The sequence below is a fragment of the Gardnerella washingtoni genome (assembly GCF_049262705.1).
In the GTDB taxonomy this organism is placed as follows: Bacteria; Actinomycetota; Actinomycetes; order Actinomycetales; family Bifidobacteriaceae; genus Bifidobacterium; species Bifidobacterium vaginale_D.
In genome coordinates, this window is the sequence record NZ_CP058398.1 from 1,036,494 (window position 1) to 1,267,179 (window position 230,686).

Annotated in this window: 187 protein-coding genes, 9 tRNA genes, 1 other RNA gene, 2 pseudogenes and 1 riboswitch (2 of these 200 only partly in view); of the genes and pseudogenes, 38 read left to right on the forward strand and 161 right to left on the reverse strand. The window is 44.1% G+C overall.

Annotated elements, in window-relative coordinates; all coding sequences use genetic code 11:
* Positions 1-9,800: the 5' portion of an InlB B-repeat-containing protein gene (locus HXT28_RS03915; protein WP_422113289.1), read on the reverse strand. It extends 559 nt beyond the left edge of the window; only the first 9,800 of its 10,359 coding nucleotides appear in the window; it begins with the start codon at positions 9,798-9,800; the stop codon falls past the left edge of the window.
* A 998-nt stretch (positions 9,801-10,798) separates the two neighbouring features.
* On the opposite strand from HXT28_RS03915, the gene ssrA reads away from it, so the two are divergent.
* Positions 10,799-11,195, forward strand: a transfer-messenger RNA (tmRNA) gene (gene ssrA, locus HXT28_RS03920).
* An 84-nt stretch (positions 11,196-11,279) separates the two neighbouring features.
* Here ssrA and HXT28_RS03925 read toward each other — a convergent pair.
* The 4 genes from HXT28_RS03925 to HXT28_RS03940 all read right to left on the reverse strand — a co-directional run bounded on the left by HXT28_RS03925 (position 11,280) and on the right by HXT28_RS03940 (position 15,486).
* Entirely contained in the window at positions 11,280-12,203 is a 924-nt protein-coding gene (locus tag HXT28_RS03925) for a hypothetical protein (protein WP_422113290.1), read from the reverse strand.
* A 101-nt stretch (positions 12,204-12,304) separates the two neighbouring features.
* The gene (locus HXT28_RS03930) at positions 12,305-13,330 is read right to left on the reverse strand and encodes a universal stress protein (RefSeq protein ID WP_016637364.1); all 1,026 of its coding nucleotides are present in this window, start codon (positions 13,328-13,330) and stop codon (positions 12,305-12,307) included.
* Positions 13,331-13,441: 111 nt separating this feature from the next.
* Positions 13,442-14,179, reverse strand: a complete 738-nt coding sequence (locus tag HXT28_RS03935; protein WP_155237208.1) for a C40 family peptidase — start codon at positions 14,177-14,179, stop codon at positions 13,442-13,444.
* Positions 14,180-14,376: 197 nt separating this feature from the next.
* Positions 14,377-15,486 (reverse strand): CHAP domain-containing protein, encoded by a 1,110-nt coding sequence (locus tag HXT28_RS03940; RefSeq protein WP_422113291.1) that lies wholly within the window; start codon positions 15,484-15,486, stop codon positions 14,377-14,379.
* 167 nt (positions 15,487-15,653) lie between these two features.
* On the opposite strand from HXT28_RS03940, the gene HXT28_RS03945 reads away from it, so the two are divergent.
* Positions 15,654-15,908 carry a DUF2530 domain-containing protein gene (locus HXT28_RS03945; RefSeq protein WP_064346823.1) on the forward strand — a complete coding sequence of 85 codons (255 nt, stop codon included), beginning with the start codon at positions 15,654-15,656 and terminating at the stop codon, positions 15,906-15,908.
* 78 nt (positions 15,909-15,986) lie between these two features.
* Here the strand turns inward: HXT28_RS03945 and HXT28_RS03950 are convergent, their stop codons facing one another.
* On the reverse strand, positions 15,987-17,288 hold the full coding sequence (locus HXT28_RS03950) for a sensor histidine kinase (RefSeq protein WP_064346821.1): 1,302 nt from the start codon (positions 17,286-17,288) through the stop codon (positions 15,987-15,989).
* Between the two features lie 212 nt (positions 17,289-17,500).
* On the opposite strand from HXT28_RS03950, the gene phoU reads away from it, so the two are divergent.
* Positions 17,501-18,181 carry a phosphate signaling complex protein PhoU gene (phoU, locus tag HXT28_RS03955; protein WP_064346819.1) on the forward strand — a complete coding sequence of 227 codons (681 nt, stop codon included), beginning with the start codon at positions 17,501-17,503 and terminating at the stop codon, positions 18,179-18,181.
* Between the two features lie 166 nt (positions 18,182-18,347).
* On the opposite strand, the gene HXT28_RS03960 is transcribed toward phoU, so the two are convergent.
* Entirely contained in the window at positions 18,348-19,088 is a 741-nt protein-coding gene (locus HXT28_RS03960; RefSeq protein WP_004128801.1) for a phosphoglyceromutase, read from the reverse strand.
* 248 nt (positions 19,089-19,336) lie between these two features.
* Entirely contained in the window at positions 19,337-21,010 is a 1,674-nt protein-coding gene (lysS, locus tag HXT28_RS03965; RefSeq protein ID WP_081091144.1) for a lysine--tRNA ligase, read from the reverse strand.
* Positions 21,011-21,583: 573 nt separating this feature from the next.
* Here lysS and HXT28_RS03970 point away from each other — a divergent pair.
* The 3 genes from HXT28_RS03970 to HXT28_RS03980 all read left to right on the forward strand — a co-directional run bounded on the left by HXT28_RS03970 (position 21,584) and on the right by HXT28_RS03980 (position 24,623).
* Positions 21,584-21,657, forward strand: a tRNA-Pro gene (locus HXT28_RS03970).
* Between the two features lie 186 nt (positions 21,658-21,843).
* On the forward strand, positions 21,844-23,961 hold the full coding sequence (locus HXT28_RS03975) for a DUF4037 domain-containing protein (protein ID WP_422113292.1): 2,118 nt from the start codon (positions 21,844-21,846) through the stop codon (positions 23,959-23,961).
* Positions 23,961-24,623: a DUF4125 family protein gene (locus tag HXT28_RS03980; protein WP_032818744.1), complete on the forward strand. Its 663-nt coding sequence runs from the start codon at positions 23,961-23,963 to the stop codon at positions 24,621-24,623. The genes HXT28_RS03975 and HXT28_RS03980 overlap by 1 nt, the downstream gene beginning before the upstream one ends.
* 182 nt (positions 24,624-24,805) lie before the next feature.
* Here the strand turns inward: HXT28_RS03980 and HXT28_RS03985 are convergent, their stop codons facing one another.
* The 5 genes from HXT28_RS03985 to sufU form a co-directional block, all read right to left on the reverse strand.
* Positions 24,806-25,702, reverse strand: a complete 897-nt coding sequence (locus tag HXT28_RS03985; protein ID WP_016636687.1) for a nucleotidyl transferase AbiEii/AbiGii toxin family protein — start codon at positions 25,700-25,702, stop codon at positions 24,806-24,808.
* Positions 25,699-26,280 (reverse strand): type IV toxin-antitoxin system AbiEi family antitoxin domain-containing protein, encoded by a 582-nt coding sequence (locus tag HXT28_RS03990; protein WP_016636688.1) that lies wholly within the window; start codon positions 26,278-26,280, stop codon positions 25,699-25,701. The genes HXT28_RS03985 and HXT28_RS03990 overlap by 4 nt, the downstream gene beginning before the upstream one ends.
* A 739-nt stretch (positions 26,281-27,019) precedes the next feature.
* Positions 27,020-27,649, reverse strand: a complete 630-nt coding sequence (locus HXT28_RS03995) for an HAD family hydrolase (RefSeq protein ID WP_196488973.1) — start codon at positions 27,647-27,649, stop codon at positions 27,020-27,022.
* 64 nt (positions 27,650-27,713) lie between these two features.
* Positions 27,714-28,199 (reverse strand): metal-sulfur cluster assembly factor, encoded by a 486-nt coding sequence (locus tag HXT28_RS04000; protein WP_016637523.1) that lies wholly within the window; start codon positions 28,197-28,199, stop codon positions 27,714-27,716.
* Positions 28,200-28,234: 35 nt separating this feature from the next.
* Positions 28,235-29,011 carry a Fe-S cluster assembly sulfur transfer protein SufU gene (gene sufU / locus HXT28_RS04005; RefSeq protein ID WP_422113293.1) on the reverse strand — a complete coding sequence of 259 codons (777 nt, stop codon included), beginning with the start codon at positions 29,009-29,011 and terminating at the stop codon, positions 28,235-28,237.
* A gap of 356 nt (positions 29,012-29,367) precedes the next feature.
* Here sufU and HXT28_RS04010 point away from each other — a divergent pair, with 356 nt between their 5' ends.
* Entirely contained in the window at positions 29,368-30,042 is a 675-nt protein-coding gene (locus HXT28_RS04010; protein WP_016637526.1) for a DUF3800 domain-containing protein, read from the forward strand.
* 69 nt (positions 30,043-30,111) lie between these two features.
* Here the strand turns inward: HXT28_RS04010 and HXT28_RS04015 are convergent, their stop codons facing one another.
* The 15 genes from HXT28_RS04015 to HXT28_RS04085 form a co-directional block, all read right to left on the reverse strand.
* On the reverse strand, positions 30,112-31,473 hold the full coding sequence (locus HXT28_RS04015; protein WP_422113704.1) for a SufS family cysteine desulfurase: 1,362 nt from the start codon (positions 31,471-31,473) through the stop codon (positions 30,112-30,114).
* Positions 31,474-31,569: 96 nt separating this feature from the next.
* Positions 31,570-32,346: a Fe-S cluster assembly ATPase SufC gene (gene sufC, locus HXT28_RS04020; RefSeq protein WP_016637528.1), complete on the reverse strand. Its 777-nt coding sequence runs from the start codon at positions 32,344-32,346 to the stop codon at positions 31,570-31,572.
* Positions 32,347-32,355: 9 nt separating this feature from the next.
* A complete protein-coding gene (gene sufD / locus HXT28_RS04025; protein WP_032818847.1) occupies positions 32,356-33,624 on the reverse strand; it encodes a Fe-S cluster assembly protein SufD in 1,269 nt (422 codons plus the stop codon).
* A 53-nt stretch (positions 33,625-33,677) separates the two neighbouring features.
* The gene (gene sufB, locus HXT28_RS04030; RefSeq protein WP_032814530.1) at positions 33,678-35,192 is read right to left on the reverse strand and encodes a Fe-S cluster assembly protein SufB; all 1,515 of its coding nucleotides are present in this window, start codon (positions 35,190-35,192) and stop codon (positions 33,678-33,680) included.
* Between the two features lie 269 nt (positions 35,193-35,461).
* On the reverse strand, positions 35,462-37,144 hold the full coding sequence (locus HXT28_RS04035; protein WP_016637531.1) for a CTP synthase: 1,683 nt from the start codon (positions 37,142-37,144) through the stop codon (positions 35,462-35,464).
* Between the two features lie 61 nt (positions 37,145-37,205).
* Positions 37,206-37,661 (reverse strand): type II 3-dehydroquinate dehydratase, encoded by a 456-nt coding sequence (locus HXT28_RS04040; protein WP_422113294.1) that lies wholly within the window; start codon positions 37,659-37,661, stop codon positions 37,206-37,208.
* A 19-nt stretch (positions 37,662-37,680) separates the two neighbouring features.
* Entirely contained in the window at positions 37,681-39,336 is a 1,656-nt protein-coding gene (locus HXT28_RS04045; RefSeq protein ID WP_081091207.1) for a bifunctional shikimate kinase/3-dehydroquinate synthase, read from the reverse strand.
* A 41-nt stretch (positions 39,337-39,377) separates the two neighbouring features.
* Positions 39,378-40,565, reverse strand: a complete 1,188-nt coding sequence (gene aroC, locus HXT28_RS04050) for a chorismate synthase (protein ID WP_032814532.1) — start codon at positions 40,563-40,565, stop codon at positions 39,378-39,380.
* Between the two features lie 47 nt (positions 40,566-40,612).
* A complete protein-coding gene (locus tag HXT28_RS04055; protein WP_422113295.1) occupies positions 40,613-41,119 on the reverse strand; it encodes a prepilin peptidase in 507 nt (168 codons plus the stop codon).
* Positions 41,120-41,326: 207 nt separating this feature from the next.
* Complete coding sequence (gene mltG, locus HXT28_RS04060) at positions 41,327-42,517, reverse strand: endolytic transglycosylase MltG (protein WP_422113296.1); 1,191 nt, start codon at positions 42,515-42,517, stop codon at positions 41,327-41,329.
* A gap of 47 nt (positions 42,518-42,564) precedes the next feature.
* Complete coding sequence (gene ruvX / locus HXT28_RS04065; protein WP_016637537.1) at positions 42,565-43,023, reverse strand: Holliday junction resolvase RuvX; 459 nt, start codon at positions 43,021-43,023, stop codon at positions 42,565-42,567.
* Positions 43,024-43,076: 53 nt separating this feature from the next.
* Positions 43,077-45,767 (reverse strand): alanine--tRNA ligase, encoded by a 2,691-nt coding sequence (gene alaS, locus HXT28_RS04070; RefSeq protein ID WP_064347816.1) that lies wholly within the window; start codon positions 45,765-45,767, stop codon positions 43,077-43,079.
* 202 nt (positions 45,768-45,969) lie between these two features.
* A complete protein-coding gene (locus HXT28_RS04075) occupies positions 45,970-46,215 on the reverse strand; it encodes a hypothetical protein (RefSeq protein ID WP_016637539.1) in 246 nt (81 codons plus the stop codon).
* Positions 46,215-46,649: a DUF948 domain-containing protein gene (locus HXT28_RS04080; RefSeq protein WP_032814526.1), complete on the reverse strand. Its 435-nt coding sequence runs from the start codon at positions 46,647-46,649 to the stop codon at positions 46,215-46,217. Before HXT28_RS04080 ends, HXT28_RS04075 begins: the two co-directional genes overlap by 1 nt.
* 150 nt (positions 46,650-46,799) lie before the next feature.
* On the reverse strand, positions 46,800-47,474 hold the full coding sequence (locus tag HXT28_RS04085; protein ID WP_016637541.1) for a histidine phosphatase family protein: 675 nt from the start codon (positions 47,472-47,474) through the stop codon (positions 46,800-46,802).
* 665 nt (positions 47,475-48,139) lie between these two features.
* Between HXT28_RS04085 and rpsD the strand changes: the two genes are divergently transcribed.
* Complete coding sequence (gene rpsD, locus HXT28_RS04090) at positions 48,140-48,766, forward strand: 30S ribosomal protein S4 (protein ID WP_004113375.1); 627 nt, start codon at positions 48,140-48,142, stop codon at positions 48,764-48,766.
* Between the two features lie 227 nt (positions 48,767-48,993).
* Here rpsD and HXT28_RS04095 read toward each other — a convergent pair whose 3' ends face one another.
* The 4 genes from HXT28_RS04095 to HXT28_RS04110 form a co-directional block, all read right to left on the reverse strand.
* Positions 48,994-49,782, reverse strand: a complete 789-nt coding sequence (locus HXT28_RS04095) for an ABC transporter ATP-binding protein (protein WP_422113297.1) — start codon at positions 49,780-49,782, stop codon at positions 48,994-48,996.
* A 5-nt stretch (positions 49,783-49,787) separates the two neighbouring features.
* Positions 49,788-50,999, reverse strand: coding sequence for an ABC transporter permease (locus HXT28_RS04100; RefSeq protein ID WP_016637210.1), 1,212 nt, complete (start codon positions 50,997-50,999; stop codon positions 49,788-49,790).
* Between the two features lie 66 nt (positions 51,000-51,065).
* Entirely contained in the window at positions 51,066-51,515 is a 450-nt protein-coding gene (locus tag HXT28_RS04105) for a DUF4418 family protein (RefSeq protein ID WP_016637209.1), read from the reverse strand.
* A 396-nt stretch (positions 51,516-51,911) separates the two neighbouring features.
* Positions 51,912-54,908, reverse strand: coding sequence for an ATP-dependent helicase (locus tag HXT28_RS04110; protein ID WP_422113298.1), 2,997 nt, complete (start codon positions 54,906-54,908; stop codon positions 51,912-51,914).
* Positions 54,909-55,163: 255 nt separating this feature from the next.
* Between HXT28_RS04110 and HXT28_RS04115 the strand changes: the two genes are divergently transcribed.
* The 4 genes from HXT28_RS04115 (at position 55,164) to HXT28_RS04130 (ending at position 60,828) form a co-directional block, all read left to right on the forward strand.
* Positions 55,164-55,745 (forward strand): xanthine phosphoribosyltransferase, encoded by a 582-nt coding sequence (locus HXT28_RS04115; RefSeq protein WP_016637207.1) that lies wholly within the window; start codon positions 55,164-55,166, stop codon positions 55,743-55,745.
* A gap of 1,108 nt (positions 55,746-56,853) precedes the next feature.
* A complete protein-coding gene (locus HXT28_RS04120) occupies positions 56,854-58,074 on the forward strand; it encodes an acetyl-CoA C-acyltransferase (protein ID WP_422113299.1) in 1,221 nt (406 codons plus the stop codon).
* Positions 58,075-58,132: 58 nt separating this feature from the next.
* The gene (locus HXT28_RS04125; RefSeq protein ID WP_422113300.1) at positions 58,133-59,464 is read left to right on the forward strand and encodes a hydroxymethylglutaryl-CoA reductase, degradative; all 1,332 of its coding nucleotides are present in this window, start codon (positions 58,133-58,135) and stop codon (positions 59,462-59,464) included.
* Between the two features lie 56 nt (positions 59,465-59,520).
* A complete protein-coding gene (locus tag HXT28_RS04130) occupies positions 59,521-60,828 on the forward strand; it encodes a hydroxymethylglutaryl-CoA synthase (protein WP_422113301.1) in 1,308 nt (435 codons plus the stop codon).
* A gap of 27 nt (positions 60,829-60,855) precedes the next feature.
* Here HXT28_RS04130 and HXT28_RS04135 read toward each other — a convergent pair whose 3' ends face one another.
* From HXT28_RS04135 to serS, 3 genes are all read right to left on the reverse strand, one after another.
* On the reverse strand, positions 60,856-62,208 hold the full coding sequence (locus HXT28_RS04135) for a zinc ribbon domain-containing protein (protein ID WP_422113302.1): 1,353 nt from the start codon (positions 62,206-62,208) through the stop codon (positions 60,856-60,858).
* A 382-nt stretch (positions 62,209-62,590) separates the two neighbouring features.
* Positions 62,591-62,675 (reverse strand) — tRNA-Ser (locus HXT28_RS04140).
* Between the two features lie 278 nt (positions 62,676-62,953).
* Positions 62,954-64,240, reverse strand: coding sequence for a serine--tRNA ligase (gene serS / locus HXT28_RS04145; RefSeq protein ID WP_064346637.1), 1,287 nt, complete (start codon positions 64,238-64,240; stop codon positions 62,954-62,956).
* A 97-nt stretch (positions 64,241-64,337) separates the two neighbouring features.
* Between serS and trxA the strand changes: the two genes are divergently transcribed.
* From trxA to HXT28_RS04160, 3 genes are all read left to right on the forward strand, one after another.
* On the forward strand, positions 64,338-64,673 hold the full coding sequence (gene trxA, locus HXT28_RS04150; protein ID WP_016636692.1) for a thioredoxin: 336 nt from the start codon (positions 64,338-64,340) through the stop codon (positions 64,671-64,673).
* 190 nt (positions 64,674-64,863) lie between these two features.
* Positions 64,864-65,850, forward strand: a complete 987-nt coding sequence (locus tag HXT28_RS04155; protein ID WP_422113303.1) for a G5 domain-containing protein — start codon at positions 64,864-64,866, stop codon at positions 65,848-65,850.
* 271 nt (positions 65,851-66,121) lie between these two features.
* The gene (locus tag HXT28_RS04160) at positions 66,122-67,726 is read left to right on the forward strand and encodes an MDR family MFS transporter (RefSeq protein ID WP_016636694.1); all 1,605 of its coding nucleotides are present in this window, start codon (positions 66,122-66,124) and stop codon (positions 67,724-67,726) included.
* Between the two features lie 16 nt (positions 67,727-67,742).
* Here HXT28_RS04160 and HXT28_RS04165 read toward each other — a convergent pair whose 3' ends face one another.
* The 10 genes from HXT28_RS04165 to pgi all read right to left on the reverse strand — a co-directional run bounded on the left by HXT28_RS04165 (position 67,743) and on the right by pgi (position 80,705).
* Complete coding sequence (locus HXT28_RS04165; RefSeq protein WP_422113304.1) at positions 67,743-68,573, reverse strand: HNH endonuclease family protein; 831 nt, start codon at positions 68,571-68,573, stop codon at positions 67,743-67,745.
* A 96-nt stretch (positions 68,574-68,669) separates the two neighbouring features.
* On the reverse strand, positions 68,670-71,183 hold the full coding sequence (locus HXT28_RS04170; RefSeq protein ID WP_422113305.1) for an ABC transporter: 2,514 nt from the start codon (positions 71,181-71,183) through the stop codon (positions 68,670-68,672).
* Between the two features lie 209 nt (positions 71,184-71,392).
* The gene (locus HXT28_RS04175; RefSeq protein ID WP_422113306.1) at positions 71,393-72,496 is read right to left on the reverse strand and encodes a LacI family DNA-binding transcriptional regulator; all 1,104 of its coding nucleotides are present in this window, start codon (positions 72,494-72,496) and stop codon (positions 71,393-71,395) included.
* A gap of 63 nt (positions 72,497-72,559) precedes the next feature.
* Positions 72,560-73,267 carry a ribonuclease HII gene (locus HXT28_RS04180; RefSeq protein ID WP_422113705.1) on the reverse strand — a complete coding sequence of 236 codons (708 nt, stop codon included), beginning with the start codon at positions 73,265-73,267 and terminating at the stop codon, positions 72,560-72,562.
* Positions 73,268-73,402: 135 nt separating this feature from the next.
* On the reverse strand, positions 73,403-74,212 hold the full coding sequence (gene lepB / locus HXT28_RS04185; protein ID WP_422113307.1) for a signal peptidase I: 810 nt from the start codon (positions 74,210-74,212) through the stop codon (positions 73,403-73,405).
* A gap of 26 nt (positions 74,213-74,238) precedes the next feature.
* A complete protein-coding gene (rplS, locus tag HXT28_RS04190) occupies positions 74,239-74,604 on the reverse strand; it encodes a 50S ribosomal protein L19 (RefSeq protein ID WP_004105329.1) in 366 nt (121 codons plus the stop codon).
* Between the two features lie 227 nt (positions 74,605-74,831).
* Positions 74,832-76,349, reverse strand: a complete 1,518-nt coding sequence (locus tag HXT28_RS04195; protein WP_422113308.1) for a nitrate/sulfonate/bicarbonate ABC transporter ATP-binding protein — start codon at positions 76,347-76,349, stop codon at positions 74,832-74,834.
* Between the two features lie 67 nt (positions 76,350-76,416).
* Positions 76,417-78,165, reverse strand: a complete 1,749-nt coding sequence (locus HXT28_RS04200; RefSeq protein WP_422113309.1) for an ABC transporter permease — start codon at positions 78,163-78,165, stop codon at positions 76,417-76,419.
* Positions 78,166-78,311: 146 nt separating this feature from the next.
* A complete protein-coding gene (locus HXT28_RS04205; protein ID WP_422113310.1) occupies positions 78,312-78,449 on the reverse strand; it encodes a hypothetical protein in 138 nt (45 codons plus the stop codon).
* Between the two features lie 111 nt (positions 78,450-78,560).
* A riboswitch (M-box (ykoK) riboswitch) is annotated at positions 78,561-78,719 on the reverse strand.
* A 291-nt stretch (positions 78,720-79,010) separates the two neighbouring features.
* Positions 79,011-80,705, reverse strand: coding sequence for a glucose-6-phosphate isomerase (pgi, locus tag HXT28_RS04210; RefSeq protein ID WP_004105339.1), 1,695 nt, complete (start codon positions 80,703-80,705; stop codon positions 79,011-79,013).
* Positions 80,706-81,127: 422 nt separating this feature from the next.
* Here pgi and HXT28_RS04215 point away from each other — a divergent pair.
* Together HXT28_RS04215 and HXT28_RS04220 are read left to right on the forward strand one after the other, a co-directional pair.
* Positions 81,128-81,200 (forward strand) — tRNA-Thr (locus tag HXT28_RS04215).
* A 78-nt stretch (positions 81,201-81,278) separates the two neighbouring features.
* Positions 81,279-81,359 (forward strand) — tRNA-Leu (locus HXT28_RS04220).
* Positions 81,360-82,107: 748 nt separating this feature from the next.
* Here HXT28_RS04220 and HXT28_RS04225 read toward each other — a convergent pair.
* Together HXT28_RS04225 and rph are read right to left on the reverse strand one after the other, a co-directional pair.
* Entirely contained in the window at positions 82,108-82,794 is a 687-nt protein-coding gene (locus HXT28_RS04225) for a non-canonical purine NTP pyrophosphatase (RefSeq protein ID WP_016636733.1), read from the reverse strand.
* Between the two features lie 162 nt (positions 82,795-82,956).
* Positions 82,957-83,718: a ribonuclease PH gene (gene rph / locus HXT28_RS04230; protein WP_016636732.1), complete on the reverse strand. Its 762-nt coding sequence runs from the start codon at positions 83,716-83,718 to the stop codon at positions 82,957-82,959.
* 93 nt (positions 83,719-83,811) lie between these two features.
* On the opposite strand from rph, the pseudogene HXT28_RS04235 reads away from it, so the two are divergent.
* Positions 83,812-85,522 (forward strand): annotated as a pseudogene (locus tag HXT28_RS04235) (ABC-F family ATP-binding cassette domain-containing protein); the annotation flags it as partial.
* A gap of 116 nt (positions 85,523-85,638) precedes the next feature.
* Positions 85,639-85,863: pseudogene (locus HXT28_RS04240) on the forward strand (ABC transporter C-terminal domain-containing protein); the annotation flags it as partial.
* A 60-nt stretch (positions 85,864-85,923) separates the two neighbouring features.
* On the opposite strand, the gene rnc reads toward HXT28_RS04240, so the two are convergent.
* The 5 genes from rnc to coaD form a co-directional block, all read right to left on the reverse strand.
* The gene (gene rnc / locus HXT28_RS04245) at positions 85,924-86,763 is read right to left on the reverse strand and encodes a ribonuclease III (RefSeq protein WP_230953053.1); all 840 of its coding nucleotides are present in this window, start codon (positions 86,761-86,763) and stop codon (positions 85,924-85,926) included.
* A 224-nt stretch (positions 86,764-86,987) separates the two neighbouring features.
* Positions 86,988-87,182, reverse strand: a complete 195-nt coding sequence (gene rpmF / locus HXT28_RS04250) for a 50S ribosomal protein L32 (RefSeq protein WP_016636728.1) — start codon at positions 87,180-87,182, stop codon at positions 86,988-86,990.
* A 173-nt stretch (positions 87,183-87,355) separates the two neighbouring features.
* Complete coding sequence (locus HXT28_RS04255; protein ID WP_422113311.1) at positions 87,356-88,033, reverse strand: YceD family protein; 678 nt, start codon at positions 88,031-88,033, stop codon at positions 87,356-87,358.
* Positions 88,033-89,082: a hypothetical protein gene (locus tag HXT28_RS04260; RefSeq protein ID WP_064346976.1), complete on the reverse strand. Its 1,050-nt coding sequence runs from the start codon at positions 89,080-89,082 to the stop codon at positions 88,033-88,035. The genes HXT28_RS04255 and HXT28_RS04260 overlap by 1 nt, the downstream gene beginning before the upstream one ends.
* A complete protein-coding gene (gene coaD / locus HXT28_RS04265; RefSeq protein WP_422113312.1) occupies positions 89,072-89,665 on the reverse strand; it encodes a pantetheine-phosphate adenylyltransferase in 594 nt (197 codons plus the stop codon). Before coaD ends, HXT28_RS04260 begins: the two co-directional genes overlap by 11 nt.
* A gap of 223 nt (positions 89,666-89,888) precedes the next feature.
* Here coaD and HXT28_RS04270 point away from each other — a divergent pair, with 223 nt between their 5' ends.
* The gene (locus HXT28_RS04270; protein ID WP_032814381.1) at positions 89,889-90,218 is read left to right on the forward strand and encodes a DUF3039 domain-containing protein; all 330 of its coding nucleotides are present in this window, start codon (positions 89,889-89,891) and stop codon (positions 90,216-90,218) included.
* Positions 90,219-90,325: 107 nt separating this feature from the next.
* Here HXT28_RS04270 and HXT28_RS04275 read toward each other — a convergent pair whose 3' ends face one another.
* On the reverse strand, positions 90,326-91,663 hold the full coding sequence (locus tag HXT28_RS04275; RefSeq protein ID WP_016637777.1) for a nicotinate phosphoribosyltransferase: 1,338 nt from the start codon (positions 91,661-91,663) through the stop codon (positions 90,326-90,328).
* Between the two features lie 183 nt (positions 91,664-91,846).
* Between HXT28_RS04275 and cysS the strand changes: the two genes are divergently transcribed.
* From cysS to trmD, 7 genes are all read left to right on the forward strand, one after another.
* Positions 91,847-93,487 carry a cysteine--tRNA ligase gene (gene cysS, locus HXT28_RS04280; protein WP_064346979.1) on the forward strand — a complete coding sequence of 547 codons (1,641 nt, stop codon included), beginning with the start codon at positions 91,847-91,849 and terminating at the stop codon, positions 93,485-93,487.
* A gap of 76 nt (positions 93,488-93,563) precedes the next feature.
* Complete coding sequence (ffh, locus tag HXT28_RS04285; RefSeq protein ID WP_016637775.1) at positions 93,564-95,234, forward strand: signal recognition particle protein; 1,671 nt, start codon at positions 93,564-93,566, stop codon at positions 95,232-95,234.
* On the forward strand, positions 95,231-96,412 hold the full coding sequence (locus tag HXT28_RS04290) for an endonuclease/exonuclease/phosphatase family protein (protein ID WP_422113313.1): 1,182 nt from the start codon (positions 95,231-95,233) through the stop codon (positions 96,410-96,412). The genes ffh and HXT28_RS04290 overlap by 4 nt, the downstream gene beginning before the upstream one ends.
* Before the next feature lie 147 nt (positions 96,413-96,559).
* Positions 96,560-97,021 (forward strand): 30S ribosomal protein S16, encoded by a 462-nt coding sequence (gene rpsP / locus HXT28_RS04295; RefSeq protein WP_032814384.1) that lies wholly within the window; start codon positions 96,560-96,562, stop codon positions 97,019-97,021.
* Between the two features lie 2 nt (positions 97,022-97,023).
* Positions 97,024-97,257, forward strand: a complete 234-nt coding sequence (locus HXT28_RS04300; protein ID WP_016637772.1) for an RNA-binding protein — start codon at positions 97,024-97,026, stop codon at positions 97,255-97,257.
* 1 nt (position 97,258) lies between these two features.
* Complete coding sequence (rimM, locus tag HXT28_RS04305) at positions 97,259-97,861, forward strand: ribosome maturation factor RimM (protein WP_016637771.1); 603 nt, start codon at positions 97,259-97,261, stop codon at positions 97,859-97,861.
* 239 nt (positions 97,862-98,100) lie between these two features.
* On the forward strand, positions 98,101-98,973 hold the full coding sequence (gene trmD, locus HXT28_RS04310; RefSeq protein ID WP_032814391.1) for a tRNA (guanosine(37)-N1)-methyltransferase TrmD: 873 nt from the start codon (positions 98,101-98,103) through the stop codon (positions 98,971-98,973).
* Positions 98,974-98,983: 10 nt separating this feature from the next.
* Here trmD and rsmD read toward each other — a convergent pair whose 3' ends face one another.
* The 15 genes from rsmD to HXT28_RS04385 form a co-directional block, all read right to left on the reverse strand.
* Complete coding sequence (gene rsmD / locus HXT28_RS04315) at positions 98,984-99,568, reverse strand: 16S rRNA (guanine(966)-N(2))-methyltransferase RsmD (protein ID WP_064346985.1); 585 nt, start codon at positions 99,566-99,568, stop codon at positions 98,984-98,986.
* Positions 99,569-100,153: 585 nt separating this feature from the next.
* On the reverse strand, positions 100,154-101,578 hold the full coding sequence (locus HXT28_RS04320; protein WP_032814386.1) for an MFS transporter: 1,425 nt from the start codon (positions 101,576-101,578) through the stop codon (positions 100,154-100,156).
* 211 nt (positions 101,579-101,789) lie between these two features.
* Complete coding sequence (locus tag HXT28_RS04325; RefSeq protein WP_016636709.1) at positions 101,790-102,728, reverse strand: nucleoside hydrolase; 939 nt, start codon at positions 102,726-102,728, stop codon at positions 101,790-101,792.
* 349 nt (positions 102,729-103,077) lie between these two features.
* Complete coding sequence (locus tag HXT28_RS04330) at positions 103,078-104,226, reverse strand: PfkB family carbohydrate kinase (protein ID WP_422113314.1); 1,149 nt, start codon at positions 104,224-104,226, stop codon at positions 103,078-103,080.
* A 291-nt stretch (positions 104,227-104,517) separates the two neighbouring features.
* Positions 104,518-106,893, reverse strand: a complete 2,376-nt coding sequence (locus HXT28_RS04335; protein WP_016636712.1) for an ATP-dependent DNA helicase RecG — start codon at positions 106,891-106,893, stop codon at positions 104,518-104,520.
* Positions 106,894-107,416: 523 nt separating this feature from the next.
* The gene (gene rpmB, locus HXT28_RS04340; protein WP_012913853.1) at positions 107,417-107,611 is read right to left on the reverse strand and encodes a 50S ribosomal protein L28; all 195 of its coding nucleotides are present in this window, start codon (positions 107,609-107,611) and stop codon (positions 107,417-107,419) included.
* A 145-nt stretch (positions 107,612-107,756) separates the two neighbouring features.
* Positions 107,757-110,282, reverse strand: coding sequence for a type 2 isopentenyl-diphosphate Delta-isomerase (gene fni, locus HXT28_RS04345; protein WP_422113315.1), 2,526 nt, complete (start codon positions 110,280-110,282; stop codon positions 107,757-107,759).
* 11 nt (positions 110,283-110,293) lie between these two features.
* Positions 110,294-111,394 carry a diphosphomevalonate decarboxylase gene (mvaD, locus tag HXT28_RS04350; RefSeq protein ID WP_422113316.1) on the reverse strand — a complete coding sequence of 367 codons (1,101 nt, stop codon included), beginning with the start codon at positions 111,392-111,394 and terminating at the stop codon, positions 110,294-110,296.
* A gap of 135 nt (positions 111,395-111,529) precedes the next feature.
* Positions 111,530-112,765 (reverse strand): mevalonate kinase, encoded by a 1,236-nt coding sequence (gene mvk, locus HXT28_RS04355; protein WP_422113317.1) that lies wholly within the window; start codon positions 112,763-112,765, stop codon positions 111,530-111,532.
* 308 nt (positions 112,766-113,073) lie between these two features.
* Positions 113,074-113,520: a 50S ribosomal protein L9 gene (gene rplI / locus HXT28_RS04360; protein WP_016637106.1), complete on the reverse strand. Its 447-nt coding sequence runs from the start codon at positions 113,518-113,520 to the stop codon at positions 113,074-113,076.
* A 16-nt stretch (positions 113,521-113,536) separates the two neighbouring features.
* Positions 113,537-113,785, reverse strand: a complete 249-nt coding sequence (gene rpsR / locus HXT28_RS04365) for a 30S ribosomal protein S18 (RefSeq protein WP_004105399.1) — start codon at positions 113,783-113,785, stop codon at positions 113,537-113,539.
* Positions 113,786-113,922: 137 nt separating this feature from the next.
* Complete coding sequence (locus tag HXT28_RS04370) at positions 113,923-114,534, reverse strand: single-stranded DNA-binding protein (RefSeq protein ID WP_016637107.1); 612 nt, start codon at positions 114,532-114,534, stop codon at positions 113,923-113,925.
* 95 nt (positions 114,535-114,629) lie between these two features.
* Positions 114,630-114,926 carry a 30S ribosomal protein S6 gene (rpsF, locus tag HXT28_RS04375; protein WP_004128903.1) on the reverse strand — a complete coding sequence of 99 codons (297 nt, stop codon included), beginning with the start codon at positions 114,924-114,926 and terminating at the stop codon, positions 114,630-114,632.
* Positions 114,927-115,494: 568 nt separating this feature from the next.
* Positions 115,495-116,859: a hypothetical protein gene (locus tag HXT28_RS04380; RefSeq protein ID WP_422113318.1), complete on the reverse strand. Its 1,365-nt coding sequence runs from the start codon at positions 116,857-116,859 to the stop codon at positions 115,495-115,497.
* A 543-nt stretch (positions 116,860-117,402) separates the two neighbouring features.
* Entirely contained in the window at positions 117,403-118,263 is an 861-nt protein-coding gene (locus HXT28_RS04385) for a DeoR/GlpR family DNA-binding transcription regulator (protein ID WP_016637144.1), read from the reverse strand.
* 185 nt (positions 118,264-118,448) lie between these two features.
* Here HXT28_RS04385 and HXT28_RS04390 point away from each other — a divergent pair, with 185 nt between their 5' ends.
* The gene (locus HXT28_RS04390) at positions 118,449-119,603 is read left to right on the forward strand and encodes a quinone-dependent dihydroorotate dehydrogenase (RefSeq protein WP_016637142.1); all 1,155 of its coding nucleotides are present in this window, start codon (positions 118,449-118,451) and stop codon (positions 119,601-119,603) included.
* Between the two features lie 120 nt (positions 119,604-119,723).
* On the opposite strand, the gene HXT28_RS04395 is transcribed toward HXT28_RS04390, so the two are convergent.
* The 6 genes from HXT28_RS04395 to HXT28_RS04420 all read right to left on the reverse strand — a co-directional run bounded on the left by HXT28_RS04395 (position 119,724) and on the right by HXT28_RS04420 (position 130,042).
* Entirely contained in the window at positions 119,724-122,045 is a 2,322-nt protein-coding gene (locus HXT28_RS04395) for a transglycosylase domain-containing protein (protein WP_064347258.1), read from the reverse strand.
* Between the two features lie 61 nt (positions 122,046-122,106).
* Positions 122,107-122,817 (reverse strand): Crp/Fnr family transcriptional regulator, encoded by a 711-nt coding sequence (locus HXT28_RS04400; protein WP_064347260.1) that lies wholly within the window; start codon positions 122,815-122,817, stop codon positions 122,107-122,109.
* A 203-nt stretch (positions 122,818-123,020) separates the two neighbouring features.
* Positions 123,021-125,510: a S9 family peptidase gene (locus HXT28_RS04405; RefSeq protein ID WP_422113319.1), complete on the reverse strand. Its 2,490-nt coding sequence runs from the start codon at positions 125,508-125,510 to the stop codon at positions 123,021-123,023.
* 155 nt (positions 125,511-125,665) lie between these two features.
* Entirely contained in the window at positions 125,666-127,228 is a 1,563-nt protein-coding gene (locus HXT28_RS04410; protein ID WP_064347264.1) for an App1 family protein, read from the reverse strand.
* Positions 127,225-128,985: a L,D-transpeptidase gene (locus HXT28_RS04415; protein ID WP_422113320.1), complete on the reverse strand. Its 1,761-nt coding sequence runs from the start codon at positions 128,983-128,985 to the stop codon at positions 127,225-127,227. Before HXT28_RS04415 ends, HXT28_RS04410 begins: the two co-directional genes overlap by 4 nt.
* A gap of 106 nt (positions 128,986-129,091) precedes the next feature.
* A complete protein-coding gene (locus tag HXT28_RS04420; protein ID WP_422113321.1) occupies positions 129,092-130,042 on the reverse strand; it encodes an alpha/beta fold hydrolase in 951 nt (316 codons plus the stop codon).
* A 163-nt stretch (positions 130,043-130,205) separates the two neighbouring features.
* Between HXT28_RS04420 and HXT28_RS04425 the strand changes: the two genes are divergently transcribed.
* From HXT28_RS04425 to rpiA, 4 genes are all read left to right on the forward strand, one after another.
* A complete protein-coding gene (locus tag HXT28_RS04425; protein WP_032814732.1) occupies positions 130,206-131,327 on the forward strand; it encodes a diacylglycerol/lipid kinase family protein in 1,122 nt (373 codons plus the stop codon).
* Positions 131,328-131,455: 128 nt separating this feature from the next.
* The gene (gene pgm, locus HXT28_RS04430) at positions 131,456-133,129 is read left to right on the forward strand and encodes a phosphoglucomutase (alpha-D-glucose-1,6-bisphosphate-dependent) (protein WP_004134346.1); all 1,674 of its coding nucleotides are present in this window, start codon (positions 131,456-131,458) and stop codon (positions 133,127-133,129) included.
* Positions 133,130-133,381: 252 nt separating this feature from the next.
* Positions 133,382-134,470, forward strand: coding sequence for a ribonuclease H family protein (locus tag HXT28_RS04435; RefSeq protein ID WP_016637482.1), 1,089 nt, complete (start codon positions 133,382-133,384; stop codon positions 134,468-134,470).
* Between the two features lie 484 nt (positions 134,471-134,954).
* The gene (gene rpiA, locus HXT28_RS04440; RefSeq protein WP_016637481.1) at positions 134,955-135,653 is read left to right on the forward strand and encodes a ribose-5-phosphate isomerase RpiA; all 699 of its coding nucleotides are present in this window, start codon (positions 134,955-134,957) and stop codon (positions 135,651-135,653) included.
* A 416-nt stretch (positions 135,654-136,069) separates the two neighbouring features.
* Here rpiA and HXT28_RS04445 read toward each other — a convergent pair whose 3' ends face one another.
* On the reverse strand, positions 136,070-136,159 hold the full coding sequence (locus HXT28_RS04445; RefSeq protein ID WP_004268639.1) for a 30S ribosomal protein bS22: 90 nt from the start codon (positions 136,157-136,159) through the stop codon (positions 136,070-136,072).
* 103 nt (positions 136,160-136,262) lie between these two features.
* Complete coding sequence (locus HXT28_RS04450; protein WP_016637043.1) at positions 136,263-136,904, reverse strand: hypothetical protein; 642 nt, start codon at positions 136,902-136,904, stop codon at positions 136,263-136,265.
* Positions 136,905-137,013: 109 nt separating this feature from the next.
* On the opposite strand from HXT28_RS04450, the gene radA reads away from it, so the two are divergent.
* Positions 137,014-138,459: a DNA repair protein RadA gene (radA, locus tag HXT28_RS04455; RefSeq protein ID WP_032814761.1), complete on the forward strand. Its 1,446-nt coding sequence runs from the start codon at positions 137,014-137,016 to the stop codon at positions 138,457-138,459.
* 198 nt (positions 138,460-138,657) lie between these two features.
* Here the strand turns inward: radA and HXT28_RS04460 are convergent, their stop codons facing one another.
* The 9 genes from HXT28_RS04460 to nusA form a co-directional block, all read right to left on the reverse strand.
* Positions 138,658-139,218 carry a cysteine hydrolase gene (locus HXT28_RS04460; RefSeq protein WP_422113322.1) on the reverse strand — a complete coding sequence of 187 codons (561 nt, stop codon included), beginning with the start codon at positions 139,216-139,218 and terminating at the stop codon, positions 138,658-138,660.
* Between the two features lie 23 nt (positions 139,219-139,241).
* The gene (locus HXT28_RS04465) at positions 139,242-140,744 is read right to left on the reverse strand and encodes a purine-cytosine permease family protein (protein ID WP_422113323.1); all 1,503 of its coding nucleotides are present in this window, start codon (positions 140,742-140,744) and stop codon (positions 139,242-139,244) included.
* Between the two features lie 85 nt (positions 140,745-140,829).
* On the reverse strand, positions 140,830-141,954 hold the full coding sequence (locus HXT28_RS04470) for a PfkB family carbohydrate kinase (RefSeq protein ID WP_016637048.1): 1,125 nt from the start codon (positions 141,952-141,954) through the stop codon (positions 140,830-140,832).
* An 18-nt stretch (positions 141,955-141,972) separates the two neighbouring features.
* The gene (locus HXT28_RS04475; RefSeq protein WP_064347314.1) at positions 141,973-143,025 is read right to left on the reverse strand and encodes an ADP-ribosylglycohydrolase family protein; all 1,053 of its coding nucleotides are present in this window, start codon (positions 143,023-143,025) and stop codon (positions 141,973-141,975) included.
* 88 nt (positions 143,026-143,113) lie between these two features.
* Positions 143,114-144,358, reverse strand: coding sequence for a bifunctional riboflavin kinase/FMN adenylyltransferase (ribF, locus tag HXT28_RS04480; protein WP_016637050.1), 1,245 nt, complete (start codon positions 144,356-144,358; stop codon positions 143,114-143,116).
* A gap of 74 nt (positions 144,359-144,432) precedes the next feature.
* Positions 144,433-145,578, reverse strand: a complete 1,146-nt coding sequence (locus HXT28_RS04485; RefSeq protein WP_422113706.1) for a tRNA pseudouridine synthase B — start codon at positions 145,576-145,578, stop codon at positions 144,433-144,435.
* 44 nt (positions 145,579-145,622) lie between these two features.
* On the reverse strand, positions 145,623-146,168 hold the full coding sequence (gene rbfA, locus HXT28_RS04490; RefSeq protein ID WP_016637052.1) for a 30S ribosome-binding factor RbfA: 546 nt from the start codon (positions 146,166-146,168) through the stop codon (positions 145,623-145,625).
* A gap of 226 nt (positions 146,169-146,394) precedes the next feature.
* Positions 146,395-149,226, reverse strand: a complete 2,832-nt coding sequence (gene infB / locus HXT28_RS04495; protein WP_064347310.1) for a translation initiation factor IF-2 — start codon at positions 149,224-149,226, stop codon at positions 146,395-146,397.
* A 311-nt stretch (positions 149,227-149,537) separates the two neighbouring features.
* Entirely contained in the window at positions 149,538-150,620 is a 1,083-nt protein-coding gene (gene nusA, locus HXT28_RS04500) for a transcription termination factor NusA (protein ID WP_016637987.1), read from the reverse strand.
* 523 nt (positions 150,621-151,143) lie between these two features.
* On the opposite strand from nusA, the gene HXT28_RS04505 reads away from it, so the two are divergent.
* The gene (locus HXT28_RS04505; protein ID WP_422113324.1) at positions 151,144-151,803 is read left to right on the forward strand and encodes a hypothetical protein; all 660 of its coding nucleotides are present in this window, start codon (positions 151,144-151,146) and stop codon (positions 151,801-151,803) included.
* A 251-nt stretch (positions 151,804-152,054) separates the two neighbouring features.
* Positions 152,055-153,317, forward strand: a complete 1,263-nt coding sequence (locus tag HXT28_RS04510) for an ATP-binding protein (protein ID WP_422113325.1) — start codon at positions 152,055-152,057, stop codon at positions 153,315-153,317.
* Positions 153,318-153,877: 560 nt separating this feature from the next.
* Here HXT28_RS04510 and HXT28_RS04515 read toward each other — a convergent pair.
* The 44 genes from HXT28_RS04515 to HXT28_RS04730 form a co-directional block, all read right to left on the reverse strand.
* On the reverse strand, positions 153,878-155,980 hold the full coding sequence (locus HXT28_RS04515) for a hypothetical protein (protein ID WP_422113326.1): 2,103 nt from the start codon (positions 155,978-155,980) through the stop codon (positions 153,878-153,880).
* Positions 155,981-156,644: 664 nt separating this feature from the next.
* A complete protein-coding gene (locus HXT28_RS04520) occupies positions 156,645-158,033 on the reverse strand; it encodes a hypothetical protein (RefSeq protein ID WP_422113327.1) in 1,389 nt (462 codons plus the stop codon).
* A gap of 1,657 nt (positions 158,034-159,690) precedes the next feature.
* Positions 159,691-159,776 (reverse strand) — tRNA-Ser (locus HXT28_RS04525).
* A gap of 154 nt (positions 159,777-159,930) precedes the next feature.
* A complete protein-coding gene (locus HXT28_RS04530; RefSeq protein WP_422113328.1) occupies positions 159,931-160,899 on the reverse strand; it encodes a tRNA pseudouridine synthase A in 969 nt (322 codons plus the stop codon).
* A 27-nt stretch (positions 160,900-160,926) separates the two neighbouring features.
* Positions 160,927-162,165: an Mbeg1-like protein gene (locus tag HXT28_RS04535; protein ID WP_016636913.1), complete on the reverse strand. Its 1,239-nt coding sequence runs from the start codon at positions 162,163-162,165 to the stop codon at positions 160,927-160,929.
* A 133-nt stretch (positions 162,166-162,298) separates the two neighbouring features.
* A complete protein-coding gene (gene rplQ / locus HXT28_RS04540) occupies positions 162,299-162,733 on the reverse strand; it encodes a 50S ribosomal protein L17 (RefSeq protein ID WP_004129014.1) in 435 nt (144 codons plus the stop codon).
* 77 nt (positions 162,734-162,810) lie between these two features.
* Complete coding sequence (locus HXT28_RS04545; RefSeq protein ID WP_016636912.1) at positions 162,811-163,806, reverse strand: DNA-directed RNA polymerase subunit alpha; 996 nt, start codon at positions 163,804-163,806, stop codon at positions 162,811-162,813.
* A gap of 79 nt (positions 163,807-163,885) precedes the next feature.
* Positions 163,886-164,284 (reverse strand): 30S ribosomal protein S11, encoded by a 399-nt coding sequence (gene rpsK / locus HXT28_RS04550; protein WP_064347226.1) that lies wholly within the window; start codon positions 164,282-164,284, stop codon positions 163,886-163,888.
* 83 nt (positions 164,285-164,367) lie between these two features.
* Positions 164,368-164,745, reverse strand: a complete 378-nt coding sequence (rpsM, locus tag HXT28_RS04555) for a 30S ribosomal protein S13 (protein ID WP_016637793.1) — start codon at positions 164,743-164,745, stop codon at positions 164,368-164,370.
* 143 nt (positions 164,746-164,888) lie between these two features.
* On the reverse strand, positions 164,889-165,002 hold the full coding sequence (gene rpmJ, locus HXT28_RS04560; RefSeq protein WP_003842636.1) for a 50S ribosomal protein L36: 114 nt from the start codon (positions 165,000-165,002) through the stop codon (positions 164,889-164,891).
* Positions 165,003-165,023: 21 nt separating this feature from the next.
* Positions 165,024-165,242: a translation initiation factor IF-1 gene (gene infA, locus HXT28_RS04565; protein ID WP_004129021.1), complete on the reverse strand. Its 219-nt coding sequence runs from the start codon at positions 165,240-165,242 to the stop codon at positions 165,024-165,026.
* 149 nt (positions 165,243-165,391) lie between these two features.
* Positions 165,392-165,952 (reverse strand): adenylate kinase, encoded by a 561-nt coding sequence (locus tag HXT28_RS04570; protein ID WP_016637792.1) that lies wholly within the window; start codon positions 165,950-165,952, stop codon positions 165,392-165,394.
* 34 nt (positions 165,953-165,986) lie between these two features.
* Entirely contained in the window at positions 165,987-167,327 is a 1,341-nt protein-coding gene (gene secY / locus HXT28_RS04575; protein WP_016637791.1) for a preprotein translocase subunit SecY, read from the reverse strand.
* Positions 167,328-167,521: 194 nt separating this feature from the next.
* Positions 167,522-167,977 (reverse strand): 50S ribosomal protein L15, encoded by a 456-nt coding sequence (rplO, locus tag HXT28_RS04580; protein ID WP_016637790.1) that lies wholly within the window; start codon positions 167,975-167,977, stop codon positions 167,522-167,524.
* Between the two features lie 2 nt (positions 167,978-167,979).
* Positions 167,980-168,162 (reverse strand): 50S ribosomal protein L30, encoded by a 183-nt coding sequence (gene rpmD / locus HXT28_RS04585; protein WP_004105491.1) that lies wholly within the window; start codon positions 168,160-168,162, stop codon positions 167,980-167,982.
* The gene (gene rpsE / locus HXT28_RS04590; RefSeq protein WP_004134284.1) at positions 168,162-168,890 is read right to left on the reverse strand and encodes a 30S ribosomal protein S5; all 729 of its coding nucleotides are present in this window, start codon (positions 168,888-168,890) and stop codon (positions 168,162-168,164) included. Before rpsE ends, rpmD begins: the two co-directional genes overlap by 1 nt.
* Positions 168,887-169,258, reverse strand: coding sequence for a 50S ribosomal protein L18 (gene rplR, locus HXT28_RS04595; RefSeq protein WP_016637789.1), 372 nt, complete (start codon positions 169,256-169,258; stop codon positions 168,887-168,889). The genes rpsE and rplR overlap by 4 nt, the downstream gene beginning before the upstream one ends.
* Position 169,259: 1 nt before the next feature.
* Positions 169,260-169,799, reverse strand: a complete 540-nt coding sequence (rplF, locus tag HXT28_RS04600; RefSeq protein WP_016637788.1) for a 50S ribosomal protein L6 — start codon at positions 169,797-169,799, stop codon at positions 169,260-169,262.
* A 16-nt stretch (positions 169,800-169,815) separates the two neighbouring features.
* Positions 169,816-170,214 (reverse strand): 30S ribosomal protein S8, encoded by a 399-nt coding sequence (gene rpsH / locus HXT28_RS04605; RefSeq protein ID WP_004105495.1) that lies wholly within the window; start codon positions 170,212-170,214, stop codon positions 169,816-169,818.
* 86 nt (positions 170,215-170,300) lie between these two features.
* Positions 170,301-170,486: a type Z 30S ribosomal protein S14 gene (locus HXT28_RS04610; protein WP_003808046.1), complete on the reverse strand. Its 186-nt coding sequence runs from the start codon at positions 170,484-170,486 to the stop codon at positions 170,301-170,303.
* Position 170,487: 1 nt separating this feature from the next.
* Complete coding sequence (gene rplE / locus HXT28_RS04615) at positions 170,488-171,060, reverse strand: 50S ribosomal protein L5 (protein ID WP_016637787.1); 573 nt, start codon at positions 171,058-171,060, stop codon at positions 170,488-170,490.
* Positions 171,057-171,392 carry a 50S ribosomal protein L24 gene (gene rplX / locus HXT28_RS04620; protein WP_004129050.1) on the reverse strand — a complete coding sequence of 112 codons (336 nt, stop codon included), beginning with the start codon at positions 171,390-171,392 and terminating at the stop codon, positions 171,057-171,059. Before rplX ends, rplE begins: the two co-directional genes overlap by 4 nt.
* A gap of 1 nt (position 171,393) precedes the next feature.
* On the reverse strand, positions 171,394-171,762 hold the full coding sequence (gene rplN, locus HXT28_RS04625) for a 50S ribosomal protein L14 (protein WP_004129052.1): 369 nt from the start codon (positions 171,760-171,762) through the stop codon (positions 171,394-171,396).
* A gap of 90 nt (positions 171,763-171,852) precedes the next feature.
* A complete protein-coding gene (rpsQ, locus tag HXT28_RS04630; protein WP_004114365.1) occupies positions 171,853-172,119 on the reverse strand; it encodes a 30S ribosomal protein S17 in 267 nt (88 codons plus the stop codon).
* A 2-nt stretch (positions 172,120-172,121) separates the two neighbouring features.
* Positions 172,122-172,373: a 50S ribosomal protein L29 gene (rpmC, locus tag HXT28_RS04635; RefSeq protein ID WP_016637767.1), complete on the reverse strand. Its 252-nt coding sequence runs from the start codon at positions 172,371-172,373 to the stop codon at positions 172,122-172,124.
* A complete protein-coding gene (rplP, locus tag HXT28_RS04640) occupies positions 172,373-172,792 on the reverse strand; it encodes a 50S ribosomal protein L16 (protein WP_004109684.1) in 420 nt (139 codons plus the stop codon). Before rplP ends, rpmC begins: the two co-directional genes overlap by 1 nt.
* A gap of 4 nt (positions 172,793-172,796) precedes the next feature.
* The gene (gene rpsC, locus HXT28_RS04645) at positions 172,797-173,612 is read right to left on the reverse strand and encodes a 30S ribosomal protein S3 (protein ID WP_016637764.1); all 816 of its coding nucleotides are present in this window, start codon (positions 173,610-173,612) and stop codon (positions 172,797-172,799) included.
* A gap of 2 nt (positions 173,613-173,614) precedes the next feature.
* Positions 173,615-173,974, reverse strand: coding sequence for a 50S ribosomal protein L22 (gene rplV / locus HXT28_RS04650; RefSeq protein WP_004105510.1), 360 nt, complete (start codon positions 173,972-173,974; stop codon positions 173,615-173,617).
* Between the two features lie 16 nt (positions 173,975-173,990).
* Positions 173,991-174,269 (reverse strand): 30S ribosomal protein S19, encoded by a 279-nt coding sequence (rpsS, locus tag HXT28_RS04655; RefSeq protein ID WP_004114357.1) that lies wholly within the window; start codon positions 174,267-174,269, stop codon positions 173,991-173,993.
* Between the two features lie 15 nt (positions 174,270-174,284).
* Positions 174,285-175,115, reverse strand: coding sequence for a 50S ribosomal protein L2 (gene rplB, locus HXT28_RS04660; protein ID WP_016638107.1), 831 nt, complete (start codon positions 175,113-175,115; stop codon positions 174,285-174,287).
* A gap of 34 nt (positions 175,116-175,149) precedes the next feature.
* Positions 175,150-175,446, reverse strand: a complete 297-nt coding sequence (gene rplW / locus HXT28_RS04665; protein WP_064347255.1) for a 50S ribosomal protein L23 — start codon at positions 175,444-175,446, stop codon at positions 175,150-175,152.
* Positions 175,447-175,451: 5 nt separating this feature from the next.
* Complete coding sequence (gene rplD, locus HXT28_RS04670) at positions 175,452-176,117, reverse strand: 50S ribosomal protein L4 (RefSeq protein WP_016636488.1); 666 nt, start codon at positions 176,115-176,117, stop codon at positions 175,452-175,454.
* Between the two features lie 5 nt (positions 176,118-176,122).
* Positions 176,123-176,773, reverse strand: coding sequence for a 50S ribosomal protein L3 (gene rplC / locus HXT28_RS04675; RefSeq protein WP_016636487.1), 651 nt, complete (start codon positions 176,771-176,773; stop codon positions 176,123-176,125).
* A 14-nt stretch (positions 176,774-176,787) separates the two neighbouring features.
* Positions 176,788-177,096: a 30S ribosomal protein S10 gene (gene rpsJ, locus HXT28_RS04680; protein ID WP_003808013.1), complete on the reverse strand. Its 309-nt coding sequence runs from the start codon at positions 177,094-177,096 to the stop codon at positions 176,788-176,790.
* 363 nt (positions 177,097-177,459) lie between these two features.
* Positions 177,460-180,165 carry a bifunctional acetaldehyde-CoA/alcohol dehydrogenase gene (adhE, locus tag HXT28_RS04685; protein ID WP_016636486.1) on the reverse strand — a complete coding sequence of 902 codons (2,706 nt, stop codon included), beginning with the start codon at positions 180,163-180,165 and terminating at the stop codon, positions 177,460-177,462.
* A 453-nt stretch (positions 180,166-180,618) separates the two neighbouring features.
* Positions 180,619-181,107 (reverse strand): 30S ribosomal protein S9, encoded by a 489-nt coding sequence (rpsI, locus tag HXT28_RS04690; protein WP_016636485.1) that lies wholly within the window; start codon positions 181,105-181,107, stop codon positions 180,619-180,621.
* 17 nt (positions 181,108-181,124) lie between these two features.
* Positions 181,125-181,574, reverse strand: a complete 450-nt coding sequence (gene rplM, locus HXT28_RS04695; RefSeq protein WP_016636484.1) for a 50S ribosomal protein L13 — start codon at positions 181,572-181,574, stop codon at positions 181,125-181,127.
* Between the two features lie 249 nt (positions 181,575-181,823).
* On the reverse strand, positions 181,824-183,989 hold the full coding sequence (gene malQ, locus HXT28_RS04700; RefSeq protein WP_016636483.1) for a 4-alpha-glucanotransferase: 2,166 nt from the start codon (positions 183,987-183,989) through the stop codon (positions 181,824-181,826).
* 164 nt (positions 183,990-184,153) lie between these two features.
* A complete protein-coding gene (locus tag HXT28_RS04705) occupies positions 184,154-184,786 on the reverse strand; it encodes a hypothetical protein (protein WP_016636482.1) in 633 nt (210 codons plus the stop codon).
* A gap of 196 nt (positions 184,787-184,982) precedes the next feature.
* Entirely contained in the window at positions 184,983-185,639 is a 657-nt protein-coding gene (locus HXT28_RS04710; protein ID WP_016636480.1) for a YigZ family protein, read from the reverse strand.
* A 6-nt stretch (positions 185,640-185,645) separates the two neighbouring features.
* Positions 185,646-185,939 carry a metal-sensitive transcriptional regulator gene (locus tag HXT28_RS04715; RefSeq protein ID WP_032814922.1) on the reverse strand — a complete coding sequence of 98 codons (294 nt, stop codon included), beginning with the start codon at positions 185,937-185,939 and terminating at the stop codon, positions 185,646-185,648.
* Between the two features lie 192 nt (positions 185,940-186,131).
* Positions 186,132-190,388 carry a hypothetical protein gene (locus tag HXT28_RS04720; protein WP_422113329.1) on the reverse strand — a complete coding sequence of 1,419 codons (4,257 nt, stop codon included), beginning with the start codon at positions 190,386-190,388 and terminating at the stop codon, positions 186,132-186,134.
* Between the two features lie 365 nt (positions 190,389-190,753).
* A tRNA-Ser gene (locus tag HXT28_RS04725) sits at positions 190,754-190,840 on the reverse strand.
* A 231-nt stretch (positions 190,841-191,071) separates the two neighbouring features.
* Positions 191,072-192,004, reverse strand: a complete 933-nt coding sequence (locus HXT28_RS04730) for an EamA family transporter (RefSeq protein ID WP_016636726.1) — start codon at positions 192,002-192,004, stop codon at positions 191,072-191,074.
* A 161-nt stretch (positions 192,005-192,165) separates the two neighbouring features.
* Here HXT28_RS04730 and dinB point away from each other — a divergent pair, with 161 nt between their 5' ends.
* The gene (dinB, locus tag HXT28_RS04735; protein ID WP_064346940.1) at positions 192,166-193,476 is read left to right on the forward strand and encodes a DNA polymerase IV; all 1,311 of its coding nucleotides are present in this window, start codon (positions 192,166-192,168) and stop codon (positions 193,474-193,476) included.
* Positions 193,477-193,662: 186 nt separating this feature from the next.
* On the opposite strand, the gene fdxA is transcribed toward dinB, so the two are convergent.
* From fdxA to HXT28_RS04785, 10 genes are all read right to left on the reverse strand, one after another.
* The gene (gene fdxA / locus HXT28_RS04740; protein WP_016636724.1) at positions 193,663-193,986 is read right to left on the reverse strand and encodes a ferredoxin; all 324 of its coding nucleotides are present in this window, start codon (positions 193,984-193,986) and stop codon (positions 193,663-193,665) included.
* Positions 193,987-194,150: 164 nt separating this feature from the next.
* Positions 194,151-195,779 (reverse strand): APC family permease, encoded by a 1,629-nt coding sequence (locus HXT28_RS04745; protein ID WP_016636723.1) that lies wholly within the window; start codon positions 195,777-195,779, stop codon positions 194,151-194,153.
* A gap of 284 nt (positions 195,780-196,063) precedes the next feature.
* Complete coding sequence (locus HXT28_RS04750) at positions 196,064-197,335, reverse strand: FAD-binding protein (RefSeq protein ID WP_422113330.1); 1,272 nt, start codon at positions 197,333-197,335, stop codon at positions 196,064-196,066.
* A gap of 127 nt (positions 197,336-197,462) precedes the next feature.
* Positions 197,463-197,633: a 50S ribosomal protein L33 gene (rpmG, locus tag HXT28_RS04755; protein ID WP_004105548.1), complete on the reverse strand. Its 171-nt coding sequence runs from the start codon at positions 197,631-197,633 to the stop codon at positions 197,463-197,465.
* Between the two features lie 53 nt (positions 197,634-197,686).
* A tRNA-Met gene (locus tag HXT28_RS04760) sits at positions 197,687-197,760 on the reverse strand.
* Positions 197,761-197,764: 4 nt separating this feature from the next.
* Positions 197,765-197,836 (reverse strand) — tRNA-Thr (locus tag HXT28_RS04765).
* 1 nt (position 197,837) lies between these two features.
* Positions 197,838-197,919: transfer RNA gene (locus HXT28_RS04770), tRNA-Tyr, on the reverse strand.
* Between the two features lie 110 nt (positions 197,920-198,029).
* Positions 198,030-199,127, reverse strand: a complete 1,098-nt coding sequence (hisC, locus tag HXT28_RS04775) for a histidinol-phosphate transaminase (protein WP_064346937.1) — start codon at positions 199,125-199,127, stop codon at positions 198,030-198,032.
* A 283-nt stretch (positions 199,128-199,410) separates the two neighbouring features.
* Positions 199,411-199,704 (reverse strand): co-chaperone GroES, encoded by a 294-nt coding sequence (gene groES / locus HXT28_RS04780; protein ID WP_004114319.1) that lies wholly within the window; start codon positions 199,702-199,704, stop codon positions 199,411-199,413.
* A gap of 247 nt (positions 199,705-199,951) precedes the next feature.
* The gene (locus HXT28_RS04785; RefSeq protein WP_422113331.1) at positions 199,952-201,100 is read right to left on the reverse strand and encodes a hypothetical protein; all 1,149 of its coding nucleotides are present in this window, start codon (positions 201,098-201,100) and stop codon (positions 199,952-199,954) included.
* Positions 201,101-201,374: 274 nt separating this feature from the next.
* Between HXT28_RS04785 and HXT28_RS04790 the strand changes: the two genes are divergently transcribed.
* Both HXT28_RS04790 and HXT28_RS04795 read left to right on the forward strand, forming a co-directional pair.
* On the forward strand, positions 201,375-201,551 hold the full coding sequence (locus tag HXT28_RS04790; protein ID WP_081091154.1) for an FmdB family zinc ribbon protein: 177 nt from the start codon (positions 201,375-201,377) through the stop codon (positions 201,549-201,551).
* Between the two features lie 101 nt (positions 201,552-201,652).
* Entirely contained in the window at positions 201,653-202,426 is a 774-nt protein-coding gene (locus tag HXT28_RS04795) for a hypothetical protein (RefSeq protein WP_016636717.1), read from the forward strand.
* Between the two features lie 101 nt (positions 202,427-202,527).
* On the opposite strand, the gene HXT28_RS04800 is transcribed toward HXT28_RS04795, so the two are convergent.
* The 22 genes from HXT28_RS04800 to HXT28_RS04905 form a co-directional block, all read right to left on the reverse strand.
* Complete coding sequence (locus HXT28_RS04800) at positions 202,528-202,731, reverse strand: hypothetical protein (protein ID WP_016636716.1); 204 nt, start codon at positions 202,729-202,731, stop codon at positions 202,528-202,530.
* A complete protein-coding gene (locus HXT28_RS04805) occupies positions 202,728-206,336 on the reverse strand; it encodes a helicase (RefSeq protein ID WP_419185097.1) in 3,609 nt (1,202 codons plus the stop codon). Before HXT28_RS04805 ends, HXT28_RS04800 begins: the two co-directional genes overlap by 4 nt.
* A 161-nt stretch (positions 206,337-206,497) precedes the next feature.
* The gene (locus HXT28_RS04810; RefSeq protein WP_422113332.1) at positions 206,498-207,862 is read right to left on the reverse strand and encodes an FHA domain-containing protein; all 1,365 of its coding nucleotides are present in this window, start codon (positions 207,860-207,862) and stop codon (positions 206,498-206,500) included.
* 197 nt (positions 207,863-208,059) lie between these two features.
* The gene (locus tag HXT28_RS04815; RefSeq protein WP_422113333.1) at positions 208,060-209,847 is read right to left on the reverse strand and encodes a hypothetical protein; all 1,788 of its coding nucleotides are present in this window, start codon (positions 209,845-209,847) and stop codon (positions 208,060-208,062) included.
* A gap of 516 nt (positions 209,848-210,363) precedes the next feature.
* Complete coding sequence (locus tag HXT28_RS04820; protein WP_422113334.1) at positions 210,364-212,337, reverse strand: hypothetical protein; 1,974 nt, start codon at positions 212,335-212,337, stop codon at positions 210,364-210,366.
* Between the two features lie 368 nt (positions 212,338-212,705).
* The gene (locus HXT28_RS04825; RefSeq protein ID WP_422113335.1) at positions 212,706-213,512 is read right to left on the reverse strand and encodes a hypothetical protein; all 807 of its coding nucleotides are present in this window, start codon (positions 213,510-213,512) and stop codon (positions 212,706-212,708) included.
* A gap of 772 nt (positions 213,513-214,284) precedes the next feature.
* Positions 214,285-214,665, reverse strand: coding sequence for a 50S ribosomal protein L7/L12 (rplL, locus tag HXT28_RS04830; RefSeq protein WP_032814643.1), 381 nt, complete (start codon positions 214,663-214,665; stop codon positions 214,285-214,287).
* A gap of 96 nt (positions 214,666-214,761) precedes the next feature.
* Entirely contained in the window at positions 214,762-215,283 is a 522-nt protein-coding gene (gene rplJ / locus HXT28_RS04835) for a 50S ribosomal protein L10 (RefSeq protein ID WP_016636752.1), read from the reverse strand.
* Positions 215,284-215,658: 375 nt separating this feature from the next.
* The gene (locus tag HXT28_RS04840) at positions 215,659-217,053 is read right to left on the reverse strand and encodes an NCS2 family permease (RefSeq protein ID WP_016636751.1); all 1,395 of its coding nucleotides are present in this window, start codon (positions 217,051-217,053) and stop codon (positions 215,659-215,661) included.
* A gap of 356 nt (positions 217,054-217,409) precedes the next feature.
* Positions 217,410-218,189 carry a phosphate ABC transporter ATP-binding protein PstB gene (pstB, locus tag HXT28_RS04845; RefSeq protein WP_016636749.1) on the reverse strand — a complete coding sequence of 260 codons (780 nt, stop codon included), beginning with the start codon at positions 218,187-218,189 and terminating at the stop codon, positions 217,410-217,412.
* Between the two features lie 53 nt (positions 218,190-218,242).
* Complete coding sequence (gene pstA, locus HXT28_RS04850; protein WP_016636748.1) at positions 218,243-219,289, reverse strand: phosphate ABC transporter permease PstA; 1,047 nt, start codon at positions 219,287-219,289, stop codon at positions 218,243-218,245.
* Positions 219,290-220,237 (reverse strand): phosphate ABC transporter permease subunit PstC, encoded by a 948-nt coding sequence (gene pstC / locus HXT28_RS04855; RefSeq protein ID WP_032814648.1) that lies wholly within the window; start codon positions 220,235-220,237, stop codon positions 219,290-219,292.
* A 119-nt stretch (positions 220,238-220,356) separates the two neighbouring features.
* Complete coding sequence (gene pstS, locus HXT28_RS04860; protein WP_422113336.1) at positions 220,357-221,646, reverse strand: phosphate ABC transporter substrate-binding protein PstS; 1,290 nt, start codon at positions 221,644-221,646, stop codon at positions 220,357-220,359.
* A 169-nt stretch (positions 221,647-221,815) separates the two neighbouring features.
* Positions 221,816-222,526: a 5'-methylthioadenosine/S-adenosylhomocysteine nucleosidase gene (mtnN, locus tag HXT28_RS04865; RefSeq protein ID WP_016636745.1), complete on the reverse strand. Its 711-nt coding sequence runs from the start codon at positions 222,524-222,526 to the stop codon at positions 221,816-221,818.
* Complete coding sequence (locus HXT28_RS04870; protein ID WP_016636744.1) at positions 222,519-223,007, reverse strand: hypothetical protein; 489 nt, start codon at positions 223,005-223,007, stop codon at positions 222,519-222,521. Before HXT28_RS04870 ends, mtnN begins: the two co-directional genes overlap by 8 nt.
* A gap of 111 nt (positions 223,008-223,118) precedes the next feature.
* Positions 223,119-224,306: a 3-deoxy-7-phosphoheptulonate synthase gene (locus HXT28_RS04875; RefSeq protein WP_016636743.1), complete on the reverse strand. Its 1,188-nt coding sequence runs from the start codon at positions 224,304-224,306 to the stop codon at positions 223,119-223,121.
* Between the two features lie 24 nt (positions 224,307-224,330).
* Entirely contained in the window at positions 224,331-225,479 is a 1,149-nt protein-coding gene (locus tag HXT28_RS04880; RefSeq protein ID WP_016636742.1) for a 3-deoxy-7-phosphoheptulonate synthase, read from the reverse strand.
* A 247-nt stretch (positions 225,480-225,726) separates the two neighbouring features.
* Positions 225,727-227,061, reverse strand: a complete 1,335-nt coding sequence (locus HXT28_RS04885) for a C1 family peptidase (RefSeq protein WP_032814653.1) — start codon at positions 227,059-227,061, stop codon at positions 225,727-225,729.
* A gap of 134 nt (positions 227,062-227,195) precedes the next feature.
* Positions 227,196-228,587: a hypothetical protein gene (locus HXT28_RS04890; protein ID WP_016636739.1), complete on the reverse strand. Its 1,392-nt coding sequence runs from the start codon at positions 228,585-228,587 to the stop codon at positions 227,196-227,198.
* A gap of 150 nt (positions 228,588-228,737) precedes the next feature.
* A complete protein-coding gene (locus HXT28_RS04895) occupies positions 228,738-229,415 on the reverse strand; it encodes a pyroglutamyl-peptidase I (protein ID WP_016636737.1) in 678 nt (225 codons plus the stop codon).
* A 54-nt stretch (positions 229,416-229,469) separates the two neighbouring features.
* A complete protein-coding gene (locus HXT28_RS04900; protein ID WP_064346873.1) occupies positions 229,470-230,435 on the reverse strand; it encodes a polyphenol oxidase family protein in 966 nt (321 codons plus the stop codon).
* Positions 230,436-230,446: 11 nt separating this feature from the next.
* Positions 230,447-230,686, reverse strand: partial view of an aldo/keto reductase gene (locus HXT28_RS04905; RefSeq protein ID WP_016636735.1) — the 3' portion only. It continues 624 nt past the right edge of the window; the window shows 240 of its 864 coding nt (coding positions 625-864); its start codon lies beyond the right edge, outside the window — the gene reads right to left on this strand; its stop codon occupies positions 230,447-230,449.

The window sequence follows — 230,686 nt, forward strand, 5'->3', positions numbered from 1 at the left end:
ACCGGAGTTGGTGGAACCGGAGTTGGCGGAACCGGAGTTGGAGGCACCGGTTGCGGCTCAGGCTGCGGAGCAGGCGGAACTGGAGTTGGAGGTACCGGAGTTGGCGGTACTGGAGTTGGTGGAACAGGTTCCGGCGGCATCGGCTGCGGCTCAGGCGTTGGAGGCACCGGTTCCGGAGTTGGTGGAACAGGTGTTGGCGGTACCGGAGTTGGTGTTGGCGGTACCGGAGTTGGAGTTGGTGGCACCGGAGTTGGAGGTACAGGTTCCGGCGGCACCGGAGTTGGCGGCACCGGCTCAGGTTGCGGAGTAGGAGGCACAGGCGTTGGAGGCACCGGCTTCTTCTCTTCACGTACCACAGTCATATTCACTGTAATTTCAGCACGCCTACCGTAATTATCTGTAGTACTAAACACAAATGGCACTACGCGCGCACTTTCACCTTGCTTCCAATCAGTAATTGTAGGAATACCAGCCATAGTGCATTGGCTTCCAGAGCAAGATGCTGTTATGTTGTTCATCACATTTCCAGAACCAGCAGCAAGCTGATTGTTAGGTGCATCATTATTATCGGTAAGCTTAAATTTTGTTTGCGTAAACTCACGCGTAGAACCACCAAACGTAAACTTCATAGGCTTCATCTGCTTGAAGTTTGCAGTAATTGTAGTTTCGCGCGTTGGCTTAGGCTTTGGCAACGAAATTTCAGGGTTTATACCAGCATTGCGCAAAATCTGCTTCAAAGCTTCCAAACTAGACTTCTTGGAGCTGCGAATTATCTTTGCAATAAATGGCTTATTCGCATCGTCAGCAAGCTCAGCGAACACTTCTCGCTGATCGTCAATAATACCGCTCATATCAACGCTATAATCATGAGGCTTGTCTGGATCAACTCCAGCATTTTTAAGCAATAACTTAAGAGATTCAATCTTAGAATTATGCGACTTGCGTATAATGCTTGCAACCCAGAACTTACTCTCATGCTCTGCCATGAGCGCCAAAATCTCATGCTCGCCATTAACATTTGCAATTTTCAGCAAATTATTCAAGGCTTCTACAGTACTGTGGCGAGAATTGCGAATCAGCTTAGCAACCCATGGCTTATTGTCACCTTCAGCAAATTTCGCTATCTTCTCGCGCTCAACATCAGTTGCAATAGGATCATTTTTAACTTTTTGCGCTTCTTCCAACAGATGTTGCAATGCAGCCAGCGTTGACGTGTGTGACCTACGAATAACATTAGCAACAAACGTCTTACCGCTCATTATTGCCATACGAGCCAAAGCTTCACGTTCTTCTTCTGTAGCCTTGCGCTTATCTGCTGGAACTGCTGGAGTCTCAGTCGTAATAGAAGTCCAATCCTTAAACACGTAGCCCTTATCAGCAAGCACGTCTGGAACTGGCATTTGCAAATCTTTAGCACCCCTACGCACCCAGTATGTGAACACAGGAGACTTCATTTCTCCGCCATCTCCAGCTACATACGTTACCTTGCTATAGTTCTTTTGTACGAACTTGGCTTCCGCAGTGCCTTCAGCTGGCAAATCGTTATCTGCAATCACGTTAGGCAAAACATGCAAACGAACTTGAACCTTCGTAGTAATAGTTTTCCGTTCCTTAGTCTTAGGATCAACTTCGTCTGTAGGTCGCGTAACATCTACAGTTACTGTGGCAGTTCCAGGCTGATATACGTAAGTATTATAATCTTTAGCATCTTGCGTATTATCAGCGTCTTTTGGCTTTTCACCTTGACCGTCAACGCGATTAATAGAAACGTTAATATTAGGATCGGTGTTATGCACGAGCTTATTAAGGTTTGGAATCGCATCTCCAACGCCAATAACTGTTTCCGGAATCTTTATATCCGAAATACCAGTTTGCTCAGCAACAAAGATTCGCGGAGTTGCGATATCCCACGCGTGCTTCCAATTAACATTGGACTCATTACCTTTAGCATCGTACATACGCCACTTTACGAAACCAGAAAGTAGCTTACCAGTATCGTCTGCAACTTCTTGCGCGAACTTAATATTATCTTTAATATCTTTGCCATGGCGAATATACAGCAGCTTTGGCTTATATTCACCATTGCTCCATCGGTGACCAATTTCTGGAAGGAATATGGTTGCAACGTAACCGTCTGGAATCTTGTCGTTTTCAGAAGCGTCGATTACATTCCTCATAAGCTTATAATGCGCTACAAAAGTAGTGTTTTTGTCAAACTTCTTACCAGCAATTTCAGCATTAGAATATAGCTTAATTTTTGGTGGAGTCTGTACGGTAGTAGGCGTTGGAACCGCAGCAGCAAACAGTGTCATAACAGGAACTGCAGGTGCAGCAGTATTTGTACTATTCGCAATATTTGGCGTATTGGTCGAATTTGCTACAGATGTATCATCTTGCCGCATCTCCCAGCCTTGGAACTCGTAATGGTATCCGTTAGCGTCGTAATCTTTGCCAATAACCTGCGGAGCGCGAACGCCACTAGCAGATCCCTTATACGCATAGTACAACTTGCGTGAACCTGCAGCAAATTCACCCTTGCCCTTCGGTGACTCACTATCATTCTGAGCATTCTCAAATTTGACTTGAACGTAATATTTTGGATTATGAACTTTACTAAGTTCAGCATTAGCACCAGTTTGCGTAGTCTCCTGCGTAGTCTCCTTCGGCAAGCTTTCCGGGTACATCAGCTGATAAATAACCTTAAGGCGAGCAACGCGCTTATACTTTTTAGGTTCCACTCCGTCCTTGTAATTGACTGTAATCTTTAGCGGCACAGTATACAAAGAAGGCTTAGAAAGCATCTTCTTCTCAAAGTCTTCTGGCTTCTTACCTTTAGGCAAATCGTATTCGATTGTTACATCCTTTATCTCGCCCTTAGTTTCTGCCTCTTCTTTCAAAGCAGCAAGATTTGTCAAATACTCGTCTAACTTTGGAAGCGTGTCACGCTTATCTTGCACAGCAACCAAGTAATCAGTCTGCACATCTGGCTCTGTCCAATCCTTTTGATCTGCCACGAACTCTTGGAATGATTCATTGACTTTCCAGCCGTCTTTCCAATCACCAGTCACGTCAGCAACATCTTTAACTTCAGTAACTTTCTTACCGTCATTAAGCATGCTGCTTCGATTCCAAGTGCCAGTAGCATTGGTTAGGTTTGCTTTAAGCTTCTCCAAAGCATTAGTAGGGTCGCTAGAACTGTAAGGAATTTTTGAAATATCAGTGCCCTTCTTTACATAGAACACCTTAGGACCACTTGTTTTGTCATTCCACAATCGTCCTGGAGCAGGCTTGAAGATTGCAACTACAGCATCCTTAGGAACTTCACCACCGTCAGACGAATTGGAGAAGTAGTCAATCTTCTTGTAAACAGCGTGGTAAGTTACACCGTTTTGCAAATTCGCATCCGTGTAGCGGTCGCTTGAATTTATGTCAAACTTCTGCTCTGGATTTGGATTCGCAGCAGTCGGCTTTACAACCCTAGTCGCCCAGCCCTTAAACACATAGTGGTAGTTATCTTTACCATGATCCATGCCGAAAGCTTGCGGCACGCGGATTCTAACATCCTTACCTTTATAAACGTACGCAGTAAGCGTAGTCGTTCCGCCGGTAGAAGGAGTAGTGCCAGTCGTATCATGACCAATAATAGTGCCTTCATCGTTACTACCAGTAAAGGTAATAGGCGCATATTCGGTAGCGTGCTTACTGCCGTAGTCGCTAGTCTTAAACTTTTCCCAATCGCTTTCGTACACCAAATCTGGCAGCACGCGGTACAGCACTTCAGCTTGAGCAGTGTTGCCGTTAAGAGCTACTTGCACTTTAATCTTGTGCAAGCCCGGAGTGCTGTCAAACTTTTCGCCAGGCGCAAAGCTGAACGTAGCACCCTCTGGATACTCCTTAGCATTCGTTATAAGCTTCTTAGCAGACTCGCCACTTCCGGTACTAATCTTCTCAATTGGCGTAAGCACTTGCGGAGCTGCAGCAACAGGAGCCTTCAGCTTGAATTTAGCAGTGTAAATTACTTCAGGGCTGTTCTGCTCTTCGGAGCGAATCGGCAAACGATTTACGCCATCAGAATACTGAAGCTCCGTAGAACCAAGAGTAGACGAACCGATTTTCGAAGTCCAACCAGCAAACTCAAATCCAGGCTTCGCTTCCACTGTTGGAAGCGGCATCTGGTATGCCTTCGTGCCCTTAATCGCATCGTACACAAGAGCAGAGCCGTCAGCTACATTGTTTCCTTGCCAGTCAACAACGCTACCCATAGAGCCTTGACCATCGGCCACTTTGAACACGTAACGCGTGTAGTGATCCGGGCGATACGGAGGCTTCTCAGCATTAGGATTCTCAGCATTAGGATTCTCAGCAATATACTTGCGCTTAAGCACGCGAACGTCTTTATATCTGAAGGTGATTGGTTTCTCGCCAATCTGCTTGCCATATTCGTCAGTAGCGTATTCAATATTCTGCTGCGTAGTTTCCGGCATAAAGCCTTCAATCGGCTTGTAGAATGCTACGTCGTACTTTCGATTTACAGAGCTGACTTCGCTTTCAGGAAGAAGCTCATTGCCGTCTTGATCAATATACTTTACCTTATACTTGCGCGTATTGTACGTTTGGTAAATAAACTCGCCAGTATTCTGCTTCTCATTGCTCGAGGCTTCAAAGCTTGTGAACTGCTTATCTGGGAAGTGCGTTTCGTCACTGTAGACTGCTTCCGCATTGTAGCGCAAATGCTCGCGCAAACCGGAAACCGTTTGAGTAGAAATGTGATCCACCATCGCGGCTTTGGCTGTATCATCAGTAGCATTCTTATATTCAGCAAACGTGTACCCTGGCTTTAAGAATATGTGCTTAAAAGTACCGTTGTAGCGAGTATCCTTAACCCACACTGCATCAAGCGTTATATCTTCGACTACTTTGTTGCCAAAAGCGTACGGCAAAATCTTGCCGTTCTTTTTAATCTCCCAGCCGTAGAAGTCGTAGCCTTTGCGAGTTGGGGTGCCTATGTCATTCTTTTCGTCAATAACATGGTAGCGAGGGAACTTCGTTTTCGTAACTACGTCGGAGTTCTCTATCTCATTGCCGTTGTCGTCGGTTTTCGGCATATGGTAGTCAAACGTTACAGTGTGCTGAATATCAGTTGGAAGACCCCACGCAGCGTAAAGCTTAATGCCGTTGACTGGCATCGTAATATCTTTAGCTTTGCCTTTATCTTTGCTTCCAGCTTTGCCGTCGCCTTCAGTACCTTCACTATTGTCATTTATCTTGCCATTTATAAGATGAATACCGGCTTGATCAACAGCCCAGCCTTTAAACACGTAGTCTTCTGGCAAATTTTTAGGGCGAACGATGGAGTACTTAGTACCATTAAGCGTGAAAGTGTATCTGCCATCGAACTGCTTAGAAATATCGTCAGCATCGTCTTTAGTTACAGAAGCATCGTAAGACGTATCGTTTCCGTATAGCTCTTTGTCTTCGCTCGTCAAATCTTCGCCCGTCAAATCTTTTTTGCCGCGCTTAGTCAAGCTATACTCAAACGGCAGTTTTTCTTTAGCAGCGACATTGTCTTTTGTTATAGCATTGCCGTCCGCATTATAAAACCGCACGAAGTACTTCTGGCGGTCGTACCTAAACTCAAGTGGTTTGTTATCATCAAATTCAGTTGCATCATCACTTTCATAATTTTCTTGTTCATCTACTGGAACGCCCCTAAATTTTCTAAATGCTAAATGATACTTTTTAGCAAAAGCTTTCTGCTCATCCTCACTTAAATCATCCCAATCCCCATGAGCATGAGATTCGTTATACCACACTTCCAGATTATCTTTAAAGTCTGATTCATCAAGGGCACCACCAACTCTTGCCGTATCATAACCATCAGCAGGATTAAAACCAGCAATAGATGGAGCTGGATAATCATAGTCATTGCTAGGAGTATCATCTTTGCTATAAGAATCGGTAGAAAGCTCATAATCGTCCTCGCTTATGTCACCACCCTTTTTAGCAGAGGCAATACTTTGCTTCCTAATAATCACCTGTATAGGCTGACTTTGATCACTGCTATCAGCAGTAAGCAGACGCTGATTATCTTTTAACTCGTGTGTAACTTGAGGGTTATGCTCAGGGTCATCGCTAATTTTAGGTATTACTTTGTCTTTTGGATTTTTTTTAAAAGCAGCACGCCAACGAGGGTCAGCAAATTCTTCTTTAGTAAAACGATACGGAGGAGTGTCACGATACTTTACAACCCCTGCAAATCCAAGCTGCCACCCTAAAGAGCCTTTTCCCTCTTCACTAAAATATAATTCATTTACATCAGGCCAAATATCAGTAAGCTTTTGACCGTAACGAACATTTACGCGGTAGCCTTTATGGTTAATCTCAGTGCCATGCTCATCCTTGTCTTTACCAACATACTTATCTGAGCAACCGCCACCGCCAGCATAGCAATAAATAGTTGTTTTGCCGTTTTCATCTTTTCTTTTTATAGCAGCATTGTCACCATTATCTACGCCAGCCGGCTTAGCAAAAATAAGCTCATAAGTATTGCGGTCGTAAACTAAGTTGAGGGTGTTGTTTAAGTCGTCCGCGCAAAGCTGCGATTTACTACGTTTGCCTAAATCTGGGCGACCCGGCACAAAATCATGTTGCTCATTGTTAAGCTTTTTAGTAAGATCCTTATTCACGTGGAAGTAGCGCGTGAATATGTCCTTGTAAACTCTATTATCCCAATTAGGGGTTTTAGCATCAATAGGACCTGTAACATAATTACCGCTAGAATTTTTAAGGTAATTGCTTTCGGCACCAGGATTCGTGGTATCATACCCGTCTAAGTCTGTTACATGCGTATCGTTCATCCAGTTGAACTTTGCAATTAAGCCAGTTTCGTGTTTAGAATCTTTGCCTTGCAACTCTTCTTTAGTTAAGCCAAGCTCCGGGTTCTTTACATAATCAGTTTCGTCTGCGCCATTAAGCTTACTAGCATCATCAACAACGCCAGCATCATTCATCTTATCAAGCGCAACTTCACTGTCTGTTTGCACATTCTTGCGCTCAACAAGACCAACAAAGTCGTAGTTTGCAAGCGAATCCGGATGCTCTTTATCAACCAAATCCGCCTTCTGCACCCACACGTTCACGCGGTAGCTGGTAGTATTGTTAGCCGACCATATCGCGCGGAATTGCACATTGTGATCCGGCATCGTATAATTAGCCGCTTCATTAGTTACAGACCTATTAGAAGCACTTGAGCGATTAGTATTATCCACAGAACGATTAGTACTATCCACCGAACGATTCGTATTATCCACCGAACGATTAGTACTATCCACCGAGCGATTATTATCCACCGAACGATTAGTATCCACCGAACGATTAGTATTATCCCCCGGTTGTACTAACTGCCACCCCAGGAACTCATGACCACGATACGTAGGTTCTGGAACCTCAGGCACTTCCTGGCCATAATACACTTTTTGAGCAGTAACATCCGTGCCGCCAGCAGAATCGTAAGTAACTTCATACGCTTTACGGTAGTAGCGAAGGTTCAAAACAAGCTTGTCGCTTTCATCTTCAGAATCCGAAAGCGGCGAGCTAATAAGATTGTGCTCCGGTTCATAGCCTGGAATATACGTTGAAACAGCTGTTACATCCGAGCCAACTGTGCCAGTAATCTCCGTAACGTGAATAACTTCTGAAGTTGTTGTAACGTTGCCTTTCTTGTCTTTAGTTTTATGTTCTACAACAATAGGCTTGCCAATATTAGGCGCTTCATCAAACTCATCTTTATTTTTAAGACTTTGCACCAAGTGACGCACATAGTACTTAGCTGTTTTAGGAGCGTAGTTGATGTTCAACTCGCCGTAGTACTGAATGCCATCTTCTGCTTTTGGCTGAGTAGAGGATGAAGATTGCGGATTTGTCTGCGAAGGCGTTGTTGTTTGAGACTGCGGAGCTTGAGCGCCGTTATTGCCCCCAACAGCCGGCCTTTCCTTTACAGCGTAATCAGTAATCAGCTTCTTGCTCAAACGCAAGTAGCGAATAGCATCCGCATCCGTGCCATCGTCAATAACGAACTTGCTGTTATCTCCCTCACCTTTTTTAACGTAGTACTGGTAATCACCAGAATGATATACGGATGGGCGGTATCCAGCAGACTTTGGAAGCTCAATGTATTCGTACTTGCCATCTTTATCAAGCTTATTCAACTTTTCAACGTCAATCGTAAGCTCGTACGGCTGCACAAGCTGCTTATTCGCAGCGCCACCAATCGTATAGCGAATTTTCAAATTGTACGTAGCTTTTGGCTTTTTGTCGGTTTGTACCTGTTTGTTGGCTTGCTCTGTACTCTTCGCCTCTGGATTATCTGTATTCGGCTTAATTACCTGGCTGTTTGCATCAGTTGCTGCGTTATTAGTTGTTGTTGTACCAGCGCCCTGTGTGCCAGCGTTCTGCGTAGAAGCAGGTGAAGGCGTTGGATCATTGCTCGAAGCAGACCTAGGCTCTGAAGCATGTGTTGAGCCAGTAGTTGAAGGCGTAGCGCTTTTATCTTCGCCTGTGGCACCTGTAGTTGCACCTTGCGCATTATCATGCGAACCTTGTGCAGCGGCAGCGCCTTGTGCAGTTGGCTTTTCTGCACTTGGCTTAGCTGTAGTTCCAGCACCAGCATTAGATTCTGCACCTGCCGAAAATGTGGAAGCAGAAGGTGCAGGTGCATTATTTGCAGGAGCCGCAGTCGGAGTTGCAGGTGCATTATTTGCAGGAGCCGCAGGAGCACTTGTTGTTGTAGTTACACTACTCCTATCAGAAGCACTATCGCTGCTCTCAATAGACCTACGAGCACGCACCTTTGTTGTATTTGCATCGCTTACTGTATTAGTATTTTCTGCGTGAGTGCTTGCAGACTGTGCGTTTGTATTCTGCCCTGCTGCAGGTTTCGCAATTTCAGTATTTACAGGCTGTTTATTTTCAGTTGGCTTAACCTCTGCCGGTTTAACATCACCAGCATTTGTTGGTTGCGTTGTTCCTTCTGGCTGCTTTGCTTCTGCTGGCTTCGCGGCTGGCTGTGCGTTTGCAGGTTGCGCGTTTGCTGGCTGTGAATTTTCTGGCTGTGAATTTTCTGGCTGTGAATTTTCTGGCTGTGCGTTTGCAGGTTGTGCGTTTGCAGGTTGTGCAGGTTGTTTCGCTGCAGGATTCTCAGAATTACCAGAATTATTCGCCTTATTGTCAGCTGCAGAATTAGAAGTATGAGCAGAATTCTTAACAGCACTTCCAACAGAATTCTTACTCACTAATGTCTCATGAGGATGAGAAACAGAAGCTTGCGAAGATGCCCCAAGATTCCCGCCAAAACTATGCCCCTCTGGAGATTGCTTAACTTCACCAATCTTCTTAGTCTCATCATCCTTAGTGGATTCCTGAGCTTGTTGACTATCCTGAACTTCACGAGCCTTCTCAGCTTCGCGTTGTTTTTGCAACTCAGCTTCACGGCGAGCAAGTTCTGCCCATTTCTGCGTTTGCACACTCTTGTGAAGCACACTAGCGCCCCAACGCTGCATGTTCAATTCATCTGGATCAGGCTTGCCTTTGCCCATATTTTGCGTCATATGAGACGCGTCGATAATATCTTTCTGAGTAGGCTGCAACGCCGAAGCTACAACAGACGGCAGCATCATCGCTAAAGTCGAAGCAACTGCCACACCTGCAACACCAGTTCGCAAAGCACGAGAACGCTTAACAGCACGAGCTTTGCGAAGTGTTTTCTTTGGCATCTCACTGTGTAACTCGCTACGATCTACCATCGCTACTCCTTATCTCACAACCTCAGTACAGTGCATATTGCGCATAAATATGCAACTACTCAATATATGCGTACTGTATACAAGCACAGCGCATGTGCTCAAAATAAACACAATGTCAAACAGCTCTATGCAATACCACCAACTTATTGCATAGGTATGCACAGATATGAACCATGCATAAAAACATTGACATACACAGTTTGCGAGCAACCAACAAAACCGCTGTATCTAAGCACCCTTTACATAATACACCAAAACCCATACCCCCCCCCCAGAGAATTTTGTAAAAAATAATACGTTTTTGCATAAATTTTAAAAAATCCATAAATGCTCTGTAAATTACCGGCAAATATAGTCAAAAACCACAAAAACAACAACAAACACCGGAAAAATTACCGGAAAATGCGCGACGACCTGTTTGAGCGCTATTCCTCACGGCATAGCCGTTCGGCTGATTTGCGAATCGACGACTTCGAGCTGCATAATGCGCGAAAAGTCACTTCGATTCGCTGAGCTTGCTAAGGGTTGAAAGCACAGTGTGCTTTCAACGCAAGCTCAGTAGCGAATGCGCTTAGATCGCGCGAGCGTTACACTCCACCCAAGTCCACAATCTCGGGATAAAGTGCGAGCAAATGTGTACTTGCACTCCACCCAAGTCCACAAACTCGCGGAAGTATGCGCGCGTTTGGGGACTTACACACGCTCTAAGTAAACAAACGCGCGCGACGACCTGCTTGAGCGCATAAAGCGTAGCGCGCGCGAAAGCAATTCGGAGCGCCGAGCTTGCTCAGGGTTGAAAGCACAGTGTGCTTTCAACGCAAGCGAGGTCTGCCTTCGTCAATAAAGACGAAGGCAGGGCAGGTTAGTGTGGTTGTATTTTAGAAACTAGGTTGTGGTTGGTGTGCGCTGACGACTTGCCTGAGCGCAGCACAGCGCGCAATATATGATACAATGTGAAAACGTGTGCTTTAAAGCAACGATTGTTTGAAAAATCAAAAGGGGTCGATCGGTTTCGACGGCGATCTGTTCGCCGCGGGGAAGCGTGCCGAGAATGCGAAAGTCCACTCGTAAACGTCCTTTCGCAAAAGAATAAGTGCTAAATCTAATCGCACTGAGTTCGCTCTCGCTGCCTGAGCTTCGCGCCAGGATTAACCAGTGAGCAGCTGCTCCGTTCACCCACTCACGTCTTCGGGGTGGTGCTGAACGTCATGAGAAGACTTGCTTGAATTGCCGGGCTGCAGGGCAATTTAGGGACTTTTTCTGTAGATATGCTCGCCATGAATTGTCTGCGATAACATGGGGGCAGAAAAACTGCCGCACGGCCAGCAGACTACGCACGTAGAAGACCGAGGGTACGGTCACCGGACCGGGGTTCAATTCCCCGCGACTCCACAAACGCAAAAACGCCACTGCTCACACAGTGGCGTTTTTTGTAGCAAACCCCAATGTTTTCAACACTTTTTGTGTAGATAAAACAAACTAGAACAATGGTGGCTGGCTTGATGCAGTCCTATGTTCTAAAACTTGCTTAATAGAAACATATTGAGTCGTCAACATGCCATTATTGTCAATACTTTTACGAATCAGCATAGCAACTTTATAAATATCGTTCTTTCTAAAAGACTCTTTACCATCATTCAAACGCTTAATAAAATCCCTATCTTCAACCTGAACAAACTGAGTTTTCACACCATCAGTAATACGCCATCTACCACCATCACGGAACGAAATATCTAACGCTTGCACCACCATTTTAATGGTACTCTCCTCAGTTTTGGTGCTCACAGACGAATACTGCGATATTCCATACGCGTCTTCAGAATCTACAGTTTCTGCACAATAATCATCGCTAAATGTTACAGAATCAACACCATCAGATGTAGCAGGTTCAACAGTTGCCTTCAAAGCCTTCAAATATTCTTCATTTGTTAAAAGCTCAACAGAAGCCTTGTAAGTAGTCAACTTAGAGCCATCTGGAAACTCTAATTTTACGCACTCCAACCCAGTACGTTCATCTGTTTTATCAGGAGTCTGTTTTACTGGAGCACCCTTATGCAAAAAATGCTTAACAATTTTAACTGTTTCTAAAAATGCACCCACAATGGCAGCCACGTTAATTGCAGCATTTACTTGAGGGCTAGTAAACAAATCAACAATGCTATTAGTAACACTCGCAATAAGATCAATATTAAAAGAACCCTCACGAGTAGCCTTTGCTTTCAACGATATAACACAATTAGGAGCGGTATGAGCTTGAATTTTTTCAAACGCTTGAGATAATGCTAAAAGTGCAGGAGCAAGCTGCTTAACATCCATTTCATGAGACTGCAACGCAATACCATCATACTTAACAGTAAAATTCGCGCTATTTTCAGAATTAAGAACCGTTACATTACTATCCATTACTCACTCCTTTCATTAGACATATATTCTACTATTAAAAAGTAAATATTTGCGATTTGGCTTATTAAACGCGCGCAAATGTTAGTAAATGCTAGAAAACGTCAGCGAAGCGGATCAATCGTCTGCTCAATCTCTTTAGCTGCTTCTACCCCAGCCTTTGGCACATCAACTTCATGCACTCCGGAAATATCATCAACAGACGCTTCCGTATGTTGCTTCTGTGCTTCCGCAACTTGCGCAGCATTATATTCCACATACTTACGCGGAACCACATAGACAGGTCTTGAAGAATGCTGTAACAAGCCTTGGCTGATAGAACCAAGCAGCAAGCCAGTGAATCCACCACGTCCACGAGAACCAACCACTACGAGATCATGATTCAAACTCGCTTGAGTTAACGCATCAACAGCAGAGCCAGGTACCACAGTGCGATGAATCTGCAAATTCGGCAAATTCTTCAAAATCGGCTTCACACGCTCCTCAAGATCTTCCATATACGATCCCATCACAGCGGTATCACCTTCAGCACCTTGCACACTAGGGACTGCAGAAATCACATCAAGCTCCGCATTCCAACTATCTGCTAAATTAGCTGCAATTTCAAGCGCTTTAAGACCCCACTTAGACTCATCAGAACCAACAGCCACTCGAGTAATGGTATTGTTCAAGTGAATACGCTGACCATCGTCATCAGTATAAGGCACAACAACAATTGGGCAATACGCGTACGCAGGAAGCGACGAGCTAGTCGTTCCAAGCAAACGTTCCGCCAAACCACCCTTGCCACGGTTACCAATCACAATAAGCTGATAGTTGCGCGAAAGTTCAACGAAAACTGATGAAGGGTCACCAGTAACAATCAAAGTAGTTGCATCAACACCTTGTTCAAGAGCCACAGCTTTTGCTTTTGAAAGAATTTCTTGCGCATCGTGATGAGCTGCTTTATCGTCGCCGATTGCAGTATACGTAGCATCAAATGAAACTGCAGCATAACTTGGCAAAGAATAAGCACAAACAATCTGTAATTGCAAATTAGCATGCTTTGCATAATTTGCCGCCCACCACACTGCCTTATAACTCGCGTGAGAACCATCAACTCCAACCAGCACAGCCTTTTCGGGAACCATACGCCAACCTCCTCATATAGCACTTGTAACAACAGCGTCACTTGTGTACAACATGTACTCACTATTGTAGCGTAATTTTAGATTGAATGCCGATAGTTTTGCGATATATAACTACAGAATACGACGAATAGCATAGCTGCCTGGGAACACATAACGAATTGGATCATACTTGGTTCCAGCAAGCTGAGAATTAATCACCATACCATTACCGACATAGATAGAAGCGTGCTGACCGTTCGCAATAATATCGCCCGGCTGAGCTTGCGCGAGACTTGGAACTGGCGTACCCACTGTAGCTTGTGCACCAGAAGTACGAGGCAACGCAACACCAATATTAGCAAAAACATACTGTACAAAACCAGAACAATCCCATCCGGCTGGCGTATTACCACCGCTACGATATGGCACTTTGCCCAAGAATTGCGTAGCAAAATTCAATAAAGCAGCCACTGACTTACCATCTGGAGGTACAACAACCGGCATCGGCGCCTGTTGAACTACTCCACGAACACCAGAACGGCTAGCAGGCGCATCAGCACCAACACCAGCAGCAGCAATAGCACGACGAGCTCGCTCAGCAGCTATTTCTTTAGGAGACTTAGTTTGTGGTACATTAAGAGTTTCAATACTACCCCAAGAAGAATTAGGATCAACATCCGTAGAAGTAGATTCAGTTAAAATATCACGTCGAACGCTTGTTACCTTTGGGAATGAACGCGTAGATGTGACAGCTGAATCATCGAGTTTATGCGAAGACTCCGCGACGGCGATTGGAGCCATTACAGAAAACATCGAAGCAGCAACCGTCGCTGATACAATAACCGGAAAAATCCTACTCTTTTTTAGCATACTTTCGTACGATATCATAAACCTACTACATCATAAACTTACTACATAGAAATCTTAGCAAATAATCTTAGCCTAATTCCCAACAATATCAGTACAAATTACAGAAAAACAAACTACATACAAACTACATACAAACTACAGATAGACTGCACGCAATCACGAGAATAAACGATACCTAGCAATGAGCGTAGCAAAAATCAGTAATGGATAAATTGATACTGCGAAATCTGTTTAGCATCAAATTTACGTGAATACGTGCGACCATGTAACGAAGCACCTGATTCAGAAGTTTCAATCGAACCATCTGGATTAATTTTCTCAACAATCGCAACATGACCATAAACTGGATCGGAACCAGCTTGACCAGCACGGAAAACCATGATATCACCAACGTGGCGAGCAGTATGATCAACCCAATAACCAAGTCCACGAGCGGAATCTGCCCACATATTGCCATTACCCATATGCGAACCAACTGGCAAACCAAGCTGGTGACGACGCACATACACCCACCATGTGCACTGACTAAACTCGTAAGCATTACCACTGTCACCAGTAGCATGGTTCGGTTTAAAGTCCTTCGGCAACACATCAGAATCTTTGTCCATTAACAAAGCAACCTGTGGGTTATCAGCTGCAGAACGTGACATTTCTGCAATATTAAAACCTGAATCTGAACCAAGATTCCAAGAATCTGATTGCGAAGACATGGTGGAAGCAGTGCCAAATTGTAAAGAAGAAGTATTCTGCTGATTGAAACTGCCCGTACTACGACCAGTATTGTTGGCATGAGCATTACGAGCAGCAACGTTCTCTAAAGCATCCACAGCATTATTAATCACTGTTTTTGAATCAAGTGATTCACGTTGGCTAGAACGTGAAGGAACAGACGCTCGATCATCCATAGTTGTCATTGCAGGCTCAAGCACAGCAGCATGCGAATCAAGCGTATTCATTTTCGTCAAAGACATGGTTGCAGCAACCGCACCAACCATAGCCAACAATGAAGTTGAAAGTATTACATTACGACGACGCTCATGCGCAAGACGTGACAAACGAATCGCACGCCTAGTTTGCGGAATAAGCTCTTGTAAACGCTGCGAAACTTCCTCTGGAAGCTCCACAACCACACCATTATCTGCAGCAACAGCTATCAAACGTTCACGAGAATTAAGCTTCCGCGTACTATCACATGATGCAGCACGATTACTATGTGCACCGTGTAAACCATGTTGTGCTACAAACAGCGAAAAAGGCAAATCATTGTGCCTCTTTGCTTTTGGAGCACCATGCGCAGCATGCTTCATACGAATCACTTTCTTATGTAGAACTCATGAACTGCGACAACCTAGCACGCCGCTGCCCACTATCAAATCACTAATCAACAAGGCTACAACGTGGCGAGGATGTAGGAAACGCAGAGAAGTAAAACAGTTATTTTTAGCTTAGCACCTAGTCGGTGTATGGTAGGAGTATGAAGTTTGCTCCTATAGTTAATCCTGACGCACGAAAGCAGGCACCCAAGCCGCTACGAGTGGATTTACGCAAGATTTTCACTATAGGCACACTTATATGGATGATAGCTTTAGTCGTTGCGCTTATTCTTGCAACACTCCATATAACAACTTGGTTCCCGGTAACAGTGTGCACAGCAGGAACGATTATTGGTATTTTGTTACTCATTTGGGAACATTTTGATCGTTGGGATTATCGTCGATTGGGAAAGTAATTTAAGCAAATCACTGAAGCAAACAACCTCAACAAGTAACCCAAACAAGTAATCTCAACAAATAACCAAACAAGTAGCCTAATTATTCACTACTGGTAATGCAAAACTTACTGTTGTCCCCTGCCCTGGTCTGCTCCATAATGTAATGTTCCCGTGATGCGTCAATGCCACATGCTTTGCAATAGCAAGTCCTAAGCCAACACCATCCTGACTTTGACTATTCTGATTATGTGCTCGGTAAAATCGCTCAAAAATGCGCGACTGATCCTGCATATCAATTCCAATTCCGCGGTCAACCACACGAATAACAGCGTACTGACCATCTGCTGAAAGCGAAGCAGATATAGATACAACAGCATTTGCTGGAGAATATATAATCGCATTCTCAACTAACTTACGAATTGCTGTGCGAATCTGCTCAACTTCGCCGCGCACATGTAGCGATGAATCTACTTTCAATATCACACGTACACAACAAGAATCAGCAAGCGACGAAACCTGCTCTTGTACATAACACAGCATCTCTTGTACTGAAAGCACTTTTGCAGTACTCATATCAATAGGATTTTGTGCACGAACTAACCACAACAAATCTTCGAGCATATGTTCAAGTTTTTTAGAAGATTTATTTGCAATTTGCGCTACTTCTTTAACTTTTTGCGTTGATATATTATCTTCCTGTAATACTTTCGTAAGCTGCGTTAGTGTGCGAGTTGAGCATAATAATTGTTCAGAAACATTTGAAATAAAATCATCACGAGTTTGCGCAAAACGATGAGTTGCGCTCGTGTCCTCAATAACTACCGCAACCATACCGTGACCAATATTACCCACCGTAATAGTAAGCCAGTTTGGTCGCGAAATAATAGTTGGGTGATCAGAAGATACAGAGGATACAGAAGGTACAGAAACCTCGTTGTTTCCTCCATCTCCAATAGTGATATAACGATCAGGCGTAGAAGTTACTAAGGCAAAACGCTCACAACCACCAGAAGCGCGCACAGTATTAATCGCCTGAAGCACACGAGATTGAGCAATCGAATCGTCAATAACTACACCCAACATATAAGCCTCAGAACTTGCTCGAATCACATCATTATCAGCATCAACAACAACAGTTGGAGTGTTCAGCATGACTAAAACTTGAGCCGCATCTGCACTTATATCATCAGGCGCATCATCGTATGCATCATCATGTATATGATCATGTAAATTATCATGTAAATTATCATGCGTACTGCGCATACTATTACATGCGCACATCACAAAACGCCAGCACAACAAAAACCAATCCGACATTAACATAAACAGCGCAATTAAAACGCACAACGCTAATATGCCAAATGCTATAAACACCATCGCAGAAAAATCTTGAGGCATACTTTTATACTCTCATATTTTGCACGCTTTGGTAACTCTGCAGCTAAAAAGCAACATTTTCTTCACATCGATGCGCAATGTAGTCGCTTCGTTACGAGCGTCGTTTATAATTGATAAGGATGTCTGCGGATAAGGATGTCTGCAAAGTAAACGCGACAAATAAGTAGCCTTAAAACTTACAAAAGCCTACTGCAACAAGGAAAGGATACACCATGCGAGTAATTTTCAACGAAGAGATGAAGGCAGTAGCTTCAAACCTCGAACGCATGGCTGAACTTGTGTCAAAAGCTATGAACGATGCTGGAAACGCGCTTGTGAACGCGGATTTGGAAGCAGCGCAAACCGTTATTGACAAAGACGCAGATTTGGATGCCTTAGAAGCAAACACTATTGATCAATGCTTGACGCTGCTCGCGCGCCAAAACCCTGTTGCAACGGACTTGCGCGAAGTTGTTGCCACTATGCGATTAGCTGCAACGTTTGAGAGAATGGGTGATTTGACTAGCCATATCGCTCAAATTACTAGACGCACTTGGCCTGACTCTGCTATTCCACAAGAAGCGCACGAAATTATCGTCACAATGATTGATTTCTTACATAAGCTTTCAGGGCAATTAACAAGCATGGTTTCTCATCGTGACGTAAAAATGGCAGAAACTATTATTGCGAGTGACGATGCGCTAGATAAGTTGCATGAGAAGATTTTTGCGTTGGTTGAAGGAGAAAATTGGCATGGTACTCGCAGGCAGTTGATTGACGTTGTGCTGCTGAGCCGATTTATTGAGCGAATTGGAGATCATTGCGTTGCCACAGCAAGACAAGTAGTGTTTATTGTGTCTGGATTTGACCCATCGAAGACGCCGGAACCAGATAAAGACACGGTTGTAGCTTGATTCGCGAGGATTAAGTAGCGAAGTAGCGAAGTAGTGAAAAACGTTGCTTAAATAACTATACAAAAAAGTAGGTCTGCAAATTAATTGCAAACCTACTTTTATTTTAACAGCTAACTTAAGCAGTTCAAAGCTAACTTAAACGAACTAAAGCCAGCGAATTAAAATCTCACTTCTGACCCTGAGCAGCCACGGCGGCAGCACCGGCAGCAGCAGCTTCTGGATCCAAATACTCGCCACGAGGCTTGATTGGCTTGAAGTTTTCGTCCAATTCGTAAAGCAGCGGAATAGCGGTTGGAATATTCACCTTGGAAATCTCTTCCTCGCTCAAACCGTCGAGCATCTTAACGATTGCGCGCAAGCTGTTGCCGTGAGCTGCAATCATTACAGTCTTTCCGGACTTAAGCTCAGGAATAATATCCGACTCCCAGTAAGGAGTTACGCGAGTTACGACGTTTGCCAAAGCCTCAGTTTCTGGAACTGGATCGCCTGCGTAACGAGGATCGTTCGTCTGAGAATACTCGTCGTTTGGATCGATCTCAGGAGGTGGAGTTGCGTAAGAACGACGCCAAATCATAAACTTCTCGTCACCATATTCCTGACGAATCTCAGACTTGTTCTTGCCTTGCAAAGCGCCATAGTGACGCTCGTTCAAACGCCAACTGCGGCGAACTGGAATCCAAAGGCGGTCGGCTGCATCAAGCGCGTAATTCGCGGTGTTGATAGCGCGACGAAGCAAAGAAGTGAACACGATGTCTGGAAGAACGTTCTTCTCTTTAAGAAGCTCGCCACCATGCTTAGCTTCCTCAACACCCTGCTCAGTCAGCGGTACATCAACCCAACCAGTGAACTGATTGGTCTTATTCCATGCGCTCTGACCATGTCGGAGCAATACTAATTTATATGTCATAATTGCCTAGTTTATTCACGCCTTACGACGACAGACCTAAATGCTCCAAATGTGTTCTAAAGCTCGCACTAGCACTCGCTTACGAAACTCGCGTTGGAAGTCCACTGGACTTCCAACTTAAGCGAGTTTCCGCTCCGAGTTGCCTTCGCGCGCGCTGTGCTGCGCTCAAGCAGGTCGTCAGCGCATACAAAAAGCCGCTGAATGTTCAACAACATCCAACGGCTTTACAATCTACTAAAAATTACCAACTAACGAAGTGGTTTTACAAGTGGGAACGTAATCGTCTCGCGAATAGTTGCGCCCGTAAGAGCGATCAGCAAACGATCAATACCCATGCCCATGCCGCCAGCAGGAGGCATACCGACGCCGAGAGCCTCAATGAAGTCCTCGTCAATATCCATTGCCTCAACATCGCCAGCCAAAGCATCCTTAGCCTGAGCCACAAAACGCTCGCGCTGTACAACAGGATCGTTAAGCTCGGAGTAGCCGGTTGCAAGCTCGAAGCCACGCACGTACAAATCCCACTTTTCAACCATTCCTGGCTTCGTGCGGTGACCCTTAACAAGCGGGCTAGTCTCCACTGGGAAGTCGCGCACAAACGTTGGCGCGTAAAGCTTATCCTCGTAGAAGTGCTCCCACAAGTGCTCAACCAACTTGCCGTGATTCTCCACTTCGTCGCGCTCAACGCCAAGCTTGTCTGCAATAGCGCCCAAATGCTCAACGGAAGTTTCCGGCGTAATCTCCTCACCCAAAGCCTCGGAAAGTGAGCCGTACATGGTAATCTGCTTCCACTCGCCGCCAAAATCATACTCTTCACCGTTCAGCAAAGTCACCTTGGTAGAGCCGAAAGCATCGACAGCAGCCTTTTGAATCAACTCTTTAGTAAGAGCGCCAATCGTATCGTAAGTGCCGTAAGCTTGGTATGCCTCAAGCATAGTGAACTCTGGAGCGTGAGTTGCGTCCACACCTTCGTTACGGAAATCACGATTGATTTCAAACACACGGTCGATGCCACCAACCAAGCAGCGCTTCAAGAAAAGCTCTGGAGCAATACGCAAATAAAGATCAATGTCGAAAGCGTTCATGTGAGTGGTGAACGGACGAGCTGCAGCGCCTCCGTGAACCGTCTGCAACATTGGGGTTTCAACTTCCAAGAAGTCGTGGCTGTCGAAAGTTCGGCGAAGAGAAGCCACAGCATGCGAACGCCTACGAACCATATCGCGAATCTTCTCGTCCGCAATCATACCAATATATGGCTTGCGCGTACGAGTATCGTCGCTTAATTCCTTGTGTAAAGCTGGAAGCGGCTGCAAAGCCTTAGCTGCAATCGCCCACTCGGTTGCGAAAACGGAAAGCTCGCCGGTCTTAGAAGCAATCACACGACCACGAACATAAAGGTGATCACCCAAATCAACCATCTGCTTGAAATTCTTAATAGATTCCTCGCCAATTTCCTTCTTGGAAACCATGGCCTGAATCGTAGTACCGTCGCCAGCTGAAAGCTGAACGAAGCACAAGCCACCAGCGTTACGCAAGAAAAGCACGCGACCTGCAATACCAACTTCGGTATCGGTTTCTTCGCCAGCTTGAAGTTTGCCATCGAAATCAGCACGCACCTTTTCGATGGTGTCAGTAACGTTCAGATGCACAGGATAAGGTTGCACACCCTCCTTAAGCATCATCGCGCGCTTAGCAACGCGCATCTGTACCTGCTCTGGATGAGCAAGAGGTCCAAATTCTTTATTGCTTGGGTCAATTGCTTCGTCAAGAGTTGCGCCTTCGTTTACGCGCTTTGCAATAGCCTCATCTTGAGCGAGCAGCATTTCAGCATGCTCAACAGTGTCAATTTCATTGGCGTTATCTGTTGCGTCATTTTCTGCGGCGTTTTGAGCGGCAGACATTGCAGTATTGGTGTCAGTCATAATCGCTAATTGTAGCCAGTAGGGACTACAGACAAGTGCGATGCAGCCGTTTTTCTTAACTCTTTCATTCTTGAGGAAATAATTATGTGCAGCATTCATCAAGATTTATAGGAATTTTTTATATTTTTCTGTTTTCAGCGAAAAAATATTTTTACAGAAAAAATTTTTATTCTTTTCACAAGATAAACTATATTATTTACGAAATTTATAAAAGATAGCGAAATCTTACGCATCTCGTTTATAAAATTGCGTGCTTATAAAATTCAATCACACAATAATGATGCAAAATAACATATGCACGACACGCTTACTCACATACAACATCACCAATATTGCACAGCACTATAAAAGATTAAGGAAAAAACATTAGGAAAAACATAAAAAAGCAATTGCATATCAGTTTGCATAAACTCATACAGCATCCATAGCATGGTATTTAACAGCACAACGACACACATTTCAAATTTGTATCTACTGCACGATAATATAGCGACGTTGTTGAGGCGTTATGATCACTTCATTCTATAGTAATCGTGCTATAGGGGTTTGTTCTTGCTCAGATGCGTTCAACATCGGGCTGTAGCGCAGTTTGGTAGCGCGCTTCGTTCGGGACGAAGAGGCCGCGGGTTCAAATCCCGCCAGCCCGACTTTTGATTTTGGCGTGATTATGTCGCTTTTGTTCAAACCTATTTGATGCAGTCTCAACGCATATACCCGCTTTTATAGCGCGCGATAATACACAGCACTCAAGTAAGTCCTCGCATATCATTTTCGTTGCAAGGCTGTAAAGTTAATGTCGATTTGGCACGCAAGGCAATAGCAAGGGGGCTTTGATGGAGAACGCTGCGGAGTTATATAGCGAGCTTGACAAGATGTTTGCAAATCACGCGAGCGCAAATGCAATTGAATCGTATTTGATGCAAAAACTTGCTGAAACTCAACGCAATAGTAACCTCAATAATCCTCTGCAACTATCTATTCTCAACGAACTCATGGGATTCTACCGTTCGCGCGGCGAGCACACAAAAAACAAGCCAATCATTGATAATGCGCTAGATTTGGCAAAAAAGATGCACCTAGCTGGCACCGAAGCCGGCACTACCACGCTCATTAACGCGGCAACAAGTTTGCGGGCAGCTGGCAACTACGATTCTGCAACCAAAATTTACGCTCAGGCACTTAACGATGCTGCAACAACTCTTGGACCACACAACCGCAAGCTCGCAGCACTTCACAACAATCTTTCAATGCTTTACAGCGAAACCGGTCGTACGAATGAGGCAATTCAAGAGCTCAATCAAGCGCTTGAAATTTTGCAAAATACGAGCACAGATCCTGAACATGACATCGATATTGCCGCCACGCACACGAATATTGCGCTTGCGATGCTGCAGGAGTGCTCGCAAGAACGCACGCAAGAACGCACGCAAGAACGCACGCAAAACTGCTCACAAAAGTCAAATGCAAATACTAACGCGGTTCTTGTTAGCGAGATTCTTGAATCCGCTTTTAAGCACGCCTCGACCAGCGTCCGCATGTACGTTGCAGGAAATAACGAGAATCAGCCGCATTACGCTTCTGCTTTGGCAGGTTTTGCACAGGTTCAGTGTACGCGCGGAAAGTATGCTCAAGCGGCGGAAAGTTATAGTAAAGCACTTGCTTTAATCGCTGAGTGTTACGGAAAAGATAGCGAATCATACGCAATTACTGCGGAAAATTTGCACCAAGCACAAGATATGGCAAAAAAATTTGCTGAAATTAATGTTGCTGAAGATAGTGATAAAGACACTACCAAAATTAATGTTGCTGAAGATAGTGATAAAGACACTACCAAAAACATTTCTAAAAACACTTCAGAAAAACCGCAAGCAACCAACGAGTTACAGACAAACTTCAATAAGATCAGAAAAACAGAACATAATCAAAAAATCAAAAACGGTATGCAATTAGCGCAATCATACTGGAAAACTTACGGAAAGCCGTTACTTGATCAGCCAAAATTCGCAGAATACAAAAATCGCATTGCATCGGGATTAGTTGGTCATGGTTCCGAATGTTACGGTTTTGACGACGAGATTTCGCGCGATCACGATTTTGGACCAGGCTTCTGCTTATGGCTTACCGACGAAGATTATGCGAAAATTGGCGCGGATTTGCAAAACGCTTATGACGCACTTCCGCAAGAATACGCTGGATTTGGCTCTCGCAAAGAAACACCACGCGCTAAATCATGTGCCAGTAGCAAGCGAGTTGGAGTATTTAGCATAAGCGAATTTTTTGAAAACATCACCAGCTTCCCCACTGCCCCTGCCGCAAACGAGCCGCATTTATGGCTATCACTAAACGAAAGCACACTTGCAGCAGCGACGAACGGCAAAATTTTTGCGGATCCGCTTGGAGAATTTAGCAAAACGCGCCAAAGTTTTAAGCTCATGCCGGACGACGTGCGAATCTCACTCATTTCACGCAGACTTGGCATGATGGCTCAAGCAGGTCAATACAATGTTCCACGCATGTTGTCGCGAAAAGACGGAGCAGCTGCATGGCTTTCTATTAACGAATTCGTTCACGCGACCGCTTCCCTTGTTTTTCTGCTCAACAATCCTGTAACCGCAGGCTACTTGCCGTACTACAAGTGGCAGTTTGCGGCGTTGCGCAAGCTCAGCAATCGCATGGCTTCCAGACTTCCAGAAATATGTAACAAACTTGAGTCTTTGATGCGACTTTCTTCCGCTGCTTGCTTTGGCGGCGACGGTTTTGGCGAAGGCGGCAAAGGCGCTGGACTTGTGCAAAAGCAAGTTACCGCAATAATTAACAGCATTTGCGAAGACATTGTACGAGAGTTGCAATACGAGGGCTTAAGCGATTGCGACGAAACTTTTTTGGAATGGCAGCGGCCGTACGTTGAAGCGCATATTAATTCGCGCGCTGCGTGCTTAAGGAGCTTATGATGTGCGATTTATCAGCAAATACGAAAACGCAAAATACGAAAGAAGAAAATCTGGAAGTGCAAAAACTTGCAGAAGAAATCACCAAACTTGAGTGGGATCAGTTTCAGCTTACGCAAAACGAAGGCGGACGCGCGAATTGTCAAGGAAACTGGCCGACTTTTCACATTATGCGCGTGAGTCAGTTTTTGGCGTGGCCGCTCAATTTGCAAGAGTCTTATAAGCAGGATCTTGAGCGCGCGAATAGCGGCGGCCGCAATTTGATTACGGAAAAGTATGCGAGAATGATGGAGTCGACTGCGCCGGAAATTTTTGAGCGCACGATTAAGCCCTACATTAAGCCGATTTTGGAGCCTAGAAAAAGTGCGCAGGAGCAGATTATCGTAACGCAAGTTGAGTGGGCTGCGGATTTTCGCAATCGCTACCCGCATTTGGGTTTTGCGATGCGCGTGCTTAAAACTAGCGAAGATACGGCAGAAAATACGTCTTTTGAAACGTATTTGCGAGGCGAATTAAGCACGTATTCTGACGCAACTTTCGCAAAATACCAGCGTTTTGTAAATAACTTACGCGCGGAAAATCTAAATCTTACGCAAATAATAATCGCGAATACTGTGCGCATGTATGGCTACGATTCGCTCGAAGCGGCCGAGCGCGCGCAATAAAGCGCGAGCGTTTTATCTTTGTTAAATAAACGCTTATAAAAAAACTCGCTTTTGTGCGTTATCTATGAAAATATAAAGCACAAAAGCAAGCTACAAATAATACAAATTACGAATAAGTACGTTAAAATATTCCTCAAACAGAAATTCCACAATTTCACAATTATTTAATAACTATTTAAAATTCACATCCATTTCATATCTTTATGTTTCCAAGTCATATTAAATTCTTCGTCTTTACGAATAGAATTTATTACAGGCAAAAGGAACGCTTGTATTTCTGAAACTACATCTGAAAAACTACGAGTGTCTTCTACTCTTTTTCTCTTTATAAAACCCTTCCAACGAACACAACGCTCAGAATCCTTAACAAAATCTTCGTTAAAAGCCACAATCTCACCAAAAGAAGTGTTTCGATTGGAAAAAGTTTCAATTAAAGATTCTCTAAGAACCATTCCATCAAAATCTTCATTCTCACAAATCAAGCAGATATCATAAAAATCTTTATATCTACTGTTAATTAGACCTAACGCAACAATAGCTTCTATCTTTTCAGAAATTATAGAATAAGTAGAATATGCAAACATAATAGGAGACTCTTCATTTAGAATAGTCGGATAATTCATAGTAACACGATTAGGATAAACTACATCGCCGAACCCTATATCAATGCTCACATGAACCCTAGTCCTATCAAGATATGCTGTCGTACTTATTCTTGCACCGTGATATTCAGAAGACTTTTTTATGTCATTAACTTCCAAATTATCTATATCAAACTTAATAGGATCATCAGTTTTAATAGATAATATTTGCGAGAAAACATCTTTCAATTTAGATTTACTGTTTGAAATATTCTTAGCAAGCAAATCAATATCAGTAGTCGCACGCGTAAAACTGTTTTCATATAGTCCATAAAGAAGTATTCCTCCTTTTAGCGTAAAATTGTCAGCAAAATTAGATTTGGATATACGAAAAAGGACTCGCTCTAAAACATAAACATTTAATACATCACTGAACAGTTTGTCATTTTTCTTTGAGTAATTCGCGAGCCTATCTTTGATTAAACTAGCATTTTTCATATCATAACCCCCAATATTTGTTTCATAAATGATTCAATTCTAAGCAATTTTGCATATTTCATCAGTTTATTAATATTTCTATTTTTCATGCTGAGATAATTTCGTAGAATTTCAATTGCAGGTTCAAAACCAAGTTTGTTGCGATAAAAAATGATGTCACAAACAGTTTTTTCTATATCATAAATATAAAAATAATTCTCTCCAACCTCAATTTTTCTTATTCCTGTTTCATATCTCTGCTTTGAAAAACGATAAAATTCCATCCCTGCACAATTAATACACTTAGGTATACGAGATTCTCTAGGGATTGCAACATCTATTGATACTTGTTTTTCTGTAGTAAGCCCGTAATAAGAAGCTGCACTAATTAGACAAATTACACCTTTATTTTGAGAATACGCTGGAACTGCATAAAAATCATCAATTTCTCCGTTATATTCCAAGTTCTCATAATATGAACGATTAATACGTTCAAGATTGCCACTTTTTACAAACTGATTTATTTTGTACAGAGAATACCCATGCGATTTAAGAACTTCTATTGATATAAACTGCATATTCTTCATGTTATTTTGCATAATCTCACCTCCTTATAATTTGTATTTTAACGAATGTTTGCAGTTTTGTAAATCTGGTAACATTAAATAAAAATTTATAGAATGCAAGTAAAAGTTACCTATAGACTCATAGCAATAATTTAGATTCGACTGAGCGCGCGCGACGACCTGCCTGAGCGCTGCGATTTAGCGCGCGAAGGCAACTCGGAGCGGAAACTCGCTTAAGTTGGAAGTCCGGTGGACTTCCAACGCGAGTTTCGTAAGCGAGCGCGTATTCCTCACGGCTATTGGTAGCCGTTCGGCTGATTTGCGAATCGACGACTTCGAGCTGCATAATGCGCGAGAAGTCACTTCGATTCGCTGAGCTTGCTCAAGGTTGAAAGCACAGTGTGCTTTCAACGCAAGCTCAGTAGCGAGCGTTTATTCCTCACGGCTATTGGTAGCCGTTCGGCTGATTTGCGAATCGACGACTTCGAGCTGCATAATGCGCGAGAAGTCACTTCGATTCGCTGAGCTTGCTCAAGGTTGAAAGCACAGTGTGCTTTCAACGCAAGCTCAGTAGCGAGCGTTTATTCCTCACGGCTATTGGTAGCCGTTCGGTTGATTTGGCATGTGAAGCACCCCGTGCTTCACAATTGAGCCAAATCACGCTTTGAAGGAGCTTGAAATCCCAATGATTTCAAGCTCGGTCAAAGCGTGCGAACGCAAACTGCATACTGATACTGCACCAGTAACGAAAAACAACAGCTTAAGATGCAGCTTAAGAATAAAGCAGCGACGCCGCAGAAGCGGCGCGAGAGTCACCTTCGAGGAAAATCGTGGAGGCAGCGGAAAGACCGGCTTGTTGCAAAAACGCGCGGTAAAGCATTACGTCGGGTTTGCGCAAATGCGATTCGTAAGATGCACAAACGCCGTTAAGCTCGCCGAGTATTGGGCAAGTTTTTCGCGCGCAGTTAAGCCAATCGCTAGAAGCATTACCCAACGCCCACACGCGCACGTCGCTAGCAATCAACTCGCGCGCCGCAGCCGAAGCATCCGCGCGCTCGCCCACAAAACCACACTCGAAACGCTCAAAATACAAACGATATAGCCACGTAACTGCCGGCCCGTGATGCTCATCAAATGAAGTCAACGCGCGACTTCTACTCCACCCAGCCTCGCGCAAAGACTCGTGAAACTCAAATCCCCATTCCGGCTCGAAACTAAAAAGCACTTCCCCAATAAAATCCGGATAATCTGCAGCCAGCGTGCGGCGCGCATCCCAATCCACTAGCAGCTGCAAGTCAAAAACAACGTCAGTGATTTCTCTCGAAGCAGATTCGCGCACATTATTTATATCGGAAATATCGCAAATTCCGTTTGCACTCACTGCCTTAATTTCTGCGCTCATAATTTCCACTTGTTTATACCGATATTAAGAAAAACACTAAAAACGAACGTTAAGATAATCCAAGTCACACAGTTGGCGGAATACCAGCGCTCATATCATCAGCGCCCATCAAACCAGCACCGCCAACAGCACCTGCTGCAAAACTCGCCTGCAAACTGTTGAGATTGTATCCAAGCGCCTCAAGCTGCGCGCGACCGTCTTCATTAATGTTTTCAACGCTCCAGCGTGGCTTCCACGTCCAATCAATGCGAAACTCTTCCACCAAACCTGCGAGCGCATTCGCACACTCGTCCTCAATCAAATCAGTAAGCGGGCAAGCTGGAGTTGTAAGCGTCATGGTAATAATCGCGCGACCCAGCTCGTCAATTTCAATGCCATAAACCAAGCCTAAATCAACAACATCAATACCCAATTCCGGATCGACAACATCGTGAAGCGATTCCTTAATATCTTCTTCGGTAACCCTGCCAATATCGTTCGCGCTTAAAGGAGCTGGCTGCGTTTCCTTAGATGCCGCTTGCACATCAATTGCCGATTGATTTTCTACCATAATATTCCTTGCTTTGCTTGTACCAAAGTTCGATTTTACAAGCTGCCAAGAATTTGCGGATTTAAGTTTTGTGAAGCCTTTGCAATGCTGTCTTTTAAGCCTTCCCACGCCAAAAGCGCACACTTGATTCGCATCGGATAGCGCGATACGCCTTGCAAAACCATTGCGTCTTCCAGCACATCTTCGTCCTCTTCGTTTTGCAAACCTACGCCTCGAGATTCCATAAGTTTGTGGAAGAGCGCGTCTAATCGCAACGCTTCGTCAACCGACTTTCCTTCGACCAAATCAACCATCATCGAAAGGCTTGCTTGCGAAATCGAGCAGCCGTGACCGTCCCACTTAACGCTTGAAATTATTGGGTTTTTTAGGTTCGCGCTATTTGAAAGTTCCACACGCATGGTGACTTCGTCGCCGCAAGTTGGATTGAATTGGTGCGATTGGCCTAAAGCAGAGTTTTCGCCAGATGCAACAGCGCAACTTTCGTGAGTATTATTTAGTGTGATTTCAGCAGATTCTGCATTTTCTGTAGCTTTAGCAGATTCTGCATTTTCTGTCTTTTCAGCAGATTCTTGAGATTCTTCCTGCAGTTCCGCTTGTGCGAGCGCATCCGTGCTTTCAAAATGAGTTTTGCCATGCGGATTTCGCGCAGCATCCAAAATCACTTCTTGATACATGCTTTCCAAGCCGTCACCAGACGCATCTGAAAAACCAGCACCTGCACCAAAACCAGCACCTGCACCAAAACCAGCGCCCGCACCAAAACCAGCGCCCGCACCAAAACCAGCGCCCGCACCAAAACCCATATCAAACATACGCACTCCTTACCTACTTTCTAACTCGCTAACTTTCCAACTCGCTCGCTAACAATATTTAATCACTTATTTTTTAATAAACGATTCATCATTAGAAAACTCAACAACTTTTTTCAATAACATATCAACTTCACAAGTTTATGCTTTATATTTTCAAATTCAATTATTTCAAATATTATTTTTAAACAATCGTAGTAATAGCCGCAAGAAAATAAGTATTTAATAGTGTCGTATATGTGATACAATTATAAGAGGTCTTTTGTAAAGGCTTCCAAGTGCCGGGGACGTTTTCCCCGGCTTTTGTTTTACTTACTTATCCGTGTAGTTGGGTTATAAGTCAAAAAGTTGGGGAAAGCATGAGAGAACTTAGCATATTCATAGACGAATCAGGCAGCGATAATTTATCAGACTATTATTACATACTAACTATCGTACTTCATGATCAATCAAATAATTTAGATTATTCAATAAAACTTTACGAAAACTCACTCGAACAAAGACTACTTCCTAATATACCCTTTCATGCTTCACCTCTTATGAACAAAAAAGATAATTATAAATGTTTAGACATGTCTACAAGAAAAAAATTATTGCAATCATTTAGAATATTCTTCAGGCACGTTGAAATTCATTACCATACTTTTGTATACACAAACAGAAAATACGAATCAACAAGTCAATTGTCTGCGGCAATGCGCAAAGATTTAATTAATTTTTTATTCGACAATATGGAATATATGCAACAATATGAAAAAATAAAAATATACTATGACAATGGTCAGCAATCAATAGTTAATGCAATACACAAAGCAATGGAATATAGTTTGTCAAAAAATGCGACCATATACAGATACGCAAAACAATCACAGTATCGTCTAGCACAAATAGCAGATTACATTTGCATGGTAGAACTTACAAAACTCAAATACGAAAATAAACACATAACAAAGACAGATGAAAAATTTTTTGGTTCGTGGTCTGACTTTAAAAAAGGCATATTAAAAGAAACAAGGCATAAAGCTATTAAATAAAACAATGCATGCTGACTCGCCGATTCGCTTGGCTAACTCGCTAACTTTCCAACTCGCTCGCTAACAATATTATGCGCCAAAGTAGGCGCGAACGTGGGAGACGGCTTCAACAAGCGCGCGAGCCTCATCAACTGTATTGTAAACGCCAACAGAAGCGCGGTTTGAAGCATACACGCCAAAATGACGGTGAATCGGCTGAGCGCAATGATGCCCAACGCGAATCGCAATACCTTGAGCGTCCAAAAACTGTCCAACATCGTGTGGATGTACGCCTTCAACTTCAAAAGCAACCGTGCCAATTCGATTCTCTAAATCAGTTGGCCCCAAAACGCGAACGCCCGGAACATCCTGCAATGTTAGCAATTCTGCAGCAATTTCCTGCTCATGCTCTGCAACTCGGTTCATGCCCACCGCGCGCAACCAATCCGCTGCAACGCCAGCAGCAACCATTTGCGCAACCGGCTGAGTTCCAGCTTCAAAACGGTAAGGCGCATCCATGTATTGCGCTGGCTTGTTAAGCCACGCAAGCTCCACCATTGAACCGCCAAAATTCGCCGGCGGAAGAGCGTTCAAAAGCTCACGGCGACCATACAAGAATCCAACTCCCGTAGGACCGTACATTTTATGCGCACTAAATGCTGCAAAATCAACGTTTAACGCGTGAAAATCAACCGGAATATGCGGCACTGACTGGCATGCGTCGAGCACAAAAATCGCACCAACTTCGTGAGCGCGCTTGCAAATCGACGAAACATCCGTAATAGCACCAGTAACGTTGCTAATATGCGTAACTGCAACGATTTTTGTGCGCTCGTCAATAATTGTTCGCAAATAATCTTCATCCGTGCGCACGCGGCCGTCCTCTGTTACGTCAATCCAGCGAAGCTCAGCACCAGTTCGAAGAGCAAGCTCTTGGAATGGCAGCAAAACAGAGTGATGATCCGCGCGAGATACGACTATTACGTCACCTTCTCGAAGCGCGAAATTTTGGTGGAAAGCACGCTTAGAATCGGTAGAGTCTGCAGAATCAGCTAAATCAGCACTGTCTTTTTTGCAGATTTTTGCCTTCGCACTAGCGTTACCAATAGCAGTTGCGAGAAGATTCAGCGCGCCTGTAGCGCCCGGAGTAACAACAATTTCCTCACTGCCAGCATCTGCACACGCCCCAACAAGCAACGCAACTTTCGCACGCGCTTGTTCAAACGCAACCGTCGAAAGTGCAGCCAACTCGTGCGCTCCCCTGTGTACACCAGCGTTAATTGTTTCGTAAAACTCTTTTTCGGCGTCGATTACAACTTGCGGCTTTTGCGAAGTTGCTGCAGAATCCAAGTAAATCAAGGGTTTTCCGTGCACAGTATCGTGAAGCGAAGTGCCGTGAACTGTGCGACGTAAAATCGGAAACTGCGAGCGCAAATCGCTAAATTCTCGCATAATATTTTCTGTAGCCATATTAAACCGTTATTGTTACGTTATTTTTACGCTATTTTTACAAATATACAGATAGATTAAACTGTACTTAAACTGCGCTTAAGCCAGTGCCGACTCGGTTGCACCTTCCGGCAAGTACTTGTCGTAGCCTTCTTCTTCCAGCTCGTCCGCAAGCTCCGGGCCAGCCGTCTTTACAAAGTGACCTTGCGCAAAAACGTGCACGATATCCGGCTTAATATACTTGAGGATTCGCGTATAATGCGTGACCATCATAATACCCAAACCGGTGTTTTCTTTGGCTCTATTCACACCTTCCGACACAATTCGAAGCGCGTCAACGTCGAGTCCGGAATCAGTTTCGTCCAAAATTGCAAACTTTGGTTTCAAAAGCTCTAGTTGCAAAACTTCCGCGCGCTTCTTTTCGCCGCCAGAGAAGCCCTCGTTTACAGAGCGTGACGCAAATTTTGGATCCATGCGAAGCTTTTTCATAGCCTCGCTGAGTTCTTTCACCCAGCTTCTTAAAGATGGTGCCTTGCCATCTACTTCGGTTTTTGCAGTGCGAAGAAAGTTCGTCATAGATACGCCCGGTACCTCTACTGGGTATTGCATTGCGAGGAATAATCCAGCTTTTGCGCGCTCGTCAGGAGTCATTTTCAAAATATCTTCGCCGTCGAGAAGTACTTGACCAGAATCGACTTCATACTTTGGGTGACCTGCCAAAGTGTAGGCAAGAGTAGATTTTCCAGATCCGTTAGGACCCATGATTGCGTGCGTTTCGCCAGAATGAACTGTAAGATTTACGCCTTTTAAGATTTGCTTGCGACCTTCTTTTGTTTCTACAGAAGCGTACAAATCCTTAATTTCCAAAGTTGACATGTTTTTCTCCTATTCTTCCGTTCTTGCAAGACGGCGATCAATAGCCTTCATTAAGTGATCAACAATTTCCGGAACGCCAATTTCTTCAATAAGCTCGTTAAAGAATCCGCGCACAACAAGCTTTCTAGCCTCAATCTCACTAACTCCGCGAGACTGCAAGTAGAAAAGCTCTTCGTCGTCAAATCGACCGACTGAACTTGCGTGACCGGCACCAATAATATTGCCGTTCTCAATTTCCAAATTCGGCTCAGAATCGGCGATTGCGCCAGGAGTAAGTACCAAATTACGGTTCAACTCGTACGAATCTGTGCCAGGAGCTTCCGGCTTAATAAGCGCGTTTCCAACCCAAGTCGAATGCGCGCCCTTTCCTTCCAAAGCGCCCTTGTACACGACTCGGGACTTGCATTCTGGATAATTGTGCACAACCATTGTGCGGTGCTCAACATGCTCGCCAGGATCTACAAAATACATGCCAAGCATGTTCAAATCGCCCTGTTCGCCGCCAAAATCCTGATCCATGCGAATGCGCACAACATCTCCGCCAAGAGTGACCATTGTGTGGCGAAGCGAAGCGCCTTCACCTACGTGAATACGCTGATTTCCAACGTGTTTGCTGCCCGAATCCCACTCTTGAATAAAGGTAGTAGAAACGTGCGCGTGCTTTCCGAGGATAATTTCCACACCTTCAGCAAGTTTCGCGCATCCGGTATGTTCGATAATAATATCCGCATTCGAGCGAGAGTCAGCTTCGATTACTAAGTGCAGTGCGTCAAGCGACTGTACAGCGTTTTCATTTGCGCTATTTACGAGATTACCCTGAATTTTCAGCACGATTGGCTTTTTGATTTCGCCAGATACGTGAAGTACGTGCGCTTGCTTCGCCGCATTCCATGCGACTGCAGCCGCGCGATCAGAAGGTTTCATGTCGGTGTGAGGAGCCTCGTTTTGCGGCTTTACTTGCAAACTTACGGAACCGTCGCTTCCAACGTAAGAATCATCCAAAGCGGCTCCACCAACGCCTTCAAGCGTTACTTGAATACTATGAGACGGTTCAAAACGCTCGAAAAACTCGGGAATTCGCTCAACTGGAGTGTATCGCCAATCTTCCTGCTTACGCGTAGGAATCGCAAAATCTTCCACATTGAACGAGCGCACGGATTTATCGGCACTAGAAGGCATTGCGGCAGGAACCGCATACGGATCATTAGGATCTGCTACAGGAATAGTAATTTCCTTACGCGCAGAAGAATTTTTAGAATCAGTAATATTTTCAGACATAGTATTTTTAAACCCAGTATCTTCCATATTTTCACTACTTGCTATCTCGCTCATCAGCCAACGGATCCTTCCATTTGCAGCTCAACTAAGCGATTCAACTCAAGTGCGTACTCCATTGGCAGCTCACGACTAATCGGCTCCACAAAGCCGCGCACAATCATGCCCATAGCCTCTTTTTCTTCAAGCCCACGACTCATCAAGTAGAAAAGCTGATCTTCGGAAACCTTGGAAACAGTAGCCTCGTGAGCCATCGAAACGTCATCTTCGCGCACATCAACATGCGGATAAGTGTCGGACCTAGAAAAATCGTCAACAAGCAAAGCATCGCACACAACCGAAGAACTAGAGCCTTTCGCGCCTTTAATAATCTTCACAAGACCACGGTAAGCTGAACGTCCGCCGCCGCGCGAAATCGACTTCGCAACAATCGTTGAACTCGTGTGCGGAGCCAAATGAATCATTTTCGCACCAGTATCCTGATACTGGCCACAGCCAGCAAAGCTCAAAGACATAGTTTCTGCTTTTGCATACGGCTCTGCGAGAATACAAGCAGGATACTTCATAGTAGCTTTGGAGCCAATGTTGCCGTCAACCCACTCCATTGTACCGCCTTCGCGCACGTAAGCTCGCTGAGTTACCAAGTTATACACGTTATTTGACCAGTTTTGCACAGTTGTGTATCGCACGCGCGCATGCTTTTCCACAACAATTTCAACGTTTGCAGCGTGAAGAGAATCCGTGGAATAAATCGGAGCCGTGCAACCTTCAACGTAATGCACGTACGAGCCTTCGTCTGCAATAATCAACGTACGCTCAAACTGACCCATATTCGGCGTATTAATGCGGAAGTAAGCCTGAAGAGGAATATCCACATGAACACCTTTTGGAACGTACACGAACGAGCCACCACTCCAAGCCGCAGTGTTCAGAGCCGCAAACTTGTTGTCGTCAACCGGAATCACAGTTGCAAAATACTTTTTTACCAGCTCTGGATACTTTTGCACTGCTGTATCCGTATCAACAAAAATTACGCCTTGAGCTGCTAAATCTTCACGAATCGAATTGTAAATAACTTCCGACTCGTACTGCGCTGCAACGCCAGAAACTAAACGCTTTTTTTCAGCTTCCGGAATGCCTAAACGATCGTAAGTTTTGCGAATATCTTCTGGCAAATCATCCCAAGTTTTCGCTTGATCGTGAACCGGACGCACATAATATTTAAAATCGTCAGCGTCAAAACCGCTTAAATCTACTCCCCAATCCGGCATCGGCTTTTGCAAAAATGCACGGTAGCCTTGCAGACGAAGATTTAGCATCCATTCCGGCTCATTTTTGTCAGCAGAAATTGCGCGAACAACCGACTCGTCAATACCCTTCTTTGCAGCCTCGCCTGCAGCATCCGAATCATGCCAGCCGTAATTGTACTCGCCAAATTCAGCAACGATTTGCTCGTCCTGGCGAATTTTATCCTCATTAACGCGAGCGCGATCTGCCACATACTGGCTCATTTCAACGTCTGCAGCTTTATTTTTTAATGAATCATGATCATTATTTTCTGTAACGCCCATAACGTCTATAACACCTCCACACATAACGCATCACTGTGCGCATCACTGTGCGCATCATCATGCGCATCAATTCGCAAAAGCTGCCCCCGTAAGCATCACTCTTACGCTCTCCCTACTCACATTACTTACCTATCTAAGGTTACCGCGTAATGCGATTTCGTGGTATAGCTGTGTTACACGCAAAACGTAATGTTTATCACAATCTCATAAAACAAAAGCGGTAAAACTTAGGAAACCCAGTTCTACCGCTTATTTTTACATACTTAAGACTAGTTATCTGCCTTGCTATTTTGAGCAGCTGCTTGATGCTCAAGAGCCGCCGCAACCAAGCCAGCAAACAGTGGATGAGGCTTAGTTGGGCGAGACTTAAACTCTGGATGAGCTTGGGTTGCTACGTAGAATGGGTGAACTTCCTTTGGAAGCTCCACAAACTCAGTCAAATTACCATCTGGGCTTTGACCGCTAATACGCAAACCGGCTTCACGCAAACGATCCTTATACGCCACATTCACTTCATAACGGTGACGGTGACGCTCAGTAACATGTGTCGTGCCGTAAAGCTCAGCAACAATAGAATCTTCTTCAAGCGTTGCAGGATAAGAGCCAAGTCGCATTGTGTGACCCATATCTCCCTTACCAGCCACAATATCCTTTTGCTCTTCCATAGTTGCGATTACTGGGTCACCACAATCCTTCTCAAACTCAGTGGAATTAGCATCCTCAAGCCCAAGCACGTGACGAGCGTACTCAATAACCATGGACTGCAAGCCAAGGCAAAGACCAAGTGTTGGTAAGCCGTGCTCGCGAGCGTAACGGAGCGCGCCAATCTTACCTTCAATACCGCGAATGCCGAAGCCGCCTGGAATAACCATGCCGTCCATTTGGTCAAGAGCTGCAGCCGCACCTTCTTGAGTTTCGCACTTGTCGGCAGCAACCCAGCGCACGTTAACTTTAGCCCAGTTTGCAAAACCACCAGCCTTAATAGCCTCAGTAACGGAAAGGTATGCATCTGGCAAATCAATATACTTTCCAACGATTGCAATGTTGAGCTCATGCTTCGGATGATGCACGCGCTCAAGCAAATCTTCCCACTCGTTCCAATCAACATCGTGGAATGGAAGCTCAAGCTCACGAACAACGTAAGCATCCAAGCCCTCGTTGAATAAAATCTTTGGCACATCGTAAATGCTTGGGGCATCAACGCAGTTCACAACGCCTTCAGCATCAACATCGCACATTAGCGAAATCTTATCTTTAATTCCTTGATTAAGCGGACGATCCGAACGCAAAACAAGAGCATCTGGAGAAATGCCAAGCTGACGAAGCATCATCACAGAATGCTGAGTTGGCTTAGTCTTTAATTCGTGAGCCGCAGCAATATAAGGCACTAAAGAAACGTGCACAAACATGCAATTTTCTGGACCTAAATCGCGGCGAACTTCGCGAGCAGCCTCAAGGAACGGCTGGGACTCAATATCACCAACCGTGCCGCCGATTTCCGTAATAATCACATCTACGTCGTCACTTGCTTGCGCGCGCATACGCGACTTAATTTCGCCAGTAATATGCGGAATAACTTGCACGCACTGGCCCAAATATTCACCAGCGCGCTCCTTACGAAGCACAGATTGATAAATCTGACCTGTAGTTACATTCGCTTTCTGGCTTAAGAAAACATCGAGGAATCGTTCATAATGACCAATATCGAGATCTGTTTCTGCACCATCTTCCGTCACATAGACTTCACCATGCTGGAATGGGTTCATTGTGCCCGGGTCAACATTGATATAAGGATCGAGTTTTTGTTGTAATACATGCAATCCGCGACTGCGTAAAAGTCGGCCTAACGAAGATGCGGTAAGACCTTTTCCAAGGGACGAAACAACGCCACCAGTGACAAAAATATGCTTTGTAATATGCTCCTGAGAGTTACCATGTTTGCTTCTAACCATGGAACTCCATGGTATCTTCGAGCCTCGACGCGGGTGTTGATTCGCAAAAAATCGAACAAAATCAAACAAGATGTGCAACGGCTTCTAAAGCAAGCTTGTAGCCATACAATCCCATGCCGGTAATAGTGCCAGTTGCAACAGGACTAATTACACTAATTTTACGGAAAGCGTCACGCGCAGCAGGATTAGAAATATGTACTTCCATAAGTGGTACGCCTGCATCCAACACCATGTGAGCCGCATCCGCAAGCGCATAACTGTAATGTGTAAAGGCAGCAGGATTCATCACAACTGGCGTATGAGTATCGGCAGCTTCGTGCATCCAGTGAACCATTTGTGCTTCGTCGTCACTTTGGCACACTTCTACTTTGAAACCAAACTCCGTACCCCATTGTTCACAATACTCGCGCAAGGTTTCAAAATTCTCACTACCATATACGTCCGGCTGACGTACACCTAAACGACCTAAATTCGGTCCGTTTACTACAAGCACTTTTTTTAGCTGATGATTTTCCATTATTACCTCGTAAGATTCATTAATTTTGCTGATAAACTCGTCTAAACGCTTCCTGAACCGCTTCACTAGGAGGATTGTCAAGATGAATAGGATTTGAAATACCATCTAAAATTACAAATCGCAACATATTGCCGCGCGCTTTTTTGTCGCGATGCATAAGATTAAGCACATGCTCAAACGCCGATTCAACATCTTCTCCATACTGCCACAAAGTTGGTAATCCGAGCGAATCTAAAAGCGAACGATGATATGCAACGTCTTCCGCATCCAAATATCCCAAAATTTGCGCAAGCTCCGACGCAAAAACCATGCCAACAGCAACTGCGTTTCCATGACGCCAACGGAAATGTTCAATCTGCTCAATCGCATGACCTAAAGTATGTCCGTAATTCAAAAACTCACGCAAACCCTGTTCTTTTAAGTCACTCGATACATGATATGCTTTCACACGAACTGTGCGATCAATAAGTTCCACAATAAGATTTTGAAGCTCAGTATTATTTTCTAGCTGATTGCCATTAAACTCACGCAAAAGTCTGGCATTATGGGAGTCGCTAAGAATCTTTAAAATTTCGCCGTCACGAATAAACCCAGATTTTGCAACCTCTCCCAAACCTTCAATAAGAATATCGTTTGGAAGAGTTGCAAGCGTAGAAGTATCTGCTAAAACGCCAGCTGGAGTATAAAAACTGCCAACTAGATTCTTTCCAGCATCCGTATTAATACCAGTTTTACCGCCCGTAGATGCGTCAACCATTGCAAGAAGCGAAGTAGGGCAGTTTACATAACGAATTCCACGCATCCAGGTTGCTGCAACGAAACCAGCTACATCCGTTGCAGCGCCGCCGCCTAAGCCAACAATTGCGTCGGATCTAGTAAAACCTGCATCCCCAAGTCGCGCCCAAAGTCCACTTGCAACTTTCATAGTTTTTCCGGCTTCCGCATCCGGAACAAGCATGTCAAAAACTTCATAACCTGCTTGGCGCAGAATAGCGCGCGCCTTGTCACTGTGACGTTGAACTGGCTGCGTGTGAACAAGTGCTACTCGCATTGGCTTAGTCCCAAGCATCTGCGGCAAAAGATGCATTGCGCCGTCACCAATTCGCACATCGTAGGGTTCAATCGCTTCGCCTGTAACATGCACTATGCGTTGCATAATCATGCTCCTTAATTTTTCTGCAGCCATGTATGGCGTAGAGCCTTTTGTTGGCATATGAATATTTGATACTGCTCTAAAAATTGGATCTCGCTGCTCAAATAATTCCATCCAACGTTTTTCAGCATCGTCACCGATAAGCATTGGGCGATTATTATTCCAACTCGCGCGTTCAACAGCTTCTTTTACGTTTGCTTGTAAATAAACAACACGACCACCCAAATTCATGTATTTTCGCAAAACTTCTTGCGTTTCTTCACGAATAGGAGCACCACCGCCAAGTGCCACAATGCCTTCCGCAGCTTGATTTCCCAAAATTATGTCGCGCACTACGCGAGCTTCTACTTTACGAAAAGCCTCTTGACCATATTGCTCGAAATATTGCGTAATTGACATAGCAATATTGTGCTCAATCATGGTATCAGTATCGTAAAAAGGCAGATGCATGATGTGCGCAACTTCACGACCAACACGCGATTTTCCAGCTGCAGGCATGCCAATGATAACAGCTAACGGCATTTTATTCTCGCCTACTGTGGTCACATTCACCGCTTTTACATTCACCGCATGTGCTCTTTCCAAGATTGAACATATTGAGTAGCATTGCGCTTAGTTTCTTCGATACTATCTCCACCGAATTTTTCTAAAGCATATTTTGCTAAAGTAAGTCTTACCATCGCTTCTGCAACTACGGAAGCCGCTGGCACAGCAGTAAAATCAGAACGCTGATTAATAGCTTGAGCAGCTTCGCCAGTAAGCACGTCTACTGTCCGCAAAGCGCGCGGAATAGACGGAATTGGTTTCATTGCAGCACGCACGCGAATAATTTCGCCGTTTGACATGCCACCTTCAATACCACCAGCGCGATTAGTAAGACGCTTAATTTTACCGTTTTCGTCTGTTACTATTTCGTCGTGAGCAGCCGATCCAGGGCGATCCGCTTCTGCAAAGCCATCTCCGATTTCCACACCTTTAATAGCCTGGATTCCCATAAGCGCTGACGCGAGCGCTGCATCTAAGCGGCGATCTGACTCCACATACGTACCGACTCCTGCAGGCATTCCATATGCGAGAACTTCCACGACTCCACCGAGCGTATCCGCATTCGCTTTTGTTTCATCAATGCGAGCAATCATTCGCGCTTCAGCATCTTTATCGAGAGTGCGAACTGGGGAAGCATCCAAATCAGCAATATTGTCAGGTGTTGGTAAACCTAAACTTTTGTTAGCATATACACCACCGATGCCAACAACATGCGCAACAGTGCGCACACCTAAAGCTTGTTCCAAAAATGCAGCAGCCACGGCACCCAAAGCCACTCGCGAAGCTGTTTCCCTAGCACTTGAACGTTCCAAAACCTCGCGAGCATCATCAAAACCGTACTTTCTCATGCCAGTTAAATCCGCATGCCCTGGACGCGGTCTAGAAAGTGGCGCATTTCGCCCTTCTTTTGAAATCTCATAATCCAAAGGATCCGCGCTCATTACTTCCGTCCACTTTGGCCACTCTGTATTCGCAATTTCCACAGCAATCGGTGAACCAAGCGTTACCCCATGACGAACTCCAGTAAGAAGCCGCACTTTGTCTTGCTCGAACTTCATTCTGGCACCTCTGCCATAACCAAGGCGACGACGCGCAAGCTCCGCAACAACATCGTTGCTCGTTACGCGCACACCAGCCGGCAAACCTTCAATCATGGCAACTAATGCTTCACCGTGCGACTCCCCTGCCGTTTGCCATCTCAGCATGCTATTCTCCATTCTTAACTCATTTACGCGTTTAACTACTTACTCTACTAACTACCGAGTATTGAGTGGGTTGTGATTGACAGCAATGCTGCAAGTAAGGCAGATATTGCTTCTACCGGTACGAATGGTATTGATGCTTTAGCTGGCATGCGGATTTTGCAGTAAATTTTCCATGCTAAAAGCCAAACTAAGCCAACTACTCCAACTAAAGCAAACCAGTAAATTAAGCAGTCAAAGCCGAATAATACTAAGGCTTGTGCAATCATTGCCGCGCTTGTAATATCTCCGAAGCCGATAGCATTTTTTGCGGAAATTTTTTGCATAATCCAGTAAATTGCAAAAATAATTACGCAAGAAATCCATCCTAACATCAGCACGCTAATATTTCTAAACCAAATAATCGAATATATAAGATTCGCAAAAGATTGAAAAAATAGCGCAATAATAATCCAAAGTCTTGGAACTACGCGACTTTTTATATCCGTTATACAAACTGAAATTAAACATGTAAGCGTTGGTAGCGCCGATAGTATCGTAATCATTAATTGCTTCATTAAAACAGATTACGAACACTTGCAAAACTGTTACAATCTCAACACATCTATGTGGTTAAAACCCTCCAAAAGCCGGAAACTTTTCTCGCGTTTGGAGCACCAAACCAGCCGTAACCCTCCAAAAGCGAGGTAACGCTCGCGCTATAAGCGCTCAAGCATGTCGTCGCGAATGAGATATATCACTCACGCACAACAACAAACAAAAACCTAGTTGGCATTTTCGTTGGAACGCTTGTACTCGTCACGGAATTGTAAGAATTCTTTTTCGTTATCCGTAAACTTTGTTTCACCGGTTTTCAAATTCGTGGTTACAAAGTAAATCCACGATCCATCCTGAGGCTTAAGCGTAGCAAGCAACGCATCGTCTCCAGCAATACCAATAGGTGTAGGCGTCAAACCTTTGCGAATACGCGTGTTATACGGATTATGAGCATCATCAAGCATCGCTTGCGTAATCTTTAAAGGCTTTACTCCTGCACCATAAGCAACAGTGGAATCCATGCCAAGTGGCATATCTTTTGCCAAACGGTTAAGTATTACGCGCACAACTTTTCCATAATATTCACGATTATTCACTTCAGCTTCAGCAATTGAAGCGATTATCAACGCTTTCTCACGATTATCACCTTTAGGAATACCAAGCGAATCAAGCTTAGAAATGCGCTTTTTGATCATTGCAGCAAGAATATCTTCTGCACTTTTCATAGACTTTACATTATAGACTCCAGGCTCAAGCCAACCCTCAACATTGCCATGAGCTTCAGGAGGCAAAATGCCAGCAACACCATCTGCTAAAACTGCCTTAAACTTGTCAAGACTTATTCCAGATAGAGTTGAAGCACGTTGCAAAATATCCGTCGCATGCTCTCCTGCACGAACATCAAGGAAGCCACCTGCCTTTGTTTGATCGGAAAGAATATTAACCACGTCTATGGCAGCCATATGCTTCTTCAACAAGTAAACACCCGGGTACAAGATTTTATTATTTGCTGCAACAGCAGAAGTAAATGCTGCCTGCGATTTAACAACATTTGCTTTCACTAATTTTGCGGCGATAGCAATAGCACCTTCGCCAGTATCAACAGTAAATTCAACTGATCCAAAACTAGGTCCTGACCAATCTGCAACAATTTCACTATCATGAGCAGAATGCCACGATTTCACTGCGCTATAGCCCACACAGCCAACAACACCTACTACGAATATAAGTAGAATAACTAGAACTATTTTTGCTCGTTGCTTACGTTTTTTTGCTTCAGAGCGAGCTCTTGCTTTTCTGCGTGAACTAGCAGTTGAAGATGAGCTAGTAGAAGAATGAGTTGATTTTGACGACGGCTTACCATCATGCTCAGTCCATTGCGCATGTTTGTCAAAGAATTCGTCAAAATTGTCAGACACGCTATGCTCCTCTTGTTATTTCTACTTCTGTTACACACACTTCAAAGCTACTCTGCATGATTTGAGTCAAGAGCTGACTGCAAAATCAACACTGCTGACTGCTGATCCACCATAGGACGATGTTGCCGAGTAGAAAAATCAGCTTGTAGCAACTGCCGATGAGCACTAACTGTTGTTAAACGCTCATCCTTCCAAACAATATCAGGCACATAAGAAAGCGCCCAATCACCATCATTTTGTGCTATTTGAATACGTTTAGCTAAATTTTTCCCCCAACGACGCGCTTTTTTCGCAGATTTTCCTTCAGAACCGTCTAATTGAAGAGGCAAGCCAATTACAACACGTTTAACCTGATTTTCTTCTATTAGACTCATAATTTCGTCAATAGCTCTAAAAGAATCTCCGAAAACTTGCACATTGCCAATCGGGTGCGCAAAAGTGAGCTCAGGGTCGGAAAGAGCAAGTCCGACCCTAGCATCACCCAAATCAATACCTAACCACACCATGAATTTTGTGCTGCTTTTGGTAAAGATTATATCGTTCTGTTTTAAGCGGATAGCTACGCATTATGCGAGCTTAGACACTGGCGCTTCACAGCTTCCAACGCTTCGTCAATCTTAGAAGCATCCGTACCGCCGCCCTGAGCGAAGTCCGGCTTGCCGCCGCCACCGCCGCCGAGAACCTTAGAAGCAATGCGAACCAAGTCACCAGCCTTAGCTCCAAGTCCGCGCGCAGCCTCGTTTGTGGCCACAGCAACCATTGGCTTATCATCCTCGTTTACGCCGCTCAAAACTACTACTGCAGGAGCATCCTCACCTAGGCGAGAGCGAACGTCGAGCACCGTCTTACGGAGCGTATCGAAGGAACCAAAGTTACCAACGTTCTTAACAGCCAACTTAATGTTTCCGGCAGCAGCTTTAGCAGCCTCAATCAGAGCTGGAACGGAATTAGCGAGCCGAGACTCATAGACTGCAGCGAGCTTACGATCCGAATCCTTCATCTTGTTAAGCAAGGATTCCAAACGTTCAACCAACTCGTCTGGGCGAGCGTTCACCATGTCTGCAAATTGAGCAACTAAAGCGTGCTCGCGAGCGCCATACTCGTACGCTGCCTCGCCGCAAAGTGCATCAATACGACGAACACCAGAGCCAATGGAAGACTCCGAAAGAATAGTGACCATACCAATCTTGCCGGTGCTCTTAGCGTGAGTGCCACCGCAAAGCTCGCGGCTCCAACCGTCGCCAATTTCAACCACGCGCACAACATCGCCGTACTTTTCGCCGAACAAGTGCATTGCTCCAAGCTTAAAAGCGTCGTCAATTGGCATTTCCTTAGGAACAACCTGCAAATCGTCGCGAATACGCTCGTTGACACGAGCTTCAACGCGTGAAAGCGCATCCTTATCAACAGCCTTTGGCCACTGGAAGTCGAAGCGCAAGCGGTCTGGATCAACCACGGAACCGCGCTGAGTTGCCTGAGGACCAAGCTCTTCACGCAAAGCCTTGTGAAGAGTATGTGTAGCTGTGTGGCTTCGTGCCAAAGCAGCCCTACGGACCTGATCAATATTCGTGTTTACAGGAGCGCCAACGTTAAGCGTACCTTCAGTCAAACGGCAGCTGTGAACAATCAAATCCTTGATTGGACGCTGAACATCGTCAACTTCCAAAATTGCGCCGTCGTCGGAAATAATCTCGCCCTGATCTGCAATCTGACCACCACGCTCAGCGTAGAATGGCGTGCGATCGAGAATAACCTCAACGTTTGCAGGAGCGGTGACACTTTTAACAGAACCTTTACCTGCCTCAACAATTGCCAAAACGTTGGAACGGCTGGAGAAGTCAGTGTAACCGAGGAAGTCAATTGGCTTTTCAAGTTCTTTCTTAATATCGTCGTAAACACTCACATCCACATTGTGACGCTTCTTCAAAGCATCAGCGCGAGCGCGACCTTTCTGCTCGCTCATAAGCTCGCGGAACTTAGCTTCATCAACCTTAACACCTTGCTCGGCAGCCATCTCCAGAGTCAACTCAATTGGGAAGCCGTAAGTATCGTGCAAAGTAAAGGCGTCTGCGCCGCCAACCATAGGGTCGTCCTTGTGTTCTTTCTTAGCTTTTTCAACAGCCAAGTCGAGAATAGTCGTGCCCTTTTCTAGAGTGCGGCGGAAAGCATCTTCCTCACCGTAAGCAGCTTCACTTACTTCGTGGAAAGTATCGTTAAGCTCCGGATAGCTTGGCTCCATAGCGCCCTTAGAAACTGGGAACAGGGTTGGCAAAACTGGGTCTTGCACGCCAAGCATACGCATTGCGCGAACAGTTCTGCGAAGAAGACGACGAAGAACGTAGCCGCGGCCAACATTACTTGGACGCACGCCGTCGCTCATAATCATCAAAGCGGAACGCACGTGATCTGCCACAACGCGGAAACGAACATCAGCATCAGCATTGCTTCCGTACTTTACACCACTAAGCTTTTCTGCAGCTTCAATAACTGGGTAAACTTCGTCAGTTTCATAAATATTTTCTTTACCTTGCATAAGGTAAGCCAAACGCTCCAAACCAGCGCCGGTATCAATATTCTTCTGATCAAGCTCACCAGCAATATGCAAATCGGTCTTAGACTTGACGTTATCTACCTGGTAATTTTCAAAAACCAAATCCCAAATCTCAATAAAGCGAGATTCGTCAGCGGCAGGACCACCATCACGACCGTACTTAGGACCGCGATCAACGTAAATTTCAGAGCATGGACCGCCAGGACCAGGACCACCAGTAGTCCAGAAGTTATCTTCCATACCGAAAACTTGCATATGCTCTGGGTCAAAGCCCTCGTTCTTCCAAATTGCGCGAGCTTCATCGTCGTCAGTGTACGTGGTTACCCAAAGCTTTTCTGGATCAAAACCATATCCACCTTTATCTTGAGGACTAGTTAAAAGCTCCCAAGCATAATGTATTGCTTCTTCCTTAAAGTAATCGCCAAACGAGAAATTACCAACCATTTGGAAGAACGTGCCGTGACGAGTAGTTTTACCAACTTCATCAATATCGAGCGTACGCACGCACTTCTGGTTTGATGCCATGCGGCGCGAAGGAGGCGTCTGCTCACCAAGCAAGTAAGGAATAAACGGCACCATGCCGGCGATAGTAAACAATGTCGTTGGGTTCGGCGAAATAAGAGAAGCCGAAGGAACGACCATATGACCATTTTTAGCAAAATAGTCAAGATAACGCTTTGCAATTTCTGCTGTGCGCATACGTACGAACTCCTTGTGTAATTTTTAGCAAGATTCAATCAAACAGTTATGTGTAAAAGCACACACATGTTACATGAAATCGTGCCGCATGACGCACGACGCAATCATGCAAACATTCAATATAGTACTTCAATACCTAACTTAAACAAACTCTTCCAACTCGCATTCTCATAAAACGCAAGCAGATTTAACAAAATCCTCATTAAAATTCTTCGTGACGGCGATGAGCATAACGCGAATTAAGCTCAGCTTCATGCTTTTTGCGACTAGCGTTAAAATCTTTCAACAAACCTAACACAGTAGTCAAAGTAATATTTTCCGGCTCTTTACTAAACATAAATTTGCGAGCAGTATCCGGCATTTTCGCTTTTACGTAAGCACGTGCTTTTGTTACTGCAAGTACACCAATTACAATGCCAACACACATCCAAAATAAGCGCTTAAACATTACTCACCCCTGCTTGCAGTGCTATCGGAAGATTCTTTTGCAGCGTGACGTCCAGTAGAATGTGAATCAGTTGGCACCGTTGGCTTATTAAAGAAAGAAGCAACTGTGTCTTTGAGTGCATAGCCGGCAGCAGCAATCTTCACAATTGGTTTACCTAAGAATGCTCCATACAAGTCGGTAAGAGCACCAATATTTGTAACAGTTGTGCGAGTAGCTCCTGAAACAGCATTTACATCGTCAAGAGTTTTATTCACCTGCTTAATAGTTGTAACCGACTCATCAATTGCAGGCATCGCATGCTCACCCGACTCTTTAACAGTTTTCGCAATCTGATCAAACAACTTGCCCAATCTGATTAACGGATAAATCAAAAAGCCTGAAAGCACAGCAAATGCAATTGCAGCAATAAGAGCAGCTATGTCTCCAACGCTCATCGTAACCTCTTTCTGTACTATTTTGCTTAAGATTTCGCTGTGCTGAAAGCTCATATAACAGCAAAACAGACTATGTATTCAACCCTTCGCAATGACTTAAGACTAACGAACGGTAACGACGCATATGTCTTAAGCAAGTAAAAGCAAAAGCTACTCGTTATAGCCTTGAATAGTGATGGCATTATCAATGGGCTGAGTAGTGTCAAAATCAAGTCGCGTTACACTTCCATTTGCTGGACGTTCGCTTAAATCGTAACCGGCAGGAGCAAAACGGTGCATCAAACTCAAAAGTGTATTTCCGTGTGAAATTTGCAAAACATTATCTCCATCATGCAATGAAGCATTTGCAGCAATTAGCGCAAAACCCTCCTCTACGCGAGTCCAATACTCAATATCTGACTCGGCATCGTGGAAAGGATCTGCCTCTTTAAGCATGTCACGAGTGGCTGCAAGCCCAAACTTTTCAACAATTTCATTATAAGTGTGAGCTCCATGAGGAGCACCCGCTGCCCACCAAGCCATTTGCATATCTTGACCTTCAAAATAGCCATAGCATTGCTCGCGAAAATGCATATCGCTCACAAGCTTCGGACGAGCGTTACCAGCTGCTTCGTTTACGTCGAGAATACGCTGAGCTGTGATTTGCGCACGCGTAGTATCCGAACAGTATGCGGCGGCAAAAGTAACATTTTCCAGCTTTTTTGCAGCCGTATCAGCATCCTTCAAACCTTTTTCGGTAAGCGGAGAATTTGACCAACCTTGCAGACGATTGTAACGATTAAATAGCGTCTGACCGTGACGCACTAAATAAAGATGCAGCAACATAACTCCATTATTGCACCACGCGGTACATATATTTTAGTTGCGATTTTGTTTAATGTGGCGCGAGTTTTGGCTGGTGTTTGGCTGGTGGGTTTTCTTAAGTGGCGATTTTATTTTGCGAGATTCTTGAGTATCGTCTATGAGTTTTGGCTAATGTGTTCGGTGTTTAGTGTTGTGAGGTCAAGGAAATTTCGGCATCGTGTACAACGCTCGTACACTTTGCGTGTACTCGCTGCTGAGCTTGCGTTGAAAGCACACTGTGCTTTCAACCTTGAGCAAGCTCACGCTCCGAATTGCCTTCGCAGCACTAATGTTAGTGTTCTCTACGCAATAAGTACTCAACGTCTGCAGAGCACAACTGCAAAACTTCATAAACATACAAGCAACCGATTTGTGCGAAAAATATCAGCAATTATTCTTACTGGTGTGTAGAATTAGAAACGATGCCTATTTTGTGTAAGCATCATCTGGAGCCTTAGCCCATCAGTGGGTCGGCGCGCGGTAGTTATGGCGTTATTTCAACGTTTTAATACTTACGCGTTCGTGTGTTAGCACGAAGAAGCACTGGAGAGGCCGGCTCAGCGTGAGTAATTTTCAAGTATTTTAACGAATGCTTAAAAGTTTGACTTGCGTTCCGTTCAGATAACGACAGAATTAAAGGATTAGCTATGACTAACATTCAGCGTTCTCGCCGTCAGGTGCGTCTTTCTCGCGCCCTCGGCATCGCTTTGACCCCAAAGGCTCAGCGTATCTTCGAGAAGCGCCCATATGCTCCAGGTGAGCACGGCCGCACTCGTCGTCGTACCGAGTCCGATTACGCAGTACGTCTTCGCGAGAAGCAGCGTCTTCGCGCTCAGTACGGTCTTTCCGAGAAGCAGCTTCGTGCTGCTTACGAGAAGGGTACGCACACTGCAGGTCAGACCGGTGACGCAATGCTCACCGATTTGGAAACTCGTCTTGATGCTTTGGTTTTGCGCGCAGGCTTTGCTCGCACCACTGCCCAGGCTCGTCAGTTTGTTGTACATCGTCACATTTTGGTTGATGGCAATCTTGTTGATCGCCCATCTTACCGCGTGAAGCCAGGTCAGACCATTCAGGTTCGTGCTAAGAGCCAGACCATGGTTCCATTCCAGATGGCTGCAGAAGGCGTTCATCGCGACGTTTTGCCAGCAGTTCCTGGTTACCTCGATGTGAATCTTGCCTCTTTGAAGGCTACTTTGACTCGTAAGCCGGAAGTCGATCAGATTCCAGTTGAAGTCAACATCCAGTACGTCGTCGAATACTACGCTCGTTAATTTCGTCGATTTAATTCTTAAGGACATACCGCTTGACCCCTGCTATGCGATTGCGTGGCAGGGGTCAATGCGTTGTGTATAAAAACTCGCGCATCAAAAAATAGGAAAACGCGAACTAAGTTCCTCACGTTTGGAGCGCAAACCCACACTAAACCCTCCAAACGCGAGAAAAGTTGCGCGCATTTGGAGCGATACGCCAGTCCAAAACCTCCAAACGCGAACTAATTTCAGCGAATGGAGCCAGCATCCATTGTGTAGGTGCGATCCGCGCTTCGAGCAGCTTCAGAATCGTGCGTTACCATCAGCACAGCTGAACCATTATTTGATGCAGTACGCAATATTTCCATAACTATGCGAGTATGCTCAGAATCCAAATCACCAGTAGGCTCATCAAGAAGTAGAAGTTTTGGATTATTGATAAGAGCGCGCACAATCATTACGCGACGCATCTCACCACCGGAAAGCTCCCTTGGATAACACCACAGCAATTCTTCAATATGCAATTGCTTACACAGATTAAGAGCGCGATTTGAGTAGTAATCTTCAACGTCTGCACTCTTGTTTTTTTGATTGCTACTTTTTTGATTACTGCCTTTTTGATTGCTACTTTTAGCAATCTGAACAGGCAGAAAAATATTATCGTATACAGTAATATTCGGCAAAAGCGTTTGCGATTGCGTAACGAAACCTAAATTTTGCGCACGCAATTGAGATACCTGCGCATCACTAAATTTGGGCGCAGAAATCTCTTCGCCGCAAACCGTTACACTTCCGTGAGTTGGCTTCAGTAATCCTGCAATCAAATTTAGTAAAGTAGATTTTCCGTTGCCAGATTTTCCAACAATTGCCACAAAATCACCGCAACTCAACGAAAAACTCACATTATTTACTGCAGCAAATCTGTGCTTTCGTCGCACAAACTCTCGTGTCACATGCATAAGTTTGAGTGCAACAAGAGGTGATTTTTCGCTATGAGATACTGATTTTTCATTATTCAATACCGATTTTTCACTCATGCTGACTACTCCCCTGCTCGAAGAGTTACATACGTTTCACGTATGGCAATACGCCACGTAGTAAGTACTGAAGCTACAATAACGACCATTGTTGCGAGCATCACACTCACAGTCATAAGTACTATTACCGGTAACGCCGTTACCTCCAAATATGGAAGTTGCACTTGCTGCGCAATAAGCGAGCTGTAAGGGAAGAGTATAAGACTTGCAAATGCAACACCAATAACACCTCCCACAAAACCAAGTATTGCGGACTCGTGAGCAACAATTGACAACAGCATCGTTCGATTAACTCCCAGTATGCGTAAAGAAGCAAATTCTTTTTTACGCTCATTCACAGATGTTGCGAAAACTGCAATCAGAACCAACATACCAACAATCCAGAATGCCGCTATTACGAGCGTTAAGGTACGCGTTACAACACCAAGATTAGCTTGAGTAGTTGCAGTAATTCCACCTGGAAAAACTATTCCAATGCTTGGAATCCTAGTTGTTTTACGAATATTTTCGGCAACTTGTTTAGCACTATAACCTTTGCTTATTTTTACTAAAACAGCAGAAATTGCTTTTTTTGCATACTCTTTAGGAATGGCAGTGTGGTGCACTTTTGTAGAATATTCGACTACTTGCGGCACACTCTCGCGGCGCACGAATACTGAATTGTCAATGCTCGTACCAGTTTTTGCAAGCTGAGCTACTACAGGCCATTGATGCCCAAAAAGACGAACCGTATGCATGTAAGAAACAAGTACGTTTGCTCCAGCAATCATCTCACCTTTTTGCAAAGTTTTTTTGTGCTGCGAATAAATCCAAGGACCAATAACGAAGTCTGAATCTGGATCAAAACCAATAATTTGTAATTTTTCCGCACAACATCCTGCTGAAAGTGAAGAAATATACGTTTGTGCACTTGCTTTTTGAACTCCAGGCGAACGTCTTACTAAATCCTCAATATTATTAGTAAAATAAAATGTACTAGAACCACCGTTGGTTAAAAGTGCTTCAGCTTTAGTATGCGTGCCTTGTGGAATAACCATAATATCGGCTCCCATTCGCTCACGCATACTGTTTAAGCCTTGTGCAAGATTCATAGAAAGCAGCGAGCCGCCGAAAAATATTGCAGACAAACATGCAGCCACAACAATAAGTGCAGAAGTGCGCAAAGGTTTGCGTTTTATATTTTCCAGCGGCAATCGCTTCAATGTAATAGTACGCATAGTAGAATTACTTACTAAAATTTTCTAGAATTACTTCATTAATTGCGTTATTACTTAGCTTCGTTACTACTTAGCTGCGCACTCGCAAGAAGACTTAGTGTCGAAATACACAGAAACAGCTGCGAACACCAATGCTAGAACGGAAAGCACAATCAACGTTGGGCGCATAACCGAAGCGCAATGCATCATAGGGCTTTTGCACACACCAATAAGGAATGTTGTAACAGAAAGCATAAGCAAAGAATTCACCATTACAGCAATATTTAAGCCAGCGCGAACCTGTTCTTTCACAAACAATGCAATAATACCGAGAACTGCAATAACTACGCCAATTCCAATAGCCACACGACCTGTGTAGTAACATGCCATAGGTTGCATCATCATAGGCATTTTGTGCATGCTTCCACCTTTGCTCATGCCTCCAATTGCGCATGGCTTTGCAAACGTCAATGGCGCAATGGCAATCAGCAAACCAAAAATAATTGCAGGAATTGATGCGAATAACTTGTTTTTCATAATAAATACCTCGTTACATGTATGTTATTAATTTTTTAGTGTCACATTGTCTTTAATGCCACACGCCTTACGGCACTCACGTTTGCAAGTGCCACGCTTTCGTCACATCCTTATTTTGTGCATACAAAAACCGTAACTTCCCAGCATTCACAATCAAGTACCCACAACCAAGCACTTGCAATAGTTTCCCCATACCTCATAACTATTAATGTTCTGAAGTTATATTTTCGTTTACTGTTATATTTTTTCTTATAGCTTAAGAGAAAACAAGTCTTGAATATTTTGTTTTCATGTATATAATTGCAGCATTAATTATGACAATATTACCAATATTCATGCGTGCAATTTTTGATTATTGCGCATTATTTTACGAGTAAGCTACATAAAAGAAAAAATTTATAATTTCTCTATAGGCGCTACTCGGAGCATTAATCGTTTGACGCCGTCAGAACCGAAGTCGACGGTAATAATGGAATTCCTGCCCTTATCTTGAGTTGCGAGCACAGTTCCTAAGCCGTAAGTATCGTGCGTAATTTTATCTCCGACTTGGAAATCTTCAATATTAAGATTATTGTCTTTATCCATTACTCTGGAAGATGAGCCAAGTTTTGTTGCACTTGTTGACGATGCTGATTTAGCCATAGTTTTACGTGTTTTTACTGCACTTGATTTTGACCATTGAGATTGAGAACCATAGGCAGAACCATAGGCAGAACCGTATGAAGAACTATGCGATTTACGCCCATACGACTTAGATCCGTAAGATTTGCCGGAACCGTAAGATTTGCCATAGCTGTGAGATCTGCTGGAACCGTAAGCGCTGCCACCGTAGGTCGTTTTCTCGCTGAAAGTATCGCTATAATCGTCATCCCAGCCGCCGAAATCACCATCAAAATCGCTATCGAAATCATCGCCGCGCCTAGACGAAGCCCCCCAACGCTCAACATCAGCCTCTCTGCGCTTCCAATCAATCAAATTATTTGGAATCTCATCCAAAAACTGACTTGGCAGCATTTCCTGAGCCTGACCCCACTGCGAACGCACAGCAGCACGCGTCACATATAGACGCTGCTTAGCACGCGTAATTCCAACGTAAGCAAGCCGGCGCTCCTCGCAAAGCTCACTATCGTCTTCCAAAGCTCGAGCATGCGGGAACGTGCCCTGCTCCATGCCAGTTAAGAACACAACCGGATACTCCAAACCCTTAGCCGTGTGAAGCGTCATTAACGTAACTTTGCCAGTATCCTCGTTTTCGTCCGGCAACTGATCCGAATCTGCCACAAGAGCTGTCGTTTCGAGGAAACCAGCTACGCTAGCATCTGGAGTATTCTGCTCATACTCAGCAGCAACCGACTGCAATTGTGACAAATTATCCACGCGAGCAGCATCCTGCGGATCTTCAGAACGTTGCAAATCTTCCAGCAAACCGCTGTCTTTTAAGATACTGTCAATAACTTGAGAAGGCTTCGAATCGTTGTCTTGCATACACGTCATTAAATTGTGCATAAGATTGCGAAACTCTTTAAGCTTAGTTGCAGTGCGAGTTGGCATGCCGTCAATCGACTCCAAATGCTCCAAAGCTTGCCAGAAGCTCACTCCTTGTGTTTGGGCGTAAAGCGTTAGCAAAGCCTCCGCACGAGCGCCAAGTCCACGCTTTGGTACGTTCAAAATTCTGCGCATATTCACGTCATCGTCCGGATTTGCCATAGATTGTAAGTATGCGAGCGCATCTTTTACTTCGCGACGTTCGTAGAATTTTGTGCCACCAACCAGCTGATATGGGAGTCCTGCTTTCATAAGTGCATCTTCTAACGAACGTGATTGTGCATTAGCACGATACATAATTGCCATATCTGAATATGCGATGCCTTCTTCTCCAGCCAATCGTGCGATCTCTTCCGCAACCCAAGCTGCTTCCTGTTGAGCACTGTCTGCAGCATAGCCGGTAATTGGAGCACCTTGACCTAAAGCAGTCCACAATTTTTTAGGCTTTCGACCTTGATTATGTGCAATAACAGCATTTGCGGCATCCAAAATTGTTTGCGTAGAGCGATAGTTTTGCTCAAGCATAATAGTAGTTGCGTTTGGAAAATCCTTCTCAAAGTCTTGAATATTGCGAATATCTGCGCCGCGGAATGCGTAAATTGATTGGTCTGAGTCGCCGACGACGGTGATTGATGCAGGAGGATCATCGGGTTGCTGCGACTGCTGTACTGCAACTGCGTTACTTTGCTTTACATCAACTCCCGCAAGTTCTCGAATAAGCTCATACTGTGCGTGGTTAGTGTCCTGATACTCGTCAACCAAAATATAGCGGAACTTGTGACGGTAGTATTTAGCAACTTCTGGAGCATCACGCATAAGTTGCACGGTTCGCATAATTAAATCGTCAAAATCAACTGCATTCGCTTGCGCCAAACGATACTGGTATTCCGCGTACATAACTGCGTACACAGCCTCAGCATTCCCAGAATGCGCAATTTGTTGACCTGCAACGCCAGGCTTGTAATCGTTTGCATACATGTCGAGTTGCTCACGCCAACTCATCAAACTATTTTTGCAATCCGAAATTTTACCTAAAATACTACGCGGCGTAAAACGCTTTATATCAACGTTAAGTTCAGTTGCAATTATTTTTACTAAACGCTCGCAATCAGCAGTATCATAAATGGAAAAACCTGATTTTAAACCAATATATTGTCCAGATCTGCGAAGTATTTTTACACACGCGGAATGGAAAGTCGAAACCCACATAGTATTTGCTTCGGCGCCGATAAGTCGGCTTAAGCGCTCACGCATTTCTGCAGCGGCTTTGTTGGTAAAAGTGATTGCGAGAATTTGGCTTGGCCACGCACCTTTTTGGCTTAAAATCCAAGCGATTCTGCGCGTAAGAACTCGCGTTTTACCACTTCCAGCGCCTGCTCCAATGAGTAGCGCTGGTCCATCGTATTGAACTGCTTGAGATTGTTGCGGATTTAAACCATCCAGCAACGTTTTAGGATCAACCGTAACGTGCGAAGTAGTGTATTCTTGCAAATACGTTTCTTGTGAAGTGTTTTGTTGCAAATATTGTTCTTGTTGCAGAGCAGACTCTTCTTGCTGATATTCTTGCGAAGCGTCTTGCTGATATTCTTGCGAAGGCACGTATTCTTGCGCATAAGCATCAGCGTATTCATCGTATCCGTAATTTGCATAATCATTCGCATTAGCAGCATTATCGTATAACTGTTCGTCAGAAGTATAAAAATTTTGCATTTCATCTATAGAATCTGCAGGAGCAAATGCCGCATTGTCAGACACAACAGAATTATCAGACACAACAGAATTATCAGGCGATTCATTACTAGCTACTGGTTCACCTAATAAATCACTTATGTACCCATAATTACTCATACTGACACTCCGTTAATACTGCTTAATTTACTTACGCTTTATCTTGAGCAATCACAGTGCCCCCACAGTTTGATTGCATACACGTCTAATCAGGTTTACCACATACTGCAGTCGTTTTAAGTATGTATTGTGTCACGGCTATGGGTATGCTTATGCGTACTGCAAATCGTAAATTTACATAATACGAATAACTTGCAAAAAGCTCCAAAATGACGAAATGGGAATCGTTGGAGTATACGAAAGGATTGATACATCGTGCAGGAACTTGAGGAACGCATTCGCAAAGATGGCATTGTGAAGCCTGGCAACGTGTTGAAAGTGGACGCTTTTTTGAATCACCAGTGCGATGTTGCGTTGTTTGACCATATGGGAGCTGCTTGGGCAGAACATTTCCGCGATGCTGGCATTAATAAGATTCTTACGATTGAAGCTTCTGGAATTGGTATTGCTTGCGTTGCTGCGCGTCACTTTGGAAATATTCCCGTGGTTTTTGCCAAGAAAGCGCAATCTATTAATCTCGATGGAGACCAATACGTTTCTACAGTATTTTCTTTTACGAAGCAGCGAGAATTTCCGGTGATTGTGTCTCGTAAGTATTTGAGCGCTGAAGATCGCGTGCTTATTTTGGATGATTTTTTGGCTAACGGTAAAGCTTTACAAGGTTTAATTGACATTTGCGATCACGCTGGAGCCACAGTTGCCGGCATCGGTATTGCGATTGAAAAGGGCTTCCAAGGCGGCGGCGATGCGCTTCGCAAGGCAGGATATAACTTGGATTCGCTCGCTATTGTTGACGCGATGGATCCTGTTGACGGCTCGATTTCGTTCCGTAAGTAGCGAGTGTGATACTTTCTTTACGTTATTCTTGAGTATCGTCTATGAGTTTTGATTGATGTGTTTGGTTTTTAGTGTTGTGAGGTCAAGTAAATTTGTGTTTGCGCGGTACTTGCGTATCGTCTATGAGTTTTGGCTAATGTGTTTGGTTTTCAGTGTTGTGAGGTCAAGGAAATTTGTGTTTGCGCGAGTTTTTGTTTGGCGTGGCGCGAGTTTTGGGAGATTTCTCTCCTCGCACGTCCCGTCCTTCACTCCGCACTCATATGAAACATTTTTACTGTAGTAAAACCTTGTTTACGTTATGTTGCGTTCGCTCAGTCCTCTTTTAGTGCTCGTAGAGAAATCCCCCAAACTCTGCATGCTAATTCGTTAATAACCGTGCTAATCGCAGAGATTTTTCGATTTTTCTTCTTCGCTCGGCGAATCAGCAGCCTGCGGCTCTGACGTTCGCCTCACTCAGTGCAAAAAATCTCAAATCTCACCACACGAATATTCGTACCTCGCAAGCAATTCCTATCTCCCACTACTAGTAAAACCGCTAGTGTTTTGTGGTGTGGTAAGAGTACTTGGCGTGGTGTGTGCAGCAGCACGAATGCTAGTGTTCTCTAATCAATAAATACTCAGCGTCTGCAGAGCAATACTGTTAAAGTTCACTAAGCAACAAATACTCAACGTTTGCAAAGCACGACTGCAAAGCTACGGAAGCAACGTTTGCAAAGCACTAGCGCAAAGCTTCCGACGCAACGTTCGCAGAAGCATGACTGCAAAGCTACAGAATCAACGTTCGCAAAGCACGACTGCAAAGCTACAGAAACATTTTCCGGAAAAATCCTCGGCAAATGTTGTCACTCCGGTTGCATTTGACCACAAACGCTGTATAGTTTTCCGGCTTTTGTAGTTACTTCAGCCCACTATGGAAACATTTGCCGGAGAATATTACGGCATTTATGGTCGGCTTTAAGCGCACAAACTCACTCAAGCAAGTGCAAATGTGAAGGAAACGAGAAAAATTACTAGAGACTCTCGATTTTACGTAAGAATACGATAAAGTAGTCCGGTTGGCATGTTGCAATACATAATGCAACAAACAATTGATTAGGTGGCTAAACATATGACTGAAGTGGTGATTGCGAGCGCTGTACGCACGCCTATTGGCAAATTCGGCGGCAGCTTATCTTCGCTTTCCTCAGTTGATTTAGGAACGATTGCCGCAAAAGCCGCAATCGAACGCGCAGGTCTTAATGCTCACGACGTAGATCAGGCCATTTTTGGCAACGTTTTGCAAGCAGGCAGCGGTCAGAACGTAGCTCGCCAAATCGCATTGCGCGCAGGACTCGACACTTCCAGCTGCGCAATGACTATTAACGAAGTGTGCGGATCTGGCTTAAAAGCAGTGCGCTTGGCGCAATCCGCAATCGTTATGGGAGACGCGCAAGTTGTTGTTGCAGGCGGCACCGAAAGTATGAGCAACGTGCCATTTTATGCAACTAACTCGCGATTTAGCGGACACAAATACGGAAATTTTGCGCTTATTGACGGCCTGCAGCGCGACGGCTTAAACGACGCTTTTACAGGCGACGCAATGGGCGTTACTGCAGAAAATGTTGCCGCAAAATTTGGTATTACTCGCGAAGCACAAGATATTTTTGCGCTTAAATCTCACCAAAAAGCTGTTGCCGCTATTAAGCGAGGCGATTTTGATTCTGAGATTGTGCCAGTAACTCTTGCAGACGGAACCGTTGTAACTCGCGACGAACATCCTCGTGCAGATACGTCTTTAGAGCAGTTGTCGAAATTGCGCACGCTGTTTAAAGCGTCGGACGAAAATTCAGGCGCGGAGCGCGAAGTTAGTGCGCGCGAATCCACTGTAACTGCCGGAAACGCAAGCGGAATTAACGACGGAGCTGCAGCACTCGTACTCATGAGCAAAGATTACGCAGAAGCTCACGGCATTGAATATCTTGCAGAAATTGTGGGATTTGCAGAAGGCGGAATAGACCCAGATTTAATGGGATACGCTCCAAAACACGTGATGGAACGCATGCTACACGCAACTGGAAGCAGCGTTGAAAGCATTGATTTGTTTGAGATTAACGAGGCTTTTGCAGCACAAAGTATTGCAGTTTCTGAACAATTACATATTGATGAAGCAAAACTCAACGTACGCGGCGGAGCGATTGCACTCGGTCACCCACTGGGAGCTAGCGGAGCGAGGATTTTAACAACGCTTATGTACGCTTTACGAGACAGTAATAAGAAAAACGGCGTGGCAGCGCTGTGCGTTGGCGGCGGAATTGGCGTTGCAATGCAGATTAAGATGCGAAGCAATTAAGTTAGAATGCGAAGCAATCAGTAGCATTCGTAGTCGGTAAAATCATGAGGTGATTTCGATGACTGCTTTTCGTGAATTAAACGTGAGGAACCGCATCAAAACCTTAAAAGATGAAGGATGCTTAAATGAAACTGAAGCAGCATTGCTGATTCAACAGCTTGCAGAAAGTTCTAACGCTACCATACCTGCAGACATTGCAAATCATATGATTGAGCATCAGATTGGAAAGTATACGCTGCCAGTTGGCGTTGTGCGCGGGCTAATCGTGAACGACGAAGTGCGGAACGTGCTGGTTGCAACCGAAGAACCGTCCGTGATTGCAGCCGCCTGCAATGGTGCGAGAATTGCTGCAACAAGCATTGAAGGCTGCATTGTAGCAAACTCGCCACAATACGTAACAACTGCGCAAATAGTTTTTGAAGACTCGGATTCAAGCGTGGCGGCGCGTTTGAGCGAGATTGCTGAAGATTGCGAAAGGGTTGAAGAGCTGCTACGCGTTGCAAACGAGTCACACCCATCAATGATGAAAAGGGGTGGCGGCGCGCGCGGATGCCGCGTTTCAGCTTTGCATGGCTTCGCCAAACTCGAGATTGACGTAGATACATGCGATGCAATGGGCGCAAACACCGTAAACACTATGGGCGAAGCCGTCAAAGCCCAGCTGGAAAGCTGGCTCGGCGTGCAAGCGCTTGTAGCAATTCTTACCAACACAAGCCGCGTTGCCACCACGGCAGAAGTGCGCATACCGGTTGAAGCTTTAGTTTCAAGGCGGCTTGAAGAAGCTAAACGCGAAGGCGAAGGAAAGCGCCTTGCGCGCCGAATCGCGGCATTAAGCGCGCTAGCCGCTAGCGACCCGGATCGCGCCGCCACGCACAACAAAGGCATCCTCAACGGCATTGCAGGAGCCGCGCTCGCGTCAGGAAATGATACGCGAGCGCTAGAAACGGCAGCACACGCGTGGGCGGCGCACTCCGGTCGCTACCTACCACTGTCAACATGGAACACTGAAACCTTAAACCACCAAATCATACTCCATGGTCGTATTGAAATTCCACTACAAGTTGGCATTGTTGGCGGCTCAATCTCATCTCTTCCAATGGCAAAACTCGCCATCAGAATCGGCAAATATAAAAATGCAAACGACTTTAGAAACACTCTTGCAGCTCTCGGATTAGTGCAAAATCTTGCAGCACTGCGCGCGTTGGCGGGCCCCGGAATTCAAGCAGGTCACATGGCATTGCAGGCATCCAATATTGCAATTGCAGCCGGAGCACGAGGTGCAGAAATCTCACAAATCTCAAAAGATCTTTTACAGTTACAACCTGCGGAACGCACTACTGAACAAGCTGCACATTTACTTACTATCCTTCGCAAAACCTATAAAATCTAAACTTCACCAGTAAATCAAAAACAAAACGACTAGCTTACAACCAAGATTGAGGAACCATGAATACTACAAATAATGTTACGAACAATTCTAAAAAATCATCGCTCACCGTCGGCATCGACCGTATCTCCTTCGCCACTCCTCACTACTACTTAAATCTCACGGATCTGGCAAACGCGCGCGGAATCGACCCTAACAAATTCACAATCGGCATCGGCCAAAGCGAGCAATCCGTGCCGCCTAATCACCAAGACATCGTTACTCTCGCCGCCGAAGCCGCGCACCCACTCCTACCCCACATCGATAGCAATCGTCTCAAAATGCTCATCGTGGGCACAGAAAGCGGCGTAGACGCAAGCAAATCAAGCGCACTGTACGTTCAGAATCTGTTAAAACTCACGCCGTGGGTGCGTTGCATTGAAGTAAAAGAAGCTTGCTACGGCGGCACCGCGGCTTTGATGATGGCATGCGATTACGTGCGCGCGCACGCAGAAAAAGATCCGCAAGTGCTCGTTATTGCGGCCGATATTGCGCGATACGGTCTTGCAACTCCTGGCGAAGTAACGCAGGGAGCAGGGGCTGTGGCAATGTTAGTTAGCACGAATCCGCACGTGCTTAAAATTAACGACGATAGTGTTGTAAAATCTGCGGATATTCAAGACTTTTGGCGACCGGTTTACCAGGACACAGCGCTTGCTCGCGGCAAGTTCTCGACTGAGCAGTATATACAGTTTTTCTGCGACGTTTGGCAAAAGTATTGTGCGCAAAACAATTGCAATTTCAACGATTTTGCAGGGCTTTGCTTCCATTTGCCGTATACGAAAATGGGTTTGAAAGCGCTTAAAGCGGCGATGGATTCTTGCGATAATACTTGCAACGCTACCAATACTTGCAACGCTACCAACTTAAGCGAATCATCACGTAAATGCCTACTTTCGCGCTACGAAACAAGCACAAAGTACAGCCGTCGCGTAGGCAATATTTATACTGGATCGCTGTATTTGGGATTGCTTTCTTTGCTTGAGTTAGACGAACTTGAGTTAGACGGATGCACTCACGAAAATAGTGACATTCCTCCACTGAAAAGCGGTGATAAAATCGGCCTATTTTCTTACGGATCCGGCGCTGTTGGCGAGTTCTTTAGCGCAACTCTTGTTCCAGGATTTAAAGACGCGCTGTTTGCTCGAGAGCACGCGGATATGCTCGATTCTAGAGTGCGATTAAGCGTTGCAGATTACGAAGCGATGTTTTCTAGCGTTGCGCCTTACGCTCCGGAAGATTTCGTAAGCGATACGTCTCACCGCGAGCGCGCACACTTCTTCCTGGACGGCATATCATCGCAAGAGCGCCACTATCGTTCGAACTAAAGCGAGCCACAAAATAGGCGACCAAAACTACTCGCTATACTCCTTTATCAAATGAATCTCACCCACAGTAGGCTGGCGAGCCGGCAATTCCATCCAATTTCCACCGTCGTAACTACCTGGGCGAGCCGCAACCATAATCTTTTTGCCCGCATACTTTTCAACAAACGCAGCCTGATCTTTATCCGAATTATCAAATCGAACAGAAACAAGATCAAATATCATGTGACTTGGCATAAACCCACCATACATTCCACTGCAAAAACCGTTACCCGAACGCTTCTGATCTAATGCAATAATGTCAAAAGTACCGTTTCCTTCGTTAAGAGATTTCATAACTTCATCCTTAGCATTTGGATCATTTGGAGTAGTACCAGGATAATCGTACGCTTCCTCAGCGCTCAACCTCTTAACAGTTCCAGAAAAAACTTGATACCCTTTTTCGAGCCACTCATTAATAGTTTTATTCATCTTCTTCTGCTCAGGAGTTAAATTCGGAGTATTAATCAGATTGTTTATATCAGTTAAGTCGTTAACGGACACAAATTTTGGATACACGAAATTTTGCAAACCAGCCAACGAGCCTGTAGTAAATTTGGTCTTAAATTCTATAGGCTTAGCAACGTCAACCGTAGATTTATCAAAACTCTTACCATTAATTTTGTATGTATACACATGCCAAGGAAGACCATCAACACCATCATTTTCAGGAGTTTGATACGATCTTGCAACAACAATACCGTCATGATTACCGCCGAAGAACATAGTGCCACGCTCTTCATAAATATCATGCCTATCTATAATGTCCGGGTACGAAACAATCTTCCCATTTTTGTACGAGAATACGTGAATATATTCATCTTCACCAATATTGAACCCTTCAGACGCAGTAACAACCATTTCCGGAATATTGTCGCCATCAATATCCCACAATGCATAGTAATAACTGTAATGCTGAGGAAAATTAGTAGAAGTATAAGATCCGCTATTAATCACATTTTTGTAGGCTTTACCGGCATTTGAAATAATATCGTCTTGAGTTAAAGCTTTAGGCGCACTTCCGTGATGAAAAGTGTTGCCCACAGCATTCAGATTAGAATTTGCACCGCGAGTTGATGAAGAATTATTATTTGAGCGGAAATACCATACGCAAGTGCATACAACTAGCACAATTACAACAACAGCGGAGATTACGGTAATAATAAGATTCTTAGGTTGACTTAATACTGCAAGGAACTTGGAAAACTTCGGTTTGACTGGATTAAGCTGCTGAACGTAAACAAGCGACTGCTGCTGAGAATCTGCATCTTCTACCCTCGCGCCGCAATTTGCGCAAAACTTGCCAGTACCGTTAAGGCGATTACCACAATTAATACAAAACATATGAAACCCTCACTGGGTGAGATTATAGCATAGAAAGCGCCTCAGAGCTTGCGCGACGATCTGCTTGAGCGCTACGCTTTAAGCGCGAAAGCAAGTCGTCGCACAAACGCGGGGAAGGTTGCGCGCTTTTGTGGACTTACACCCCACCCAAGTCCCCAAACACTCGCTATCACAAACCACACCAATCTGCCCTGCCTGCGTCAATCGAGACGCAGAAAGACCTCGCTTGCATTGGAACATACCAATCTGCCCTGCCTGCGTCAATCGGGACGCAGGCAGACCTCGCTTTCACTGAAAGTGCACTGCACTTTCAGTTCTAAGAAAGCTCGGCGAACTAAAAAAGCCTAAAGCAATTTCACATGCTTTAGGCTTAGTTAATTCGCGGATGAGGCGAGATTCGAACTCGCGGTAGGTTTCCCTACAACGGTTTTCAAGACCGTCTCCTTAGACCGCTCGGACACCCATCCATTTGCGCACGAAAGCAATCAAATTGTCGCTTTCAACGCACGAAGGTTAAGCTTATCACCATGCATGGAACGCACAACATTCATCTTGCTCACATACTTTATTTCTCAGCCTCTAACAGCAAGTCACTGTTATTTGAAAAACCTCATATTACGCCACCACACATGTTTGCAAACAAAAACGTGCGCAAGCACAAAAACTTGCGCACGCAATTACGTACAAAACTACAGACTAAAATCTGGATAATAAAACCTCAAAGCAATGAAGCAAAATACAACACTTATGCTTCCCACTTCGTCGGCTCAATCACTTCCTTACCACCCATATAAGCCTGCATTGCCTTTGGAATATCAATCGAACCATCTTCATGCTGATGATTTTCCAAAATAGCCACAAGCCAGCGAGTAGTAGCCAAAGTGCCGTTAAGCGTACTAACTGGGCGAGTTCCGCCATCTTCCATGCGTTCACGCACATTCAAGCGACGAGCCTGATACTCAGTGCAGTTAGAAGTAGAAGTAAGCTCACGGTAACGACCCTGCGTTGGAACCCAGGCTTCGCAATCAAACTTACGAGCAGCAGAAGAACCAAGGTCACCTGCAGCAGTATCAATAATGCGATAAGGCACTTCCACCTTAGCAAGCATTTCCTGCTCCATACCTAGCAACTTCTGATGCTCAGCGCGAGAATCTTCCTGCTTGCAGTAAACGAACATCTCAACCTTGTCGAACTGATGCACACGAATAATTCCGGAAGTATCTTTACCGGCGGCACCAGCCTCGCGACGGTAGCAGCTCGACCATCCGCAATAACGCAAAGCACCATTGCTTAAGTCAAGAATCTCATCCTCATGCATACCAGCCAAAGCAACTTCGGAAGTACCGACCAAATACTGATCATCCGGCTCACGCAAACGGTAAATCTCATCCGCGTGAGAATTCAAGAAGCCAGTGCCACGCATTACTTCTGGACGAACAAGCGTTGGTGTAATGGCAAGCGTAAAACCGTGTTCTTCAGCTTGATCTACAGCCATAGTGAGCATTGCAATTTGCAAACGAGCCACAGCGCCGCGCAAGAAGTAGAAGCGAGAGCCAGCAACCTTCACGCCACGACGCATATCGATGCCAGCAACGCCAGTTCCAAGCGTCAAATGATCCTTCGGCTCAAAACCTTCAGCTGCAAAATCGCGAGGCGTACCAACCTTCTTAACGACCACGTAGTCATCTTCACCGCCTTCTGGAGCTTCATCTTCGACGATGTTAGAAAGCTTCCACATAGCAGTCGTGTAGTCGGCAGTAGCTTTTTCGGACTCAGCCTTATATGCAGCCACCTTCTGAGCAAGCTCTTTAGTTTCAGCAATCAAAGCAGTTTTTTCTTCCGCAGGAGCAGTTGCAACCTTTTTACCAATTGCCTTCTGTTCAGCACGAGCAGCTTCAAAAGCTTTCAACGCACTACGACGCAAATCATCATTGCGTAATACTTCATCAACGAGTTCAACGGACTCGCCACGCTTGCGCTGCGATTCCTTAACTACGTCGGCATGTTCACGAATAAATTGGATATCAAGCATGACCCCTAGCCTAGTGCCGCAAGGCGACAGAAGCCTAAGTTTTATGCACGCCGACAGATATAATGATTAAAATACGCACAATATATAGGGGGATGCTATGGCAGCAATACATGCAAATACAGAAAATTTTGAAAAAATTGCTTCAACGAATGAAATTGTTGTTGTTGATTTCTGGGCTACTTGGTGTGGTCCATGCCGTGCGTTTGGTCCAATTTTTGAGAAAGTTAGCGAAAAATATCCTGACATTCCTTTTGTCAAAATTGATATTGACGAAAGTAATGAAATTGCTGAAGCTGCTCAAATTAAAGCTGTTCCAACAATTATGGTTATTAAACGAGGAGAAGTTATTTATCGTCAAGCCGGATCACTCCTTGCTTCTGATTTAGAAGATTTAGTTGAGCAAGCAAAAAAGTATGAAGCAAAAAATAATTAAAAGTCTTGATAGCATCAATACGTTGCAAAAAATAGTTATAACACTGTAATGCTCACTGTAAAATGTGATGCATATAACAAGATATACGCCACGAGATATACTGGAAACGGTTTTGTGCACGTTGCTCATGTTTTGTTAATTTACACTGCATGTGTTTACGAGTAGCTTAATTGCAGAAATAAGGAGGGTTATGACCAGTCACCGCAAGCATACTGTTACACTTAGTTCGCTCAGTTTACGTCAATGGGCAAAGTTGGGTGCAATTATTGCAGGCTTCGCAGCTTTGGTGACGCTTGGTTTTGCTTCGCGTGGTTTTTATACTTCAGCTCAAGGTCACACTGCTCCACTTACCGCATATTCTGCTACTGATACTACACAGGTTTCTCGTGGTGCTGCGCGAGAGGCACTCAACAAAGGTGCAACATCGTATATTAACGTAGTTATCAATGGTCATCATCGCACTATTTTAGGCACTCATTTTACTGATGTTAAATCTGTACTTGAGGCTGGAGATATTACACTTGAAGCGCATGATGTTGTAACACCATCGCTTACTACGAAGGTTGACGAATCAACAGTTATTACAATTAATCGTGCTGGCGCAAAGTTAGAAACTTCAGACGATGCGATTGCTTTTAACGTCGTTAAGAAGGAAACAGCTGCTCTGCCAAAGGGCACTGAAAAAGTGCAAAGTGATGGCGCTAATGGCGTAATGGAAACAACAAAAATCGTTACGCGTGCAAAAGGTAAAGTTGTTTCCTCCAATATCTTCGCTTCTTACGTGAAGAAAGCACCAAAAGATAAAGTTATTCTCGTTGGCACTGGCGGGACTTCGGTAAGTAGCAGCTTGGCATCTTCCATTGGTACCACGGTTCCAGCTGGCGAGATGCAGCAGTGGGCACATGACTGGCTGCTTTCTAACGGTTATTCTGAAGCAGATTTTACTGCTACTGTGTTTATTATTTCTCATGAATCCGGTTGGCGCGTGAACGCCATGAATCCTTCTGGAGCTTACGGTTTACCACAAGCTTTGCCAGGCGGCAAAATGGCTTCTGCTGGCGCTGACTGGGCTACGAATTATCAAACGCAGCTTCGCTGGTTCTGGAATTATTGCAATGGTCGTTACGGTTCTATTCAGGGTGCGTACAATCATTGGCTTGCTTACCGAAGCTACTGATTACTATAAATTTTAAAATCTTATTTTTGCGTGAAGCTTAATTCAAGATTCACGTTATGAGTGACACTATTCGCAGCACTAAGTACTACCTGTACGTTGCATGCTGTTGCAATATTGCACATGAGAGCACAAAGTCAATAAGTTACTGTTTTAGTAGCTTATTGACAATTTTCTTATTGCGAAGCAGCCTACTGGGCATAAGCTTTTGCATAATTACGTATTGTGCAACTACTATATACAACTGAATGATATAAGCAAAGGATGTTTTATTGTGACACAATCAACTTGGTTATCTCGCACAAGCCATAATCTCAGTCATGCGCTAGTTGGCGAAGAAGCCTATCACAATAATCGTCTTACGCGTCCAGCATTTATTTCTCTCGCTATTCTTACGTTTATTACTTTTATTGGTAATTTTGCACAACTTCAGCTAACTGCTGCTCTTCCAACAATTGTTCACGAATTTGGCATTAGTGTTACTACCGGCCAGTGGCTTACTTCTATTTTTCAGCTGATTATGGCTATTATGGTGCCTCTTACAGCATTCTTAACGCGTCGATTTTCCACTCGCCAAATTGTTATTACTTCCATGCTGCTTTTTACTCTCGGTTCCGTGTTGGCATGGCTGAGTAATGACTTTGTCATGGCATTGCTTGGACGCACGCTGGAAGCGATTGGCACAGGAGTTATGTGGCCTGTGCTTCAGATCACAGTATTCTCTGTTTATCCTGTTACACGACGTGGCGTAGCTATGGGCAGTGTTGGCATGGCTATGAGTATTGCACCAGCAATCGGTCCTACTATTGGCGGTTTGCAAACTGATATTAATGGTTGGCGCTCTATTTTCTTCTCTTTAACTGTTATCGGTATTATTTCAGTGATTCTATCTACTCTTTTCCTCCATAATTTTGGCGAACATGACCCTCATGCGCATGCTGACTTTTTCTCAGTAGGCTTGTCAATTATTGGTTTTGGCGGTTTAATGTTTGGCTTTACTAATATTGAAGCATGCGGAATTGCGCACCCACTTTCTTGGGTGCCTATGGTAGTTGGAGCTGTTGGTATTGCTTGGTTTATACTTCGTCAACTTCGTACACAACGACGCGGTCATACTCCATTGCTTGGTCTTGGCGTATTAAAAAATCGTTATTTTATGATTGGCACTATTTGTGCATGCCTTACTTTCTTCGCTTTTAGCTCTATTATGGTGCTCATTCCACTGTATATTCAATCTGATCGCGGTTTTTCTGCTACTATGAGTGGCTTAATTTTACTTCCAGGCGCATTTGGCATGGCTATTTCGCAGTACTTTGGCGGTCGCATGTTGGATCGTTTTGGCGTGCGTCCAGTTGCCATGGCAGGTTCTATTATTTTGCTTTTTGGCACTGTGATGATGAGCCTTATTGACATGCATACGTGGATTTGGTGGATTTCTATTTGGCAATTCACGCGACAAATAGGTATGGGATTCCTTCTTATGCCAATAACGACTTGGTCTCTTAATTGTCTACAATCTCAAGAGCTTGGCGATGGTTCTGCAGTCACCAATACTATGCGCCAGCTATGGGGTGCGATTGGTGCGCCTGTGCTTGTAGTTACTATGACAGTACTGACTACCTGGCATCACTCTGTTACTGGCACAGGACATGCTGCAGATGTTGCTGCGAGTATTTTTGGCGTGCAGTGGACACTACGTATTAGCGCTATTATCACTGGAGTTATGGCATTACTCGTAATCTTTGGGGTCAAGGGTGAAAATACTGGTTCTGCACATAATCTTGCACGTAGAGCCATTGACCGCATGCGCATATTGCATATTCCTCACACTGTTGAACATCATGATGTTATGCACGATCACACACGTCACCAGTATTAAACCGTTTCCTCACATATTATTTGGATGTAGATACTGAGGTTAACCCTTGCTTATCTGAAGGTAAGCTTTGTACATTGCAATTATGCAATATTGCTGCCATACTCTGCTTTTCTGCACGCGTTACTGTTAAACCATACTTATATTTGACAGCAATCTGACGAGCTACATATGCACAGCGAAACGATTTATTCGATGGTAGCCAATACGCAGCAGATGCAGAACCTTTCTCTTGATTAGCAGCACCTTGTACGGCAAGCAAATTAAGCATATCGTTACCAAATTTCAAACGCTTAGCAGTATTCCACTTCCATGCTCCAGATTCCCACGCATTTTGCAATGCAACAACATGATCGATTTGCACTAAAGCACTGGTTTTTCGTCCACGCACAAAGCGAATATCTTTACCCGTATACGGATCATGTAATAATCCTGAACGCACTTGACACGATCCAGCATACTTATATCGAATATCTTGCAAATCACGTGCGAGCACATCTTCTCTTACATCACAGCCATTACCATCATCATCAGTAGTTCGGTAGCCAAATACTTGACGCTCATACCCTGAACGATGAGGATGAGCAATATGAAGTTTTTGTAATACCTGAGCAGCTTCCCCATTTGCTTCGTATTCACCAGTAAGTTGACCAGCAGTATGATTAATTTTTGGCAATATAAGACCAATAACAATACCGCATAGTATAGCGAGTACCAGTAGCCAACATAATGCAAGCCATTGTCTACGAGGTTGATTGCGATTGTTACGTTGCTTTATGTTGTTGCTACTACGTTGCGATTGATGCGATAAGCTCTGCCAACGCAACTCTTGTGTATCATTATTACGCATATTTAGTCCCCCAACTTAACGTATGCATATTCTTAAAATAACGATTTTAACACAACGAGTATTACCACAAAGTTCATTGAGCGTTCATCAAAAATCTTATTTAGTAGATGTTATATGCACCATAGAAGGTATACGCTGCAACACTACGTCCACCACTTGTTGAATCAGAACAACTAGCAACACTATTGCCATAACAGCATACACAGTACTCCATGCTGGAATATTTGCTGGCACCGGATGAATAGTATGCGAAACAATTAAAGCTGCAAACGCAATAGCTAATAACGACACACCTAGCACAAACGATGAAACTCCAGCAATTTTACGTGCTAAACGCATGTTTTGCTGCGCAACTTTATTCATAGAAGCAATCATACGGTTAACACAATGCTCACCCTGACGGAATGCTAATACTTCATCGATACCAAGCTCAATATCACTGACTTCACGCTCAACTTCGCGTTGCTCAACACACACCTTATTCACAATATGCTTTGAACGCATCAACAAATATTGAGGCATTATCAACACCATAAGTACACAAGCTACTATTGCTAAGTATGCCAAATTGGTGTCGAAATAGTACAGCACAACAATCAACGGTATAACTGCACAAATCATGCCAACATTCATACTGATATGAGCTTTATGTAAATGATCATGATGCATATCAATACCGGCAAAAGATAGCACTAGTGTAAGTGCTCGAATTGACATGCAAGCTACAGCTACTAGCACACACTGTTGCATTACGAAACCAAATATTGGTCGTCCTGCGACTGCAAACATCGCAGCAACAATAGTTACCGGAATACATACAGCAGCCACAAGATTCAATGCAGTAATAAACGTTGAAATAATAGCAAATACTACTCGCTTAACTTTTGACACAGCACGAGTTCGACCTAAAGACGTTAGTTCCGACAAAGAAGCATTGATGGTACGAGCAGAATGCTGAGATGAGGAAGATTCTTGAGATTGCGAAACATGCTGAAGATCAGTGTTAGCAATATGAAGATGTGTTTCTACTGTCACATTAGCATCTGCAGAAGTAACTCCAGCATCATTCGGCATAAGAACTATTACAGTCGACGAGCGTGCCATACGACGTAACACTTTCATAAGTGCTTTTGCTTCAAAATCACTGATTGTTTCTACAGAATAATCGAAAATATATACTGGTGTACGACGTAATAAAGCTCGTGCAAGAATAATACGACGAATAATATCAGCAGGTTTATATGTTGCTTCAGGATTATGCAGTAAACGCTCAATTGGCATGTCTAAGCCGTCATAATCTGCATAGACTATACCATCCACACGCACAGCGCGTAAAACATCCCACATTGCGGTTGTTGTAGCAGTTGGTGCAGCTAGCAATAAGTTTTCGCGCAAAGTAGTAGCAAATAAGTGACTTCTTTCACTAACAAGCGTAACAACGTCTGCTAAAGCTCCCGAAGTAACATCATGTAATGGTAAATATGAAGCATGCTCATTAGCATCAAACGCATCCGAAACAACAAATGGTGAAATGTCGTCTTCTTGCACTTCATAACGATCATGATACGAGAGCAGCACATCAGCAGTTTTTGTAAAGCCAGTTCCCGAAAGTATACCTTCACGCATCACAGACTGATACTTGCTTGGAACAACTTGCACCTGACCAGAACGAGCAATTATTGATACACGTTGAACTTCACGATTAGAATCATGATTTTCTGGAATATCGCACCGCATACGCAAAGCAATGTTAGTAGCACCATCTGGCAAAGATAAGGTTGTGCCATCATCGCTAAATGCTATTGGTGCAGAAGAATCAGTAACAGTTTTCAACAATGTCTCAACATGACGCATACCGTGCACAGCATGACGTAGCACATGCATATGCTTACTTACGTTTCGCAATGGTTGAACGCTTAACATTAATAATGGCATAGTCAGTAGCGCTGCAGCAAGACCAACACCCTTTACTGACGACAACCAAACTGTTGCAACAATTGCAATGCTGGTAATACCATATGCGCAGAACGCACTCAAACAACGCCAATAAGAAGCTCCCAAAACCAGTACTAAAGCCATAGCTATGCCATTACATACTGCAGCTAAAGCACAAATACCAGCAATTGCAGGATTAACAGTACACAAAACTGCAGCAATAATTAAAGGAATAGGAATAGCAGCCACAATTTGCGGTACTAGAATCGCAATGCAGTGTTGAATTGCAGCAATGTCGTCATTGACTGAGAGCGTAGCAAAATCACCAAAACTTTCAACATTTGACGAACGCAACGATAACATGGCATGCAACATCTTAGGTCGCAAACGCATCGCTACGCGTGATTCAATATCTGTCGATATAGTACATGCCCAATGAAAAGTCGCATATTTTAATAAAATGATTGCCGCTAACGCAATGACGTAAGAAGTAAATTCCACGGAACTCATTAAGGAAGTACCTAACGAGCGCACAGGTCGAAGTATTGGCGAAAGCATACCAACACATACATATACAAATGCGATATTCATAAGAGAAGAAACCGCAAGACACGTCGACCTTAAAGCAACTAAATGTTTGATGCCTGGTACGAACGCAAAACAGCGATTTATCATCTCCCGGTCCTTTTCTTTATCCTAATCTTTGTCTTACATCCTCTAAAAATAGTATGTCCCAACTTCTTTTAAGATTACGCTGTACACGCACCATCAACACGCCGGCAATCGCCTTATTATGCTGATTTTAAGCCGTTTTTATGCCTTTTCTAAAAACTCATCACTGGTGTTTCACGAGTGTTTCACGCACATTTTGTTCTTAAAAAGATTTATCGCAACACAGCCGCAAGCGAAGAACGAACAACAACACTTGCAGGTATCTGGCCAACACCATGAGCCATGTCGGGAAATGCTGGTTCAGGACCATGATGCATCAAACGCAAAACTTCGCGAACAGCCAATGAACCCAACTGTTGCGTATCAACACTAACAGTGGTAAGAGGTGGGAAAAAATCACTCATTGCAGGCATATCACCAAAACCTATTACACTAATATCGTTCGGAACTTTTAAACCATGTTCATACAGTGAACGCACAACACCCACTGCCTGCTCATCACTTGAAGTAACAACAATACTCGGAAGAGTAATACCTTCCATACCAAATTTTTCTAGCATATGATTCATGCGCGCATATGTTTCCGAAGATTTCCATGATGCACATTGCACAATATGAGAACGGATACCCTGCATTGCCGACAACGATCTCCACGCAATTAAGCGTGTTGCAGCTCCCCTCCATTGTGCAGGACCAGCAAAATAAATAGCATGACGATGACCATAATGTGAAATAAGAGACACAATGTCGTTCATAACACGCCATTGATTCATACCGATTATTGAATAATCCACATTACTGTGACAATGCAGCAGATGTATACCTTCGTGAGCACTTATGGCACCATGGGTAGATGTAATACACACGCAAGGTTTCATGATGCGTGTATGACACAATGATGTAAATATTGCGTCCGTTTGCGCATCAACAATAAGACCATCTATATTCTGTTCTTCAAAACTTTCACACAACGCACGAATATCACTCTGCTCGCACAATATCTCATTAACCATGCTCACAGAAAGGAACAATCCACGCGCTTTAGCTTGAGCTTCGATAGGAGCAATAATATCACGCGAAGAACTTGTTTCTGCACCAACAATAAGTCCTAACGTACGCGATTGTTGTGTTGCTAAAGACCGAGCAGAATTGCTGGGATGATATCCAAGTTGTTGAATCACATGCAATACTCGCATACGCGTGTTTGCAGAAACATCTGGCGAATTGTTAATAACACGAGAAACTGTTTGATGACTTACTCCAGCAGCATGCGCAACATCAAGCATTGACACACGTTTTTCTCTGCTTTTTGTCATATGTAATCCTCGCTCAATAATGATTTTACCAATCACAACTTAATAAGTTGATACTCAAGTACTCTAAAGATGCCAAGATAATCTATGCAAATCACTTGGACCTACTTTTTTAATTGCAAGACGATGAGCCAAAGAACCGTAACCTTTATTGCTTGCCCAATCATAAACTTTATATTGCGGTTTTGCAGACAATGACACCATAAGATTATCTCGCGTAACTTTTGCTAATACTGCAGCTGCAGCAACGCTTGCACATTGCCGATCTGCTTTTACTAGGGTATGCACTTTTACTGGGAAAGGTACATACGGTGCGTCAAAAGTATCAGCGACTTTATTAATATAATCGCAAGGACCATCCAGTATTGCAGCAAAGCGATGTTCTTTATTCGGATACAATTTATCGATGGCTATTTCAACTTGCGCAATTGCTTGCAAAGCAGCTACGCCAAGCGCATAACTTATACCCCACTCATCAATTTCTCGATTAGTGCAGGAACCGACTGCCCAAGTAGTACACCATTGCTGTAATGGCTCATAAAGCATCTCACGCCGACGTTCAGTAAGCAATTTAGAATCAGCCAAACCTTCAGGCATGGATTGTGCTGTAATTTGAGTTGCACCAATAATTGCAGCACCAACCATCACTGGTCCTGCGAGTGACCCTCTACCAACTTCGTCGAGACCAATAACCCAATCGTAGCCTTCAACAAGTAACGCCTGCTCATAGTGAAAAGATGGAATAAGTGGCACGTGAGAAGATTTAGCTGGCATCATTAAAACTTTACTAACAGACTCTCGACTTATTGATAACTATCGCACACTTATGCATGCAAACTACTAGTAATCACAAACAATTCACAAGCATAAGACGCCATTAAAGATTACATAAATATGTGCACATACATACTATTGTGCAGACCGATTAGGTACACTATCGAAAGCATCGTGATGATCATCCAAAAAACCAATTCTGCTAATTGGCCATGAACGGAATACCGCAACACCCTCAATCTTTGAAATCGGCACTAAACCATCATCACCATCGTTACGATGATAACGAGAATCAGCGGAGTTGGCGCGATTATCTCCCATCACAAACACATGGTTTGGTTTAACTTTCACTTTGAATGGAAAAGCACTTGGGTCAACGCCTGGCCGAATATACGCAGATTCGTGAACTTCAACTCCATTAACAACAATAGGTTCTCCAGGACCTTTGCATTCAACAGTGTCGCCAGGCAATCCTATAAGACGCTTAATTAAATCTTTACCGACTACACCATTGACCGCACTTTCACCACTTAACCAATGCGCAGGATCTTCAAAAACTACTATGTCTCCACGCTGCAATGGAAATACTCGTGGCGTAAGTTTTGTAGTAATTACATAATCACCGATGTGAATAGTATCAAGCATAGAACCCGATGGAATAGTGTACGCACCCAGTAAAAATAGACGCACAAGCAAAACCAAAAAGATTGGAATACCAAACCATACCAATACGTCACGCAGCGAGAAACGATCTCCCTCATTGCGACGCGCATGTGCAAAACGGTTATTTTTATTGTAATTCTTAGTAGCTTTTCTATGTGTAGATACGTGAGAGCCGGACGGTACATAACCCTCCGGCTCTGGTGGAACCGGTGAAGGATCCAAGCCATGACCCGCTACAGCAACGATATGATTATCGCTCATTTGCGTGCCACGAAATGCCATAAGTAATCCTCACCTTAATCCTAATTTTACTTAGCAGAGTTATCGCGACGCTCGGCAATACGAGCAGCCTTACCACGCAAAGCGCGCAAGTAGTAAAGCTTAGCGCGACGAACGCGACCACTACGAACCAGCTTAATCGAATCGATAGCTGGGGAATGAAGTGGGAAGCGACGCTCAACACCAGTGCCGAAGCTCACCTTACGCACAACGAAAGTCTCACGAACGCCAGCACCCTTACGAGCAATCACCACACCGGTGAAGGTCTGAATACGAGTGTTGTTACCTTCCTGAATCTTAACGTTGACATCAACGGTATCACCAGGACGGAAAGCTGGAATTTCTTCAGCAGCCTTAAGATGCTTCGCATCAAATGCTTCTACAGCATTCACCATAATATTTCCTCCATCGCCGCCGCATACCGACGTATAGTTAGCGCTAGAAACAAGCGTTCTAACGTAGTTTTCCCTAAAAAGTTCGCTTTTTAGGAGCTTCCGATCCGCGCAATCTCAATAAAAGAAGCAGCTAGACCTCAAAGACAAAAAAACTATGCGGCATTCTTTCGTCGAAAGCATACAGATATTAAATTTATGCATAATAATGGACATTCTTTGGCACTATTTTAGCGTGAAACTCCATCAAGCGGAGCAGTTTCAACAGTACGAGTCAACTCGTCATCATCAGCATCGTAATCAAACAATTCGCCGTAACGACCCCAACTAATCGCAATATCAAATTGCTGACGAGCCAACGCATCAGTATGCTTACTGCGTAATAAATCCAAAATCAACTCGCCTCGAAGTTTTCCGTTACGATTACGGCTCAATGCCTGATCAATTGCGTGAACAAGCGGAGCGTGTTCTAACGAAAGTCGTGCAAATACCTGCTTACTATGCAAAATATCTGCATTATGCCATTCCTCACCAGCGGAAGTAATAGCAATATGACCATTTTCAGCAGTAATAAGATTCAGCATACGGCCAGCATCAACGAGTGGGAACAAGTCATCAATCTCAAACGACAAGTCTGCAGCCAAATCAGCTAAATCGATGCCATCTGGATTTTCTGAAATAACATCAAGCAAACCGGCCATACCACCTGGAGTTGCATTTGGAAGCAAACGAACTGATACAGGCTCTGTTTTCGCTTCACCGGATTCAGCTTCAGTTTCGTTCTGTTTGTCTTCATCCTCATCGTCATGATGGCGTTGAATAAGCATATCCGCAATGGCTGCAGCTTCAGTATCTTCAGCATCAACAGTTGCAGCAGCCTGAGTTTGATCCTGAGCATCTGCAACTTCATCATTATCTTGCTCAGCTGCACTTTCTGGAGCAGAACCTGTAAGAATGGCATATAAATTATCAACCATTGCCTCAAATTCAGCGCTGTGCTTATCACGTGGACGAGGTAAATCAACCTTCACATCTGCAATTAAATGACCAGGATGCGAACCAAGTACGACCACACGATCAGCCATTTGCACAGCTTCCTCAATATTGTGCGTAACAATAAGCACAGACTTAATATCGCGCTCTTCGCTCGACCATAACTTCAACACTTCCTGACGCAAATTTTCAGCAGTAAGCACATCCAGTGCAGAGAATGGCTCATCCATAAACAGTGCATCCGGACGCAACACTAAAGCGCGAGCAATACCCACACGCTGACGCATACCGCCAGAAAGTTCCTTCGGGTAAGCAGTTTCAAAACCATCCAAGCCGATTGCATCAATTGCAGCCAACGCAAGCTCAGTGCGTTTTTCCTTGCTCACACCACGAGCACGCAAACCAAGCTCCACATTATCTTGCACGGTAAGCCATGGCATAAGCGCGAAAGTTTGGAACACAATAGCTACACCAGGGTTTGGCCCAGTAAGCTCACGACCTCGATATGTTACCGTGCCTTCAGTTGGCTGCACAAGACCTGCCATTGTACGAAGAAAAGTGGATTTTCCAGCTCCTGAACGTCCCAGAATTGCAACAATCTCACCTTCGCGAAGAGTGAAAGAAATATCATGCAAAACGTGTTGCGTGGTACCACTGTCGGAAGTGAAACTTTGACTGATGTGCTTTGCATCGATAATATCGCTTGTAATTGAGGCTGGCACAGTTGATTCAGCTTTTTTGTTCAAAGTGTTCATAATATTTGCCAATCTGTTATATAAAATCTAATTTAGCGGATTTATTCAGTCGATTTATTCAGTCGATTTAATTGAGAACATACCTTTTTTCGGAATACCTTTGCAAAGGCGTCCAGAACAGTCGATTACTTAACACAACAATTAAGCTCATAACTGTTACACCTACAAGCGTTTTCACAGAATCACCCCTAGTTGTAGCAGCAGTAATATATGCACCCAAACCTTGGGTTTCCATATGATTCTTACCATATTCCACAATCTCTGCAACAATCGACGCATTCCATGCACCGCCCGCTGCAGTAATACCACCGGTGCACCAAGATCCAAAAATTGCAGGCAAAATAAGGGCTTTCCAACGCAACGCATTATTCAAACGGAAGCTACGCGTCATTTCGCGCAAATCATCCGGAATAGCACTTGCACCAGCAATAACATTGAAAAGAATGTACCATTGCGTACCAAGCGCCATCAAAATAATACTTCCCCAACCAAGGTCAATATGCCAAGCCATAAACCACATCATTGCAAACGGGAATATGAAGTTTGCTGGGAAACTAGCCAGAATTTGCACAACCGGCTGCATAATACGCGAAATCTTAGGATTCATGCCAATGTACACACCTACTGGCACCCAAATAAGCGAGCTTACAAAAATCAGTACAGCAACGCGCATAAAAGTCAAAGCACCCAACGCTCCAGCTGTAGCAAACTCTTGTAAGCCAGCGCGCGTAGCCACAAAGTACAGCATTTGAGCAGCGCAAGCCACTATTAACACAACCATCACAATGTTGAAGAGCAAATCGCCAATCTTACGCTGAGAAGCCTTAGATGGCCACTTAGAACCTGTGCGACCAAACGGACGCGTAACAAGATCAAGCCATTCACGAATTGGTGAGAACAACCTACTAATAACTTCATCCGCATGAGAATGACGAATAAGCGTCAAAATAGCACTGTGACGCTCATCGTCCGAAGCGCTCTGCGTAATGCGGAAACGCTCAGCCCAAGCAGTAAGCGGCTTCCACAAGAAGAAGTCAAGCGCCAAAACAACCATAACCATCGAAGCAATCGCCCACCAAATATTTCCAAGCTTGTTTTCTGCGGCGGATTGTGCCACAAAACTACCAACTCCTGGAAGCGCATAAGTGTGATTGTTTACAGAAATCATTTCGGATGCTGTAAGGAAGAACCAGCCGCCGCCAACCGACATCATGCAATTCCAAAGAAGAGGAATCATTGAGTTCGGCATATCCAGCACCCAGAATCGCTGCCAATGCGTAAGTTGCAAACTGCGAACCGCCTCATCCAGCTCTTTTGGCTCACTAAGTAGTGATCGATGGAATGAAAAAGTCATATTCCATGCTTGGCTGGTAAAAATAGCAAAAATCGAAGCAGCCTCAACGCCAAGCATAGAACCAGGGAACAACACTAACCAAATAGTAACCGTTGCCGAAAGGAAGCCAAGAATTGGCACAGACTGCAAAATATCAAGCAGTGGAATAAGTACTTTACCAAGTCTACGGCTACGCGCTGCAAGAGATCCATACACAATAGTAAAAATAAGCGATGCCACTAGCGCAAGAAGCATACGGAATACTGATCGCAAGGTGTAATAAGGTAGATTGATTAAGTCGGTAGACACTTTAGAAGGAATACCACTCGGACCAATTGGCTGATTGATACATTGCAAAAGGAAGGCACTTACGCCAAATAGTGCAATTATTCCTATGCATACAATAATATCGGACCAAAAACGAGTGTTTTCGTCTACTTGCGTGCCTGCACTGTTTTTTTCAGATGTTGTAAATATTGTCATGATAAGTCCTCGGGGAACGCTTATTTTTTCGAGAGCCGCTTATCACCACTATTTTTGCGTTTAAGCTATATTTTGCTTAAAATTTGAGACTTCACTTCGCAATTTACGCGCGAAACTTCCAGATACAAATCTTTCACTGTCAATCTTTAATCGCAAACATTTTGGTGGCGATTGCCGGCTTTTATATATTCAGGAGGAACGTCCGTACTACTACTAACACTGTCTGAATCATCACTAACAGCACTGTGAGTACTCTGATTACAACTACTACTGTCTTGTTTCACGGCAAATCACCTCCTACAACCTGTGCGCGCCAACGCAAAATCAAATCTTCACTGAATCGGAGGCTTATAAGAACCAAGGCACAAGCAAGCAGCAACAACACAGTTGCTCGCAATCACCTTCATCGTTCAAGCTTCAGCTTCGCAGGGCGGTGGCGTTGCATTAGTTGAAGCCTTGAATTCGACAACAACTGTTAACCAACTTGCAGTGTCTCCACTGTGTTGCGGCAGCAACCCGTATCCCCGTGGTAGCCTTACCTACCGACCGTGCTCATTATAAATTATTACCACCTTTAAGTCAACCGCAATTCTCTTAAAGACAAAGTATTATCAACACTTATTGATAAAACCCACATTTCAAAAATAAGCACAAGCACTTGCATGTATTTAGCGCAATAAATTCAACAAAGTAACTACTATCTAAGTGCTATATAGTGCAGGCTGTGAACTCAGCGCAAATACTCGCATAATCTACAAACTGCAATAATAAACAAACTGCAATAATAAACAAAAGCCTCTTGATGAATTTCATCATCAAGAGGCTTACATCAAATACTCAATGCATTACTTACGATGAGCACGATAGAAACGAATCAAGCTCTGGGTAGAAGCATCCTGAGCTGCCAAAGCTTCATCATCCTTAGAGATTGCAGGAGTAATCTGCTTTGCAAGCTGCTTGCCAAGCTCCACACCCCACTGATCGTAGGAATCCAAGCCCCAAACAGTACCTTCAACGAAGGTGATGTGCTCGTAGAGAGCAATAAGCTCGCCCAAGCTAAATGGAGTCAAAGCATCGCCGAAGATGGAAGTGGTTGGACGGTTGCCCTTGAATACGCGAGCTGGAACAATCTCCTCTGGAGTGCCTTCAGCACGAACTTCGTCAGCAGTCTTACCAAAAGCAAGAGCCTTAGTCTGTGCAAGATAGTTGCCCAAGAAGAGCTCGTGTACATCCTGATCGCCATCCTTAGTAGGATTTGGCGTGTTCACGAAAGCAATGAAGTCAGCTGGAATAAGCTGAGTGCCCTGGTGAATCAACTGGTAGAAAGCGTGCTGGCCGTTGGTGCCTGGCTCGCCCCAGAAGATTTCGCCGGTTTCGCTGGTTACAGGAGTGCCGTCCCAGCGAACAGACTTACCGTTGGATTCCATGGTGAGCTGCTGCAAATAAGCTGGGAAGCGGTGCAAGTACTGATCGTATGGAAGCACAGCATGGGAAGCAACCTTGTAGAAATTGCGATACCACACGTTGAGCATACCAAGAAGCACCACAACGTTCTTCTCGAATGGAGTCTCAGCAAAGTAAGTATCGATTGCGTGGAAGCCCTTCAAGAACTCTTCAAAGCGCTCTGGACCGAGAACCACAGCCAAAGAAGTACCAACAGCGGAATCTACAGAGTAGCGACCGCCAACCCAGCTCCAGAAGCCAAAAGCGTTGGTTGGGTTGATGCCGAACTCTTCAACCTTCTCAAGGTTGGTGGAAACAGCCACGAAGTGCTTAGCGACAGCTTCAGCCTTCTTTGCGTCGCTTCCGTCAATAGCACCGCACTCCTGAAGCTTGTTCAGCAACCAGGTACGAGCGGTACGAGCATTGGTCAAAGTCTCCAAAGTAGTGAAGGTCTTAGAAACAATGATGAAAAGCGTGGTTTCTGGATCCAAATCCTTGGTCTTTTCTGCCATGTCGTTTGGATCAATGTTAGAAACGTAGCGAGCGCTAATACCAGCGTCAGCGTATGGCTTCAAGGCTTCGTAAACCATAACCGGACCCAAATCAGAACCGCCGATACCAATGTTTACAACGGTTTTGATGTTCTTGCCAGTAACGCCCTTCCAAGCGCCGGAACGAACTTCGTTAGCAAAATCGTAAATGCGACCCAACACTTCACGCACGTCTGCAACGGTATCTTGACCGTCCACAATGAACTTGCCAGCATCCTCTGCAGGACGACGCAAAGCAGTGTGCAACACTGCACGATCTTCGGTATTGTTAATGTGCACACCGGTGTACATTGCCTTCGTACGCTCGTCAAGCTTTACAGCCTTTGCAAGGTCGGCAAAAAGCTTAAGAGTTTCAGGCTTAATTAAATTCTTAGAAAGATCGAAGTGGAGATCTCCAGCTTCGAAGCTCAACTTATCCACACGATTTGCATCCTCTGCAAACCATTTCTTCAGGCAGACGCCTTCAGACTGCAACTCGTCGTAATGCTTCTGCAATGCAGCCCATTCTGGGGTTTTTACGGCGTCAACTGGCGGATTGATGGCCATTGTTTTGGTCCTTTCATTTCTTTCAACTGATGTGATACACAAACCAACAAATCATCGTTTTCATAGAACAAACTATGACACCACGAATCATCGCATGTATTATTGCTGCAATATATTCATGCACACTATGCAGAAGATTGCACGCTGTATCACTATCATCCACTTCACAAGATACTCACAAAAGCAGACAGAAACACGCGAACACGAACATAAAAATGAACATACGCAACCAATAACTCAAGCTTCTTTGCAATATCATCAATTTTGTTACCGCGGGAGTATTATAGTGGAAGTTGGTATGCAGGATATCGAACGCTGGCATAGCAGCGTTTATAAAACGGCACGCCAAGCTAGACAAATATGAAGATATAATGTATAATGATTAACTTGTGCGCGAGTCGCGAATGCGTCTCGGGCAACATGCCGCTTTAGCTCAGTCGGTAGAGCGTCTCCCTCGTAATGAGAAGGTCGACAGTTCGATTCTGTCAAGCGGCTCTCTGACCCATTCGGGCGCATTAATGCTGTGTTTTATTTGTGTTTATACGCTTGATTGGCTGTATCCAGAAACTACGCGCGCGAGTGGCGGAATGGTAGACGCGCAGGATTTAGGTTCCTGTGTCTTACGACGTGTGGGTTCAAGTCCCATCTCGCGCACTTTGTGAATCTTATGCGGATATGTCCTCATATTCCGCTGAGATTTTTTATTTTTCCATCACAAAATTAGACGCGTATGCCCGCAATAATTGGGTTGTAGCTCAAAAAATGTGTAAAGCTAAGCTGATAAATATTCTGGGTTATAAGCAACACTCTCAATACTGTTAATAATTCAGCTAACAAACTGAGAAAGTAACAGTCATATGTTACTGGTGCAGTACGTAATCTGCGTTAATAACGAATAATTGCGATTTAGCGTTATTCGCGCAGTACGTAATCTGCATTAGTAACGAATAATTGCGATTTAGCGTTATTCGCGCAGTACGTATTCTGCATTAGTAACAGAGTTTGACGATTTATTGTTAAATATTCAGCTAATACCTACTTTGAACGCCGCTTAGCATAAGAAATAGCCCACATTCGATATGCTGTGAGTCTTACTGCAGTAAGGGTTATGAGCTTATTTTTACACAGTTTTGTCCGGGTGGCGAATATGCAGCAAACAGGTTCGATTACCGCAAAACGCTTGTATTACAATGCATAACACACTCGATAGTATGTTTCATCAAAAGTCAAATAAGACTAAATGATAGACTTACTAAATTTCGTCACTTCGGGTTTTCCTTGTATCTCAACGAAAACCCGAAGTTTGAATACAGTCTTACTACTTACCCATAATTCACTGCAAATTATTGGCAATATCTTTACAAACATCGGTTTATAAACATCGGTTTGCAATAATTTATTCTTATTCTGTCAAAAATAACGCTTGCAACTCAGGTAATAATGCGCGTAATGCATGACCACGATGAGAAATTGCATTCTTCTCTTCTTGCGTTAATTCCGCACTCGTCAAGCCTTCCATCTGCACGCCGTTGCGCACCGGCTGCTCATCAGGCACAAACAAAGGGTCATAGCCAAAACCGTTAGTGCCACGTTCTTCACGCAATACATGACCAATCATCTCGCCAATACGAACTATTTCAAATCCACGAGCATGCGACATCACACTACTTTCCGGAACTTCACTACAAGCATCAGGAATAGCAAGAGCCACAGCGCAACGAAAACGTGCAGTACGACATTGATCTGGAATATCAGAAAGTTGCTTCAAAAGAAGCGCATTATTAGCTTTATCGTCACCATGCACACCGCTCCAACGTGCCGACAAAATACCAGGAGCTGCACCCAATACGTCAACGATAAGACCTGAATCATCAGCAATAGCAGGGCAACCAGTTCTAGCAGCAACATCGCGAGCTTTCAGTAACGCATTCTGCTCAAAAGTAACACCTGTTTCTACAGGATCTGGTAGACCAAGTGAACCGGCAGTAATAAGCTCAAACTGATTCGCTAATTCTGCCAACTGTTCAGTGAGAATGCGCTTAATTTCAACGAGTTTTCCCTCATTATGCGTCGCCACAACAAGTTTCACGCCCGCTCTCCTTCAATCTCTTTTATAGTTACTTATTATGTAATTACATTACATTTGTACAATTATTCATTTTTCTACATATTCATTTTTCTACATATTCACTTTTCTATAAAATATTCTGCATATTTTGCTACAAATATTGTTATTTTGCAACAACTCTTTTTATTTTTCTAATGCTGCATTCTGAGCAGCTTGCAATTCACGATTACCTTTAGCAGCTAAATCAAGCAAAATATTTAATTCATCACGATTAAACGGACGATGTTCAGCAGTACCCTGAATCTCAATAAAAGTTCCAGAACCAGTCATAGCAACATTCATATCTGTCATAGCTTGACTATCTTCAACATATGGCAAATCAAGCATAGGCGTACCGTTAATAACTCCTACAGAAACAGCAGAAACAGAATCCTTAAGCACATGCGAAGCAGAACGAATAGCGTTATGCTTTTCTGCCCAACGAAGCGCATCTACTAATGCTACGTAAGCACCAGTTATTGAAGCTGTACGCGTACCACCATCTGCCTGCAACACATCACAGTCGATTTGTATTTGGCACTCGCCCATAGCTTTCATATCAACAACACCGCGCAAACAGCGACCAATAAGGCGACTAATTTCATGCGTGCGACCACCTATTTTTCCACGAACAGACTCACGATCAGTGCGCTCAGCTGTAGCACGAGGAAGCATCGAATATTCAGCAGTAACCCAACCTAAACCAGAGTCGCGTCGCCAACGAGGCACGCCGACCGTAAACGTTGCTGTGCACATCACACGCGTATTACCACACTCGATAAGCACAGAGCCCTCAGGAACATCAGTAAAATTGCGAGTTATATGCACCGGTCTTAATTCGTCAACTGCACGACCATCAACACGAATAGGTTTTATTGAATCCAGCATATCCTTGATTTGAGCCATAACTCACCAATCTAGCACGTGGCGGTTATCTTCTACACCCGTTGTATTGCATGAGAGCTGTTTCGTAGAAGTCTACAGCTATATTTATGCATTATGCCTACGTATGATTTGGGATTAGAACAAGTTTCACTAGAGTTTGCTACAAAAACGATTTTTACAAACGTAACACAAGGCGTTTTTGAAGGTGACAGAATTGGTATTGTTGGACGAAATGGTGATGGAAAGTCAACACTGCTTCGCCTACTTGCAGGACATATGAAACCTGACTCTGGTCGCGTAACAAAACGCGGTGGGCTCACTTTCGGCATGCTCGACCAGCGCGATCCTTTAGACGATAACGCAACTGTACGCGAAGCAGCTTTGGAAAATCGCGAAGATTACGAATGGGCTGCAGACCAACAATCACGCGAAATCGTAGAAGCTCTTCTTGGCGGAATCAATTTGGAAGCAAAAGTTGGCACACTTTCTGGCGGACAACGTAGACGTGCAGATTTAGCAAGACTTTTGCTTCACGACTGGGACATCTTAGCTTTAGATGAACCTACAAACCACCTAGACATAGTAACAATTCACTGGCTAGCAGAACACCTGCTTCACCGCTGGCAAGACGGGCAAGGAGCATTGCTGATTGTAACGCATGACCGCTGGTTCTTGGATGAAGTTTGCACGTCTATGTGGGAAGTACACGACGGCGTAATCGATCCGTTTGAAGGTGGATATAGTGCTTACATGTTGCAACGCGTTGAAAGAGAACGTCAAGCAGATGTACGCGAGGAACGCAGACGAAACTTGGCGCGAAAAGAGTTGGCTTGGCTTTCACGCGGAGCTAGAGCGCGCTCTACGAAGCAGAAGTTCCATGTAAAGCAAGCACGTGAACTTATTGCGGATGTGCCACCATTACGTAATACGCTTGAGCTTAAAAGAATGGCAACTTCTAGACTTGGCAAACAAGTTGTCGATTTGATTGATGTGACACAAATTTTTGACGATGAGAAAATGCTAGCAAATATCGATCCAGATATTGCAGAAAATGAAGCATTGTCGGAACTTACTGCAGAAACATCACATAAAGTCGATATTGTAAACTCAGTTTTTGCGCAACCAACGCACACAGGAAGTGTTACGATTGCAGTCGACGAACATCAAGAAAACTCAGACGAAAATAATCCAGAAACTGCGGCGGCAGAACACAAAACAATTACCGGACGTATGATTCTCGACGACGCAACATGGCTTATCGGTCCTGGAGATCGTTTCGGAATTGTTGGTGCAAACGGTGCCGGAAAATCAACTCTTCTCAGTATTATTGATGGATCGCTCAAACCTACACTCGGTCATGTCAATATTGGCAAAACCGTAAAGTTTGCCGTACTTTCACAACGTTTAGAAGAATTGGAAAAGCTCGGAAAATATAAAGTAAAAGAAGTACTAAGCCGATACAAACCAAGTTACATTATTGACGGCAAAGAAGTAACACCCGGTCAACTTATGGAAAGACTTGGTTTTAAGCCAGAACAGCTTATGACACCAATTGCTGATCTTTCTGGCGGTCAAAAAAGACGAATGCAACTATTGCTGATTCTTTTGAATGAACCAAATGTGTTGATTATGGATGAGCCAGGCAATGACCTTGACACTGACATGCTTGCCGTAATGGAAGATTTGCTCGATACATGGCCAGGAACGCTTATTGTGGTATCCCACGACCGTTATCTGCTTGAACGTGTAACTGATCAGCAGTTTGCACTCATCGACGGCAAAATTCGTCACCTCCCAGGAGGAGTAGACGAGTATTTGCAGATCGTAGATCAACTTCAACGCGACCACGAAAGTAGTATTAACACACCACAAACACACGTCAGCGATAACAATATAGGAAATAATCAGAACAACGCTGACAACACTACCAATAGTCAATCAAAACTCACAGGAAAAGCCTATTACGAAGCAACCAGACGTATTGCAGCCATTGAACGCAAACTTACCAAACTCGAAAATCAAAAATCTGACATTGAGGAACGTATGGCTACTCATAACCCAAGCGATTTCGTGGGATTGCAAGCACTCAATGAAGAATTACAACAAAATACTCAAGAAACCAATACTCTTGAGGACGAGTGGATGGAGCTTTCCGAACAGATCTAAAAACTGTAAAAATAAACTGTAAAAATGCACCAGCGTTAACAACAACGCTGGTGCATAAAATTATGGCTTAGCTTGCGTAACTGTACGCGAATCAAGAGCATGCCAAGCAAGCTCTGCAGCAGCAAGCTGGGCCTTACGTTTACTAGAACCACTTCCAACGCCTAAAACTTCGTCACCGTCAGCATGAGCCAACACTGCGCGAGCCTCAAATACTGGAGCATATTCTGGTCCAGAAACCGCCATGCGATACTCTGGATCCGCTAAACCCATATCATGCGCTTTCACAGTCAACGATGTTTTCCAATCAAGAGCCGGACCTTCAGTGAGCACTTCCGCTAAAGTATCATCAATCAGTCGATGCACAACTAAGCGCGCCTCATCAATACCGTGCTCAACAAATGTTGCACCAATAAGCGCTTCGACAATATCACACAGAATCGAATCTTTGTTGTTTCCACCCTGCTCCATTTCACCTCGACCCAGTAGAATATACGGACCAACGTGAAGCTTTTTACGTGCAACAGCCGAAAGAGCCCATTCGGACACTGCTTTCGCACGCATTTTAGCGAGTTGACCTTCCGTCATATCTGGATGAGCAGAAAATAGCGTTTCCGTCGACACAAGTTCCAGCACAGCATCACCCAAAAATTCAAGCCGTTCATAATTTCTTGTACCAGGGTGTTCATGCGAGAATGAACGATGAGTTAATGCTTCCACCAGTAAATCTGGAGAAATAGTAGTCCCCAAAGCATTTAAAAGCTCTTGCGTCGGATCCCCAGGACGAGCTGAAGTATTCTCCAATCTCAACACCCCACCTGCGTTATGACGTACTTGCAAATCATGTTCTTCATGCTGATGCTTACGATTTTGTTGATCTTCTTGTTTATTCTGAGTCTTCATAGCAGTCATTATTATAGTCCCCCTCATCAACACTCACAGTAACCACTTTTTACTCGCGCAGGTTTTGAACACTCACAGCAAAAATGCTAAATTTGCAACATTACACTCATCTACTACAAACAATAAATACAAACAACACATACAAACAAAGAAAAAATTAAGCAATCAAATAAATAAAAAATAAACCCCGCCACCCGTCGATGGCAGGGTTTTATTAGTACAACCTACTTGGTGTGTGCAGAGCGAATAGCTTCGCGATACACACGACCACGGAAGGTGCCACAAGATGGGCAAGCCATGTGCGGAAATGCCTCAGAACCACAGTTTGGGCAAGTCACAGTCTGCACGGCAGACGCCTTCCAATTAGCGCGACGCGAATGCGTATTAGCACGCGAGGTCTTGTATTTAGGCAGTGCCATAATCTTTCCTCTATTTCGTTCAATCGATTGAGCTTAAGCGTTCTGTATATTACAGCAAGCGCCGTACAATTTATTAACTTACTTGAGATTTAAGCGAAATCTGCTTTACGCAAAAGCTCGCGCTTTAAGCGCTCGCTACGAAACTCGCGTTGGAAGTCCACTGGACTTCCAATCTAAGCGAGTTTCCGCTCCGAGTTGCCTTCGCGCGCTAAATCGCAGCGCTCAGGCAGGTCGTCGCGCTTTTCAGATTGCTCAAGTTGTGCTTTTAAGCCTTCCAAATCTGCAAATCGAATATCTGTAACATCATGATGATGCTCAGGATGTTCATTTAAGTTTTCACCGCATTGCGAACACAATCCACGACAATCCGGCTCACACAACGGCTGCAATGGTAATTCGCTCACCATGGTATCTCGAATAAGTGCCTCAATATCGGCAAAATCACCACCACCAACTAGCGGATACACATTACCAGACTCATCATTATCGTCCCAAATCTGTGATTCATTCTCATCTGCATTGTTGTGCTTATGAGCATGTTGCGAGCGCGAATCTACATATGGAAAGAACACGCATACATCTACTTTCCAGTCACGACGAAGTGGCATCAAACAGCGTGTACATTCTGCATGCACAGGAGCAGTAATACTACCTTGGAACATTAAGCCATCCACTACGGCATCAAAGTCGCCATCAACCATCACATCACTGCCTGGTTTTACGCCGATAACATAATCTCCAATACCATCTGGAGCTGGAAATACTCGGTGCAATGACATACTGCTACCAGCGCGCGCAGCCATTTGCGCTACTGGAACTGCCCATGGTGACTGGGAAGGATGCGAAGTCATTACTCATTCCTTTCATCATCTTCAGCATCATTGTACAATGCTGCATTCGTATCATTTTGCACATGTGCGGCAGCACGTTGACGCTCTTCTAACACGCGCTGACCTGCTTGCACATCCTGTTCTAATTTATCAAGCTGCTGTTTTAGTCCTTCCATAACAGTTATGCAATATTGATCAGCACCTTGAGTAAGTTTATCGGATTTGTGTTGTGCTGTGGTAAGAATATCGCGTGCTTTCTGCTTAGCTAAAGCTGTAACGTTTTCCTGACCGGCTAGGAATTGTGCGCGTTCTTGCGCTTCATCAATAATCTCCGCGGCCTGGGATTGTGCGGAAGAAACAATAGAGCTAGCTTGTGATTGTGCAGTACGCAGTCGTCGCTCTGCTTCGCGCATTAATGCTGAAGCGCGCTCTAATTGTACTGGAAGCATATTTTTTAAACGCGATAATTGATCGATGAAATCATCGCGATCAATTTTTACCATTCCTGGAGAGAACAATACATTTTTAGCTTCAGATAGTACTGTTTCCATAGCATCTATAATGTCGTAAACGGTGGTGAATTCAGCACGACTTTTTGAACGTATTTCATCACTTACTGTAGTTGTTGCGATTGATGATGGGACTGATTCTTCTTCATCAAAATTGATTGCTCCACCATCTTCACGTTCACGCAAATCTGGCAGTGGAAAAGCAGAAAGTGGTGTTGCTGTAGATGCTGATGTGTTGTCTACGCCTCCATGCGCATCAGTTTTTACATTCATGTCATTGATATTGGTGCTCTCATTGCCAACAGCAGCAACAGTAGATGTTTCCGTGTTATCAGCATCATTACTCGCTATTAAATCACCCTGCATCGAAGAATTTTGTGCGTCTACTACTGCGTTTACAACACTGCTTTGAGCATCTTCATCATCAGCAAGCACCGGATGTAGCGGAAGCTGCTGACTGCGATCAACATGTACTTCACGTTCCATAGTGTCATCACTTTCAGTAACTGAGGTAGCAGCATGTTCAACCATACCATCTTTCATACTATTTTCACTCGTCATCTTCTACTCTCCTGTCTCTTTTACTTAGCGTAGCTGCATTATCACTTCGTTGTAGCGAATTTTCAGCAAAACGTTTCTGTAACAAAGGTATTACGTTATCTGGAACCATACCAGTAACATTTCCTCCGTGACGCGCAACATCCTTAACTACTGAGCTTGATACATGCTCGAGTATAGGGTCAGCTGGTAAGAAGAGTGTTTCAATGCCAGCTAATTTACGATTTACTAAAGCCATACCAAGTTCTGCTTCATAATCACCGTTTTGACGCAAACCTTTTACAATCACCGTGGCACCAACGCGCGTACAATAGTCAGTAATCAATCCTTCGGTTGATGCGACTATTATTTCGCCAAATTGATGATGCTCATCATGTGTATTATGCGCATTATGCGCATAAGGCAAATTACTTACGGCTTCACGAATGATTTGTACGCGCTCAGATTCCGAAAACAGTGGCGTTTTTGCAGCATTCACTGCAACCAGCACGTGCACTTCATCAAATAGATGCGTACAACGTTGTATTACGTCTAAATGGCCGGCAGTGACTGGATCATATGAGCCGGGACACACAGCTATAGTCATGTTTTTAGAGTATCACTATTATGGGTGGGAACAAAAAATGTGCTTATAAATGCAGCTATTATTTAACAACTTTTCGTGATTTTGTTGCAATAATGCTTTATGCTATTTATTACTAACGTTTAATTAGATTTTGATTGAGTTTAGTTAAGTTGAGTGAAGTTAAGTTTAATTTAATTAGATTTAATGAGATTTAATGAAACACTATTATAGAAAGGAATGTGCAATGCTTTCAACATTATTCGCAGATAACACACTTCGTGCAATTATGGAAGCCGATTCGCAATCCTCTCACCCAGATTCCAACTCAGGCACAAACACTTCAGTACTTGAACGTCCTGAAGTAGATGAAGATGCTCGTTTAGACGACGGTGGTAATGCCGATCGTTTTGCACACTACGTTTCTAAAGATCGCATTGAAGAGTCTCATATAACTGGTCGCCCGGTAGTTGCTTTGTGCGGTAAAGTGTGGATTCCTCGCCGTGAAGCAAACGATTATCCTGTATGCCCTGAATGCAAGAAAATATACGAAAATATGAGCCACTTCGGTTTTTAATATCTTAATATTACTATTATTTCGTTATAAATTAGCGTTACTTTTATCTTTCACAACATAAAAGTAACGCTAATTTATGAACAATATTAATGAACTATACCAATATTTTAGAGAACATGGATTTCAGTTGGAATTGCTGGATCGCCGCGCATTAAACTTTGCGCAGCCAACGGCAAACGCTGCAAAGCCGAAGCGCAATAATCTTGAGCACGCATAATCGCATCGTGACCCATGAACTGCTTATCAGCCTCGCCATCAACCATATAATCAACAAGCAGATTTTCCCATGAATCCTTAGGCTTGAACTGAGCCAAAGCATCTTCCGATCCAGAAATTACACGCTCGCAATCGGCAACACCATGCAAATCAGCACTGTAATCATATGAACGATATGCTAACTTGCGACCTGGCACAGTTGCTTTATTCTTTGACTTCTTTGCAACAGGATACATAACACCGTCCGCACCTTCGCGCTCAGTAAGCTTATAAACCATTGCGCAAGTCGGAGCACCAGAACCAGTTACCAGCATGGTTCCAATTCCATAAGAATCTACAGGAGCGTTCTGCAAAGAAGCAAGCGCATACTCATCCAAATCGTTCGTCACCGTAATCTTTGTGTTCTTCGCACCCAATTCGTCAAGTTGATTTCGTACACGACGAGCTAAAGCACACAAATCTCCAGAATCAATACGAATTCCACCAAGATCAGGACCCGCAACTTCCACAGCTGTCTTTACCGCATTCTCAATATCGTAAGTATCAACAAGAAGCGTAGTGCCTTTACCAAGAGCAGCAATCTGAGAAGTAAAAGCATCACGCTCAGTGTCGTGTACAAGTGTAAAACAGTGAGCCGCGGTACCGATTGCCTTTAAGCCGTAAAGTTTTGCTGCAAGCAAATTAGCTGTGCCCTTAAAACCACCAATTACTGCAGCGCGAGAAGCAGCAACCGCTGAATATTCGTTCGTGCGGCGGCCTCCCATATCCATGCAAGGACGTCCTGCTGATGCTGAAACCATGCGAGCTGCAGCAGATGCAACAGCGCAATCGTAATTAAGCACAGAAAGAAGCACAGTTTCAAGCAATGTGCACTCACCAAAAGTGCCTTCTACCTGCAAAATTGGCGAATTCGGGAAGAACATCTCCCCCTCGCGATAACCGGAGATTTTACCGCTAAAACGAAAATTTTCCAGCCATTTAAGCGTTTCAGCGCTAACAATTTTGCGATCACTTAAGAAACGCAAATCATCTTCCGAAAGATGGAATTTTTGCAGCTCTTCCAAAATGCGACCAGTTCCAGCAACAACGCCGTAACGACGACCCTGAGGCAAGTGGCGCGTAAAAATTTCAAAAACACACTTACGATTTGCAGTACCGTCTTTCAACGCCGCATCAAGCATCGTATATTCATACATGTCCGTCATAAGAGCAGATGAAATCTCAGCCATGATATTCCTTTCAGTAACGAACAAATCAAAAACTGCTAGGTAATAGATATGAATCTAATTGGATTACTAAAGTTAAATCTAAAACCAAATCGCAATAATTGTATCGCTAACTAAAGAGCCGACGCACGAAATACAACTTCTCAAAATCACTCTGAGTATAAAGAAGCACTTATAATAGCAATTATGCTTAATAAGACTTTGAACGAAGAAACCGCAAACGTTACTAAAGCCGCGGAAAACTTACGCTTATACAACACCGCCTCCCATACAACAAGCGCATTTAAGCCTACAAAACCGGGGAAAGTTGGAATGTACGTGTGCGGCGCAACCGTACAAAGCTCGCCGCATATTGGTCATATTCGTGCAGCAATAGCCTTCGACGTAATTCGTCGTTGGTTATTACGACTCGGCTATCAAGTTACGTTTGTGCGCAATGTCACCGATATTGACGATAAAATCATGAAAAAAGCTAGCGAAGCAGGTCAAACTTGGTGGGAGCGCGCTTACATTTACGAGCGCGAATTTAGTGAAGCCTATGACACTTTGGGCGTTTTACCACCGACAGTTGAGCCGCGCGCTACCGGTCATATTACGGATATGGTTGAGCTGATTGAACACTTAATTGAGCGTGGTCACGCTTACGTTATTCGAGACGATTCTGGAAATCCTACTGGAAATGTTTATTTCGACGTACCAAGTTGGGAGCATTACGGCGAGCTTACGCACCAAAATCAAAATCGTAATGAAATTGATGGTGATGAAGCCGCAGCAATTGCAGATGCAAAGGGTCCAAGCATTGATTCAGCAGGTAACGATATTTACAATCCGACTGACCCTGCCGACGCTTCACCAGATAAGCACGATCCTAGAGATTTTGCACTTTGGAAAGCTCCTTGCGATTTCGATCAGCCGGATGCGCGTTGGAAAACTCCTTTTGGCGAAGGACGCCCCGGTTGGCATATTGAGTGCTCAGCTATGAGCCATCGTTATCTTGGCGATAATTTTGATATTCACGGCGGCGGATTAGATTTGCGATTCCCCCATCACGAAAACGAAATGGCACAAACAACAGCTGCTGGGTGGAAAAGCGCGAATGTGTGGATGCATTCCGCGTGGGTAACTGCCAAGGGTGAAAAAATGTCTAAATCCTTGGGAAATGGCCTTTCCGTACCAGTTGTTTTGGCAAATAATTCAGCATGGGTTGTTCGCTACGCTTTGGGAGCAGTGCAGTATCGCGCTATGTTGGAATGGTCTAACCAAGCTTTGGTAGAAGCAAAATCTGCTTACGACCGCATTGTCAACTTTCTTGAGAGAGCAAACCGATTACTTGAAAAGACACCAACGCGCGAAGAAGTGCAATCTGTAGATGCTGACTCACTTCCGGAAGATTTTACGCGCGCAATGAACGACGATATGAACGTTTCCGGTGCAAACGCAGCAATATTTACTGCTATTCGTCAAGGAAATGCGATTCTTGACGATTGTATGCAAAATTCTTCGCAAGAATCCTCGCAATCCCAAAACAGTAGCACCAAAAAATTGCTATATCTTGCCGTTCTGCAAGTGCGCGCTATGTTAGATACACTCGGATTAGATCCTTACGGAGAACCTTGGTTATCACATACTCATCAATCTGATGCAAACAGTGAAGGCAGCAAGGAACACAATGCTCTGGACGCTCTTATTACTTCGCAGCTTCAAGCTCGAGCCAATGCGCGCAAAATGAAGGATTTTGCTACTGCTGACACAATTCGTGACAATCTCAATAGTGCCGGAGTAATTATTGAAGATAGTGCGCAAGGTTCATCATGGCATTTGAAGTAGCATAATAAAGAAGTAAAGTATCAGTTATCAGTAAAAATAAGAAGCACTCGTTAGCAGCAGGTAGAATAGGAACATTATGGCAGCATTTAGTTCGTTAACAGACCGCCTTTCCAATGCTTTCAAGCATTTGCGCAGCAAAGGCAAGCTTTCTGAATCAGATATTGACGGCACAATTCGCGAGATTCGCCGCGCGCTTCTCGATGCCGACGTCGCACTGGAAGTGGTGCGTTCCTTCACTGCGCGCATTCGCGAGCGCGCTCTTGGCGAGGAAGTTTCGCGCGCACTGAACCCTGCTCAGCAGGTTGTGAAAATTGTAAACGATGAGCTTACGCAGGTGTTGGGTGCAGGTGTAGATAGGCCGCTTAATTTTGCGAAGTATCCACCGACTGTCATTATGCTCGCAGGTTTGCAAGGTGCAGGTAAAACTACTCTTGCTGGCAAGCTTGGCTACTGGTTGAAGGATTCTGGACATACTCCTCTGCTTGTGGCTGCAGATTTACAGCGTCCTAACGCTGTTACACAGTTGCAGGTTGTGGGCGAGCGCGCAGGAGTTCCTGTTTTTGCACCAGAAAAGGGCGTACAGACAGGCGGAAGCGCAATTTCTCTGCCATGGTTTACTAAGGGCGACCCGGTTAAAGTTGCACGTAATTCTATTGATTACGCGCGCGAAAAGATGTACGACACTGTGATTATTGATACCGCAGGTCGTTTGGGTGTTGACGAAGAGCTTATGAAGCAGGCTCGCAATATTCGCGATGCTGTGCAACCGCAAGAAGTGCTATTTGTTATTGATGCCATGATTGGTCAAGATGCTGTTCGCACAGCTCAAGCTTTTAACGACGGCGTAAACTTTACAGGCGTTGTACTTTCTAAGCTTGATGGCGACGCTCGAGGAGGCGCTGCACTTTCGGTTGCAAGCGTTACTGGAAAGCCAATTTTGTTTGCTTCTACCGGTGAAGGGTTGAAGGATTTTGAGATTTTCCACCCTGATCGTATGGCTTCCAGAATCCTCGATATGGGCGATATTTTAACGCTTATTGAACATGCGCAGAAGCAGTTTGATGAGGAAGAATCACGCAAGGCTGCTGAAAAGATTGCTGAAGGCAGCTTCGGCTTGGATGATTTTTTGGAGCAGCTTCAGCAGGTTCGTAAACTTGGCTCAATGAAGAAGCTCTTAGGCATGATGCCTGGCATGGCTCAACATCGTAAGGAGCTTGAGCAGTTTGATGACCGCGAAATTGACCGCACTGAGGCAATTATTCGCTCTATGACTCCGGCAGAGCGTAGAGATACAAAAATTATTGACGGATCTCGTCGCGCGCGAATTGCTGCTGGCGCTGGCGTAAGCGTTTCACAGGTTAATACGCTTTTGCAGCGTTTTGAGCAGGCTGCAAAGATGATGAAACGCATGAGTGGAGGCGCTGGCATGCCTGGAATGGGTGGCATACCAGGATTTGGCGGCGCTGGAAGCAAGTCGAAACGTAAGGATAAAAAGTCAAAGAAGAAGGGCGGAAAGTCTGGAAATCCAATGCGTAGAGAAGCTGAAGAGCGCGCGTTACGAGATCGCCTTTCTGGAGAATCTAATCGTAACGATGTTGCTGGTTCTGCTTTTGCAAAGCCACAGCAGCCAAATCTTCAGAATCTTCCTGAAGGCTTGCAAGAACTTATGAATTCTGAAAATTCAAATCAAGATAATCAACTTCCACCTAACTTTGGCGGCGGATTAGCTGGATTATTCGGTCGATGATTTTAGTATTGGCGTTTTTGTGGGTTATATTTGTGCCGCTTCTTTTGTGGCAGTTACTTCGGTGGCTGCCAACAGGTGCGGATAAATATAACCCACTTCCATATATTATTGCGCTGCTTCCACTTGCAACTTACATTGCAGGAGCACTACTTCTGTGTAATTTTGGAGCTTTTTTGTTCTTCGCATGCTACGCAGAGAAAGTGACACAATCGCTTACTTTAGCCCAATCTTACGCATATTTATGCATTGCATACGCTGTACTATTTTTGATTTCACTTAAGTCGTATACACCGTACTGTTTTGGAAGGTTGCGTAGGTTGCGCGAAAGCAGGTCGTCGCGCAAACGCCAGGAAAAGCAGCACCAAGAAATCCGCGTTATGACGCTAAATTGCAGATACGGAAAAGCAGACGCATTTCACATAATCAAAATCGCAAAAAAATATCATATAAATACGTTACTTTTACAAGAATTAAGCGAATCTTTAGTAAAAAATCTTGAAAAACTCGGCATTTATGAAATTTTTCCGACTTCTTGCGTAGGTGCGCAAAGCAAGCACAATAATGGTGGATTCAACGCGATTTTTACACAATATTCACCGATTGCTACTTGTAATAATGCCGTAAAAATTGAGGCTGCAAGCGTACCAAGCGTTACGACTTGTTTAGATTTTGGTGCAACTAAAAAAGTTAGTGTGAAATTTGCTTCCGCGCATCCAAAGTCGCCAATGAGAGGATGTACAGCTTGGAGCAAAGGAATCCGCACACTCGTAACTCTTATATCGACTCATCAAGCAGTAGAAACTACAAAAAACATAGCAACTACAAAGATTGCAAAAGACATGAATATAGAGGAGACTTCGTCTACAGGAACAAGAAAAACTAAGGAAACTGACAACACAGCAACTCTCACAGTTCTTACAGGCGATCTTAATTCTGCAGTCGATCATCCAAGCTTTCGAGCACTTACCAAAGCAGGTTTTGTAGACTCTGGCATCTCGATTGGAAAGCGTTTACACACCTGGCCTACCTGGCTTAACTGGCCAAATCTTACGCTTGATCACGTGCTATTTTGCGCAAAAAACTGCGAAGCTCAAGCTGTTTGGCAAAAAAATGTAATAATTGATGGTACGGATCACCTAGCCTACATCGCCACAATCACCATCTATCCACTAAACTAAAAACGTCCAAACAAACAGGCATAATAGATAAGTTATTCGCGTGAATCGGCGCCCTCTTCCCGGTCACGTGAGGAACATGTGGAAGCTCGCAAGGAGTGCCCCACACCCGAACGAAATTCCACGACTCTAGTTATAAGGAGAGCCATTTTGGCAACCAAGATTCGTCTCAAGCGATTGGGCAAGAAGTTCTATGCCTTCTACCGCGTAGTCATTTCCGATGCACGCAATAAGCGCAATGGTCAGTCCATTGAAGAGATTGGCGTTTATGATCCAAATAAGCAGCCATCTATGATTCAGATTAATTCTGAGCGCGCACAGTACTGGCTTGGCGTTGGCGCACAGCCAACTGAACCAGTATTGAAGCTGCTGAAGATTACTGGTGACTGGCAGAAGTTCAAGGGTCTCGATGGTGCTGAAGGCACATTGAAGACTTCTGAAGCTGGTCCAGATGCACAGGCTCGCGTGGAAGCTGTTGAAGCTGAAGCTCAGAAGTTGAAGGCTGCTAAGTCTGAAGCCGCCGCTAAGGCACAGGCTGCAGCTGAAGCCGCTGCAAATGAGGCTGAAGAAGCTCCAGCCGAAGCAGCTGAAGCTGAGGAAAAGGCTGAGTAATCATGCTGGCTCAAGCTGTGGAACATCTCATTAAGAACATCGTGGATTTCCCTGATGATGTATCTGTACGTTCTCACGAAAACGCTCGCGGCGAACTGCTACGCGTACGCGTGAATCCTGAGGATATTGGTCGTGTTATTGGTCGCAATGGTCGTACTGCTAATGCTATTCGTGTCGTTGTGCAAGCTTTAAGCGATCACAATGTGCGCGTGGATATTATGGACGTACGTAGGTGAGATGAACGTGGCCTTAGACCAACAATCTTTTGACAACCCTCAGCAACATCGTAACGACCTGCTGAGGGTTTGTCGTATCGGTAAAGCACAAGGTTTAAAAGGTGAAGTGACTGTACAAATCTTCACTGACGAGCCATATGAACGTTTCGAGATTGGTAACGTACTCTATACTGCGGATGGTTCACGCGAGTTTGTTATTGAGCGCGCGCGAACCTTTAAAAACCGTTGGATTCTGCTGTTTGAAGAATCGCAAAATCGCAACGATGCTGAAGCTCTGAATGGTTTGGAATTATACGTACAGGCAGAAGATGCACAAAAACTTGCTGCTGAAAACGCCTGGTATATTAAGGATTTAGTTGGCTTGCAAGCGCGTTTGTGTGAGGGAAATCAGTTGGGATTACCTTCCCAGATTATTGGTACGATCGTGGACGTGCTTGATGGCGCGCAATCGTTGCTTAAAATTCGCTTAGATCAGCCAAGTGACGACGAACATAAAACCGCGCTTGTACCGTTTGTTGAGGCGCTTGTGCCAGAAGTTAACGTTACTGCAGGTTACGTGATGATTGATCCTCCAGGCGGATTAATTCCCGGATTGTCGCAATGAACAAGAAGTCGTAGCACACAAAATGCTCAACACTACCACTTTTAATCGTTAAACTGTAAATTCATTGGCATAATCACTTATCAAAACAACAAAAGCGCAGCACGTGAAGAACTATGGAGCGTACACTTGCTAAATTACGAATCCATAGATTTCTAACGCAAATGAATCAGCGATTACGCAAAAGCGTAGGAGCAGAGCAGTACATAAGCCATATCTACCATTAAAAAAAAACTATTATGATGAACATCGATATTATTTCTGTATTCCCTGAATATTTTCAGATGCTTGACTTAAGTTTGCTTGGAAAAGCGCAAGATAATGGTTTGTTGCAAATCCGAGCTCACAATTTGCGTCAATGGACTCACGATGTACATCAGTCTGTTGACGATACGCCTGTTGGCGGCGGAGCTGGCATGGTTATGAAGCCAGAAGTATGGGCAGAATGTTTGGACGAGCTGCTTCATTTGCCAAAATCTGAAATAAAAAATACTTGCGATAGTTATGAAACTTGCGATGCTTACGAAGAATCAGAAGTCACATCAAATAAAGTAGACCCAAGTAAGCCAATTCTTATATTTCCTAACCCTTCTGCCCCACTATTTACACAAAAAGATGCAACAGCATTAAGTCGTGCTCAGAATTTAGTTTTTGGATGCGGACGATACGAAGGCTACGACGCGCGTATTCCAGAATACTACCGTATGCAAGGTGTTGATGTACGCGAATATTCTATTGGCGATTACGTGTTAAATGGCGGCGAAGTTGCAGTAAGCGTTATGCTTGAGGCGATTACGCGCCTAATTCCTGGGTTTATGGGCAATCCTGAGTCGATTGTTGAAGAGTCGTATACAGGTACGGACGCGCTGTTGGAACATCATCAGTACACGCGGCCAACTACTTGGCGCGGCATCAGCGTTCCAGATGTATTGACTTCAGGAAACCATGCAAAAGTAGACCGATTCCGTCGAGATGAAGCCATTGCGCGAACCAGTGAAATTCGACCGGATCTCATTGAACGACTTGATTGTAGGGCGCTCAATAAGGCGGATCGAAAGACCCTTATATCGCTCGGCTGGGAAGTTTCAGGCGATCATCCGCGCAAAAACTTATGAAAAAATAAGATTAGTCGCGAGAAGGCTGAATAAACAAAACAGAAGTCTCACCGTAATTGCGCGTATCGAATAGTTCCCAGCCATCAGGCATCACTGGCAGAACACTGCGCGCACTTCGTTCTAATATAATCAGCGTATCAGCATCAGCACTAGCAACACCATGTTCAATCATTGAAAGCAGCAGCTTTTCACAATCCGTGGTTTCATAGGCATATGGCGGATCAATAAAAACCAATTCAAACGCTTGCCCTTTATAGTCTGCAACGAACTGCTCCGCACGCTTGCGAATCACCCTCATCGAAAGTGCAGAATCCCAAGCCTTTGAACTTTGCAACGCTTTCGATGTACGAAGTATAAGAGACGCAACCTGAGCATTAGCCTCAACAGACACAAGTTCGCGCGCGCCTCTAGAAAGCGCCTCAACGCCGAGCGCACCAGTGCCAGCAAATAAATCAAGTACGCGCGCATCCGTGGTAACATCCCACGAATCAAGCCTAGAGAATATAGCTTCTTTCGTACGATCCGTGGTCGGCCTCGTACAAGATTGTGCCGAAGTCAATGGCAAAGATTTGAAACGTCCCGCAATAATATGCATACTTCTAGCTTAGCTGTAACTTCAAAAGGAAACAAACGCCGGAGAAAATTCCCTGGTAAATATTCCTGTAGCTTTGCAGTATTGCTCTGCTTACGTTGAGTATTTATTGCTTAAAAGAACACTAGCATCATTGCTACTGCACACATCACGCCAAGCACACATACCACACACCAACCCACAGTTTGTTTTGCGACTTCAGTATACGAATACCAGTGTGGTAGAGATTTGAGATTTTTCGCACTGGGCGCGGCGAACGTCAGAGCCGTAGGCTGCTGATTCGCCAAGCGAAGAAGAAAAATCGAAAAATCTCTGCGATAAAACGAGGTTATTAAAGATTAAACACGCAGAGTTTGGGGGATTTCTCTACGAGCACTAAAAGAGGACTGATGGAGCAACGTTCTTTAAAGAAAGGCGAACACAATAAACACCTTTAACAGCCAAAGCGACTGAAGGACGGGACGTGCGAGGAGAGAAATCCCCCAAAACTCGCGCCACATTAAGCAAGCGCGAAAGCAGGTCGTCACGCAACAACAAACGCCGGAGAAAATTCCCCGGCGTTTGCAGTCAAAAACAACCCTACTTAACTTACTTATTTACTTCTTCAGGATTCGGAATCAAGAAGGAGCAAGCAAACGCAAGTACAAGCAGCACAATGCCCGCAACCATCGAAGCCATGTATCCGCCTGTTGCACCATTCGTTCCGGCAACATTCGTCATTACAGCGTAGAGAATTGCAAAGCTCAAACCGGCACCCAAGTTAAACGCTCCAGCATTCATGCCTGGCAAATAACCTGGATTATCTTTTGGAGAAAGCACAATACCAAGACCGTTAAGCATAATGTTGGCAACACCAGCGTAGCTAATACCCATCGCAAGAGAGAGCACAACTAGTGCCCAAACGGATGGTACTCCAGCAACATAAATGCCAAATAGCACGCCAATAATACTTACCAAAATTCCGGCACGAAGCACCAAACGGTATCCAAACTTTGCGGCCAAAATACCGGCAATAGGTCCGAACAGGAATCCAATAATTGCGTAAGGGGTAAGCGTTGCAAAGCTCACAACATCAGCTCCCAAATGTGCACCAGCCTTCGCATCCTGCGCAAGCTGCGGCACAACGCCGTTCATCAAAGCGAATACGCCAGTCATAGTCAAAAGCGTGGAAAGAAGCAATCCCCACGTACGACGCTGCTTCATATAATGCGTAGAAACAAGCGGAGCTGCGCTATTGCCCTCAATCTTCCAGAACACAACGAAGAACACAACAGCCACAACCACAAGTCCTGCAATCATAGTCAAGTTTGCGGAAGCAAGCTTATCTATCTCATTAATTGCAAGATACGCTGCAAGGAATGCAATACCCAGCGTCACTACGCCAGCCCAATCCATACTTGGTGTATCATCAGCATGTGATTCTTCTGCTGCCAACACAACCATAACCACGGCAATAACAGCAATAAAAGCCATCGTCCAAAATACTGAGCGGAATCCATAGTGACCTGCAAGCCAACCGCCAAGTAATGCATCAACGCCTGCAATACCGCCGTTGACGGAAGTTAAAATTGCCATCAACTTTGCGTAACGCTTTTCTTCTGTAACTTTTACGCGCAGCATAATTAAGCACATTGGCACCACAGGGCCAGATGCACCTTGCAAAATACGACCAATCATAAGAACTGTGACATTCGGAGCAAGCGCAGAAACAACGCAACCTAAAATCGTCGAAATCAAAATGCCAATGAGTACCTTTTTTCGACCAACCAAATCAGCTAATCGAGGCAAAAACAGCGAGAACAAAGCTGCTGCGGTGAAGAATACCGTTTGAGTTAAGCCGATTTGTGTATCGGTTGTGTGAAGCTCTTTTGTCATTGTTGCTAATGCTGGAGATAGCATAGAAGCGTTCAACTGGAACGCGAAAATAGCAACAAGCAGCGCTGTCATAAGCGCTACGATTGAACGACCGCCTTTATCTAGCATAGAAGGCGTTGGAGATGAAACCTCAGTCATCATAACCTCGTATCAAATTCCGTCTAAATTTTTAATTTAATTATTAGATTTTGATAATTTATTGGATTTTTGATAATCCAGTAGATTTGCTCTGCTACATTATCTAGGCAATACTTCATGCAATTATCCAAATAATTATCCTTGTAATTATCTACGAACTTTAGTGCATAAAAAGTTGAGATAATTGCAACCATCGCACATTCTAGTATGATTATCCAATACGCTTAAGCGCGTCAACAATCAAATCCCAGAATTTATCAAAATCAAGTTTTGTAGCAACCTGCGTATGGCATTCCTCAGCCGATGGCTCCGGACCACGTAAATCTGCAACCGTCATGCCAAGCGTCAAATCACCTTTAATTTCAACATCCAATGGGCAACGACGAGTCTCTACCACACTGTGATCAATCAAATAAGCAATAGTACAAGGATCATGAACAGGCGGATCAATGAAGTCTTGGTTATTTTGGTATGCTTTGCGGAAGAAGTTCATCAATCCACTAGCAAACGCAGCAAGTGGAGTTCCAACAGCATCGATCTTCGCCTGTGCTTCCGGCGTGCAAAGCGCTTGATGTGTCAAATCCAGACCAACCATAGTAATTGGCCAGGCTTCATTAAACACTACGTGTGCTGCTTCTGGATCAGTCTTAATATTAAATTCAGCAACAGCACTCCAATTGCCAACATGGTAGCCACCACCCATGAGCACAACCTCTTTTACTCGGCTCACAATTCGAGGCTCCATGCGCACAGCCATGGCAATATTGGTAAGAGGTCCGGTTGGAACCAGCGTAATCGTACCAGGTTCATGACTCATAATAGTGTCAATAATCCAATTAACTGCGTGCCCTTCGTCCAATGGTCGCGTAGGCTCTGGAAGCGTTACACCATCAAGACCAGTTTCACCGTGTACTGCAGCTGCAACTTCCAACGGACGAATCATTGGGCGATCGCAACCTGCATGTACTGGAATATTCGTAGCATGCGCCATTTCAAGTGTTGCTCGCGCATTATAGGTCACTTTTTCAAGACTCTGATTTCCACCAACCGTTGTTACGCCTAGCAAATCAATATTTGGATTACCTAGCGCAAGCAAAATGGCCATGGCATCATCATGACCAGGATCACAGTCAAGGATAATAGAAGTCATTATTACTCCTTTGTGAATAGTTAGCTTCTTGCTAGCAACAGTTTGTTACAGACTATTATTAATAACAGTCTGCTACTAACAACAAGTCAATGTATACGTAACTTACCGTATGATTCATGCGCTGTACGTTAATACGCATTCCGTATGCTCATACGCATCATTGCGTCATATAACATTTCTTATTTAACATTTGTTTATAACAATAAACAAATGACCAATAACAAGTATAGCAAAGCACTGTTGCGACGCAAACAATATTTACAGGAAGATTTACGAACAGTTACGCAAAAAAATTACGCAAAAAAATTACACATACGAAGCAAAGCTCAACACACGCGCAACGACCAACTCAGATACGCTCGTGAACATTAGCCATGCGGTTCATAATCAGCTCTGGCGTAAACGACTCATGCACAGGTTGCATTGATTCAGTATTCAATGCAGCTGCAGCAACAGCAAAACGACCAGTTTTCGCAGCATCAAAATCGTTATAACGAGCATAGATCAACGCAGCAGTAGCAGCATCACTTGAGCCATTATCGTTACCAACTGCTTCTACACCAATATTGCCGTTACCTTTAGCTAACATCATGCGCTGCACACGCTTTACTTGTACAGGATAGAATGACACACCTTCACCTGCAACACCATAAGCAACTCCTGCACGACCAGCATTCACAAACACATGTTTTACACCACGCTTTAACAACACATTCGCGCAGCGCACTGCAGAACGCTCGTCAATAGCATTAATACCAGTCAATGCCTGCGATTCAGCAGTATCTAAAATCAAAGTATCAATGCGAGATAACCGTGAAAGCACTCGCGTAGCTTTCGCATCAGTAATCGCACGCACTACAATAGGTCGACGATAACGATCACATAACCATTCCAAAGATTTTTGCGGAATATTAGTATCCATTACTAAAATATCTGCATTTTCAATAATCGACATGCGCTCACGCAAAAAATCAGGAGTCATATGATTGTAAATACTCATATCATCAAGCGCCAACAGACGCTGACCAGAAGCATCACCAACATACATATATGAAGCAGTCATAGAATCAGGAAGTTGCTTCGCATACCCAATATCTAAACCATTTGCAGCAGCATCAATCCTAAACAATTCACCATTATGATCGCCACCATACACAGACACCATACTCGTACGAATGTTCAACCGTTCCAAAGCAACCGCAATATTTCGACCAACACCGCCAAGCATGTAACGCACACGCGAAGCATTTGAAGTGTAATCCATCAAATCACCGCACGCAATACCGAGTACATCCATACTGATGCCGCCAACAACTGTTACATAGCTTGGAGGCGTTACAATATAGCCTTTGCCGCGCAAATATCCTTTACGAATAAGATTGGAAATATGCGCAGCAACACCTGAACGTGTAATACCTGCAAGATTTGCAAGTTCCTGTTGACTAATCATTGGGTTTTGTTGAATCCAAGTCAAGATTTGCTGTTCACGTTCAGTCATTGCTGCCTCATCTCTATTGTTATTACAAATGATGCCCACTTTCTAGGATATTCACAATTTTCATATTATGCACGTAAATTAATAAAATTTATATAATTTTGTTTATTCTTTCTTATTCAACAAACAAAAGTTGAGTATGATTCTCAATTAACAATTACCTTATTATTGTATTTTTTACTATAAATTTTGAGAGCATGTATAATAATTTCTGTATACTTTTTATTTAAAGTATATTTTTCATTGCGTCACCTTTTTACGCAATCAGCAGGAACGTCTATTGAAGAAACACCTTCAGTTGCTAATTATTTCCGCGTTTCCACCACGCGTAAAATCAAGTACTGCACCAGCAAGATGCGGCAACGAAGTAAGTTGCGGATTACGCTGCATTGTTTCCAACGCATCATTACGCGCTTCCGCAATAATTTTCGCATCCTGAACTACTCGCAACAGTTTCAAACTCGAACGACCACCCGACTGACTATCGCCAAGCACATCCCCAACATTTCTAAGTTCCAAATCTTTCTGCGCAATTTGAGCACCATCAAGTGACTGCTCAAGTACTCGCAACCGCTCTTGAGCAATACTCCCTTCCTCAATTTGTGCAATCAAAAAGGCCCATGAATTCGTGCCTCCACGACCAACGCGACCACGCAACTGATGCAATTGTGCAAGCCCAAAACGATCCGCGTCAAAAATCACTATGCAACTTGCTTGCGGAACATCCACACCAACTTCAATAACCGTTGTTGCAACAAGCACTTGCACATCACCACGTACAAATCGTTCCATCGTTTCACGTTTAGTAGCATCATCGTCACGACCAGTAAGCTGCGCAAAAGTCACTCCCTGAAACTGCGGTAATGCAGAAAGCCGTTTTAATATGCCAACAACTGTATGAAGCTTACGCAAAGGCACAGCGTGAGCTTCGTCGGATTGAGAAAATCGTGCAATATCGTCAAAATTTTCAGAATCATCATTACCATCGCAATCATCATCCTCAATATGAGCACAAACAATGTATGCTCGCTCCCCAGCATCAATACGCGAACGAATATGAGCAAACATGCGAGACATCGTATTTGAATCATTTTCTTGCACCACAAAGGTACGAATCGGTTTTCTACCTCCTGGAAGCTCTGTTAAATACGACGCATCCAAGTCACCAAACCAAGTCATAGCGGCAGAACGCGGAATAGGTGTTGCAGTCATTACTAAGAGATGCGGAACAAACTGTTTTTTATGCTCAGCCCGTCCATCCGAATTCACATCTGTGCTCATCTTCCGCATTAATACATCACGCTGCACAACACCAAAACGATGCTGCTCATCAATCACAACCATTGCTAAGTTAGTTGGCTGGAAAGTCGAAGAAAATGCTGCATGAGTAGCCACAATTAACGCAGGTTTACCACTCGCCACCTCTGCGAGCGCACGTCTACGTTCTGCAAGTTTCATGCCACCAGTAACTACTATAACAGGAACGTCAAGTTGAGCACGATGCATCATATGACGCAAGTTTTCAACATGTTGTGAAGCCAGTACTTGTGTTGGCGCCACTAATATCGCTTGATGTCCCGATCCTACAGCTTCAAGCATTGCAGCAAGCGCTACCACTGTTTTCCCTGAGCCAACTTCTCCTTGCAACAATCGACGCATTGGATGCGTACTGCGTAAATCATTGACAATCTCATCAATAACTGCTTGCTGACCTTGTGTAAGAGTAAACGGTAGACTTTCCACAAACTGCTGTCGAAGTTGCGAATTATTGCAAACTTTTGCTTGATTATTGTTTCCATTTTCGCGAAATTGCAATACCGCCATTTGTGATACGAATGCTTCTTCGTAACGTAATGTTTCAAGAGCTTTATGAAATTCTTCAGTGGATTGTGGATTGTGAAGTGCGTAAATTGCCGCAGCACGCTCCATAAGATGATGCTTTTCACGCACAAATTGAGGTAGAATATTGGGAATTTGAGCAGATTCACGTATGAGCGTGTGATTACATTCTTGTGCAGAGCATTGAGTAGATTCTTGTGTTTGAAGCAATGTAAGTATATCAGTAATTGTATCGTGAATACGCTCAGTAGCAATACGCGAATTGGCATGATAGATAGGCTGTGGAGCGCTCAAAATTTCCAATCCCTTATCGATACTACAAACAGTGCCTTCACTCTGATGCGAACTGTCACTTTCTTCTACTGAATTTACTATTAAAATCTGCGGATGCGTAAATTGTAATCGTCCATTAAATGTACTCGACACACCGCCAACTACTATGGTTGCATCTACATATAGCTTTGACGCAATCCACTGTACATACTGACGGTTTTTAGAAAAATAAATAAGCTGCGCACTTGATTGTTGATCTTGTACAACATTAATTTCAAGTCTAAACCCACGGCGAGCATTCATTGGCACCACGCGCAGGGACTGAATTTGCGCATAAAACGCTATTCCCTCACCAATACGAATATCTTGTAAGCGCTTAACTTTCAGAGGATTGGTAACTCTAAACGGGTAGTAGGTTAATGCATCTTCAACTGTTACTATGCCTAAAGATTTTAATGCAGAAACGCGGCGCTTATTTGTGATTATTGCAGAAAGCGAAGTATGCACAGAAATGGGCGAGGAAAGCACACTGTACATCTGAGCTGAGTTGGTAGGCATACTTACGATTATAAATCATTCGTAAAGCATTTGCTTAGACGCGACGACCTGCTTGAGCGCTTATTCCTCACGGCATAGCCGTGAGGCTGATTTGCGAATCGACGACTTCGAGCTGCATAATGCGCGAGAAGTCACTTCGATTCGCCGAGCTTGCTCAAGTTGAAAGCACGGTGTGCTTTCAACGCAAGCTCAGTAGCGAGCGCGTTACCCGCGCGAGCGTGCGCACATTTGGAGCGATACGACGTGCTAAACCCTCCAAACACGAGAAAACCACCTCACATTTGGAGCACTACAGTAAGTTTCACACTCCAAACGCGAGAAAAATTGCGCACGTTTGGAGCGATACGACGTGCTAAACCCTCCAAACGCGAGAAAAATTGCGGGTTAATTCCCAAAATTGCGCACGTTTGGAGCGATACACCAAACCAAACCCTCCAAACGTGAGCGCGAGAAAAATTGCAAATACAAAAAAGCCCCGAGCACTGCTCAGGGCCTTACAATTTAAACGCAATCAATACGCGAATCACGCCTCAACGCGCTGAACCTTGCCAGCCTTAATGCATTTCACGCACACACGAAGACGAACATTCTCGCCATCAATGGTGGTGCGAACCGGCTGAAGGTTCGGACGGAAGGTGCGCTTATTGCGGATATGCGAATGTGAAACAGTGAAACCAGTCTGAGGTCCCTTGCCACATACTGCGCAACGAGCTGCCATAATTGGACTCCTATTTTTCTTTGACTTGCAAGTCTTGCGTCATTCAAACATACAAACTATTCACGCAAACTACTCACGCATATCGCATAAACAAATAGCACGTCTGAACGCACAACTACACAAGTATATCACTTACCAAGACATTTCATACGATATCGCGCACACGAACGTCCACATTCTCACGTAATTCCTTAACAGTTTTACATCCAAGAAGTGCCATAATCACGCAAATTTGTTCTTTCCAAGCTGTAATTTGTTGCACGAGCTCATCTTCTCCTTGATGCATCAGCGTATGTAAGAATTCACCTGCAACACCAACTGCCGAAGCACCCAGAGCCAATGCTCGCACAACATCCAAAGGTGTTCGCACGCCTCCACTCGCGAAAATTTCTACAGATTTCAACATTTCGCACTTGCGTATATCTAGCAGCGACTCAACGGTTGTAAGTCCCCAATTCGCCAAATAATCATAGTCGCCATGCAATCGACGAGCATTCTCAATCGCCACAAAATTCGTGCCACCACGTCCACCAACATCAACCGTATGCACACCAACTTCTTGCAGCCTCTGAACATCCTTAGCTGTCATCCCACAACCAGTTTCTTTCACTATTACTGGCACTTGCTGAGCCTCGCACACGCTCACCATCTGCTCAATATTGTGCATCCACCCACGAAAATCGCGATCACCCTCCGGCATCACAAGCTCCTGGGCGGCATTCAAATGCACTTGTAACGCATTTGCTTGTAATATATTCACCGCGCGCAAGGCATCATCAGCACTCGTGCCAGCACTCACATTCGCCATCACAAAACCGTTCGGATTTTCACTTCTCATAACACTAAAAGTGCTAGTCAACGTATCGTCGCGAAGTGCTGCACTCAAAGACCCACTTGCTATAGCAACGCCAGTTTTCGCTGCAACTCTAGCAAGACTAGCGTTTATGTTTTTAGTTGCTAAACTTCCGCCTGTCATCGCATTAATATAGAACGGCAAACGCCAGTTTCTTGGAGCAGCATCTGCATGTGAAGTGTTAGGTAAACTATCACTTCCCAGTACACACACACTAGGATTCACTTCATCCAACGCCACCTGCGGTAACGCATTCGGCATAAATTGAACGGTATCAAAACCCGAGCATGCGAACGTTTTGTACTGTGCATCCGCAAGTGCTATGTGTTCGTCTTTTCGATTCTGCATTGTGAGAGATTGAGAGGATTCTTGAGGCAATCGCGAAGAACGTAAAGATGTTTGAGATAATTGCGACTTCTGAAGCAACTTCTTTCCCATCGTAATATTTTCAGAAGACTCGCCTGTTCCAAAAATTTTCGTAACCTCAATATTCAATGGCTTGATTCCGTGGTTTTGCCAAGCAGATTTTATACTTTCAATCCGATCTTTTTCGTAAATTGTTGCTAACGCAATGCCACAATCTCCACCACCAGCACCGCTTGTTTTCGCTGGAATTCCAACAGAATCAGCATCTTTAATAAGTTGTGTCAATTTCTGCGTTTCGATTACAGTTCCAGTAAGTACGCTCAATTTTCGCAAAAGTTTGCGATTTTGCGCAAATTCAGCAGCAATATCATCTAATTCAAAATTTTCCAGTGATTTCGCCAATTTCTGCACACAAATTTCGCTTTGCGCACAAAAATCTTCATAAGTAAAAGGCTCAGTATAACTAGAGAAATTCTTATCCAAACCACTACCCGCGCTGTTACTTTCGCTATTACCTGCGCTATTACCTGCGCTAACATGAGCGCCATTTTCTACACTACTTACTAACTTCGCACTTGATGCTGGAGAACCAGTCCATCCAACCAAAAGTTTGAGTGCCGAATGCACTTTCAATCGCTTAATTTCCAAACGCGGCCACTTTTTATTCAACAGTAAGCATACGTTAGAATCACCTGATTGTATTAGTGTAAGTTCAGCTTCAAGCCAGTTACGATCGTAAGCTCGATACAAAATCCATCCACCGTAAGAAATAGCAGCCACATCGCCACCACTTCCTGACTTTTTCACCATTGCAGATGCAATCAGCGCAAGCTTGCAAATTCTTGGCGTCGAAAGCGACAAACCATACCATTGACACAACGCACGAACAGTTGCAACAGTTACTGCAGCTGAAGATCCGAGACCATATTTTTGCCCAGATTCTGCGTCGTCGAGCTCGCTAGAAATATGAAGATTGTAAAGTCTGGCAGCTACACTTTGCCCATATTTTTCGTATACGTAAGCATTCATTACACGCATTGCAGCAAGTACATAAGCGTAGGGTTGAATACATTGAGAAGATTCTACAGAGGTAAATACATTAATGGAATCCGCAGAATTGCAACCTTTACTGCCATATTCACCAACAATCTCAATATCGCCATCTACACCGCGCATATAACGAAGCGGCTCATATTTTTTAGTATTTGAGTCAATGATACCGCAGCATTTTCCATCTTCACCCAAATTTTCACTGTCAACTACAACAGTTATGTATCGATTTACTGCTGCAACAATCGCAGCTGAACCATGAACTACCGCATACTCGCCAGCAATATAAAGCTTTCCTGGAGCACAAGCACGAACATAAGCAGTACGTTCAGAAAAATCTTTCGTAGTAGCGCCCGCTGAATCCAATTTTTCTAGAAGATTTCCCACCATATTTTCATTCATTATTCCGCCACCTACTTCATACCAGTTTTTATACAAGTCCTTATTGTTACACCATCACCAGGTAAAGCAACTGTGAATTTGAGATCTCCTCTACTATATGCACACGTGCCTTCACACATTATGCGCAATTCATTTTCAACACGTCCGCGCAATTCATTTTCAACACGATTTGCACAATCAACGACCGTCAACACCTTCACATTCGGCCCAGCATCCATCGTAGCCCACACCGGCCAACCACACTTGCGCATAGACTTCACAACATTAAGCACAGCATAAGTCTTATCCGTCAAATAATTCACAGGCGGCACAGCTTGGTGCATGGTTTCATGCATCCCCAACGAATTTTGCTCCATAATCTCCCCAAGCTGTTCAATGTCACCACCACGAACTGCAGCAAGCGCATGCAAAAAATCTTCCTTCGACTGCTCAACCCAAGGCATATACGCAGGCGAAGTTTCAACTGTACGACGCATAGCGGTTCGACTTGAAACCGGCTTTTTGCTATCATCCAACGTAACCACAATCATTGCAGGATTTAAATTTTCTGCTGCAATAACAGGCTCAGCATAAGACGATTCGTCATCCTCACCTGCATTCCAAATCACAAATCCACCAAAAATTGAGCGACATGCGGAACCGGAGCCGCGACGAGCAAGTCGTGAAAGTTCGCGCGAAGTTAGCTTCAGCCCAGCTGCATAAGATGCTGCTGCAGCAAGCGCAGCAGATCCGGATGCACTTGAAGCAAGACCAGCTGCAATTGGCACATGATTTTGTGACACAACACTTGCTTTTGCTGAAATTCCAGCCATCTCACGCACTAAATCAAGCATAGCAACTACTCGCAAATACGTAGAATTATCTACAGGCAATTGCAAGCTATCTAACGTAACACGATCTGAAACAAGATGGTCGTCAAAGCACACACTAGTAGTGGCGTACAAATCTGAAAGTGTAAGCGAAAGCGAGGAAGTATACGGCAAAATCAGCCTTTCGTTACGCTTACCCCAATACTTAATCAGTGCAATATTTACATTCGCTCTAGCTACAGCAGAATGAGGAGAAATGCTTGAGTCAAACGTTATTTTTGGCTGAATTTCAACGTTTTTCATGCTGTTCCTTTTGCGGCGGATAAGTAATTCTCGTTTGTTAATGTGTTAAACAATATTTTAGCAAAACAGTGCGCACAAGCGTCTTTTCTTTAAGTAACTGTAAAGTTTATGCCACATTTCAAGTAGAGATAAAATTCAATTTATTGCAGGATCACCTATATTCACAATCCACGTGTTGCAAGCACCAGCGTTACGTAAAGCAGCACTAACACAATGTGCTGAATCTTCACTATCAGTGAGCGCAATCACGCAGCCTCCTCCCCCGCCACCGGTAAGTTTTGCGCCCAATGCTCCATGAGCACATGCTGTTCGCACCAAAGCGTCAAGTTGCGATGTACTCACACCTAAATCTGCTAAAATCTGGTGTGCGCGTATCATACGAGTGCCCATATCTTCCGCACGCCCCAACGCCAAATCATCCTCTGCTGCAACCGCAATAGCACCTAACTCTTCAAGCTGTGCGTCAACAGCTACAGGATTTGTTTCCAGTCGAGAATGTACAGCCTCGACTGTTACGCGCGTCATACCTTTGCAACCAGAATCTGCCAGTACAAGCCATGCGCGCATGTTAATCTCCATACGCGCAAACTCACCGCTCCGAAAACGCACCGGCCATGAAGCAGACGTTGCCGTGGCATCCAACCCCGACGGATGACCGTGAGCCACACACTCAGCCGACTGCGTCAACGCAAAAAGCTCGTCCGCACTCGCTCGCACGTCGTAGTAGTCAAGAATTGCGCGAATTACAGCTCCCGCAGCAGCGGCAGACGATCCAAGACCTCGCTCCGGCGGAAAATCAGACTCAGTTGCGACTCGTAGTGGCTCGCCACTCCAACCAACAAATTCAAGCGCAGCACGGATTGCAGTGCGAATGCTGCTCAATCGCGGCGGAATTTTGGAAAGTTTGCCAGTAAAGCCGAGACAGGAAAGGGTAATTTGCGAATCGAGGCTTTGAGAAGATGCTGGGTTTTGGATGGATGCTGGTTTTAATACTGATTTGTAATCGCAACTATGTACGGTAGCACGCATGCGCAAATTTTTCAGCGGCAAAGCTACTGCAGAATAACCATAAACCACCGAATGTTCGCCGAAAAGAATCACCTTTGCCCAAGTTTCGCCATAGCCAGTTCTGCAATGATTGGCAGAAGCTGCGTTTGCAAAAGATAAATTGACGAAACTTGAGTTTACAGAAGCTGCATAAGTTGGATTTATAAAAGATGCGTTTGCAAAAGTCGTTGAAGTTTGGTCTGCAGAAATCATATGAGTTATGTGATGCTGATTTTTGTGCATACTATCTGCAGTTTCGCTAACGCTGCGCGCTTGTACGCTAAGATTACGCTCGTCAGCCAGTTCATATTTGCTTTGCAGCACAGTTTGCATCTCCTACAAAATTTGCCCAATTTTCTGACTGTTCTAATTTAGTCGCGTCAAATATAAAAAACTACGATACGAACCCAATGCTTACAACACATTCACATTCTCAAAACATCACAGCATAAAAAAGCTCTGCGCAGCATCGCAATGAGAAAATTCAATGCAACACAAACGCAGAGCTAATGCTTAAGTTCAATCCTAATGGATTCGCCAGCAATTACACTCACCTAAGTACTCACCAAACGCAAGCACACAAGCAAGCCTCATGCCAGCTCCAACACGTTTTTGTAAAGTCTATACGACTACTACTCGGCAACAACCTTCACGGTGAAGGAAGCAGTGATTTCCGGATGCAACGCTACGGTTGCTGGGAACTCACCAGTGGTCTTAATAGCAGCAACCTTGATTGCGCGAGCTTCCACAGCAGCCTTTGGAGCCAAAGCAGCAGCAATCTTCTCGGCAGAAATGCCACCGAAGAGCTTGCCGGACTCGGAAACCTTAGCAGTAAGCTCTACAACAGTGCCCTCAATCTGAGCCTTGGCAGCAACTGCTTCTTCACGAGTAGCAACAGCCTTAGCCAAACGAGCGCGGCGCATCGCTTCAATCTGGGAAGCAGCACCCTTGTTCCATGCGAAAGCAAGTCCCTGAGGAATCAGGTAATTGCGTGCATAGCCAGCCTTAACTTCAACAACGTCACCAGAGTGACCGAGGTTGGCAACAGTCTTGGTAAGAATAACCTTAGTTTCAGCCATTGTTACAACCTCTCAATCAGCGACCGGTAGTGGCGTATGGAAGCAAAGCCATTTCGCGAGCGTTCTTCACAGCCTTCGCGATCTTGCGCTGTTCCTGTACGGTTACGCCGGTAATACGACGGGAACGAATCTTGCCGCGGTCGGAAACGAACTTGCGCAGCAATGCAACGTCTTTGTAATCAATTTCAGTAATTTTGGCAGCCTTCAGAGGATTTGGCTTCTTCTTGAAAGGCTTGACCGGTGGTTGCGGCCTTTTGCGTGACATAAGATGTCCTCTCTCAAATCCGTTATGCTATTTGTTATGCATAACGCGTTAACTGATGATGTAATTATAGGGATTAAATTAAGTAAATACATGAACTACACATACTACACACAAGTAGATAGTGTTTATTGCATAATCTAGAATTCTGGTTCTTCCGAATCCGCGCCAAAATCAGCGTTAGCACCGAAAGTTGAGAATCCATCGTTTGTTGGTGCAGCAGTACTCCATGGATCTGTTACAGGAGCGTTTACTGCCTGAGAGTGTGAGGCAGCTTGACTTGCAGCATAATTTGCGCCACCAGCATAGCCACCACCCTGATACGCAACAGCACCAGTATTTCCTGCACCACTAGCAGGACGCGTTGCTCCAGCAAAACCAGTCGCAGAGCTTTGACGATTAACTTGTGCAGTAGCATAACGCAATGATGGACCAATTTCATCGACAGTGAGTTCCACTACTGTGCGATTAGAACCATCTTGTGCTTGATATGAGCGTTGCGATAACCTGCCTTGTGCAATAACACGCATGCCCTTAGAAAGACTGTTAGCGCAATGTTCTGCAAGATCACGCCATGCAGAGCAGCGCATAAACAATGCAGGACCATCCTCAAATTGATTCGTATTACGATTAAATGTACGAGGCGTAGACGCAATGGTAAAGCTTGCAACAGAAGCACCACTAGAAAGCGCCCTCAATTCAGGATCTGCAGTGAGATTACCCACTACAGTGATAACTGTTTCACCTGCCATGTCTGCCTTTTCTTTCTCGCTTCACGCGTAATCCAACATGCACGTACGCACAAAATATGCGCAACTTACACACATTTACTTATTTTAACGTGTATTTACTTAGCGTCCTTACGAAGAATCTTCGTGCGGATTACAGACTCATTAAGGTTCAACACACGATCAAGTTCGTCGCTTACAGCTGGTTCAGCAGTATAGTTCACAACAACGTAGTTACCTTCAGTCTTGCCTTCAATTTCGTAGGCAAACTTGCGACGACCCCAATAATCGGTACCATCGACGGAACCACCTTCGTTGGTGACGAGCTCAAGATATTGCTCGGTTAACTTCTTAAGACCGTGCTCATCCAGCTCAGGATTTGCAATGAACATCAGTTCATATTTATGTGCAGACATCACCCACCTCCTTCGGACTATCGGCTGTAGACTTTCTACAGCAGGAGTGTGTTTGCAAATATGTGCGTTATCATTTGCTGAGTACAACAGTAAAATCGCACATAACTTTGATATTCTACCCCATGCGAAAGACTTGATATAAATACGTATTTTACTAGAAGAAAAATTGTATCGATAGCAATGAAATATAGAGTTACTGCATTTTACCCAATAGCATACATAACTCTCAACAATAAAAAACATAAGAAAAAGGCTCGGAAAACAAGCACCCTCACAGCACCATTCTCCAAGCCTTTACCAATCAGCAGCATCTTCCTAACAAACACTACCAACACAACGTTCAACAATCACCCAAACACTGCCAACAATCACCACTGTGAGGAAAAGGAAGTTAGCGAAACAATAGCAACCACCAACAGCATCAAGCAACCATGGTCATACGCATCACAGGAATAAAACCCCAAACGTAAACAAACCGTCGAACGCAATAACACGCTGTGGTGAGCCAGCAAAAAAGCAAACCCACCACAAGCAACGATTCACTTATTAACCTAATAAACTGCCTAGCTTAGTGACGGATCTTGCGAAGAGCAACACCCATGCCAGCAAGCACGGAAGCAGCAACAGCAGCCAAAGCTACAGCAGCACCAGTCTTAGCCAATGGAGCCTTAGCAGCAGCTGGAGCCTTAGCAGCAGCCTTAGCAGCAGCAGGCTTACCTGGGAAGTTACCAGCCTTCTTCATAGCATCCAAAACTTCCTTAGCACCAGTATCGCAGCTCAAATCCTTAGCATGATCATTAGCAGAATCCAAGATAGCTGCAGCACGAGTACGATTATGATGCGCAACCTCAGCAAGCTTAGAAACGGTAGCGAGATCAGCCTTAATAACCTTAGCTGCATCCCAATCCTCAGCCTTCTGAGCATCCTTATAATCAGCATTCAGCTCAGCGAGGATATCCTTCACAGCAGCCTCAACATGACCATAATGAGCAACAGCCTTCTTCAACTGGTTACGAAGCTTACCCAAGTAAGCGCAGTTATCGCCACCGAAGTTCTTCAAAATGTTAGCCCAACCAGTCTGCTTCAAACCAAACTCGAGCTTATCAAGAAGAGCATCATAAGCAGCAACATTCGTCAAACCATGCTCAGAAAGAAGAACAGTCAAACCCTTATAGTTCGTGAACAAATGCTCACTACCATCAGGAGACACAAACGTTGGTTCCTCAGCCTTCTTACCACCAAGAAGATCAACCAAATCAAGCTTATGCTCAACCTTCTTACCACCAAGAAGATCAACCAAATCAAGCTTATGCTCAACCTTCTTCACCTCTGGCTTTGGAGCTGGTGCAGGAGCTGGAGCTGGCTTAGGAGCAGGAGCAGGAGCTGGGGCTGGCTTAGGAGCAGGAGTTGGAGCTGGCTGTTCTGCCGGCAATTGCTTCAATTGAGACTCATAAAGAGCAACAGTGTCATTGGCGTTAGCAAGTAAATCATTTGCCTTACCAAGACCGATACCCGCATTGGCATACTCCGTGGCTACATTAAACCACTTGTTATATGCTGTCTTTTCGCTTTCAGTCTTTGGACTATTACCAACGACTATACCAATTTTAACATCATAGCCGTGTATCTCATTGTGAACCTCATCAAGCTTCACACCATTCTGACGAGCCTCAGCAGTTTCTGCAATAAACTTAGCCTTAGCAGCATTAAGTTCAACCTTAGCGGCATCAACAGCGGCCTTTTTCTTTGCAACTTCAGCTTTAGCAGCAGCAAGCTTTTCTTCGAGAGCCTTCTTCTCATCAGCCTTTGGAGCAGCAGTTGCAGCAGCCTTTGGAGCAGCAGTTGCAGCAGCGAAAGCTGGAGCAGCAAAAGCGAGACCAGAAAGCAAAGTGGCGCCGGCAGCAAATGCAGCAATTGCCTTTTTACTTAACATAATGTATCCTTTCTTCTTCCTCACGCAAAAATACACGAAGAAATATTTGATAAGCAACTTATAAACAAATTGCTCTGTGACAGCACAAACTAAGAAGAGCTATCACTTCTTAATACGGTACCCCCCCCCGTTCACAAAAGTCAAGTTTTAACACATCAATAGATTAAGAAAAAACAGAATATTTTATATGAGATTTTGCAGTTACTGCATACCTAACCAAAAATACAAGAACTTCTACCAAAATTATCCAAAAAATATTAATTCCAAAAAATATTAATGCGTTCAGAAATACACCATAAACACAAGCCACGCTTTCACGACAAGCAAAACATGGTATAAGAGATACATCCTTCATAAGCTCAAAACGCGATACAACAAGCAAAGCACAATGCATAACAACACTTGCAAGCATCACTCTCAGCAAACCATGAAACGAACACAGCTCATTCTCTGCAAACTTGTCAAAATAATCTTCATAGTGACTTTACAGAAGAAATATCCAAAAATGCGTAACAAGTCAGAACCGATCTGAGCTACATCACATCAATCTTCGTCAAATTGATCTGCATCCGAATCGTGCGCAGCACTCAGCATCTCATGATCTTCAACAACCGGAGCCAACACTAAATCCTTCACAAGTTCACGCGTACGAAGCTGCGAATCTGCATCCAAACCATCATCGGTAATAACAGTATCAACCTGATCAAAACGCGCAAACAGTGAAAGTGATGTACAACTCCATTTCGTATGATCTGTCAAAATAATCGTGCGGTCAGCAATATCCATTAAAGCCATATCTGTAGCAGCTTCCAATGAATTCGGCATTAAGAAACCGCGTGGAAGCGACACCGAGTGCGTACCAAGAAATACTGTATTTACACGAAGTGAAGCCACAACCTTATCTGCAATAGGTCCGACCAGTGAATTGGAACGAGTAATCACGCCGCCAGTAACAATAACCTCAACATCTTTTGACTCTAACGCTTGCACAAGCTCAGCAACAGGAATTGAATTAGTCAAAATCGTAATACCAGAAGCCCGTCGAGATTCGAGCAAATGTTGCGCAAATACGTAAGCAGTAGTACCGCCACCAATAGCAATCACATCCCCCGGAGACACATAATCTACAGCCAAACGCGCAATAGCATCTTTAAGACCGATATCCATCTGTGACTTTACAGAAAACAGTGGCTCTGAGAGCAAAGTATTAGTAGTTACAGCGCCACCATGAACTCGCTTCAAAAGCCCACGATCTGAAAGTTCTGCGATATCGCGACGAACTGTCATCGCTGAAACGTTAAGTTCCTTTGAAAGCGCAGTAATACGAACTGCACCACGCGTACGAAGGCGGCTTAAAATCAAATGCTGACGCTGTGAAGAAATCATGTGAACATTATCGCACATAGAAACGCAAAAAACAAACGCGATTGAGCGTTTCAAGGCACTAAAACGAAAATAACGCACATTTTAACGTACACAAAGCAATTTTTATAACAAAACGCACAAAAACGAACGCCCCTGCAGTGAGTAAACGCACAAAATTCTCCTACACAATAGCACATAACAAAATAATGCCCTAGTATAGAGGTATGTACCATGTTTCTGAACATTCATTACACGATGTCGTCAATAAAGCCACGACTGATCTTTTCACATTCTCATACAAACATGTCATCAAACCGCATTTTGTATTTAATATTCCGCCAGACGAAGCACATGAGCGCATGATTGCATTTTGCAAATCCAGTGAGCGTACACCAGGACTTATGTGGTTGCTGCGCACTATGCTTAATTACACAAATCCAATTCTAGAAACTACAGTTATGGGCTTGGACTTTGCTAATCCATTTGGTTTAAGTGCTGGTCTCGATAAAAACTGTCAAATGGCTACTGTGTTAGATAACGCTGGTTTTGGTTTTGAAACCGTTGGTTCTACGACTAGCCGACCATGCGAGGGCAACCAAAAGCCTTGGTATCATCGTTTACCACAATATGATTCGATTTTAGTGCATGCCGGACTTGCCAATGATGGTAGTGAGGCTGTTATTGCTCGAGCAGAACAAGCTTGGACACAAGCTAAATCCATGAATATGTCTATTTCTATTGCGCGCACCAACGATGATTTAGTTGGCGATTTAGAAGAAGGCATTGAAGATTACCATATTTCTATGGAACGTGCTGCTGGACGAAGCTCCATGATTGAAGTCAATATTTCCTGTCCTAACACTCGCGTTGGTGAGCCTTTTAGGGAACCTGAAGCATTAGATAAGTTGTTCACAGATCTCGACACTATTCATCGCCCGCAGCCAACTTTAGTTAAAATGCCACTCAATCTACCAGGTGGATGGAGTCAATTCAAGTCACTTCTTGATGTACTTGCTGAGCATAAAGTTGATGGAGTAAGTATCGCTAATTTGCAAAAAAACCGCACAGGTCTTGATATTCCTGCAGATTGGGAAGGTGCACTTTCGGGAGGTCCTACCTACAGCGCGAGTAACGATCTTATTCGCCGCACGCGCAAAGCTTTTGGCAATCGTTTTGCTATTGCTGGTATTGGCGGCGTATTTACACCAAAGCAAGCATACGAAAAGATTCGTGCCGGCGCAGATTTGGTGATGTTTATTACATCACTTATGTATCGCGGACCACAACAAATTACGATACTCAAGCGTGGACTTGCTGAGCTTTTACAGCGTGACGGATTCGCACATGTTACAGATGCTGTTGGAGTAGATGCCAACTAACACGCAAACCGATTCAAGTTCTACGATAATTGCCCGATGTTTATGACAAGTTTCTCATGAAACGAAAACAAACATCGGGCAATGTTGTAAATATGGCGAATTCATCGCACAAATTTAACGCTAGAAATTATCACTTGTAGAACCGTTATAATCGTCACGACGAGCAGTTTCATATTGATCCTGCGCTTGTTCCTGATTATTTGCTTCCTCCTGCTGTTCACGCGCAGCTTGACGACGAGCATCTTCATCACGCTTCTGCTGTTCAGTTTGCGTAGTCTTAGTATGCATACCCGGTAAAGTGCCTCCAGCAATATATTTTGGATCAGGCTTACCGTAGTTATTATCGATAGGAATATTAGCAGCTTTCAAATAATCATTCATAAACTGCTTCCACGCTGGAGTTGCAATAAACATACCGTACCAAGCTGCCATCGTACGACCATTAATAGTCATACCGTTAAAGCTTTTCTGCGTTTCTGCATTACCAACAGCCACAAACGATGCAACTTGATGTGGAACAAATCCTGCTGTCGTCATGTAATACTGCTCGTTAGTACCAGTTTTTGCGAAAGTTTTGCGACCACCATCAAGCTGAGTTGTTGCAGCCTCACCACCAGGTTGAACTACACCTTGGTTTAATGCATAAGCAGCAGTTTGCGCAACACCCTTTGGAATAGCTTGATGACAATGAGCACTCGGCACTTTTAAGCGCCTACCATTCTTGTCAACAACTCGCTTAATAGCGATAGGATCACATGCAACACCATCTGCACCAAGCGTCGCGTACACGTTCGCCACTGTTAGTGGAGATGCCTGCACAGAACCAATAGTCATAGGAGGATTAAGAGAGTTGGCTGAATACACGCTTTCCTGCCCAAGTGGCGAATTATGATACCCAAGTATGCGCGCCGCGTTAGCAATAGAACACAACTTAATCTGTTGAGCCATAGAAGCTTGAGTAGTGTTATGAGAACGAACTAAACCTTGCAATGGCGTTTCTGGATTTATAGTACCACCACCAGAATTTTGTACTGACCATGTGCCAATGCCACGGAATTTACTGCAACTAAAGTCAGCATTATTGTACAACGTGGAAGTTCTCAACGGCTGATTAATTGACTTGCCAGCCAGCATCCAAGCAACCATATTAATTGGCTTCCACGTGGAACCAATCTGCCATCCAAGACCACCGCCATCACGTTCATCTACTGCATAGTTAAGAGCAGTATGCGTTGGATCAGAACGTGCAGCGTCAGTGGCATCATAAATACGATTACTACCAAAAGCTAACACCTCGCCAGTGCCCGGCTTAATCGCTGCTATAGAAACTTCAAAACCACTTTTATCGTTAATTGGAATGGTGTCACGAGCAGCTTTCATCGCAGCCTTACTAGCACGCAAATCCATAGTGGTATAAATATCAAGACCACCTTCAGTAAGCAGCTTTTCACGAGCAACAGCAGTTTTACCAAATTCACGCGAGTGTAAAATCTTCTTCGTTACATAATCACAGAAGAATGCAGCATCGCCAGCAGCTTGGCAACCAATATTTGATACTTCACGCTGCACATTGAGTGTACTTTTGAGCGGAATTGCCACCGCATCATCATGCTCCTTTTGAGTAATAAAACCTTGGCGAAGCATCAAATCGAGCACAATATTACGCTGCTTTTGTGATTCTGGCTGATTGCTTTCAATAGAAGGATCATACCGAGCAGGATTCTTGGTAATAGCAGCAATAGTGGCAGCCTGTACTAAATTCAATTTAGCAGCACTGGTATTGAAGTAACGATGCGCTGCAGTTTCTACACCATACAAATTATTACTGCCAAACTGCGCAATATTTAAATATCCTTGCAAAATTTCAAGCTTAGAATACTTTTTCTCCATCTGTATAGCAATCAACATTTCGCGTAACTTACGAGCAATCGTACCTTCAGAAGCATGGTATTCCGCTAGTGGATCATTGTTTTCACGCGCTTTAATCATTAAGACATTTTTCACATACTGTTGTGTTAGGGAAGAGCCACCTTGCATATCTCCCTTTTTCACAAAAGTTTGCACAAATGCACGAATAACACCCTGCATATCAACGCCAGAATGTTCAAAGAAACGTCGGTCTTCACGCGCAACCATAGCTCGTTGCATATATTGCGAAATTCGACGCAACGGTACGACTGTACGATTTTGCGCATAAAAAGTTGCAATAATTGTTTTTCCATCTGACGCATACAATCGCGATTTTTGCGGCAATGCTGTTACGTCAAAATCAATACCGTCAACGCGTAGCGAAGGCACTACTGTTTTCACTACGCTATTCACACTCATAACGCCTGGAACGAACATAATACTTGCAGCAATACCACCAGCAACACAAAGGGTGATATAGGTAAGAAATAGTGCGAGCACGCGTCGAGCAGTCAGTGAATTCTTTTTCGGCATGCGTACTATTCTAAAGGCTTGCCTCTACTTGGAAAATCACACCAGAAACTAGCAAAGCATACTAACGCTCAGCTCGACGAATAAGCATACCCGGCTTATAAATAATAATGGAACGACCTTGGCGCATAATCCAACCACGATTAGCAAAATCCATCAGAGCTTTGTTAACAGTTTCTCTCGAAGAACCCACCAGCTGAGCCAGTTCTTCTTGTGTTAAATCATGCGGAACTAGCAAACCATCACTCATTGGTTCACCAAATCGCGAAGCTAAATTCAGCAACGTTTTAGCTAAACGAGCTGGCACATCCATGAATACCAAATCAGAAATACGTTCATTGTTGGCACGCATACGTGCAGCTAAAACTTGCAACATATCAACAGCTACGCGAGGATGATTATTCAACCAATGGAACAATACGTCATTTTCTAGCCACAGCACCCTTGTACGATTCGTAATTGATATTGCTGAGGCAGTACGCGGACCGCCACTTGGATCAAACACGGGAATTTCTCCTAGAATTTCTCCAGGAGTGTGAATACTCAATAGTTGCACACGATTATCATTTGAGTGACGTACTAATTTTACGCGACCACGTTCGAGTAAATACATACGACGATCTGTGTCACCCTCATTAAAAATCGCGTCACCTTTATTAAAAATTGATTCTTGCAAATATACGAGCAACTCTTGCATCTGATCGCTTGGAACTTGCTTAAATAATGCAGTACGCTGCAGTGAAAATTCATCACTCTTAGTATCATCCATCGCCATCGCAATACCCCCTCATCAAGCAAATAAGTAGCTATCGCCGTCGAACTACTTAGGAACAGCAATTTACATATTCACGTACAGCAACATATACACCTATATAAGAGCTTCCTCTACCACATATCATAACACGCATAATCGCAACATAAGTTATATACGCATTATTTATTACAGCAAAAGCAGCACTACATATAAGTGTATTAAAATTACATATCTATTCCCATAGTATGCAAGCACCATGCGTTTTCATATGCGAGTTCTTTCCACTGTCGATACCTACCCGAAGTACCTCCATGACCTCCATCAGTTTCAATACGAGCTATGGCATCAATACCAGATGCCTGCAATTGCGCTAGCCATTTAAGCGGCTCTGTAACTAATACACGCGTGTCACACATTGACGAAGTAATTAAAATATGTGGGAAATGCAATAAAGCTCGACGACCTTCATCGCTATCCACAGAAGGCACATGCTCATAAGGAGTATAGGACTTCATATAGGCATAATCCTCAGCACTATCAAGCGGATTACCCCATTCATCCCACTCAGTTACCGTAAGCGGAAGCGAAGTATCTAACATAGAAGTCAAAGCATCTACAAACGGAACATCTGCTTCTATACCGGCATAACATTCTGGAGCCATATTCGCTATAACACCCATTAGTAAACCGCCTGCAGAACCACCATTAGCTACTGTATGCTTCGCTGCAGCAAAACCAGCTGCCTGCAGTGCGCGCGTTGCATCAACAAAATCTTCAAAAGTGTGCTTTTTATGACTACGCCGACCTTGCTCATACCATGCACGCCCCATTTCTCCACCACCACGTACATGCACTTGCGCATATAGCACACCGCGATCAAGCAAACTCAAACGACCAACGGAAAAAATAGGATCAGAACTTACTTCATACGCGCCATAACCAGTAATAAACATAGCATTCGTGTTAGAAACCCTATCAGGACGCCATACAAGTGACACTGGTACACGCTCACCATCACGTGCAGTAATCCATATACGTTTTTCAGCATAACAATGCTCATCAAATTCACCAAGAATTTTCCCACGTTTCAATAGCACATCATTACCAGTTAAAGGATCCAATTCACGAAGTTGCCCTAACGTTGCATAGCTACCGAAAGCATATCGCATACGCGGAGCTTCATATGAAGGATTTCCAGTCATTCCAATATTAAACAAACGATTATTATTGATTTCTATTGAAGAAATAGTTGCGAGTGTTACGCGCGATTCAGTTTGTGCTTGATTGAGTACAAAAGAATTCTTACTATCAGCACTTTCCATACCAGCATTCTCAATATTAACGTGCACAGAATCATGCTCAAGAACAATATGAGGCTGCAATTCATAAAAACGCCACGGACGACCTTGTAAGAAATCTTCTACTGCACGCTGCTTACTTATTACCGCAAGATGAGGCAATCCTTGAGCACGATATGCCAAAGCTACATAATTTTTATACATTGATAATCCACTCACGCTCAACCCTACAGTATTGCGCAATATAGCTGGATTATTTGCAGACCGATACGATTTGGTAATGGGCTGTTTACTTGCTTCTTTTTTCCAAACATCTCCTTGCTCACAACCATACGGAGAACCGGAAGCAATACATACGCCATCACCAAGTTTATATGCTGCACAACTCGTAGATTTTGCAGCATAATTACGCATATCAATAATATCGATTTCAAAATTAGGATTATTAGCGTTATGGCATACGATAGCCACTGGAATGTCTTCACCATTTTCTCCCGCCCGCTCAAAGCAAGCGAAAGAAATATCATATTCCACTCCTTCAACAGGCTCAATAACCATACGAAAATCACCTTCAGGTGTACTTAAGGGCAACATAAGTACACGAGATGTAGTTTTAGAGCTACTACTTATCATCATGTAGCGTTCATCAAAACTTTCATATACGTCAACAAAAAAGCGTTCATCTGTTTCTTCAAAAACTTTTACATCACTCTTCGTAGACGTACCAACACGATGACGCCATACTTGATACGGACGCCACGCATCATCCAATCTCACATAAAAAACCCATTTACCATCTGGAGTAAGGGAAGCAGAAGCAAGATTTTCCCATGTTTCTTCTAGAGGTTCCCATGTGGATGAAGCCTGAACAAAATCACGAATATAGTAACTAAAACGCTCATCACCATGCGTATCAACACCATATAACATACGAGAGCCGTCACGACTTAAATCCATACCACCAAGGCGGAAAAAGTTAGTACCAGCGCGTTCAGCTTCAAGATTGGCATCAAATAAAACTTCTTCACCAACCGTTACACCAGGCTCAGCAGTATCATTAATAGCGGGAGGATTCCAATCATTCTCATCCGTAACTTTCATACGGCATTGCACAGTATACTGTTTGCCTTCTTGTGTACGAACATAGTACCAATAGCCATTCATGCGAACGGGCACCGACATATCTGTTTCCTGCACACGGGAGCGCAACTCATCAAACAAGGTAGAACGTAATGCTTCTAAAGGTTTTACACGTTGCTCAGTGTAAGCATTCTGTTCATTGACATATTGAAGCACCTTTGGATTGTTACGATCTTTCATCCAAGCATATTGATCAATGTATGTGTCGCCATGAAATGTACGAATTGACGGTATGCGATCAGCTGCTGCTGGTTTTGCATAAGTTTGTTCGCTCATAGACAGACCCCTTTGGAAAACATTATTTCAGTACCGTATTCTGAAGTATTTTTACAATATTGTATACAATATTTTTACGTTTTTCTGAAAGTGTTATAGCATGTGCGTTGAGGCGATTTCTTATTCAACATATATCTCACCTCATTAAAAGGTTACTATTTACTAATCGCTTCTTGAATAAATGGCAGCATCACTTGAGCTAAACCTTGTCCTTGTGGAGCCGCAAAAAATGGCACACCCTGCAGCGTTCCAGCAGCACCTTTTGCTTCTATGACGCGCATTGAACTATCACCAGAATCGTTTCCAATATCCCCAACACGTTCAATACTGCCAGTATTACTACCGAACTTTTCAAAAGCAACAGTTGGCACCTCGGGAGCATGAGCATCCGTAGCAATATATGCGCGACAAGACGCACTTAAAGCCACAGCAAAATCACGCGACATTTTGCTGCGAAAATCATCGACTGTACTATCTTTATGTAATTGCCGAATACCAACAGCAAGCACACGACCAGGATGCTGGCGGATAATATTCGCATACGTACTCGGATCTTTTTGACCATCATCACCAAGCAGCACAAAACGCATCCCCGGAAAATCATCCATAAGTTGCGTAGCAAACTCCAACTTGTGCTGCGGTCCATTGGGAATAAATGTTTTAGGACGCGGATCTAAATCACGAAGTAACAAAGGTCCTTCAGGAAACTTTTCACGCTCAATAAAATGACGAATTGACGCTTCAACGTTCCATGGCGAAGTGGAAAGGTAGAAAAATGGAACATCCTCTCGCAACTGTTCTAGCGAACGGAAAAATTCTGCCATACCAGGAACCGGTGAGCGATGTGCCGGATTCATAATCAACAAATTATATGCAGCGCGTATCGGAGAAGGCGCTTGCGTAATCATAATAGTGTCATCGACATCGGAAATAATACCAATTGGCACATGTTTATCAATAGCAAATAAACTTGCTTTCACCGGTTCGCGATCATGAACTTTATACGAAACTACATGACGACCAGGTGAAAGCGCACGCTCAGTAATTAAATCTAAGTAACCGGCACAATCAGAAATACAATACTCTGCACTACTATCGCGTGATTCTTCAAGCCGATCATACACTTCAGAGTCACCGATTTGCACAGTCTCTACAGGCAAATTGTCAATTGATAACGCTACACGCACGCGCACGGCAGGCACAACCAGCATTGCGTAAATACCGCGTTTTAAAGCAGAATGATGGCCTAATTTTGGTGCGTATACAGTACGGCAAATCAAACGAGCATAACGATGCGTGCCATAACCAATATAAGGCTCAATGCTTGGGAACCATCCTGCTCGACGAGCAACACGTCCAGCCAAACGCATCCACATGCCTGCTATTGATGTGAGTACACGACGTCCAACACGTACTAGAAATGGTTTATTATCTATTTGTTCAGCCTGCGAAGGAGTATCAAACAATGTGGCAGTAACATGCACAGGGATTGGTGCACTACTTACGCGCCGCGACCCTACAGCACGCGCTGGAGTAAATTGTGAAGGAACAGTACGTTCTAACTTTGATACAGTCGCGTGTTCACATGCAACTGTTGAATCAGGTTGAGAAATAAGCTGTGAGTCTGTTACGCGCTCAGCTTGAGATTGCGCTGCAACGGAAGAGGCAACGCTATCACTCGCACCATCATGCTGAACTTCACTCACACGTACGCTCATTGACGCACCGGACCATCCGGCGTAGTGCCCACAATCTGCACAATTGTTCCACGCGGGCAGTTCTCATAAATCCAATGAGCATCCTGCTCATACATGTTAATACAGCCATGAGAGCCATGATTTGCTGCATCACCTGTAGCAATGCCTTTATAATTCCAAGTGGCAGTATGGAACCCTTCTCCACCATTGTAATAACTTACCCAATGAACAGCCGGAGAGAAGTATGGAGATCCATCATTATTGCGACCGCGCATATCTTGCGAAGCGTAACGCAAGTAAATGAAGAACGTGCCAGGAGTTGAATCATCACGACCAATCTTTCCAGTACATACTGGGAAAGTCTTTACCAACTCATCATTTTTATATACTGATGCAGTTTGTGTAGTCTTATCAACAACAATACGCATCTCAACAAGCTTTTGCTCAACAGTAAATTTGGTGATTTTTGCCGGCAACACCGTTTTATAATCAGTACCTTTACGTAAAGCATTCACTGCTTTTTCAGCAACACTACTGGTATAAGTAATCTCAACACCATTAGAGCCTTTCATAGTAGTAAAGATTACTTTTCCTGATTTACTAATAGCATCTTCTTGATTGACTTTTTGCTGATTCAGCTCTTTAGGAAGCGCTTGCGATAAGTAGTTGTCTGCTTTATCAGCATCTATAGTATAAGACAACTTATGATGAGTAATATCAGCTTTTACAACAATCCACGATGCAAGCGCACTCTTCGGAACTGTAAAATCTTTACCATTATTATTGCTAAAAGTAATTTTTTTTGTTAATACATTATTTAAATCATCAACAAGTTTCTGTGCAGCATCGCGCTTAATCGGCGCATCAGTTCGGCGCGAAATTACCGAAACTTTTACAGTCTTTCCAGGATGATTGATTAATTTTTTCACAGCTTCACGCACTGGCATAGTTTCAACAGTACGACCAGGAATACCATCCTCTACCGTATAGGCATCAGAAGCTTTATCAAATACTGCTGTATATGGAACTGCACGGTCACGCTCACGAATAAACTTACGTAGCACATACAAATCCATTGCAGAATCATTACGTTTTGCCTGTAAACTTACTGTCTGCTGCACCCATGGCATAATACGAGTAAACAAATTATTACGCTTAGCGCTCATAATAGACTGCACAGTTGCAGGCTGATCAACTTTCACACCAAGTTGCTGCAAGTTCGTCGTAATACGATTACCCTGATCATCACTAATAATCAAAGAAGTATGTTTTACAGCATTTTGCACAGTACTTCTCACTGCAGCTTCCTGTTCACCAGTAAGATTGCGAGCAATAGCAGCATCACCAAAATCAACGCCAGGTGCCACGCGATTATTGAAATACCAATTCAACGCGAAGAAAGCTGCAGCAAGAATGATAATGAAAATAAGCAACGAATACAGCAATGCGGAAGCAGAACGATTAGCTCGATGACGCGATCTTGGTTTCACAGCTTCAAACGTATCAGTAGCGGTATTATCAGCAATAGCCATATTCTGATAACCATCAACACTAGAGTCAACATCATTATTAAATGCGCTTTGACTGTCATCTTCATCAGCAACTTCGCCTAAGTTGTCGACAAGACTCTCTGCCATGTTATCAGCAGTTTGACTATTTCCATGATTTTGAGGAATCTGAGCAAAGGCAATAGTATCATCACTCGCACCATCAGATACATGATCGGGCGCAATGTTGAAAGAAGCAGTACCCTCAGAATTTTGCTGCAATTCAGTCATTTTCAAACCTCTGCTCAATAATCGTATGCAACAGATACGTGGATAGTCTAGCACTAGGAAAGCACGAAATTATTTTTTACGCTACGCAAAGCAATGCAAAAATTAATTAACGTTGTACTTGTGACATCAATGACACTAGCGCAGCAGCCACTTCGTAAGGATGTTCTGTAGCACTAAAATGTCCACAATTTTCAATCTCAGTAAACTCTACATGCTTAGCAGCAGTCATAGCTTCAGCCATAGGACGCATCACTGCAGGAGCACTAGAAGGATCTAACATACCACTTATTACAGCAGCTGGTGCAGTAATCAAAGGCAATTGATCTTCCATATCTGGTCGGCAGGCAGCCATACGTTGACGCCAAGCCAAACCTTCAGGCTTTTGATCATGAATCCATTTTTCAAAAGTATGAATAAACTCAGGTGACTGCTTAACAGTGGAATCCTTTTCAGTAGCGTGAGCAAAATGCATAACAGGGTCAACTGTATAATCGCGTTCACAAATCTCAGCAATCTCAAGACGTTTAGCGCGAGCCTGAGGAGCATCAACACAAGCGCGAGTATCACACAAAGCAATGCCAGCAACTGCCTGCGGAACAAGACGCTGCACATTTAACGCAACGTAGCCACCCATAGAAAGACCAACCCACACAGCGCGATGGTAACCGCAATCATCAAGAAGCTTTACGTAAGATGCAGTAAGAGCATCCAGAGCATGAACATAATCAGCCTCGTTAAATTCAGCATGCTCAGCTTTTGGAGTCTCGCTCAAACCAGCACCAGCCATATCTGGAGCAAAAATAGGAACATCATGTTTTAACGTACCTTCGCTAAGAGCAGCATCAATCTGTGCGTTTAATGAATCAGCGCAAGCATCCCACATGCGATGATCAACAGGAAAACCGTGAATAAGAACGATTGGAATAATGTCGCTGACATCACCAGTGGCACTAGAATCACAATTTACACTGCGGTAAACAGTATTGTGCAACTGAAACAGTGAGCAATCCTTAAAAGAACCGCACTTATTATTCAAATTAGTAGAACCTTCACTCATGATAGACAATACTAGTCTCAGCCATATAACAGAACTCGATATAAAAACTCACAGACGCAAAAATAAGTATCAAGAATGAACCAAATGTGTAAAAACAGTAAATATTCGCAACTTACTACAGAATTTAGTATATTAAGGAAAATAATGTGCAAGAATGGAGGGTATGCCAACTATGCCTATTCAAGCAACTATTGCACTTATGGTGATTGTTTTTGCGCTTGTACTTGCGCCATTCGTCATCATGATTGTTACGCGTGCCATGAAACGGCATCATTTGGCTAAAAAACTCGCTAAACGTCATGGCGATTCTGTGCACTACGCTTTCATTCTCAATCCGTCAAAACCGCAAGCAGAATTGTACAGGGAAAGTATTCAAGAATACTGCAACACTCGCAAATTCACCTACGAAATTATTGATACACAGCTTGATAAAGACGGGCGCGAATGCGCACTAGAAGCGCTTTCTCACGGAGCTAATGTAGTAGTAGCAGTTGGTGGCGATGGTACAGTACGCACTGTTGCGAGCGCAGTAAGTGGAAAAGGTCATGCCATGGGAATTATTCCTATTGGAACTGGCAACCTTTTTGCTAGAAACATGGGAATACCAGTAAACGACGTAAACGCAGCGCTAAGAGTGGCAACCTCACATGGATCTAGACGAGTTGATGTTGGACGCGTTACTATTCTTGACAACCCTAATGAAGATCATGGGCACGCGTTCTTGATTATTGCAGGCATCGGCTTTGATGCGCTGATGATTGATGATACCGACCCGAAATTAAAGAAAAATATTAGTTGGCTTGCTTATTTTGTAGCCGGAGTTAAACATTTGTTTATGCAGAAGTGTCGTGCAACCGTTATTTTACAGCGTTCAAATGGTGACGAAAGTGTGCTCAAAGGACTCACTTTCCGCACGCTTATGGCTGGAAATTGCGGGCAGATTCCTATGTTTTCGCTTATGCCAGAAGCTGCTTACGACGATGGTGTACTTGATTTTGAGATTATTGATACTTCAGGCGGATTAATTGGTTGGGCTAATTTATTCCGCGGTGTTGTGCATCAAACTGTAACCGGGCGCGCTTTGCAACAGAATTCGCTATCTGCTGGCTCCAGAATTGACCAAACGCAAGGTTTTAGTGCAGAAGTGAAGTTGGAAAAATCTGCTCCTGTGCAAGTCGATGGCGACATTTTAGGTTATACAAAGCATTTGCGCTTCACTGTTGATAAACAAGCTCTATGCGTAAGAGTGCCAGCAGGCGTAAAAACCAACGTTTCAGTAAGTTAATCATACGTGAATGAGGCGTAAATTAAGGAAATTTCTTTCCCAGTTATAAAAAATCAAAATTTGTAAAAAATAATAAAATATTTGTAGAAAAATAATAAAATACAAGCGCCGTGGCACAATAAAAAATTATGGTAGCAAAAAATGCGGGAATGCCCGCCACCCCAGAAGATCTAGTCGACGTCGACGCCTTGGTCGGCGCGTACTATGATGAAGTTCCAAATTCCAATATTCCAGAACAGCGCGTGATTTTCGGCACGTCCGGTCACCGTGGTTCTGCTTTGAAAACTTCGTTTAACGAAGCTCATATTGTGGCAATTACGCAAGCTATTGCTGAATATCGCAAAAAAGCTGGCGTAACTGGTCCTCTTTATATTGGTCGCGATACGCACGCTCTTTCTGAGCCTGCTCAAAAAACCGCTATTGAGGTTTTGGTTGCTAACGGCGTTCACGTTCGTGTGGATTCTCGCGGCGACTTCGTACCAACTCCTGTTGTATCTCAGGCTATTTTGACGCATAATCGCGCGGCCGACGGCACTCAGCGTTTTAGCGGCGACGGCTTGGCTGACGGCATTGTCGTCACTCCTTCGCACAATCCTCCAACCGATGGCGGTTTTAAGTACGATCCTGTAACAGGCGGCCCTGCCCCAGCAGACGTAACTAATGCAATCGCAGCTCGCGCAAACGAATTACTCGACAACTACAAGTCCGTAAAGCGTGTGCCATTCGAAGAAGCAATCAAGTCTGATTTGGTTGAAGGCTTCGATTACCGCGAACATTATGTTAGCGATTTGGCTAACGTTATTGATTTCGACGTGATTCGCTCTAGCGGCGTGCGCTTGGGAATTGACCCACTCGGCGGCGCAAGCGTAAACTACTGGCCACTTATGAATGAAAAGTACGGCCTGAACATTGGTGTTGTGCGCCCAGAAGTTGACCCAACTTGGCGATTCATGACTATTGACCACGATGGCAAGATTCGTATGGATCCAAGCTCCCCTTATGCAATGAAGGGCTTAGTTGATCAGCTTAACGCTGGCGCTTGGGATAAGTACGATTTGGTTGGCGGCACCGATCCGGACGCCGACCGCCACGGAATTGTTTGCCCAAATTGGGGCGTTATGAACCCGAACCACTACATTGCAGTGTGCGTGGAGTACTTGTTCGGCGGTGCTCGCCCAGATTGGCCAAAGAACACAGCAATTGGCAAGACGCTTGTGTCTTCTTCCTTGATTGACCGCGTGGCTGCTTCTATTAATGCAAAGCTTGTGGAAGTGCCAGTTGGCTTCAAGTGGTTCGTTGATCCGCTCTTTAGCGGCGAAGTTGCTTTCGGTGGTGAGGAAAGCTCCGGCATGAGCTTCTTGCGCAAGGATGGTCGCGTATGGACCACCGATAAGGACGGCCTTATTCCAGACTTGCTCGCAGCTGAAATTACTGCAAAAACTGGCAAGAACCCAGCTCAGCTTCACCAGGATCAAGTAGCTCGCTTTGGCGAAAGCTGGTACAAGCGCGTTGATACTCCAACCACTCTTGAGCAGAAGCAGAAGTTCGCAGCTTTGAGCGGCGACGACGTTGAAGCAACTAAGCTTGCTGGCGAAGATATTACCGCAAAGCTTACAGAAGCTCCTGGAAACGGCGCAAAGATTGGTGGCTTGAAGGTTACTACCAAGAACAACTGGTTTGCTGCTCGCCCATCTGGTACCGAGAATATTTACAAGGTTTACGCTGAGTCCTTCGTTTCTCCAGAAGCGCTTGACAAGGTGCTTGAGGAAGCTACTGCTGTAGTCGACAAGGCTTTAGCATAGACAGCTTGTAAATTTAAGCTAAAGTTTGCGCTGAAAATTGTAATAAAACTTGCGTTGGAATTAGTTTGTTGTTCTGACGCAAGTTTTATTTTTTCGTTTTCCCACTTTTGGGGACTTACACGCCAACCAAGTCCACAAAAACGAGATAATGTTTCTTCACACTCGTTTCGATTGACAAGCCATTAAAAAGAACACATTTTGTTGTAAGGTACTGTAGAATTTGTGTAGCACGCTGATTTGAAAGGTTTTGCAATGATAGTTGTTTCTACCGATGGTTCTGCACTTGGCAATCCAAACGGTTCTATGGGTTGGGCTTGGGCTGACCACACTGCTGAGTCTGGTAGCTCACACGAACACCATCATACTGGTAATGCGGATGCCGGCGGAGCTACTAACGGCACTAATCAGATTGGCGAATTATGCGCAGTCTTAGAAGCTTTACGCGCACATCCAGGTAGTGAACCACTTACCATCGAAACTGATTCGCAATACGCAATCAACTGCTCAACTACATGGATTCACGGTTGGAAGAAGAACGGTTGGAAGAACTCTAAAAACGAGCCTGTTAAAAACGCTGATTTGATTCGCGCAATAGATGCAGAAATCACCAAACGCGAAGGTTCTGTTAAGTTTGTGTGGGTTAAAGGACATGCAGGGAATGCTGGCAACGAGAAAGTTGACACTTTAGCGCGCGGATATGCAGAAGATTGCCGCGACGACTTGAAGAATGGATATTTACCTCTAGAAGGCTGGAAGTCGCTTCTTTCTTCGCCTTACGCAAAGGGTACTGATGTTCCAGAAGATGCAAAAGCACTTATGGAAGATAAGATTTCGCGCGAAGAATATCATATCGGACGCACAGTCGGAGAAGACACTAACCCTGATTTTGCTCAAATAATCAATAAACCAAATCCTACTGAAAATACTGCCGAAAATATTAGTACCAATACTCTCGAAAATACTACTGAGAGCGAAATTAAAAATGCTATTCAAAGCGCAGCTAAAATTGCAGAAAATACAACACATACTGAAGAAAATGTAGAAGACGTAGAAACAACTAAGGCACTAGAAGTACACGAATCAAACAACGTTGAAACGCAAGAATCAAATCGTGAAACTCTTTGTGAAACATCATCTCATGTCGCAGATGTAACACACAACACCTTACGACCAATACCTGGTTTAAGCGTTTCTGGCGTGCTGCAGTTTACTCCAGCACCAAACACAAGCCCAAGTTTTAACGGCGAGGCGCGTTTTATTTCCGGCACAATCAACGTAAGCGGCTATGTGCAGCCCGACGGCACACTACACTTTGCTCCAACCGCCTTCTACCTTTCATAGGTTATTATTTGCTGTAGCGCTCCAAACGCGAGGAATCTACCCCACATTTGGAGGGATTAAGACTGCGTAGCGCTCCAAACACGAGAGACTTACCCCGCATTTGGAGAGTTTAGACTAATAAATCGCTCCAGACGAGGACGCGACGACCTGCTTTCGCGCAGCATTGCGCGCGCGAAAGTAACTCGGAGCGCCGAGCTTGCTCAAGTTGAAAGCACAGTGTGCTTTCAGCGCAAGCTCAGTAGCGAGCGCGTTAACCGCGCGAGCGCCCTTCGTTCTGTGCGAAAAATCTCAAATCTCTACCACACGAATATCCTGTGAATGAATGACGACGCAACTAAGATGCACATAGCCCTAAAAATCTTGGCAAAGACTAATATGGAAATGTACGAAAATGAGGCATGCATAAAAGCGTAAAGCCTCGCCCGCAATAGCGATGGAAGTTCATCGACGAACTCGGGAATAACAAAACAAGAAAGCAGGAATAATGGATAAAGCACAACAAGACGCGCTTAAAAAAGCAGCAGGCATTGAAGCTGCAAAAATTGTAAAGAATGGTATGATGGTTGGTCTTGGCACCGGCTCTACAGTGCGCTTCTTAGTAGATGAGCTTGGTCGCAGAGTTAAAGAAGAAGGTTTGAGCTTCACAGGCGTCACCACTTCTCGTCGCACGCAAGAACAGGCAGAAGGCTACGGCATTAAGATTCTCGACATTAATGAAGTAGACCATATTGACGTTACAATCGATGGTTCTGACGAAGTTGACAAGAACTTCAACGGTATTAAGGGCGGCGGCGCGGCTCTTCTTTGGGAGAAGATTGTGGCTATTAACTCCGACCGCATTGTGTGGATTGTTGACGCAAGCAAGGTAGTTGATACGATTGGCAAGTTCCCACTTCCAGTTGAAGTGATTCCGTTTGGTTCCGCGCAGGTGATTCGTAAGTTTGAAAAGCGCGGATATAAGCCAGTTTTGCGTCTTGATGCAGACGGCAAAGAAGTGCGCACCGACGAGAACAACTTCGTGGTTGATTTGCATATGGAGCGCATTGAGCAACCACAGGAGTTGGCTAAAGATTTGATTGAGACCGTCGGCGTTGTGGAACACGGTCTGTTCTTGAACATGGTTGACACTGTGATCGTTGGCGATCCTAACGGCCCTCGCACGCTTACCAACCCGAATAAGTAACGCAACTAATCGAAAAGTAGAGTCCGCAAACGCGGGCTCTATTTTTTTATTACTGTGGCGCGAGCGCAACGACCTGCTTTCGCGCTTAGAGCGTAGCGCGCGAAAGCAATTCGTAGCGTGAGCTTATTCCTCACGGCTATTGGTAGCCGTTCGGCTGATTTGGCATGTGAAGCACACCGTGCTTCACAATTGAGCCAAATCACGCTTTGAAGGAGCTTGAAATCCCAATGATTTCAAGCTCGGTCAAAGCGCTGCGTGAGCGTGCCTCGTTCAGTGCGAAAAATCTCAAATCTCTACCACGCGAATATTTGCAAGACAATCCGCAAAATATATAAACAAAAAAGCGCCGGAAACCCGACGCTTTTAAAAGTATTACGTGCCTAAACGTTCAGACACGCATCAACGCATAAGCATAATTACTTGCGCTGGTGACGAGTCTTACGCAGCAGTTTGCGGTGCTTCTTCTTGCTCATCCGCTTGCGGCGCTTCTTGATGACAGAACCCATCTGAAGCCTCCATTCCTATGTAAAGTGTGCAACTTGCCTAATGTTACACCGTTTTGACGACTTTGGTGAGTTTATCACTCAAATCACTTGATTTTAAAACAATTTACATTGGGAAACTGTGGTAAAAACGTTCTACAGCTTGCTTAGTACCAGTAACTTCAAATACTGCAGTATCGTTTTGCCATAATGCACTAGCTTGTGTTTTATCGCTTTCATCAATGCGCAACACATAGCTTCCAACTGTTTTGCCACCAACCTGGATTTTTCCACTTGCAACATCTGAGCCTTTAAGCCCATCAACTAGTGCCTCATATTGCTTATTTGCAGAATCACGATTCGACCATTGTGCAACTGTTAACGAAACTTCGCCATCAGCTTGTCCAGTTGAATATTTCACAGAATACTCTTCTAAAGGAGATGATTCAGTCCACGTAGCACTCGGAATAGCATCAATACGGGCAAAGTCAAGCACACTATCTGGCATTGATTTTAATAACGCTGTTGAAGATGCAGGCAAAGCTTTAGCTGGTATAGAAGGAGTTTTAGGCATAACCATATGACTCTTATTAGCAACACTATCGTGATTTAATGCCCAACCTGGCCATACAAACGCTGAAAGTAATGCCAACACCACTACTATTGCAGCAGAAGTCAACACTATCAGTAATTTACTATGTGTTGAATTATGCGCGTTTAGTACTTTCATATTCGACGCATTCATATTTGAAGCATTCGTATTTGACATACTTGCATTATGTCACAGCATGATGACGCTTAGCATCGCCTATGCTGATTATGCGTGCCTACCATAATCACAGCGCGTCATTGTCTCCGAAAGCATATAGCGTCAAGATATGGCAAGTAAATCTCCTCTCCACTATGTATGCTCTGAATGCGGATGGAACAGCTCAAAATGGTACGGCCGCTGCCCTGAATGCGGCGAATGGGGCACGGTAAAAGAGTTCAAAGAAGCCCGCATCAGCAGCTTGTCTCATACAGCACGAACTGCACGTATTTCTACAGCAAACAACACTTCTACTGTACAGTATCGTCGCACAAACTCCACGCTTGTCAATTCAACTGACCTAGCACAACCAATGAGTGTCATTAAAACCAACAACGCGTCACGTATTCATACTGGTTTTAGCGAATTTGACCGTGTTCTAGGAGGCGGTTTGGTACCCGGTTCCGTAACACTTATTGCAGGAGAGCCAGGCATTGGAAAATCAACGTTACTCTTAAAAACTGCATCAAATGCAGCTCAACAAGCACAAGCTCATAACAATCCACCCGTACTTTATATTTCTGGCGAAGAATCAGCAGCTCAAGTCAAATTACGTGCAGCACGTATTCATGCCATCAGCGACTCTCTCCTACTTGCTACTACAGGTGATCTTGATACTGTTCTTTCACTTATTGAACAACATCAGCCTACATTAGCAATTGTGGATTCTGCTCAAACAATTGTTTCTCACAATATTGATGGTATTACTGGCGGATCCACACAAGTGCGAGAAGTTGCGAGTGCACTCATTGATGTTGCTAAAGCAAATAATATTCCAGTTTTGCTTGTTGGTCATGTCACTAAAGACGGTTCTATTGCTGGCCCGCGCACACTTGAACATTTAGTAGACACTGTTTGCCAATTTGAAGGAGATACACAAACAGCACTGCGCATGCTAAGAGCTGTAAAAAATCGTTTTGGTCCGACTGATGAAGTTGGATGTTTCGATATGGGCGGCGAAGGTATTGAAGAAGTTCCCGACCCATCTGGACTCTTTTTATCTTCTAACAGTGATACTCAAAACGAAGGCACCTGCGTAACATTTACACTTGAGGGTCATAGAAGTTTACCTATTGAACTTCAAGCTCTTGTTACTGAATCAGTTCTACCAACGCCGCGACGCGCAGTTTCTGGCGTAGACACTAACAGAATAGCTATGCTCACTGCAGTACTCTATAGACATGGTGGATTAAACCTTTTAGCTAAAGATCTTTACGTTTCTACTATTGCTGGCGCTCTTGCGAAAGAGCCTGCTTGTGATATTGCAATTGTTGCTGCTTTGGCGAGCGCAGCAAAGAAGAAACCATTATTACCTTTTACGTGTGCTATAGGCGAAATAAGCTTAACTGGTCAAGTACGACCGGTACCGCGATTAGAACCTCGCCTACGCGAAGCTGTTCGCATAGGCTACCGACGTGCAATTGTGTGTCAAATGCGTAAAAAGATTACTATTTCAGGTCTTGAAATTATTGAAGTTCGTACAGTACGAGAAGCATTGCAAGCACTGGGTTTGTGACTTAGCAGGCGAACTTTCATACATACTAATTTTGGGATTATGCACATGTGAAAACAATAACGGGGGCACTAGCGCGTATCAAAACTGCACCAGTGCCCCGTCTCAAACATGCAACATTAACACTGCATTAAGCGCTCGTTTACGAAAATCACTTATTGCATCAACTGAATGTAGCATCTCATGAATGTGTTATCACACTTAGTTAAGAATTTCACTTGTGTTGCACACCGTAATAAGTGGCGTAAAAAGCTCCATAGTTTTAAGAGCCAGCTTATGATTTTCTGGCGTGCTTCCTGCACATGCATCCGCCGCAATGCGTACAGCCACACCGCTATCTGCCGCAGCTAAAGCAGTTGTTAGTACGCAACAATCTGTTGCAACTCCACAAACTGTTATCTTGCGGCAGTCACCCAATGCGGCTTTAAGTTCTGTACCCCACTTGCCGAAAGTTTCGCATGTAACTACGGTGTGACCTTCCGCAAGTTCTGCCGTTTCTGGCGTAAAGTCGTACATTGGGTCGTTAGGTTCTACAAGGAATTGTGGCCAATCTTTAAAATAGTCAACCCAAGCGTTTTCTGGCTTAAGAGGAGCTACGTAACGCGTATAAATTACTCGATTCCCATAAGCTTTCGCAAGTTTGGTAAAAGCTTCGGTTGTTGAATCATAGGTATGATCTGCGCACGCCCAAGTCGACCAGTCACTTTCGCAAAAAACGCGTTGCCTGTCGATTACTACTAACCATTCGTCTTCTTTAATCATTTGAATATCCTTGAGATTTATTGTTATTTTTCAATTTCATTCGTTGGTAAATCTGCTTCTTGCTTAGCAATATCTTTACGCTGGAAAATGAGTGAGCCAATCAATCCGATGAGCAGTGCGATGATTACGCCCAGGTTCGCACCAGCCCAGCTGCTTGATTTTCCACCAACAAACCAAAGCAAATATCCTTGCCATGTGAGCCATTTCGCTGCAGAATTTACAACCAAACCCCACCCAACAATTGTTCCAACGCAAAGAATCACAAAAGCTTTCACATTCCAAGCACCGTAGCGACCTTCCGGCTTATATAAGTCCTCAGTGCAGTAATCTTTTTTACGAACAAGCACATCCGTAGTAAACATTCCAGCCCAAACAGCCATCGGTACTCCCAAAGTTGTTAAGAAACCTTGGAATGGTCCAATAAACGTGTCCGAGAAGAATGTAACGTAAACAACGCCGAGGGTCGTAAGCACTGCCGTGATAATTGCCGCAACAGCACGCGGAATACGTATTCCAAAAGATAGCAACGCAAGACCGTTGGAATAATTGTCAATAATTGCGCCAGACATAAGTCCTAACACCGCTACAATCGTGTACGGAATCAGATACCAAGCTGGCAGAATCGCCGCAATTGCACCGATTGGATCATTCCCAACATTGTGAGCCAATTGCATATTTGACGCAGCAAGCAAAAGACCGTAGAAAATTAGGAATACGTTTGCAATTGATGCTCCAAAAGTAGTCCAAAAAACGATTCCACTATTTGAAGATTTTCTAGGCAAGTATCTGGAATAATCTGCAGCAACATTAACCCAGCCGATGCCGAAGCCTGTCATCACGAAGAAGCAGCAGCCTAGCATTGCCGGAAGAGATCCGTTTGGAATTTGGCCAATCGCAGCAAAGTTTATATGACCCCAGCCTAGTACAAAGAATCCAAGAGTTATTATTCCTGTTACAATTGTTATAACTTGCTGGCATTTCATAATTAAGTCGTAACCGTAAATTCCAACCACTACAATTAATCCAACTACGATGATTGTGCTCACAATTTTAACGCTTGTACCACTACCCCAGCCGAGCTTTTCTGCAGCTGTTGCCATCGCGAGAACAGCAGTTATGGCTAGCGAAATTTCCCAGCCAAGCGTTGCGATCCAACTTAGTGCTGCTGGAATGTTGGCTCCACGCACGCCAAACGTTGCACGAGTTAATACCATTGTTGGTGCATTTCCGCGTTTACCGGCTATTGATATTACTCCAACAAGTAGGAATGATACAATTACGCCAATTATGGTCATAAGCGTTGCTTGCCAGAAGGATATTGCAAAACCTAATGCCCACGCTCCATAAGACATTGCAAATACGGAAATATTTGCTGCAAACCACGGCCAAAATAGGCTTGCCGGCGTTCCTTTACGCTCACTTTCGCTGATTGTGTCTATGCCTTGCTCCTCTATGCTTAAGGAGTTTTGACTTGACGAGTTTGATGCTTGTTGAGCTTTAGATTCGTCCATTTGAGTTTTACTCATTGTTCACCTAGTTTCTTTTAGGTTGATTCTGCTTTACAGATTTTTTGATTTTGAATTTCTTAAGAAAAATCAACAAATATTGGTATTAATAAACATTTGTTTTAATAAAATCTTCTATCTCCTTTTTTGTAGGACACGTTGCAGGCCCATATTTTGTGACAGCAAGAGCTGCTGCAGCATTCGCGCACAAAACCGCCTGCTTAAGCGTCATTTTGTAGCCTATGCAAGCAGCAAGCACGCCAGTATGTGCATCTCCAGCTCCATTTGTATCTACTGCTTTTACTTGAAATCCTTTAATATGCTCGGCTTCTTTGCCTACATCACACACCCAAGCTCCATCAGATCCCGTGTGAACAACGAGCGGAGCTTGTAACGCACGCTGCAAATGCTCAATTTTGTGATTGGTAAGTTGATTATTGGTTTCGCAAATACCACTTTTACAGTCAATACTTTCTTCAACAACACCTTCGTTGTATTCATCATCATTCCAAGCGTTAAGTCTTTTCGCTAAAATCTCCGCTTCTCTGGCATTACACACCCAAATTGGCGCATAGTCAATCAACGCTTTTAAATCTTCATCTACAATATTTGCAACCATCGGCGACGCATCAAAAATCGCAGTAAATCGGTGCTTGCAACAATAAAAAGAACTCTCTAAAGCACTACTACCCAAACCGCTTGGCCTACCCAAACCGCTTGAGCCGCTTGTTCTCATCATAAATCGCAAAAGCGCACGTTTTATAGGACTCACAAACGTGTACCCACTAAGGTACACAACATCTTGCGGATTAGGATTTACAAAGTCAAAAGCATGCTCGTCACCACTAGTTTCCGCACCTTTAGTAGATATAAAAGTGCGCTCTGCACTTGCGTCCGTAAGAGCTACGCAAAATCCAGAATCAAGCGTCGAATTTTTTGTGCCAATATGCGAAATATGCGCTTCATTTAAAGCTTCAGAAATAATATTTGCAAAATAACCTTCGCCCAGCACGCCAGCCCACTGCGCATTAGCTCCCATTTGACTTGCAGCAAATAGCATGTTGTAACTTGCACCAGCGCACATATTGCACGAGCTCGCAAATATGTCTTCACCAGGCTTAGGAACGGAGTTAACTTTCATAGTTAAATCCACAATAATTTGGCCGAGTGAAATCACTCGCGGCGCAATCAAACTCGTTTTATTGCTCAAGTTTAGGTTTGATTCACCCATTGTAATCGCCTCTGAAAGCTATTGCGCAGTATTTTCTCTAATTAGACACAAATCATACACTGTCTTTTCTACGTCGTAGCAGTGTTCAACTCGCAAATTTTCTAAAACACGTCCTCGTATTTCTGCATCGAACACTTGCGGACCGTATTTTGAACCCAACATTGCTGAGCACATTGCAGCAATCGTATCCGTATCCCCGCCAATCGATGCCGCAAAACACGCAGCTTGAGTTGGTTCCTTCGCAAAACGGGTTGCAATTGCGAAAGCTGCAGCTACAGATTCATGAGCTTCAACACTTGTACCACAATCATTTTGGAGTACTTCTGCAAATTCTTCGTCACTAACAGATGCGGAACTCAACTCCTCAGCTTTTTTAGTGAAAAATTCGACCCTGCTTATAACGCTTGCTTTTGCGCTCCAATTACCATATTTTGGAAGTGATTTTACAAATTTTATTGCCTCTTTAAGCGGATTTTCACAACCTTCAATACCTAAGCTTACTGCTGCCGCAAGTAACGTCGTGGATTCAATTCCTTGAGTTGTGTTATGAGTAATTAAGCACGATTTTCTTGCTGCCTGAGCAAGTGACTCGCCTGGTTTGAAGGCGATTCCGACTGGCGTTGCGCGCATTGCACCACCATTAGTTGTGCCAAATTTGCCTGTTTCTTCAGGACTTACTCCATTTACCAGTGCTTGTAAAGCGGATTTAGTTGATGGCCCTAGAAGATCAAGGGAACCTTTTTCGCGCATTTGTGCCTCCCAATCTAGGAGGTTTTGCGCATACTTGTTGTTGTCAATATTGCCATTATCTGCGATTATGCGTTCAGCAAGTAAAAAAGCTTGTTCCGTATCATCTGTTACGGAACCCGCTTTCATATTTGGCGCGATTGGCTGCTGGCTTACAGCATCCATTAATTTTGTAATTGAACCACCATAAAAACGGCGTATGCTTTGAGCGCTCATGCTTTGAGTTGGCATGCCTAGCGCATCACCTATAGCAAGACCAACAATAGCTCCAAGTGCACGATCATATGTTTTACTTTGCTTAAGATCCATTATTGCGTTTACCATACGTATATTCTATGCTTTCGCAAACACAATTTTGAAAGCACTCGTAGAAAGCGAAAGCTAAAAACGCAACTCAACGCAAATATCAGAATCAGACTTCAGCTTCGGCACTAGTAATTGTGCGAACTTCTTCAACATTGTGTTTAAGCATGTCTTTCAACTCGTCAACTGAATCAAAAGCCTGCTGTGGACGCAAGAAGCTAGCAAATTCAATGCACACGCGATGACCGTATAAATCTTTCCAATCATCAAACAAACCGTAAGCTTCAACAGTATGTTCGGATGTTTTTTCGCCATCATGATTGAAGGTTGGCTTCGTTCCAATAGAAATAGCTGCCGGCCAGCGCCACGGAGAATGTACACCCAAATGAAGCTCATCACGACGCAATACACTCATGTCTGGTACCGCATTTTTTATGAACTGAGCATCATTTTTATTATCAGCGTCTAAATCAACTACCCAGCCAGCATACACACCATCAACTGGTACATATCCTTCAATATTTTCACCAAGATTAACTGTTGGGAAACCAAGCTCACGACCACGTTCTTCGCCATGTATCACAACGCCTTCAACACGATGCGGCTGATCTAAAATTTCACGAGCTTCCTTAACTCGACCAGTTGCAAGCATCCAGCGCAGATTCGTAGAACTCCAAGCACGCACTTTCTTATTCGGCATACTCTTAGTCCAAGCACGATATTCAGCCTTATTCATACCATCAGATGGATTCTTAGGATCTCCCGGCATTTCAGGCACTTCACGAACAATAGGATCCGGTACACGCACATCGTCTGGGCCTAAATCTTCTACCTCAATCAGCTCAAAAACTCCAGTAGCTTGTGCCAATTCACGAATAGCCGAAATATTGCCAGCACGACGAGCACCAAGAGCAGCATCAGAGCCAAGCACTAACGCTCGCATGCCCAGCTTTCCAACGAGCTGTCCTAAGAAGAAACGATATGATTTTGCCGCAAAAGCGAGACTATAACGCACAATCACCACATGATCAACATCTAGCTCAGACATCACGCGTAAACGCTGACGCACGCTAGTAAGAGCATCAGGATCATCTGGTAGTTCGACATTCATATCACCAAAGTCATCATACAAATCAGGATTAGCATGCACAACACTCGGACGCGGATCAAACATAATCACAACCGAAAATGCACCACGCCTGCGCGCTAAATCTACCGTTCGACGAATAACTTCACGATGTCCTTTATGCATACCGTCGAATGAACCAATGGTAACAACAGCTTTACGCTCTGCACTTAGCGTTGGCCAATTAATCATGCCGTTAGCATCTGGTCGAATGTCAATGACCTTCATGATATCCTTACTATCCGCGTTCAAACATCAACTCAAGCAAACTACGCCAAACCGTAATTCGTTATTTTCACTACTTACTCTAGTTTACCAGTCTTCTCGCTTACCGGAAATACCACAATTGGTTTGATTTGATTACTTTTACTATTTTTTGCTGGTTCTACTACTGCAACTACATCATATTGTGCTGTATCTTCAACTAATGAGTAAGCTATTGCAGGATATTGTAACGTATTATCAATTGATGGAAGAGAAATCCAACGCCCAAAACGTAAATCCTGCGCTTGTACAGCATCAATAAGAACCATTGGTAGCGTATGCTCAGCAGTTTCCAACATATTGAAACAAAATTGAGGAAGCATATTATCTGCGTCAAAATGAGGAGGAGATACAACTTTTGCACGCTGTTGCAATATTCCATTTCGATCAGTAAATTCTCGAGTTTCTACATTAAGCTTCATTACTCGAGCATCATTAATTGAAAAATCACTAATGCTAGTGCGACGAAGTTGAGTAAGATGACCACCAACACCCATCAAACGCCCTAAATCACGCGCCAACGCACGAATATACGTTCCACTACTACACGAAACTGTTGCAGTAATATCACACACAAGCCTACCGCTTACTCCTCTAGTAAGCTGTGGATTACTGATAGTAAATTCATGAACCGTTATTTCGCGCGATTCAAGATTTACTGTTTTTCCTTCGCGCGCCAAATCATAAGCTCGCTGACCATTAATTTTAATTGCAGAAAAAGCAGTTGGCGTTTGCATAATCCTGCCAGTTAAGTTTGTGCTAACAATTTGCTTCATACGCTGAAAGGCTTGTTGCAATAACGCATCTTTTTCAATAGTTGCCATACTAGTATTCAGCAAGCTGTCCATAAGGTCATCGCGATTCGACATGGCAATGCCCGGTCCTGCTTGTAACGCATATTCTGGTAGAATCTCACCTTCAGCATCATCTGTAGTAGTAGCTTCACCTAATCGGATTACTGCTTCATAGGTTTTCTGATGACCAAGCATATAATTTAACAATCGCGTAGCATGACCAAATCCCACAATAAGCAATCCAGTTGCCATTGGATCAAGTGTGCCTGCGTGACCTACTCGCTTCGTATGAAGTAGATGACGAGCGTAAGCAACAACATCATGACTAGTAACGCCTTGTGGTTTATCTACAAGCAGAAGACCAGAAGTTGGCATAATTTTTTTCATCATCATTTGAAAAATATTTATTTAAAAATACAAATAGCATTGATGTATTAATGAGATTCATCAAAGCCAGATGCGTCACTTGATTGTTCGTTAAGATCATTATCGAATTCGTCGCCATCATCGAATTCGTCATCATCATCGAATTCGTCGCCATCATCTTCATGTGGCTTCTTATAAGGATCTGATTCACCAGCATATTGAGCATTCTCACGCATCTTTGCTAATTCTTCATCTCTATGACGAGCAGCAACCAAAATATCCTCAATTTCATGTGCTTCTGTAGGCACTTCATCATAAACGAATTGCAATTGCGGAGTTAAACGCAAACCAGCTTTTGCACCAACCAATGAACGTAAACGACCATGAGCCTGCTGTAATGCAAGTGCTGCGCGTTGACGCTCGCCCTGTTCTTTTCCTTCGTGACCAAGCTGCGTCCAATAAACTTTTGCAATCTGCAAATCGTTAGTAACTCGCACTTCTGTAATAGTTACATTCGTTAGGCGTTTATCGTGCAACTGTGATTCCATATTAGAAGCAATAACGCGCTGAATTAACGCTGCAATACGAGCAGCTCTAGGATTAGTTCCTGCCATATGGCATACTCCTTACCATATTCGCAACATATGCGAAAACTTACGAAAACCTATAAAACTATGTATTCTTTTGATCATTCATCAACGTAACTGCAATCTATATGCATAATTACCATGAAAAATAGCAAAAGTGATAAAAGCAATAACCACAAGCTACTGCTTTTATCACTTCTTGCTCATGCACATCAGCTTCATGCTACAATTTCATGCAGTTACGCGTATTGTATTATTTGCGCTCAATTTGACGCATTTCAAAGGTTTCAATTACGTCACCAAGCTCAATGTCGTTGAAGCTGCCAAGATTAATACCAGCTTCGTAACCTTCGCTAACAGACTGTACGTCATCCTTGAATCTACGCAAGCTGGAGATTTCCAGGTCGTTGACTGTAGCAACGCCGTCGCGCAAAATACGGCACTTCGTACCGCGCTTGACCTCGCCGTCTTGAACCATAACACCAGCAATATTGCCGAACTTGGAAGAACGGAAGATTTCGCGAATTTCGGAATGTGAAGTAACAACTTCTTCGAATTCCGGCTTCAGCATACCCTTCAAAGCAGCTTCAATATCTTCAATTGCCTTGTAAATAACCGAGTAGTACTTAACTTCCACACCTTCGCGATCTGCCAAATCAGCAACCTGACGGTTTGGACGCACATTGAAGCCAATAATCACAGCCTTATCAACGGTTGCCAAGTTCACATCGTTCTGGGTAATTGCACCAACACCACGGTGAATAACCTGAATACCAACTTCTTCGGAAACCTCAATCTTCATCAAGGAATCTTCCAAAGCTTCCACAGAACCAGAAGAATCACCCTTAATAACAATGTTCAGCATATCAACTTCAGACTTAGCGAACTGTTCTTTAAGGCTTTCAAGAGACACAACCTTACGGCGCTTAGCAAGCTGAGCAGCACGCTCAGTAGCTTGACGCTTTTCAGCAATCTGACGAGCAGAACGGTCGTCTGAAGTCACCAAGAACAAGTCACCAGCAGTAGGAACTGAAGTCAAACCAAGCACCTGAACAGGTGTTGAAGGAGCCGCATCCTGCAAGTGATTGCCGTTTTCGTCAAGCATTGCGCGCACACGACCATAAGATGTGCCAGCAACAATTGAATCACCGACATGGAGAGTACCTTGTTGTACAAGAACAGTAGCAACAGCACCACGACCCTTATCGAGACGAGCTTCAATAGTTGCACCGCGCGCATCCATATTCGGATTAGCTTTAGGATCAAGCTCGGCGTCAGCAGTTAACAGTACAGCTTCAAGAAGCTTATCAACATTGGTGCCCTGCTTTGCAGAAATATCCACAAACATGGTGTCACCGCCGTATTCTTCAGCAACCAAACCGTATTCAGTAAGCTGACCACGCACTTTATCTGGGTTAGCACCCTCAACATCAATCTTGTTTACAGCAACTACAATTGGCACGTGAGCAGCTTGAGCGTGATTAATAGCTTCAACAGTCTGAGGCATCACACCATCATCTGCTGCAACAACAAGAATTGCAACGTCCGTAAGCTCAGCACCACGAGCACGCATAGCAGTAAACGCTTCGTGACCTGGAGTATCAAGGAAGGTAATCTTACGAGGCTTACCCTCAAGATTTACCGTTACCTGATAAGCGCCGATTCGCTGCGTAATGCCACCAGCTTCTCGAGCAATCACATTTGACTTACGAATAGTATCAAGCAAACGAGTCTTACCATGATCAACGTGACCCATAACTGTTACAACAGGCGGACGAGACTGAAGATCGTCATCTTCTTGCAATTCTTCTTCATCCAAATCAATGTCGAATTGTTGCAAAAGCTCCTTATCTTCCTCTTCCGCAGAAACAATGTTGATATTCCAGCCGATCTCTTCACCCAAAATTTGGAAAGTCGACTCATCCAACGACTGCGTAGCCGTTGCCATTTCCCCCAAGTGGAAAAGTACAGTTACCAAAGCTGCTGGATTGACATCAATCTTTTCTGCTAAATCAGAAAGAGTTGCGCCCTGACGCAAACGAATCGTAGCGCCATTACCCGAAGGAATACGCACGCCACCAATAACTGGTGCTTTGAGCTCTTCGTATTCACGACGCTTTGCTAAACGGTTCTTGCGAGCTTTAGAAGATTTACCTCCCTGGCGACCAAATGCACCTGCAGCACCTGCCCTACCGCGACCGCCTCCGCGAGATGGACCACCGTTTGGAGCACCTGCAGCTGCAGCTTGGAAGCTAGCACCTTGGGCTGCAAAACGAGATTCTGCTGATGGGCGTGCAGAAGCTGCACCAGCACCACCACGACGCTGCCCAGACCACTGAGAAGAACGGTTACCGCCTTGACCTGGACGACCACTACGCGAACGATTACCACGTTCACTGCGCGAACCATTAGCTGCGCCGCCACCTTGACCTGGACGACCACCACGGTTATTTTCTGCACCTAAACGAGACATCGGGTGAGGACGTGGAATATCACCCGGAGTAGGAGTACGCATACCCTGCTTACGACTAAATGGGTTGTTGCCTGGTCGAGGTATCGCATTACCAGCACCTTGAGCACCTTGATGCGGTCGAGGACGCGGAGGCATCTGTGAACGATCGCCACGAGACTGATTCTGTGCTTGCTGACGAGACTCAACACGAGCTTCACCATGCTTAGATTCAGCAACACCAGCACCTGAACGCGAACCATGATTTGGTCGAGGATGACCAGCACCAGGTTTCGGTATTGCATGAACTGTTGCAGCATGATCATGCTGCTTTACAGAAGGCGTATCAGCATGAGCTTTATTAGAAGTAGCATGAGCCTCATGCTGTACTTTACCTTGAGGCTTTGTGCCCTGAGTTTTCGCTTTTGGCGCAACAGGTTTATTTGCACCAGAACGTTTCGCAGACTGATTATTACCATCTGCTTCCAAAGCCGTCTGCAAACGACGTACTACTGGAGCCTCAACTGTTGAAGATGCGGATTTAACAAATTCTCCCATGCTCTTCAAACGCTCCAACACGGTTTTACTGTCGACACCAAATTCTTTGGCCAGTTCATACACGCGCTTTTTAACCACTCAGTGTTCTCCTCTGTCTGTGGCAGCGCTCGTACACGCGACCACGTTACATTATTGCGAGCTTATTACATAGTATCGTGCGACATATCATCGTGCGACCATAATCTTATACCTCGTCTCCAATTGGACTACGATGACAATCTTTCGCCCAAATTCCAGCTTTCAGCATACTCGAAACGTTGGATTGCAGCGAGTGTCGCTCAAAGCAATGAAGATACCAGTATGTATCTGTTTATTGCGTAACTTAAGAGCACTAAAAACGTTCAAACATAGTATTCATTACACTATATTCCTGCGTTTTCGTTACACAGTTATTCAGCAACAGATGCAATATCATGTGAATCAGCTGAAGTTGCCTGCGTATTCTGTGCTTGAGCAGCAGCAACCTTCTTAGCGTGCTCTTCAGCAGATTCAATACCAATCTTCCAACCAGTCAATTTTGCAGCTAAACGAGCATTCTGACCTTCCTTGCCAATAGCAAGTGAAAGTTGAGAATCATGGATAAAAGCAACTGCAGTCTGACTTTTCTCACTGACTACTTGCACCTGTGTAGCGGTAGCAGGAGAAAGCGCAGCAGCAACAAACTTGGCTGGATCATCCGACCAATCAACGATATCAATCTTCTCTTGACCCAAATTCTCCATCACTGCACGAACACGAGAACCACCAGGACCAATCAAAGCACCCTTTGGATTAACACCTTCAGTATTAGCTCTTACGGCAATCTTTGTACGGGCACCAGCCTCGCGTGCAATTGCCATAATTGAAACTGCCCCAGAAATAAGCTCTGGAACTTCACGCTCAAAAAGACGGCGAACCAACTCAGGATGAGAACGCGAAACAACAATTTCCGGTCCACGCAGGCCGCGAGCTACATTCACAACATACACGCGAATACGCTCACCGTGACGATAACGCTCACCTGGAACTTGCTCACGACGTGGCAGAATAGCCTCAACATCGCCAACTGCTACGTGAATATTAGTATTATCTTTAGCATCTTGCTGAATAATGCCGTTAATCAGCTTGCCTTTTTGACCAGAAAACGCACCAAACACACGGTCATCTTCAGCCTTACGGAAAATCTGGCTAATAACTTGGCGGGCTGTTGCCGCAGCAAGACGACCAAAATCACGTGGAGTATCGTCGTATTCTTCTCCCAGTGTTGGTGCTGGATAGGGGTTATCTTCCGTAGGCTCCCCAGGAATTTCATTCCTAGCCCACACAGTAAACGAACCAGCACGTTCATCTAACTCAACTCGCACATGCTTAGCAGGATGAGCGGTTTTCATATACGCAAGACGCAAGGCCTCGGCGAGCGCCTCGTCCAGCTCTTCGGCATTAATCCCCTGCTGTGCCGCAAGCTGATGCATTCCCGCCAAATCCAATTCCATCGCGCACGTCCTCTCGTTATAACGCATTCATTTATGATTATTAATTACGTAATTATTAAAACGTAGTAGCTTCAGCTCATTTTTAATCAACTTCAACTACTATAGACAAGCAAACAATATTTCCAAAATGATTAAAGAATATATTGGTCACAGTCGTTGACTATTTTAGTAGATTATGCAGACACTTTATGTTTTGTTACGAACCATACTCAGAAGCACGAAACGCAAACTACTCACAGCATTGATTGTCCTCATAAGCGTTTCAAGCACACTCACACTGAGTGCTTGTAGTACGCTACAAAACATTCACGTAAACCGTATTACTCACGTAACAGCACCTGAGAATGCCTGTGCTAAAGCCTACCAACTTGCGCAATACAATCAGCACATCATCAATCGCGATACAACTAACATAACTCATAAAAATTGGTCCGCTACAGCCCAAGCTTGGAAGACTGTTTCTCAACAATGTCCTGGACGACTTAACGAAAGCATTGTGTACAGTGCACAGGCACAATGGGCAATGCTTACTCAGCAGTCTAAAAGCGAAGATTCACAGAACACAACATCTAATGCAGAAGCAAGTACAGCCACTTCAACAGAGATAATTACAGCAACACAACAAAGAGGGCATGAATCTTACGTACAACTTCGCGAAGTATTAAATCATTACAAACATTTTAAATGGTCGCATCAGCCTTTGGTTCTCGCAGCTGCAGCAGAAGATCAACTTGCATTTATTTTACAAGCGTTGGCAGCAAAAAAAGTACCAAATCTGCCATTGGAGTACAGCGATATAGCTGCGAGCAATGCACAAAGTTTTATGCATGCTGCAGATACGAGCACTGACCTACGAAAAAAGATATACGACATCCCAACACAAGCATTAGAAAGCGGGATAGCACATGATTCTGCAAGCAACAAAGACTTACCACTTGCAGCAATCGCTTATATGGATTGTGCGCGTGCAGAACTTGCAGCATTCCAACATGCCATGACAATTACCGCCAGTAAACACAACGAAATAACTACACTAACAGACGGTAATATTAGTAACGATAAAAATACCGCAATGCAAGCACATCAAGCTTTTAAAGATGCGATTGTACAATTAATTACATCAAGATTATTGAGTGCCTACGCACTTGGCTACCCTGTAGACGCAAGCCTCATTCTTAAGTAAGCCGATTCAACTAAAAGCAGCTACAAAAGCAAAGCTACAAACTAAACACCGTTACTAACTCAGCTAACGAACTGAGAAAATAACGGTAATCAGCAAAACACCGTTACTAACTCAGTCAACAAACTGAGTTAGTTGTACGCCTATATAAATATGTCTTAATACGCGGTTTCGTAGTTTTTGTACATTGAATGTACAAAAAATCGTACATCCGATGTACAAAAAATACATTTTTTTCGTGTATAGTTACTTTTATGAATACATATTTTCCTAGACAAATCGCTGATTCTATTCTTCAAGCAAAACGAAAAGTTGTAATTCTCGAAGGCGCAAGAGCTGTAGGCAAAACTATGATGTCAAAGAAGCAGCTTGTTCCTAAAGGTTTCTCATACGTAAGTCTTGCGGACGAAAATACTTTCGCGCTTGCTTCAACAGATTTATACGGTTGGCTAAAAAATATTAGTACTCCAGTTGTTATTGACGAAGCGCAGAGACTTACAGATTTGCCGCTTGCAATAAAGGAAATAGTTGATAATTCAACGAAAAATGGTCTTCAGTATATTTTAACAGGTAGCGCACTTATAAATCGCAATGGACTAGACGGTCAAGATCCTCTTGCTAGGCGCGCTCAGCACTTTACAATGAGTCCTTTTACGCAGAGCGAAATTACTCAAAATAGTGAGAATATTGTAGATAATCTTATAGAAAGTAATCCAAATCTTACATATGAAAAAGAAATAAGCAGAGAAGAAATATATAAAATGATGGCTGCTGGCGGCTTCCCAGAATATCAGCAATTATATGATTCTTACGAAGCTTGGGAACGCGAAAAGCTTGTTGAAAGCGATATTCTTGCAGTATTGGGCGATACTATTCTCCCCGGAGAAAAATTAGATAGAAGCATGGCCGTTAGCATACTTAATAAGTTGCTGTGCACGCCAGGTGGGATTCTTAACACGAGTTCAATAGGTCAAGATCTTGCTTTAGATAGGCGAACTATTGAGCGTTATGTTAGCGTATTCTTGCGTAGGTTTTTAATAAACACTCTTCCGAATATAAAAACTGCGCCAAATCGTCAAACCTTCGCTAGAGCAAAAATACATCCGATTGATACGTCTTTAAGCGTTCAAACAATGATTAGTAAAGGTCATGATCCTTTGGAAGATCCCGTTATGTATGGAAATTTGCTCGAAAGTTTCGTTGTAAATCAGATTATGCCTGCTGTGCAATGGTCTAAGATGCATCCGGATTGCTTCTACTGGCGTGAAACTGGCAGTAATCCTAAAGAAGTTGATCTTGTGCTAAGTTTCCGCGGGAATCTGGTTGGCGTGGAAGTGAAAAGTTCTAGCATGGTGAATCGTAATGATTTTAAGGGGCTTGTAGCTCTTGCGCAAAAACCTGAATTTAAGAGCGGATACGTTGTTTATTTGGGACAAAAAATTATGCAGTGGTCGAATAATTTGTATGCAATACCACTAAGCGCGCTGTGGGAGCGAAGTGCGTTTAACGGGTTATAGGCCCAAAGTATGTAAAAAAAAATAAGCTCATAACCCTTACAACAGTTGGGATTATGTTATATCGAATGTGGGTTATTTCTTTAGTTGCTGGAGCATTAAAGCAAGGATTGTACGAATGCTTGAGTATTACTAGCTCAGTTCATTAGCTGAGATATTAACGGTGTTTCGCTAATTACCGTTATTTTTTCAGTCGGCTGACTGAATTAGTAACGGTGTTGGGCTTATCAACGTTATTTTCTCAATTCGTTAGCTGAGTTAGTAACGGCATTTAGGTTTGTTTTGTGGCTTGGCTCGGGTTGTAGCTTGAGCTATACCTTATAGCGCGCAAGGGCAATTACATATAATGCTATAACCCTATAACTAAGTAGGCGGTGAGGATACACTCCGCACCGCCTACATGTTTTATGCACTTGCTACATTCGCAACAGTAGTAAGGACATAATTACTTAGTTTCTACAGCCTTGGCATAGCCAGACTCAGTTTATTTAGACTCATCATTATTGGTCTGAGGATTATCGCTATAGAAATCACTCAAATCCAAGTCACCCAAGCCTAAATCATCAAAAATTGATGCCATCGATATTTAAGGAAGCCAAATCGTCATCGCTGATTTCCGACAAATAAGTATCGAACTCACTGAAATCGAAGTCCTCAGCCTCCACATCATCAATACCTAAATCATCCAAATCTAATTTGTCAAGACCTAAATCATCAAGATCAATGTCATCAAGATTCAAATCGTCGATGTTGAAATCATCAGAATCATCGCCAGAATTAATATCGTCAGGATTAACTGGAGGAGCAGTGTTAGTTCCACCAGCAGAGCCACCTACATTGACACTGGAGGAGCCACCAGTCGGATTTGAATGCGGAAAATGTGGTTTATCGCGTTCTGAAAGTTTCTTGAAATCAGGGATACTATCATCAACCAGCGCTTCGCTCGACTTCTGTTCAGGAGTCAAAGCTACGTCGTCCGTATCAAGAATCTTAGCAACTTCATCATCATTGCCGTATTCCTGTAGATGCTTAATAAAATCAATACGCGGATACAACCTATTATTAGTATCACTATCAGCGCCTTTAAGGGCATCTTCAGTATCCTTAATCATATCCGCATACGTTTTATTGTCTTTCAACGCATTCTTCACATACTTTTTATATTCTCGTGAAGCAACCAAATTCTCAATAAACTCATAACGGTGCTGTTTAAAGAATGACTCAAAATACTTTGGAGACTTCTTTTGTTCGTAAGACACTTTGTTAGGGGTTCCGAACTCTTTTTTACGTTCCGTAAATATAGCATCATAGGCCGGTTTATTTTCTGCAAGCCACTTTTTAAGATCTGTTCCTTTGCTAAGCAGATTTTGCACATACTTCTTAAACTTCAATTGCAAGTATGCGTAAGAAATAGCACCCGGTCGCGCTGTCCTCGAATCAGTAGTAGGCTTATGATCTTCATACGGATACTCGCCCAAAGCTCTCTTCTGCTTGTACAACTTATCTATCTGTTTTTCAATTTCTATACGCTTTTTGTAAAATGCTAAGTAATCTTTGCGTGTCGCAGCATCCGCATTAGCTGGATTATTCACGATAGTACTAAATCGAGAAGGAATGTTATAAGATTCGTCGCCGTACAGCTTCTGAATCTTGTCTTCAAGATCACTATAAGTCTTATAATCAAAGCTAGAATCTTCAGTTGTAGTGCTACTTTGATACTCTGTTATGCCAAAGTTGTTATATTGCATAATATTATGTTTGAAAGCATCTTCCAGATTGCTATATTCCTTCGATTCTTTTAGCAAATATTCTTCGCCGTCATGAAGGTTCATTGCTGCTTCGACTTTAGAAGTAAGGTGATATATTTTATTTTCCAAGTTATATTTCATATCAGCAGCAAGTCCGCTAACTGATTTAGCAACTTTATCTTTCAACCTGTTCTTAATATACTGCACATCTTTACGCCAATAATCTAATTGTGCAGCCACGTATTTGGTGTTGGAAGCATCTGCTGCACCATCATACCAGAACTGTAATTCTTCGCCCTTAAATTCATGGTCACATTTATCATCAATATTTTCCGGATTGATTTCAGAAGGTAGCTTTATTGACTTTACTAAAGTGCCAATCTTTTCTTTAGTGTTCTTGAGTTTAGTTATTTCTACATTAGCATCACTAATTTTCCCATAGGACATAGCTTCTTTAAGCCAGCGAGAATAATCAGGATAACCTTCAAATGGATCGTCATATGGCATAGACCAACCCACTAAATGAGTATGATTGTCACCAGAGAAAATTTGATTCTGGGCTGATTGCGCAGCATAATACTCATCTTTCAAAGTTTTAAGTGTATTTTCATCAGGATTATCGCCTGCAGCAGTAAGATCTTTCTCAAACTTTTCAATCACTATACGAGCATCCTGAATTTTTTGTTTATTTTGTTCAGCAGATTTCAGGTCTTTGGTAAAAGCTTTCTTCAGCTCAGCATCATCCTGCTCATTAACAATCTTTTTTAACGCGTCAATATGATTATCTGCTTCATTTACCAATTGAGTGATGGTCGTCTGGAAAGCTGTGCTTTCATCTGCCACTGCAACGCCAGCGTTGCATACACAGCACAACATTGCTGCTGCAGCAAATGTTGCTATAGACTTTTTATTCATCATATGCACCTTCTTATAGCTCTCAATGAATTTAAACTAGAGCACAACGCTGCACAAAATCAGCGCAACATAGCACTTTTACCAGACTACCCCCCCCCCAGCCACAAATGCAGAAAAGGCTTAATTCCTAAAATCTCGCGCTATCACAAACACTGTGTATTATTCCGGCATTTGCGCAACGACGTGCTTGAGCGTAGCACAGCTCGCGCGAAAGCAACCCTGGGCAAGCTCGGCGAATTAAAAAGCCTAAAGCAAAAACAACCAAACTAATCTGTCCTGCCTGCGTCTAGAAAGACGAAGGCAGACCTCGCTTGCGTTAAAGAGTTATAGGGCAAAAAACATAAGAAAAAGGCTCGGAAAACAAGCACCATCACAGCACTATTCTCCAAGCCTTTACCAATCAGCAGCATCTTCCTAACAAACACTACCAACACAACGTTCAACAATCACCCAAACACTGCCAACAATCACCACTGTGAGGAAAAGGAAGTTAGCGAAACAATAGCAACCACCAACAGCACCAAGCAACCATGGCCATACGCATCACAGGAATAAAACCCCAAACGCAAACCAACCGTCGAACGCAATAACACGCTGTGGTGAGCCAGCAAAAAAGCAAACCCACCACAAGCAACGATTAACTTATTAACCTAATAAACTGCCTAGCTTAGTGACGAATCTTGCGAAGAGCAACACCCATGCCAGCAAGCACAGAAGCAGCAACAGCAGCCAAAGCTACAGCAGCACCAGTCTTAGCCAATGGAGCCTTAGCAGCAGCTGGAGCCTTAGCAGCAGCCTTAGCAGCAGGCTTACCTGGGAAGTTACCAGCCTTCTTCATAGCATCCAAAACTTCCTTAGCACCAGTATCGCAGCTCAAATCCTTAGCATGATCATTAGCAGAATCCAAGATAGCTGCAGCACGAGTACGGTTATTATCCGCAACCTTAAGAAGCTTAGAAGCAGCAGCGAGATCAGCCTTAATAACCTTAGCTGCATCCCAATCCTCAGCCTTCTTAGCATCAGCGTAATCAGCATTAAGCTCAGCGAGGATATCCTTCACAGCAGCCTCAACATGACCATAATGAGCAACAGCCTTCTTCAACTGGTTACGAAGCTTACCCAAGTAAGCGCAATTATCGCCACCGAAGTTCTTCAAAATGTTAGCCCAACCAGTCTGCTTCAAACCAAACTCGAGCTTATCAAGAAGAGCATCATAAGCAGCAACATTCGTCAAACCATGCTCAGAAAGAAGAACAGTCAAACCCTGATAGTTCGTGAACAAATTCGCGCTACCATCAGAAGTCACAAACGTTGGTTCCTCAGCCTTCTTACCACCAAGAAGATCAACCAAATCAAGCTTATGCTCAACCTTCTTCACTTCAGGCTTAGGAGCAGGCTTAGGAGCAGGTGCTGGAGCTGGAGCAGGAGCTGGTGCAGGTGCTGGAGCTGGAGCTGGCTTGCTCTGGTCACCAGATGGAACAACAACAGTACCATTTGGAAGAACCACACCGAGCTTTTCTAACTGCACCTTATAGGTCTCAGCCACGGTCTTAGCAATCTTCAAACCATTGAAAGCAGCATCAGCAGCATTTACCTTATTGGCATAAGTTTTTGCAGTCGCATACCAAGCATCATAAGCTGCTAACTGCTCTGGAGAAAAACCGTTATCCTTGAGTTCGTAATCATACCAAGTACGATAACCAAGCTCAACACCATTAATACGCCAACCAGAGTCAGAATGGGTAGCACCAAGACCAACTGCTTTCACAGTTTCCTTATTGAATTCAGCTTTAGCATTATCACGCTCACCTGCAGCTTTATTGAATAACTTCTGTGCTTCAGCAACAGACACATTAGCAGCAGCATACTTAGCCATTACATCCTTAGCTTGGGCAAGATCAGCTGGCTTCACCTTCTCATAAGTCTTACTACTGGCACTAGCGGTGACATTACCACCAGCTTGAGCACCAGCTGCTAATGCCGGAGCTGCAAGAGCAAGTCCAGAAAGCAAAGTTGCGCCAGCAGCGAATACGGCGATAGCCTTCTTATTCAACATAGTATTTTCCTTTCTTCTTTCTCTTCGTGCAAGTACGGAGAAAAACTTGAAATCTGCAACACGTAAATATTGCAAATGCGTTCGCAAGTACAAACCTGCCAACAACTGCTATTAAGATACCCCCCCCCCGTTCAAAAAAGTCAAGAGCACCTTCTTCACAAAAATAACGTAGAATGCAAATATTTACCATAAAAACTACTATTTTTGAATAAAAAGACGTAAAAAATATTGTACTGTTGTGTTTTATCGTAAAAAACGTGAATTTTAAGATTTTTAAAAATTTTTCAGAAAATTCTCAGGAAAGTCACACGAATACCCTCACAACACACAAAAAATACTGCAATACCAACGTTTTTACCCATATACTGCACGACATGCCGACATAACACATCTTCAGCAACTAATAGAAAGTTCATCTCAAACTAAGAGACAAGACTATGCTTTAAAAGACATGAGTTTTGAATAACCTACAACCCGATATTCACCCCATTAAACACCATGTTTATAATCATAAATACCCCGTTTATAATCAAGCATAATGATATTTAATACTAGAAAATGCCAAACAGAAAAACACTGAAAACAAGCCAAAAACGTTGATATTTCAATGGTTTTTGGCATGAAAAAAGCTTCAAGCGCGAAATACGGCAACCCAAACCTAACACACTACACTAAACACACTAGCCCACACTTTCTGCGTCTTTATTGACGCAGAAAGACCTCGCTTGCGTTGGAACATACAAAACCTGCCCTGCCTGCGTCAATCGAGACGCAGACAGACCTCACTTGCGTTGGAAGCACACTGTGCTTCCAATCTGAGCAAGCTCGGCGAATTAAAAAGCCTAAAGCAAAAACAACCAAACTAATCTGCCCTGCCTGCGTCAATCGAGACGAAGGCAGACCGAGCTTTCACTGAAAGTGCACTGCACTTTCGGGTTATAGGCCAAAAAGTGTGTAAGAAATCATGTCTCACGCATTGTAATACAAGCGTTTTGCGGTAATCGAATCTGTTTGCTGCACATTCGCCACCCGGACAAAAAGTGTGTAAAAAATAAGCTCATAACCCTTATAGCAGTAAGGCTCAATGTATATCGAATGTGGGTTATTTCTTATGCTAAGCGGCGTTCAAAGTAGGTATTAGCTGAATATTTAACAATAAATCGTCAAACTTTGTTACCAATGCAGATTACGTACTGCGCGAATAACGCTAAATCGCAATTATTCGTTACTAATGCAGATTACGTACTGCGCGAATAACGCTAAATCGCAATTATTCGTTACTAATGCAGATTACGTACTGCGCGAATAACGCTAAATCGCAATTATTCGTTACTAATGCAGATTACGTACTGCGCGAATAACGCTAAATCGCAATTATTCGTTACTAATGCAGATTACGTACTGCGCGAATAACGCTAAATCGCAATTATTCGTTACTAATGCAGATTACGTACTGCACCAGTAACATATGACTGTTCTTTCTCAGTTTGTTAGCTAAGTTTTTAATGCTGTTTAGATTATGGATTATAGACACATAATATTCATCATCATAGTTTTACACACTTTTGGTCTATAACCCGCACTTTCAGTTCTAAGAAAGCTCGGCGAACTAAAAAAGCCTAAAGCAATTTCGCATGCTTTAGGCTTAGTTAATTCGCGGATGAAGCGAGATTTGAACTCGCGGAGGATTTTACCCTCACACGCTTTCGAGGCGTGCTCCTTAGACCGCTCGGACATTCATCCACATGCACTCTAGATACGTTTACACGCACACAAATGCAACTTTTCAATTATAAACCATGCTGCGAATATAAATTCATGGCGCGTTGAAATGCTCGCATTGTCTAAACTCGATCACGTCTTCACTACACAGAAGCAATACTTCTTCTTAAGCGACTCAGCGAATCGAAGTGGCTTCTTGCGTATTAAGCAACTCAAAGTCGTCGAGTCGCAACTCAGCAGAATCACGACGAGCACGAATCTGCTCCGCACGCGTTGCAAGCTCATCATCCGGCGGATACGCCACATATTCTAAAGTCAACCCTTGCGGCGCAATAGGACCAGTGGAACCCTCACGAAGCGGCGTGTGAATCTTCTCAACAAACCAATCCAGCGAGCGCTTACCACACCCAATCTGCACAGACGCGTTAACAAGCGAGCGCACCATATTATGTGCAAAAGCATCAGCCACAATCGTAAACTCAATCAAACCCTGCTCAACAGGCGGCACACAGCCAGTACCAATCTCAATACGCGCATCTTCCAGACTTTTGCCAAAGCGCTCCCAACGCGCTTCAATAACCTTGCGAATCGTAGTGCCACCAGGATTAGGACGAGCAAAAGATCCAAAATCGTGAAGGCCAATCATAAGCCTAGCAGCCTTGTTCATAGCTTCAACATCCAAAACATCGTCAAGCTTCAAAACAAATCCGCGCATGCGAGGATCGTGCCCAGATTGACAAGAACCATCCGAAATTCGATACACATACGTACGTTCCAGCGCAGAAAACCTAGCATCAAAACCGTAAGGAGCTACACTTACACTGTGTAGCGAAATATCTTGCGGCAAAACGTGACGCAACCTATACTCGAGTGCAGAAACACCATCCAATTCTGTATGTCCAATGCATCGGTTCAGAATCCCCTCCGAAACATCCAAATGACAAACCTGATGTGACGCATGCACGCCCGTATCTGTGCGACCAGCAACAGTAAGACGCAAAGGTTCGGCAACTTCACCTTCCGGCACACGTAATACTGTGTGCAGAGCACTCTCAATCTCACCCTGCACGGTGCGCAAAACCGGCTGCTTAGCCCAACCGTAAAATCCACCACCATCATAAGCTAAATCTAAGCGAAGTCGCATTCAAAACCTTTCCAAACAAACTTTCCACTAGCTTTTCTTATCCGAAGAGCCGCCCGCAAGCGCAAAGGCACTCATAACGCTACGAATTAGCTCATAAGTTTTTGAATCCATATGCATTGCAATCTTCAATAATTTAGGAACAACCTCCGACCAATGCGAAGACATTTCATCAAAAGTTGAGTAACCTAAATTGCTAAAAATGCTGTAAACGCTGTCAATTCTGCGCTTTCGCTCCTCAAATGGCAAATTCATCATCCACTCGTTTGCAGCCTTAGAAACTGCCAAAGCGCGTGGAGTTACACAATCGCAATAGTCAAAATCACCATTTTTAATCTGCCAATACATACCAAAATGCTGCATTAAACCAATCGAATCGGCAGCTGTAACCTTATACGGCACCCCCGTATCCATAATCAACCCAATGAAAGCAGACTGCGGAACTACTTTTTCAATACGACTTGAAACATTCGCAAAAACGCTTGTATCCACTACATCAGACGCAAAACCAGGTCCGTCCATAGAATAAATTTTTGATACAAGATCACCTAGTTTTTGACTTGTAGCATCTAAGCGCATAGCCGCATAAGCAGCCATGTTCCCACCTTTTGAATGACCGACAACAATAATATTTGGATTATTTTGCACATCTACGGAAGATTTTGAAAAGCGGGCAAAAAGTTTGTTCGCAAAAATTTTATTAAAGAAGTTTTTATTAGAATAACGTTTGCTATATCTTTGCGCTACAGAAGTCAAATATTCAGCAGCAGATTCTTGCGCTGGCACTGGGCAGCGGAAAGCCATGTTGAAATCTTCTTTCCACCCAACAAGCGTACTGTCAGTACCGCGATACGCAACAACAAGAGTATGAGGATTATCAATCCCCTCGCAATTGCTAAGATCAAAAGTAACTCCAGCAAACTGCTGCTCTAATGATTCGTCAATATTTGATTCATCAAACCTCTCAAGATACTCTCCTACGCGAATTCCCCTATACCTAGGGCTGGAAGCGACAGCAAGAAGCAGCTTCCTTCGGAATTTATCTACTTTAGGAGACCCAGAAGCAAACATTGACGAATAGTCTTCTATTCTAAGCAATTCGTTAAGAGATACAGTCGTAATATTCTTTGGATTATCGCAATATTTTGGCACAGACGTTGGCATATTGATATAAGATAGCTCGCACAAAATCAGCGCATCCACAGCATTAAACTTGCGCTGAGCGAAGGTAGAGAAATCGTTGCGCAACAAATCAATAACATTCGACATAGTTCAATAATAATACAAATAAAAAAAAACGGGTCGAGGAACAAACCCCGACCCGTTATAGCAATTCTTTAAAGAAACGATAAAACGCTTGACTTTAAGATTTACTTACCGATGCGTAAAGCTGGAATGCTGACTACTCAGCAGCTTCTTCTTTTGCTGCTACTTTAGTAGCTGCTTCAGCTTCCTTCACAACAGCCTTCTTTGGGCTTACTGGCTCAGTTACAAGCTCAATAATAGCCTGAGGAGCGGTATCGCCACGACGTGGAGCAATCTTCACGATGCGGGTATAACCGCCTTCACGCTGCTTCATCTGCTCAGCAATCTGAGTGAAAAGTACGTGAACTACGGACTTGTTGCGAATCACGCGCAACACGCGACGACGTGAATGCAAATCGCCACGCTTAGCGAATGAAATCAAACGCTCAGCAAGCGGACGAAGACGCTTTGCCTTTGGCAACGTCGTCACGATACGACCGTGCTGGAAAAGGCTGGTCGCCATGTTGGCCAGCATCAGGCGCTCATGAGCCGGGCTAGAAGCCAGACGAGGGCCTTGTTTCGGTGTAGGCATTATTACTCCTTATTGTCGCATCACTCAGGTGGGCATCAACCCGAACATCCGAATGTTGCGACGATTGCAGGTGGATCTTACTCGTCCTCAGGCGAGAAGAAAGTACCACCTTCGAGATTATTGGCGTCGAAGCCAATCGGCGAAGCCTTCAAAGACAGACCCATGGACTGTAACTTTTCTTTGACCTCATCGATAGATTTCATGCCGAAATTACGAATATCGAGCAAATCCTGCTCAGTGTGAACTACCAGCTCACCGACTGTATGAATACCTTCACGCTTCAAGCAGTTGTAGCTGCGCTGCGTAAGATTCATTTCTTCAATCGGTATAGCCAACTGAGAATCAGCTTCATCATGCGTTGGCGCTGGACCAACTTCCACACCTTCGGCCTCAACATTAAGCTCACGGCAGAGACCGAAAAGCTCAACCAAAGTCGAACCAGCAGATGCAACAGCATCGCGCGGTGTAATAGCTGGCTTGGTTTCCACATCCAGGATGAGCTTATCGAAGTCCGTGCGCTGTTCCACGCGGGTAGCTTCGACCTTATAGCTCACCTTCAAAACTGGTGAGTAGATCGAATCCACAGGAATGCGGCCGATTTCGCTGTTCTCCTGCTTGTTCATCTGAGCTGGCACATAACCACGACCACGTTCAACAGTAAACTCGATTTCAAGCTCACCATCTTCTGCAAGAGTGGCAATATGCAAGTCAGGATTGGCAATAGTTACACCAGCTGGAGGAGTAATATCTCCAGCAGTGGCCTCACCTTTACCATTCTTGCGCAGGTACATCACTACTGGCTCATCGTACTCACTGGTGAGCACGATACCCTTGATGTTCAGCAGAATTTCAGTGACATCTTCTTCAACACCTGGCAGAGTCGTAAACTCATGCAAAGCCCCAGAAATGCGTACCGAAGTAACGGCAGCACCCGGAATGGAGCTTAACAAAGTACGACGCAGCGAATTGCCGAGAGTATAACCAAAACCTGGCTCCAACGGCTCAATAATAAAACGAGAACGCTGGGGATTTAGTGATTCCTCGGTAAGTGTCGGACGCTGTGCGATAAGCACTTTGGTATCCTTTCAGCTTCTGGTCGGTGGTGCACTCGCCGCCCATAAGCGGGTTGGATGGATGGATTCGTAAGAGTGCTCAGACGCGGCGACGCTTTGGTGGGCGTACGCCGTTATGCGCTTGCGGGGTAACGTCGGTAATAGAACCAACTTCGAGACCCGCGGACTGGAGGGAACGGATAGCGGTTTCACGACCGGAACCTGGACCCTTAACAAACACGTCAACCTTCTTCAGGCCATGTTCCATTGCCTTACGAGCAGCAGACTCAGCGGCCATACCTGCAGCGTAAGGAGTTGACTTACGGGAACCCTTAAAGCCAACGTCACCACCGGAAGCCCAAGAAATGACTGCACCAGATGGATCGGTGATGGAAATAATCGTGTTATTGAATGTTGATTTAATATGCGCCTGCCCAACCGGCACCGACTTGCGGTCCCGGCGACGCGGCTTGCGCGAGGCTTGCTTTGCAGCTGCCATTGACCCTCGTTTCCTAATGACGAATGAGTTGGTATGTCTAGACGATGGAAATGTATCCGTGGTCTAGAGCCGACCACCGACTACTATCGGGTGGCCTTCTTCTTCCCGGCGACAGTACGCTTCGGACCCTTACGGGTGCGAGCATTAGTCTTGGTACGCTGACCACGCACAGGAAGACCCTTGCGATGACGCTGGCCTTGATAGCAGTTGATCTGAATCTTACGACGAATATCTGCATCAATCTCGCGACGCAAATCGCCTTCAATCTTATAGTTGGCCTCAAGATAATCACGCAAAGTGATTAACTGATCATCTGTAAGATCCTTGACGCGAGTGTCCGGATTAATACCGGTCGCGGCAAGCGTTTCCTTAGCGCGAGTACGACCAACACCAAAAATGTAAGTGAGGGCAATCTCAATGCGCTTCTCATTGGGAATATCTACTCCGGCAAGACGTGCCATTGTAATTCCTTTACTGTTACGCAGGTCGTGCACCAAGTCATCCGCATTATAGCAATCAAATGCGGCCTGGGCCTGCGCACCCAGGGTTCAGCTTCTGCTGTGACTTAGCGCCTTATTCTTTGTATTCCGCGATGGAAATCTGCTCAGCCTTGACGCTGCTTATGACGTGGGTTAATGCAGATTACCATGACGCGGCCGTGACGGCGGATCACGCGGCAGTTTTCGCAGATCCTCTTCACGCTAGGGCTGACCTTCATGGTTTTCCTTTGCTTGTACCTTTACTTATAACGGTACGTAATACGTCCACGATTCAAATCGTATGGACTCATCTCTAACACAACGCGATCCTGCGGAAGAATGCGAATATAATTCTTACGCATCTTTCCAGAAATCGTCGCCAACACGATGTGTTCATTCTCGAGCTGAACACGAAACATCGCGTTCGGCAGCGCTTCGACCACCTTGCCTTCGACTTCAATCACACCGTCTTTTGCCATGAGCCTCGTTCCGTTCCTTGGACATACTACTTTGCGTATCCGAAGACACGCCAATCTTCTATAATACAGGAAATGCGTCCCATACAACACTCGGCGTGTCGAACGAGACGCATTATACATCTTAATTGCGTATTTTTAAAATATGCAAATCAGTTCAATGACTCAACGATACGATTATTAATTTCTTCAATATCGCCAACACCATCAACTTCAACTAACTGACCACGACTATCGTAAATATCAAGCAGTGGAGCAGTCTCCCTTTCATACGTTTCCAAACGCTTAGCAATTACCTCAGGCGTATCATCAGAACGACCCTGCTCTACGGCACGCTTTTGCATACGCTCAAGCAAAACCTCACGCTCAGCCTCAAGAGCTACCACATGATCAAGTGGAGTACCAAGTTCCTCCAACATGCGATCCAAAGCCTGAACCTGAGAAGCATTTCGAGGATAGCCGTCGAGAATCCAACCATTCTTTGCATCAGCTTGCGCAAGACGATCCTTAACAATGGTATTCGTCAACTCATCTGGAACCAGTTCACCCTTATCAAGATAGCCCTGAACTTGCTTGCCAAGCTCAGTCTGGTTCTTCAGATTATAACGGAAAATATCACCTGTAGAAATTGCTGGAATGCCATAGTGCTCACTTAATAAAGCAGCTTGGGTTCCTTTACCTACACCCTGTGGCCCCATAATCAGCAATCGCATATTTATCTCCTTGCTTTACTAACTGTAACTATATTCACTTAGATACTTGCTTTTGCTCATCATGTTTGAACAAGAATCCAGCGTACTGGAATTGTTCAGTCTGAGCCTTTGCTTGACGTAAAGTATCCAAACCAACACCTGCGATAATCAAAATGGTTGTACCGCCAAATGGCAATTTAGTATTTAAGTGCAAAGCCATAATTAAAACGGTAGGAATCAAGGCAACAAAAAGCAGATAAATAGCGCCAACAGTGTTCAATCTGTTCATAACATAGGTCAAGTAACGACTTGTGGCACTACCGGCACGAATGCCAGGAATAAAGCCACCGTATTCCTTCATATTATCTGCAGATTCATCCGTATTAAAAGTAATCTCGGTGTAGAAGAAGCAGAAGAACACAATCATTACTGTGTAAAGACCTATATACCAAGCTGAAGTTGAATTAGCTAAGTTAAGTTCAATCCAATTAACCCACGGTTGACGCTTATCTCCAAACTGAGCAATAAGCGTAGGAACAGCAAGAATTGAAGAAGCAAAGATTGGTGGAATAACGCCGCTCATATTAATCTTCAATGGCAAGTAAGTGGAAGATCCACCATACATCTTGCGGCCAATCATGCGACGCGTATACTGCACAGGAATACGACGCTGCGCAAGCTCCACAAAATCAACAAAAATAAGAATAACAAGCAGAACACCGGCAACAATCGAGAACTTAGTCCAATCGCCATTAGAACCGTTAGTACCCCAACCAATGTCCCAAAGCTTTGGCAAGAAGCCAGAGCAGATAGACATAAAGATTAAGACGGACATACCCTGACCAATACCTTTATCGGTAATAAGTTCTGCCATCCACATAATAAGACCCGTACCGCCGGTCATAATCAAAACCATGACGATAAGGCTCCAGAAACTGCCATCAGGAATAACCTGACCGCACTGATAATTAAACAAAGCACCCGAACGAGCAGTTACCAAAATAGTTGTCGACTGCAATACAGCCAAGCCAATAGTGAGGTAACGCGTGTACTGCGTGAGCTTTGTTTCGCCAGACTGACCTTCCTTATGCAAAGCCTCAAAACGTGGAATCACAACACGAAGCAGCTGAATCACAATGGAAGCCGTAATGTAAGGCATTACACCCAAAGCAAAAATGGAAAGCTGCAACAGCGAACCACCAGAGAATAAGTTGACTAACCCAATAAAGTTCTCTTTAGACGAAGCCAACTTAGCTGTGCAAGCACGAATTACTTTATAATCGACACCTGGAATCGGAATAAACGAACCGATACGGTAGATGATAATCATAGCGAAGACGAAGAGGATCTTATTCCTCAACTCTTTCGTCCTGAAGGCCTGGATTAACGTTTTCACCTGGGTCTTCCTCCCTTTTTTCGCGCACTCCTAGGCGCAACAGTGCAAAAACAAACTCTGAGGCAATAGTGTATCTCACGGTGCCTACTGAACAAGATTATTGGTGAGTTTTAACGATAAAAATAGTCCCCCTAGACAATGCTAGAGGGACTATCAACAGCTTTATAACTGCATCAAGCTTCAAGTAGTATTAACTACTCTTCGCTAACAGAGCCGCCTGCAGCCTCAACCTTTGCCTTAGCAGAAGCAGAAGCCTTCATACCCTTAAGAGTCAAAGCAACAGTCAATTCGCCATCGCCAAGAACCTTTACAGGGTAGCCATCGCGCACAGCGCCCTTGGCAATAAGGTCAGCAACAGTAACTTCCCCACCCTGTGGGAAAAGTTCAGCTAGAGCTGCAACGTTGACGACCTGGAACTCCTTCTTGAAAGGACTCTTAAAGCCACGCAACTTAGGCAAGCGCATGTAAAGTGGAAGCTGACCACCTTCAAAGCCAGGACGAACCTGATAACGCTTCTTTGTGCCCTTGTCACCACGACCTGAGGTCTTACCCTTAGAGCCTTCACCACGACCTACGCGGATGCGATCCTTCTTAGCTCCTGGAGCTGGACGCAACGTGTGCATATGCAGCATTGGTTCTTCGTTAGCCATAATCAGTCGACCTCCTCGACGCTCACCAGGTGGCGCACGGCCATGACCAAGCCACGATTGACGGGGGTGTCTTCGCGAACTACGCTGTGACCAATCTTATGAAGGCCAAGCGTATGGACGTTCGCACGCTGGCGCTCAGTGGTGTGAACCAAACCGTGCACCAGAGTGATCTTCAAATTTGACATCACTCACCATCCTTTGCTTCAGCTGCCTTGGCGGCCTGAGCTTCTTCGCGAGCCTTACGAGCCTCGGCAATGCCGGCAGCACGCTCACGGAGCAAAGCATCAGGAGCGACTTCCTCAAGAGAAAGACCACGACGAGCAGAAATCTCTTCTGGCTCTTCGAGCTTCTTCAAAGCGTCCACAGTAGCACGAACCACGTTTACAGCAGTCGCAGAGCCCATGGACTTGGTGAGAATGTCGGTAATACCAGCGCATTCCATGACGGCACGCACAGCGCCACCAGCGATTACACCAGTACCTGGAGCAGCTGGACGAAGCAGCACAGTACCAGCAGCATCGTGACCGAGCACTGGATGAGTGACGGTACCACGAATGCGTGGAACAGTGAACATATGCTTCTTTGCGTCGAGCTGACCCTTAGCGATAGCTGCTGGAACTTCACGAGACTTGCCATAACCAACACCAACAGTGCCCTTACCGTCACCAACAACAACAAGTGCTGCAAAGCTAAAAGTACGACCACCTTTATGGGTCTTGGAAACACGGTTAATAGTAACTACGCGATCCAGAAGCTCCTCGCCGCGGTTTTCTTCACGACGATTACGACGCTCACCACGCTTGCCCTCGCCCTTATTACGGCGAGAACGGCGATCATCATTGCGTTCCTCAGCGGATGCCTGAGTGTTCTGAGTTTCTTCAGCCACTTGGGTTTCCTTTTCGTTGTCGCTCACAGTGCCAGACCTCCCTGACGGGCGCCTTCAGCCACTGCTGCGACGCGACCATGATACTTGTTACCGCCACGGTCGAAGACTACAGCGGTAATACCAGCTTCCTTCGCCTTAGCTGCTACCAATTCGCCAACCTTGGTTGCAGCTTCAGTCTTCGTACCAGTGAAACCAGCGAAGTCAGCAGTTAAAGTGGAGGCACTCACCAAAGTAATACCTTTGACATCATCCACAATCTGAGCAACCATGTGACGGTTAGAACGAGAAACAACTAAACGAGGACGTTCAGAGGTGCCAGCAATACGCTTACGAAGACGGGCGTGACGACGCAAACGTGCGACTTTGGTACCCTTACCGAAAATCTTAACGCTCATATCACTTACCAGCCTTTCCAGCCTTGCGCAGGATACGTTCATCGGTGTACTTAATACCCTTACCCTTGTAAGGTTCTGGTGCACGAAGCTTACGAATATTGGCAGCAACCTGGCCAACAATCTGCTTATCAGTGCCCTTAACGATTACCTGGTTAGGATTTGGCAACTCGAACTCAATACCTGCTGGTGGTTGAACTGTAATAGTGTGAGAATAACCGAGCGAGAACTCAATGCCCTTGCCCTTCATTACAGCACGATAACCGGTACCAACAATATCCAAAGTCTTGGTGTAGCCATCATGCACACCCTTAACCATGGAAGCAACGATTGCACGAGCCAAACCATGCTTTGCACGAGTTGGACGCAAATCATCAACTGGAGTCAGAACAATCTGATTCTCAGCAACTTCCGCGGTAATACCCTCTGGAATTTCATAGGAGTCAGAACCCTTAGCGCCCTTAACGCTGAAGGACTGACCTTCAATCTTTACTTCCACGCCTGCAGGAATGTCGACGGGGAGCTTACCAATATGCGATGCCATCTTCAGCTCTCCTTTCTCACCATACGTAGGCGACAATTTCGCCGCCAATGCCTCGGTCGAGGCATTCCTTCTGAGTCAACAATCCCGAGCTGGTCGAGATAATAGCGATACCGAGGCCACCAAGAGGCATTGGCAAAGCATCAGACTTAGCGTAACGACGCAAGCCTGGCTTGGAGATGCGCTTGATGCCCTGGATAGAACGCTGGCCATTGGAGCCATACTTCAACGTAATTTCCAACGTCTGTCCAACCTTAGCTTCCTTAGCAGCAAAGTCCTTAATATAGCCTTCGTGCTTCAGAATCTCGGCAATATTCGCCTTGAATTTGGAGTACGGCATTTCCACGGTATCGTGCTTTGCCGCGCTCGCATTACGCAGACGTGTCAACATGTCTGCGATTGGATCTGTCATTGTCATGTGGGCTAACGCCCTTTCTCGCCGTGGTTTCCACCGCCCCTATATGAGACATCTGTCTTCGGGCAGTGGACCTTCAGCGTCGATATTTACCAACTGGACTTCGTAACACCCGGCAACTCACCGCGATGAGCCTTCTCACGAAGGCAAATGCGGCACAGACCGAACTTGCGATACACGGAGTGAGGACGACCACAAACCTGGCAACGCGTATAAGCGCGCACCTTGAACTTCGGCTTAGCGGCCGCCTTGTTTTTCAGAGCGGTTTTTGCCATTTCAGTTCTCCTTGAATGGGAAACCGAGGTGCTTAAGCAAAGACTTGGCCTCCACATCGTCCTTGGTGGTAGTCACCACGGTGATGTCCATACCACGCTGATGATCAATCGAGTCAGGATCAATCTCATGGAACATAGACTGTTCCGTAAGACCGAAGTTGTAATTACCCTGACCGTCAAACTGGTTGCCGTTAATACCACGGAAATCGCGGATACGAGGCAAAGCCAGAGTAAGCAAACGATCCAAGAATTCCCACATACGATCGCCACGAAGTGTTACGTAAGCACCAATTGCCTGACCTTCACGCAAATGGAACTGCGCAACAGACTTCTTTGCCTTGGTAACCTTCGGCTTCTGACCGGTAATCAAAGTGAGATCCTTAATCGCACCCTCGATGAGCTTGGAATCACGAGCTGCAGCACCGACGCCCATAGAGACGACAACCTTCTGCACTCGAGCCACCTGCATAGGATTAGTGTGGCTGAATTCCTTTTCCAAGGCTGGAACGATTTCATCCTTGTATTGTTGCTTTAAGCGCGGAGTTGCCGGCAACTCAACTGTAGTATCGGTCATGCCAGCTCCTTTCCGGACTTCTTGGCGACACGCACGCGCACGGTCTTAACCTTGCCGTCACGAGCCTCTTGCTTAACAATCACGCCAACGCGAGTAGGCTGCTTGGTTTCTGGATCAATAACCATCACATTAGAGCGATGGATTGGAGCCTCAACCGAAACAATGCCCGACTGCTGACCCTGCTGGGTGGCGCGAACGTGCTTCTTAACGACCTGAACGCCTTCTACGACCAAACGGTCATCGGCAAGCACGCGAAGTACTTTACCTTCTTTACCGCGATCCTTACCGCGGATAACCTTCACCTGGTCGCCGGACTTAATCTTGGCTACCATATCAGATCACCTCCGGGGCAAGGGACACAATCTTCATGAAGTGCTGATCACGCAATTCACGACCGACTGGTCCGAAGATACGAGTGCCTTTTGGTTCACGGCCAGAGCCGAGAATGACGGCGGCGTTCTCATCGAACTTAATATAGGAACCATCGACACGGCGATGTTCCTTGACAGTACGGACGACGACAGCCTTAACTACGTCGCCTTTCTTGACCGACCCGCCAGGGATCGCGTCCTTGACGGAGGCGACGATGATGTCGCCGATGCCGGCATAGCGTCGCTTCGATCCACCGAGCACGCGGATGGCAAGCAATTCCTTGGCACCCGTGTTGTCGGCGACATGAAGCCGCGTTTCCTGCTGAATCATTGATTCTCCTTAGCCGAGCTGGTTCTCCCCACTCACCTGTGCCTGCCAAAAAGCAGACACAGGTGAAGCGCGGAGCCTTGCCGAACTTGTTTACTTGGCGCGCTCGATAATCGAGTCGAGACGCCAACGCTTGGTCTTGCTCAGTGGCCGAGTTTCCATAATACTCACGAGGTCGCCAATATGTGCCTCGTTGTGTTCATCATGGGCTTTGACCTTGCGGGTGGAGCGAACGACCTTACCGTAAAGCGGGTGTGTCGAACGCTGCTCCAGCTCAACGGCAATCGTCTTGTCCATGGCCTCGGACACGACGTAGCCGCGACGAACCTTGCGGAAGTTGCGCTCTTGGTTCTCAGCCATGCTTACTTCTCCTTGACCTCAGTGGCGCCAGGCTCTTGGCTGATGCCGAGTTCACGCTCACGCAGGATAGTATACATCCTGGCAATGTCGTGCTTGACCGCCTTGAGGCGAGCGCTATTTTCGAGTTGACCGGTTGCTGCTTGGAAGCGCAAGTTGAAAAGCTCTTCCTTAGACTTCTTCAAGAAGCCTTCAATCTCAGCATTAGTCTTCTCGCTCAAATTCTTGATGGTGTAGTCTGCAGTTCCGACTGGCATCAGATGTCACCGCCTTCACGCGCAATAACACGGCATTTCATTGGGAGCTTATCGATAGCGCGACGCAAAGCCTCGCGAGCGATGTCCTCAGAAACACCACCGATCTCGAACATTACGCGACCTGGGTGAATGTTGGCAATCCAGAATTCTGGAGCACCCTTACCGGAACCCATTCGCGCACCAAGCGGGTGCTTGGTTAATGGACGATCTGGGAAGATCGTAATCCACACACGACCGCCACGCTTAATGTAGCGGGTCATTGCGATACGAGCTGCCTCGATCTGTCGATTAGTGATGTAGGCCGGAGCCAGCGCCTGAATACCGAAATCGCCGAAAGCAATCTCAGTGCCACCCTTAGACATGCCGCTACGGGTAGGACGGTGCTGTTTACGATATTTAGTCCTCTTTGGGATAAGCATCTGCTCACTCCTTCGTTTCCGTTGCGGCAGGAGCTTCAGCAGCTGCAGCTTCAGCTGGCTTTTCAGCCTTTGCTTCAGCAGCCTTCTGCTGGTTAGCAGGACGTGCGCCACGGCGTGGACGACGATCGCCACGACGACCTTCACGCTTACCCTGCTGAGCCTGCTGCTCTTCAAACTCACGCTCGGTCATATCACCCTTGTAAATCCAGACCTTAACGCCAATACGGCCGTAAGTGGTCTTAGCTTCAAAGAAGCCATAATCAATCAGGGCGCGAAGGGTCTGCAGCGGAACGCGACCCTCACGATAGAACTCAGAACGGCTCATTTCGGCGCCACCAAGGCGACCAGAGAGCTTAATACGGATACCCTTGGCACCTGCACGCATAGCGTCCTGCTGTGCCTTACGCATAGCGCGACGGAATGTAACGCGGTTTGTCAACTGCTCCGCAATTCCCTGAGCAACCAACTGAGCGTCAAGTGCAGCATTCTTCACCTCAAAGATGTTGAGCTGTACTTGCTTGCCTGTGAGCTTCTCAAGCTTTGCACGAACGCGCTCAGCTTCAGCGCCACGACGACCGATAATAATACCTGGACGAGCGGTGTGGATATCAACACGCACACGATCGCGAGTACGTTCAATAACAACGCGAGACACGCCTGCACGTTCGAGGTCATGGCTCATTTCCTTGCGAATCTTGTCATCCTCAAGGACGAAGTCACGATAACGCTCGCCAGTCTTGTTGGAGTCGGAGAACCACTTAGAACGATGATTCTCAGTGATGCCCAAACGATAGCCGAAAGGATTAATCTTCTGACCCATCTTTAGCGGGCTCCTTCCTTAAGCGAGACGATAACAGTGATATGGCTGGTACGCTTGTTAATGCGTGCAGCGCGACCTTGTGCACGAGCACGGAAACGCTTCAACGTTACGCCCTCATCCACATAGGTTTCCTTGATGACCAAGTCCTGCTCACGGAATGGTTCACCGGCTTTTTCAGCCTTCACGCGAGCATTAGCGATCGCGCTTTCAAGAACCTTACGCACCGGAAGAGATGCGTCCTGGGGAGCAAACTTCAAAATGGTAATAGCTTCGCTTGCACGCTTGCCTCGGATGAGGTCGACCATGCGGCGAGCCTTGCGCGGCGTCACGCGGACGTGACGAGCGATTGCTTTAGCTTCCATGTGTCCTAACTCTCCTTTAGCGGCGTGCCTTTTTGTCGTCCTTCACATGACCCTTAAAGGTCTTGGTCGGGGCGAACTCACCGAGCTTATGACCAACCATGGCTTCGGTAACGAATACCGGCACATGCTTACGGCCATCATGTACGGCAAAGGTGTGTCCAATGAAATCAGGAGTGATCATCGAACGACGCGACCACGTCTTAATGACGTTATGCGTGCCCTTGTCGTTTTGCTCGTCGACTTTCTTCTGCAAGTGGGCGTCGACGAAAGGGCCCTTCTTGATGCTACGAGTCATCTATTCGACACTCCCTTACTTGCGGTTCTTACCATTCGGGCGACGACGAACAATCATCTTGTTCGAAGCCTTCTTTGGACGACGTGTACGAACCTCGCCCTTGCCCCATGGAGAAACTGGCGGCTTGCCACCACGGGTACGACCACCATGTGGATGGTCCACAGGGTTCATGGATTCGCCTCGTGTGATTGGTCTACGACCAAGCCAACGAGCGCGACCAGCCTTACCAAGCTCAATATTGGCATGATCGGAATTACCAACTTCGCCAATCGTAGCGCGGCAACGAGCGTCTACGTTACGAATTTCACCAGATGGCATACGCAACTGAGCATAAGCACCATCCTTAGCTACGAGCTGAACGGCTGCACCCGCAGAACGAGCAATCTTTGCGCCACCAAGTGGACGAAGCTCGATTGCATGAACCACAGTACCGGTTGGAATGTTCTTAAGAGGCAGGTTGTTACCTGGCTTAATATCAGCCTGAGCACCAGTCTCAATAACATCACCCTGGGCAACGCCTTCAGGAGCGATAATATAACGCTTCTCACCATCTGCGTAATGCAGCAATGCGATGCGAGCGGAACGGTTAGGGTCATACTCAATATGAGCAACCTTTGCTGGCACGCCATCTTTGTCCCAACGCTTAAAATCGATGAGACGGTATTGACGCTTGTGACCGCCACCGCGATGGCGAGAAGTCATGCGGCCGTAAGAATTACGACCACCAGTTTTGCTGAGTTTGCGTACCAACGATTTTTCAGGCGTAGAACGCGTAATTTCGGCAAAATCCGAAACCGAAGCGTTGCGACGGCCTGCAGTCGTCGGCTTATAAACGCGGATAGCCATAATATAGTATTCCTTTACTTTTCTCGGCTAGCCTTCAGTTACCAAAGATGTCAATCGTTTGACCTTCAGCCACGGTGACAATAGCACGCTTCTGATTTACACGACGGCCGAAACCGGTGCGAGAGCGCTTCAACTTGCCAGCGCGGTTCAAAGTGTTAACGTTTGTCACCTTGACCTTGAAGATTTCTTCGATAGCCTGCTTAATCTGAACTTTGTTAGCATCTGGAGCCACTACGAAAGTGTACTGACCACGATCAGAAGCTGCATAACTTTTTTCAGAAACAACTGGCTTGAGAATTACGTCATATGCTGGGTTATGGACTGCGACCATTGAAATCAGGCCTCCTTAACGACAGGCTCGGTCTTAGCAGCAACGAAGGCATCAAAACCTTCCTTGGAGAAGACGACGTACTGAGCTGTAACAACATCGTAGGTGTTAAGCTGATCAGCAAAGATCACATGCACCGTTGGAATATTGCGTACAGACATCCACTCGTTGATATTTTCACGAGAAAGCACAACAGTGGTGAACTGGTTATTAGTCACAGGAGTAAGTGCTGCAACAGCTGCCTTGGTAGATGGAACATCTTTAATACCAAAATCAACTACAGCAATACGTCCAGCATTTGCACGATCCGAAAGAACATAACGAAGAGCAGCTGCCTTCATCTTCTTTGGAGTACGCTGATCGTACTTACGAGGAACTGGACCGTGAACAACACCACCATGTACCCACTGTGGAGCACGAATGGAGCCCTGACGAGCACGACCGGTGCCCTTCTGCTTCCAAGGCTTCTTACCGCCACCGGAAACATTAGCACGATTCTTCACAGCATGAGTGCCCTGGCGAGCAGCAGCAAGCTGAGCGATTACGACCTGATGAACCAATGGGCCGTGAGCCAAAACGTCTTCGTTGGAGATGCCGAAAATATCAGCAGGAGCTTCAACAGTGCCGTTTACCTTACCCGTGGTATCAGTGACGTTCAGAGTTACGTTTGCCATAGTTATCAGGCTCCCTTCACTGCCGAACGGACGAGAACGATTGCACCCTTAGGACCTGGAACAGCGCCCTTAATAGCGAGAATGCCATTCTCGACATCCGAAGAAACGATGGTGAGGTTGAGTGCAGTGGAGGTCACATGACCCATGCGACCAGCCATACGCTTGCCCTTCAAAATGCGGCTTGGAGTTGCGCAAGCGCCCACAGAACCTGGGCGACGTTCATTCTTGTGCGAGCCGTGAGTACGACGATAGGACTTAAAGCCCCAACGCTTAATTGTGCCAGCAAAGCCTTTACCCTTGGTAGTGCCAGTGACATCTACTTCAGAACCTTCAGCGAACACTTCAGCAGTCAATTCTTGACCTGGCTGATATTCTGCTGCGTTCTCCGTGCGTACCTCAGCGAGGTGACGACGAGGAGTGACGCCAGCCTTTGCAAAATGACCAGCTAATGGCTTAGTCACCTTGGTAGGATCAATCTGGCCATAACCGAGCTGAACAGCGCAATAGCCGTCAGATTCTACGGTCTTTACAGCGGTAACTACATTGGTAGCAACCTCAACCAGCGTTACGGGGACGAAGAAGCCGTTTTCATCCCAAACCTGCGACATACCCAGCTTGCGACCGAGCAATGCAGTGCGATTCTTATTCTGCGACATTATTCTCCCCCTTCCTACAGCTTGATCTCGATGTTTACATCCGCAGGCAGGTCAATGTGCATCAAAGAATCCACAGCCTTTGGCGTTGGATCTACGATGTCAATGAGGCGCTTATGAGTGCGCATCTCGAAATGCTCGCGAGAATCCTTATACTTATGAGGAGAACGGATAACAACAAACACGTTCTTCTCGGTCGGCAGAGGAACCGGACCCACTACTGTGGCGCCCGCGTTCGTCACCGTCTCGACGATTTTCTTCGCCGATTGGTCGATGACCTCATGGTCATAGGACTTAAGCCTGATGCGGATTTTCTGTCCCGCCATTGCCGTCCGCCCTTTCTAGCGATTCGTTTACTGTTTACCAACCTGAATTCAAGGACACCGGCGAGAATAGACATTAAAAAGTCATTCCACATCAGTGCGCAGCCACAAAAACTCATTCTCATGAAAAGTTTTCGCTTCTGCGCTCGCTTTTTTTGATTCAATATGCGAGCCTTAAAACAGGCAACTGAACAATTAAACCATCAACCTTGGATTAACAAAAATCGGGCGTGTCGGTTATTTTTCAACAAAAATGGCAGAGACCACAGCTAGTGCAATCTCTGCCATCAGCAACTAAATACACATTAATTTTATGATATATACCAATGTCGTACTTAGTAGATTATTTGCGAATAATATATACAATTACTTTGTTTCACGCTCTATACGCAGACGATGACCTTCTTCTTGTGAAACACCATAATATGCAGCAATAGCAATATCTTTCATATCCTCAATCTGAGGAATGCGAGGATTTGCAGGAGCACATTGATCTTCGTATGCACGCATGCCAATGTGATCAAGCATCGACCAGTAATACTCTTCATCTACACCACAAGCTTTAAATGAAGCATCCATGCCAAGTTTTTGATCACGATACATCTCTACAGCATGTGCAAGATTTTCCACACCTTCTTCTGGAGTCTTGCCTGGATTAATACCCAGATTCTTAGCAAGTTCTTGATAACGCTCAACCGCAATATAACGGTTGTACTTTGGCCAGCTTGTTGGCTCTTGAGGAATACGACCATTGTAACGAATAATATATGGTAACAGAATTGCATTCGTATGACCATGCACCACATGACACAATGCACCAATAGTATGAGCCATAGCGTGGCACATACCAAGGAACGCTGAACCAAAAGCCATGCCAGCCATAGTTGCAGCATTATGCATTTTTTCTTGTGCTTCAATCTTACGCTGAGAATCCTCAGCATTAACAGAATCGCTAAGATTCTCCCAAATAAGTTTAGCTGCGTGCAATGCCATTGCGTCTGTGAAATCGTTTGCGTAAACAGACACATAAGCTTCCATAGCATGAGTCAAAGCATCAAAGCCAGAATCGCAAGCCAAGCGACGAGGCTGAGTGCGAGCAAGCACAGGATCAACAATGGCAACAGAAGGCGTCAAAGCGTAATCAGTTACAGGATACTTGTAACCAGTTTTGTGATCAGTAATAACCGCAAATGGCGTAACTTCGGAACCAGTTCCGGAAGAAGTTGGGATGCACACCAACTTAGCTTTACTTCCGAGAGGTGGAATCTTAAAAGCACGCTTACGAATATCGAAGAACTTTTCGCGCAAATCAGCGAAAGAAATCTCCGGATGCTCATACATAAGCCACATAATCTTCGAAGCATCCATTGGAGAGCCGCCGCCAACAGCAATAATGGTATCCGGCTGGAACTCCTCACGCATCATCTCAGCACCGCGCTCAACAGTTTCCACGCTTGGCTCAGGCTCAACGTAATCAATAATGCGGAAAGTAACACGATTATCACGCGCACGCAACTGATCAATAATCTTATCGACTACTCCCAGCTGTTCCATAACTTTATCGCACACGATAACTGCGCGCTCAATACCATACATATCTCGCAAATAACGAACAGCATTCGGCTCAAAATATGTTTTAGCCGGAATCTTAAACCATTGCATGTTATTATTCCTTCGTGCGATTCGCTTAATATTAAGAAGATTTACAGCTTGTACGTTGCCGGAAACAGAATTGCCACCGTATGAACCGCAGCCAAGCGTAAGCGACGGAGCAATCGAATTGTAAATATCGCCTACACCACCAAGAGATCCTGGAGAATTCCAAATAATACGGCAAGCATGCATACGAACACCGTATTCGCGCACAAGATCTTGATTATTCGTGTGAATTACAGCAGTGTGACCGGCTCCATGAACAAGCATTTGCTCGCACATTTCAAAGCCTTGCTCCTTATTTTCTGCTCGCAACATTGCATGCACAGGAGCAAGCTTTTCCATGGTAAGCGGCTCCATTTCGCCAACTTCTTTGCACTCGGCAATCAAAATCACTGCATCTTCTGGAATTTCAAAACCAGCTTCGTGCGCAATATATTGTGGAGATTTACCAGGAACTACTGAATTTAACTTTGGAGTTTGACCAGAATATGATGTGCAGCCAAACATGTACTGCTCAAGCTTTGCTTTTTCCTCAGCATTTACAACATAAGCCTTACGGCGCTTTAATTCGCGAAGCAAAGGATCATAAACATCCGTATGCGCAATAATAGCTTGTTCTGTTGCACAAATCATGCCGTAATCAAAATGCTTAGAAAGAATCAAATCGTTAGCTGCACGAGCGATATCAACATCAGCATCAACATACGCTGGAGCGTTTCCAGCACCTACACCAAGCGCAGGCTTACCGGAAGAATAAGCTGCCTTTACCATTCCAGGTCCGCCGGTTGCAAGAATCGTTGCAATCTTCGGATGTTTCATTAAGGCACCAGTAGCCGCAATAGAAGGGTGCTCAATCCATTGAATACAATCCTTAGGAGCGCCAGCAGCTACAGCAGCATCACGCACAACGCGAGCTGCTTCAGCAGAACACTTTTGAGCGAAAGGATGGAATCCAAAAATAATTGGGCAACGAGTCTTAAGTGCAATAAGCGACTTAAAAATAGCTGTAGAAGTTGGGTTAGTTACTGGAGTTACGCCAGCAACAATACCAACTGGTTCAGCAATCTCATCAATACCCAACACGTCATCTTCGCGAATAATCCCAACCGTGCGCTGCCCAGCTAAATAATGCGTAATATGTTCACATGCAAAAATGTTTTTCGTTGCTTTATCTTCAACTAAACCACGACCAGTTTCATCAACTGCCATTTTTGCCAGTACTAAATGTTTATTGAGCGCTGCAACGGAAGCTTTAGCGACGATATGATCAATCTGTTGCTGATTGAGCTTCTCAAACTCATCTAAAGCATGAGTTGCTTTTGTAACAAGCTGATCAACTTCCTGCTGTGCAGCTAACACAGTATCGTCAACCTCATTAGTTTTACCAGCTTCGGCTTGATGTTGTGCCTCAACCATGAGTATCCTCCTCGATCTTTCCAGCAACGGTATTCATAGCAAATTATCAGCATGCCGATTATTGTTCACGCAAATATGTGATACAAGTCACAATTTATCCCCTTTGGTGTACTTTCTTATATTTGAAGCGAGTTGCGCTATTTATGAGCGAGGTTTATCCTCTAATGTTTGATATTTGTGCACATTTGTAATTATTTATGTTCGATTATCAAGTAAATTTTCTAGAATGTTAAGTTTAGATGTTAGTTATAAACTATTTTTAACAAAATTAATAATAGGTAATTTATTTGGTAATGTAACGTATATATACGCAGTTTCTTAGACTTGTTGCGAGAGTGAAATTGCTTATCTTATAGCATTCCGCGCTAATACTTTATCAATTCTCATCTAAGTACAAAAAATGGCTTCAAGCAAAAGCCAGAAGCCATTTTGTAACATATAAATTCGCGAAACTTAACGCTTCGAGAACTGAGGTGCACGACGTGCCTTGTGCAAACCAGCCTTCTTGCGTTCCACAACGCGAGCGTCGCGGGTCAAGAAGCCAGCCTTCTTCAAAGCAATACGGTTTGCATCACGATCGATAGCGTTCAAAGCACGAGCCACGCCCAAACGAATAGCACCAGCCTGGCCGGTAGTGCCGCCGCCGTCCACGAGAACAACAACGTCAAACTTGCCTTCAAGCTTGAGCAACACGATTGGTGAATTCACTTCGCGCTGCAACAGGCGGGATGGGAAGTACTCTTCCAAAGTGCGGCCATTGATGGTCCACTTGCCGGAGCCTGGAACCAAACGCACGCGAGCAACAGCTTCCTTACGACGACCAGTGCCGTAGCCTGGCTCAATAGCGGAAGTACCAGTGCCTGCACCAGCGTTAGTTTCAGTGGTGTAGCTAGTCAGTTCTTCTTCGTTTTCAAGAACCGCGGAGTTGTTATTTTCTGCCATATCTATTCTCCTTGATCTCACTTAGCCTGCTGAGAGACCTGAGCGATCTCGAAGACCTGTGGCTTCTGCGAAGTGTGCGGATGCTCAGCGCCAGTGAACACACGAAGGCGATCAAGCTGCACCTTAGCAAGACGATTCTTTGGAAGCATGCCTTTGACAGCAGCCATGATGATGCGCTTTGGATTCTTCTCCAAAAGCTCTGCATAGCTGTCACGACGAAGGCCACCTGGACGACCAGAATGGGAATACAATTCCTTGCTCAACTTGTTACCGGTCAAAGCAATCTTTTCAGCGTTAATAATAATAACGTGATTGCCTGAATCGGCGTGAGGAGCAAACGTTGGCTTATTCTTACCACGCAGCAAAATTGCTACCTGAGAAGCCAAACGACCAAGTACCACGTCAGTGGCATCGATAATGTACCAGTCATGAGTTAAATCTGCTGGTTTCGGTGTGAAAGTCTTCACAATCGTACCTTTTCTCTATTGTGTTTCGAGCATTATATTTCCTCGGTTTTAAGAAAACACGTGCTCATAATCCGTGGGCTCCCTGAAAGTCCTCGATGGCGAGTGGGAAAAGCGCTTTGAAGGACCCCTTAGGGAAACACAACAATCTATAAGTATATCGCTAACAGGCGACTACTCGCAAGTGTCTATTTTTATATGAGGCTACGACGAATTGCAACATAGTCACCTAACAGCTCACTTAACAAAACATCATGCATTCATAATTGCAGAAAGTGATTGCACTCGAGGCAAATCAAACATAGTATCCAAAGACACAGGATTGCCATCAGCATCAGCTAGCGGAATACGCCAATTCGGGTATTCATCATTAGTACCAGGCTGATTTTGTGCTCGATACTCACCAACTGCATCAACCAAAGAAGCAGCAAGCAATCTGGAAGGAGCAGCCTTTAAAGCGCGGTACAAAGCTTCCACGATTTCCTGAGTATGAGCAGCTTCGTCAGCAAGCAGCTGAGCATCTAAATATCCACCTTTTACGAGCATACGCAGCATAGCGCGATGCTCAGCTTCAGCGCCAGCACGAAATTCTTCAACAGAACCCGTAAGCAAGTGCAAACGCTCGCGAATATTAACCTGCTCATAACGCAAGTAACCAGCAGCAGGTGGCAAATCGTGTGTATTGACAGAAGCGAGCGTCATTTCACGCCACTTTTGAGGCATACGGAACTCTCCATCACGTTCCTCAAACCATGCAACAGTGCAACCAAGCACAGCTTTCCTACGTAATACTTCTAAAGCATTAGCTGGTAGTACACCCAAATCTTCACCAACAACTACACCGTGAGCTCGAGCAGCTTCGACTGCTAAAATGCCAAGCATAATGTCTGCATCGTAATAAACGTAAGCACCACCGCTTGGAGCTGAACCTTCTGGAATCCACCACAAGCGGAAAAGTCCAAGAATGTGATCAATTCGCACAGCACCAGCTGAAGCAAACATGCCATGAACCATATCCCGATATGTACGGAACCCTGTACGCTCAAGTTCGAACGGGTGCAGAGGAGGCTGAGACCAATCCTGGCCTTGTTGATTGAAGTAATCAGGCGGCGCTCCAACAGTGGCACCATTAGCAAAACGCTCAGGGTTCCACCAAACTTCAGATCCTGCTGGATGCACGCCAACAGCCATGTCGGACATAATACCAATTTTCATACCAGCATCACGAGCAGCAACTTGAGCGTCGTGCAACTGCGCGAAAGCAATCCACTCAAGCCAACGATAAAATTCAAGCGTATCTGGAAAATGCTCAGTTAGCTCGCGTACCTGATCAGAATTCTTAGTAAGAACACGCTCCCAGCAATCATCACCCTTTGGAGCACCCCACTTGTCGTAACACAAGCACCACGTAGCATAAGACTCAAGTCGATCACCCATTTCTTGCTTAAACTCATCAAATACACGAGCACGCTCTTGAGACATACCGGCTTTGAAAATCAGCCATAATGCACGCATTTTTACACGCCACATAGCATCGCGATCAATAATTTGTGCATCGTTATTAAGCGGTTCTACTTGATCGTGCAAATCATCAATTTCATCGCGAGTTTTATTATCCAATGTTGCATATTCTGGAATGCTTTCTGGATGAATATACGTTACATTCACCATGCCACGAGCAACTGGCAGGTATGGCGATGGTGTTAACGGAGCTACAGGCTCACCAGCATGCATTGGATTAATTAATATAAAATCAGCACCAGTTTTTTGTTTAGCTTGAGTAAGGAGCGTTGCCAAATCAGCAAAATCACCAACACCCCAAGATTGAGAAGAACGAATTGAATAAAGCTGAGCCATCCATCCCCAAAGCTGTTCACCATTAGGTTCAAGGGAATCCAGCGTAGAAATACTTTCTGGAGCACTAATGAGTGTTGCTTCCTCTTGTCGGTCACCAATTTTTACACACAATGTGTGATAACCCATTGGCACATCTTCAGGAATCTTCAATAAAGATGTTGCTACAAATTTGCCATTTACAGGATATGCTACATCATTCTCATTAGGGACAATCGTTAAGTCACCTTTGTATGGTTCACCATTTTCCAACGTCAAAGTTGCTACCGGATACTCAAGTATTCCGGTATTTACAGGCACTTCATCACAAATACCGACAGTATGCAGAACCGTTGGGGCAATAATCCTGCTGTGACGGTATTCCAAAATATTTTGCGTTGATTTTTCTATTGCATCATCGCTAGAAGCATCTACACCTAGTGCACCCAAAACAGACACTAATACGTTATCTTGAATTTCGTGTTCTTTATTATCTGAACCAGTAAAGCGCACACCAACACCCATCAATTCGGCGAGACGGTGTAGAGGCGTCATTGCGGTCACTTCTTCCGTTGTATTGTTCATATACTCCACCGTAATCTATATCAAGTCCGATATCGAAGAATTGTGAACTTTCGCACAATACACGCAAATCCACGATTACTATCGACATAAGCAACAAGTTCAATTATTTCAAACATATTGCCGACATATGTTTACATAGCTAACAACAGTTAATATACATGTAGCTATTCACGTGAGCAACGACTGCGCGCCGCCAATGACACATCCTCTGCTTTATCACTGCAAAGAGTTTGCAAAACATTTTGTGGAACACCAGGATTTAAAGCAACAGCACGACGAACCATTACAGCCAATACTTGGGGAGCATTTTCCTCAATACTTACACCAAGAGAAGCGAGATATTGCAAAGTTTCTGCACCAACTCCATCACATTCTGCACCTTCTAAACGCATTTTCCAAGATGCTTTTGGATTGCACAATGCTGCATCACGAACAGCAGGACTTGGATCTTTAGTAAGTCTTCCTACTAACCAATTTTTAGCATCACGATTTTTCGCAACAGCTAAGCGAACATTATCTGCAGCATCTTCTGAAAGTTTCACTAGTATATTCGGAAATGGCATTACAGTAGCCAAATAAATGCGGTCCTCTTCTGGAGTATTCGCATTACCAGCAACAGCTTCCAACAAAGACGTGGCACGAGAAAATGCAGCCTGATCAGAACGATCCGGTAACTCACGCCTTGCAAATTCATGCAATTCTGCAGAATCTTTGCTATGCCGTAAATGTTCATACACTGTAGTTAAAGGCTCATATGCTTCATCCTGATTCGTCTGCTGTTCATTAGTTTTATTCATGAAAATCACCTGTAACGCTTATGCACGACTTATCGCAACACATATACCAATACCGATGTAAACATGCCATTGATACTCATAGACAAACGCATGCTCATACACACAGTATCCATATTTTATCGACACAATAGTATGTATAGCAGTTAACTGAATAAACAAACATACTGCAGCTTATAGATCCTATACCGTAGCTTCATTACGCACGGATTCTTCTTATTTCTCCATCTGCTTTTGGCTTAAGAGCACCAGAAAATGCGTTTTGTACCATACGTAAAAATTCTTCTGATCTTAACGTAGGAATGGCTATTCTAATAGAAATTTCAGCACCAAAAGTTTCCTCGTCAATTATTCCTCTTACTTGACGTATTATTTGTTCTAACATACGCAATTGTGTATATTGCACACTACAAATAAAACTGGTACAAGAAATAATATCAACTATTCGCGCAGACGATACAGCCATACTCGCAGCGCGGGCATAAGCACGAGTCAAACCACCAGAACCAAGGAGGATACCACCAAAATAGCGAGTCACTGTTATCACGCAGTCAGTTAAATTCGATGCACGTAAAACATCTAGTATAGGTTTTCCAGCTGTGCCCGATGGCTCACCATCATCACTCATTCGTTCACAAAATTGAGAATCTGATGCACCACAAACTGCCGCATAAGCAATATGTCGAGCTTTAGGGTGCTGGATGCGCATCGATTGCATAAAAGACGCAACCTCACCAAGCGAAGTAATATGGCAAATATCACTAATAAATTCCGACTTTTTTTCTACAAAAGCTGCATGCGCTGGCTGAGATGGTAATTCATGAACAGTATGCAAATCTTTACGCAAATCTAACAAGTGTTATTAAGCCTTTTCGTAACGCAATAATCGATTGATAATCTCAGAGACGTCACCCATAGCATCCTCTGCAGCTTTACTCGTACCAACTTGCGTTGCACGATGTATTCGATTATTCACACTCTCACGCGCTATGACCACAGCTAGAGAATGTAATGCAGCAGTCGAAGCAGACAGCTGCATAAGAATATCCTGGCATTTAGCATCATGCTCAATCATAGTATTGATTGCTATAAGCTGACCTTGCACACGATGTAGGCGTACAAGCAACTTCTTCTTATCAATATCATAATCACTCATTGCTACTTTCCCCAATCCTCCAGAATAAAGCACCACAATGTTATAACATTATGTCCAAAGCTAGTACAAAATATTTTTCTTTGCAACTCTATGCAAATTTTATCTAACAATACGGAAAAATGGCGCATCAACCTTATATTCTGTAAACAAACAGCAGATTAATGCGCCATATTTCAGTCTTTAATTGATATCTTATACAAATCTACGCCTCATTGGTAGTACATCACCATGTCGAGCTCGTGAAGATCTATTCTTATGACGAGGAATAATAGTCACAAAACGTCCTAATGATAGTCCGCTAGCAAATGTGAGCGTAATAAATGCTAGTGCCATTACAACCATAGCTGGAGCACCAGTAGTAGCAAGCGATGTTGGAGTTAAACTCGTTTGCGCACTACTATTACCGCTATTCGAGTTGTTACCACCACTTACACTATGAACATTGTTGCGATTGTCACTATTAATGGTTTTATCATCGCGCTTGCTATTGTTGCTATCATTAGCATTCTTGTCAATTTCAGTATCAATAGTGTCAACAGTAGTAAAATCAGCATTGGCATTGTTTTTCTCATGAGATCCTTGCAACTGTTCACCATGAGAAGAATCACTGGTTGCTGCATTTTCTGAATTTAGAATATCCTCCACAGTACATTCAGAATTATCCGTATTCCCAAAATCACAAGTCTGATTATTAACTACATAAACAGAATCATTGTTATCTGAGGTCTCAATATCATATGAATCATTTTCAGAATCAAACTGTTTATTACTGTTGCTATGAGAGATTTTACCTTTATCAGAAGTATGGGCAGGTTTTGGATTTGACTTAGACTCACCACCCTTACTATCAGTAGCAGACTCAACCGGCTTCTCCTCGGACTTTACATCAGAGTTCACTCTAGGCTTTTCCTTATGCTTCGGTTTCTTATCAGAATGAGTCTCTCCATGCTTCACCTCAGGCTTAGTACCCTTGTGCTTAGGATCCTCACGCTTCGGTTTCTTGTCAGGCTTAGGATCCTCATGCTTCACACCAGGCTTAGTCTTCTCATGCTTCGGATCCTCATGCTTAGACTCAGGCTTAGGATCCTCATGCTTCGGTTTCTTGTCAGGCTTAGGATCCTCATGCTTAGACTCTGGTTTTTCTTCATGCTTCGGTTTCACCTCAGGCTTAGTCTTCTCATGCTTAGGATCCTCATGCTTAGACTCCGGCTTAGTCTTCTCATGCTTCGGATCCTCATGCTTCGGTTTCTTGCCAGGCTTAGGATCCTCATGCTTAGACTCTGGTTTTTCTTCATGCTTCGATTTCACCTCAGGCTTAGTCTTCTCATGCTTAGGATCCTCATGCTTAAAATCTGGTTTCACCTCATGTTTCGGATCCTCATGCTTCACACCAGGCTTTTCCTTAGGCTTAGGATCCTCATGCTTCGGTTTCACCTCAGGCTTAGTCTTCTCATGTTTAGGATTCTCATGCTTAGACTCAGGCTTAGTCTTCTCATGCTTCGGATCCTCATGCTTAGAATCTGGTTTCACCTCAGGCTTAGACTCCGGCTTCACATCAGGCTTAGACTTCTCATGCTTAGGATCCTCATGCTTAGAATCAGGTTTTCCCTCATGCTTCGGATCCTCATGCTTAGAATCAGGCTTAGGATCCTCATGCTTAGACTCCGGCTTAGTCTTCTCATGCTTCGGATCCTCATGCTTCGGTTTCTTGCCAGGCTTAGGATCCTCATGCTTAGACTCTGGTTTTTCTTCATGCTTCGGTTTCACCTCAGGCTTAGTCTTCTCATGCTTAGGATCCTCATGCTTAGAATCAGGTTTTCCCTCATGCTTCGGATCCTCATGCTTAGAATCAGGCTTAGGATCCTCATGCTTAGACTCCGGCTTAGTCTTCTCATGCTTCGGATCCTCATGCTTAGAATCTGGTTTCACCTCAGGCTTAGACTCCGGCTTCACCTCAGGCTTAGACTCCGGCTTCACCTCCGGCTTAGTCTTCTCAGGCTTCGGATCCTCATGCTTAGAATCAGGCTTAGAATCAACCGGCTTATGTATCACTTGTACAGTTTCACCTTCTACACCTAATACATGAGTAGCTAAAGGTTTACCTTGTGCATTAAATACTTCAGCTTTCCAATACACATTACCCTCATGATTACATGTAATATCTGGAGACTGCACAGTAATTGACGATTTCTTATTTACATCATTCTGCACATTCATAATATCTACACGCATCGGAGGCATTACTTCTTCATTACTTGTGGTTGTTTCATTTGCAACTGTTTTAACAGCATTAACACTGGCACTCACAGACTGTTTATTGGAGAATTCAAGTTTCTTTGCAGCAGGATTCTTATCAGTTTTATACGAATAGGCACTAAATATTACATAACTACCTTTCGGCACATCACCAGTAATATTTGCATTATCATGGAATTTCTTTCCAACGTACACTTTATTATCGCTTACTTGCGTCGTTACCGACACTGTACGATTTACAGGATTTGACTCAACATAAGTACGACTCCAAGAATTATCATATGCAGATTTGTAAGCAATTGCACGTGATGAACCTGGGAAATCGTACACAAATACATACCATCCAGAATCACTATTTTTCTTAGCAAGGATATGCACATTGTCCACTAGCTTTCGCGACCCTGGAACTGATTTATCTGAACCAGCGATATCACGAAGAGTAATAGCTCCATCACCTATTCTGTATATGCCATTAACAGCTGGAACCTCCCAATCAGCAATCATACGATGATGTTTATCTTCCTTAGGTTCTTGAACAGTTGGTTCACCTGCTGCACCTGGCATATATTGATTATTATCTGTTTTCGTAGGATTCTCTGTACCTGCACCAGCCCACCATACGCGAATATGCGCTTTTTTATCGGCAGAAAAACCATACTTTTCATTGCCTGTAAATGAGCCATACTCTTCTGGAAGACCTTTTACTGTGATTTCATTAACAATTTCTTTTCCGAGACCAACCGTTTGCTGCTGTGGCGCAAAATCAGAACTTACTAACGCTTTATGAACTACTGTTGTTTCAGGAGATCCAAATGCATAAACCACATCTTTCGTTAATTTAGCATTCCCTGGAATACTTTGACCCGTATCTGCAATAATCCAGACCCATGTGCCAAACAACCCTACTTCATCTTTAGTCACTGTATAAGGCTCAGCTTTATCAAGATCAGGCAGACTAATGTTACCAGCAGCTCTTTTTGCTGAAGCAACTACTGTTTCGCCAGAGTTTGAAAAAGTTGCTTTCGCTGCAGCAACCTGCCGCAAATTTGACAAACTTCTTAAGCGCTCTAAATATTCCGTCGCAGATTCATTTTCTTTGCGAGGTTCCATATGTAAAACACTGTTGGCAGAACCCACAAAATAGTATCCTTGCGCGTCAATATGTGCACCTTTTATCCAAGCATCATTGGTTGCAACACCACTTGTTACAGCACTATCAACCCGTTCTCCGATTTGCAATTCATGATGATCAATTTTTGAAGTAAGAGTTGGCTGGAAACTGGTATCTACAATCATTCTAAAATCTTGGCCATACCATGCTGGCTCGTCAGAACGTATATTATCTTGACCAGTATCCGAGTACAATCGTTCAGGCTCAGGCCCTTGTACAAGAATGCTAATATTGACGTTACTTGTTTTTTTCGCTTCCCACGGAATACTCACTCCTTCTTTAGTTGATCTTATTTCCACTTCACCAACATAGTTTTTCTGCCCAACATTCTTACTTTCCAAATTAATAAGATCTTCATCATACCGTATTTTGACAGGAATACCACTTAATACTTCACCATCAGGATTAAACACACGAATAGTGAATCTACCAGCACGTTGACCTATAGTGTATTCTTTCTTTAATTCAGCACGAATTGGAGTTTGTTTCCTTGCCTCTTGCCACAAACGATTAGCAGTATCAGCAATAATTTGTGTATCAATATCTTCAAATCCGTTCTCTACAACTTCTTTCCATCTTGCTTGATTAATATCAAAATGATTATGCATTGCAAACGCTATAGAAGCTTGCACAACTCTATCGTCATTGGATTTATTGTCTTGAATTAACTTTGCGGCAATACGATAATCTTCACTAGCTTCTGCCCTCCAAATGCCAGTAGCATTGTATAGAACAGAAGATTCGATACAATATAGTTTTTTATTTGCTTCCCAAAGAGACGGTCCTAATATAAGAGACAAATCAGGACGCGATAACCACTCTACAGTAGTTGATTTTTTATACCAGAAACCTGGTCTATTTGGGATATTTAAACCCGAAGCTAACTGTGCACAAAAAACTGCAGGAACTACAATAGAAGAAGAAATAAGCGCTACCAATATTCGCATACTTTTGCGCTTCAAACTACTTTGCAGCATATTCGCACAATTTTTGATACTGTGTTTTCCCCCATATCTTTTCATGAGATTCTCCTTAACCCAACCCTTAATGTAATAACATAAATATTCGCAATATCACTTACAAGCAACTCATTAGGGAAAATAACTCTCATTTTGTTCCCAATATGCATATTTTTTCGTATATATGCATATATATCATGAAGTAATTATGCATTTATTTATGCTGAACGCTTTTCATAAACGCTCATGACATTAACTATGCTCTTCGCTTAAAGATGCGTAAACAATTTTTGATGATTGTGGTTAAAAGGTCAGATTCAAAATTTTAAGTATCCACATTTTGGGAAATAACACCGAAATTAATCCAAATTTTCATGGTCATAACAAAAATCTCAGTAGACATGAAACCACGTCTACTGAGACAAACGCGGAGTCAGAGAGATTCGAACTCTCGAGCCGCTTACACGACTAACACCTTAGCAGGGTGCCCCTATCGGCCACTCAGGCATGACTCCACTTGTTAACTACACAAAGCAGCAACAGATTGACACTATAGCACCTCTGTAGGACTGCAAACAAGTCCAACGACACATTTCGTGTCAATAAGTTCTTCACTTACTATATAAAAACGAAGATTCTACAAAATATGCTTATAAAAATACACGAAAATATTATCGCGCAAAAAATTGTATGCAAAACAAAATCCAAATAAGGTCACTACAACAAAATACTCTTTTGATATATTTTCACACAGGATTATGGTCACCAGAAAAAGTAACCACTACAGCACACATAACTAAAGCTATACCAGCAATATCAGTTAAGGTTGGTATTTCACCAAATCCCATTCCAATAATCACAGCAATTGCAGGATACAGCGCTTGCATAACTGAGTATTTTGCAGAAGTAACACGCTTCAGTAAAACTTGGTCAAGCAAAGTTGGGAAAAAAGAAGCGCACACTGCAATAACTAGCATCAACGCAAGCAAAGCAAAAGAACCACCAGGACGAGCAGCCCATGTAGCTTCCGATTTAGGTGAAATAACATGCTGCACCGCAGGAACAGCGAGCACAGTAGATTGCAGCAACCATCCAATAAGTGCTGCAATACTTACGCGATCAATAGCATGCGAACTTTTTGCCAGCATACGACCAGAAACAATGTACAAACCCCACATGAATCCGCCCACGAGAATAGCACATAAACCAGCAAGAAAATGTGGGCTAACTGCGCTATGTATAGAAGCACTAGCAAGTAAAGCAATGCCACAAACTGCAATCAGCATGCCAACTCGCTCACGCCACTCGTGCCCAGTAATAACAGCCACGAGCAATGGTCCTATGAATTCAATAGTTACAGCCACGCCTACAGGCATACAACTAATTGCCACATAAAACATGGTGTTCATAGCAACTAGTGAAATCCCAACCGCAGCAGCAATAGCCCATTCTTGTAAAGTTTTCGGCAACATACTGCGCTTGGCACTAGAAAATGGTCGTCGCCAAATCAAGAGCAACAGCGTCATAAAACCTACGCGATACCACACTGCATACAACGGATCTAACTGGCTAAAAGCCACTTTTGCCACAGAAGTTGCCGTATAAACCATCGCGGCTTCTATCACAATGATAAGCAGCACAGGCATACGACGTAAACTATTAACGACAAATTGCTTCATAGCACCAACCCTACATGAATATGACGTCGACATACGCTTTCGCGACAAAAATAGTTTTATTTCTATAAAAAATTAATCTTTACTGTTATAAATATAGCAATTTTTTTATATAGAAATACATTATTCTTCACAAAATCGAACTTTTGTTCTATCATCATATTATGAGTACAGCGCCGCGAGTACAAGCAGCAAAACGCAATTGGGGACACGATACCTCATGCTGTGACATACTCCACGTTGACATGGATGCATTTTATGCTTCTTTAGAAGTTGCAAGGCACCCGGAACTTAAAGGAAAACCACTTATTATTGGCATGGGAAATCGTGCTGTTGTTTCCGCAGCCAGCTACGAAGCTAGAGCTTACGGAGTTAATTCTGCTATGCCAATAGTCAAAGCACGAAGTCTTTGCCCGCAAGGAATTTTTTTGCCGGTTGATATGTCTTATTATTTAAGCGTTTCTAACAGTATTTTTGAAGAAATTTTTTTGCATGTTACCAATCAAGTCGAAAAAGTTTCTGTTGACGAATGCTACATGAATATTAAATCGGCTTTATTGCAATGGAAATCGCCTGTAAACATTGGAACTTGGATACGAAAAGAAGTATTTGAAAAATATCATATTACATGTTCAGTTGGCATTGCTAGTAATAAACTCATTGCAAAAATGGCATCAACTAATGCAAAACCCAATGGCATGCTTCTTATTCCGCAAAAATGTAACGCAGATTTTGTATCAATTATGCCTTTGCGCGCAATACCTGGAATTGGACCTTCTTTAATACATAAGCTTGAAGACTGGGGACTATCCACAGTTGCATCGCTTAAAAACATTGACGAAGCGACACTTACTCGCATAACAGGCTCTCAAGCTTGCGCAAAAATGATATATCAGTCTGTTAGGGGCATGGACGAGCGCACTGTAACACCGCGAGCGCCAGAAAAATCTATTGGGACTGAGCGAACCCTCGACACTGACACAACAGATGAACACACTGTGCAACAATTGTTGTATCAATGCTGCAGTGAAGTAACTCAACAATTGCGAAAACGTAAGCTTATGGCACGCACTATAACATTAAAACTGCGATTTAGTGATTTGCATTACGCTACTAGATCTTTTACTTTGCATAATGCGACAGATTCAACACACGAGTTTTATAAGCACGCTATTGACTTGCTTTCTAAAGCTAATCCAACTGTTCACAATTACATTCTTGGAGGAAACAACACAAAGCTTTTAAGCACAGTTCGTTTGGCTGGTATTACAGCGAATAATCTTGTTCCAGCAAATAAAGTTTCGCTGCAACCTTCATTAAACGATATTCTGGAAGAAAATACGCGCGAATCTAAGAATCCTGTGCAAAACAGCATATCTGCAATGAATAAAAACACTAGATTGCGTCACGCCGAACATGCTTTAGACGCTGTTCGCAAAAAATACGGTGACGATGCAGCACATATTGGATTGTAGTAATTCTAGTTGCACGAATATTCGTGTGGTGAGATTTTTCGCACTGAACGAAGGACGCTCGCGCAGCGCTTTGACCGAGCTTGAAATCAACAGGATTTCAAGCTCCTTCAAAGCGTGATTTGGCTCAAATGTGAAGCACGGTGTGCTTAACGCTCGCGCGGGTAACGCGCTCGCTACTGAGCTTGCTCAGGCAGGTCGTCGCGGAGGCAGTGCTGCAACATGCGCCTCATCCCATCCGGAAGCTCCAGCATCTGTAGCTCCACCTAAATCGCCAAGCTTGTCAAAATAATCAACGGCAGCATCTCGGTACCACTCCCAGTCTTCTGGCAAATCGTCTTCATAAAAAATAGCTTCTACTGGGCAAGCTGGTTCACACGCTCCACAATCCACACACTCATTCGGGTTAATATAAAGCGTACGATCGCCTTCATAAATGCAGTCCACAGGACATTCATCAACACATGCTTTATCTTTTACATCTACGCAAGGCTCTGCGATTACATATGGCATAATGCCCTCCTTCCTACTTTTATGCAACTTTTCTATTATAGGACATTTTTGGAAAGTCTATAACAAAAAGTCGGCATACAGTGTAACCGCATGTCGACTTTTTGCTAGTTCAATAATTTGTTAATTTTGATTATTTTACTAAGATGCAGACTATTAGTCGCAAACTATTCAGATGCAGACTGAGATGCAGTAGTTACCTCAGCTTGAGCTTCTGCGCGAGCTTGCTCTTCTGTTTCTCCTTCAGCTACCTTTTCTGCAGCTGCAGCATCTTGAGCAAACAAGGTTTCAACTGGTACACCAAGCTTCTTGGCTTTACGCAACTGCCTTCCAAGCAGAGAGTTGCGGTAAGAGTAGCCGAAGTACACCGCAAAACCGATTGCCAGCCACACTGCAAAACGAATCCAAGTCAATACAGACAAGTTGAGCATGAGCCAGAATGTGGAAAGTGCTGCAAACAGCGGAAGCCACGGATTGCCTGGCACAGTAAATGAACGATGCAAATCTGGTCTACGCATACGCATAATCGGCACACCTGCAGAAACAAGCAGGAACGCAGAAAGCGTACCAATATTCACCATGTCGGAAAGAATGCCAATATCGAGTGTAGAAGCCACAATTGCTACAACAATACCGGAAATAATCTGAAGCCTTGCAGGAATACCACGCTTACTTACCTTAGAGAAGCTACGCGGAAGCAGACCATCGCGACTCACAGCGAAGATAATTCGTGTAAGACCAAGCAAAAGAACCATCACAACGGTTGTTAAGCCAATAACAATGCCGAGGGAAATAATCTTTGCAGCCCAAGTAGCTCCTACGAGTTCAAAGCTAGTAGAAAGCGAAGGAGCTTCCTGCTTTGCCAAATCCTTGTAGGAAACCATACCGGTGGTCACAACTGCAACAAGGATGTAAAGAACAGTAACAATAAACAAACCGAGACCAATGCCTCGTGGAATATTCTTATGTGGATCTTTAGTTTCCTCAGCGGTGGTTGCCACAACGTCGAAACCGATGAATGCGAAGAACACCAAAGCAGCACCGGAAAGAATGCCAGGAACGCCGTAAACGGCTGGCTGCATACCGGTTACCCACTGCCACAAAGGCTGGCTCATAACGCCAGAAACTTCTATTCCTTTCACGCTGGCAACGTCAGTTGCAGGTGGAATAAACGGAGTAAAGTTTGAAGCTTTAATGTAGAAGAAGCCCACAACTACCACGAACAGAACAATACCAATCTTAAGGATTGTTAAAGCGCCGTCGAAGCGTGCAGAAAGCTTGGTGCCAAGAACAAGCATAGTTGTAAAGAATGCAACGATTACGATTGGAGCTACATCGATTGTAAAACCACCTAGCTTAAAACTGGTAGTCATATTCAAGCCGAAAAGCTTCATTAAATCGTTAAGATACACGCCCCAATACTTTGCTATCACTGAGCCGGCCATCAGCATTTCCAGGATCATATCCCAGCCAATAATCCAAGCAACAAGCTCGCCAACTGTGGTGTATGTGAATGTATAAGCAGATCCAGCAACTGGGATCATAGAGGCAAATTCTGCGTAGCACATTGCAGCAGAGCCGCATACAACACCTGCAATAATAAAGCTAATAATTACAGCAGGTCCGGCATGAAATGCTGCAGCTTGAGCGCCAACCGAGAAAATACCGGCACCAACAGCAACAGCAACACCCATAACTGCCAAATCCCACGCATTTAAGGTACGTTTAAGATGGCGTTCACCATCCATTGTCTCTGCGATAGTCTGTTCAACAGACTTTTTTCTCCATATTTGCATAATAAACGCACTTTCGTTGAGGTATAAGTAGGTATAAAGGTATAGACGCAATTAGCAACGCATCAACGAATTCTGCGGAACAGTTGCGACATTATCTTTACAAAACTTTTATTTATTTTTTGTAAGTAAAGCTAAACAAAAATTTTTATATAGATAATGTAGGTAAATATTACACAAAACTATGCTTCTACGGTAGTTTTCCCGTGTGTTCCTGTAGCATTTACAAAATTTTAATGAATAACTATATATATTTCTGCATTATTGGTATATTTTCTGAAAAATTTTTACTTAACAGAAATACCAATAAGCACAGGCTCTGGAACAAGAACCACACCAAACTTACCGTACACACCGTTAATAACAGCTTTCGCCAAAGCAAGCATATCAGCACAAGAAGCATTATTGCGATTAGTGAGAGCCAAAGTATGCAAAGAAGAAAGACCAGCTGGAGAAGCTTCACCATTTTTCGTCAGTCTAAAGCCCTTATGAAAACCAGCATGATCAATAAGCCATGCTGCAGAAGTTTTTATACCTTCGGAGCCATCTGGCAATATAACATCAAATCTTGGAGCATCTTCAGGCAACAAAGCAGCTTGGGTTTGTGTCATTACTGGATTCATAAAGAAACTACCACAACTGTGGCGATCACTATAAGGAGCATCTCCTTCATGCCACTCTCCGATAGCATAATCCTCTTGCTGCAAGCGTAAAGCACAATTTACACCTTCAGTACTTTTTAAGCCCTGCATCCACGGATTACTATATCGAGAAGCATCCTCAAGCATGCCTTTAGAAGCACGCACACGCAAAACTTCACGACGAATTGTGCTAGTCTGCATGCGCTCACCTATTTCAACTCGCAAGGCATGCGCAAGCTGTGCATGAGAAACAACGCCAGTATTGCTGTGACATAAGCAAAACGTAACAGACAAGACCACATAACGCGGAGTAGGAAAATAGGGTTTAACAGGCTCATTATCAGCAACATACATACTTTGCTTAAGCGCTGACGTACGATATCCGAAACACAACGCTTCTTTCGATAACTCATACGTTGTTTTCGTTTTACGATCCCAAACCTCTACTGAAGTAACACTATCTGAAACTTCTTGACCATAAGCACCAATATTTTGCACCACAGAAGCACCAACGGTGCCAGGAATACCAGAAAGCCCCTCTACGCCTTCAAGGCCGAGCGCAAGTACATGTGAAACAAAATCATCCCAATTACAGCCAGCTTCAGCGTTTACATGAACCATGCGCGCACCAGTTTGCTCATCAATGCCATCTTCTGCAGGCGCAGCCTCATCAAGAACATGAATAGAGCGGCGAGCATCACGAATTACCACACCATGAAATGGACTGTCACTAACGAGCATATTTGAACCGCCACCAACAACACATAATGGCAACCCTGATTCATCAGCATCTTCTACTGCTTCAATAACAGCAACACGGCTCGTAGGTTGAATAAAATGCGCAATACTACCACCAACTCCAATGGTTGTAATATCTGTGAACGATGGATTATTTACTAAAGATGCTTGCATAGTCATGTTTCATATCTTAACAACAAGAAATAACAAAAAACCCCACAAAAGCGGGGCAATAAGTATTATATTCTGCGCAATCGTGATGAGTTTAAATGTAAAGCCACATCCCAACACAGCAAGCTGAAAATTCTCAGCGAGTTTCGCGATGAAGCGTATGCTTGCCGCAGCGTGGGCAGAATTTATTCAGCTCAAGACGATCCGGCGTATTACGACGATTCTTCGTCGTGATGTAGTTACGCTCTTTGCATTCCGTGCATGCCATCGTGATGCCCGGACGGATGTCAGCGCTCTTGCTTGCCATTTCGTTCACCTCTACAATTCATTGTTGGCCAGCCAGTCTCCTACTGGCCGTTGTAGCGAGGAAGAGACTCGAACTCTTGACCTTACGATTATGAGTCGTACGCTCTAGCCAGCTGAGCTACCCCGCCAGAGAGCCTCGAGTGAGAATCGGACTCACGACCTCTTCCTTACCAAGGAAGTGCTCTACCACTGAGCTATCGAGGCGTGGCGGGTAGTGGATTCGAACCACTGAAGCACGAAGCGGCTGATTTACAGTCAGCTCCCTTTGACCACTTGGGAAACCCGCCAGCAGTCTCCGTAAGAAGTGAACTTCAAACGGCAACTTTGTTATTCTGCCACAAATACGCGACGAATGCAAGTTTAAGACACGCCGAAAACAAAACTGATATGAAAAAAGTTAATTATCGAGCCTAAAACCAGCTTTTTTTAGATTTTCGCAAACTACAAGCACACGATCATTAGCTTCACGTTCACCAATGCTGATACGAATACCCTCACCAGCAAAAGCTCGAACTGACAATCCAGCTGCCACAAAACGCTCAGTCGCACGCTCAGTATCTACACCAAACGGCATCCAGAAGAAATTAGCATAGGCATTCGCAATATCCCAGCCCTGCTCACGTAAAGCACTAACCATACGCTCACGCTCTGCAACAAGAGACGCGACACGCTTCTTCATTTCTTCGCTTGCAGTATCTTCCAACGATGCCAAAGCAGCAACCTGTGCTATTTGAGACACACCAAAAGGCACAGCCACCTTACGCATGCCCTCTACAACTTCAGCAGGCGCGATACCATAACCAATACGCAAACCTGCCAAACCATAAGCTTTGGAGAACGTTTGTGCAACAACTACGTTTGGATACTCACGATACAACTTCATGCCGTCTGCAGTACCTTCATTAGTATTAAACTGCACATAAGCTTCATCAATAAGCACAAGCACATCACTCGGTACAGCATCCAAAACTTTGCGCGCGTCAGCTTCGCTAAGAGATGCAGAGGTTGGATTATTAGGATTATTCAAAATAACCAAACGCGTACGCTCGTTAATAGCATTGATAATGCCATCTATATCGTGAGAACCATCAGCACAGTTAGGAATCTGAACGCTTGTAGCACCAGCTCCAGTCACAATAATCGGATACGCTTCAAAACTTCGCCAAGGATACACAACTTCATCACCCGGACCTGCAACAAAGTCAACCAACTGCGTAATAACTTCAGTAGAGCCGCAACCAAGCACTACTTCATCCGATGTCACACCAAAACGCTTAGCAAGTTCTTCAACAACTTCCGTACCGCGCATATTTGGATAGCGGTTGATTACATGAAGCGCGCGAGTTGCAATAGCTTCTTTGACGCTTTCCAAAGGTTCATAAGGATTCTCATTACTGGAAATCTTATATGCGCGAATACCCTCCAATTGAGGAGCTGGCTTACCCTGCTTATAGCTAGGAATCGTATCTACAATGCTGCGATGTTTATATGTCATACTTCTCCATCATACTCCTTGTACAACTCAACTATGCAAGTACTTTACGTAATTCACGTATACAGTCAGCAAAACCGTGCTTTTTGACTCATAGACGACACTTTCCCACACTTCGACTTGATTTCGCAGTTTTATTCGTTGTTCTTCAACGATACGACCTTACGCAATAGTTTTTTCTTGACAACACACAGCAATAAAAAACGCTGGAAACAACATTTCTGTCATTCCCAGCGTTATTAACGCTACTTTTAGCGTAAAGAATTATTGCTCACATTGGCTAATACTAACCAAGAATAGCAAGCACATCGCGCGAAGACACAATCAAGTAATCTTCACCCTCATAGTGTACTTCAGTTCCGCCATACTTGGAGTACAAAACCTTGTCTCCAACTTTAACGTCCATTGGAATGCGCTCGCCCTTATCGTCACGACGACCAGGACCCACAGCAAGAACTTCACCCTGCTGAGGCTTTTCCTTAGCATTATCCGGAATATACAGACCAGAAGCAGTCTGAGTTTCCGCCTGAGCTTGCTTTACAATAATCTTATCTTCCAACGGTGTGAGTTTAATCGACACTGTCGCCACCTCTTTCTTAAGAGAGATACTAACTTTGTACGCAAGCACAATCCGACGAGGCTGACGATCACGTCTGCAACCGCACTTACGTTCTGTGTTTCATGGTACCGCGAATTTAGCACTCTGCCAACTCGAGTGCTAATCTTTTTAAAAATATTTTGTTGCGCGTTTCGTCACAATATACTGAAAATACAGCGTCGCGAAGAATCATATACGAGTTTATGCGTATGTTTACAAGAATAGCGTGTCATGAACTACGGCGCGAAAGCACATCATGCAAATTAGCTACACCTAATGAATCTGCAGAACTTTCTGGAGCTTCTACATCACTTGTTGATTCTTGAGTATGGGATTGTGACGATTCTATCCCCAGAACGGCTTGTGTTGACTTAGCAACTGGCACTGCTTTCGTTACCTGCTTAGTAGACTTAATTTCCAAGCTTTCTGGCATAGATGGTGTTGACGAAGGTTTTTCTGACTGAGTTTGTGCTTGAGCGTCTAGTGAGAATGAAATCAAATCTTGATGGACACACGCAGAATCAACAATAGGCACAGAATCAGCAACATCATAAGCATCTTCATTTACATCCACATCTTCGCTCAATGCTTCTTGAGAAACTTCACGAGTGCGCAGTGCAGCATTTCGTTCTTGCATAGCCTGATGCAATGCTACTCTAATTTCACTTTGTTCCATAACAGAAGTTTCTGCATCATCACGGGATCGAGAAGATACTGGAGCAGTCGAATCATCAACCACAGTGCCATAACCGCTATCAGCCGCATTGTTACCATTATCAATACTATTGCTCGCCTTATCAGCATTAGCATCATATGCATTGTTAGTATCAGTTAGTTGATACACAAGAGCGCTATTATGATGTTTATACAAGGCATCTTCTGTCTGTACTTGATTTTTTTCGTCTCGCATTGCGGCTACGCGTGCTTCCCACTTGCGCGCACGGCGAGACACCCGTGCTCCGAGATACAGCACAACAAACAGCATAATGGCTGGAATAAGCGCAAACACTGGTGTAAATAACCCAGAGCAGCCTGCTAGCAACACAAGAATCGTTAATACAACAAGAGCGATGACTAATATGCGGCGACGACGAACAGCAGCACGTCGAGCAGTACGAACCCGCGCAATATGTTCAGGTGTTAATGTTTGTTTTTGTTGAGTCGGTTGCATACAAGCCTCTTTTGCCAACATACTCGTACCGTCACAAACATGTGCGATACTCCACTCACCTACAAGATGCAGTGAAGGTGAAAACCTATCTTCACGATGCTCAAGCATAGATTTCATACCATTAACCGTGCGCTTAGGCAACCACCCGAACCATAAGGCTACGAGGATGATCAACACAAGAAGCGCACTCACCGATTCATAACCCATAACTATTAATATAAAGAAGTTATAGGATGTGTAGCAACATAAACATTTCGGCGTGTCGTCAAAATATAAGCATGCAATAAACACTTATGCACAATGCGCTGTATCAACATATTATGTAGTAAATAAGTTTCATACAGTATCCAACTGTCACGGTATAGACTAGGATATGTGGAAGAACAGTAAGTAAGATTCATTACAGCTTAGGCTGACAGTTGAAACTTTGTTTCGAGCGAAAACTTTTTATTTACATGCTCATGTAATTTCGGAGGGACTTTTGCCTACTTATCATTACCGTTGCAAGCAATGCGGATACGATTTTTCAGAACATCAATCATTTTCAGATGATCCTATTACTCTTTGCCCTCAATGTGGCAAGAATACAGTACACAAGGTGTACTCTGCTCCTCCAATTAATTTCAAAGGCAAAGGTTTTTACAGAACAGACAAGTAATCCTAATAAGTAAAAAATAATTCACGTACTTTCTGACTACGATTATAGGTTTTAACCACATTGTGTAGTTTTTCTTGTACACCTGCAATAAAAACTACACAATGCAAAGTATGAGTATAACCTTTTCTTTACTATCAAAATTTCAGCGCGCTCAACGAAGCAGCGCACTAATACAACGTCGCCAACGCGCATTTGTTAGAAAAATTATCATAGTGCTGTGCGCAGGAATCATGTCTTTACTTGTAATATCATCAATTATTGACGCACAAGCAACACAAGTAATACCTGTAGCATCTCACCACATTCAGCAAGGTGCGCAACTCACAGCAAATGACATAAGCTATGTTCGAGTGCCACAACATGATGTATTTCATTATGCATTAACTGAACGGGTAAATACGCATAATCCTCTCATTACTACCTGTGAAATACAAACAGGCATGCCAATTTTACAAAATGCTGTGAGTCATATTCCAAGTATTCCTGAAGGATTCACTTCTATTAATGTGCACTTAGCTAGTGCAGATCACACTTTAATACCTGGAGAACAAATTAATCTTGCTTTTAGTAAACCTCTGCAAGATGAAGATGCCGATAACGATATCAACGGTGCAGAATTGGGGAAAAATAGTAACCCAGCATCGTCAGAACACAATAATGAAAGCAAAAAAGCTGAAATTACAACAATTGATAAACGCTATGTAAGCATAATACAGCATGTCATGGTACTACATATAACGCAAAACCAGCAATCAGCACAAAATCAGCAAAATACTACTACACTTGCCATGCCTGCTGCAGATGCACTACGTTTACTACAAGCACAATCTGCGAATCCCTCACTAGCAATTGTTGCTATGAAACACTCGAAATAAAAGTTAGACATATTAAATAGATATGCTAGAGACAAAACGATATGCTAGAGACAAAACGATATGCTAGAGACAAAATCACAGCAATAATGTTGGAATAATACTCAACGACCACGTTCCGAAAATACCGCCCAATGAGGTGGCAACTCGCTTAAAATACGTTTATCATCCTCGTAATTACGTTGTTCTGCTGTGAGATTGTCAGAAGGCTCTAATTTAACACCATCAGCATCAAAAAGCTCAGAGCCTTCACGAACAACTCTCACAGATCGACGCGGCGAACGCCGATGAGGATCATAATCACTCATTCACTATCACCATACAATTCACCAAGTCTTGAAACAACTCGATCAACTTCTTTTTCAGGATTAACAAAAGCGCCAACACTCCACACTGTCATAACCGACCAGCCTAAAGATTCCAAATCTTGAATCATCATACGATGACGTTCACGCGTAGATTGAATACTCATAAATTGTGCATCATCCGTAAGCACAGCCAAAGCAAAAGGCTTATCAGCAAGACCAACAACTAGCGGCATACGAATACCATTGTTAAAACCATAATTCACTGCAACTTTTAATCCGCGAGCACGAATACGTTCAGCTAAATCAGTAAATAACACATTTTCTTGAGCAGCTTGAGCAGCAACTTGCGCTTCAACATCATGAATATCCTCAGGACGTAATGGTTTATCGCTTAATTGTTCAGCCCATTGCAAAAGAGTTTTCAGCAACTTCGGACCATCTTGATGCAAACGCTCATCTTCCATATCTTGGGAAGTAAAAGCACTGACAATATCAAGATGACGGCGAGCTAATGCAAGCGCATCAAGCAGCATACTACTGCCGCCTTCTTCTTCAATAAGACCAAATTGTTGAAGCAACCGCCCGTGAGAAGTTTTGGCATAGCATAGCGACATAATTACATCGGTTGCCACTGCACCTGAGGCTTCATTAATGCTCATAAGCCGTACGTGACGTAAGAAACGACCCATATTTTCATCTTTAATAGATAAAGACTTTAATTCAGCACCTAAACGACTACGGAACACATTTGTTAGTGCTACCACAACTAGCACATAACCTGAAGGCACAACAGTAAACGTCTTTGCGCGTTGACGAATAAGCTCTACAACCTCATCAATTTCTTGTTGACTACTTTCAATCAGACCAGACGACAAAATAGGTACACCAGTAGCATCAATCTGATGCAAACGCACCTTACCTTGTAATCGTTCAATAGGAACATCATGTCGAAGTTTGCCATAACCGTGTTCTTCCAAGAAACGAGCTAAACGCAATGATCTGCGCGTAGCACGAGAAGTGACCGTAACTGTTGGCAATAGCGAAATAAGCTTATTCAAACTTTCAGAACTTACAGTCTGCTTATGCGCTAACACCACTACTTGATGTGCACGAGCTAGAATAGAGAACAATTCAATGTTTGACATGTGCTCAGCAGAATCAATAATCACAGTATCTGCAATAGGGGTCAGTGGCGTCATCATAGTCAGCGTTGATGGCATAGCAACCAATATTGGCTTTGCTGCCAATACAAGCTCTGCATAATTTCGCAAAAGTTTCGTAAAGGTAATTCCAGAACGGTTACTAGCAAGCATAGTATGCAACTGATTTGCTTCTTGCGTATGCGAGAACAACAAATCGCATAAGTGACGCATGGCTTCTTGCTGAACCATTGGACCTATAGAGCGAACATGCTCAGTATCAACTTGCACAAAACGATCAGAAGCATCCTGCATTGCAGAACCATCTTGGTGAGAAATAATCGCAGAAGAATTAACAATATCTTCGAAAACGGTAGTCCACCATGCAAGCTGCAACTCACCATCAAGCGCTCCACCTGTAACATGACGACGGCGCAAATCATTGACTAAATCAAGTAAACCAGCATCACTGAATTCGTGTTCCAAATTACAACGACCAGGAAGCGTATCCAACGAAGCACGATCATCATGCAAGGATTGCAACCGTGATTCAAGCTGCACAAATTCAATATTTTCAAGATCAGCACCTTGACGAGTTGTAGCTAATACTGCGTCAAGAGCGACCAAATGTCTTGCTAACAGTTCCTGCGTGCTAACCAATTCATCTAGTTTTGGAGGTAAAACAGGCCATCCACCATGAGGAACAAAAGTACGCCATTGAGCTGCCTGTTGCGCAACAATCTTGAGAGCCTCATGTAAATCGTCAACTTTGGCTCCTACACGCAGCAAGCTACGAGCTTCTCGCATATGATGACGACGCTCCCAAAAGCCCATAACTGTGCCTTCAGCTTTACGCACAGCTTTCGGCTTACTGGCTTCAATCATTGAGTCCAAATCACGTTCAAAAATTTCTGGTTGGAATACGTCAAGCACACGACGCAAATTCTTCAGAACAGTAACTTGACGACTCCATTCTCGGGCTGTCGTTGGCACAGGGAAACCGCAGTTTTGTACTGTAGTTTTAACTTGTTCACGAGTAGCTGGCAGAAGTTTAAGCAATACATCTACTACACGCTGATACACTGCAACTGCTTCATTTTCATCAAATATTGATGCACCAAACCACGGCGTATCTTCAGGGTTAATATTAAATTCACCAAGCTCATCCGCCTGATGGAGTTTTTGCGCCCACTCTTCAAGGTGCCCAGTCATCGCATGTGCTGCATTAACATCTAAACGAACATGCGTAGAAGGATGAGATGGAAACATTGCAATAGCAGCAAGATTTTGAATAGTTTGATAAGCTGACACTCCCCAAGCTTCATTTACCCCGTGAAGATCACCTAAATAACGAGTAAGACGCGAGCGCACACCAACTAACTCATCTGCAACTTGTTCAAAGCGCGACGTTGCCACACTCTGACGAGCACCAACTGCAGCAATCAATTGAGCATCAACATGCTTGGCAATATGCCCATCTGCAACATCCAATGCCAATGAAGAAATTTCATGCGCATTTAAGGTATAACGGAAACGACGTTGTTGTTCAACAACATTCGGCACGTATAACACAGAACGTCCCGCAATCACTGAATGAGAAGCAATTGCCGCAGCGATTGCTGCAGAATCTGAACCTGAATCAATGTTTACAAATAAAGAACTTCCAGAAGCGACGAGATTAGCAGCATAACGTACAGTGTTATCTACTTCGCCAACTTCACATTCATTATGAGGATCTGCATCAAAAGGACTATACTCCATCTTGTGAATAGATTGAAGTGCCTGTATGGCATGCTCTTTACCAGCCATAGCGTCAATCGCAGTATTTCCAGCACTACCAGACTGTAAATCTTGAAGAATTTGTTCACTTTCTGCTACAAAGCGTGAACCAGCATCAGTAAAGCATCCAAGAACTATATCACGTTCAATATCAAAATCTGGAAAAACACTACGAGCCTGTTGGCAAATAGCGTCAAAAACTACAGAAGTCTCAGGAGTGCCACTCTCATAGTGAGAACCATCAAATAACACATCTTCCCGCAATTGAACACCGCGCAAACTTAAACGCGCAACCAACGCGCGATTTAAGCAAACGCTTCCAGAAAAGTAAATAGTTGCAGCAGTTTCATCTTGTTGTACATCACGAATTACACGAACAGGATATGTAAGTACCGGAACGTGATTACCATTCCATAGCGCAACACCAACAATTAAAGAAAGTTCAGAAACACCACTTTCATGAGCTTTTGCATCGCGATCTTCAAAAACGCGATCTAACCGACGCCCTGCGGCACGCAACATACCGGCATCACGGAATAAAGCTTTTAATGTTGCTTTTCCACTAGCAAAAAGCTGTGCAATACCAGAAGGATGGGCATGAGTTAATTCTAATTTTGCAGAAAGTTGCGTAATATCTTCTAGCGGCGAAGGAGATAACTGTGATTGATACTGTTGCTTCCATGCCATAATACGCTGCAATGCTTCAGAACTGACCTCCTGTTGAGCAGTATCTTCGTTCAATGAGGTGTCATTCGTTGCAGCACCTTTTACTACTGCGTCTGCAGAAACTTGCGATGATGAATCTTGTTCACTATTGTTTGTATCTCTCATATTCCAACCCTACTTACTTACTGTTCTATAGCTTTACGATACTCACTGTAACCACTGTTACGCGCAAGCGCAGCGTCAACTTCGGCATTACCTTGCGCTGCCAGCCAAGCATATAAATCATCATACAAACCTGGATTTGTCGCTAAAAATGGCAGTAATTCTGGATACTGTGCCATTTCAAATTGTTGAGAAAAATCATTACTTTCTTCAGCTTCTCGTGAAGTAAACCCACCAGCTTCTACCATATTTTGTTGGGCATCAAATTCACCTTTTGACACTTTTTCAAATACTGAACCTGGTTCAAAAGCAGGCGAATATGAAACGCCGTTATCGATAACATCAATACCAGAAATAACAGATTCAGTATCAGCATGGTTCATATCAGCAGTTTGTGCAGACAGATCACGATGAACAGCACCAACAATATCTGTAGCAAAAGGACCAGTAGTAAAGGACGAAATATCGCTTTCTTGTGATACTTGATTTTCTGTTTCTTGGAACACTTCAGAATGCGCTACGCTATCTAATTGCGTATTAGATTGAGTATTTTCTTGCAACTCATTGTTAGGTTGCAACTCATTGTTAGGTTGCAACTCATTGTTAGGTTGCAACTCATTGTTAGGTTGAATATGTTCTTGTAGTGCAACTGTTTCTTGTTGTATATTTTCCTGTTGTATATTTTCCTGTTGCAATGATTGAGCATCAACAAATAAATCACGAGGTTCAATGGGCTTTTCTTCATGCTCAGGCACTACCGGTAACGTTACAGGATGATTCATAGCAGCGCTACGCAATGTGGCGCCAGAGGACAAGTTTTGCGCAAACTGACCCTTTCCCCAAGATAGGTCTGGTTGTGCTACAGACTGAGCATGAAAAATACCTGTTGGCTCACCAGCACGCAAGTCAAGAATTTGATCCACCGATAAATCTGGTACAGCATGTTCATCATGTGCATCATCAGTAGCATAGGAGAATAAATTGCGAACTTCATCATCTTGTTTATCTTCAATTGCAGTATCTTCAACGCACACAAAATCAACAGGAACATCACCAAGTTGCATACGCATTAAGCTATCTGGCAGCTGAAAATCAACATCCGGCTCTAATCGCAATAAATCCCCGTTGGCACTAACTAAATACGTGCCGTTTGTTGAATGTAAATCACGAATTGTTGCTGCACCACGCTTATCAACAATGAGTAACGCATGTCGTTTTGACATAGAGCGTTTGTTATCTACTATGTCAACACGCACGAAACCATCGTCGCGCAATGGGCGTATAGGCTTGCGTCCAATCTCTACTGACTGTCCTGCACCCACACGTGCCTGCTCGACACCACCTACTGTAATCATCCAGCGCTGTACGGCTTGTCGCTCACTCACGTGACCTGCTCCCTTCAAAAAATACACTACTTACTATTGTGTCATGCTTTGTGTATATTGCGCTAGTTTTTATTAATTTTGAATATAAAAATTGCCAACCATAAGTTTAAGAAAAACTTCTGGTTGGCAATAATGTATTCGCTCATGTTAGAAGTATCCATGAACGTCATCGATGCATATATGCAAAAGTAGATTTATTAATCTCTTAAAGCTTGCAATTGATGCTGCAAACGCACATATCTACATAATGGTGAAGAATCCCCACGCATGGCATTACCTAAATTGTCAGAGGCTTTAAAGATAGCTTGCAAATTATCTGGTACTTGAACTTTTTGAGCACCCACCTTTTGTATATATGCATGTAGTGACTGATCAAATGTATCTGGAGTCCACGAAGTTTTATTAGTAGAACTACCATGCCAGATAACAACAGATCCATAAATAGCAGAATCATTGCTTTGTGCAAAACCATTAGAAAGAACGTTACGATTCACAAAGTTCAAATAATGACCAACTGCATTTTGGAATTTCTGCAATACCGACTTATCTGGATCGTTTTCAAACAATGATTCAGGCAAGTTATCCAAACCAGAAATATTGTGACGGTAAGATTCGAGATTATTGCCAGCTTTAAGCGTATATACATGACCATCATCGTTAAATGTGCCATTATTGACAGCAGTATCAAAAATGGATTTTTCTCCGTAATACCAACCCTTCATTGGACTCTCATCATCGTTCTCATGAGTGGTAGAAATATGATACTTTCCCCATGCAAGATTCTCTGAATTGTATCGATAAGGATGCTGTTCCTGTGCGGCCATAACAGCATGCGCAATACGAGTATCAGAGAACATGCTATGTGCGATTGCTTCTGCAATACTACGCATACTTATATTAACAGGTCCAAGCCCTTCAGAAGCTCGCAATGCATTCAATTGCTTATTGTAATTTGCTGCATTCATAACTTCAAAAAGGCTGGCTGCAGATACTGGGTAAGCATTCCTTGCTGGAGAGTAGAAAGTAGGAGATTTTTCTTCACCAACAGGACGAACTATTTGTGTATAACCACCGTCCGATGTTGAAATCTTCGGCCCCATAACTTCATAAGCCTTAATAGTTTTACCTTGCATAATTGCTAATGCATCTTGAGCATCTCGCAAATCATCCCCGGTAAGATTGCCATATGTAAGAAGATTCTTAAGATAGTCTGTAAAAGTCTCTTTAACTAGATTCTTCTGATTGAGTGCGCTTGCAACTTCAGTTTCATACGCGTTGTAGAGATTTAAATCTTCAGGAGAAAGAGCAGCTTTTACTTGCTCAAGTTCACTGTTAATTTCTTGAATCTTCTGAGCTTTTTCCTGTGGAGTAAGTACGACTGGAGCTTCGTATGCATCATCATTTGTGTTAGGTTCTGCTACGGTAGTGTCTCCACTAGGAGTATCTGGCGTCACTGGCGCAGGAGCAGGAGCCGGTTCCGGAGCTGGAGCTGGTTCTGGAGCAGGTGTAGGGGTATCTGGAAATACGTCAGAATCATTGTCACCTATACCACTTAAGTCATCTAAATCACCAAGATCATCCAAGCCACTTAAGTCACCTAGATCACCAAGATCATCCAAGCCACTTAAGTCATCTAAATCACCAAGATCATCAGAGTCGCCTAAGTCACCTAAATCACCAAAATCACCAAAATCATCAGAGTCGCCAACAAAAAAACCTTGATAATCGTTATCGACAAAACCATCTAAATCTGTGTCATCACCAAAATCACCAACGCTCTTATCGTCACTTTCTGCAGATGGTGTAGGAGTTACTGTTTTAGCATAGTCAGATGGAATTTTAATAAAACCATCAAGTGCTGATGGAGCTGGAGCTTGGAAATCTGAACCGTCAAGAGGTCCAGCCATTGCAGGAGTAGCGAAAGCCAACCCGGCAACAAATGCAGCGCCAAATGAAAACGCTACTATAGCCTTCTTATTTAACATATAGTTCCCTTTCTTATCTACAATCCCAACGGTATTGCTTAACGTTCAAAACATATTTACAATGCTTTATTATTCAACCTTTGCAATTACATAGTGCATGAAAGACGCAGCCTCCAAACACTTAAAGTTGAAAACGTTTGAAAAACATTCTACTCTATTTCACCTACAGCAACGCCTTTTCATGACTTAATTTTGACAATTTTTAGCGATTACTACAGTAATGACAATACAACGAGTAGCTATTATTCAAATTTATATCCGTGTTTTCAATTATAAATCGAACATGGAAAGTTATAGGTCAAAAGGCTTCAGACACACTTTCAATCTGTAACCTCAGTTTCTGCAGATTACACAGTTTTTGCCGATTACCATAATGCACTAAAAGGTATGAGCATAAAAAAAAAATGGGGACTGAGTATTACCTCAATCCCCATCTCATTCAATAGCTTAACAATACTACTCAGAGCTTCACATAAGCTACACTCAAAGCAACACTATTTCGCTTAGCAATCATGCTTAGTGACGGATCTTGCGAAGAGCAGCACCCATACCAGCAAGCACGGAAGCAGCAACAGCAGCCAAAGCTACAGCAGCACCAGTGTGAGCCAATGGAGCAGCAGCAGCATGCTTCTTCACAGGAGCCTTAGCAGCAGCCTTACCAGGGAAGTTACCAGCCTTCTTCATAGCATCCAAAACTTCCTTAGCACCAGTATCGCAGCTCAAATCCTTAGCATGATCATTAGCAGAATCCAAGATAGCTGCAGCACGAGTACGGTTATGATGCGCAACCTCAGCAAGCTTAGAAGCAGCAGCAAGATCAGCCTTAATAACCTTAGCTGCATCCCAATCCTCAGCCTTCTTAGCATCAGCGTAATCAGCATTCAGCTCAGCGAGGACATCCTTCACAGCAGCCTCAACATGACCATAATGAGCAACAGCCTTCTTCAACTGGTTACGAAGCTTACCCAAGTAAGCGCAGTTATCGCCACCGAAGTTCTTCAAAATGTTAGCCCAACCAGTCTGCTTCAAACCAAACTCGAGCTTATCAAGAAGAGCATCATAAGCAGCAACATTCGTCAATCCGTGCTTAGCAAGAAGAACAGTCAAACCCTTATAGTTCGTGAACAAATGCTCACTACCATCAGGAGACACAAACGTTGGCTCCTCAGCCTTAGGCTTTGGCGTTGGGGTCGGTGGAACTGGCTTTGGCTCTGGCTTCTTCTTAGAAGCACGAGCAGCATCTAACAAAGCCTGAGCACCCTCAACAGTCTTAGCCTTACGAATCTGCTTAGCAGCAAACGTAAAGCCTTCCTTCTCAGCCTGCTTAGCAATAGCCTCAATAGCAGGATTAATAGCAGGAGTTGGAGGAACCGGAGTTGGAGGAACCGGAGTTGGAGGAACCGGAGTTGGAGGAACTGGAGTTGGAGGAACTGGAGTTGGAGGAACTGGAGTTGGAGGAACTGGAGTTGGTGTAACTGGAGTCATGGTAGGAAGAAGCTCTTGAAGCTTCTTTGCAGCATTTTCCAGAGCCTGTTTATTCTCTGAAGTCTTATCATCCTTAAACTTCTTAGCCGCTGCAGTAAATTCATTTACAGCAGCACCGAAAGCCTTAACTTTCTTAGAACCGCCAAACTTATTCATAACAGCTTCAAAAGCACTCTTCGCAGCCTCAGCAGCTTTCTTGCTAGCAGGAGTCTTATCAGCCTTAAACTTAGCAACAGCCTCCGCATAAGCCTTACGAGACTTACCAAGCTCATCAGCAACACTCTTTACCTTGGCGATCAGCTCTTTAAAACCTGACTTAGCAGGCTTTGGTGGAACTGGAGCTGGTGGAACTGGAGTCATGGTAGCAAGAAGCCCTTGAATCTTCTTTGCAGCATTTTCCAAAGCCTGTTTACTCTCTGAAGTCTTATCAGCCTTAAACTTCTTAGCCGCTGCAGTAAATTCATTTACAGCAGCACCGAAAGCCTTAACTTTCTCAGAACCGCCAAACTTATTCACAACAGCTTTATAAGCACTCTTCGCAGCTTCAGCAGCTTTCTTGTTAGCAGGAGTCTTATCAGCCTCAAACTTAGCAAAGGCATCCTTATAAGCCTTATGAGAGTTACCAAGCTCACCAGCAACACTCTTTACCTTATCTAGCAGCTCTTTAAAACCTGACTTAGCAGGCTTGGTTTCATCCTTCTTATCGGTTTCACCTGGCTTGGTTTCATCCTTCTTATCGGTGTCACCTGGCTTGGTTTCACCCTGCTTGGAATCTGTTGCGTCAGTCTTCGTATACGCAGCAGTCTGAGCTTCAGTTGGCGTGCACTCAGCTTTGAGCTGTTCAAGAGTCTTTTTTGCTTGCTTAGCATCAGCAACTTGAGCATCAGTGCAAGCAGATTTAGGTGTTTGCACATCACCATCTGCTAATGCTGGGACTGCAACAGCAATACCAGAAAGAAGCGTAGCGCCAGCAGCAAGTGCGGCAATAGCCTTCTTATTTAACATAATTAAACCTCAATCTCTTTATGGATTTGCACTCAATATAAGCACAAAACAAGGGATTCTTGGGGATTTAGCTCCCATTTTCGGGTTATAGAATTTTCGCCTATAACCTCTTTTCATACGAGAAAATCTCCTATGAAAAAGGCTCGAAGCAGCAATCGTTGTCAACAACAAATCTCAACTTCAAGCCTTTAAATAACTTAGCACTACCACTCCCTTAACAGCAGTAATACCAAACTTAGCTCATTAGCTCTTAAATTTTTTACTTACTAATCACTGTTTTAGCAAAATAATCCGCAAAACATTTAAGAACAGCTTGTGGCACAACAACTAAAAAGCCCTTATACCACAAGCTGAGCGTAAGAATTTATTTAGTGACGGATCTTGCGAAGAGCAACACCCATGCCAGCAAGCACGGAAGCAGCAACAGCAGCCAAAGCTACAGCAGCACCAGTCTTAGCCAATGGAGCTGGCTTAGCAGCTGGAGCTGGCTTAGCAGCAGCTGGCTTACCTGGGAAGTTACCAGCCTTCTTCATAGCATTCAAAACTTCCTTAGCACCAGTATCGCAGCTCAAATCCTTAGCATGATCATTAGCAGAATCCAAGATAGCTGCAGCACGAGTAAGGTTATGATGCGCAACCTCAGCAAGCTTAGAAGCAGCAGCGAGATCAGCCTTAATAACCTTAGCTGCATCCCAATCCTCAGCCTTCTTAGCATCAGCGTAATCAGCATTAAGCTCAGCGAGGACATCCTTCACAGCAGCCTCAACATGACCATAATGAGCAACAGCCTTCTTCAACTGGTTACGAAGCTTACCCAAGTAAGCGCAGTTGTCACCACCGAAGTTCTTCAAAATGTTAGCCCAACCAGTCTGCTTCAAACCAAACTCGAGCTTATCAAGAAGAGCATCATAAGCAGCAACATTCGTCAAACCATGCTTAGCGAAAACAGTGGTAAGACCCTGATAGTTGGTGTAAAGATTCTCGTTACCTGGCTCAGCAGTCATATCCTCAGCCTTAGGTGCTGGAGCTGGAGTTACAGCTGCAGGAGCATCTGGATCGCCGCCTGGCAAAACGTGAGACCAAGAATCCTCTGCCATTGCTGGAGCAGCAAAAGCGAAACCGGAGAGAAGTGTGGCGCCAGCAGCAAGTGCGGCAATAGCCTTCTTATTCAACATAGTATTTTCCTTTCCTCTTCTCCTTCGCACTACATAGCACGAAGAAAACTTCAGTATCTTAAGGGGCTACAACCCCTCAAGAATCACGCAAGGCGCAAAAACCTAACGCAACTGATATCAAGATACCCTACCTCATTTACAAAATCAAGCTTAATCTACAGCAAAAAACAGTAATTACTAACATTGTTGTTAAAATATTTATTGTTTTTGTATTAATAAATCTTAATATTTAAAGCAATATTGCGCATATTGTATAAAAAATAATAATTTCAAGAATTTTAAAGATTTTTTTCAGAAAATTTTCAGGAAAAACAAACAAACTTCTAACAAACACAAACTAACAGCTGAAAACAATACTCTTCCAGCATATACGCATAACAACACGCCGAAATAACAGCACAACACAAACCATCAACTAAACCAAAGCGCTAGTAGATCTCAACGCTAAGACAGAACCTAGATTGTTCAAACTAGACTATATAAAAACAAGCAGTAAACAAATTCAACTTGCGATTATTGCACACTGCGACAAAATCTACAAATCTTAAGTTTATGTTCACTATGCTCTGTTTCCTGTATGTATGATTTTCACTATGCATTACATCATCGTATACATTATCTACATATCTATATCTATTTATGCATGTATTCGGTATACATCGTCTTTCTACCACAAAAGCACAAAAGGCGGCAGGAATAATCCTACCGCCTAATTTTCACTATGCGCATACACATAAAACTACGTCACACGCAAAGCAATAAAAAGCTAGAACTACTTAAGTTCCACAGAAGCGCCGGCCTCTTCAAGAGCAGCCTTAGCCTTCTCGGCATCTTCCTTCTTAGCCTTCTCAAGAACAGCCTTTGGAGCGCCATCCACGAGAGCCTTAGCTTCAGCCAAGCCAAGGCTGGTCAAAGCACGCACAGCCTTGATGACTGCAATCTTCTTGTCGCCAGCAGCGGTAAGAACGACGTCGAACTCGTCCTTCTCTTCCTCAGCAGCGCCAGCAGCAGCTGGAGCAGCGGCAACAGCGGCGACAGGGGCAGCAGCCTCGACGTCGAACTTCTCTTCAAAGGCCTTGACGAACTCAGAGAGCTCAACGAGGGTCATTTCACCAAAAGCTTCAAGAAGCTCTTCACTAGTGAGCTTAGCCATAATGGCTTCCTTTCTTACTTGGCCAGGCACACGTTGTGCCTTACGACCATAACATTTTTATTATTTATTAGTCTCATGCAGCAAGCTGCAAGGGAATCAAGCGGCCTTTTCCTGCTTCTCGCGCAAAGCGTCGATAGTACGCACTGCCTTGGTTGGCAAAGCGTTGAACAAGTAGGCGGCCTTGGACATGGTGCCCTTGAGCGCGCCGGCCATTTCGGAAAGCAACTGTGGACGCGACTTCAAGTCGGCGAGTTGCTTTGCGCCTTCGGCATCGTAAACGGTTCCATCTGCGAAACCGCCCTTGACAACGAGGGCTTTATTCTCTTTGGCAAAATCACGCAAGGTCTTAGCAGCCTCAATGAAATCACCCTTCACAAAGGTGATAGCAGTTGGACCAGCAAGAAGCTCATCAAGACCTTCGATGCCCGCTTCCTTAGCAGCAATACGAGCAAGCGTGTTCTTCGCCACAGAGTAGGAAGTATCGCGGCCTAGCTTTTCACGCAGAGTAGAAATCTGCGGAACGGTAAGCCCGCGGTACTCGGTAAGGTAGATAGCATCTGCATTACGGAATAATCCAGTAAGCTCTGCAACTACCGCTTCCTTTTCGGGCCTCTTCATGGCGTTCCTTCCTAAATTGGCCGTCGATTTGAAAGAAATGCATCAAAAGCACAGCTTTTCAGAGCAATAAAAAAGCCCTGCGCACCGGCAGAGCAACATACAAAGCACTAAAACGTACTTAAATTTTCGACTTATAACGCAATTCGCTATAAATCATCGCTCAACCTGTGCTGGCTTGACACATCAATTTCGGGAATCCTGCGATCCCACCAACGGTCTGTGGTTTACGATGGGAAAGTCTAATACAAATTCAAGACAATGTCAATAAGAATTTATGTAACATATAGAAATAAAAAAGAGGGCATGCATTTACACACCCTCAAATACATTATTTTCGCTGCTCTGTAAGTTTATTGCTTACAGCATTCTAGACTTTTACAGCACAGCGTTAGCAACGAAATCAAGCAAGAACAGCAAGGAAACAATCCAAAGCATTGGATGAACTTCCTTAGCACGCTTCTTGCAAGTCATAACTAAGCAGTACATGATGAAGCCTGCAGCGATGCCGTAAGAAATCGAGTACGAGAACGCCATGAATACAGCAGCAAAGAATGCAGGAATTGCTTCGGAAATATCGTCCCAAGCAATCTCCTTCAAAGAGCTTGCCATCATGCAACCAACAACCACAAGCACGCCAGCGGTTGCAGCTGCAGGAACTGCAGAAGCAAAAGGTGCAAGAACAATAGAAAGCGCGAAGCACACGGATACAACCACAGAAGTCAAACCAGTGCGGCCACCGGCACCAATACCAGCAGCAGATTCTACATAAGTAGTGGTGTTAGAAGTACCGCAAATTGCGCCAACGGAAGTAGCAATAGAATCAGCGAACAATGCGCGATCCATCTTGGAACTAAAGCCGGAACCGTTCTCCAAAGCCTTCTCGTCTTCCTCGGAGAAAATACCAGTGCGACGGCCGGTACCAATAAAGGTGCCGAGAGTGTCAAAAGTATCCGACATTGAGAATGCAAAAATAGTTACCAACACAAGCGGCAAACGAGCAGGATCAGCAAACAATGATGCAAAACCCTTATTGCTAAAAATAGCGCCGAAAGTAGTTGGGAGCTGAGCAAAGGCGTCAGTAACAGACACTGCATTGTTCAAAGAAGTTAAGCCCAAAGGAATACCAATTAAAGAAGTTGCAATAATTGTAATAAGCAAACTTGCGCGAACTTTAAGAACTGTAAGAACAATAGCAAAAAGAAGTCCAATAAGGAATAGCCAAAGCACAGGGTTATTCATAACAGCAAGACCTGGAATAGCAGCAGTTGGTTTACTCTTTGCAGCGGCAGCAGGATCTTTAGAAGTGAAAGTAATAAGACCAACACTCATCATGCCAACATAAGCTACAAATAAACCAATGCCACCGCCGATTGCTTGCTGTAGCGAAGTCGGGATGGCACGAATAATCATTTTACGAATCTTGGTAACGGTAATAATAATGTTAATTAAACCGCACAAGAACACCATGCACATGGCCTCTTGCCATGTAAAGTGCAATCCGAAGCAAACTGTGTAAGTAAAGAACGCGTTAAGACCCATGCCAGCAGCCTGTGCGTAAGGCACGTTAGCAAACAAGCCCATAACAAGGGTACCAATGATTGCTGCGATGATTGTAGCGAGGAAAACGCCACCCTTAGGCATGCCAGTTTGGCTTAAAATCATTGGATTTACGACGATAATATATGACATTGCAAAGAATGTAGTGAGACCTGCAGTGATCTCCGTTGATACATTCGTACCGTTTTCTTTGAGATGGAAGAACTTTTCCATAAACTCTCTGTTCCTTGGTTTTGACGCGCAAAAGACCATGAAAAAGCGCGGCGAAAGCACTTGAGCAATCGCGAACGCAATTACATTTGGGCATTCACGCAGAGGTTACTGCGACTCGTCGGAAGAACGAAAGCATCACAAAATCTTACATAAAATTATGAAAATTGCGATACCTTTGAACAACCGAACAGCTCTGACCTTACGCGCACGTGCTGACCAACAGAACAATGCAAAAGTGTTAAAAATTCAGCAAAATAGCTGAAAATACAACGCAAAACCCGTGCAAGACTAACGCAAGACTCGCCAAAAATTCAGCTAAAAATTCAGACGAGTCAGCGCCAAAACTAAGCCAAAACTCACCCAAAACGACCGGAAATATAGCGCTCAGCTTCGTCATTGCGCGGATTGTTGAACATGGTAGTAGTGTCAGCAAAGTATTCCAAATGACCAGGCTTACCAACGGCCTTCAAATTGAAGAAAGCCGTGTAATCGGCAACACGCGCAGCCTGTTGCATATTATGTGTCACAATCACAATCGTATAATCGTGCTTAAGCTCGTTAATTAAATCTTCCACAGCCAACGTAGAAATAGGATCCAGCGCCGAGCAAGGCTCATCCATAAGCAAGACTTGTGGATGTACTGCCACTGCTCTAGCAATACAAAGTCGCTGCTGCTGACCGCCCGAAAGACCGATGCCAGGCTTATCTAAACGATCCTTAACTTCATTCCATAAGTTTGCACCGCGTAATGCCCACTCAACTAAGTCGTCGGCATCCCGCTTAGCAATCTTGCGATTGTTTAAACGCACGCCTGCAAGCACATTTTCTCGAATAGACATAGTCGGGAACGGGTTCGGACGCTGGAACACCATTCCAACATCTCGCCGAACTGCCACAGGATCCACATCTTTGCCGTATAAATCGCGGCCTTCAAGCAGTACCTGACCTTCTACGCGCGCACCCGGCGTAATCTCGTGCATGCGGTCTAAAGTGCGCAAAACGGTTGATTTTCCGCATCCAGAAGGTCCAATAAAAGCCGTCACCTTATTTGGCTCAATGTTTATGTTAACATCTTCCACTGCTAGAAAATCACCATAGTAAATATTCAAATGCTTAACATCAATGCGCTGACCCATTTTGTACTCACTTTCTAAAAATTTATTTCGCCTTACTTTGCCTTTAGCGCAATTTACTTCGACTTCACCGCAAATATGCGAGCCACCACGCGTCCAATAATATTTAGCAACAGCACCACCACAATCAGCGTCAAAGCGGCAGCCCAAGCGCGCTCCATTGGAATTGTTGTAACGCAAGAAGCCGGCGCATTAGCTGGGCAATTTGCTGAAAGTTTAGAATATTCTTGATAAACATAAACCGGCAAAGTCGTCATTTGCCCGTCGAATAAGTTGAAATTCGTGGAAGCAATAAAGCCTGAAGCCATAAGCAATGGCGCAGTTTCGCCAATAACGCGCGCAACTGCAAGAATACAGCCAGACACAATTCCCGGAAGAGCAGTTCTCAAAACAATTTTCGTAATCATACGCTGCTTTGTTACACCCAAAGCTAAAGCAGCTTCGCGCAAATCGTTCGGCACAATTTTTAGCATTTCTTGAGAAGACTTTACAACAGTTGGCAACATCAGTAACGAAAGTGCTACCGATCCTTCAAAACCGTTAATAGTTCCAGGACCTGCAAGAAGAGCAAACATAGAAAATGCAAACAAACCAGCAACAATTGACGGTATACCGCTCATAACATCCACAAGCAGATTAATTATGCGCGAAATTTTGTTTCCTCGAGCATACTCAACCAAATACACTGCACACATGAGACCAATTGGAATCGAAATAAGCATAGCTCCAAGAGTTACTTCAAGAGTTCCAATAATGGCATGCAAAATACCGCCGTAACCGCCCGTGCCAGTGGCTGCGCCGCCAACTACGTACGTCATATTATGCGTTAAAAAGTCAAGATTTAAGCGCTTAATGCCGTTCATAATTGTTGTTAAAAGCAATGAAACTAAAGGAATAACCGCCACTATAAACGACAAGAAAATCAGCACGCGCATAAGCATGTCCTTGCGTTTGCGTGCGGCTATAGAAGATCTGGTTGGACGGAATTTATTGAAGTCAATAACCGGAGCTGCGGAATTTTCAGCGGAAGTATTTTCAATAGAAACACTTTCTGCAGAAGCACTTTCACTAAGCTTTTCAATATTATTAATTTGATTTGCCATTTATGCGCCCGCCTTTCCTGTAATTTTGCGAGCAATAAAGTTGACTGCAAAAGAAATAACGAACAAAACTAAGCCGGTTGCAATAAGCGCACTTACGCCAAGACCATTCGCTTCCGGATATTGCGCTGCAATATTTGCGGCAATAGTTTGATTTTGAGAAGCTTTGAAAATATTGATACCAAAAGTAAATCCAGGAGACAAAATCATCAAAACTGCCATTGTTTCGCCAAGTGCACGACCCAACCCAAGCATAGAAGCTGACACAATACCAGACTTTGCAAACGGCAAAACAGCTAACTTAATCATCTCCCACTTCGTAGCACCCAAAGCCAACGCACCCTCCTGCTGCAAGCGAGGAGCCTGCTGGAAAATATCGCGAGCCATCGAAGTAATAATCGGCAAAATCATAACAGCCAAAACTAAGCTAACTGTTGCAGCACTTCTGGAAGGATTTGCTACAGGGCCAGCAAACAACGGAATCCAGCCAAAAACTTTAGAAACCCAATCCCAAAATGGATATATTGCTGGCACTAGAACCAATCCGCCCCACAAACCATAAATTACGGACGGAATTGCAGCAAGCAAATCAACCACTCCACTTAAAAGCGGAACAATTTTTTTAGGAGCATAATACGCAATAAACAGCGCAATACCAATTGCCACAAAAAATGCGAACAGCAGTGCGAGCGCAGACATAAGCACAGTCCCAAAAATAAGAGGAGCTACGTAGCTTATGAAATCATGTGCCTTACCACCAGTAAAGTCGGAAAATACGCGATTTACTTGCGCGTGACTCCCGCTTATGAGCGGCCACGCGCGAAACAGCAGAAATACCGCGACTGCAGTAAGCACTAACAAAATCAGCATGCCACAGCTTGCAGCCACGCCTTTAAAAAGACGATCCGCAATATGAGTACCTGCATAATTTTTGCTATTACTCTCAGAAATTTCAGCAGCTTCGTTTGCTCTATTCGCAACTGCTGTCGCATTTTTCGTAGAACTCAATCATGCTCCTTTTAACTAATATTTTTATAATATCAGTTACGAAAAGTTTTTACTTTTTATTTTTACTTTCCGATTTTTATTGTATTAATTGACTTGTTAATTTTGCTAACCAAATTTTGCGGAAGTGGAGCCGTTCCAGCAGCAGAAGAAGCAGCATTCTGGCCTTCGCTACTCGTTACGTAGCTCAGCCAAGACTTCACAAACTGCGCAGTTGAAGCATCCTTATAAACCGAGCAAGAAATATCGTAAGAAACTAGCACGATCGGATAAGCGCCCTTAGTTTGCGTATTATGATTAATTTTCATAACAACGCGGTTAGGATACTTTGCCGAGATATCAGAATCAATTTCGGAATCAGCCAAAGTTTGCGAAGCCGCTTCAGGAGAAATCTCATTATAAGTATCCCCCACCTTCACAGCAACAGTGCCAAGCTTTCCAACTTGAGAAAAATCAGCGTAACCAATAGCACCGTCAGCCATGCGAACCGTTGACACAACACCGGAAGTGCCTTTCGCACCTTGACCGACGCTATTTGGCCAGTTTTCAGAAAGATTGTGCGACCAATCATCTGGAGCTGCATCCTTCACATAGCTTAAGAAGTTCTGCGTCGTACCAGACTTATCGGAACGGTGAACAACTGTAATCGCCTTATCTGGAAGCTTTAGCTTTGGATTTTGCTCTTTAATTGCATCGTCATTCCAGCGCGTAATTTTGCCGTCGAAGATTTTGGCGATTGTAGAAGCGTCCATATTTATGTGTTTTCCAGCATCCGAAACGCCTTTTAGATTAAAGATTACAGCAATTGGAGATACGTATACTGGAACGTCGAAAGCTGTAGTGCCATTTGCGCAAACCGACTTTGACTTTTCTATCTCGTCGTCACTTAGCGATTTATCGGATCCAGCCCATGCTGTGGCTCCCGTCATAAATGTTGTAACTCCTGCGCCTGAGCCAGTCGGATTATAGGCGATTTTACTGCCAGGATTTTTAGATTGGAATCCTGCAATCCATGCCTCTACTGCAACCTGCTGCGAAGAAGCGCCAGAGCCTTGGAAATTGCCGGAAATTTTTGCATTCTGCGCACCAGTTGCGTTGGAATTATCAGCAGGAACGTTGTCGCCGCAAGCAGCGCAAGTTGCGCACAAGCCGAAGGTAAGCGCTGCCGCAGCAATAGTGCGGAACTTAAGTACGCTTTTATTTGATTTTGTTGTAGTTATTTTGGTTGCATTCAATTTGTTTATATTTAACTTACTCATATCGTTACGCATATTCTTCTTTCCTTTCATGAAGAACTGCCTTGCGCCCCACCACACTTTCGCGTTCCTATAGCCGTATTTGCGAATTGGGCGCATTCTTTTAATTAATCCCTATCTTTTTTTTATTAACGCAACCATCATAAATAGGTGGGTTAAACCGCACCGGCAAAAATAAAGTGGGTATCAAAAATGGCGGTATTTGAAGCTAGCGATTGCACGACTTAAGTAAAATGAAAGTCGGCGACCGTCTCAGCGTGTCGAAATGTCACAAATTACGAAGAATATTTACCGTAATTTTTGCAGCCGTGTCCGCATATTCAGAAATATCAAAAGTATGAAAATCCTCGTATTTTGTGTCCGCATTATCGCTCATTGCGCGCACAACTAAAGCAGGAACGTCGTTACGAGCAGCAACATGCAAGACTGCTGCTCCTTCCATTTCTACAGCATCCGCTTGAGTAGCTGCAATTACTTCCGCAACTTTTTCTGGCGAATCAACAAAATAGCCGCCGGACGCAATAGTGCCAGCAATATGCGTAATTTTCATATCGGTAAGCACTTTGCTAGCTACTTTAAGCAAGTAATCATCCGAATGAAATTCGCTTGCAAACGGCTTCCATTGACCGATTAAGCGCATATCAGTATCGAGATATTTTACAGTTTTTCCAAGAACAACATCGTTCGTATGCAAATTTTTATTAAGATTTCCTGCAATTCCAGAAAAAATTACGACTTGAGGATGGTATGCGTCAATAAGATATTGCACAGTTGCAGCAGCATTTACCAGACCCATTCCGCCAACCGTAGCTGCAACTTCAATTTCGCTGCCATTCGCCGAGTCAAGAGTGCCGCAAGATACATCAAGACTTGCAGACTTATCGTGAGTCACATTCTCAAGCGCGCTAGCAATATGAGCAACTTCCTCATCCAAAGCGCCAACAACAGCAACTTTAGTAATTTTCTCAGTATTAGACATGAGCAGAATCATCCTTTTTTACTTCGCTACTTACGCATTTATCGTTATTCTTAACCAAAAACACGCATACTAAAGTCATAATAACAAAAGTTAAAGTAGCAATCTTCAGCAATGCGCCGCACTGAAAATCAAACCACGGATTCGTAATAGGAACATTGAAAAACGCAATAATTTGATCTTGCAAAGCAAGAAAAGCGAAAAATCCAGCTATAAGAAGCACACAAACTAAAGTACCAACAATGCGACGCCATCCGCGAGCAAAAATAAGCAAAACGATTCCAGTTACAAACGGCATAAAAACGCTAAACCAAAATGCAGAATCCGTCACAAGCGTATACCCAGCACTGTGAGTGCCACGATACCACGCAAAAGCAAGCAGAATAACACCAGTTGCAATCAAAGCGAACAACACATATTTCACAATCGGAAACGCTTTACATGCAAAACCTTTATTCGCTTTATTCAAGTCTTTGTTATACATTTCAACACACTCCCTTGTACGCAAAATATAGTGCAAAAATAAACGGCAAATACAGTAAGAAATATAAGCCAAGTAGAAGTAAATTAAGATTATCTTACTATAATCTATAATCTATAATCTATAATCTCTACGGCGTGTTGCAACAGATTTAGCTAAAGTTCTTAGCAAATCGGCAGTATCTTCCCAAGAAATACAACGATCCGTAATAGACTTGCCGTATTCAAGCTCGCTAAGAGGAGCAGGATCTTGATTGCCGCCCTGCAAGAAGCTTTCCATCATAACGCCCTTAATGCCCTGCTCGCCAGCAGCCAAACGATCCGCAATCTCGCGCACAACCTCAATCTGACGATGCTCATCCTTGCCAGAATTACCATGCGAACAATCCACAACAACGCCGTTAGAAGCCACACAACCAGTGCCCAAACGCAAACGAATTGAAGCCACAGCAGAAGCAACCGACGCAGCATCATAATTCGGACCCTTACTAGAACCACGCAAAACCACATGGCAATCCGGGTTACCAAGAGTCTGCACAGCACAAGCGCGACCAAGATGATCAATACCAAAGAACGTATGGTGCTGGCTCGCAGCCAAGCAACCATTCACAGCCGCAGAAATCGAACCATCAGTAGCATTCTTAAAACCAACCGGCATAGAAAGACCACTAGCAAGCTGACGATGAATCTGAGACTCGGTATTACGTGCACCAATCGCACCCCAACTCACAGCATCAGCAATAAACTGAGGGCTAGTCGGCTCCAAAAACTCAGTAGCAGCAGCCAAACCAGCATCCAATACGTCAAGCAAAGTCTTACGCGCGAGTAACAAACCCTTATGAATATCATGCGTTCCGTCAATATCCGGGTCGTTAATCAAACCCTTCCAACCAAGAGCCGTGCGTGGCTTTTCAAAATACACGCGCATAACAATAAGAAGCTCACTTTCAAGCTCAGCACGCAACTTAGCTAAACGACTCGCATAATCAAGAGCAGCCTTAGGATCATGCACAGAACACGGGCCAACAATAACAAGAAGACGATCATCGTCACCATTTAAACAGCCACGAATCTCATCGCGCGACTCAGCAACAATATCCTGCGCATACGGCGACAACGGCAACTCGCCAAGCACCTGAGCAGGAGTTGGAAGCGGCTCAAGCTCAAGCACGCGGCGGTTGATAATGCAATCAACGCCAACCTGATCTTCCCAACGCTTGAATTTAGAAGAATTAAGCTGATTTTTTTCGGCCTCAACAGCACGACGTACAGACTGAGCATCTTTTTGATCTTGAGCTTGCATAAAACCCACCCAATTCTAAATAAATTACGCTAAATTACGCCTAGACGTAACAGCTTGAGCTAAAGTATACAACAATTCTTTAGTAGAATTCCAAGAAATGCAAGAATCAGTTATAGATTTTCCGTACTCAAGCTCGCTTAAAGGAGCAGGAGCTTGATGCCCACCCTTTAAGAAGCTTTCCATCATAACACCATAGACTCCACGCTCGCCCTTAGCTATGCGCTCTGCAATATTCTGAACTACTTGAGCTTCACGAATTTCATTCTTGCCGCAATTTCCGTGAGCAGCGTCAATAATAATGCCCCTAGTGCACATACTTTGCTGGGCATGTTTATCGTAAGAATCAAGAGCTTGCAACGCAGATTTTACAGATTCTGCATCATAATTAGGGCCTTTATTAGATCCACGCAACACAATATGGCAATCGAGATTACCTTTTGTTTCGGCAGAAATAACACTACCGTCAAGATTAATAGAAAGAAAATGATGCTCAAAACTAGCCGTGTAACAAGAATCAGCTGCTGCTTTAATAGAACCATCCGTAGCATTCTTAAAGCCAACAGGCATAGAAAGACCACTGGCAAGCTCGCGATGCACTTGAGATTCAGTATTGCGAGCGCCGATTGCACCCCAACTAACTAAATCGCATAAATACTGCGGAGTAATAGGATCAAGCCATTCCGTAGCGGTAGGCAGACCAAGCTGCAAAACATCCAAAAGAATTGAACGAGCTAAACCCATACCTTTTCGAATATTAAACCTGCCGTCTAAATCAGGATCGTTAATTAAGCCCTTCCAGCCAACAGTTGTGCGCGGCTTTTCGAAGTAAACGCGCATCACAATCATCAGCTGATCGCTTAAATCTTTAGCAACTTCAGATAATTTTTGAGCATATTCATGAGCCGCCTTTGGGTCGTGAATAGAGCAAGGACCTACAATTACGAGCAAACGATCGCTTGTGCCGTGCAAAATATCGCGAATTTCTTGGCGAGATTTTAACACTAAAGAACTAATTTCAGGAGCAATTGGCATTGTTTGTATAAATTCGCGAGGAGCTGGAATAGGATCAAGCTGACGAATATTCACATCTACTGTTTCCGGAAACACAGCACTACTATCTAGCTGCAAAGTAGCGCAAGATGCGTTATTACTAGTGTTATGAATACTCTCCATCCGTATTAATCCTCTTACAGTAGCAATACGAGCAATATCTACTAATTACAAACAAATGTTTATGCTTCTAAACATATTCACAGTATCATATGGAGATACCTGTGGGAATTATTACATTTGATGTGGTCGGTGCTTGCATCTTTATTCAAGATGCAAGCACCGCCGCGCTCACGCGAAAAGCACACTGTGCTTTTCGCAATAGTGAGCGCGGCGCTTTGGAGTAGCTTAAGCACCCAATGCGCTTAAGCTAGGCTAAAGCGCCCATTGGATCCCACGCCGGTAATACGATTGCTGGTTCTTCCAGTGCTTTGCGATATTCTTCCGGAAGCAGATTCTTCGGCACTGCAACCTCATACACATACTCAGTAAACCAATCGTCGCTCATCGTAAAGTAACCCTTATCCGCAATATCCGTGCCCCAAGAGTTCTCCACACGCCAACGACGAGTAGTTGTACCATCATCAGCAACATCCACGCCAGCAAAAGCCATAGCATGATTCATTGCAGAATCAGCAAAACGCACGCGCTCTTCCTTATCCAAATCAAAATCAACGCCATACACGCGACCATACTCGAACAAATCTGTAGCCCAAGCTCCATTCTCGCGATCCATCATAGGGTGGCAGTCAGCACCAAACCATACTGGAATGCCTTGCTCAACCAAAATCTTACGCACACAATCCTTCATAAACTGGTTTGGCACGTTCAAATACTCGGTTGCATCTCCGCCGGCAACATTACCCAAATGCTCAATAGCAATCTTCTTACCCTTAGGATGCTCAGCGCGAGGATCGTCAACCAAGCACACATAATCCTCAAGACCAGCGTTCACGTACTTCTTCCAGAACTCAACTGGCGTAATCTCACCATCACGATGGAACTTGCCGTCGCTATCAGTCCACTCCCAATCGAAGCTCTTAGGCGGCTCACCCAAGTGAATTGTCAAAATCCTGTGGCCTGCAGCAGTAGCTTTTGCAATAATCTCATCAATTTCAGTAGCATTAGCATACATATGAGCTACAGCAGTGTGTAAAAGTGCACGCAACTGCGTATTCATAGCACCAGTATTCTTAGAAGAAGCGGTTTCTGGGAACAAATCCTTAGGAACCGCACCATACTTCTTGTACACGTTCATAGCCATAGTCCACTGGCCACCATCGCCCATAACATCGTGCAACAAATGTTGAATCAAACGAGAATCCGACGGCTCGCCCGCGCGAACCAAAGCGGCAACATCCTTCAAGAAGTAGTTAATTCGCTCAAGCTTGTCGTAGTACATAGCATAGTTCTGCGAAAACTCAAATTCCTTCAAACCAAGCGACTTTTTGGCAACAAAACGCGCCACATTCAAAGAGCTAAACAGCCAGCAACGACCAGAACGATCCTGATGTGTTGCATCTCCGTTATCAACAATGGTAGAAAAACGACGCTGCAGCAAGCGAGCGCGGTCATAATTACGCGCAACCTTATCAATACCAGCAGCAGTCACACCATTCATAGCTAAACGGTTTAAAGGATTTGCGTCAAAATCTTCTCGCAAACCCTGCAATGCTTCATCAGTCAAAGCGGTGATCTCGGTCACTGTATTACCTTCCATTTCATTATCAATATGTTATTTCAAATACCTACAATATTCGTATGTATGATATTTACGTAAGCTAACCATTTAAAAAGTAAATCAATTCAAAAACGCTTACGTTACTACTCACCATCATACTAATCTTGATCCGCCTCAGCTTCAGCCAAAGCTGCTTGAACGTCTCGCTGAGCTTGCTTAGCGTCTGCAACAGATTGCGCGCCTGTGTCAACATTTGCTTCAGCATCCTGATGATCCTGCTGAGCCTGCTGAGCATCGCCAAAATCAAATCCAGAGAATGCATTAGCAAACAATGAACGCAACTCAGTAACGCGCTGCGTAATAGTCGCCTCACGATGTTGCAACTGGCTTAAACGAGTAGTCATACCATCCAATTCCTGCTGAGCGGCAGATCTACGCTCTTCAACTTGAGCAGTAGCCTCCTGCATAGCCTTGCGCACAATCTCCGCAGCTTGGTCATCAGCTGCTTTATGTGTTTGTGCCGCGTAATCATCAGCTTCTTGATGTACAGTTTTCGCACGCGCAATCAACGCGTTTGCTTCTTCTTGAGCGGCACTTTCCTTTTCTTTCAAACCAGAAAGTAAAGCATCAACCTTCTTCGTTGCTTCTTCTTGTTGCGCCGCAATATCGGCACGAATCTGTTCAACTTCAGCGCTAACCTGACTTAATGTACGTGTGCGCTCAACCTGTGCATCATCAGCAATTTCCTGAGCCTTAGCAGCAGCAGCATCTGTAATTTCACCAGCTTTACGCTGTGCATCAGCCATCATCTTTGATGCGTGCTCGCGCATATCTGCTAATTTTTTATTAGCTTCAGTAAGAGCAGATTCAATTTGATCATTTGTTTCAGCTTTAGCACGAGCAATTTCTTCGTTCGCTGCTGCGCGCTGCTCAGCAATTTTTTGAGCTGCATCCGACTTAAGCTTAGCTATACTACTTTCTTGCTGCGCACGCTCAGAAGCCATGCGTTTAGTATGCTCTTCATGCGCATTCTGCAGTGCTAATTCTGCTGCGTCGCGCTGTGCTTGTACATCTTTCTCAGTAGTATCACGCAAACGTGCCGAATCTTCCTGTGCTGCCTGCATCATTTGTGTTGATTTTTGCGTAGCACTTGAAAGCATAGTATCCGCTTTAGTTTTAGCTTCTTGCATTAAATGAGCTGCATCAAGTTTTGCATTATTAAGCAATGTGCCAGCTTGAGCTTGCGCATTCTTCTTAATAGACGCAGCGTCTTGCTTAGCACGCTCAAGTAATTGCGCACTCGTTTGTTCTGCAGATGCCAATAATTGTTGCGCATTCGCACCTAAAGAAGCAAAAGTATTACCACTTTTAGCACGTTTCACATTATTTTTTTCTTCCTGCAACTGCGCTTGCAATTGCAAAATAGATTCATCACTAGAACGCACTTGCTCGCGCAAACGTGAAATTGTACGTTCATAATTTGCAAAGGCTTCATTTACCTTGTCTTTATCGTACCCACGCAACGCGGTTGGGAATAAATCCGCTACCATAATATTCCTTTCACGAGCCCCCACACAGCACACTATCTGCTGTGTACACACCATCAGCATTAACGCTATCACTTAAGCGCAAAAAACACTCGTGTGTTGCGCACGTTTTTGCTAAGCTCACACAAACATCACAAACTGAAACGCATCGCACTAGTCAAGCAGCATATTTGCAGACGAAGGATGCATATAGTAACGCACTGTTTCACGTACAATATCACGTCCAGCATCAATTTGTTGTTGCAACAGTAAGCCGTGATGACGAGCATCATGCGAACTTACTACCGGCGGAAAACTCACAAATCCAGCAAGAATGCGCTGATTCGATTGCCCAGCAGCCCAATGTAGCAACTGGTAAAACAGTGAATTGCACACATATGTTCCAGCGTCAGAACTTAATGTGGAAGCGATGCCATCATGCGCAAAACATTGCAAAATCGTACGCAGCGGAAGCCTAGTCCAATATGCTGCAGGCTCATTCTCTATTATTGGCATTTTTTGCGGACGATGATTATCCACATCTGGCTTGTTAGCATCAATTACGTTTATTGCACAGCGTTCCAACTGCACTCCACGCGCTGCATGCTTTACACCAGTAGCAATAACAATATTCGCATGTTCACGTTCAATAGTTGCTAATAATTCAGGCCACGCATTCGCAAAACTGATAGGGAGTGTAACAGCAGTAACATTTACATGGACATCCTGAGATGACTGCAACTGAACGCAATATTGAGAATCAGCAAGTGCAGATGGAACTTCATATGAAGGATTAACTTTTAAATCCTCATATGGATTAAATCCTGAAATTACAACGTTAATTTGCTGCATAATACTGTTAACTTTCTGCCGATACTTTCGCACTCCGCTATTTTGAATATCTTGTTACTTATCACGAATTACTAGTGCCAATAGTCTGCCTTCATGCGATTTTCCAGCAAGTTGCGCGCGCCTATGCGAATACCACAGAGGATTTTCCAAAGTGCACATCGGGTTTTGCAATTTTTGCAAACGTTCCAGCAAAGAAGCACCTTCTCCATCTACTTCACAAATTGTGCGCAATTCTTCATCTTCTGCCAGATATTGCGTTGCAGCCGTAACGCGCGGCAAAGCATCAACAATATTGGCAACTCCTGCGAGCGCTAAATCAATGCGCGCAGCTTCAGCAATATCAATACCCAGACCACCAAAACGTGTTTTCGTTACCGTTTGTGGGTAGCGACGTTCAAAATTGCATGCAATTTCTTCGCCAACTTCGTAGCAATCTCCACAAATGCACGGTCCGAGCACCGCAGTTATACGGGAACGTTCAGCTCCCTTTTCACACATGGCTTCAATAGCAGCATCAAGCACACCAGCTACTAATCCTTTTCTGCCACAATGCGCAGCAGCAATCACACTAGCCTCATCATCCGCAAGCAATACTGGTAGACAGTCTGCAGCAAACATTCCTAATGCGAGTGAGCAAACAGTAGTAACTTGCGCATCCGCTTCAATTCGCACAGCAGAATCAGCAAATCCTGTTGCATCAAAACCGTAAGAAGTATTCCATGAATTTACTACACTATCTGCGTCAAATACTTCTCTGCCATGAACTTGAGCAACAAGCGACAAGTCTGCTTGCAAAGCTTTCTGTAAAGCTGCACGATTGCTTGCTACAGCCTCCGCACTATCTTCTGCGCGTCCACCAAGATTAAGCGAAGCGAATGCACCTTCAGAAATACCACCCAATCTAGTAGTAAAAACTGCATGAGTACGAGCGCCTAATGCGATTGGAATAGTTACAGGAATCGGCATACCTTCTTTATCTTCATGTGGTAATGGCATGCCTGTTACGCTTGTTTGTTGCATATTGCTTTCTTTCACCCTAAATACGCCAATTCTTCGTCAGTGAGTTGCAAATCTGAAGCTTGCAAGCTATCCAAAATGGTAGCTGGCCTATGTGCACCAGGTATAACAAATACGTGCTCACCTTTTGCAAGTTCCCAAGCCAAAACTACTTGTTGATAGCTTACGTTATGATTTTCTGCAACTTTGCGGAATGGATCAAACAAGTGATCGTCATAAGGGTGACGGAACCCTCCTAATGGACTCCAGCAAAC

Bases quoted from the DNA above. Each gene is read 5' to 3' on its own strand.
- HXT28_RS03925 (WP_422113290.1), bottom strand. From the start codon at position 12,203: ATGGATAGTAATGTAACGGTTCTTAATTCTGAAAATAGCGCGAATTTT.
- HXT28_RS03930 (WP_016637364.1), bottom strand. From the start codon at position 13,330: ATGGTTCCCGAAAAGGCTGTGCTGGTTGGAGTTGATGGTTCTCACGCG.
- HXT28_RS03935 (WP_155237208.1), bottom strand. From the start codon at position 14,179: ATGCTAAAAAAGAGTAGGATTTTTCCGGTTATTGTATCAGCGACGGTT.
- HXT28_RS03940 (WP_422113291.1), bottom strand. From the start codon at position 15,486: ATGAAGCATGCTGCGCATGGTGCTCCAAAAGCAAAGAGGCACAATGAT.
- HXT28_RS03945 (WP_064346823.1), top strand. From the start codon at position 15,654: ATGAAGTTTGCTCCTATAGTTAATCCTGACGCACGAAAGCAGGCACCC.
- HXT28_RS03950 (WP_064346821.1), bottom strand. From the start codon at position 17,288: ATGCCTCAAGATTTTTCTGCGATGGTGTTTATAGCATTTGGCATATTA.
- phoU (WP_064346819.1), top strand. From the start codon at position 17,501: ATGCGAGTAATTTTCAACGAAGAGATGAAGGCAGTAGCTTCAAACCTC.
- HXT28_RS03960 (WP_004128801.1), bottom strand. From the start codon at position 19,088: ATGACATATAAATTAGTATTGCTCCGACATGGTCAGAGCGCATGGAAT.
- lysS (WP_081091144.1), bottom strand. From the start codon at position 21,010: ATGACTGACACCAATACTGCAATGTCTGCCGCTCAAAACGCCGCAGAA.
- HXT28_RS03975 (WP_422113292.1), top strand. From the start codon at position 21,844: ATGGAGAACGCTGCGGAGTTATATAGCGAGCTTGACAAGATGTTTGCA.
- HXT28_RS03980 (WP_032818744.1), top strand. From the start codon at position 23,961: ATGTGCGATTTATCAGCAAATACGAAAACGCAAAATACGAAAGAAGAA.
- HXT28_RS03985 (WP_016636687.1), bottom strand. From the start codon at position 25,702: ATGAAAAATGCTAGTTTAATCAAAGATAGGCTCGCGAATTACTCAAAG.
- HXT28_RS03990 (WP_016636688.1), bottom strand. From the start codon at position 26,280: ATGCAAAATAACATGAAGAATATGCAGTTTATATCAATAGAAGTTCTT.
- HXT28_RS03995 (WP_196488973.1), bottom strand. From the start codon at position 27,649: ATGAGCGCAGAAATTAAGGCAGTGAGTGCAAACGGAATTTGCGATATT.
- HXT28_RS04000 (WP_016637523.1), bottom strand. From the start codon at position 28,199: ATGGTAGAAAATCAATCGGCAATTGATGTGCAAGCGGCATCTAAGGAA.
- sufU (WP_422113293.1), bottom strand. From the start codon at position 29,011: ATGTTTGATATGGGTTTTGGTGCGGGCGCTGGTTTTGGTGCGGGCGCT.
- HXT28_RS04010 (WP_016637526.1), top strand. From the start codon at position 29,368: ATGAGAGAACTTAGCATATTCATAGACGAATCAGGCAGCGATAATTTA.
- HXT28_RS04015 (WP_422113704.1), bottom strand. From the start codon at position 31,473: ATGCGAGAATTTAGCGATTTGCGCTCGCAGTTTCCGATTTTACGTCGC.
- sufC (WP_016637528.1), bottom strand. From the start codon at position 32,346: ATGTCAACTTTGGAAATTAAGGATTTGTACGCTTCTGTAGAAACAAAA.
- sufD (WP_032818847.1), bottom strand. From the start codon at position 33,624: ATGTCTGAAAATATTACTGATTCTAAAAATTCTTCTGCGCGTAAGGAA.
- sufB (WP_032814530.1), bottom strand. From the start codon at position 35,192: ATGGGCGTTACAGAAAATAATGATCATGATTCATTAAAAAATAAAGCT.
- HXT28_RS04035 (WP_016637531.1), bottom strand. From the start codon at position 37,144: ATGGTTAGAAGCAAACATGGTAACTCTCAGGAGCATATTACAAAGCAT.
- HXT28_RS04040 (WP_422113294.1), bottom strand. From the start codon at position 37,661: ATGGAAAATCATCAGCTAAAAAAAGTGCTTGTAGTAAACGGACCGAAT.
- HXT28_RS04045 (WP_081091207.1), bottom strand. From the start codon at position 39,336: ATGCCGTTAGCTGTTATCATTGGCATGCCTGCAGCTGGAAAATCGCGT.
- aroC (WP_032814532.1), bottom strand. From the start codon at position 40,565: ATGCTGAGATGGCAAACGGCAGGGGAGTCGCACGGTGAAGCATTAGTT.
- HXT28_RS04055 (WP_422113295.1), bottom strand. From the start codon at position 41,119: ATGAAGCAATTAATGATTACGATACTATCGGCGCTACCAACGCTTACA.
- ruvX (WP_016637537.1), bottom strand. From the start codon at position 43,023: ATGGTGTGGTTAGGTATTGATTTGGGTGATGCTAGGGTCGGACTTGCT.
- alaS (WP_064347816.1), bottom strand. From the start codon at position 45,767: ATGCGCACAGCAGAAATTGCAAAGCGTTATCTTGACTATTTTGCTAAA.
- HXT28_RS04075 (WP_016637539.1), bottom strand. From the start codon at position 46,215: ATGTTTAAGCGCTTATTTTGGATGTGTGTTGGCATTGTAATTGGTGTA.
- HXT28_RS04080 (WP_032814526.1), bottom strand. From the start codon at position 46,649: ATGAGCGTTGGAGACATAGCTGCTCTTATTGCTGCAATTGCATTTGCT.
- HXT28_RS04085 (WP_016637541.1), bottom strand. From the start codon at position 47,474: ATGTTGCTGCATCTTTATTTAGTGCGTCACGGTCAGACGCTATTTAAT.
- rpsD (WP_004113375.1), top strand. From the start codon at position 48,140: ATGACTAACATTCAGCGTTCTCGCCGTCAGGTGCGTCTTTCTCGCGCC.
- HXT28_RS04095 (WP_422113297.1), bottom strand. From the start codon at position 49,782: ATGAGTGAAAAATCGGTATTGAATAATGAAAAATCAGTATCTCATAGC.
- HXT28_RS04100 (WP_016637210.1), bottom strand. From the start codon at position 50,999: ATGCGTACTATTACATTGAAGCGATTGCCGCTGGAAAATATAAAACGC.
- HXT28_RS04105 (WP_016637209.1), bottom strand. From the start codon at position 51,515: ATGAAAAACAAGTTATTCGCATCAATTCCTGCAATTATTTTTGGTTTG.
- HXT28_RS04110 (WP_422113298.1), bottom strand. From the start codon at position 54,908: ATGAGTAATTATGGGTACATAAGTGATTTATTAGGTGAACCAGTAGCT.
- HXT28_RS04120 (WP_422113299.1), top strand. From the start codon at position 56,854: ATGACTGAAGTGGTGATTGCGAGCGCTGTACGCACGCCTATTGGCAAA.
- HXT28_RS04125 (WP_422113300.1), top strand. From the start codon at position 58,133: ATGACTGCTTTTCGTGAATTAAACGTGAGGAACCGCATCAAAACCTTA.
- HXT28_RS04130 (WP_422113301.1), top strand. From the start codon at position 59,521: ATGAATACTACAAATAATGTTACGAACAATTCTAAAAAATCATCGCTC.
- HXT28_RS04135 (WP_422113302.1), bottom strand. From the start codon at position 62,208: ATGTTTTGTATTAATTGTGGTAATCGCCTTAACGGTACTGGCAAGTTT.
- serS (WP_064346637.1), bottom strand. From the start codon at position 64,240: ATGCTTGATATCCAATTTATTCGTGAACATGCCGACGTAGTTAAGGAA.
- trxA (WP_016636692.1), top strand. From the start codon at position 64,338: ATGGCAGCAATACATGCAAATACAGAAAATTTTGAAAAAATTGCTTCA.
- HXT28_RS04155 (WP_422113303.1), top strand. From the start codon at position 64,864: ATGACCAGTCACCGCAAGCATACTGTTACACTTAGTTCGCTCAGTTTA.
- HXT28_RS04165 (WP_422113304.1), bottom strand. From the start codon at position 68,573: ATGCGTAATAATGATACACAAGAGTTGCGTTGGCAGAGCTTATCGCAT.
- HXT28_RS04170 (WP_422113305.1), bottom strand. From the start codon at position 71,183: ATGATAAATCGCTGTTTTGCGTTCGTACCAGGCATCAAACATTTAGTT.
- HXT28_RS04175 (WP_422113306.1), bottom strand. From the start codon at position 72,496: ATGACAAAAAGCAGAGAAAAACGTGTGTCAATGCTTGATGTTGCGCAT.
- HXT28_RS04180 (WP_422113705.1), bottom strand. From the start codon at position 73,267: ATGCCAGCTAAATCTTCTCACGTGCCACTTATTCCATCTTTTCACTAT.
- lepB (WP_422113307.1), bottom strand. From the start codon at position 74,212: ATGGCATTTCGTGGCACGCAAATGAGCGATAATCATATCGTTGCTGTA.
- rplS (WP_004105329.1), bottom strand. From the start codon at position 74,604: ATGGTGAATGCTGTAGAAGCATTTGATGCGAAGCATCTTAAGGCTGCT.
- HXT28_RS04195 (WP_422113308.1), bottom strand. From the start codon at position 76,349: ATGAACACTTTGAACAAAAAAGCTGAATCAACTGTGCCAGCCTCAATT.
- HXT28_RS04200 (WP_422113309.1), bottom strand. From the start codon at position 78,165: ATGACAATATTTACAACATCTGAAAAAAACAGTGCAGGCACGCAAGTA.
- pgi (WP_004105339.1), bottom strand. From the start codon at position 80,705: ATGGCCATCAATCCGCCAGTTGACGCCGTAAAAACCCCAGAATGGGCT.
- rph (WP_016636732.1), bottom strand. From the start codon at position 83,718: ATGGCTCAAATCAAGGATATGCTGGATTCAATAAAACCTATTCGTGTT.
- rnc (WP_230953053.1), bottom strand. From the start codon at position 86,763: ATGAAGACTCAGAATAAACAAGAAGATCAACAAAATCGTAAGCATCAG.
- rpmF (WP_016636728.1), bottom strand. From the start codon at position 87,182: ATGGCACTGCCTAAATACAAGACCTCGCGTGCTAATACGCATTCGCGT.
- HXT28_RS04255 (WP_422113311.1), bottom strand. From the start codon at position 88,033: ATGACTTCGCATCCTTCCCAGTCACCATGGGCAGTTCCAGTAGCGCAA.
- HXT28_RS04260 (WP_064346976.1), bottom strand. From the start codon at position 89,082: ATGACGAGTGAAAATAGTATGAAAGATGGTATGGTTGAACATGCTGCT.
- coaD (WP_422113312.1), bottom strand. From the start codon at position 89,665: ATGACTATAGCTGTGTGTCCCGGCTCATATGATCCAGTCACTGCCGGC.
- HXT28_RS04270 (WP_032814381.1), top strand. From the start codon at position 89,889: ATGCTTTCAACATTATTCGCAGATAACACACTTCGTGCAATTATGGAA.
- HXT28_RS04275 (WP_016637777.1), bottom strand. From the start codon at position 91,663: ATGGCTGAGATTTCATCTGCTCTTATGACGGACATGTATGAATATACG.
- cysS (WP_064346979.1), top strand. From the start codon at position 91,847: ATGCTTAATAAGACTTTGAACGAAGAAACCGCAAACGTTACTAAAGCC.
- ffh (WP_016637775.1), top strand. From the start codon at position 93,564: ATGGCAGCATTTAGTTCGTTAACAGACCGCCTTTCCAATGCTTTCAAG.
- HXT28_RS04290 (WP_422113313.1), top strand. From the start codon at position 95,231: ATGATTTTAGTATTGGCGTTTTTGTGGGTTATATTTGTGCCGCTTCTT.
- HXT28_RS04300 (WP_016637772.1), top strand. From the start codon at position 97,024: ATGCTGGCTCAAGCTGTGGAACATCTCATTAAGAACATCGTGGATTTC.
- rimM (WP_016637771.1), top strand. From the start codon at position 97,259: ATGAACGTGGCCTTAGACCAACAATCTTTTGACAACCCTCAGCAACAT.
- trmD (WP_032814391.1), top strand. From the start codon at position 98,101: ATGAACATCGATATTATTTCTGTATTCCCTGAATATTTTCAGATGCTT.
- rsmD (WP_064346985.1), bottom strand. From the start codon at position 99,568: ATGCATATTATTGCGGGACGTTTCAAATCTTTGCCATTGACTTCGGCA.
- HXT28_RS04320 (WP_032814386.1), bottom strand. From the start codon at position 101,578: ATGACTGAGGTTTCATCTCCAACGCCTTCTATGCTAGATAAAGGCGGT.
- HXT28_RS04325 (WP_016636709.1), bottom strand. From the start codon at position 102,728: ATGACTTCTATTATCCTTGACTGTGATCCTGGTCATGATGATGCCATG.
- HXT28_RS04330 (WP_422113314.1), bottom strand. From the start codon at position 104,226: ATGACTGAACGTGAACAGCAAATCTTGACTTGGATTCAACAAAACCCA.
- HXT28_RS04335 (WP_016636712.1), bottom strand. From the start codon at position 106,893: ATGCCTACCAACTCAGCTCAGATGTACAGTGTGCTTTCCTCGCCCATT.
- rpmB (WP_012913853.1), bottom strand. From the start codon at position 107,611: ATGGCAGCTCGTTGCGCAGTATGTGGCAAGGGACCTCAGACTGGTTTC.
- fni (WP_422113315.1), bottom strand. From the start codon at position 110,282: ATGAATGAAAATATGGTGGGAAATCTTCTAGAAAAATTGGATTCAGCG.
- mvaD (WP_422113316.1), bottom strand. From the start codon at position 111,394: ATGAAAAACGTTGAAATTCAGCCAAAAATAACGTTTGACTCAAGCATT.
- rplI (WP_016637106.1), bottom strand. From the start codon at position 113,520: ATGGCTGAAACTAAGGTTATTCTTACCAAGACTGTTGCCAACCTCGGT.
- rpsR (WP_004105399.1), bottom strand. From the start codon at position 113,785: ATGTCACGCAAAAGGCCGCAACCACCGGTCAAGCCTTTCAAGAAGAAG.
- HXT28_RS04370 (WP_016637107.1), bottom strand. From the start codon at position 114,534: ATGGCAGGTGAAACAGTTATCACTGTAGTGGGTAATCTCACTGCAGAT.
- rpsF (WP_004128903.1), bottom strand. From the start codon at position 114,926: ATGTCTGCACATAAATATGAACTGATGTTCATTGCAAATCCTGAGCTG.
- HXT28_RS04380 (WP_422113318.1), bottom strand. From the start codon at position 116,859: ATGTTAAGTAAAAAGGCAATTGCTGCATTTGCTGCCGGCGCCACTTTG.
- HXT28_RS04385 (WP_016637144.1), bottom strand. From the start codon at position 118,263: ATGTGCGATAATGTTCACATGATTTCTTCACAGCGTCAGCATTTGATT.
- HXT28_RS04390 (WP_016637142.1), top strand. From the start codon at position 118,449: ATGTACCATGTTTCTGAACATTCATTACACGATGTCGTCAATAAAGCC.
- HXT28_RS04395 (WP_064347258.1), bottom strand. From the start codon at position 122,045: ATGCCGAAAAAGAATTCACTGACTGCTCGACGCGTGCTCGCACTATTT.
- HXT28_RS04400 (WP_064347260.1), bottom strand. From the start codon at position 122,817: ATGGCGATGGATGATACTAAGAGTGATGAATTTTCACTGCAGCGTACT.
- HXT28_RS04405 (WP_422113319.1), bottom strand. From the start codon at position 125,510: ATGAGCGAACAAACTTATGCAAAACCAGCAGCAGCTGATCGCATACCG.
- HXT28_RS04410 (WP_064347264.1), bottom strand. From the start codon at position 127,228: ATGAGCGTACGTGTGAGTGAAGTTCAGCATGATGGTGCGAGTGATAGC.
- HXT28_RS04415 (WP_422113320.1), bottom strand. From the start codon at position 128,985: ATGACTGAATTGCAGCAAAATTCTGAGGGTACTGCTTCTTTCAACATT.
- HXT28_RS04420 (WP_422113321.1), bottom strand. From the start codon at position 130,042: ATGAGTGAAGGTTCTACTAATTTGAATAATAAGTGCGGTTCTTTTAAG.
- HXT28_RS04425 (WP_032814732.1), top strand. From the start codon at position 130,206: ATGCCAACTATGCCTATTCAAGCAACTATTGCACTTATGGTGATTGTT.
- pgm (WP_004134346.1), top strand. From the start codon at position 131,456: ATGGTAGCAAAAAATGCGGGAATGCCCGCCACCCCAGAAGATCTAGTC.
- HXT28_RS04435 (WP_016637482.1), top strand. From the start codon at position 133,382: ATGATAGTTGTTTCTACCGATGGTTCTGCACTTGGCAATCCAAACGGT.
- rpiA (WP_016637481.1), top strand. From the start codon at position 134,955: ATGGATAAAGCACAACAAGACGCGCTTAAAAAAGCAGCAGGCATTGAA.
- HXT28_RS04445 (WP_004268639.1), bottom strand. From the start codon at position 136,159: ATGGGTTCTGTCATCAAGAAGCGCCGCAAGCGGATGAGCAAGAAGAAG.
- HXT28_RS04450 (WP_016637043.1), bottom strand. From the start codon at position 136,904: ATGTCAAATACGAATGCTTCAAATATGAATGCGTCGAATATGAAAGTA.
- radA (WP_032814761.1), top strand. From the start codon at position 137,014: ATGGCAAGTAAATCTCCTCTCCACTATGTATGCTCTGAATGCGGATGG.
- HXT28_RS04460 (WP_422113322.1), bottom strand. From the start codon at position 139,218: ATGATTAAAGAAGACGAATGGTTAGTAGTAATCGACAGGCAACGCGTT.
- HXT28_RS04465 (WP_422113323.1), bottom strand. From the start codon at position 140,744: ATGAGTAAAACTCAAATGGACGAATCTAAAGCTCAACAAGCATCAAAC.
- HXT28_RS04470 (WP_016637048.1), bottom strand. From the start codon at position 141,954: ATGGGTGAATCAAACCTAAACTTGAGCAATAAAACGAGTTTGATTGCG.
- HXT28_RS04475 (WP_064347314.1), bottom strand. From the start codon at position 143,025: ATGGTAAACGCAATAATGGATCTTAAGCAAAGTAAAACATATGATCGT.
- ribF (WP_016637050.1), bottom strand. From the start codon at position 144,358: ATGAAGGTCATTGACATTCGACCAGATGCTAACGGCATGATTAATTGG.
- HXT28_RS04485 (WP_422113706.1), bottom strand. From the start codon at position 145,578: ATGATGAAAAAAATTATGCCAACTTCTGGTCTTCTGCTTGTAGATAAA.
- rbfA (WP_016637052.1), bottom strand. From the start codon at position 146,168: ATGGCAGGAACTAATCCTAGAGCTGCTCGTATTGCAGCGTTAATTCAG.
- nusA (WP_016637987.1), bottom strand. From the start codon at position 150,620: ATGGAATTGGATTTGGCGGGAATGCATCAGCTTGCGGCACAGCAGGGG.
- HXT28_RS04505 (WP_422113324.1), top strand. From the start codon at position 151,144: ATGCTTACTCAGCAGTCTAAAAGCGAAGATTCACAGAACACAACATCT.
- HXT28_RS04510 (WP_422113325.1), top strand. From the start codon at position 152,055: ATGAATACATATTTTCCTAGACAAATCGCTGATTCTATTCTTCAAGCA.
- HXT28_RS04515 (WP_422113326.1), bottom strand. From the start codon at position 155,980: ATGATGAATAAAAAGTCTATAGCAACATTTGCTGCAGCAGCAATGTTG.
- HXT28_RS04520 (WP_422113327.1), bottom strand. From the start codon at position 158,033: ATGTTGAATAAGAAGGCTATCGCCGTATTCGCTGCTGGCGCAACTTTG.
- HXT28_RS04530 (WP_422113328.1), bottom strand. From the start codon at position 160,899: ATGCGACTTCGCTTAGATTTAGCTTATGATGGTGGTGGATTTTACGGT.
- HXT28_RS04535 (WP_016636913.1), bottom strand. From the start codon at position 162,165: ATGTCGAATGTTATTGATTTGTTGCGCAACGATTTCTCTACCTTCGCT.
- rplQ (WP_004129014.1), bottom strand. From the start codon at position 162,733: ATGCCTACACCGAAACAAGGCCCTCGTCTGGCTTCTAGCCCGGCTCAT.
- rpsK (WP_064347226.1), bottom strand. From the start codon at position 164,284: ATGGCAGCTGCAAAGCAAGCCTCGCGCAAGCCGCGTCGCCGGGACCGC.
- rpsM (WP_016637793.1), bottom strand. From the start codon at position 164,745: ATGGCACGTCTTGCCGGAGTAGATATTCCCAATGAGAAGCGCATTGAG.
- rpmJ (WP_003842636.1), bottom strand. From the start codon at position 165,002: ATGAAGGTCAGCCCTAGCGTGAAGAGGATCTGCGAAAACTGCCGCGTG.
- infA (WP_004129021.1), bottom strand. From the start codon at position 165,242: ATGGCAAAAGACGGTGTGATTGAAGTCGAAGGCAAGGTGGTCGAAGCG.
- HXT28_RS04570 (WP_016637792.1), bottom strand. From the start codon at position 165,952: ATGCGATTGCTGATTATGGGGCCACAGGGTGTAGGTAAAGGAACCCAA.
- rplO (WP_016637790.1), bottom strand. From the start codon at position 167,977: ATGGCTAACGAAGAACCAATGCTGCATATGCACACGTTGCGTCCAGCT.
- rpmD (WP_004105491.1), bottom strand. From the start codon at position 168,162: ATGTCAAATTTGAAGATCACTCTGGTGCACGGTTTGGTTCACACCACT.
- rplR (WP_016637789.1), bottom strand. From the start codon at position 169,258: ATGAGCGTTAAGATTTTCGGTAAGGGTACCAAAGTCGCACGTTTGCGT.
- rplF (WP_016637788.1), bottom strand. From the start codon at position 169,799: ATGGCATCGCATATTGGTAAGCTCCCCGTCGACATTCCTGCAGGCGTG.
- rpsH (WP_004105495.1), bottom strand. From the start codon at position 170,214: ATGACAATGACAGATCCAATCGCAGACATGTTGACACGTCTGCGTAAT.
- HXT28_RS04610 (WP_003808046.1), bottom strand. From the start codon at position 170,486: ATGGCAAAAACCGCTCTGAAAAACAAGGCGGCCGCTAAGCCGAAGTTC.
- rplE (WP_016637787.1), bottom strand. From the start codon at position 171,060: ATGACCGATACTACAGTTGAGTTGCCGGCAACTCCGCGCTTAAAGCAA.
- rplX (WP_004129050.1), bottom strand. From the start codon at position 171,392: ATGGTAGCCAAGATTAAGTCCGGCGACCAGGTGAAGGTTATCCGCGGT.
- rplN (WP_004129052.1), bottom strand. From the start codon at position 171,762: ATGATTCAGCAGGAAACGCGGCTTCATGTCGCCGACAACACGGGTGCC.
- rpsQ (WP_004114365.1), bottom strand. From the start codon at position 172,119: ATGGCTGAGAACCAAGAGCGCAACTTCCGCAAGGTTCGTCGCGGCTAC.
- rpmC (WP_016637767.1), bottom strand. From the start codon at position 172,373: ATGCCAGTCGGAACTGCAGACTACACCATCAAGAATTTGAGCGAGAAG.
- rplP (WP_004109684.1), bottom strand. From the start codon at position 172,792: ATGCTTATCCCAAAGAGGACTAAATATCGTAAACAGCACCGTCCTACC.
- rpsC (WP_016637764.1), bottom strand. From the start codon at position 173,612: ATGGGTCAGAAGATTAATCCTTTCGGCTATCGTTTGGGCATCACTGAG.
- rplV (WP_004105510.1), bottom strand. From the start codon at position 173,974: ATGGAAGCTAAAGCAATCGCTCGTCACGTCCGCGTGACGCCGCGCAAG.
- rpsS (WP_004114357.1), bottom strand. From the start codon at position 174,269: ATGACTCGTAGCATCAAGAAGGGCCCTTTCGTCGACGCCCACTTGCAG.
- rplB (WP_016638107.1), bottom strand. From the start codon at position 175,115: ATGGCTATCCGCGTTTATAAGCCGACGACTGCAGGCCGTCGCAACGCT.
- rplW (WP_064347255.1), bottom strand. From the start codon at position 175,446: ATGGTCGCAGTCCATAACCCAGCATATGACGTAATTCTCAAGCCAGTT.
- rplD (WP_016636488.1), bottom strand. From the start codon at position 176,117: ATGGCAAACGTAACTCTGAACGTCACTGATACCACGGGTAAGGTAAAC.
- rplC (WP_016636487.1), bottom strand. From the start codon at position 176,773: ATGTCGCAGAATAAGAATCGCACTGCATTGCTCGGTCGCAAGCTGGGT.
- rpsJ (WP_003808013.1), bottom strand. From the start codon at position 177,096: ATGGCGGGACAGAAAATCCGCATCAGGCTTAAGTCCTATGACCATGAG.
- adhE (WP_016636486.1), bottom strand. From the start codon at position 180,165: ATGGTTGAGGCACAACATCAAGCCGAAGCTGGTAAAACTAATGAGGTT.
- rpsI (WP_016636485.1), bottom strand. From the start codon at position 181,107: ATGGCAGAAAATAACAACTCCGCGGTTCTTGAAAACGAAGAAGAACTG.
- malQ (WP_016636483.1), bottom strand. From the start codon at position 183,989: ATGAACAATACAACGGAAGAAGTGACCGCAATGACGCCTCTACACCGT.
- HXT28_RS04705 (WP_016636482.1), bottom strand. From the start codon at position 184,786: ATGAATAAAACTAATGAACAGCAGACGAATCAGGATGAAGCATATGAG.
- HXT28_RS04715 (WP_032814922.1), bottom strand. From the start codon at position 185,939: ATGAGTGATTATGATATTGATAAGAAGAAGTTGCTTGTACGCCTACAT.
- HXT28_RS04720 (WP_422113329.1), bottom strand. From the start codon at position 190,388: ATGAAAAGATATGGGGGAAAACACAGTATCAAAAATTGTGCGAATATG.
- HXT28_RS04730 (WP_016636726.1), bottom strand. From the start codon at position 192,004: ATGAAGCAATTTGTCGTTAATAGTTTACGTCGTATGCCTGTGCTGCTT.
- dinB (WP_064346940.1), top strand. From the start codon at position 192,166: ATGAGTACAGCGCCGCGAGTACAAGCAGCAAAACGCAATTGGGGACAC.
- fdxA (WP_016636724.1), bottom strand. From the start codon at position 193,986: ATGCCATATGTAATCGCAGAGCCTTGCGTAGATGTAAAAGATAAAGCA.
- HXT28_RS04745 (WP_016636723.1), bottom strand. From the start codon at position 195,779: ATGCAAATATGGAGAAAAAAGTCTGTTGAACAGACTATCGCAGAGACA.
- HXT28_RS04750 (WP_422113330.1), bottom strand. From the start codon at position 197,335: ATGACTATGCAAGCATCTTTAGTAAATAATCCATCGTTCACAGATATT.
- rpmG (WP_004105548.1), bottom strand. From the start codon at position 197,633: ATGGCAAGCAAGAGCGCTGACATCCGTCCGGGCATCACGATGGCATGC.
- hisC (WP_064346937.1), bottom strand. From the start codon at position 199,127: ATGACATATAAACATCGCAGCATTGTAGATACGATTCCTAGCTATAAG.
- HXT28_RS04785 (WP_422113331.1), bottom strand. From the start codon at position 201,100: ATGGGTTATGAATCGGTGAGTGCGCTTCTTGTGTTGATCATCCTCGTA.
- HXT28_RS04795 (WP_016636717.1), top strand. From the start codon at position 201,653: ATGCAAAGTATGAGTATAACCTTTTCTTTACTATCAAAATTTCAGCGC.
- HXT28_RS04800 (WP_016636716.1), bottom strand. From the start codon at position 202,731: ATGAGTGATTATGATCCTCATCGGCGTTCGCCGCGTCGATCTGTGAGA.
- HXT28_RS04805 (WP_419185097.1), bottom strand. From the start codon at position 206,336: ATGGCATGGAAGCAACAGTATCAATCACAGTTATCTCCTTCGCCGCTA.
- HXT28_RS04815 (WP_422113333.1), bottom strand. From the start codon at position 209,847: ATGTTAAATAAGAAGGCTATAGTAGCGTTTTCATTTGGCGCTGCATTT.
- HXT28_RS04820 (WP_422113334.1), bottom strand. From the start codon at position 212,337: ATGTTAAATAAGAAGGCTATTGCCGCACTTGCTGCTGGCGCTACGCTT.
- HXT28_RS04825 (WP_422113335.1), bottom strand. From the start codon at position 213,512: ATGTTGAATAAGAAGGCTATTGCCGCACTTGCTGCTGGCGCCACACTT.
- rplL (WP_032814643.1), bottom strand. From the start codon at position 214,665: ATGGCTAAGCTCACTAGTGAAGAGCTTCTTGAAGCTTTTGGTGAAATG.
- rplJ (WP_016636752.1), bottom strand. From the start codon at position 215,283: ATGAAGAGGCCCGAAAAGGAAGCGGTAGTTGCAGAGCTTACTGGATTA.
- HXT28_RS04840 (WP_016636751.1), bottom strand. From the start codon at position 217,053: ATGGAAAAGTTCTTCCATCTCAAAGAAAACGGTACGAATGTATCAACG.
- pstB (WP_016636749.1), bottom strand. From the start codon at position 218,189: ATGGGTCAGCGCATTGATGTTAAGCATTTGAATATTTACTATGGTGAT.
- pstA (WP_016636748.1), bottom strand. From the start codon at position 219,289: ATGGCAAATCAAATTAATAATATTGAAAAGCTTAGTGAAAGTGCTTCT.
- pstS (WP_422113336.1), bottom strand. From the start codon at position 221,646: ATGCGCCCAATTCGCAAATACGGCTATAGGAACGCGAAAGTGTGGTGG.
- mtnN (WP_016636745.1), bottom strand. From the start codon at position 222,526: ATGTCTAATACTGAGAAAATTACTAAAGTTGCTGTTGTTGGCGCTTTG.
- HXT28_RS04870 (WP_016636744.1), bottom strand. From the start codon at position 223,007: ATGTATAACAAAGACTTGAATAAAGCGAATAAAGGTTTTGCATGTAAA.
- HXT28_RS04875 (WP_016636743.1), bottom strand. From the start codon at position 224,306: ATGCAAGCTCAAGATCAAAAAGATGCTCAGTCTGTACGTCGTGCTGTT.
- HXT28_RS04880 (WP_016636742.1), bottom strand. From the start codon at position 225,479: ATGGAGAGTATTCATAACACTAGTAATAACGCATCTTGCGCTACTTTG.
- HXT28_RS04890 (WP_016636739.1), bottom strand. From the start codon at position 228,587: ATGGTAGCGGATTTATTCCCAACCGCGTTGCGTGGGTACGATAAAGAC.
- HXT28_RS04895 (WP_016636737.1), bottom strand. From the start codon at position 229,415: ATGCAGCAAATTAACGTTGTAATTTCAGGATTTAATCCATATGAGGAT.
- HXT28_RS04900 (WP_064346873.1), bottom strand. From the start codon at position 230,435: ATGCAACAAACAAGCGTAACAGGCATGCCATTACCACATGAAGATAAA.